This is a genomic window from Arthrobacter sp. Hor0625 (assembly GCF_052567525.1).
In genome coordinates this window covers 1-227442 of the sequence record NZ_CP199586.1, presented here as the reverse complement: position 1 = coordinate 227442, position 227442 = coordinate 1, and the positions used below count along the sequence as shown (strand labels likewise).

Here is a 227442-nt window from a genome sequence, read left to right as displayed (position 1 = left end):
AGGTCCAGCCCGGACGCGTCCGGGAGGTACACGTCCAGCAGGACCAGGTCCGGCCGGAGGCTGTGGATCGCCTGCAGCGCCTGCGACGCCGAACCGGCCGGGGGCAGCGCCAGGAATCCGGCCACCGAATCGACATAGGTGGCATGCAGCTTGGCGACGTGGAAGTCGTCATCCACGATCAGCACCCGGAAATCGTCAGGCATCGTTGTCCCCTTCACTGTTGGCCGCCGGACCGTCCCCGCCGGAGCCGGCGATCGTGCCCGGCAGCACCGCCATGAACACCGCCCCCGGGCCGCCGGCCGTGCCCCGTTCGAGCACCGTTACGTCCCCGCCGCGGCGCCGGGCCAGTTGCCGCGCCAGCGCCAGGCCGAGCCCCTGCCCGGCGCCGGCCCGCGCCGGCCGGCCGGAGCTGGTGAACCCTTCAGCGAAGACATCGTCCGCGGGCAGCCCGTCGCCGGAGTCGGCCACGATGATGTGCAGGGTGCCGGCACCGCCGTCGTCCCCGGGGCCGTCGAGCACCTCGACCTCCACCCACCGGTCGCCCGCGCTTCCCGCGACGGCGGCGTTCACGGCGTTGTCGATCAGGTTGCCCAGCACCGTCGTCACGTCCTGCGGCTCGACGACGCTGCCCCGGACCAGGGTTTCGGGCCCCAGCCGCAGGGCGACGCCGCGCTCGTCCGCCTCCACGCCCTTGGCGCCGAGGAACGCCTGCAGGTAGGGGTCCTGCAGCAGCTGGGCCTGGTCCACCGGAAACTTCAACGGCCCGGTGGCCGCCAGCCGGGCCAGATACTCGCGGGCCTGCCCGTGCTGCCCGAGGCTCATGAACCCGGCGAGCGTATGCAGCTGGTTGGCGAACTCGTGGCGCTGGGCGCGCAGGGCGGTGGACATGGTGCCCACGGCGTCCAGCTGGCGGGTCAGCTGCTGCAGCTCCGTGCGGTCACGGAGCATCAGCACCCAGCCCAGGTCCTCCCGGCCGTGCAGGGCCTTGCGGGCGCTGGCCACCAGGGCGCGGCCGCCGGCCAGGAACTCGACCGCATCGCCCTCGGCGGCATCGGGCAGCGTCAGTGCCTTGAGCGGGGCCGGCACCGGCGCCGCCGCCCAGGGCGTTCCGGCGAGGTCGGGCTGGTCCAGCATCCGGCGGGCGGCGGCGTTGAAGACGCTGATCCGGCCGTCCGCGGCCACGCCGACCACACCGTCGTCCACGCCCTGCAGCACCGCCACCTGGTCGTGGACCAGGGTGCTGATTTCCTCCGGTTCCAGGCCCAGAGTGAGCCGCCGGAGCCGGTGCCGCAGCAGGAACGAGACGAGCGTGCCGGCGAGCAGGGCGCCGGCCGCGGTGAGGGCGATCGGCACAATGTCCCGGCCGAGGCTCTGGCCGATGGTCTCGGTGGAATACCCCACACTGACCTCACCGACCACGCTGGCGGAGCCGGGCGCGAAGACGGGCACCTTGGCGCCGGCCGAGGGGCCCAGGGTCCCGGTGTTCCGGGTGGTCACCTCCCGGCCGGAGAGCGCCTCGGACGGATCGGTGCTGACCCGCTCGCCCAGCCGGTCGGCGTCGGGATGCGCCAGCCGCAGGCCGGTCTCATCGGTGATGACGACGAACAGCGCGCCGGTGCGGGTGCGGGCCCCCTCCGCGGCGGCCATCAGCGGCCCGGCCAGCAGCTGCGCGGGCGGGGGAGTGCCGGTGCCGGCACTGATCCGCTGGACCCCGGCACGGACCTCCGGATCCGAGGCCACGGTGCGGGCCAGGGTCAGGGCCTGGTTCTCCGCTTCCCGTCCCAGCCGCTCGTACGTCAGCCAGGCGTGGACGGCGCTGCTGAGCAGCACCACGAGGGCCACCACGGCCAGCTGCAGGAGCAGGGTCTGGGTTGAGAACCGTAGCGGTGTGCGCCGCGGGAGGGCTGGCATGGCGGCCCTCCTTCGGGTGGTGATCGGCCCGGACGGCGCGTGAGCAAAATGCGCAGAATGCGTCCAACAAGCAGTATGCCAATCAATTGAGCCAAAGGCACTCCCGTGACGCGCGCCACCCTAACGTCTGTAGTGCGCATCACAGCGGAGTGGTGCGGACCACAGAAGAAGGAGCCGGCCGTGCTGGTATTACTCGGATTCGCCATGATTGCGGTGTTCATGGTGCTGATCATGACGAAGAAGCTGACGCCGGTGCTGGCGCTCATCATCGTCCCCACCGTTTTCGGGCTGTTCGCGGGGGCGGGCCTCGGCATTGGCCCCATGGTCATGGATTCGATGAAGTCCATGACGTCCACGGCCGCGCTGCTGATGTTCGCCATCATCTACTTCGGGCTGATGATCGACGTCGGCCTCTTCGACCCGCTGGTGCGCTTCATCCTGCGCAAGCTCGGCAACGACCCCGCCAAGGTAGTCCTGGGCACCGCGATCCTGGCCGCCGCGGTCTCGCTCGACGGCGACGGTTCCACCACCTTCATCCTCACCACCGCCGCGATGCTGCCGGTCTACCTGCGGCTGAAGATGAGCCCGGTGGTCCTGACCTGCGTTGCGGGCCTGGCCAACGGCACCATGAACATCCTGCCCTGGGGCGGCCCCACGGCCCGCGCCGCCACCGCGCTGAAGCTCGACGTCAACGACGTCTTCGTCCCGATGATCCCCTCCCTGGTCGCCGGCCTCGTCGTCGTGTTCGTGTTCGCCTGGCTGCTCGGCCTGCAGGAACGCAACCGGCTGCGCACCGTTGCCCCGGAGATCTGGGGCGTCCCGGACTCGGCCGGGTCGCTGGCGGACGACGGCGGCTCCACCGCCGGCGGTTCCGGCACCGGCGGCCCGGGCTCGGGTCGCACCGCGGGCACGCCCAGCGGCGGGGCCGGCGTCGCGGTCCTGGAACGCACCGAGGTCCTCGTCGATGACCGCGACACCGCCATGGCCGACACCGCCCTGGACCCCAACCGCGCCACCCTGCGGCCGAAGCTGTTCTGGTTCAACCTGGCCCTGACCGTCGCCGTCATGGTCACGCTCGTGGCCAACATCATCCCGCTGCCGTTCGTGTTCATGGTCGGTTCCGCGGTCGCCCTGCTGGTGAACTTCCCCAAGCTCAAGGACCAGGGTGCCCAGCTGGTCGCGCACGCCCCCTCGATCGTCGCCGTCGTCAGCATGGTGATGGCCGCCGCGGTCCTGACCGGCGTCCTGAACGGCACCGGCATGGTCAAGGCCATGTCCGAATGGCTCGTGGCGATCATCCCGGCCGACCTGGGACCGTTCATGGCCGTCATCACCGGCATCCTGAGCATCCCGATGACCTTCTTCATGAGCAACGACGCGTTCTACTTCGGCGTCCTGCCGGTCCTCAGCGAGACCGCGGCGCACTACGGCGTCGGCGCCGCGGACATGGCCCGCGCCTCGATCACCGGCCAGCCCTTCCACCTGCAGAGCCCGCTGGTCCCGGCCATCCTGCTCCTGGTCTCCCTGGCGAAGGTGGACCTGGGCGACCACCACAAGAAGGTCCTGTGGCGCACCGCCGTGATCTCCCTCGTCATGCTGGCCGCAGGCGTCGCCACGGGAGCCATCGGCATCGGCTGACCGCGCCCGTCCCCTCCGCGCGAGATGACAGTTCGCGGCAGTGTTTTCGCTGAACACTGCCGCGAACTGTCATCTCGGCGTCCGGCGGTAAGCGCAGTTCAACCCACGTAGACTGGGACGGAAAATAATCCGAACCTTGCAGGGGAGATCCATGGCTGCGATCAACCGCGACGACGTCGCGCATCTCGCGCGTCTTGCGCACATCGAGATGAGTGCTGAAGAGCTGGACAGGATGGCCGGCGAGCTCGCCGTCATCGTCGAATCGGTCAAGTCCGTCAGTGAAGCCGCCGGCGACGACGTCCCGGCCACGTCCCACCCGATTCCGCTGACCAACGTCTTCCGCGAAGACGTTGTGGGCCACACGTTCACGGCCGAGCAGTCCCTCTCCGGCGCCCCCGACGCGTACGAGGGCCGCTTCAAGGTCCCGGCAATCCTGGATGAGGACTAAGACATGACTGAAACCAACTCCGAGCTGGTCCGCCTCTCCGCCGCCGCGCTCGCCGCCAAGCTCGCCGCCCGCGAAGTCACCGCCGTCGACGTCGTCCAGGCCCACCTGGACCGGATCGCCGCCGTCGACGGGAAGGTCAACGCCTTCCTGCACGTCAACGCCGAGGAAGCCCTCGCCGTCGCCGCCGAGGTGGACGCCATCCGCGCCGCCGGCGGTGCCGAGGCCGAAGCGCTGCACGAACTCGCCGGCGTCCCGGTCGCCGTCAAGGACCTGATCGTCACGATCGGCCAGCCCACCACGGCCGGCTCGAAGATCCTCGAAGGCTGGCACAGCCCCTACGACGCCACCGTCGTCGAGCGCCTGCGCGCGGCCAAGATGCCGATCCTGGGTAAGACCAACCTGGACGAGTTCGCCATGGGCTCCTCCACCGAGCACTCCGCCTACGGCCCCACCCGCAACCCCTGGGACCTCGACCGGATCCCCGGCGGTTCCGGCGGCGGCTCGGCCGCCGCGGTCGCCGCGTTCGAGGCGCCGCTGGCCCTCGGCACGGACACCGGCGGCTCCATCCGGCAGCCCGGCGCCGTCACCGGCACCGTCGGGGTCAAGCCCACCTACGGCGGCGTCTCCCGCTACGGCGCGATCGCCATGGCCTCCTCGCTGGACCAGATCGGCCCGGTCACCCGTACCGTGCTCGACTCGGCCCTGCTGCACCAGGTGATCGGCGGCCACGACCCGCGCGACTCCACCTCGCTGCCGGACCCGCTGGAGGACTTGGTCGCCGCGGCCCGCACCGGCAACGTCGAGGGCATGAAGATCGGCATCATCAAGGAACTCCACGGCGAGGGCTACCAGGCCGGCGTCGAGAACCGCTTCAACGAGGCGCTCGAGCTGCTCAAGGGCGCCGGCGCCGAGATCGTCGAGGTCTCCTGCCCCAACTTCAAGTACGCCCTGGGCGCCTACTACCTGATCATGCCCTCCGAGGCATCCTCCAACCTGGCCAAGTTCGACGGCGTCCGGTTCGGCCTGCGGGTGCTGCCCGAAGAGGGCCCGATGACGATTGAACGCGTCATGGGCGCCACCCGGGCCGCCGGCTTCGGCGACGAGGTCAAGCGCCGCATCATCCTGGGCACCTACGCCCTGAGCGCCGGCTACTACGACGCCTACTACGGCTCGGCCCAGAAGGTGCGCACGCTGATCCAGCGCGACTTCGACGCCGCGTTCGAGCAGGCCGACGTGCTGATCTCCCCGACGGCGCCGACGACGGCGTTCAAGCTCGGCGAGAAGCTCGATGACCCGCTGGCGATGTACCTCAACGACGTCGCCACCATCCCGGCGAACATGGCCGGCGTCCCCGGCCTGTCCCTGCCCGGCGGCCTCGCCGACGAGGACGGCCTGCCGGTGGGTGTCCAGCTGCTGGCCCCGGCCCGGCAGGACGCCCGGCTCTACCGCGTCGGCGCCGTGCTCGAGTCGCTGCTCGAGGAACAGTGGGGCGGACCCCTGCTGGCGAAGGCCCCTTCCCTGACCGACGCTTCTGCTGCTGATTCTTCTACGGCTGATGCCGCACTGAGCCACGGAGGTTCACACTAATGACTGACGCAACCCTCAGCTTCGAAGAGGCGATGGAGAAGTACGACCCCGTCCTCGGCTTCGAGGTCCACGTGGAGCTCAACACCAAGACCAAGATGTTCTCCTCCGCGCCCAACGTCTTCGGCGACGCGCCGAACACCAACGTCAACGAGGTGGACCTCGGCCTGCCGGGCGTGCTGCCGGTGGTGAACAAGACCGCGATCGAGTCCTCGATCAAGATCGGCCTGGCGCTGAACTGCAAGATTGCCGAGACCTGCCGCTTCGCCCGGAAGAACTACTTCTACCCGGACACCCCGAAGAACTTCCAGACGTCCCAGTACGACGAGCCGATCGCCTACGACGGCTACCTGGACATCGAGCTCTCCGACGGCACCGTGTTCCGGGTCGAGATCGAACGCGCCCACATGGAGGAGGACGCCGGCAAGCTCACCCACATGGGCGGCGCCGCCGGCCGCATCCAGGGTGCGGACTACTCGCTGGTGGACTACAACCGCTCCGGCGTGCCGCTGGTCGAGATCGTCACCAAGCCGATCGAGGGTGCCGGCAGCCGCGCGCCCGAGCTGGCCAAGGCCTACGTCGCCGCGGTCCGCGAGATCGTCAAGAACCTCGGTGTCTCGGACGCGAAGATGGAACGCGGCAACGTCCGCTGCGACGCCAACGTCTCCCTCCGCCCGCACGGCCGCGAACGCTTCGGCATCCGCTCGGAGACCAAGAACGTGAACTCCCTGCGCGCCGTCGAACACGCCGTCCGCTACGAGATCCAGCGGCACGCCGCCGTCCTGGAATCCGGCCAGCCGGTCATCCAGGAAACCCGGCACTGGCACGAGGACACCCGCTCCACCACCTCGGGCCGGCCCAAGTCCGACGCCGACGACTACCGCTACTTCCCGGAACCGGACCTGGTCCCTGTGGTCGCCTCGCGCGAGTGGGTCGAGGAGCTGCGGGCCACCCTGCCCGAGCCGCCGGCTGCCCGCCGCAAGCGCCTGCAGGCGGACTGGGGTTACTCGGACCTGGAGTTCCGCGACGTCGTCAACGCCGGCGTCCTGGACGAGATCGAGGAGACCATCGCCGCCGGCGCGTCCGCCACGGTGGCGCGCAAGTGGTGGATGGGCGAGATCGTCGGCCGGGCCAAGAACGCCGACGTCGACCCCGGCCAGCTCGGCGTCAACCCGGCCACCATCGTGGAACTGAACCAGATGGTCGAAGCGGGCAAGATCAACAACAAGATGGCCTCCGAGGTCCTGGACGGCGTCCTCGCCGGCGAGGGCACCCCGGCGGAGATCGTCGAGGCGCGCGGCCTGGCCGTGGTCTCCGACGACGGCCCGCTGCTCGAAGCCATCGACGCGGCCCTTGCCGCCCAGCCCGACGTCGCGGACAAGATCCGCGGCGGCAAGATCCAGGCGATCGGCGCGATTGTCGGCGGCGTCATGAAGGCCACCCGCGGCCAGGCCGACGCCGGCCGTGTCCGTGAGCTGATCCTGGAACGCCTCGGCGTCGAAGGCTAGGCCCTAGCCACCCACCAGATCGGTCATGATGGTCTGCAGCGCTTCGCAGACCATCATGACCGATCGGCGTTTAAGGTTCTCCGGCCGGGCCAGGATGTCGATCCTGCGCCGGGTGCTGATGCCCTCAAGCGGCTTCAGCACGATCCCCGGGTTCAGTACCGGCCGCGCGGTGTGCCGCGGCAGCAGTCCGATCACGCTCCCGGTCTCCACCAGCGCCGCCACCGTGGAGTAGTCATTGATCCGGTGCACGATGTTCAGCTCGCGGCTGGAGACCGCGGCGACGGCGGAGAGCACGTCCGCGGGGGAGTAGCCGGCGTGGCTGGTCACCCAGGGTTCGCCGACGACGTCGTCCGCCGTCACCGCGCGCTGCCCGGCGAGCCGGTGCCCGGCCGGCAGCGCCACGTCCAGCGGCTCGTGCGCGAGCGGGATCACCGCCACGCGTTCTTCCGGCCAGCGCGGGCTGTGGTCCATCCGGTGCGCCAGGACCAGGTCGTACCGCGCGGTCAGGGCCGGGAAATCCTGCTGGGCGACGTCCTCGTCGGAGAGCCGGACTTCCGGCTGGCCCGGCCCGGCCAGCAGCCGGGCGAGCGGGGCGAACAACGCCTGTCCGGCGCTGTGGAAGCCGCTGAGCGTCACGGGCGCCATCGGGGAGCCGTGGTATGCGCCGAGCGCCGTCCGTGCGTCCGCCATCGCGCTGACGACGGCGGCCCCGGCGTCGGCGAGCACCTGCCCGGCCTCGGTGAGGACCAGGTTGCGGCCCTCCTTCCGGGTCAGCGGCACCTCGACCGACCGCTGCAGCGCGGCCAGCTGCTGGGACACCGCCGAGGGAGTGACCCGCAGCGTATCGGCGACCGCCTTGACGCTGCCCAGGGCGCCGAGTTCGCGGAGCATTTCGAGCTGGTGGATCTCCATGACTCCCATCCTATTGCTTAGAAAATGCTAAATCGTTGATTGAGAAAAATGCGGTTGTGCTTATGCTTCCTAGCCGGTCTAATGAGGTGAGTTGTCCCACACCCCGCTCCCGTCCAGGGACCGGGCCCACAGATAGGCAGGCCCATGAAGGCTCTCTACAAGTCCGGCGCCCACGCGGGATTCGAACTGGTCGACCGTCCCGAACCGGCGACCGGCAGCGGGGATGTGAAGATCCGCGTGATGACCACCGGCATCTGCGGCACCGACCTGCACATCCAGTCGTGGGACGCCTGGGCCCAGGGCATCATCAACGCGCCGCTGATCGCCGGGCACGAGTTCTACGGTGAAGTCGTGGAAACCGGCGAGGACGTCCTGGACGTCAAGGTCGGCGACCGGGTCTCCGGCGAGGGCCACATCGTCTGCGGGATCTGCCGCAACTGCCGCGCCGGCCGCAAGCAGATGTGCATCAACACGGTCAGCGTCGGCGTCCAGCGCGACGGCGCGTTCGCCGAGTACGTCGTCATCCCGGAAACCAACGTCTGGGTCCACCACGATCCGTCCGTGACCCCGGAACTCGGCGCCATTTTCGACCCGTTCGGCAACGCCGTCCACACCGCCCTGAGCTTCCCGCTGGTCGGCGAGGACGTCCTGATCACCGGCGCCGGGCCCATCGGGCTGATGGCGATCGCCGTCGCCCGCCACGCCGGGGCCCGCAAGATTGCCATCACCGACGTCTCCGCCCCGCGCCTGGAGCTGGCACGGAAGCTCGGCGTCGACCTCGCGATCGACGTTTCCAAGATGCGCGTCAAGGACGCCCAGCGCGAACTGGGCATGCGCGAGGGCTTTGATATCGGCATGGAAATGTCCGGCCATCCCACGGCGCTGCCGGAAATGATCGAGAACATGAACCACGGCGGCCGGATCGCGATGCTGGGCCTGCCCAGCCAGTCCATCGACATCGACTGGGGCAAGGTGGTCACCCACATGCTCACCATGAAGGGCATCTACGGCCGGGAGATGTTCGAGACCTGGTACGCCATGAGCGCCATGCTGTCCTCCAACCCGGTCCTGCACGCCAACATCTCCGCCGTCGTCACCGACACCCTGCCCGCCGCGGACTGGGAAAAGGGCTTCGAGATCGCCCGCGCCGGTACCGGCGGCAAGGTCGTGCTCGACTGGACCGGCTTCTAGGCCGCGGCCCTTTCCGGTACCGTACAAAAATTCCCACCTGCACAGGAGCGCACCCCATGTATTCAGCCATCAAGGACCAGCTGCGGCACGAACTGGATGAGATCCGCGGCGCCGGCCTGTTCAAGACCGAGCGGCACATCGATTCCCCGCAGGCCAGCCACATCAAGGCCGGCCCGATCGGCCAGGGCAGCGCGGACGTGCTGAACTTCTGCGCCAACAACTACCTCGGTCTCGCCGACCACCCGGAGATCATCGCCGCCGCCAAGGCCGCCATGGACGAGCGCGGCTTCGGCATGGCCAGCGTGCGCTTCATCTGCGGCACCCAGGACCTGCACCTGGCCCTCGAGGAACGGGTCTCGAAGTTCCTCGGCACCGAGGACACCATCCTGTTCTCCAGCTGCTTCGACGCCAACGGCGGCGTCTTCGAATCCCTCTTCGGCCCCGAAGACGCCGTCATCTCCGACGCGCTGAACCACGCCTCGATCATCGACGGGATCCGGCTCTGCAAGGCCCGGCGCTTCCGCTACGCCAACCGGGACATGGCCGATCTTGAGGCCCGGCTGATCGAGGCGGACAGTGCGGAGAACCCGGCCCGCCGCAAGATCATCGTCACCGACGGGGTCTTCTCGATGGACGGCTACCTCGCCCCGCTCGAGGCGATTTGCGACCTCGCCGACAAGTACGACGCCTTGGTCATGGTCGACGACTCGCACGCCGTCGGCTTCATGGGCGCCACCGGCGCCGGCACGCCGGAACACGCCGGCGTCTCGGACCGGGTGGACATCTACACCGGCACGTTCGGCAAGGCCCTCGGCGGCGCCTCCGGCGGCTACGTCTCCGGCCGGGCCGAAATTGTCGCGATGCTCCGGCAGAAGGCCCGCCCCTACCTGTTCTCCAACTCGCTCGCCCCCGCCATCGTCGCCGCCACGCTCAAGGCCCTGGACCTGGTGGAGAATTCCGCCGAGCTGCGCGGCAAGCTCTTCGCCAATGCCGAACTTTTCCGCCGCCGGATGGGCGAGGAGGGCTTCGAGCTGCTCGAGGGCGAGCACGCGATCGTGCCGGTGATGTTCGGCGACGCGGTGATGGCGGCGAAGGTGGCCGACGCCATGCTGGCCCACGGCGTCTACGTCACCGCTTTCAGCTACCCCGTGGTGCCGAAGGGGGCGGCCCGCATCCGGGTCCAGCTCTCCGCCGCGCACAGCACGGACGACGTCGAGAGCTGCGTCCGGGCGTTCGTGGCCAGCCGCGCGGAGGTCGCCGCCGGCTCGTAACGGCGGATCTGCCGTCGTCCGCCTTGTTGAAAGTACTGACGTGACCTCCCGCCGGGTGTAAGGATGGAGGCATGTCAGCTACATACGACGTCGTTATCGTGGGCGGCGGCATCGCCGGCCTGTCCCTTGCCTCCGCCCTCGCCGGCCGCTGCCGGGTGGCGCTGGTCGAGGCCGAGCAGTCGCTGGGGTACCACACCTCGTCGCGCTCGGCCCGGCAGCTGATCCCCAGCTACGGCCCGCCCGTGGTCCAGGAACTGACCATGCGCACCCTGGAGCTGATCGGCACGCACGAGGGCACCCGGCCCGAACCCGTGCTCTCGCCGCGCCGCTTCATGCTGATCGGCGACGAGGACGCGGTCCGGGAGCAGGCCAGCGGCTTCATGCACCGGATCAGCCATGCCGAAGCGCTGGAGATCTGCCCCGCGCTCAAGCCGGACTCCTTCGAGGCGGCCGGCCTGGACTCGGGCTCCTTCGCCTGCAACGCCTCCCTGCTCCTGGAGGACCACCGCGAACGCGCCCTCGAGGGCGGCGTGGACATCATCACCGGCGCGAGGGTCCACTCGGCGCAGCGGCTGGGCACCGGCTGGGAGCTCGGCGCCGGGCAGGAGGGGCTGGAAGCCGGCGTCGTCGTCAACGCCGCCGGCGCCTGGGCGGACGAGCTCGCGGTCCTCAGCGGCGTGGAAAAACTCGGCCTGCAGCCCTACCGCCGCACCGCCGCGATCGTCGACGTCGAACACCCCCTGCCGCCCGGCTGTCCCATGGTGGCCTCGACCGGCAGCTTCTACTTCCGGCCGGACGGGCGCCGGCAGGTGCTCATTTCCCCGTCGGAAACCGTTCCCAGCGGCCCCGAGGACGCCCGGCCGTACCCGGGTGACGTGGAGGCGCTGATCACCCGGCTGAACGCCGTCACCACGATGGGGATCGGCAACATCAGCCGGGCCTGGACCGGGCTGCGGACCGAGGCCTCCGACGGCATCCCCGTCGTGGGGTTCGACGCCGAGGCGCCCGGCTTCTTCTGGCTCGCCGGCCAGGGCGGCTACGGCTTCCAGACCTCCTCCGCCATCGCCGAACTCGCCGCCGGCCTGATCCTCGCCGGGCAGGCGGCCGGGGAGCCGTTCCCGGCGGACAGTCCGGCATCCCGGACAGCCGCGGCGCTGGCGGCAACCCGGATGTCGATCCGGGCCTGAAGAATGGACCCATGAGCACCCTCATCACCAACATCGCTGAACTGATGACCCAGGACACGGAGCACCGGGTCCTCAGGGACGCGGCCGTCGTGATCGAGGGCGAAAGGATCGCCTGGCTCGGCGCCGCCGCCGACGCGCCCGCGGCCGATGACGCCGTCGACGCCGGCCAGCGCGCCCTGCTGCCCGGCTGGGTCGATTCGCACACCCACCTGGTCTTCGCCGGGGACCGGACCGCGGAGTTCGAAGCGCGGATGGCGGGGGAGGAGTACAGTGCCGGCGGCATCGCCGTGACCATGGGCGCCACGCGGGCCACCGGCGATTTCGACCTCACCCGCCTCGCGCTGGGCCGGGTGGCCGAGGCGGTCGCCCAGGGCACCACCTACCTGGAGACCAAGACCGGCTACGGCCTCGACGTCGACAACGAGGCGCGCAGCGCCCGGATCGCCTCGACCGCCGCGGACGAGGTTACCTACCTCGGCGCGCACCTGGTGCCCGCGGGGATGGACGCCGAGGAGTACACCGACCTGGTCTGCGGGCCGATGCTCGCCGCGGTCCGGCCCTACGTGCGCTGGGCCGACGTCTTCTGCGAACGCGGCGCCTTCAACGAGGACCAGTCCCGCCGCGTGCTGACGGCCTGCCGGGACGCCGGGCTGGGCCTGCGCGTGCACGGCAACCAGCTCGGCGAAGGCCCCGGCGTGCGCCTGGCCGTCGAGTTCGGTGCCGCCAGCGTCGACCACGTCAACTACCTGTCCCGGGAGGACATCCGGGACCTGGCGGACAGCTGGTCCGGCTGGGAGGCCGCCGCCGGCGCGGGGGAGCGCGGCACGGTGGCCACCTGCCTCCCGGCCTGCGACCTCTCCACCCGGCAGCCGCTGGCGCCCGGCCGGGAACTGCTGGACGCCGGCGTCCAGCTGGCGCTCGCCTCCAACTGCAACCCCGGCACCTCCTACACCAGCTCGATGGCCTACTGCGTCACCACCGCCGTGCTGCAGATGCGGCTCAGCGTGCACGAGGCGGTCCGTGCCGCGACGTACGGCGGGGCGCTGGCGCTGGGCCGGGAGTCCGGCAACGACGCCGACGGCGAACGCGCGGTGGGGTCGATCGCCGTCGGCCACCGGGCCGACCTGCACCTGCTCAACGCGCCCTCGGCCACGCACCTGGCCTACCGCCCGGGCATGCCGCTGACCCACGCCGTCTGGCGCGCCGGGGTCCGCGCCCGCTGAGGAAAACCGGCCGCCGAAGGCAAGGGAGGGCAGCATGACCGGATTTGCCAGGGAACTGGGCTTCCTGATCGACCTGCACCGGGCGCGCCGGGGCGGTCCGGCCGCGCTCGCCCGGCGCCGCGACGCCCGGCTCGCCGCGCTCGTGCGCCACGCCCGGACCGCCTCCCCGTTCTACCGGGCGCTGTACCGCGGGTTGCCCGCCGGGGACCTGCCGCTGGCGGACCTCCCGCCGGTGGACAAGCCGCAGCTGATGGCGCACTTCGACGACTGGGTCACCGATCCGGGCGTCACCCGCGCGGACCTGGAGGCCTTCGTCGCCGACCCGGCCCTGATCGGTGTCCGCTACCGCGGCCGGTACCTGGCCTTCACCAGTTCCGGTACCACCGGGCATCCCGGCCTGTTCCTCCACGACCCCGACGCCGTCGCCTGCTACCGCGCGCTGGCCGGGCGCATCGCCGGGGACGCGATGGACGCCCGCCGGCTGCTGGCCCTGCTGCAGCGGGGGTCCGGACCGCCGTCGTGGTGGGCAGCGGAAGCCATTTCGCCGGGGCCGTGTGGCTGGAATCCGAACGCCGCCGCAACCGGCTCCGGCGACGCGCCCTGCGCCTGTTCCCCGTGCAGCAGCCCCTGGCCGAGCTGGTGGAGGCCCTGAACGGCTTCGACCCGGCCCTGGTCGTGAGCTACCCGAGCGCGCTGGAACTCCTGGCCCGTGAGCAGGACGCGGGCCGGCTGCACATCCGCCCGCTGGTGGTCGAGACCAGCGGCGAGACCGAGAGCGACCGGGCCCACCTGGCCGCGTCCCTGGGCGCGGAGATTCACAACGTCTACGCCGCCTCCGAATTCAGCCCGATCGCCGCGGACTGCCCTCACGGGTGGCTCCACGTCAACAGCGACTGGGCCATCCTGGAACCGGTCGAGGAGGACTACCGGCCCACCCCGCCGGGCCGGCCGTCCCACACCGTGCTGCTGACCAACCTCGCCAACCGGGTCCAGCCGCTGATCCGCTACGACCTCGGCGACTCCGTTGTCGCCCGGCCCGGACCCTGCGACTGCGGGAACCCCCTGCCCGCTGTCCGGGTGGCCGGCCGGCACGACGATGTCCTCTACCTCGACGACGCCGGCGGCCGCGCGGTGGCCGTCCTGCCGCTGGCCATCACCGCGCCCGTCGACGACGCCCCGGGCGTGGCCCGCTGCCAGCTGGTCCAGACCGGCCCTTCCGTCCTGCGGGTGCGGCTGCAGACCGGGCCCGGCGCCGCGGCAGACGCGGTCTGGCAGGACGTCCAGGCCAAACTCGCCGGCTTCCTGGCCGGCCAGGGCCTGGCCAACGTCGAGCTGGTCCGCGCCGCCGAAGCGCCCGAGCAGCGCGGCCGCAGCGGCAAGTTCCACCAGGTTCTCGCACTGAAGCGGCCGGCGGGGTAGGCGCTAGAAGATCATCGGCGGGGCATCCAGCACTGTCTCGTCCACCCGCCGGTGCTCCCACTGGGTAAACGGCTTATCCAGTTCGTATTTGCCCTCCCGGGTGCGGTGCAGGGTGCGCAGCTCGGCGTTGTCCGGGTTGTTCAGGGACTCGAAGTACTCCACGGACCAGTGGAACCAGCGCATGCAGAACAACCGCATGGTCAGCCCGTGCGTGACCAGCAGGGCGTTCGGGGCGTAGTCGGGCTTGGACCAGTGCCGGTACAGGGTCTCCATGAACGAGGAGATCCGGTCGTAGACGTCGGAGCCGGATTCGCCCTCGCGGAACCGGTAGAAGAAGTGCCCGTAGGCGTTGCGGAGTTCCTTTTGGTCCTCGATGTCGCCGGCGATCTGAAAGTTGGCCCAGTCCTGCTCGCGCAGCCTCGGCTCCTCGATCACGCGCTCGGTCAGCGGACCTAGGCGCAGCGCCTCGAGGGTCTGGTAGGCCCGCAGATACGGGGAGACGTACACGCACACCTGCTGCCCGTCGAGCTCCCGCCGCAACCGCTCACCGGCGGCCGCCGCCTGTTCCACCCCGAGGGCGGTCAGCGGGATCCGGTAATCGGGCACCCGGTTATAGATCGAGGTATCGGCGTTGGCGGCGGACTGGCCGTGCCGGATCATGATGATTCTCCCGGGCGCACTCACACCCCACAGCATAGGCGCGTGCAGCCAACTCCCGGCAAGGGCAGGCAAGATAGAGGCATGCTGGTTCCCTCCCGCCGTCGGCTGCGGCTCGAAGTCTGGATCGTCCTGGGGCTCTCCCTCGGCCAATCGGCCGTCTACTCGGTGGTGCAGCTGCTGGACAAGCTGACCCGGGCGCCGCTGGCCCAGGGCACCTCCACGCTCAACCGGTCGCAGAGCAGCCGGGAGTACTTCGACCTCACCTACCAGCTGCTGGACATCATCTTCGCGCTGGTCCCGGTGCTCCTGGTGCTGTACTTCCTCACCGAACACCGCCCGGCCGGGCTCGCCGGCGGCACCGGCAGTTCGGCGTTCCGGAAGCTCGGCTTCAACTTCGCCCGCCCCGGAAAGGACCTGCTCCAGGGCCTCGGCCTCTTCGCGCTGATCGGCGTTCCCTCCCTGGGCCTCTACGCGGCCGGCCGGGCGCTGGGCATCACGACGGCGATCATCCCCAGCGCGCTGGACTCCTACTGGTGGACGGTCCCGGTGCTCATCCTCTCCGCCATCCGGCACGGGATCGTGGAGGAAGTGATCGTCGTCGGCTACCTGCTGGACCGGCTCGGGAAATTCGGCTGGGGCATGCCGCTGGCGATCTTCGCCAGCTCCATGCTGCGCGGCAGCTATCACCTCTACCAGGGCTTCGGGCCGTTCATCGGCAACGCCGTCATGGGCGTGGTCTTTGCCCTGATCTACACCAGGACGCGCCGGGTGATGCCGCTCGTTATCGCGCACGCGCTGCTGGACATCGTCGCGTTCGTCGGTTTCAGCCTCTTCGGCAAGGCCATCGGCCTGGGCTGAGGCCTGCCCAGCCGTGGCGGGCAGGGCCGGCGCACGGCGGATGTCTTATTTCGACATGAGACTCTCCAGGGAGCGGGGCGGGTCCGTAACATTGGAGCTATTCCAGGCATCGACTTGCCAAACCCGCTGCAAAAGGACTATGCGAAATGCCGCTTGAATCGCTGCCCGTACTGGACATCTCCCGCTTGAACGCCGGCCCGGAAGAGGCCGCCCGGTTCCGGGAGGAACTGCGCGACGCCATGCACGACGTCGGCTTCATCTACCTGGCCGGCCACGGCATCCCGCAGGAGCTCACCGACGCCATGCTGGATGTCTCCCGCCGGTTCTTCGACCTGCCCGAGGAACAGAAGCTCGCGATCGAGAACATCCACAGCCCGCAGTTCCGCGGCTACACCCGCGTCGGCGGCGAAATCACCGACGGCGGAGTCGACTGGCGCGAGCAGATCGACATCGGCGTCGAGCGCGACACCGTGCAGCCAGGCCCCGGGGTTCCCGACTATTGGCGGCTCGAGGGTCCGAACCTGTGGCCCGAAGGCCTGCCCGGGATGCGGGAGACCGTGACTGAATGGACCGAACGGCTCAGCGCCGTGTCCCTGGACCTCCTGCGGGCGCTCGCCGTGTCCCTCGGCGCACCCGAGGACACCTTCGACGCGGCCTTTGCCGCCCAGGCGTTCCCCATGCTGAAGATTGTGCGCTACCCGGGGGAGTCCGACCCGGAACCCAAGCAGGGCGTCGGTTCCCACCGCGACGGCGGGGTGCTGACCCTGCTGCTCGTCGAGCCCGGCAAGGGCGGCCTGCAGGTCGAGCACCAGGGCGAGTGGATCGACGCGCCGCAGGTGCCCGGAACCTTTGTGGTCAACATCGGCGAGATGCTGGAACTGGCCACCAACGGCTACCTCAAGGCCACGCTGCACCGGGTGATCTCACCGCTGCGCGGGACGGACCGGATCTCGCTGCCGTTCTTCTTCAATCCGGCGCTGGATGCCACCATGCCCCGGCTCGCGGTCAGCCCGGAGTTCCAGGCCCGGGCCCGCGGCCTGTCGGTCGATCCTTCGAACAGCCCGATCCTCCAGACCTACGGGGACAACGCCCTGCGGTACCGGGTGCGGGCCCACCCCAACGTCGTTGCCGTCCACCACCCGGACCTGGCGGCAGGCTAGGCCGGGTTAAAGAAATCCGGCCGCCAGCGGTGGGTGGCGTCGTTGACACCCGCTGCTGGCGGCCGAAGCCTTTTATCCTGGGCCCGGCTAGATGGTGACGGCCCCGGATGCGGTCTCGAAGGTGACGGACAGGATGCCCGGGGTGCCGTGCGGCGCCAGCCAGTTGACGTCCACATCCTCCAGCGGTTTCTCCACCGGTTCGCCCAGCCACTCGGTAACGCGCTCGGCGGAGCCGGCGATCGTCAGGGCGGACATCTTGACCGTGCCCTCGTAGGCATTGGACGGGTGCAGCGTCGGGTCGCCTTCCCACTTGAGCATGTAGGGCACCTGCGGATCCGCGATCAGGCCCAGGATGCCAATCTGCTTCCAGACCAGTTCGCGGCCGTCGGGGAACTTACGGTTGCCGTTGACCGCGGCGCGGCCCAGGCGTTCTTCAAACGGGGCCAGGTCGTCGACCTCGACGCACCAGCCCATCCAGCCGCCACCGGCAGCCGACCGGGCGCGGACCGCCTGGCCGAACGGGGCCTTGTCGGAGGCAGGGTGGTCCAGGACCTCCACCACCTCAAGGTATTTGTGCCCCGCGAGCGGGATAATCATGTTCCGGGTACCGAAGCGGGGGTGGACTCCGCCCTTCACGGCTTCGACGCCGAGGGCGGTGGCAATACGTTCAGTGGTGGCCGCCAGGCCATCCTTTTCACAGGCGTAAGAGACGTGATCCATGCGCATGCCCTCATCTTGGCACTTTGTGATGAAGCTCTCAGCTTAGGGTGTCCTAACCTCGCGGAATGGTGATACGGAGCCCCGGGCGGCCCTTCATCTTTGTCACAATCCTGTTCAGCCGCCCGCCGGTCTTCCTAGACTGGTGCCAGGTCATGAGTGCCAGCGCCAAGCCCCGGCTCGCTGGCCGGCAACCCTCCTTACGCGGTGGGGTGCCCCGGGTGAAGACCTGGCTGCCCGGCGCCCGCCGGGCGGCAAGCGCGGCGCCAGTGCCGTTCCGGCCCCCGGTCCGGGGCGGGCTGTGCCCAATGAGAGGGAGCCCCTTCGATGTCCAACGCCTGGTCCTTTGAAACCCGCCAGATCCACGCCGGCCAGGAGCCCGACGCCGCCACCGGCGCCCGATCCCTGCCGATCTACCAGACGACGTCGTTCGTCTTCCCCAGCGCCGAGAGTGCCGCCAACCGCTTCGCGCTCGCCGAACTCGCCCCCATCTACACCCGGATCGGCAACCCCACCCAGGACGCCGTGGAACAGCGGCTGGCCAGCCTGGAGGGCGGCCTCGGCGCGCTCCTGCTCAGCTCCGGCCAGGCCGCGGAAACCTTCGCCATCCTCAACATCGCCGAGGCGGGGGACCACGTCGTGGCCAGCCCGAGCCTCTACGGCGGCACCTACAACCTGCTCGCCCACACGCTGAAGAAGTTCGGCATCTCCGTGACCTTCGTGGCGGACCCGGACAACCTGGAACAGTGGCGCGACGCGGTGCGGCCCAACACCAAGCTGTTCTTCGGCGAGGTGGTGTCCAACCCCTGCCAGGACGTGCTGGACATCGAGGGCATCGCGGACGTCGCGCACCGGGCCGGGGTGCCGCTGATCGTGGACAACACCCTCTCCACCCCCTACCTGATCCGGCCGCTCGAGTGGGGCGCCGACATCGTGGTCCACTCGGCCACCAAGTACCTCGGCGGCCACGGCGCCGCGATCGCCGGCGTGATCGTGGACTCCGGGAACTTCGACTTCGGCGCCAACCCGGAGCGTTTCCCCGGCTTCAACACCCCGGACCCCACCTACAACGGTCTGGTCTACGCCCGCGACCTCGGCGCGGACGGTGCCCTCGGCGCCAACCTGTCCTTCATCCTCAAGGCCCGGGTCCAGCTGCTGCGGGACCTCGGCTCCGCCGTGGCGCCTTTCAATGCCTTCCTCATCGCCCAGGGCATCGAGACGCTCAGCCTGCGGATGGAGCGGCACGTGGCCAACGCCGTCCGGGTCGCGGAGTGGCTGGAGGCCAGGGACGACGTCGAATCGGTCGCCTACGCCGGGCTGCCGTCCAGCCCCTGGTACGAGCGCGGCCGCAAGTACGGGCCCAAGGGGACCGGCGCCGTCGTCTCCTTCAACCTCGCCGGGGGAGCGGAGGCGGGCAAACGGTTCGTCGACGCCCTCGAACTGCACTCGCACGTGGCGAACATCGGCGACGTCCGCTCCCTCGTGATCCACCCGGCGTCGACCACGCACAGCCAGCTCTCGCCGGAGCAGCAGGCCGTGGCCGGAGTCCACCCCGGACTGGTCAGGCTTTCGGTCGGGATCGAGCACATCGATGACATCCTCGCGGACCTCGACGCCGGCTTCCGGGCAGCCAAGGCCGGCTGAGGTCATACAGCCGTCACGGAATTTCCCCACCTTTGCGGGTACGACGGCGGGGCGCGCCGACTTTTTTGGGCGACCCGCCGGACGCGGCGTTCAAAGGTGGGGAAACTGCGGTGCCGAAGAATTCGGCTGTCACACGGCCGTCACAATCTTCGCGCTTGCGCCGCCGCGTTTCGTAGAATCGACCCAGGTCATGAGTGCCAGCGACAGCCCCGGCTTGCTGGCCGGCAACCCTCCTTCTGCGGCGGGGTGCCCCGGGTGAAGACCTGGCCTGCCGGTCAGCTGACGGCGGGCAAGCGCGAAGTGAGGTCCCACATGACGATTGCCGCCACCCGCTCGGGTGCACCCAAAAACACCGCCCCCGCAGGCGACGGAACCGTGCAGTACCTGCCGGTCGGTCCGCTGGAGCTCGAATCCGGTGCCGTCCTGCCGGAGGTGGTCCTGGCCTACGAGACGTGGGGGACCCTCAACGCGGACGGCTCCAACGCCGTCCTGATCGAACATGCCCTGACCGGCGACACCCACGTCACCCGCGGCGACGCCGGCGGGGAACCGGGCTGGTGGGAGGAACTGGCCGGCCCCGGCTCGCCGGTGGACACCGGGAAATACTTCGTGGTCTCCATCAACATCCTCGGCGGCTGTTACGGCTCCACCGGGCCCTCGACCCCGGCCCCGGACGGGCGGCCCTGGGGTTCGCGGTTCCCGCTGGTGACGCTCCGGGACAGCACCGCCGCGGAGGCCCGGCTCGCCGACGCCCTCGGCATCGGCAGTTGGCACGCCGTGCTCGGCGGATCCCTCGGCGGCGCCCGCGCCCTGGAGTGGGCCGTCAGCTACCCGGACCGGGTCCGCCGGTGCGCCGTGATCTCGGTGGGCGCCCGCAGCACAGCCGAACAGATCGCCTTTGCCCAGGCCCAGACGCTGGCCATCCGCCAGGACCCCGATTTCCGCGGCGGCGACTACTACGGCGGCCCCCGGCCGGACGCAGGTCTTGCCCTGGCCCGCCGGATCGCCCACATCACCTACCGCTCCGCCGCCGAACTGGACGGGCGCTTCGGACGCACCGCCCAGGAGGCGGAGGCCCCGCTGACGCCCGGGCCGCTGGCGGGCCGGGGCCGCTACCAGGTGGAAAGCTACCTCGACCACCAGGGCAACAAGCTGGTCAGCCGCTTCGACGCCAACAGCTACATTGCCATCACCGAGGCGTTGATGAGCCACGACGTCAGCCGAGGCCGCGGCAGCCTGGGGGAGGCCCTGGCACGGGCCACCGCCGACTTCTTCGTCGCCGCCGTCGACTCCGACCGGCTCTACTTCCCGGAGCAGTCCCGCGAGCTGGCTGCCGCACTGCCCGGCGACGTCCCGGTCCACGTGATCGAGGCGCCGATCGGCCACGACGGGTTCCTGACCGAAATCGGCCAGCTCGGCGATCGGCTCCGGGGTGCCTTCTTCGCCTGAGCAGGCGGGGCTGCTGTGCATTTTTGCAGATGCACTCTGCGTGAATAGTGGTTGAGCCTCCCGCGCTCGGCGACCATACTCGTGGAGAATGACGCCGTGTGTTCCAACTCACACAAGCGTCTACCCACAGGTCCACAGGGTGTCGACGGAGACACCGAAGGAGTTCGCATGAGCACGGAAAACGCCGCCTCACGGCGCGCAGAGGAACCGGACGTCAAGTCGTCCGGGCTTAAGAAGGTAGTCACGGCCTCCATGGCCGGCACGGTGGTCGAATGGTACGAGTTCTTCCTCTACGCCTCCGCCGCCACCCTGGTCTTCGGCAAGATGTTCTTCCCCAACTCCGGCACGGAGCTGGACGGCATCATCGCCGCATTCTTGACCTACGCCGTCGGTTTCGTCGCCCGCCCCATCGGCGGCATCGTCTTCGGCCACTTCGGCGACAAGTTCGGCCGCAAGCAGCTGCTGCAGCTCAGCATCATCCTGGTCGGCGTGTCCACCTTCCTGATGGGCTGCCTGCCAAGCTTCCAGCAGATCGGCTACTGGGCTCCGGCCCTGCTGGTCTTCCTGCGCTTCGCGCAGGGCTTCGCCGTCGGCGGTGAATGGGGCGGCGCCGTCCTGCTCGTTGCCGAGCACAGCCCCAGCAAGTCCCGCGGCTTCTGGGCCAGCTGGCCGCAGTCCGCCGTTCCGCTGGGCAACCTGCTGGCCACCGGCGTGCTGTTCCTGCTCTCCTCCATCCTCTCCAGCGCTGACTTCCTCGGCTGGGGCTGGCGGGTCGCCTTCTGGCTCTCCGCCGTGATCGTGGTGATCGGCTACTACATCCGCACCAAGGTCCAGGACGCCCCGATCTTCCTCGAGGCACAGAAAGAAGTTGTCACGGAGAACAAGGGCTATGGCGTCGCCGAGGTCTTCCGCCGCTACCCGCGCGGCGTCTTCACCGCCATGGGCCTGCGCTTCGCAGAGAACATCCTTTACTACCTCGTGGTCACCTTCTCCATCACCTACCTGAAGGTGATCGTCCAGGCCGACACCTCGCGCATCCTCCTGCTGCTGCTCGTGGCGCACGCCATCCACTTCGCCGTCGTGCCGATGGTCGGCAGGCTCTCCGACAACTTCGGCCGCAAGCCGATCTACATGGCCGGTGCCGTGCTCGGCGCCACCTGGGGCTTCTTCGCCTTCCCGATGATGGATTCGAAGAACGACATGGTCATCCTCGCGGCCATCACCATCGGCCTGCTCTTCCACGCTCTGATGTACGCCGGCCAGCCGGCCATCATGGCCGAGATGTTCCCGACCCGGATGCGCTACTCGGGCGTCTCGCTCGGCTACCAGGTGACCTCGATCGTGGCCGGTTCGCTCGCCCCGATCATCGCCACGGCGCTGCTGAGCCAGTACAAGTCCTCCGTGCCGGTAGCCATCTACCTGCTGATCGCCTGCGCGGTCACCGCCGTCGCGGTCTTCTTCCTGAAGGAGACCCGCGGTATCTCGCTCCACGACGTCGATGCCGCCGACGCGCAGGGCACCGCAGACCTGATCGCAGCCGGCAAGAAGTAACTGGAGGCAGCTGCACGAGTCACACAACAGCAGCCCCCGTCCCCGCACTGCGGGGACGGGGGCTGCTGTTTTAGGGGCCGGGGAAACCGGCGGGCCGTCGTGGGACTAGCCGGCAAGCAAGTCCCACGCGCAACCAATCGGGATTCCTTCGAGCGGTGAAACGGGCGAGGTAACCACCTACGACGGCACAGTCATTTCATAGTGAAGTGAGGCTAATCTCTGGTCAGCGGCAGAGGATCCACACCGCTAGACTCTCAGCCCATGGGGACCGGGCGAGAAGTAAAGAGCTCTTTGAACATTCTGGTACTACGCCGCCTGGAGGCTGCGTGCCTGGCGCTAGCGGCCGTGACCGCCGTGGCACAACTTGGCGCGCTGCTTTTGGTCATCGGCGGGACTGTATTGACCTTCTGGGCCGTCAGCGGCATGCTGCTGGTCGCCTCCGTGACGCTTCGTCTTGTCTCCAATCGGGCAGCTCGCTGCATTGACGTGCCACCGTTTGCAGCGCATGTCCGACTGTTGTGCAGCATCGTGGCCTCTGCGGTGTGCCTCATCTGCCTGGGCGGTGCGTTCGGCGACCTGGGCGCCAGCTACCGCGTTCTAGATCCTCCTGCGGCCAACGGTTGCCGAGCCGTCGTTCGCGAGTTTTCTTTCCTCTTCGCCGGCAGGGGTGACGTGTACGCGGTCAGGTTCGGCGGGATAGGATTCCGCGCGAGCTCGTGGACCACGGACGACGGGTATGAACCGGTTGCCCGCGGCTCGTACACCCTGAAGTGGGATGGGAACGATGGCGCCCTCAATCTCATCGGAGGCATTGACCCGGTATGGCCCGCGGTCCACGCCATCCAGTGCAGCTGAGTGGGAAATCAAACCACGGCCCATCGCATCGAACTGCGGGACTCTCATCCTCGATCAGGGGTTTGTGCGCATGCGTGGCGCCGGCGCTGATGGAATCGAAGACCTCGCGACAGTGAACGCTCATTGTGACCCTAACCAACGCGCAGCGCCCTAGGGCCAGCTCGTCTTCGGGTATGACGTCCTAGGTGGAGTGTTCGCCAACGATCACGATGATTTGCCCGCCCAAGCCGGCGGAGTTTGTTACTGGGGTCCACTCTGGAATAGGCGCCCTTGGGAGTGGGGCACACGGCATTCAGCGACTGGCTGCTGAATGGCGGAGCCGAGGAATGAGAGCAACTGGCCCAGAGCCTTATCGCAGGATCAGAATGAAGGGTTGCTCGTCAGGCGCCGGGTGTGGGATCCCTCAGCGGGACGGTTTAGGTGATCTATCAGTTTTCCCAGGACTTCCAATTGAACCGTTGCTACGTGGTGCCACTCCGGATCCGGCACTTCGAGACTGTGGTTACCGCCCGGGACGGTGATCGTCCTAGCGTGAGAGTTCGAAACTTCCTCCGGGCACCAGGTTGAGTCCGCTGTGCCTCCGACGAAAAGGTGCCTGTCTGACGCTGTGCGCGCTGCCTCGGCGATGCGGGCGTCTGAGAGGATGGGCGTTATCCACGCGGCCTGTACTTCCCACTCCAAGAAGTACGGCAGCGCGAAGGTCCCAAGGGACTTGCCGACTACTGCACTTGGGGCATAAGGCATCTCATATAGCGCTTGGGAGACCGCCTCTTCAACAAATTGCTGGGTATCCCTTGGCGGTGGGCCTTGGACGTCGGCGTGCCAATTGATCGACCAGATGTCCCAACCCGCCCGCGTCAGAGCGAATATGGGCCAATAGAGCAGAGGTCCTTGAACCGTGTATCCCGCCCCTGGGAGCAATAAGGCCACAGGAGCGGACTTCGAAGGCGCAGAATTCAACCTCGCAATTGTCGGCATGACAGGGACGATAACAGGTGTCCGGCGAGAGGTCCTGAACGGGACGCTTCAGGCGCCGTGCGTATCAGCCGACGCGGTGCTGCCGCTCGCCCTTCCGCGCCCTCCGCCCCGCTCAGCCCGCCAGTACGTCCTGGCGTTCGGCGATCTCGGCCCGGACGGCGGCCAGCACCGCCTGCACCGGCGCCGATCGCAGCGATTCGGCCCGGGCCACCGCCCAAATGGGCAGTTGCCGCTGGAAGTCATCGGGAAGGACGGGCACGAAGCCCGGCTTGCCGACCACCAGGAAGTTTGGCAGCAGCCCGATCCCGGCTGCGCGGCGGACCGCCTCCAGCTGGGCGAAGATGCTGGTGGCTTGGAAGCTTGAGCGCGGCATCGGCAGCTGGGTGGACCGGTGGCCGAGCTCGGCGACCTGCAGGGCCGACTCGACGTAGGAGACGAAGCCGTGTTGCCGGACGTCGTCGAGCGTCTCCGGCAGCCCGTGCCCGCGGGCGTACTCCGGGCTCGCGTAGAGCCGCAGAACGTAGTTGGACAGGAAGATGGTCTGGGCGTTGCTGACCTCAAGGTTGCCGACCACCACCTCCAGGTCCACCCCCGAGCGGTTTTGGCTCACCTTCCGGGTGGCGCTGAGCATCTCGACGTTCAGCAGGGGGTGCTCGCGCTGCAGCCGGACCAGGGCCGGGGCGACGAATTCGGCGCCGAAGCCGTCCGGGGTGCTGATCCTGACCAGGCCGGAAAGCTGGTCCTCGGTCCGGGCAATCCGGCCGGACAGCGCTCCCAGCGTTCCCTCAATCGCCTCGGCGGCCTCAACGGCCTGGGTCCCGAGTTCGGTCAGTTCCCAGCCATGCGGGCTGCGCTCCAGGGTCCGGCCGCCCAGTTGTTTGTCCAGGGCCAGGATCCGGCGCGAGATGGTGGTGTGCGTGGTGCCGAGGGTCTCCGCGACGGCGTTGAACCGGCCCAGCCGGGCCACGGTCAGCAGGATCAACAGGTCGTCCGGGCTCGGGAGCCGCTTCAGGTCCATCCGGGGCCTTCCTTCGTGTGCATCGGTGCACATAGCATCTTCACTTTTTCCCCTTGATTGCACTGTAACAGGGTGTGATGGTGGACACGGAAGAACCGGCACATGCGCCGGTCACAATGCAGAGCAAAGGAGCTTATGCCATGGCAGTTGTCGCCTGGATCGGACTGGGAAACATGGGCGGGTCCATGTCGGTGAACCTGGCCAAGGCCGGAAACGAGGTCCGCGGCTTCGACCTGAACCCGCAGGCCGTGGCGGCCGCCGAGGCCGGGGGAGTCAAGCCGGTGGGCAGCATTGCCGAGGCGGTGGAGGGCGCCGACGTCGTCTTCACCATGCTCCCCAAGGGTGAGCACGCCCGCGCCGTCTACCTCGGCGAAGACGGCGTGCTGGCCCACGCCGACACCCGGACCCTGCTGGTGGATTCCTCCACGATCGACATCGCCTCGGCCCAGGCACTGCACGACGCCGCCGCGGAGGCCGGCTTCCGGTTCGTCGACGCTCCCGTCTCCGGCGGCATGAGCGGCGCCAAGGCCGCGACCCTGACCTTCATGATCGGCGGCGAGGCGCAGGCAGTGGCCGACGCCACCGAGTACATCCGCCCGATGGCCGGAAACATCATTCCCACCGGCGGCGCGACCACCGGGCAGGCCGCCAAGATCTGCAACAACCTCATGCTCTTCATCAACCTCGCCTCCACCGCCGAGGGCGCCGTCCTGGCGGACCGCCTCGGCCTGGACAAGCAGGTCTTCTGGGACATCGCCTCCGTCTCCTCGGGCGACAGCTGGGCGCTGCGCACCTGGTACCCGGTGGCAGGCGTCGTCCCCACCGCCGCCTCGAACAACGACTTCGCCCCCACCTTCACCGCCGAACTGGCCAACAAGGACATCGGCCTGGCCATCAGCGCCGCCAAGGACACCGGCACGCCGCTGGAGATCGGCGAGCACGTCCAGCAGCTGTTTCAGCGGCTGATCGACGGCGGCCAGTCCGGCAAGGACTGCTCCGCAATCGTCAAGCTGGTCGACGGTTCGTTCGAGTCCGCCAACTAGCCCCCACACCTTTAGAAAGAGATCCTCCCCATGGAACGCATTCCGCACTTCATCAACGGCGCCCTCGTCGCCGACGCCGAGCGCGTCGGCCCGGTGTACAACCCGGCCACCGGCGAACAGGAAAAGGAGGTGGCCCTCGCTTCCGCCGCCCGCGTCGAGGAAGCCATCGCCGCAGCCCGCGCCGCCCTGCCGGGCTGGCGCGCCACCAGCCTCGCCAAACGCACCACCATCTTCTTCAAGGTCCGCGAGCTGCTCATGCAGCGTCGGCCCGAACTGGCGGCCCTGCTGACCAGCGAGCACGGCAAGGTCCTCTCCGACGCCGAAGGTGAAATCACCCGCGGCCTGGAAAACATCGAGTTCGCCACCGGCCTGTCCCACATGCTCAAGGGCGAACGCTCCGAGCAGGTCTCCAGCGGCGTCGACGTGCACTCGGTCCGCCAGCCCGTCGGCGTGGTCGCCTGCATCACTCCGTTCAACTTCCCAGCCATGGTGCCGCTGTGGATGATCGGCAGCGCCCTGGCCTGCGGCAATACCGTGCTCCTGAAGCCCAGCGAGAAGGACCCGTCCTCGGCGATCTTCATCGCCCAGGTCTTCGCCGAGGCAGGCCTGCCCGCCGGTGTGCTCAACGTCGTCCACGGCGATAAGGAAGCCGTCGACGTGCTGCTCGAGCACCCGGACGTCAAGGCCGTCAGCTTTGTCGGGTCGACGCCGATCGCCCAGTCGATCTACAAGCGTGCGGCGGACAATGGCAAGCGCGTCCAGGCCCTGGGCGGAGCCAAGAACCACATGGTGGTGCTCCCGGACGCGGACCTGGACATGGCCGCCGACGCTGCCGTCTCCGCCGCCTACGGGTCGGCGGGGGAGCGTTGCATGGCCGTGAGCGTGCTGGTCGCCGTCGGTAACATCGCGGACGACCTGGTGGGAGCGATCAAGACCCGGATGGCCACCCTGAAGATCGGCCCCGGCACCGACCCCGCCTCCCAGATGGGCCCGCTCATCACCGCCGAACACCGCGACAAGGTCGCCTCCTACGTGGCGGGCGCCGCGGACGAGGGTGCTTCCGTGGTGGTCGACGGCCGGGAGCAGGAGTTCGACTCCAAGGGCTTCTTCATCGGCGTCAGCCTGATCGACCACGTCAAGCCCGGCATGAAGGTCTACGACGACGAGATCTTCGGCCCGGTGCTCTCGGTGGTCCGGGTCGAGACCTACGCCGACGCCGTGAAGCTGGTCAACGACAATGAGTTCGGCAACGGCGTGGCGATCTTCACCCGCGACGGCGGCGCGGCCCGCCAGTTCGAGTTCGACGTCGAGGCCGGCATGGTGGGCGTCAACGTGCCGATCCCGGTGCCGGTCGGCACCTTCTCCTTCGGCGGCTGGAAGAACTCGCTCTTCGGCGACACGCACATGTACGGCCCGGAGAGCATCCGCTTCTACACCCGCGGCAAGGTCGTCACCACCCGCTGGCCGGATCCGTCGACCTCGGTGATTGACCTCGGTTTCCCGCAGGTCGACTAGGGTCCTAGCCCTTCATGATCTCCGCGCGCTGGGCCATGTAGTCCTCCATCGCAAGCTCGCCGTTGCTGTACTTCTGGTCCAGCTCGGCGAGCTTGCGGGCGCGGTAGCCCTGGGGGCCCGACGGCGCCGGCGGAACCGGGGGAACGTCGGGGGAGGTCGTCGGCTGCTGCGGGCCCGGCTGCGGAGGGTTGTTCAGGTACTCCGGGCTGTCCTCATAGGGCACCGGGTACGGCTGGCCCGGGTACTGCCCGGCCGGGGGCTGCGCCCCCGGGTACGGCTGGCCCGGGAATTGCTGGCCCGGGTACTGGCCGGCCGGGGGCTGCGGGGCGCCCAGCTGGCCGAACCCGCCGTAGTAGTCGCGCTGGGTAAAACCGTCGCGCGGCTGGTTGCTTTGCCTGCCCGGGTCCTGCCCGGGGAATCCGCCGAACGGCTGCCCCGGGAAGCCTCCCGGCAGGCCCTGGCCCTGGTCCCGGCCACGGGACGAGCGGCGGTACAGGCGCATGACCGCCGGAATCACGATGAACAGCAGGATGATCCAAAAGAAAATGCTCACGGTACCGGGCCTCTCAGAAAGGTGTCTTTCCAGCTTAACGCGCCCGGACTCTCCGGGGTGCCGGCGTTGCCGCGGCGGACGGGCTGCGGGCTAGGGACGCATCGCGTCCTGGGCATCCGGCCGGCCCTCGTCGGAGCCGCGCGGACCCTCGCCCGAGCCCAGCGGAACGCCGGGGCCGAAGACCGGCCCGGCCAACGGCCGCTTTGCCGTGATGCCGTCACCTGAGGAACGGTGCCGCAGCCGGCGCACCACCCAGGGTACGAAGTGCTCGCGGGCCCAGATGAGGTCCCCGGTGCGGGCCTCCCGCCAGCTGCGCGGAGGCAGCGGCTTGGGCATCAGCGGCTCGAGGGTGTGCTCCACGTTCAGCGAATCCAGCACCATGGCCGCGATCGTGTGGTGGCCCAGCGGGGAGAAGTGCAGCCGGTCCGCGTCCCACATCTGCGGGTCAGTGAGCTGCCGCAGCGACCACATATCCGCGATGACCGCGTCGTGCCGGGCCGCCACCGTACGCAGGTTCTCGTTGTAGATGGCCACCTTGCTGCGGATCCGGCTCAGGACCGAAGACCCCGTGTCCGGGCCGTTGAACAACACGACGGTGGCGCCGCCCAGACTCAGGATCTGCACCACCGAGTCCAGCCGCTCGGCAAGGACATCCGGGTCGCCGCCGGGCCGGATCAGGTCGTTGCCGCCGGCAGAGAGGGTCACCAGGTCAGGCTTCAGCGACAGGCAGTGCGCCAGCTGCTGGTCGACGATCTGCTGCAGCAGCCGGCCCCGCACGGCGAGGTTGGCATAGGCAAAATCTTCGTGGCCGCGGCTCAGTTCCTCAGCCACGCGGTCCGCCCAGCCGCGGTGCCCGCCGGGGCTGGCCGGTTCCGGGTCCCCGATGCCCTCCGTGAAGGAATCGCCCATCGCCACGTACCGGGTCCACGGGTGGTTGACGGTCCGGTCGGGGGAATTGTCCATCGCTGCTGTTTCGCTCACCGTTCTATCCTGCCCTCTTCGCGCAAAGCTCCGCCACCGTCGCTTGTTACTGATTGGTAACTGTAAGAATGGAGCCATGACTGACGCCCCTTCCTTCCCCGCAGCGTTTCCCGACCCCGTCGTGCTCTGGTCGCGGCCCGAAGAGGCCAGGGCCGGCAGGCCCCTGCTGGTGCTCCTGCACGGCTACGGCGCCAACGAACAGGACCTGATGAGCCTGGCAGACCTGCTACCGGAGGAGTTCGTCGTGGCCTCGGTGCGGGCCCCGCTCGTCTCCGGCCCCGGGTTCACCTGGTTCCCTCTGACGGCGTCCATTGAATACTCCCTCGACGCCGTCAAGGACGCCGCGGCCTACGTCCAGCACTGGATCGACTCGGTGCGGGACAACCACCCCTCCGTCACCCTGCTGGGCTTCTCGATGGGCATGGCGATGGCCACGACGCTGCTGCGGCAGCGACCGGACGGCTACGCCGCCGTCGTCGGACTGTCCGGCTTCGCCGTCGACGCCGGCTCCGATCCAAGCTTCCGGGACGCCGAGCTGGACGGCACCGTCCCGATGTTCTGGGGCCGCGACCAGCAGGACCCGGTGATCACCCCGGACAAGATCGAGTTCACCATGGGCTGGGTCCGCAAGCACGTGAAGCTCACCAAGGTGCTGTACACCGGCATGTGGCACGGGATCAACCAGCAGGAGATCGGCCATGTGGGCGAATTCCTCACCCACGAGGTGCTCAAGAAATAGCTAGGCCCCGGCGGGGGTCACGATCCGGACGGTCTGCCCATTCACGGTGACGGTGTCGCCGTGGTGCAGCTGCCGTCCACGGCGGTCGTCGATCTCGCCGTTGACCTTGACCAGGCCGTTCTTGATCAGTTCGGCAGCCTCCACCCCGTCCTCGACCAAGTTGGCCAGCTTCAGCAGCTGCCCCAGCCGGATCATGTCGTCGCGGATGGGAATCTCTTCAATTTCCGGGTTGCTCATACCAGCAATCATGCCTGACCGAAGGTGGCACCAATGACTTCCGCTCCGCGGCTTCCCCTGCCCGCCGGCCTGCTCCTCGCCGTGGGCGCGGGGCTGCTTGCCCCGGTCCAGAGCCGGATCAACGGCGCCCTCGGCACAGCGCTCGACGACGGCCTGGCCGCCGCCGTCGTCAGCTTCAGCATCGGACTGGCGGTGATGGTCGCGCTCTCCCTGGCCCTGCCCCGGGGCCGGGCCGGCCTCGCCGAGGTGCTGCCGGCGCTGCGCGAACGCCGGTTCCCCCGCTACTACGTGCTGGCCGGCGGCATCGGGGCCTTCTTCGTCTTCGCCCAGGCTTCCACGGTCGGGGTGTTGGGCGTCGCCCTGTTCACGGTCGCGGCCGTCACGGGCCAGACCCTCAGCGGGCTGCTGGTGGACCGGATGGGCATCGGGCCCGCGGGCAAGAAGGCGGTGACGGGAATCCGCGTGCTGGGCAGCGCGCTGACCGTCGCCGCCGTGGCCTGGGCCGTGTCGCCCCGCTTCGACGCCGGCGCGTCGGGCGGCGCGACGGCGGGCGGGCCACTGCTGCTGCTGGTCCCGGTGCTGCTTCCCGTGGTGGCCGGTTTCCTGATGAGCTTTCAGCAGGCCATGAACGGCACGGCCACCGTGCACTACGGAACCCCCATCACCGCCACCCTGGTCAACTTCGTCGCCGGCGGCGCCGTGCTGTGGCTCGCCTGGCTGGTCAAGCTCGCCGCGGCGGGCCCCGGCCGCGGGCTGCCGGGCGAGTGGTGGTACTACCTGGGCGGGCCCCTGGGCTGCATCTTCATCGGCGTCGCCGCCTTCCTTGTCCGCAGCCTCGGCGTGCTCGTCACCGGGCTCGGGATGATCGCCGGGCAACTGCTCGGCTCGCTCGGGCTGGATCTGGCCGTCCCCTCGCCGGGAACCGTCATCGCGCTGCCCACCGTGCTCGGGACCCTGCTGACTCTGGCGGCCATCGTGCTGGCCAGCCTGCCCTGGCCCAGGGGCGCCTTCAGGGGACGGCGGCACGGGTAGGCTAGGAGTTTGCATCACCCGTTCGCAGGACCCCGCCCGGCAGCCAGCCGGTGACCCGGGGCTGACAGCACGGACCGCACCCAGCGGCCCTGTAGAAATTGGAGTTCCCATGGCAGCAAAATCCGTTCTCGACCAGATCATCTCCCTCGCCAAGCGCCGGGGTTTCGTCTTCCAGGCCGGTGAAATCTACGGTGGCTCCCGTTCTGCCTGGGACTACGGCCCCCTCGGCGCCGAGCTGAAGGAAAACATCAAGCGCCAGTGGTGGCAGTCCGTGGTCCGCGGCCGCGAGGACGTCGTCGGCCTGGACTCCTCGGTGATCCTGCCCCGCCAGGTCTGGGAAGCCTCCGGCCACGTCGAGGTCTTCTCCGACCCGCTGGTGGAGTGCCTGTCCTGCCACAAGCGCTACCGCGCGGACCACCTCGAGGAAGAATACGAGGAGAAGAAGGGCCGCCCCGCCGAGAACGGGCTCAAGGACATCGCCTGCGCCAACTGCGGCACCCGCGGCGAATGGACCGAACCGCAGGAATTCTCCGGCCTGCTCAAGACCTACCTCGGCCCGGTGGCCAGCGAAGAGGGCCTGCACTACCTGCGCCCCGAAACCGCCCAGGGCATCTTCGTGAACTTCTCCAACGTGCTCACCACCTCCCGGAAGAAGCCGCCGTTCGGCATCGGCCAGATCGGCAAGTCTTTCCGCAACGAGATCACGCCGGGCAACTTCATCTTCCGCACCCGCGAGTTCGAACAGATGGAAATGGAATTCTTCGTCGAGCCCGGCACGGACGAGCAGTGGCACCAGTACTGGATGAAGGAGCGCATGGCCTGGTACACCGGCCTGGGCATCCGCGAGGAAAACCTCCGCTTCTTCGAACACCCGCTGGAGAAGCTCAGCCACTACTCCAAGGGCACCACGGACATCGAGTACCGCTTCGGCTTCCACGGCTCCGAATGGGGCGAACTCGAAGGCATCGCCAACCGCACCGACTTCGACCTCTCCACGCACGCCAAGGCCTCCGGGGCGGACCTGAGCTACTTCAACCAGGCCACCAACGAGCGCTACACCCCGTACGTGATCGAACCCGCCGCCGGCCTCACCCGGTCCTTCATGGCCTTCATGATCGACGCCTACACCGAGGATGAGGCGCCCAACGCCAAGGGCGGCGTCGACGTGCGCACCGTGCTCAAGCTCGACCCGCGCCTGGCCCCGGTCAAGGCCGCTGTCCTGCCGCTGAGCCGCAACGAGGACCTCTCGCCGAAGGCCAAGGACCTCGCCGCGCAGCTGCGTAAGAACTGGAACATCGAGTTCGACGACGCCGGCGCGATCGGCCGCCGCTACCGCCGCCAGGATGAGATCGGCACCCCGTTCTGCATCACGGTGGACTTCGACACGCTCGAGGACCAGGCCGTCACCATCCGCGAACGCGACACCATGGCCCAGGAGCGCGTCTCCCTGGACAAGGTGGAAGGCTACCTGGCCGCGCGGCTGATCGGCGCCTGAGCATGGCGATCGAATACCGCGAGTGGCGCGAGGGCGATGACCTGGCGCTGCTGGAGATCTGGGGCGGGCCGGAAACGGACCAGGCCCGTCAGTTCCGCGGCACCCTGGCACCCTCCGGCAACGCGCCGTGGCGCCGCTGCATTGTCGCCGAGGACGTCGTCGACGGCGTCGCCATCCCGGTGGCGGCCGGCGCCGTCCACGAGGCCTCGCTGCACCCGGAGCGGCTCTGGGTATACGTCGAGGTGGCCCGCGACCACCGGCGGTCCGGCATCGGGTCGACCCTGCTGGCCATGCTCCGGCACGAGGCGGAGCGTTCGCCCTCGGGCGTGACCCGGCTGCGGACCAAGGTGGAGCCCGGCACCCCCGGGGCCGCGTTCGCCGAGGCCGCGGGGTTGGCCCCGATCCAGCGTTCGCGCCTGGTGGTCGTCGAGCCCGGGGCGTTGAAGCTCCCCGTTTTCGGCGACGGTTCCGAGGCCGCGGCGACCGAACAGGTCGAGGACCTGGCCACCGGCTCGGTGGAGCTGAGCGGCGTCGTGGGCCGGTACTACACCGCCGTGCACGACTGGGACAGCCCCGGCGAGCTCAGCATCGCCACCGTGCAGCGGCTTTTCCTGGACGAGCTCAGCGGGGCGCGCGGCGCGATCGTGCTGCGCGCGCCCAAGGCCAGTGCCTTCGGCGCGGGCGTGCCGGCCAGCAAGAAAGGCCGGCTGCAGGCCTTCGCCGTCAGCTACGCCCAGGGAGGCCCGGAACTCGGAGCCGAGGACGGCCATGCCCCGGCAGCCGGCGAACCGTCCGAGGTGTTCCTCGGCCACGACCCGGACCTGCCGGCCGACGAAGCCCGGGCCGCGGTCCGGGACCTGCTGGCGCTGATTGCGTACCAGTACCCGGTGCTGCTGGAACTGGACGATTCGATGACCGCGCTGCGCGCCGTCGTCGAGCCGCTGCTGGAAGCCGGCACCGCCCGGCAGACCGGCGCGGACACCCTGATCGTCTCGGACCCCGCTTAGGCCTCCAAGCGCGACTGACCCGCAGCCGTTGTCATCGTGATGACAACGGCTGCGGGTCAGTCGTGGTTAAACCGGGGGGCTAGGGCATCACCGGCGGGACGAACTCAAAGGTCTCGCCGAGCAGCCAGACCAGCAGCAGCACCACCGGCAGGTGGAACACGAACTGCAGGAAGGTGAAGCCGACCAGGTCCCGGGCGCGCAGCCTCAGCACCGCCAGCAGCGGCAGCATGAAGAACGGGTTGACCAGGTTCGGCAGGGCCTCGGCGATGTTGTAGATCTGCACCGTCCAGCCCAGGTTCATCTGCACGTCGGTCGCGGACTGCATCACGTACGGCGCCTCGACCAGCCACTTCCCGCCGCCGGAGGGGACCAGCAGGCCCAGGACTGCGGTGTACAGCGCAATGACGACGGCGAATCCGCCGCCGCTGCCGATCTGCGAGAAGAATTCGGCCAGGTGCGCGGAGATGGTCATGCCGCCGTGGCCGGTGGCCTTGGTCAGGATCGCGGCCATCGCGGCGTACAGCGGGAACTGCACCAGGATGCCGGCGGTGGCCGGGACGGCCTTGGTGACAGCCTGCAGGAAGTTCCGCGGCGTGCCGTGCAGCACCAGGCCCAGGATGAGGAAGACCAGCAGGTAGCCGTTGAGGCTGCTGACCACGGTCAGGAACGGCTTGGTCAGGAACTGGGAGACGAGCCAGCCGAGGGTCAGGATTCCGGCCAGGACCGGCAGGATCCGGCTGTATTCGAGCCATTCGCCGGGCCGTGACCGCGGTGCGGGCTCGCTGGGTTCGTCGTCGAGGTCGACGCCGAGGTCCTCGGCGGTGCGGATCGCGCCGCCCTGCGGGGCGGAGAAGTGTGCGATGACCGTGGTCAGCACCATCAGGATGGCCAGGGTCAGCAGCGACTGCCAGGTGAAGATCGTGGTGCCGAAATCGAGGATGCCGGTGATCTTCAGCAGCGCCGGCGGCAGGGACGCCGCCGTGGCCTGCAGCTGAGCGGCGGAGGAGGACAGCCCGAGGGCCCAGACGGCCCCGAGGCCCATGAACGCTGCCGCGCCGAGGGCGCGGTAATCCACGGTGAGGTCCTTGCGCCGGGCGATGGCCCGGGCGAGCAGGCCGCCGAAGATCAGGCTGAGGCCCCAGTTGAGGAAGGAGACGGACATTGACATCAGGGCCACGAAGCTGACCGCGGTCCGCGCGGTGGCTGGCACCAGGGCCAGCCGGTTGATCAGGCGGGCCACCGGCGGTGACGTCGCCACCACGTAGCCGGTGAGGACCACCATGGCCATCTGCAGGGTGAAAGCGGTCAGGTCCCAGAAACCGTTGCCGAAGGAGTCGGCGATGGACTGCGGCGAGGCGCCAATGGCCAAGGCGGCCACGGCGATGATGATCACCCCGGCGAGGGCAAAGATGTAGGCGTCCGGGAACCACTTTTCGGTCCACGCCGCCATCCGCTGGGCTATCCGGGCGAGACCGCGTTCTTCGACGATGCCGCTTTTGGTCAGGACTGTGTTCGACACAGAGGGGTACCTCTTCGTTGAGTGTGATTTTGTACCCGATGGAGTTTAGTCAAGTCGGTGGGGTGAACCGGGCTTATCGGCGCCGGCTGCGGGCGCGCCGCGGTCCTTCGGCCTCGTCCAGCCGCTGCCGTTCCTGGTCTGTAGGCGCGCTGCCGCCGAGCGCGGCCGGCATCCACCAGGCACAAGGTTCGGGCCTGAGCGGGAAGTCGGCGATGCCGGCGTCGATCCCGCGCTGCAATGCCTCGCGCAGCGCCTCGGTCGTCGCCGCGGCGTCCGCCTCCGGCGCCGCGTGGATCGGTTCGCCTACGTGCACGCGGACCGGCGCACGCCAGGCGCGCCGCGGCGAGAAGCCGTGGTGCCGGGTCATGATCCGGTGCGCGCCCCAGACCGAGACCGGGATGATGGGAACCCCGGCCTCGGCGGCCATCCGAACGGCGCCGGTTTTGCACTCGCGGACCTGGAAACTGCGGCTTACCCCCGCCTCAGGGAGGATCGCGATGTATTCGCCCGCGCGCAGCTTCCGCACGGCCTCGTCGTAGGCGTGGGCGCCGGAATCGTAGCCGACGACGACGTGCCCGGCGGCACTGACGGCCGGTCCGGCGAACCAGTGGTCGGCTGCGCCCTGGGTGATCAGGAAGCGCATCTGCGCCCGGTTGTGCCGCCAGAGGAGCAGCTCTGCCGCGGCGAAGTCGAGGTAGCCGAAGTGCGTGATCGCCACGACGGCGCCCGTCCCGGGCACGGGCCGCCGGGACCGGGCGGCCCGCCGGACCCGGGCGACGGGGGAGAGACGGCGGCCCGGTGAGGCCACGGAGGCCGGTAAGGCTACAAGGCCCGGCGGCTCCGCCGGGGCGCCGGGCAGGTGCTGCGCGCCGGTGACGATGATCCGGATCCCGAACAGCCGGCGCAGCAGCTCGCCGGTCCGGACGATGGTGCGGTAGAAGCGGTCGCTGGGACCGGGACGCCAGTTCACAGACGGTCTCGGCTCAGCGGCCCGCCCGCCGCCGGGGCGGCCAGGGCAGGAAACCGGAGGTCGATTCGACGTATTCCTTGTAGCCGGGCCGGGCGGACATGGCCTTCTCGGTCAGGGGCTTGCCGGTCTTTCCCGCCAGCGTCCAGATCATCAGGGCCGGGGAGAGGACGGTGAGGACTCCGGGCCAGGAATCCGCGGCGACCAGGAACAGCCCGGCCCACACGGCGGCGTCGCCGAAGTAATTCGGGTGCCGGGTATAGCGCCAGAGTCCGGTGTCCAGCACGGTCCCGCGCCTCGCCGGGTCCGCCTTGAACCGTGCCAGCTGCCAATCGCCCACGGTTTCGAACACGAAGCCGATGATCCACAGCAAAACCCCCAGCAGCGCCAGCCAGCCCAGGGGACCGGTGCTGAACATGCCGACCTGGATGGTGAGCGAAACGAAGAACATCACGAGGCCCTGGGGCAGGTACACCCGGCGCAGGGCGTAGGTATTCCGTGAACCCGGCGCCGAGGACAGCATGTCCACGTAGCGCGGATCCTCGTGCCCGCCGCGGGCCCGGACGCCGATGTGGACGGCCAGCCGCACGCCCCAGACCGCCACCAGGGCCAGCAGCAGCAGCCGGCGTCCGGCGTCGCCGTGGCCTGCGGACAACAGCCAGGAGACCGCGGCGGCCACGACGAAGCCCAGGCCCCAGACCGTGTCGATGACCGAATGGCGGCTTTGCCGGACGGCCACCGCAAACGTCACCGCCAACAGGAGCCCGAGAGCCAGGGCAACCCAGGGCAGGCCGGCCAGGAAAGCCGCCAGCGGGAAGGCCGGCATCAGAGCACCACCGGCAGGCCTGCGGTAGCGGGAAGGACCTGCCTGAGTTCCCCGGCGCCGGCGGGCTCGGTGCCGGCGCGGCTGCCAAACGCATCAAGGATAAAGCCGTTGGCCAGCGAGTTCCAGAGCCGCACCCGGCGGAACATGAAGTGGCCGGCCCCCTGCAGGGACACGTAGTCGATCGACGCGGCCACCGGCTGCGCCCGCTTGGCGTACGCCAGGGAGTTGCGGGGGCTGGTCCACCGGTCCTCGGTGCCGTGCACGATCAGGACCCGCCGCCCGGCGACACGGTCCACAGGGGTGGTTCCGTCCAGCCAGGGCGCGAGGGCGACGACGGCGTCCACCTGCGGGTGGTCGGCGACGCAGAGCGCCGTCAGGCCGCCCATGGAATGGCCGAGCAGGTAAACCGGAACGCCCGGATGCTCGAGGCTGATCTGCTCAAGCGCCCAGCGGGCGTCCTGCACGGGCGACATGTCCGGACCGTTCCAGCCCCGGTACCGGTTGCGGAGAGTCCAGACGGCCAGGCCGTGGGGGCCGCCCCGGCCGCGCAGGGCCTGCGCGAAGGGCAGCATCCTGGCCGGGCTCAGGTGCCGGGCTCGGACGGCGTCGAAGCTGGCGGCACGTCCGCCATGCAGCACCAAGGCAACACCGCGGGTTTCCCCGGCCGCGTCGGCGATGCTCAGCGTCGCCCGGGCTGTCGTGCCGGAAGCGCCCGCTGCGGCCTCCCGGTCATCTGTCTTGCGTCTGGCCACCTTGGTGTCCTCCCCATCATTTGTCCCTCAGTGTCCAACCCTAAAGCGCGTTCCGGAGTTCCCGGCAGGTTTCCTGCGCTGGTCTTCCACCTCTCCCACAGGAGGTTCGGAGCCGCGGGGGCGGGAGATGGCCCGGCCCGTTCCCGGACCCCTTGACGGATCCGGAGCGGAGGAGTACGCCTGTGCTCGTATAGCCCCGGGCGTTTTGCCGGCTGGGAGCACAAATCACCGTCCGGGTCGGAAACACGACGAAATCGACGGTACAAAAAATGAATGGAACCGACTTCGACGGCCTGCGCGGGCAGGTCCGAGGGCAAGTCATCACGTCCGGTGACGCGGACTACGACGCTGCCCGGGCCGTGCAAAACGGTTTGATCGACAAGCGGCCGGCGGCGGTGGTCCAGGTGTCCCAGGTCGCGGACGTGATCGCCAGCGTCAACTTTGCGCGGGACCACGGCCTGGCGCTGGCTGTCCGCGGCGGGGGACACAGCGGTCCGGGCTTTGGCACGGGGGATGACGCACTGGTGATCGACTTCGCCCACACCCGGGGCGTGCGGGTCGACCCGGCCGGCAGAACGGCCCGGACAGAGGCCGGGGCGACGTGGGCGGATTTCAACCACGCCACGCACGCCTTCGGGCTCGCCACCACCGGCGGCGTCGTCGGCTCGACTGGTGTCTCGGGCCTGACCCTCGGCGGCGGCATCGGCTACCTCGACCGGAAGTACGGGCTCAGCTGCGACAACCTCCTCTCGGCCGACGTCGTCACCGCCGACGGAAGGTTCCTCACTGCCAGCGAGCACGAGCATGAGGATCTCTTCTGGGCGTTGCGCGGCGGCGGGGGCAACTTCGGCGTCGTCACCTCGCTGGAATTCCGGCTGCATCCCGTGGACACGGTCCACGCAGGCATCGTTATCTACCCGGGTGACCACGCCGAGACCGTCGCCAAGTTCTACCGCGCGCAGTTGGCGGACGCCCCGGAAGAGTTCGGCGCCTTCCTCGCCTTCCACCAGGGCCCACCGGTCCCGTTCCTGCCCGAGGAGTTCCACGGCAAACCCGTCTGCATTGTGGTCGGGATGTGGACCGGTGACCCGGCCGAAGGGCCTTCCCGGTGGCAGCCCTTCCTCGACGCCGCCCCGGTCGCCGGTTCCATGGTGGGCCCGATGCCCTATCCCGCCCTGAACTCGGCCTTCGACGGCATGTATCCCAAAGGTCTGCTCGCCTACTGGAAAGCGGCCTTCCTGTCCGAGCTCAACGACGGGGCCATCGATGCGCACCTTGAGTACGGGAGGCGTGTCCCCAGCCTGCAGACCGCGGTGCATATCTATCCGATTGACGGAGCCGTGCACCGGGTGGGCGCGGCAGACACGGCGTTCCCCAACCGGAACGCCAGCTTCTCCCCGGTCATCGCCTGCCACTGGGAGGATCCGGCGGACACGGCGGCGAACATCGCCTGGGTGCGGGACTACGCCGCGGCGCTCCAGCCCTATTCCGAGTCGGCGGGCTACATCAATTTCATGGACGGCGACGACCTGGACAAGGTGGCGGAGAACTACGGGCCCAATTACGCCCGGCTGAGGGACGTCAAAACCAAGTACGATCCGCAGAACCTCTTCCATCTCAACCAGAACATCGTGCCGGCCTAGCTGTACTGCCTGGCCCGGGGTCCCGACCCCGTAGAGTTTTCGGCATGAGGTTGAACTGCTGATGGGCGCCGGACATTCACACACCGGCCACGGAGGCATCGACCCGACACCAGGGGCGCTCGCCGCCCGCCGGAAAGCGAACTTGATCCTCGCCGCCGTCCTGGTCCCGTTGACGCTGATGACCGTGGTGGCCATGGTGCTGCTGTGGCCCTCCGGCAGCAAGGACGGCCTCAAGCTCTCCAGCCCGTACGCCGCCGCCCCGGGCGTCAGCTTCGACACCGGAACGATCCAGCGCGTCGTCGTCGGGCCCTGCATGGATCCTGCCGCCCAGGCGGACGGCCAGCCGGCGCCCGGCGCCGGGCAGGGCTCGCAGTGCACCTTCGCCTACACCGACCCGGACAAGGGCGGCAACCCGGTCAAGGTGGTGATCAACCCCGACATCGCCAAGTCCCACGGCGTCAAGGCCGGCGACGGGATCCGCTACTTGAACCTGTCCCAGACCCAGGGTGCCGCCGCGCAGGGAACCCCCTCCTACGTCTTTGTCGATTTCGTCCGGACCCTGCCGATCATCCTGCTCGCTGTCCTTTACGCCGTCGTCGTGATCGCGGTGGCGCGTTGGCGCGGGCTGCGCGCCCTCATCGGACTGCTGGGCGCCTACGCCGTGCTGGTCTCCTTCATGCTCCCGGGGCTGGTCGAAGGCAAGCCGCCGCTGCTGCTGGCGCTGGTGGGGTCGACCGTGATCATGATCGGCGTGCTGTATTTTGCCCACGGATTCACCGCCCGGACCTCGACCGCGCTGCTGGGCACCATGTTCGGCCTGGGCATCACCGCCGTCCTGGCCGCCTGGGCCACGGACGCAGCGAACCTCGCCGGCGTCGGCAGCCACGACGCCGCCACGCTCGCGAACGTTTCGGACCACATCTCGATCTCCGGCATCATCCTCTGCGGGCTGATCATCTCCGGACTCGGGGTGCTCAACGACGTGACCATCACGCAGTCCTCCGCCGTGTGGGAGCTGTGGGAGCTGGCGCCCGGGACCTCCCGGCGGAAGCTGTTCGCCTCGGCCATGCGGATCGGCCGGGACCACATCGCGTCCACCGTCTACACCATCGCCTTCGCCTACGCCGGGGCTGCGCTGCCCGTCCTGATCATTGTGATGCTCTACGAGCGCCCGCTCGGCGACGCGCTCACCAGCGCCGAACTCTCCGAGGAAGTCATCCGCACCCTCGTCGGCTCCGTCGGGCTGGTCCTGGCGATCCCGGTTACGACGCTGATCGCGGTGCTGGTCGTCAAGGCCACCGGGCTCCGGGGCGCGGCGCTGCCCGCGGGCGATGGCGGTTCCGGCTGGGTACCCGACACCGAGGCAACCGATCACGCGTCCGACGGCGGCGGATCCGGCGCGGCGTCCGAAAGCCGGCGCGGCCGGCGGGCCGAACTGCGCCGCTGACCACCCGGCCCCTCCGGCGGATCGGACCGCAGGCGGCCCTGATTTCCACATGGCGGGCCGGGCGCCGGGCCGATTTGCCCGGCTTTGAGACAATGGTCGGGTGACTGTTGTAGCAACGCCTCCCGCCCCCAAGCTGGAACTGCCGCCCCTGAAGCTGGGCCCCATCACGGTGGACACCCCGGTGATCCTGGCCCCGATGGCAGGCATCACCAACTCCGCGTTCCGCCGCCTGTGCCGCGAATACGGCGGCGGCCTGTACGTCGCGGAGATGGTCACCTCGCGCGCCCTCGTGGAGCGCACCCCCGAATCCCTGCGGATCATCTCGCACGACGACGATGAAAAAGTCCGCTCGGTCCAGCTGTACGGCGTTGACCCGGTAACGGTCGGGCAGGCGGTGCGGATGCTGGTCGAGGAGGACCGCGCGGACCACATCGACCTCAACTTCGGCTGCCCGGTGCCCAAGGTCACCCGGCGCGGCGGCGGTTCGGCGCTTCCCTGGAAGACCGACCTCTTCACCTCGATCGTCCAGACCGCCGTCAAGGAAGCGTCCAAGGGCAACATTCCGCTGACCATCAAGATGCGCAAGGGCATCGATGATGACCACCTGACCTACCTCGACGCGGGACGGATCGCCCGCGATTCCGGCGTCGCCGCCGTCGCCCTGCACGGCCGCACCGCCGCGCAGTTCTACTCCGGCAAGGCGGACTGGTCCGCCATCGCCCGGTTGCGGGAAGCCCTGCCGGATATTCCGGTGCTCGGCAACGGAGACATCTGGTCCGCCGAGGACGCGGTGCGCATGGTCCGCGAAACCGGCGTCGATGGCGTCGTGGTGGGCCGCGGCTGCCAGGGCCGGCCCTGGCTCTTCGGGGACCTGATGGCAGCCTTCGAAGGCAGCGACGTCCGCCACACCCCGGCCCTGCGCCAGGTCGCCGAGAGCATCTACCGCCACGCGGAGCTCATGGTGGAGACCTTCGGCGACGAGGGCAAGGCGCTGCGGGAGATCCGCAAGCACATGGCCTGGTACCTCAAGGGGTACGTCGTAGGCAGCGACCTGCGCCACCGGCTGGCACTCGTGACGAGCCTGGAAGTCCTTCGCGCCACGCTCGATGAACTCGACCTCGACTCGCCCTACCCGGGAGCCGACGCCGAAGGCCCGCGCGGCCGCGCAGGCTCGCCCAAGAAACCGGCCCTGCCCAAGGACTGGCTGCTGAACCGCAACCTCGACGCCGAGCAGTCCCGGGACATCTCCTTCGCCGAACTGGACGTCTCCGGTGGCTGAGGCCCGGACCGCGGCGGCCACCGTCCGCGGCTACGTGGAACGCGACTGTGCCCGTTGGGTCGAGGAGCCGCCCAAGAGCACCTACCGTTCCGACTTCGAACGTGACCGGGCACGGGTCCTGCACTCCTCCGCGCTGCGCCGGCTCGGCGCCAAGACCCAGGTGGTGGCCCCGGATACGGATGACTTTGTCCGGACCCGGCTGACGCACAGCCTCGAGGTGGCCCAGGTGGGCCGCGAACTTGGCCGCACCCTGGGCTGCGACCCCGACGTCGTCGACACCGCGTGCCTCAGTCACGACCTCGGCCATCCGCCGTTCGGCCACAACGGCGAGTCGGCGCTGAATGAGGTCGCCCACGCGATCGGCGGTTTCGAGGGCAACGCCCAGACCCTGCGCCTGCTGACCCGGCTCGAGCCCAAGGTCCTCGCCCCGGACGGCCGGCCCGCCGGCCTGAACCTCACCCGGGCCAGCCTCGATGCCGCCGCCAAGTACCCGTGGTCCGCCGAGGACGCCCCGGTGATCCACGGCCAGCGGACCAGCAAGTTCGGCGCCTACCAGGACGACCTGCCCATCTTCGAGTGGATCCGCGAGGGCGCCCCCGAGCGCCGGTCCTGCCTCGAGGCGCAGGTCATGGACCTGGCCGACGACATTTCCTACTCCGTGCACGACGTCGAGGATGCGATCGTCGCCGGGCATTTCCAGCTCCGTTGGATGGACAACCCGGACCACCGCGCCCGGGTGGTTGGCTACGCCAAGCAGTGGTACCTGCCGCACCACGACCCGGCCGCAATCGACGCCGCCCTGGCCCGGCTGGAAGCAACCAGGGTCTGGGTGCGCGAGGCCGACGGCAGCCGCAAGTCCATGGCGGCGCTGAAGGATATGACCAGCCAGCTGATCGGCCGGTTCTGCCAGAGCGCGCTGGAGACCACCCGCGCCGTCTATGGTCCGGAGAACCTCACCCGGTTCAACGCCGAACTCATCGTCCCGGAGGAGACCGTGATGGAGATCGCCGTGATGAAGGGCCTTGCCACCACCTTCGTGATGACCACCGAGCACCGGCAGCCCATCTACGAGCGCCAGCGCGAGGTCCTGCATGCCCTGGTCACCGCGCTCAACGCCACGGGGGACCGCCACCTGGAACCGATGTTCGCCGCTGACTGGCGCGCCGCGGCCGACGACGGAGCACGGCTGCGCGTCGTCATCGACCAGGTGGCCTCGCTCACCGACGGCTCTGCGCTGGCCATGTACGAACGGCTCGTCGGCAGCCTGCCGTCGCTGTGGTGACTGGCGCCATACGCCGCGGGCCGGCGTCGTGCCCTGGGACTAGGATGGCACCGTGGCCGGCCTGATCAAACGCGAAGACATCGACGAGGTGCGCCAGCGCACCGATATCAAGGAAGTCGTCGACGGGTACGTCACGCTCAAAGGTGCCGGGCTGGGGTCCTACAAGGGACTGTGCCCCTTCCACGACGAGCGCTCGCCCTCGTTCACCGTGCGCCCGCAGGTGGGCCGCTACCACTGCTTCGGCTGCGGTGAGGACGGCGACGTCATTTCCTTTGTGCAGAAGCTGGACCATACCTCGTTTCACGAAGCGGTCGAAGAGCTGGCCGCCCGGATCGGCTACGAGCTGCGCTACGAGGACGGCGGTTCCGGGCCCAACCGCGAGGAGATCGGCCGCCGCCAGCGGCTGCTGGATGCCCACAAGATCGCGGACGAATTCTTCCGTGCCCAGCTGCTGACCCCCGGCGCTGCCGAGGGGCGGAACTTCCTCCATGGCCGCGGCTTTGACCGTGCCGCCTCGGAACAGTTCGGCGTCGGCTACGCGCCGCAGGGCTGGGATTCGCTGCTCAAGCACCTGCGCGGCCGCGGCTTCACCGACGCGGAACTGAAGCTCACGGGCATGTTTTCAGAAGGCGGCCGGGGAATCTACGACCGCTTCCGCGGCCGGCTGATCTGGCCGATCCGCGACATCGCCGGCGACACCATCGGCTTCGGCGCCCGCAAACTCTACGAGGATGACCAGGGCCCCAAGTACCTGAACACACCGGAGACGGCGCTCTACAAGAAGTCCCAGGTCCTCTACGGGATCGACCTGGCCAAGCGCAGCATCGCCAAGGAACGCCAGCTGGTGGTCGTGGAAGGCTACACCGACGTGATGGCCTGCCACCTGGCCGGGATCCCGACGGCGGTCGCCACCTGCGGCACGGCGTTCGGCGCCGAGCACATCAAGGTCGCCCGCCGGCTGCTCTCGGACGACGGCAGCGGGGGAGAGGTCATCTTCACTTTCGACGGCGACGCCGCCGGGCAGAAGGCCGCGCTGCGCGCGTTCGAGGAAGACCAGCGGTTCGTCGCCCAGACCTACGTCGCCGTCGAGCCCGGCGGCGCGGACCCTTGCGAACTGCGCCAGGCCAAGGGCGATGACGCGGTGCGGGATTTGATCGGCTCGCGCCGGCCGCTGTTTGAGTTCGCCATCCGCGCCACCCTGCGCCGGCACAACCTGGACACCGTCGAGGGCCGGATCGCGGCCCTGCGCGAATCTGCTCCGGTGGTGGCTCAGATCCGCGACGCCGGCATCCGCCCGGCCTACGCCCGTGAACTGGCCGGCTGGCTGGGCATGCCGGTGGAGGACGTCAGCCGGGCCGTCGGGGCCGCCGCCAAGCGCCAGGCCCCGGGTGCCCCGGGCGGCAGCGGCCCGGGCCACGGCAACAACCAGGGCCACGCTCCGGATCGGGGCTACGGCCATGGCCCCGGCCGGCAGCAGGGCCGCCCGGCGCCCGCCGGTTACGGCTCCGGGCCGGGGGTGGCACCGCTGTCGGCGGCGCTGCCGTTCAACCGGCCGGACCCCCGCGATCCGGTGGCCACCATGGAACGCCAGGCGCTTGAAGTGGTCCTGCAGGAGCCGGCGCTCCTGGAGGGCGCCACCTGGGAACGGTTCTCGGAGGCCAGGTTCTCCACCCCGGCCTACCTGGCCGTCCACGAGGCGATCCGTGCCACCGGTCTGGCCCACACCGGCGACCCAGTGCGCTGGGTGGAGCAGCTGCTGCAGGAAGTCCCGGAGCCGCTCCGGCCCCTGGTGTCCGAGCTCGCCGTCGTCCCGCTGCCCGCCAGCACCCCGGAGGCCGTCCAGCGCTACTGCCGCGACATCCTGGCCCGCCTGTTCGAGCTGCAGATCACGCGAGTGAAGGCGGACAAGATGGGCCAGCTGCAGCGGCTGGACGCCTCGGCGCAGCCCGAGGAGTTCCAGCGGCTGAACCGGGAGCTGATGGAGCTGGAAATGCAGCGCCGGGCGCTCCGCATGGACGCCTGAACCGGAGTCGTCACCGGTCCCGCCGGCCAGCCGGGGCTGCCAATTTCGCTTACCGGCGCGGTGTTTGCTAGGCTTATATCCGCTTCATTCCTCCTTAGCTCAATTGGCAGAGCATTCGACTGTTAATCGAAGGGTTGCTGGTTCAAGTCCAGCAGGAGGAGCGCACAGTCCCCGTTCCGGGCCACCGGAACGGGGACTTTTTGTATACCCGGGGAGGGTATCCGGGCTGCGCTGGGGAGGCGGCGGTCGACCGATTTCCTTCGGGCGAAAACCTTTGCTAATGTCATACCTGCTTCATTCCTCCTTAGCTCAATTGGCAGAGCATTCGACTGTTAATCGAAGGGTTGCTGGTTCAAGTCCAGCAGGAGGAGCCCACGGGGCCCCGCGACCGGCGAACAGCCGGCAGCGGGGCCTTTTTGTTGCCTTCTTGTGGGTGCGTGGGTCCGGCCCTCCCGGAGGCTCCCCGGCCAAGGCAGACCGGCGTCGGCCGGTACTCGACTGGTTGGCTAGACGAAGAACATCTCCACCTGCAGGAAGCGCTCCGCCTCCGCCACGGCCGTCTGGAACGCCTCGTCCTCGGTGGGGGACTGCCGTGGCTCACGGGGGTGCCACTCATGCCCGGAGGAATGGACGCGGGTAAACCCTCCGCGCGGCGGGGCGTAGAAAATGCCGAAGCGCTGCACGGGCCATTCGGGGGAGGTCTCCGGGGCCACGAGCAGCGCCGAGTCGTAGGCGGGGTTGTACCACTGCGCGATCGGCCGGCGCCGGTCCTCGGTGAACAGCCCGGCCGCGTACAGGGCCGCCGACTGGGGGCTGGTCTGCGAGCACAACCGGTCCCACCACAGAGGCAGGATGCCGTCGTCGCACCGCTGCCACGTGGCCGGAAGGGGAGGAGGGTCCTGCCACTCAGGCACAAACCAACTTTATCGCCCGGCGTCTGCCGCGAACAGGGCAGCGTGGCCCGGGACCCGCCGCCGCCGTCCCCGCCCGCCATCCGACGGGCATGCCCCGCAATTTCCGGCGGTGTTCCGGTGAGTGGAAGGCTGTTCGTGTCCCGGTCATTAATCGGCCACCCTTGGAGGCATGACGAAAATGAGGGCAGCTGCCAACCATTACGGACGGGATGTCGCCGACAGCATCCAGTCGAATCCAGACGGGGTGATCGCGCTGGATCCCGAGCTGTCCGCGATCTGGGACCGCGCGGCCCCTCTTCTCCGGGTGCGGGACAACGACGCCCACACGCTCTACGCGTTCGGAATCGCCCGCGCGCTCCTGGACTTCCACCCTGAGGCAGACGCCGCCGTCGTCCTGCCGGCCATCATGCTCCATGATGTGGGCTGGTCGCAGGTTCCCCCGGGCGAGGTCCTGCAAGCGATCGCTCCGGGCGGCGGGCGGCCTGACCTGGTGCTGCTGCACGAGAAAGCGGGTGCCCGGTTGGCGGCCGCCATCCTCACGGAGAGCGGCTACGACCCCGGGAAGATCCCGGCCATCCTGGACATCATCGACGGGCACGACTCCCGTCGCGAAGCCCTCTCCATCGAGGACGCGATTGTCAAGGACGCGGATAAGACCTGGCGGCTCAGCCCGCACGGCATCGACACGGTGATGGACTGGTTCGGCCTGGACCGCGGGCAGGCGCTGCGGCTCTGCAGCCAGCGCGTCCACGGCCACCTGTTCACCGCCGCGGCCCGGTCCGTTGCCCGGGCACTGTCCGGCCTGGAATCGGTCACCCTCTGGCCGCAGCGGCAGCGCCTGCTGGAGGCGCCTGCGGACCAGGGCGCCGCGCAGGGCGACAGCCAGGGCGCCGGGGACAGCCGCTGACGCGTCCTGCCGGTCTAGACTCGGTTCCGGACGCACTGGGCGCCACGGAACTGAGGAGGTCACCATGGCCGGCGGCAGCCGCGACCCCGGACGCACCGTCACGTCGAAGGTGCTGGCCATCCTGGAGGCGTTTGAGAAGTCCCGCGGCGCACTGAGCCTGACGGATATCGCTGAGAAATCCGGCCTCCCGTTGAGTACCGCGCACCGGCTGGTCAACGAACTCACTGACTGGGGCTTCCTCTCGCGGGAGCCGAACGGGCGGTACCAGCTCGGCATCCGGCTGTGGGAACTTGCCCAGAACACCGGACGGCAGCTGCGCGATGCCGCCCGCCCCTTCATCCAGGACCTGTTCTCCCTGACCGGCGAGACCGCGCACCTGGCGATCCGGGCCGGCCACGACGTGCTCTACATCGACAGGGTCTACGGCTCCAAGCGGGTGCCCCGCGCGTCCCGCGTGGGAGGCCGGCTGCCCATGCATGCCACCGCCGTCGGCAAGGTCATCCTGGCCTTCGAGGAGGACTGGGTCCGGGACGCCTACCTGCATCGGGAGTTGGAACGGCATACGGCCCACACCCACGTTGACCCCCGGAAGCTGGCGGCGGAACTGGACCAGATCCGCGCGAACGGCTACGCCACCACCCTGGAAGAAGTGCGCCTGGGCTCGTGTTCGATCGCCGTCCCGGTCTTCCACACCGGCAGGATCGGGGCCTCAATCGGCTTGGTGCTGCCGACGTCCCAGGCAGCCACCATGACCAGGCACCTCCCGGTCCTGAAGGGAATATCCGGCCAAATCGAGCGGGCCACCGCCCGGATCCCGCTGGAGACCCTCATCGGGGTCCACCGGGCAGCCCCGTGACGGGAAACGCCGCCGGCGGCCCCCGCGGCCACCACATCGCTTCCGCTGAGCGGAAGTAATGCCTGTGCCGTGGCGGTGATCTGGACCACACTGGTGACAAGAAGCCCCGGCACCTGACGGTACCGGTCGGAGCAATTCACTAGGAGACCCCATGTCATCGTCGACTGAAACGGCCGGACGCTGTCCATTCGGCCACGGCGCGGAAGCCCCCGCCGGTCACCACGGCTACGAACCGTTCCAGATGAAGGATCCCTTCGGCGCTTACGCCGAACTGCGGGCGGAGCAGCCGGTCATGTTTGACGAGCGGACGGGCCTCTACGTTGTCTCCCGTTATGACGACATCAAGGCCGTGTTCGAAGATTGGGAGACGTTCTCCAGCGAGAACGCCCAGGCCCCGGTCCGGGAACGCGGTGCCGCGGCCAGGAAGATCATGGAGGACGGCGGTTTCACCGCCTACTCCGGCCTGTCCGCCCGGCGCCCGCCGGAGCACACCCGGATCCGCGCCGTGGTGCAAAAAGCCTTCACGCCCCGCCGCTACAAGGCGCTGGAACCCTTCATTCGGCAGAACGTCGTCGGGCTGCTCGAGAAGATGCTTTCCCGGCCGGACCACCGGGGCGACATGGTCAAGGACCTCGCCTACGACGTCCCCACCATCACCATCCTCACCCTGATCGGCGCCGACGTGTCCCAGGTGGACACGTTCAAACGCTGGAGCGACTCGCGCGCAGCCATGACCTGGGGCGACCTCAGCGACGAGGAACAGATCCCGCACGCCCACAACCTGGTCGAGTACTGGCAGGAATGCCTGCGCCTGGTCAAGGTGGCGCACGAGGAAGGCGGCGACAACCTCACCGCGGACCTGGTCAAAGCACAGCAAGACGGCGCAGAGATCTCCGACCACGAGATCGCCTCCGTCCTCTACAGCCTGCTTTTTGCCGGCCACGAAACCACCACCACGCTGATCTCCAACGCCCTCCGCGAGCTCCTGGCCCGCCCCGAGCAGTGGAAGCAGCTTGTGGAAGACCCCAAAAAGATCCCCGCCGCCATCGACGAGGTACTCCGCTATGCGGGCTCCATCGTCGGCTGGCGCCGCAAGGCGCTCAAGGACACCCAAGTCGGCGGCGTCGCGATCGAAAAGGGGTCCCAACTGCTGCTTCTGATGGGCTCCGCCAACCGCGACGAGAACAAGTTCGACGCCGGCGAGGACTTCGACATCACCCGCCCCAACGCCCGCGAGCACCTCTCCTTCGGGTTCGGCATCCACTACTGCCTGGGCAACATGCTCGCCAAGCTCCAAGCCAAAATTGCGCTCGAGGAAGTGGCGCGGCTCGCCCCGGAACTGCAGCTGGAGAACCCGGAAGCCACTGCGTTCCGGGAAAACCTCTCCTTCCGCGTCCCCGAGACCGTCCCCGTCAGCTGGAAGGCCTGAAAATCATGCAGAGCAACGAATACATCCAATTCTTCGACGGCGGCATCGAACCGAAGCTCGAAAACCTCGGCGGCAAGGGCGCCTCCCTGGTGACGATGACCTCCGCCGGCATGCCGGTCCCGCCGGGCTTCGTGGTCACCACGGCCCAGTTCGACACCTTCATGGAGGACGCGGGGATCACCCAACACATCCACCAGCTCCTCGCCGGCCTTGATCCCGACGACATGGTCCAGGTGGACAAGGTCTCCGCCGCTATCCGCGAGGACATTTGTTCCCGCCCGGTGCCGCAAGCGCTGCGCGAGCTCACCATCACCGCCTACGAATCCCTGATGTCGCGTTTCGAGGCGCCGGTCCCGGTGGCAGTGCGGTCCAGCGCCACGGCGGAGGACCTTCCGGAGGCTTCCTTCGCCGGCCAGCAGGACACCTACCTCTGGCTCGACGGCGTCAAGGCCGTCACCGACCACATCCGGCAGTGCTGGGCCTCGCTCTTCACCTCCCGCGCCATCATCTACCGGCTCAAGAACGGCATCCCCAACGAGGGCCTCTCGATGGCGATTGTGGTTCAAAAGATGGTCAACGCCCGCGTCTCCGGCGTCGCGATCACCATGGATCCCACCAACGGCGACCGCTCCAAAATCACGATCGACTCCTCCTATGGTGTCGGCGAAATGGTGGTCTCCGGCCAGGTCACCCCCGACAACATCATGCTGGACAAGGTCACCCTGGCCGTCGTCTCCGATCACCTCGGCGACAAACACGCCGAGCTCGTCCCGGACGCCGCGGCCGGCCGCCTGGTGGAACGCGAGGTCGACGCCGAACGCCGCGGCCGGCGCAGCCTCAGCGACGCCGAACTCACCGCCGTCGCACAGATGGCCAAGCGCGCGGAGAAGCACTACAAGTGCCCACAGGACATCGAATGGGCCCTCGACGCGGACCTGCCCGACGGCGAGAACCTGCTCCTGCTGCAGTCCCGGCCCGAAACCGTGCACTCCTCCAAGCCCGCTGTGACCCCTGCCGTCGCCGGCGGCGGCTACTTCAGCGGACTCAGCTTCGCCAGCTAGTCCGGCAAGTTGTGACCCGCTCCATCACCCAGGCTCAACGCCGAGCCCGATTTGAAAGGACCGCCATGTCCCTGAAGTCCTTCCCCAAGCCCTCCGAGCTGCCGGTTCCCGCCGGAGCCGAGGGCTGGGAAAAGATCTACCCGTACTATCTCGTCTTCCAGGACAGGCTCAAGGAGCAGGAGGACGCCAAGTTCTGGTTCTGCGACAGCCAGCACTGGCCCACCGTGTTCAAGCCCTTCGAAACGATCGGCGGCGAGTTCGCGGTCAAGTGCCTGGGCCAGTACAACGCCCGGCACCTGATGATCCCCAACGCCAACGGGATCGAATTCCGTGTGCACCTCGGCTACCTCTACATGTCGCCCATTCCCGTCCCCGAGGACCAGATCGCCGCCCGTGTCCCGCTGTTCGAACAGCGCGTGGGCCACTACTTCCAGAACTGGGAAGAGCTCCTGAAGCAGTGGCACGCCAAGGTCAAGGGCACCATCGACGAGATGGAAACCATCTCCTTCCCCAAACTCCCGGACATGGTCCCGATGGAGGACATCATCTCCGGCAAGGGCAAGGACGGCTCCGAGAAGCTGCTGGACAGCTACGACCGGCTGATCCAGCTGGCCTACCAGAACTGGCAGTACCACTTCGAGTTCCTCAATCTGGGCTACATCGCCTACCTGGACTTCTTCAACTTCTGCAAGCAGGTGTTCCCCAACATCCCCGACCAGTCCATCGCCACCATGGTGCAGGGCGTGGACATGGAACTCTTCCGCCCGGATGACGAGCTCAAGCAGCTCGCCAAGCTCGCCGTCGAACTGCGCCTGCAGCCGCACTTTGCGAACACCGACGACGTCGACGCCACCCTCACTGCCATCGCCGCCGCCCCGGGCGGGGACCGCTGGACGGCCCAGTACGAGGCCGCCAAGGACCCGTGGTTCAACTTCACGGTCGGCAACGGCTTCTACGGCCACGACAAGTACTGGAACGAGCACCAGGAAATTCCGCTGGGCTACATCGCGGACTACATCCGCCGCGTGGATGAGGGCCAGGAGATCATGCGCCCGGTCGAGGCCCTGATCGCAGAGCGTGACCGCATCATCGAGGAATACCGCGAGCTGCTCGACGGCGAAAACCAGACGCTCTTCGACGCCAAGCGCGGGCTCGCCGCCACCGCCTACCCGTACGTGGAAAACCACAACTTTTACATCGAGCACTGGACCATGGGCGTCTTCTGGCGCAAGATCCGTGAACTCAGCCGCATGATGCAGGCCGAGGGTTTTTGGACCGAACCGGACGACCTGCTCTACCTGGGCCGCAACGAAGTCCGCGACGCGCTGTTCGACCTGGTCACCGGCTGGGGTGTCGGCGCCAAACCGATCGGTCCTGACTACTGGCCGGCGGAGATTGAACGCCGCCGCGGCATCGTGGACGCGCTGAAGACCGCCCGGCCGGCGCCCGCGCTGAACACCCCGCCGGAGATCATCACCGAACCCTTCACCCGGATGCTCTGGGGCATCACCACCGAGCAGGTCCAGCAATGGCTGGGCGCAGGCGAGGAGGTTGAGGGCGGCGGCCTGCGCGGGATGGCAGCCTCACCCGGCGTCGTCGAAGGCCTTGCCCGCGTTGTCACCGACGCGGACCAGCTCTCCGAGGTACAGCAGGGGGAGATCCTCGTCGCCACCGTGACGGCACCGTCCTGGGGCCCGATCTTCGGCAAGATCAAGGCCACCGTCACCGACATCGGCGGCATGATGAGCCACGCCGCCATCGTGTGCCGCGAATACGGGCTGCCGGCCGTCACCGGAACCGGTTCGGGGTCCACCACGATCAAAACCGGCCAGCGGCTGCGGGTGGACGGAACCAAGGGCACCGTCCAGATCCTCGACGACGAACCCGAGCTGCTGGTCGCCGGGCCGGGCGCCCACAGCCACAGCCACAGCCATGTCTGACCCGATCCTGCCTGAACCGACGATGTCCGAAGCGGGGAAGGTCGTTCTGATCACCGGCGCCGCCGGCGGCCTGGGCCGGGCGTTCGCGCTCGGCTTCGGCCGCCGCGGCTACCGCGTGGCGGTTGCCGACATCAACCTCGAAGGCGCCGAGCAAACAGCGAAGCTCGTCCGCGAAGCAGGCGCCGAAGCGGCCGCCTTCTCCGCGGACGTCACCAGCCTCGACTCCACCGAGGCCCTGGCGAAGAGCTGCGCGGACTTCGGCAACGGCAGCATCGACGTCGTCGTCAACAACGCCGCCGTGTACGCCGCGGTGACCCGCAGCCCGTTCGAAGACATCGACCCGGCCGAATGGGACCTCGTCATGAACGTGAACCTCAAGGGCCCCTGGCTGGTCACCCGGGCCGCGAGCCCCTACCTGCGCGAGGGCGGCCGCGTCATCAACCTCTCCAGCGCCACGATCTTCAGCGGCTCGGAGCAGTGGCTGCACTACGTCGCCTCCAAGGGCGGGGTCGTGGCCCTGACCCGGGTGATGGCCAAGGAACTGGGACGGCGGGGGATCACGGTCAACGCGATCGCCCCCGGCTTCACCCTCACCGAGGCCAGCTACGGGCTGATGGAAAATGCGGAGAACTACGGTGTGGACCGCGGCGCGATCAAGCGGGCCAGCCAGCCCGAGGACATCGTGGGCGCGGCGCTCTTCCTGGCCGGGCCGGACAGTTCCTACTACACCGGGCAGACCATGGTGGTCGACGGCGGCCGCCAGTTCATCTGAGCGCGTCCCGCTACCTCCCTACGTACCGATTTACCCCAAGGAGTTCCTATGCCAACCATCCACTTCACCGACGCCGAAGGCGCTGTCCGCGATGTCGAGGGCAACCCCGGCGACTCCGTCATGGAAACCGCGGTCCGCAACGGCGTACCCGGCATCGTCGCAGAATGCGGCGGCTCGCTGTCCTGCGCCACCTGCCACGTCTTCGTCCGCGAGGACTGCCTCCCGCAGCTCCCGCCGATGGAGGACATGGAGGACGAGATGCTTTACGGCACCGCCGTGGACCGCGAGGACAACTCGCGCCTGTCCTGCCAGCTCCGCCTGACGGATGAGACCGAGCTCTTCGTTACCACCCCGGAAACCCAGGTGTAGTGATGGCTGCCCACACTGCCGCGGCGGAGCAGACGTCCGCCGACACGGGATCGCCCGCGGTGAGCCCCACCCGCACCGGCCTGCTGATCATTGGCGCCAGCCAGTCAGGGGTCCAGCTCGCGGTGTCCCTCCGGGCGCTCGGCTTCGAGGAGCACATCACGCTGCTCGGCGACGAGGACCACCGGCCCTACCAGCGCCCGGCCCTGTCCAAGGAATTCCTGCAGGGGACGGTGGAGAGCGAATCGCTGATCTTCCGCTCCAACGACTACTGGGCCGAGCACAACGTGGAGCTGGTCAAGGGCGAATACATCGTCCGGATCGACAAGGAGCCGGACGGTTCCGGCGTCGCTCATTCCGCGTCGGGACGGACATTCCCCTTCAAGCGCCTCGCCCTGACCGTGGGGGCCCGCGCCCGGAAACTGGAGATCGACGGCGCGGACCTCGAGGGTGTGCTCTACCTCCGCAACGCCGACGACGCCCTGGCCCTCAAGGCCCGGGTGGGGGACGCGCGGGACGTGGTGGTGATCGGCGGCGGGTTCATCGGACTCGAAGCCGCGTCGAGCCTGCAGAAGATGGGCAAGAACGTCACGGTGCTGGAATTCGGCCCGCGGCTGGTGGGCCGCGCCGTCGGCGAGGAGACCGCCGAATACTTCCTCCAGGCCCACCGGAGCCGGGGCATGGACATCCGGCTCAGTACCAGCGCCACACGCTTCACCGCGGCCGGCACCCCGGGTGACGGCCCGGGTGACGGCCGGCGGGCGGTCGCGGGCGTCGAGCTCCAGGACGGCACGGTGCTGCCGGCGCAGATCGTGCTGGTCGGGATCGGCGTCATCCCCAATACCCAACTGGCCGAACAGCTCGGCCTCGCCGTAGACAACGGCATCGTCGTGGACCGCTTCGCGCTGGCCTCGGACGGCACCACCGTGGCGATCGGCGACTGCGCCAACATGCCCAACCCCGTGCCCGGCTCGGAACCGGGCACCCGGATCCGGCTTGAAAGCGTCAACAACGCGATCGAACACGCCAAGGTGGCCGCCTACTCGCTCACCGGCCGGCGCGAGGAATACGCCGGGATCCCGTGGTTCTGGTCGAACCAGGCCGACCTCAAACTCCAGATCGCCGGTCTCTGCACCGGCTACGACCAGACCGTGCTGCGGCGGGACGAAGACCGCGGGAAATTCAGCGTCCTCTACTACCGCAAGGGCCAGGTCATCGCCGCCGACTGCGTCAACGCCCCGCTGGACTTCATGGCGGTCAAGAACGCGCTGGCCAAGGGCCAGAACATCCCGGCAGGCGCCGCAGCGGACCCGGCCACACCCCTCAAGACGATCACTACGGACAGCTAACTGCACTCAGCAGGTCGGCCCCACCCGAAGGAGCACCATGACCACCCCCAAGACCCCGGTTGCCGAGGCCGGCCCTGCCGGCCCGGTATCCGATTCTTCAGCGGCGCTTGATTCCGCGGTTGCGGGCTTTGCCGCCGCATACCCGGTCCGGCCGGTTCCGGCGCAGGGACCGGTGGACACCGCCCCGATCGCCACCACCCCGGCGGCGCTCGCGGAACTCGACGGACTGTGGCGGACCGTGGTGCACGAGACCCGCACCCGCGGCAACGACATCCACCTGCCGATCTCGCTGGCCTTCGCCGAGCGGCTGTGCCGCGCGTACCCCGAGGCCGACGCCGAACTGGTCCGGGTCGCCACCTTGCTGCACGACACCGGCTGGGCCCACGTCGACGAATCCCGGATTATTTCCGAGGGCTTCGCGGGGGACTGGCGCAAGGCCGCCATCCGCTACGAACACGAAAAACAGGGCTGCGAGGTTGCCCGACGGGTGCTGCCGCCCCTGGGATACTCCCTGGAGTTCATCGAACGGATCTGCGCCATCATCGACGGTCACGACACCCGCCCGGAAGCGCACTCGCTGGAGGACGCGTTGATGCGCGACGCGGACCGGCTGTGGCGCTTCGACCAGGCCGGGATCGCCCTGGCTTCGTCCTGGTTCGGGATGGACCCGGCCACGTACACCGACCGGCTGGCCACGGAAATCGTGCCCGAACTCATCACGCAGGCCGCCCACGACATGGCCGCCGCGGACCTGAACCGGTCCACCGCCCTGCTGAAGACGGCGGTGATCCGGTGACGGCCGCCCCGCATGATGTGCCCGCCCTCGCGGCGCGGACCGCGCTGACCCTGCCGTACACCCACGTCGACGACATCTTCGTCGACGGCGCCTGGATTCCGGCGCGCGGGACCGGCCGCAACCCGGTCACCGACCCCGCCACCGGCGAAGTCTGGGGCTCGGTTCCGGACGGAACGCTGGACGACGTCGACGCCGCCGTCGCCGCCGCCCGCACGGCCTTTGACGCGGCGCGTGGCCGCGGCTGGAGCCGTCCGAGCGGGCCGCCTATCTGCTGCGCATCGCCGAGGAAGTCGAGAAGCGCGCCGCGGAACTGTCGCTGACCAACACCCGCGAGAACGGCTCGCCGGTGTCCGAATCCGGCGGAGCCGCCGCCAACGCCGCCGGCATATTCCGCTACTTCGCCACCCTGGCCGGGTACCTTGAGCGTGAGGACGTGCGGGCTTTCCCCAAGGGCGGCGGCGAATCCGTGGTCCGGCGTGAACCCATCGGCGTCTGCGCGCTGATCGCGCCGTGGAATTTCCCCATCAACCTTGTGGTCATCAAGCTCGCCCCGGCGCTGCTGGCCGGCTGCACCGTGGTCATCAAACCGGCGTCGCCCACGCCGCTGTCGCTGCGGGTAATCATCGACGCGGTGGCCGCTGCCGGCGTCCCGGCCGGCGTCGTCAACTTCGTCACTGGCTCGGGACGGCTGGGAGATGCGCTGGTCAAGCACCCCGGCGTGGACAAGGTGGCGTTCACGGGGTCAACGCCCGTGGGCCGGAAGATCGCGGCGGCCTGCGGCGAGCTGCTGCGCCCCGTCACCCTGGAGCTCGGCGGAAAATCCAGCGCGATCGTCCTGCCCGACGCGGACCTGGACGCCATGTCCAAAGTCCTGATCCGTTCCTCCATGCGCAACACCGGCCAGACCTGCTACATCTCCACCCGCATCCTGGCCCCCGCCAGCCGGTACGAGGAGGTGGTGGACATGGTCACCCGCACCATCGCGGCGGGCAAGCGGGGCGATCCGCTGGATCCGGATACGGTCTTCGGGCCCTGCGCCACGGAGTCCCAGTTCCGGACGGTTTTGGATTACGTTGCATCGGGGTTGGCCGAGGGCGCCCGCGCGACCACCGGCGGCCGGGCGGCGACCCTGGGCGGTGGGCTCGAAGGCGGCTACTTCGTCGAACCCACCGTGTTCGCCGACGTCACGCCCGAGATGCGGATTTCCCGGGAGGAGATCTTTGGCCCGGTGATCTGCATCCTGAAATACGACGACGCCGGCGGCGGTGTGGATGAAGCCATCGAACTGGCGAACAACACGGAATTCGGCCTGGGCGGCCTGGTGTTCGGCCAGGACCCGGAGACGGCGCTCGCCGTGGCGGACCGCATGGATACCGGCTCGGTGGGCATCAACTTCTTTGCGTCCAACCACGCCGCGCCCTTCGGCGGCCGGCACGATTCCGGCCTGGGCACCGAGTACGGAATCGAGGGCCTGACCGCCTATCTGAGCTACAAATCCATCCACCGCAAGCCCTAGCGCGTGACCACCCCGGGGCCGCCGGGATCCGCCGGGCCCGGGTTAGTGGATTGACGGAACCGTACGGGGGCGGACGATGAGCCAGAGTGCGGCGGCGGCCAGCAGGATGCAGCCGGCCTGGACCGCGCCCATCGGCGTCGCGGAGCCGAGGCCCAGCCAGCCGACGACGGGGGAGATGATGCCCGCGGTCAGGAAGGTCGCCGCGCCCAGCAGCGAGGCGGCGGTTCCGGCCTGCGCCCCGTGCTTGGCCAGGGCCAGGACCTGGACGCACGGGAACGTAAACCCGGCGCCCAGGATGTAGAACCAGAGCGGAACCACGACACCCCACAGGCCGAAGCCCAGCTGGTCGAAGAGCACAATCAGCGCGGCCATGAGGAACATCCAGGCCGTGGAGCAGGCCAGGATCCATTGCGGCGGGACACGCTTGATGAGCCGCGAGCTGGTCTGAACGCCGGCGACGATGCCCAGCGAATTGATGCCGAACAGCAAGCCGTACTGCTGCGGCGAGAACCCGAAGACGTCCTGGAACAGGAATGGCGATGCAGACAGGTAGGTGAACAGGCCGCCGAAGTTCAAGCCGCCCACCAGCAGCAGGCCCACGAAGATCCGGTCGGCGAAGAGGACGCCATAGCGTTGCCGGGCCGTCAGGCCTGTGCGGCCCCGCAGCTCCCGGGGCAGGGTCTCGCGGACGACGAACACGGCGGCAATAATCACGCAGGTTCCATAGCCGGCGAGGAAGAAGAAGATGCCCGGCCAGGGCATGAACAGCAGCAGCTGCGACCCGATCACCGGCGCCAGGATCGGCGCCAGGCCGTTAACCAGCGCCATCCGGGAGAACATCCGCACCATCGCGTATCCGCTGAACAGGTCGCGCACCATCGCCATGGCCACCACGCCGCCGCCCGCGGCGCCAATCCCCATCAGCACCCGGAACAGGCCGAGCGCGCCGATGTCGGTGGAGAGGGCGGCGCCCAGCGAGGCGCCGATGTGCAGCGCCGTGGCCAGGATCAGGGGGAGCCGCCGCCCGAACTTATCGCTCAGCGGCCCGACCACCAGCTGGCCCAGGGCGAACCCGACCGTGGTGCCGGTCAGCGTCAGCTGGACCGCGGCCTCATTGACTCCGAGGCTTTCCTCAAGGGCCGGGAACGCCGGCAGGTACAGGTCCACGGTGAACGGGCCCAAGGCCGTCAACGCGCCGAGCATCAGGATGTACAGGAGCTTGCGACGGCGGCTCAGGGAATCCCCGGGATTGGTGGGTGTATGCACAGAGGTCAATCCTAGGCCCGCCCGCCGCACTCGCCCACCGCCCGCCCGCCGCTGGCCCGGCCCAACCGGTCCCGGGGCGCCGCCTGCGCCGCGCGGCCGGTCCCGGGGCGTCCCGGGTCCCCGAATGGTAGCTTTGACACCTAGGTGCGCGCGAGGCCGCGCGGACCTATTCAGCGGAAGCGGATCACAGATGGAACCAGTTAGGCGGAACCGATGAGCGGACGGCACACCGGCAGGACAAACGGGGGGCAGCGCCTTTCCGCGCTGCCCAAGACCCTGAAACTGATCTTCAAGCTCGCACCCCGGCAGCTGAACGATGAAATTGCCTTCGCCAAGGCAGAACTCAAGCGCAAGGGCGTCCAGTTCGGCGTCGCGGCGGCGTTCCTGGCCGTAGCGCTTATTTTCGTCGTCTTCCTGGTAATCGGCCTGATTGTCGCCGCCATCATGGGACTGGCCACCATCATGCCTGCCTGGCTTGCGGCCCTGCTGGTCTGCGCCGCGTTCCTTGTGATTGCGCTGATCGTCGGCCTGATCGGATATGGCCGCTTGAAGAAGGCCATGCCGCTGCTGCCGGAAGAGACCATCCGCGGCCTGAAGCACGACCTCGGCATCGCCAAGGAAGGTTCGTCGTTCGATGCCGCCGTGCTCGACCCCGGATCCCCGCAGGCGAAGGCCGCGAAGGCGGCCAAGGAAGAAGCCGCGGCCAAGGCCAAAGCCGAGAAGGCGGCCAAGAAGGCAGCAGAACAGCCCGACCTCGGCCCGGCGCCCACCGAGGCCGAACTCCGGCGCCGGCTGAACCAGCGCCGTGAGCACCTCACCGGCGTCCGTGATGACCTCGGACAGGAACTCGACGTTAAGACCCAGGCCCAGGCCCTGCTGGCCGCGACCGGGCAGCGGCTGGCCGAAGGCAAGGAAGCGGCGGACAAAAAGATCGCCGGCTTCCGCAGCCACTCCGCTTCCGCCGCCGGCTCCGCTGACCGTTCAGGAACCTCCACGGGAGCAGGCGCCGCTTCAGCCGCCGCTGCCGAGCTGGGCAAGCGCTGGAAGCCGCTGACCGCCCTGGCCGCCTCGGCCGCCGCCTTCGTGTTCCTGCTGCGGCGCCTGCTTAAAGGCTAGGTCCGCCCTGGACACCGACACCTACTCGTTGCCGGCTGAGGAAAGGGGGAGCAAATGAAGTTCATCGGCGCCGGAGCACGCCCCGGCCAGCCCCAGGTCCATTCCGATGTGGTCTTCACCGTGCCCAACCTCCTGACCGTCGTCCGGTTCCTGGGTGTCCCGCTTTTCATCTGGCTGGTCCTCGCCAAGCAGCAATACGGCACCGCCGCCCTGGTCCTGGCCATCATGGGCAGCACCGACTGGGTCGACGGCTACATCGCCCGCCGCTTCAACCAGCTCTCCAATCTGGGCCGGATCATGGACCCGGTCGCTGACCGGCTGTCCCTGATCGCCGTCGCCGTCACCCTCGTCATCGCCGGTGTCGTCGAATGGTGGTACCTGACCGCGCTGCTGGTGCCTGACCTGGTGCTGATGTGCCTGTCGCTGTACTACTTCCACAGCCACCCCGATCTGCCCGTCAGCCGGGTCGGTAAGGTCCGAACGGCGCTCCTGCTGGTGGGTACGCCGCTGCTGGTGCTCTCCAAGCTGCCCGTGGCAGGAACGGAGGTGTACTTCATCGCGGCCTGGCTCTTCCTGGGACTCGGCCTCATCGGCCACTGGATCGCGGCGTACAACTACTTCTGGGCCATCATCCGCAAAGGCCGCGAGCACCGGGCCGGCCGCGCGGCCGCCGGCGCCCCCGGCGCCGCCGGCGCCCCCGGCGCCGGGGACAACACCGGCGGCGGTCCCCGCTGATGGTTTGGCTTGCAGTGATCCTGGCGGTAGTCGGCGCCTTCTTCCTGGCGTTCGGTGCCCAGCGCCAAGGCAGCGCCGTCAAAGCGGACACCGGAGGCCTGGCCCTAAGTTCGCATGGGCTGCTCCGACTAATCCGCAATCCGCGCTGGGTCCTGGGCCTCCTCCTGCTCGCCGCCGGGACCGCGATGAACGCCGTCGCCCTGGTCTCCGCTCCGCTGACCGTCGTGCAGCCGATCGGCGCTATCGCCCTGGTCATCACCACGATCATCAACGCCAAAGACCAAGGGCTGAGCATGAACCGGGCGACGGTAGTGGCCATCAGCGCCTGCGTCACCGGCTCTGCCCTGTTCGTGATCCTCGCCGTCAACGTCACCCAGGAGAACCACCACGTCAGCGCCGGGGACGAGCTGACGATCGTGCTCCTGCTGGCCCTGGCGGTGAGCCTCTTCGGCTCACTGGCGCTGCTCTTCAAACACCGGATGAGCGCCTTCATCTACATCCTGGGAGCGGGCGTGCTCTTCGGCTTCGTGGCGGTCCTCACCCGCATCATCGGCAAGCACCTGCTCGATCCGAACGGCCAGTTTCTGCTCAACGTCCAGTGGTACACGCTCGTCGCGATCGCCGCGGCAGGCGGCCTCGGCTCCTGGTTCGTGCAGAGCGCCTACTCCGGAGGACCGCCCGACCTGGTGATCGCGGGACTGACGGTCATCGACCCGATCATCGGCATCGCGATCGGCATTCTGATCCTGGGCGAGCTGCGCCCCGACGTCCACGCCGTGACGGCGATTGCCATGGGCGCGGCCGGTTCGCTTGCTATCGTGGGAGTGATCGCCCTATCCAGGCACCACCCCGAGGTCACCAAGCGCAAGAAGGAGGCGCGGAAGGCTGCTGGGCGGTTGTCGTAGGGCGGCGCCAGACTTCAGGCGCAGGCCAGGCGCCTGCACCGACGGCCAGCCGGCCACCATCAGCCCGCTGCCCGCACCGTGACCACCAGGAGCCATCCCCGTGACCATGCCCCAGAACGACAAACCCCTGACCATCCTGATCGCGGCGGACACCTATCCGCCGGATGTCAACGGTGCCGCCCAGTTCGGCTACCGCCTGGCCAAGGGGATGACCGGACGCGGACACGACGTCCACGTCCTGGCCTGCCGTCCGAGCAAGGGCAAGAGCTTCAGCGAGTTCCGCGACGAGGCCACCGTCCACCGCCTCCGCTCGCACTCGGTGCCCACGCACGAGTACTTCCGCATCACCTTCCCCTGGGAAATCAAGAAGGAGATCGGCCTCCTGTTCGACCGGATCCAGCCCGACGTCGTGCACATCCAGAGCCACTACATGATCGGCGAGCACGTCCTGTACGAGGCGGTGAAGCGCGGCATCCGGATCGTCGCCACCAACCACTTCATGCCCGAAAACCTCAACCCGTTCCTGCCGTTCCCGCAGTGGTTCAAGGACATCGTCGGCCGGGTCTCGTGGCGTGACATGGGCAAGGTCATGGGCCAGGCCGACGTCGTGACCACCCCCACGCCGCTGGCCGCCAAGGCGATGCACGAGCACGCGTTCCTGCGCAAGGTCCTGCCCCTGTCCAACGGCATCGACTCGGCAGCCTACGAGCCGAAACCCGGCGAGGAGGTCGAACACCATGCCAGCCCGACCGTGCTGTTCGTCGGCCGGCTCGCCGAGGAGAAGCACATCGACGTGCTGGTCGACGCCGTCTCCCGGACGCCGGCCGCGCTGGACGTGCACTTGGAAATTGTTGGCGGGGGAGAAGTGCGTCCTTCGCTCGAGGCGCAGGTCGAACGCCTTGGTCTGCAGGACCGCGTCAAGTTCCTGGGCCTGGCCAGCGACGAGGAACTGCGCCGGGCGTACCTTGGCGCGGACCTCTTCTGCATGCCCGGCACGGCCGAACTTCAGTCCCTCGTGACGCTGGAGGCCATGTCCGCTTCAACCCCGGTGGTGCTGGCCGACGCCATGGCGCTGCCGCACCTGGTGCGCGACGGCGAGAACGGCTTCCTGTTCACCCCGAACGACAGTGCGGACCTCGCGGAGAAGATCACCCGGGTGCTCTCGCTCCCGGCGGACGAGCGCTCAGCCATGGGCAAGGCGAGCCGCAGCATGGTGGAAAGCCACGGAATCGAACGCACGCTGCAGACCTTCGAGGACATCTACCGCGGCGCCAGCTACGACGACCTCGTCGTCTAGGCCCCGCGGGCCGGGCGCCGCCGGAAGGGCGCGGGCGACTACTATTGCTAGAGTGTGTTTTTGCCCGGGACGCGCCGGCCGGTCCCGGCCGGCGGCCCGGGCCACGGGGCTATAGCTCAGCTGGTTAGAGCGCGGGACTCATAATCCTAAGGTCCTCGGTTCAAGTCCGAGTAGCCCTACTCCACTGCGGAATTTCCTGGACAGCCGCCGTCCCGGGGCCGCAGCAGGCGTCAATACGCCGGCTGCGGCCCCTTTCGCATGTAGGGGCCTGCGTGGCCTCCATCACTTGCCACCGCCCAGGCGTTGCGATATGTTACTGACGAGTAACATCTCTGTGGTGCGACGTCCCGCACCCTTTTGGTCGCTGCTGATCACGAGTGAAGGAACAACATGTCCAAGGCTGACATCGACATCAATAACCTGCCCTACGCCGACGGCGACTTCTTCGCTTTTGAGCAGCTGCTCAGCGCCAAGGAGCGGGACCGGCTTGCCGAAGTCCGCGAGTTCCTCGCCCGCGAGGTCAAGCCGATCGCCGTCGACTGCTGGAACCGCGGTGAGTTCCCGATGGACCTGATCCCGAAGCTGGCCGAAATCGATCTGGTCAGCCCAGTCAAGCGGCAGGGCTACTCGAATCTGTTCGCAGGGATCCTGCACGCCGAGGCGACCCGCGCCGACACCTCGATCGCGACGTTTATGGGCGTGCACGACGGGCTCTTCACCGGCTCGATCGAAGCGCTCGCGTCGCAGGAGCAGCAGGACGCCTGGCTGCCGGACATCTACTCCCTGAAGAAGATCGGCGCCTTCGGCCTGACCGAACCGCTCGGCGGCTCCGACGTTGCCGGCGGCACCCGCACCACGGCGCGGCGCGATGGAGACAGCTGGATCCTCAACGGCGCCAAGCGCTGGATCGGCAACGCCACGTTCTCCGATTGGGTGGTTATCTACGCCCGCGACGTCGCCGACAACCAGGTCAAGGGCTTTCTCGTGGACACGAAGACCGAGGGCTACAGCGCCACCAAGATCGAGAATAAGATCTCGCTGCGCACCGTGCAGAACGCGGACATCACCCTTGAAAACGTCGTCGTGCCGGACTTCTTCAAGCTTGCGAAGGCCAACAGCTTCCGTGACACCAACAAGGTCCTCAAGGTCACCCGGCTGGCCGTCGCCTGGCAGGCGGTGGGGCAGCAGCTCGCAGCGTTCGACGTCGCCCGGCGCTACGCCGTCGAGCGCAGCCAGTTCGGCCGCCCGATCGCCTCGTTCCAGCTGGTCCAGCACCAGCTCGTCCAGATGCTCGGCAACGCCGTCAGCTCGATGGGCATGATGGTGCGGCTTTCCCAGCTTGAGGACGCCGGCGAGGCCAAGGACGAGCAGTCCGCGCTGGCCAAGGCGTTCACCACCGCACGGATGCGCGAGAGCGTCGCCATTGGCCGCAGCCTGCTCGGCGGGAACGGCATTGTCACGGACTACGAGATGGCCAAGGTCTTCTCCGACGCCGAAGCGATCTACTCGTATGAGGGCACCCACGAAATCAACACCCTGGTCACCGGCCGGGCCATCACCGGAATCTCGGCGATCGTCTAGGCGGCTGGTCCGATCCGACCGCCGTGCGGCCCCGTCCACGCATCGGACCGGACCCCGGCCCAGTCCCGCGGCCCTTCATCCTGAACCACCCCGTCCCGGCCCGGGACGCAGGGGTGGGAGCAGGACGGAGGGCCGCAGGTCTATCAAAAATCCCAGCGGATTGAGGTAGTCCCGGTCCCGACGGACGCCCCAGTGAAGGCACGGCGCCGTGCCGCAATGCCCCAGCAGTACCCGGCCCAGCTCCGCACCGCGGGCGACGGCGGCGCCGCTCCGCAAGGTGCTGGCCACCGGCTCAAAACTGCTCCGCAGGCCGTTGCCATGGTCGATGGTGATCACCGGCCGGTCGACCACGAAGCCGGCGAAGCTGACGGTCCCTGCAGCCGGAGCGGTCACCGGAACCCCGGCGGTCGCAGCCGCCAGGTCCACCCCGCGGTGGCCGCTGAGCCAGGGCCGGGCAGGCGGATCGAAGGCGCGCAGCACCTTTGGCCTGGGGGAGAGCGGCCAGCTCCACGGGCCGCCGTCTTGCGCCACCGATGCCAGTGGCGGTGGCGTCTCCTGCCCGCCGGCACCCGGTGGACCCGGCGCCGCGGCAACGCCGGACGCGGGGGCAGCGCAGACCACCGCGGCCAGGATGACGGAAACCACCATGCGAAGCGCTGCACGAAAGCCTGCGCGAGCGGTACGGACAGCGGTGCCGGGCGGTGCGAAGGGCCTCATGCATCCAGCCTGCGGGCGGGGTGCGGCGCGGGGAAGGGGCGGGTCCGGCCATGTGGACAACGGTCGGCGCCGGGACCCGACTCCGGCACGGAGAACGCCGCCCCCAAGCCACCCCGGCGGCCCCGCCGGCCCGGTCACCGGCGCGGGTCTGCTGTAGTACACTTGGGGGAGCAGTTTGCTGTGCCCTCACGCCCAAATCCTGTCCCTGCCCCTGGCCGGACCAGGCCAACGGGCAGCACGTCTCATTCAGGAGTGCGGGAGCAGCGGCTGACTACGCGTATCCAGCCCTCCCTGTCCGAAGCCCGGCTTCCGGGCGCGGAGGACTGCGCCCCTTTCGGTCCGGCCCGCAAGCCGGTGGAGGAGCGCAGTGGATGCCAGGAGGAACGCCCGCCTGGGTGTTGCTAAACAACCGTCAACTATTGGCAGGGTAAGAGAGCCCACGGCTTTCTCATGAATGACCTGCCGGAAGGAGCGTCGGCATGCCCGTCGTAACCATGCGCCAGCTGCTTGACAGCGGCGTCCACTTTGGACACCAGACCCGTCGTTGGAACCCGAAGATGAAGCGTTTCATCTTCACGGAGCGCAACGGCATCTACATCATTGACCTGCAGCAGTCGCTGTCCTACATCGACCGTGCCTACGAGTTCGTGAAGGCCACCGTTGCACACGGCGGCACCGTCCTCTTCGTCGGCACCAAGAAGCAGGCGCAGGAAGCCATCGCAGAGCAGGCCACCCGCGTCGGCCAGCCCTACGTCAACCAGCGTTGGCTCGGCGGTATGCTGACCAACTTCCAGACGGTTTCCAAGCGCATCCAGCGCATGAAGGAACTCGAAGAGATCGACTTCGACGACGTCGCCGGTTCCGCTTACACCAAGAAGGAACTGCTGCTCCTGCGTCGCGAGCTGACCAAGCTGGAGACCAACCTCGGCGGTATCCGCAACCTGACCAAGGCGCCTTCGCTCCTCTGGGTTGTCGACACCAAGAAGGAACACCTCGCCGTTGACGAGGCCAAGAAGCTGAACATCCCGGTTGTTGCCATCCTGGACACCAACTGCGATCCGGACGAAGTCGACTTCCCGATCCCGGGCAACGACGACGCCATCCGCTCCGTCAACCTGCTGACCCGCGTTGTCGCCGACGCCGTGGCTGAGGGCCTGATCGCCCGCAACCAGCGCGCCACCGGCACCACGGAAGCTCCGGAAGAGCCGCTGGCCGAGTGGGAGCGGGAGCTCCTCGAGGGCAGCAAGGCTGAAGCCGCCGCCGAAGCTCCGGCTGCCGAGGCTGCTCCGGCTGCCGAGGCTGCTCCGGCCGCCGACGCCGCCCCGGCTGCTGACGCTGCTCCGGCTGCTGACGCTGCTCCGGCCGCCGACGAAGCCAAGTAGTCAGACAAATAAATCTGGATTCCCCCGAGCGCTGCATGCAACGCCAGGGGTACCGACAGGATGGTTGCCCGCTTTGGCGGGCGGCCGTCCTGTCGTTCCGTACACCACACAATTTCTAGACAGAGGGGTTCACATGGCGAACTACACTGCTGCTGATATCAAGGCTCTGCGTGAGCGCACCGGCGCCGGCATGATGGATGTCAAGAAGGCTCTCGACGAAGCCAACGGTGACGCCGAGAAGGCCATCGAAATCATCCGCATCAAGGGCCTCAAGGGCGCTACCAAGCGTGAAGGCCGCTCCACCGCGGAAGGCCTGGTTGCTGCCAAGGTCGACGGCGGCGTCGGCGTGATGATCGAGGTCAACTGCGAGACCGACTTCGTCGCCAAGGCTGACAAGTTCATCCAGCTCGCCGACAAGGTGCTGGCCGTTGCTGTTGAGTCCGGCGCTGCCGACCTCGACACCCTGCTGGCCACCGACGTTGACGGCAAGCCGCTGTCCGAGGTCGTCGTCGAAGAGGGCGCCGTGCTGGGCGAGAAGGTTGTCGTCCGCCGCATTGCCCGCATCGAGGCCCCGACGGTCGACGCGTACCTGCACAAGACCTCCAAGGACCTCCCGGCCCAGGTCGGCGTGCTGTTCGCTGTCGACGGTGAAGGCGAAGCCGCTTCCACCGCCGCCCACGACGTCGCCGTGCACATCGCCGCGATGGCCCCGAACTACCTGACCCGCGAGGACGTCCCGTCCGAGCTGGTCGAGTCCGAGCGCCGCATCGCCGAGGAGACCGCCAAGGCCGAGGGCAAGCCCGAAGCTGCGATGACCAAGATCGTCGAAGGCCGCGTCACCGGCTTCTACAAGGGTGAGGTCCTCGTCGACCAGGCGTTCGCCAAGGATGCCAAGAAGTCCGTCGCGCAGGTCCTCGAAGAGGCCGGCGTTAAGGCAACCGCCTTCACGCGCTTCCGCGTCGGTTCCTAAGTACGTTCCGCTGAGGGGGTGGTCACTGCGGTGGCCACCCCTTTCGCATGCAACCGGACGGCCCGGCCGAATGCGGCCTTTGGTCCACGGCACGATAATCTTTTCAAAGCTCACCAACGGGAAGGCACCATGGATACCGTCAACAACTCCGCCCAGCCAACAAAGACCCGGCGCCGCGTGCTCCTGAAGCTCTCCGGCGAGGTCTTCGGCGGCGGGAAACTGGGCGTTGACCCGGATACCGTCCGCGGCGTGGCCAAGCAGATCGCCGCCGCCGTCCCCGACGTCGAAGTCGCCATCGTGGTCGGCGGCGGAAACTTCTTCCGCGGCGCCGAACTTTCCCAAAGCGGCATGGACCGCTCACGCGCCGACTACATGGGCATGCTCGGCACCGTGATGAACTGCCTGGCCCTTCAGGACTTCCTGGAGCAGGCCGGTGTGGAAACCCGCGTCCAAAGCGCCATCACCATGGGGCAGGTGGCTGAGGCCTACATCCCGCGCCGCGCCATCCGCCACATGGAGAAGGGCCGCGTCGTGATCTTCGGCGCCGGCGCCGGCCTGCCGTACTTCTCGACCGACACCGTCGCCGCGCAGCGCGCCATGGAGGTGCACGCCGACGTCGTCCTCATGGCCAAGAGCGGGGTCGACGGCGTCTACACCGCGGACCCGAAGAAGGACCCCTCCGCCGAGAAGCTGCACACCCTCAGCTACGACGAGGCCCTGCGCCGCGACATCCGGGTCATGGACCAGACCGCGATGACCATGTGCAAGGACAACAACCTCACCATGGTGGTTTTCGGCATGGAAGGTGAGGGCAACGTCACCCGCGCCATCCGCGGCGAGGAGCTGGGCACCGTAGTCACCCCCTAGCTCCGGCTAGGATGTTTTTTAGGACAGATCCGCTCCCCGGGCCGTGGGGTGCGCACAAATTCTGAGGAGTGAACGTGATCGAAGAAACCTTGCTCGAAGCCGGGGACAAGATGGACAAGGCGGTTGAGGTAGCCAAGGAAGATTTCGCCTCGATCCGCACCGGCCGTGCCACCCCGGGCCTGTACAACAAGGTCATGGTGGACTACTACGGTTCGCCCACCCCGCTGCAGCAGCTGGCCTCGTTCGCCGTTCCGGACGCACGGACCATCCTGATCACGCCCTTCGACAAGACCGCGCTGCGGGATATCGAACGTGCGCTCAGCGACTCCGAGGTCGGGGCCAACCCGTCCAACGACGGCAACGTCATCCGGATCACCATCCCGGAGCTGACGAAGGAACGCCGCAAGGAATACGTCAAGATCGTCAAGTCCAAGGGCGAGGACGCCAAGGTGTCCATCCGCAACATCCGCCGCAAGGCCAAGGAAACCCTGGACCGCCTGGTCAAGGACGGCGAAGCCGGCGAGGACGAAGGCGCCCGCGGCGAGAAGGAACTGGACGCCCTGACCAAGGCGCACGTCGACGGCATCGACGAGCTGCTCAAGCGCAAGGAAGCTGAGCTGCTCGAGGTCTGATGGTGGCCGACGAACGGGTGCCCGGACCCAGCGTCCGGGCACGGGGGAAAGAACGGCGCAACCCGACGCCGAAGGCCGGCAGGAACCTCCCTGCGGCGACGGCGGTCGGGCTCGCCATGCTCTTTGCCGTGCTCGGCGGACTGTTGTTCCTTCCCCTGGCGTTCGTCCTGACCGTCACAGGTTTCGCCGTGTTCGGCGTGTGGGAGGTGTTCCGGGCGCTGGAGGCCTCCGGCACGCGCCTGCCGATCGTGCCGGCCATGACCGGCACGATCGCCATGCCGCTGGCGGCCTACTTCGGCGGCCCGGAAAGCCTGCTGTTTGCGCTGCTGCTCAGCAGCGTTGCCGTGTTGCTCTGGCGCTCCCTGGAGGGGGCGGCGGGGTCTGCGCGCAGCATCTTCGCCGGGGTGTTCACCCTGGCCTGGGTCCCCTTCCTGATCAGCTTTGCCGTGCTGCCGCTGCACGCCTCCGGCGGCGTCACGCCGATCGGGTTCTGGCCCGGCGGGGTAGTGCCCATCGGGGCCTGGCAGATCGGCACGCTCCTGCTGCTCGTGGTCTCGAATGACACCTTCGGCTACCTCGTCGGTGCCTCGCTCGGCAAGCACCCCATGGCGCCGAAAATCAGCCCGAAGAAATCCTGGGAGGGATTCGGCGGCTCGATCGCCGGCGCCGTTCTGGTCGGCGTCCTGGCCAGCATCTACGTGCTGGGGGAGCCATGGTGGTTCGGTGCCGCCCTGGCTGTGGGCATGGTGGCGGCCGCCACCGCGGGCGACCTGGCCGAGTCCATGGTCAAGCGCGAACTGGGGATCAAAGACATGGGCAACAGCCTTCCGGGCCACGGCGGCGTGATGGACCGGCTGGACTCCATTGTTTTCGCCTCACCGGTGGCCTTCATGATTTTCTCCGCCGGAGCCGGCGGCTAAGGCGGAGCCCCCGCCACCTCCCGGCGCCTAGAGTGGTGCCGGTAAAAACCAGCCCGTATCCGGCGCATGCCGCACCGGACGGCATCGAAGGAAACAAAGTAACAGTGGACATTCAACGGCAGATCCCCGCCTCTTTTGACCGCGTGCAGCGGAACCAATACGGCTACAACGCTAAGCAGGTGGACCAGTTCCTGCAGCGCGCACGGGTGTCATTCGAAACGCCGCACGCCGCTTCACGCTCGGTCAAGAGCGCCGACGTCCGGGCAGTGTCCTTCGACCCGGTCAAGGGCGGCTATTCGGCGGCCGGCGTCGACGCCGCACTTGACCGGCTGGAGGATGCCCTGGCCCGCCGCGAGCGGGACGAACTCGTCGAGGAACGCGGCGAGGAAGCCTGGCTGCGCGAAATCGGCCGCCTCGCCGGCGTGCTCCGCGGCAGGTTGCACCGTCCGGACGGTGAGCGCTTCCGGCGGCCCGCCAAGGCGAAGGCGCGCAGCTACAACACTGCCGACGTCGACGACCTCTGCCAAGAGCTGATCGGTTACCTTGAGGAAGACCAGCCCTTGAGCGTGGACAACGTCCGCCGCGCCGTCTTCCGCCCGGCCGTCGGCCGCGAGGGCTACGAGGAAAACCAGGTCGACGCCTTCCTGGACCGCGTCGTCGAACTGATGGCCGCGATCGACTAAGCCGCCGGCAGGCGACTGCTAAGCCCGCCGGCGGCACCCGGTCGAACACCCGGCCGGCCGTGGGCTGCCCGGCCGGTTGCGTCAGCGCTCGGTCGCGAGCGGCCGCTCCGGGGTGTGCAGCCTCGTCATCAGCCGGGTGATGGTCCGCGGCACTCGGCCCCGGGTGGCCCGCGATACCGCAACCATCACCGCGAAGGCCGCCGGCACCGTCCAGGCGGCCGGCTGGGCCAGCCACGGCGGGGTCCCGGCGCCGCCCAGGACCGCCCCGGCCAGCATCGAACCGCCGCAGAGCACCGCCCCGGTCAGCATCCCGGCGATGGCGCCGGCGTCGGTCAGCCCCCGCCACCAGATGCCCAGCAGCAGCACCGGGCAGATCGTCGAGGCCGTAAAGGCAAAGACCAGGCCCACGCTCCCGGCCAGGGCAGTGGAGTCGGTCATGCTCGCAATGCCCAGCGGCACCACCGCGGAGATGACGGCGGCGAGCCTGAACCCGCGGACACTGCCGCCGAGCACGTCCTGGCTGATGACCCCGGCCAGCGACACCACCAGGCCCGAGGTGGTGGACAGGAACGCGGCGAAAGCACCCGCCACGACCAGGGCGGACAGCATGTCCCCGGCGGGCCCGCCGACCAGCCGGCCCGGAAGAAGCAGCACCAGGGCGTCGGCCTGGCCACTCTTGGCCAACCCCGGCGCGAAGACGCGTCCGATCAGCCCGTACGCCGTCGGGAACAGGTAGAAGACGGACAGCAGCCCCAGCACAATCAGCGTGGTCCGCCGGGCCGACTGGCCGTCCGGGTTGGTGTAAAACCGCACCAGCACGTGCGGCAGGCCGAGCGTGCCGAACAGCAGGGCCACCAGCAGCGAGATGTTCTGGTACGGCCCGGCAGGCGCCAGCGCCGTCGGATTGACGGCCGCGCCGGCAGCAGCGGGCGCACCGGTCCCGGCGAGCGAAAACAGGATGAACAATGCAGGCACGGCCAGCGCCGTCAGTTTCAGCCAGTACTGGAACGCCTGGACGAAGGTGATGGACCGCATCCCGCCGGAGACCACGGTCACGCAGACGACGGCGACCACGGCCGCCTGACCCACCCAGGCCGGCAGGCCGGTGGTGATCCGGATCGCCAGCGCCGCGCCGTGCAGCTGCGGGACGATGTAGAGCCACCCGACCACGACCACCACGAAGCTCGTCACCCGGCGCACCGCCCGCGAATCCAGCCGGGCCTCGGTGAAGTCAGGGATGGTGTACGCGCCGGAGCGCCGCAGCGGGGCGGCCACGAACAACAGCAGCATCAGGTACCCGGCGGTGTAGCCGACCGGGAACCACAATGCGTCGGTGCCCGAGAGCAGGATGAGGCCGGCGACGCCGAGGAAGCTCGCGGCGGAAAGGTACTCGCCGCCGATGGCCGAGGCGTTCCACCACGGGCGCACCGTGCGGGAAGCGACGTAGAAGTCTCCGGTGGTCCGCGAAATCCGCAGGCCGTAGAAACCGATCACGGCGGTTGCCAGCGAGACGGCGGCGAAGGCGGCGACGCCGACGACGGGGTTCACGCCCCGCTCACCGGTCCCCGGCCAGGTCCCGGTAGCGGGACTCGTTCCGCGCCGCCGTCCGTACGTACAGCCAGGCGCTGAGCCCGATCACCGGGTAAATGCCGGCGCCCAGCAGCACCCAGTCGAACGGCAGCCCGGCGATCCGCAGCTCGGCCAGCCCGGGCACCACGCCCAGCATCAGCGCGAAGGCCAGCAGAATCAGCAGGAACCCCGCGGCCACGACGATCCCGAGACGCAGCTGGGAGCGGATCAGGGCCTGGACGAAGACCTGCCCGGCGTCGGATTCCTCGGCGGCCTCACGCGCGTCCGCGGCCGTGCGCAGCCCCGCGGCGCTGCCCGCGCCCGCCCCGCCCGCCGGAACCCCGCCTGCCGGGGGATTTCCGGTGGCCCCGGCTGCCTGGGCCCCTCCCGCGGAGATGCCGCGCGGGGCCGTGACGCGGACGCGGGTCATGCCTGCGGCCGGATCCGGGTGGCGCCGAGTTTCTCCCGGACCGACGGCAGGTGCCGGCGGCTGATCGGCAGTTCGGCCCCGGCAACGGTGACGCTGGGACGGGCGGCGGCCAGCTTGAGGTGGCCGACATGGTTCAGGGCGATCAGGTACGAACGGTGGATCCGCAGGAAGCCGGCGTCGGCCCACTGCTGTTCGAGGTCCGCCAGGGGGACCCGGATGAGGTAGCTCGCGTCCGCCGTGTGCAAGCGGGCGTAGTCGCCCTGCGCCTGGACGTAGGTGACGTCCTCCCGCCGGATCATCTTGGTGGTTCCGCCCAGATCCACGGTGATCATCTCCGGCGCCGGCGCGCCCTCACGGATCAGCTCACTGATCCGGCCGACCGACCGGGCCAGCCGCTCCGCCCGGACCGGCTTGAGCAGGTAGTCGACGGCGGCCAGTTCGAAGGCTTCCAGGGCGCAGTCCTCGTCGGCCGTGACGAAGACGACGGCGGGCGGCTTCGCGCTGCGGGAAATGACCCGGGCGATGTCCAGCCCGGAGAGGGCCGGCATGTGGATGTCGAGGAAGACCGCGTCGATGTCCTCGGCTTCGAGCGTACGCAGCGCCTCGGCGCCGGAGGACGCGCGGTGGATGGCCCCGATCCGCTCATCCCGGCCGAGCAGGAAGGCCAGCTCTTCGACAGCGGGCAGCTCGTCATCAGCGACGAGGACGTTAATCATGGTTCTAGGGTACTGCCGGGTAGGGCCGGGGCCGCTCAGGCATCGTGCATCGGCTGGGACTTTGGCACCCGCAGGGTGATCAGCGTGCCCTCGCCGGGGGCCGTCTCGATGACCAGGCCGTTGTCCTCGCCGTAGACCTGCCGCAGGCGGGCATCCACGTTCCGCAGGCCGACGTGGTCGCCGTCGCCGTGTCCGGCCAGCATCGCCCGCAGTTTCTCAGGATCCATCCCCACGCCGTCGTCCTCGATCGTGACCTCGGCGAAGGCCCCGGAGTCGTTGGCGGTAATGGTGATGTGCCCCGGGCCTTCCTTGGCCTCGAGGCCGTGCCGGACCGCGTTTTCCACCAGCGGCTGCAGGCTGAGAAACGGGATCACCGTGCTGAGCACCTCGGGCGCGATCCGCAGGCTCACCTGCACCCGGTCCCCGAACCGGGCCCGTTCCAGCAGCAGGTAGCGGTCGATGCAGCGCAGTTCCTCGGCAAGGGTCGTGAAGTCCCCGTGCCGGCGGAACGAATAGCGCGTGAAGTCGGCGAACTCGACCACCAGTTCGCGCGCGCGGACCGGGTCGGTGTTGATGAAGGAGGCAATCGCGTTCAGCGAGTTGTAGATGAAGTGCGGGCTGATCTGGGCCCTGAGTGCCCGGACCTCGGCCTCCATCAGCAGGGTCCGGGAAGCGTCCAGCTCGGCCAGCTCCACCTGCGTCGCCACCCAGTCGGCCACCTCGCTGGTCGCGCGCACCAGTCCGGACCCGGCGGCCGGGGCAAACGCCGCCACCACCCCCACCACCCGGGTTCCGGCCTTAATCGGGGCGATCACGACCGCGCGCTCCGTCCCCGGGGACGCCGGAGCCGCCTTTCCGCCGGCGAGCAGCTGGAGCTCGCCGGCCGGGATGACGGCGGTGTGACCGCCCTCAAGCACCCGGGCGGCCAGGCCCATCAGGGCAGGCTTCAACTCCTCGGCCGAGCCGTCCCAGGCCAGCACCCCGGCGGTGTCCGTGATGGCCAGCGCGTCGCAGCCGAGCAGGCTGCGCAACTGCCGGCTCGCCTTCGCGGCGCCAGCCGGATTGAGGCCGGTGCGCAGGTACTGGCCCGCCCTCGAGGCGGCGTGCAGGGTCTTATACGTCGCCCGCTCCGCATCGGTGCCCAGCTCCCGGAAGGATCGCAGGACCTTGAGTCCAACAGCGACGACGACGGCGATCGCCAGGGCGATCACGGCGATCGCGGCGGCGGTGAAGAGGGGGGAGTCCGGCATGCTGCCAGCGTAGCGCCCGGGAGCGGCGCGGCGCCGTTGGGCGCAGCAGGGCAACCGTTGAGCGACAGGAAACGCGGCGGTGCTGGAATGTAACGCAGCTCACGGTGCACAGTGATTGCTGTCACATCGTGCCGGAAGTCTCTTTCCCGGAGCCCGGGCAGCCGGGGTGGCGCGCCAGTCTCAATGAGGAGGAACAATGGGTCACGACGCCCAGGGAACGGACGCAGCGGCGTCCGTGGACTTCAAGGAAGTCCAGTCGACGGAGCAGTTCCAGGAACTGCGCAAACGTCACCGCAGCTTTGTCTTTCCGATGGCCATCGCATTCCTGCTGTGGTACTTCGCCTACGTCCTGCTCGCTGACTACGCGGTGGGCTTCATGTCCACAAAGGTCTGGGGCAACATCAATATCGGCCTGATCCTGGGGCTGCTGCAGTTCGTCTCCACCTTCGCCATCACCGGCTGGTACGTCAGCTACTCCAACCGGAAGCTGGATCCGATCGCCTCGGAGATCCGCCACGGGATCGAAGGCCACGAGTTCGACAAGCACGGCAACCCAGTGAGCGGAACGGCAAAATGACACTTATGGTCCCTGCGGTCAACGTTGCCGCCCTCAAAGACACCACCCTGCTGAACATGGGCATCTTCGCCCTGTTCGTCGCGGTCACCATGGTGATCGTGTTCCGCGCCAGCCGCAACAACAAGACGGCGGCGGACTACTACGCGGCGGGCCGGTCGTTCACCGGCTCCCAAAACGGCACCGCCATCGCCGGCGACTACCTGTCCGCGGCGTCGTTCCTGGGCATCACCGGCGCCATCGCGATCAACGGCTACGACGGCTTCATGTACTCCATCGGCTTCCTCGTCGCGTGGCTGGTCGCCCTCCTGCTGGTTGCGGAACTGCTCCGCAACACCGGCAAGTTCACCATGGCCGACGTCCTGTCCTTCCGGCTCAAGCAGCGCCCGGTGCGGATCGCGGCCGCCATCTCAACCCTGGCGGTGTGCTTCTTCTACCTTCTGGCGCAGATGGCCGGCGCCGGCAGCCTCATCTCGCTGCTGCTCGGCATCAGCGACTGGGGCGGACAAGCCCTGGTGATCATCGTCGTCGGCGCCCTGATGATCATGTACGTCCTGATCGGCGGCATGAAGGGCACCACCTGGGTCCAGATCATCAAGGCGATGCTGCTGATCGCCGGCGCCGCAGTCATGACCTTCTGGGTCCTGGCGATCTACGGCTTCAACCTCTCGGACCTGCTCGGCGGTGCGGCCGAAACGGCCAAGAACCCGGCCGTGCTGAACCCGGGCCTGCAGTACGGCAAGTCCGACACGACCAAGCTGGACTTCATGTCCCTGGGCCTGGCCCTGGTGCTCGGCACCGCTGCACTGCCGCACGTGCTGATGCGCTTCTACACCGTCCCGACCGCCAAGGAAGCCCGCAAGTCCGTGGTCTGGTCGATCTGGCTGATCGGCCTGTTCTACCTGTTCACCCTGGTGCTGGGCTACGGCGCCGCGGCCCTCGTCGGCGCGGACACCATCAAGGGCGCCCCGGGCGGGGTCAACTCGGCGGCTCCGCTGCTGGCCTTCCACCTTGGAGGTCCGCTGCTGCTGGGCTTCATCTCGGCGGTGGCCTTCGCGACCATCCTCGCCGTGGTTGCCGGCCTGACCATCACGGCGGCTGCGTCCTTCGCCCATGACATCTACGCCAACGTCCTGGCCAAGGGCAAGGCGGATCCGGATACCGAGGTGCGGGTGGCCCGCCGCACGGTGATCGTGATCGGCATCCTGGCGATCGTCGGCGGCATCTTCGCCAACGGGCAGAACGTGGCCTTCCTGGTCGCGCTGGCCTTCGCCGTCGCGGCGTCCGCAAACCTGCCGACGATCATCTACTCGCTGTTCTGGCGCAGGTTCACCACGCAGGGCGCCATCTGGAGCATGTACGGCGGGCTCGCCTCCGCCATCATCCTGATCGCCCTGTCGCCGGTGGTTTCCGGCGCGAAGACGTCGATGATCGCCGGGGCCAACTTCGCGATCTTCCCGCTCAGCAACCCCGGCATCGTCTCCATCCCGCTCGCGTTCTTCCTGGGCTGGCTGGGTACGGTGCTGGACAAGAAGACCGAAGACATCACCAAGCAGGCCGAGATGGAAGTCCGCTCCCTGACCGGCGTGGGCGCCGAAAAGGCCACTAACCACTAAGCGGCCCTGCCGTACCAAGAAGAACCCCCGCGCCACGGCGCGGGGGTTCTTTTTGTCCTGCGGGCGGGTCGGGCGCGCTCGCCGGCGGGCAGCGCTCGCCGGCTACCCCTCCGCCGCCGGGCCGCGCTCGAGCAGCGGCTGGATCCGGAAGGGGATCAGTTCGCCCATGGCGAGGGCGGTGTCGGTACGGTCCACGCCGTCGCACCCCAGGATCTTGCCGTTGATCCGGAACAGATCCTCGGCGTCGAGGGCCACCACCCGCAGCAGCAGGTCCGCCGAGCCGGTGAGGCCGTAGCCCTCCAGGATCTCCGGAATCCCGGCCAGTTCCTCCGCCAGAGTGCCCAGCTTCTGCTGCTGGACGTGCACCGAGATGAAGGCCATCAGCGGGTAGCCCAGGGCCGCCGGATTGATCCGGCGCTCAAAGGAGAGGAAGGCGTGCTTCTTCTCCAGCCGGGCCATCCGGGCCTGCACCGTGTTCCGGGACAGGCCCAGCTTCTGCGCCAGTGCCACCACGGTACGGCCGGGATCACGGGCCATGGCCGAAAGCAGGCGGGTGTCCGTGCCATCCAAAGCTTGCATAATGCGCAAGATTAGCACGGTCCTGGAATCCTGAGGCGTGCACAATGCTCAATTTCTGCGAGGGTGGTTGTACCCTCTGGCACTTGTGAGTAGGGTCACAATTATCCGGGGCAACGGCGCCCGGGTGGCCTTCGCGCGCTGGGATCACGAGTTCCGCGGGCCGGGTCAGACGACGTCAGAAGGTTGCGGACAAACTGTGTTTACCGACGACGCGGGCAAGGGCGGCATGGCCGCCGGCGGGCCCGGGAACAGTGCAGAATCAAACAGGCGCTCGGGCGGGGATCTCGTCCAGCTCATCACCCCGGGGGGTGAACGCGTCAGCCACCCCGAGTTCGACACCTGGGTCCAGGACATCAGCGACGACCAGCTCGCGTCCCTCTACGAAGACATGGCGGTCATCCGCCGCATCGACGCGGAAGCCACCGCCCTGCAACGCCAGGGCGAGCTCGCCCTCTGGCCGCCGCTGCTGGGCCAGGAAGCTTCGCAGATCGGCTCGGTGCGGGCACTCCGCGACGACGACTTCGTCTTCCCCAGCTACCGGGACAACGGCGTCGCCTACTGCCGCGGCGTCAAGCCCTCGGACATCGTCAAGGCCTGGCGCGGCAACGCCCTGGCCGGCTGGGACCCCTACACGGTGAACGTCGCGACCCAGCAGATCATCATCGGCGCCCAGTCGCTGCACGCCACCGGCTACGCCATGGGAATCCAGAACGACGGCGCCGACTCGGTAGCGGTGGCCTACTTCGGCGACGGCGCCACGAGCGAAGGCGACGTCAACGAGGCCATGGTCTTCGCGGCCAGCTTCCAGGCCCCCGTGGTGTTCTTCTGCCAGAACAACCACTGGGCCATCTCCGAACCCGTCCGCCTGCAGTCCCACATCCAGATCGCGGACCGCGCCTCAGGCTTCGGCATCCCGAGCATGCGGGTGGACGGCAACGACGTGCTCGCGGTCATGGCCGCCACCCGGATCGCCCTCGACCGGGCCCGCCGCGGCGGCGGACCCAGCTTCATCGAAGCCGTCACCTACCGGATGGGCCCTCACACGACGGCGGATGACCCCACCCGCTACCGCGACGCCAACGAACTCGAGGACTGGGCCGCCAAGGACCCGATCAACAGGCTCAAGGCACTGCTCGAGCGCAAGGGCCTGCTCACCGACGAGCTCGAGGCCGCCGTCGCCGCCAAGGCCGACGCCGTCGCGAAGGAACTGCGCGCCGGCACCATCAACATGCCCGAACCGCAGCCGCTGGACATCTTCAAACACGTCTACAGCACCCCCAACTCCTGGCTGGACCGCCAGGAGGACCACTACACCCGTTACCTGGCTTCCTTCGGCGATCCCGCAGGTGCCGCATCCGAAGAAGGTGCACGCTGATGACGCAGATGACCTTTGCCCGGGCCATTAATTCCGGCCTCCGCAAGTCCCTTGAAAACGATCCCAAGGTGATCCTCATGGGTGAGGACATCGGAACCCTCGGCGGCGTCTTCCGCGTCACCGACGGCCTGCAGAAGGACTTCGGCAAGCACCGGGTCGTGGACACCCCGCTGGCCGAATCCGGCATCCTGGGCACCGCCGTCGGCCTGGCCTACCGCGGCTACCGCCCGGTCGTGGAGATCCAGTTCGACGGCTTCATCTACCCGGCCTTCGACCAGATCGTCAGCCAGGTCGCCAAGATGCACTACCGCACCCAGGGTGCGGTGAAGATGCCGATCACCATCCGCGTCCCCTTCGGCGGCGGCATCGGCTCGCCGGAACACCACTCCGAGTCACCCGAGGCCTACTTCACCCACACCTCGGGCCTGCGCGTGGTCAGCGTCTCCAACCCGCAGGACGCGTACACGATGATCCAGCAGGCCATCGCCTCGGACGATCCGGTGCTGTACTTCGAACCCAAACGCCGCTACCACGACAAGGGCGAGGTCGATGAGTCGCTCGAACCCGGCGCAGCCCAGTCCATGGAGCAGGCGCGCGTCGTCACCGAGGGCACCGACGTCACCCTGGTCGCGTATGGCCCGCTGGTGAAGACCGCCCGCGACGCCGCGCTCGCAGCCGCCGACGAAGGTGTCTCCATCGAAGTGATCGACCTCCGTTCGCTGGCCCCGCTGGACTTCGTCACGCTCGAGGCCTCCGTCCGGAAGACCGGACGGCTCGTCATCACGCACGAGGCCAGCCAGTCCGGCGGGCTCGGCGCCGAGGTGGCCGCCAGCATCACAGAACGCTGCTTCTACCACCTGGAGGCCGCGCCCGTCCGGGTGACCGGCTTCGACGTTCCCTACCCGTACTCAAAGCTTGAAATGCACCACCTGCCCGGCCTGGACAGGATCCTCGACGGCGTCGACCGTGCCCTGGGCCGCCCCAATTCCCTGAGCGGGCTGGAAGGATGACCGCCACCATGATCAAGGAATTCCGTCTTCCGGACCTCGGCGAGGGCCTGACCGAATCGGAAATCGTCGCCTGGAAGGTCGGCGTGGGGGACACCGTCACGCTCAACCAGATCATCGCCGAGGTGGAAACGGCGAAGGCAGTGGTCGAACTGCCCTCGCCGTTCGCCGGCGTCGTGACCGCGCTGCACGAGCAGCCGGGCACCGTGGTGGAGGTCGGCAAGCCGATCGTCTCCTTCGAAATTGAGGGCGACGACGGCGGCGCCGACGGCGGGCCGGAAGGCTCCGCCAAGCGCGAGCCAAACCTCGTAGGCTACGGCGCCGTGCTCGAAGGCTCCGGCCGCCCGGCCCGCCGAGCCCGCACCTTCGCCGCTGCCGCAGCGCCGGCCGCAGCGCCGGCCGTGGCGCCGGCGCCCGCCGTCGAACCGGCCGCTATGCCGGCACCTGCGCCCGCAGCTGCACCGCAGCCGCAGCCGGTGCGCGAGGCCGCCCCGGCGTCCGAGGACACCCGGCCGGCCGAGCGGCCGCGTTCGACGCCGCCGGTGCGCAAGCTGGCCAAGGACCTCGGCGTCGACCTCGCTGCGGTCACCGGCACGGGGGAGCGGGGGCTCATCACCCGCGACGACGTGCGGAACTTCGTCGGCGGCGGCGACCTTCCGGTCGCCCCGCAGGAACTCGCCGGCGTGCAGCCCGGCGCTTCGGCGGCCGCAGCCGCGCCAGCCGGGCGGGAGACCCGGACCCCCATCAAGGGGGTGCGGAAATTCACCGCGGCGGCCATGGTCTCCAGCGCCTTCACCGCGCCGCACGTCACGGAGTTCCTCACCCTGGATGTCACGCCCACCATGGAGCTGCTGGCCCGGTTGAAGGCCAGCCGGTCCTTCGCGGGCTACAAGCTCACGCCGCTGACGCTGGTGTCCAAGGCCGTGCTGATCGCGCTGCGGAACCACCCGACGCTCAACGCCCGGTGGGACGAGGCCAACCAGGAAATCATCCAGTTCAACTACGTCAACCTCGGCATCGCGGCCGCGACACCGCGCGGGCTGACCGTGCCGAACATCAAGGACGCGGACCGGATGTCGCTGCTCGAGCTCTCCACGGCGCTGACCGAGCTGACCGACACCGCCCGGGCCGGAAAGACCGCCCCGGCGGACCTGTCCGGCGGCACCATCTCCATCACGAACATCGGCGTCTTCGGCATCGATGCCGGAACCCCCATCCTCAACCCGGGCGAGGCCGCCATCCTGGCCGTCGGCGCGGTGCGGAAGATGCCGTGGGAGTACCAGGACGAGGTCGCGCTGCGCCAGGTGATGACGCTCAGCCTGTCCTTCGACCACCGGCTGGTCGACGGCGAACAGGGGTCCCGGTTCCTGCAGGACCTCGGCGCCATCCTCGCCGACCCCGGCATGGCGCTGGCCATGGCCTAGGCACGTTCAGCCGAGGGGCCGGGCATCCATCCGTCGGGTGGGTGCCCGGCCCTTTGCCGTCCGGGGGGCACTTCGTGGCCACTATTCGACGTCGGGTTCCTCGGCGTCGTCGACCGAGGGCACTTTGCGGGCACTTTCCGACGCCGGGGCTTTGGATAGCGGCGTGTCCGCACCAAAGTGCCCCGCGAACGCGGGACAGGTTCACGGAGTGCAGCCGACGGGGCGCCGACGACGGCGGGGTGCCGGTGTGCGGCCGGTCAGCCGCGGGCCGGGGGAGCCGCCGGGGCCAGCAGGGCGGCCAGTGCCATGCTTTCGAGCAGCGGCCGGGCACGCTTGAGGGCCATCCGGCGGCCCTGGGTGCGGACCGAGTGCGGGGTGGAGTTGATCAGGCCGAAGGTGGCGTGCGCGCGCATCCTCAGCTCGGCAGGGTCGGTGGCCGGGTGCAGGCCGGCCAGCACATCGACCCAGAGCTCGACATAGCTGCGCTGCAGCGCACGCACCTCGGCCTGCTCGCCGTCGTCGAGGTTGCTGAAGTCCTGGTCCTGGACCCGGATGACGTCGGGGTTGCTGAGCGCGAAGTCAACGTGGAATTCAACCAGTCCCGCCAAAGCGGACGCGGCATCGTCGGATCCGGCCACCACGGTGCGGCCGCCCTCGAGCAGATCCTGGCTCACACTGAGCAGCAGCGCGCCCAGGACCGCCTGCTTCCCGGCGAAATGGCGGTAGACGGCTGGCCCGCTGACTCCGGCCGCCGCGCCGAGGTCCTCCAGGGAGACGCGGTTGAACCCGTCCGCGGCGAAGAGCGCCGCGGCGGCTGTGAGGAGCGCCTTACGGCGGTTCTCCTTGGCCTGGCTCCGCTGGGTTGGCTGGCTGGTCTCGGTCACCGGCGCGCCCTTCTTCTCGGCTGTTGTGTGCGTGAAGCCCCGTACGGCAACCCCGCGGAGGGGGATTCTGTGTTGGACATCACAGTTAATAGAGACTAACCTAAATCTCAGTTATGCGTTACTAACCGAAACTGCCGGGCGCCGCCGGGCGGACCGGCTCAGCGGCCGAGGACGGAAGCAGTCAATGGAGACAATTGCCAGCCAGGTGAACGCCGGAAGCCCCGGCTTCGCCGCGAACCAAGAGGCGCAGCTCGGCCTGGCCCGGGAACTGAAGGAACGGCTCGCCGCCGCGGCGCTGGGCGGTCCCGAGAAGTCCCGGGAACGGCACGTCGCCCGAGGCAAGCTCCTCCCGCGCGAGCGGATCGACCGGCTGCTGGACGACGGAAGCCCCTTCCTGGAAATCGCGCCGCTCGCGGCCAACGGCATGTACAACGACGAATCGCCCGGCGCCGGCGTCATCGCCGGGATCGGCCTGGTCCACGGCCGCCAGGTGCTGGTGATCTCCAACGACGCCACCGTCAAGGGCGGCACCTATTACCCGATGACGGTCAAGAAGCACCTCCGGGCTCAGGAAATTGCCCTGGAGAACCGTCTTCCCTGCATCTACCTGGTGGACTCCGGCGGCGCGTTCCTGCCCAAGCAGGACGAGGTCTTCCCGGACAAGGAGCACTTCGGCCGGATCTTCTTCAACCAGGCGAAGATGTCGGCTGCAAAGATCCCGCAGATCGCCTCCGTGATGGGGTCCTGCACCGCCGGCGGCGCCTACGTTCCCGCGATGAGCGATGAGACGGTGATCGTCCGCAACCAGGGCACGATCTTCCTGGGCGGCCCGCCGCTGGTGAAGGCGGCGATCGGCGAAATCGTCACGGCCGAGGAACTCGGCGGCGGCGACGTGCACTCGAAGATCTCCGGGGTCACCGACCACCTGGCCGAGAACGACGAACATGCCCTGCAGATCGTCCGCGACATCGTCTCCACCCTGCCGCAGCCGGCGCCCCCGGCCTGGGAGATCGACACCGTCGTCGAACCGGCGGCGGACCCGGACGAGCTATACGGCGCCGTGCCCACCGACGTCAACGCCCAGTACGACGTGCGCGAGGTCATCGCCCGGCTCGTCGACGGCAGCCGCTTCCACGAGTTCAAGAAGAACTATGGCACCACCCTGGTCACCGGCTTCGCGAAAGTTCACGGCCACCCGGTGGGGATCGTGGCAAACAACGGCGTGCTCTTCAGCGAATCCTCGCTCAAGGGCGCACACTTCATCGAACTGTGCGACCAGCGCGGCATTCCGCTGATCTTCCTACAGAACCTTTCCGGCTTCATGGTCGGCAAGGACTACGAGCAGGGCGGCATCGCCAAGAATGGCGCCAAGATGGTCACCGCCGTCGCCACCGCCCGCGTGCCCAAACTGACCGTCGTGATCGGCGGCTCCTTCGGCGCGGGCAACTACTCGATGTGTGGCCGCGCCTACTCGCCGCGCTTCCTTTGGATGTGGCCGGCCTCCCGCATCTCCGTGATGGGCGGGAACCAGGCCTCCAGCGTGCTCGCGACCGTCAAGCGGGACCAGTACGAGGCCCGTGGCGAGGAATGGTCCGCCGCGGAGGAGGAAGCCTTCAAGGCCCCGATCAAACAGCAGTACGAGGACCAGGGCAGCCCCTACTACTCCACCGCCCGCCTCTGGGACGACGGCGTGATCGACCCCGCGGACACCCGCACCGTCCTGGGACTGGCGCTCGACGTCGTTTCCCGCACCCCGCTGCCGGAGACCTCCTTCGGCCTGTTCCGGATGTGAGCCCCGCTGTGACTGTTACTTCCACCCCCACTATTTCCACAACCGCCAAGCCGCTGTTCGGCACCGTCCTGGTGGCCAACCGCGGCGAGATCGCCTGCCGCGTGATCCGCACCCTGCGCGCCCTTGGCATCCGTTCGGTCGCCGTCTATTCCGACGCCGACGCCGGCGCCCGCCACGTGCGGGAAGCCGACGTCGCCGTCCGGATCGGCCCGGCGGCCGCCACCGAGAGCTACCTCAAGATCGAGGCCATCATCCAGGCCTGCCGCGAGACCGGCGCGGAGGCCGTGCACCCCGGTTACGGCTTCCTGAGCGAGAACGCCGACTTTGCCCGCGCCCTGGAGCAGGCCGGCATCACCTTCATCGGCCCCGGCGTCGAATCCTTGAACGTCATGGGCGACAAGATCCGGTCCAAGAACCACGTCACCGGCTACGGCGTCCCGGTGGTGCCGGGCATCGCCGAACCCGGCATGAGCGACGCGCAGCTGATCGAGGCCGCGGCCGGCGTCGGCTATCCGCTGCTGATCAAGCCTTCCGCCGGCGGCGGCGGCAAGGGCATGCACGTTGTCGAACGGCCCGAGGATCTGGCGGAAACCCTCGCCACCGCCCGGCGGGTCGCGGCCAGCGCCTTCGGTGACGACACCCTGTTCCTGGAACGGCTCGTCACCACCCCGCGGCACATCGAGGTCCAGGTCCTGGCAGACAACCACGGCAACGTCATCCACCTGGGCGAGCGCGAGTGTTCCCTGCAGCGCCGCCACCAGAAGGTGATCGAGGAAGCCCCGTCCCCGCTGCTCGAAGGCCTGCCCGACGGCGCCGCCATCCGCGCCCGGCTCGGCGAGGCCGCCTGCAACGCGGCCCGGAGTGTCAACTACTCCGGCGCCGGCACCGTGGAGTTCCTGGTCTCCGACAACGCCCCGGACGAGTTCTTCTTCATGGAGATGAACACCCGCCTGCAGGTCGAGCACCCGGTCACCGAGATGGTTACCGGCGTCGACCTGGTTGAGTGGCAGGTGCGCATCGCCGCCGGCGAGGAGCTGACCGTGAGCCAGGACGACATCGTCCTCACCGGACACTCCGTGGAGGCGCGGGTGTACGCGGAGGTCCCGGAGAAGAACTTCCTGCCGTCAACTGGCCGGGTCATTGTGCTGGACGAAGAACCAGGTGCTGCAGGAGGTCGCGTCCGTGTCGACTCAGCGCTCCTGGAGGGCCTGGAGATCTCCGCGAACTACGACCCGATGATCTCCAAGGTCATTGCGTGGGGCGAGGACCGCACCGCCGCCCTGAACACCCTCGACGAAGCGCTCGCCGGCTACACGGCGCTGGGCATAGACACCAACGTTGAATACCTGCGGCTGTTGGTCAACGACGCCGACGTCCGCGCCGGCCGCCTCGACACCGGCCTGATCGAACGCAAGATGCCCGAGTTCACGTTCCGGCATGCCGGCGACTTCGAGGTGGCCGCGGCCGCCGTCTTCGCCGCGGCGATGCGGGAGACCGATGCGCACGACGCCGGGGAGGGACCCTGGCAGCGGCGTGACGGGTGGCGGCTCGGTGCAGCTGCCCCGCGCCGGATCAGTCTCGGAACCCCTGACGGTGGAATTGCCACCGTTGAGGTTTCCGGTTCGGTAGGGCAGGGGACGGCTACGGTCAGCGTCGATGGCGGCCCGCGACGCACGGCGTCATTGGGGTCCGGCCGGCGCAACCAGGCGGAAGTGACTCTCGGGGGCGAAACCCGGCTCTTCTCCCTCGCGCAGGTGACTGCGGGACCTTATGGCCCGGGCCCGGACAGCCCGGCACCCACGAAGATCTTCCTCGGCAACGACGGCTGGTCCTGCCGCCTCGAAGTGCTTACCCGCGAGGCCCGGCTCGCCCGGGTACTGGCCGCCGTCGAACGCGAGGAAGGCGCCGCCGACCCGGCAGTGCGTTCGCCGATGCCCGGCACCGTGGTCTCCGTCTCGGTCAGCAACGGCGACACCGTGACCGCCGGCCAGGTGCTGCTCGCCGTGGAGGCGATGAAGATGGAGCACCAGCTCGTGGCACCCCTCGACGGCACCGTCCACATCAGCGCCGGCACCGGAGACCTGGTCAAGGCCGACCAGGTCCTCGCCACCATCCACCCCGCCCATTCGCCGGAGGACTCCAAAGCCGAGGACACCGTCGAGGAATCCGTCATCGCCATGGGCGCGGCGGAGTAGCAAGCCACAACGTCAGCACCACACCACTGCCACCCCAGACACAGGAGTCACCCCATGCCGGATTTTGAACTCACCGAGGACTACCAGGACCTCAGCGACACCGTCCGCGAATTCGCCGACCAGGTCGTCGCCCCGGTCTCCGCCAAGCACGACGAAGAGCACAGCTTCCCCTACGAGGTCGTCTCCCAGATGGCGGACATGGGCCTGTTCGGCCTTCCATTCCCGGAAGAATTCGGCGGGATGGGCGGCGACTACTTCGCCCTCGCCCTGGCCCTCGAGCAGCTCGGCCGGGTGGACCAGTCGGTCGCCATCACCCTCGAAGCGGGTGTCTCGCTCGGCGCCATGCCGATCCACCGCTTCGGCAACGACGCACAGAAGCAGGAATGGCTGCCGCTGCTCGCCTCCGGCAAAGCGCTCGCCGGCTTCGGCCTGACCGAGCCCGAAGCCGGCTCCGACGCCGGAGGCACCAAGACCGCCGCGCGGCTCGAAGGCGGTGAATGGGTCATCAACGGCAACAAGGCCTTCATCACCAACTCGGGCACCGACATCACCAAACTCGTCACCGTCACCGCCGTCACCGGCCAGGAGGAACGCCCCGACGGCAGCATCAAGAAGGAAATCTCCACCATCCTGGTGCCCACCAGCACGCCGGGGTTCACGGCGGAAAAGGCCTACAACAAGGTCGGCTGGAACGCCTCGGACACCCACCCGCTGACCCTCGACAACGTCCGGGTGCCGGAGGCCAACCTGCTCGGCACCCGTGGCCGCGGCTACGCCAACTTCCTCTCCATTCTCGACGAGGGCCGGATCGCCATCGCCGCGCTCGCCGTCGGCGCCGCCCAGGGCTGCGTGGACCAGTCGGTGAAGTACGCCAAGGAACGCAGCGCCTTCGGCCAGAACATCGGCAAGTACCAGGCCATCGCGTTCAAGATCGCGCGGATGGAAGCACGGGCGCACACCGCCCGCCTGGCCTACTACGACGCGGCCGCCCGGATGCTCGCCGGCAAGCCGTTCAAGACCCAGGCCGCCATCGCTAAGATGATCGCAGGCGAGGCAGCCATGGACAACGCGCGGGACGCCACCCAGGTGTTCGGCGGCTATGGCTTCATCAACGAGTTCACCGTGGCGCGCCACTACCGCGATTCCAAGATCCTCGAGGTCGGCGAGGGCACCACGGAGGTCCAGCTGATGCTGATCGCCCGCGAACTGGGACTGTAGCCGGCCGGAAGGGTTCACCGATGATCAACAAAGTTGTTGCCAGCGCCGCCGAGGCCGTCGCGGACATCCCCGACGGCGCCTCGCTGGCCGTCGGCGGGTTCGGCCTCTGCGGCATTCCGGTCGCGCTGATCGCGGCCCTGCACGAGCGCGGCGCGACGGACCTGGAAACCGTCAGCAACAACTGCGGCGTGGACGACTGGGGCCTGGGCATCCTGCTCAAGGACGGCCGGATCCGGCGCACGATCAGCTCCTACGTGGGGGAGAACAAGGAATTCGCCCGGCAGTACCTAGCCGGTGAACTCGAGGTGGTCCTCACCCCGCAGGGCACCCTGGCCGAAAAGCTGCGCGCCGGGGGAGCGGGCATCCCCGCGTTCTACACGCCCGCCGGGGTCGGCACGCAGGTCTCCGACGGCGGCCTGCCGCAGAAGTACGACGCCGACGGCACCATCGCGGTCGCTTCCGCGCCCAAGGAGGTCCGCAGTTTCCACGGCGCCGACTACGTGCTGGAGGAAGCGCTGACCCCGGACTTCGGCCTGGTCCACGCCTGGAAAGGCGACCGGCACGGGAACCTGGTCTTCCACGCCGCCGCGATGAACTTCAACCCGCTGTGCGCCATGGCCGGGAAGATCACCATCGCCGAGGTCGAGGAACTCGTGGAACCGGGCGAGCTGGACCCGGAACACATCCATGTCCCGGGCATCTTCGTCCATCGCGTGGTGCTTGCCCCGGAGGCGGAGAAGCGCATCGAAAAGCGCACCGTCGCGGAACAGCCGGCCGGCGCGCCCGGCACCACCCGCACCACCGAGCAGCAAGGAGCGTAGCCGTGGAGTCGAACAACACCCAGGGTGCCCCGCCCCGTCCCGAGGCGGTCCGCCACGAGTACCGGCCGCCCGCCGTCGACCATGGCCCCGGCGTCCAGGGCAAGGGCTGGACCCGGAACGAATTGGCCGCCCGGGTCGCCCGGGAACCGCGCAACGGCCAGTACGTCAACCTCGGTATCGGCATGCCCACGCTGATCCCTAACTACATCCCGGACGGGGTCGAGGTGGTGCTGCACTCGGAAAACGGCATCCTCGGCGTCGGTCCCTACCCGGCCAACGACCAGGTGGACCCGGACCTGATCAACGCGGGCAAGGAAACCGTCACGGTGAATAAGGGCGCCGCTTTCTTCGACTCTGCGGCCTCCTTCGGGATGATCCGCGGCGGGCACGTCGACGTCGCCGTCCTGGGGGCGATGGAGGTGGCCCAGAACGGCGACCTGGCCAACTGGATGATCCCCGGCAAGATGGTCAAGGGCATGGGCGGCGCGATGGACCTGGTCTTCGGGGCGAAGAAGGTGATCGTGATGATGGAGCACGTGGACCGCAACGGCAACCCTAAAATCGTCGAGCGCTGCACCCTGCCGCTCACCGGCAAGGGCTGCGTCGACCGGATCATCACCGACCTGGCCGTGATCGACGTCGTGACCGACGGCGGGACCTCGCGGCTGGTGCTGCGGGAACTTGCCCCCGGCGTCACCGCGGAGGACGTGGCAGCCGCGACCGGTGCCGAACTATTCGAGGAAGACCAGGAACTGACCGTATGACAACGAACGCAACGCCCGAATCCGCCGGCCCCCGGGTCATCGAGCAGCGCGGCCTGTACTTCGACGAGCTCGAAGAAGGCGTCCTCTACGCGCACCGGCCCGGCCGGACCGTGACCGAGACGGACAACGTCCTGTTCACCACCATGACCATGAACACCCAGGCGCTGCACCTCGACGCCGCCTGGAGTGCCGGGCAGCCCTTCGGCCAGCGGCTGGTGAACTCCATGTTCACCCTCGCCACGCTCGTGGGCCAGTCGGTTCCGCAGCTGACCCAGGGCACCATCATCGCGCAGCTGGGACTGACCGACGTTTCCTTCCCGCACCCGCTCTACCACGGGGACACGCTCTACACGGAGACCGAGGTGACCGGAAAGCGGCTCTCCTCCTCCCGGCCCGGCCAGGGCATCGTCACGATGCGGCACACCGGCCGGAACCAGGACGGCACCGTCGTGGCCCTCGCCACCCGCAGCTGCCTGATGTGGACGAGCACGGCACACGCCCGGCAGCAAGCGGATGCACAGCAGGAGAGTGCACAGCAGGAAGCCGGCGAAAAGGGGAGAATCGAAGCATGACCTTCCTAATGGGCCCCGCCCTGCTGTTCTGCCCCGCCGACCGCCCCGAGCGTTTCCAAAAAGCCGCCGAGCGGGCCGACGCCGTGATCGTCGACCTCGAGGACGCCGTCGCGCCGGCGGACAAGCAGCGCGCCCGCGGTGCGATCCTGGCCCAGCTGGGCTCCGCCGGGGACGTCCCCGAACTGGACCCGAGCCGCACCATCATCCGGATTAACCCGGCCGGGACGGACGAGTTCGAAAAGGACCTGCACTGCCTCAAGCACACCCCGTACCGGCACGTGATGCTCGCCAAGGCCGAGAGCGCCGCCCAGCTCAGGGAGCTTGAGGACTACAGCGTGATCGCCCTGTGCGAGACCGCCGCCGGCATCGTGAACGCCGCCGCCATCGCCGCCGAACCCAATGTCGTGGCCCTGATGTGGGGCGCCGAGGACCTGCTCGCCTCGCTCGGCGGCACCTCCAGCCGGACCGACGACGGCGGCTACCGCGCCGTGGCGCTGCACGCCCGCTCCATGGTGCTGCTCGCCGCCCGTGCCGCCGGCAAGGAAGCCGTGGACTCCGTCTACGTCAACATCCCGGACCTGGACGGCCTCGCCGCCGAGTCCCGGGATGCCGTCGCGTCCGGGTTCGGCTCCAAGGCCTGCATCCACCCGAACCAGGTGGCCGTGGTCCGGGAGGCCTACGCCCCGTCCGAGGCCGACGTCGCCGCGGCCACCGAACTGCTCGCCGCCGCCGCTGCGGCCGGCACGGGCGTCTTCCAGTACCAGGGCAAGATGATCGACGGACCGATCCTCAAACACGCCGAGGCCACCCTCCGCCGCGCCGGCCGCTAGGGCTCCCCAGCAGGGCGGGGCCTGCTCAGCGCTTCCACAGGTAGCGGTTCTCGGGCCGGCCCGCCGCCCCGTAGCGCGGGGTGAGCCGGGCGAACCCGTTGACCACGAGATACTCCAGGTAGCGGCGGGCGCTGACCCTGGACAGCCCCAGCTGCTGCGCCAGCCCGGCCGCGGAAACGTCCTCCGGGCTGGCCCGCAGCGCCCCGATCACCGCGTCCAGGGTGGGCCGGGACAAACCCTTCGGCAGCCTCACCGCCGGGCTGCCGGAAACCGCCGGGTCGGGGACCTCCGGAGCGTCCGGAACCGCCCGCGGAGCCACCAGCCGGTCGATCCGGTCCTGGTCCAGGGGCCCGGCCGAGGCGCCGGCGGCGAGCTCGTCCCGCAACGCCACGTATCCGTCCAGCCGCTCGTTCAGCGCCTTCGACGTGAAGGGCTTGACCAGGTAGTGCAGCACGCCGCCGGCCATGGCCGAGCGGACGGTCTCCAGCTCTCGGGACGCCGTGATGACCAGGACATCGACCGGCTGCCGGGGCCGGTTTCGGAGCGACTGCAGCACGTCCAGGCCGGACATGTCCGGCAGGTGGATGTCCAGCAGGACCAGTTCCGGCTGCAGCTCCGCCGCGAGATCCAGCCCCTGCTGGCCGGTGTGGGCCATGCCCACCACGTCGAAACCGCCGCGGGCCAGTAGGAAGCCGTGATGGATCCCGGCCACTGCCACGTCATCGTCGATGATGAGGGTGCGAATGCCGCTCATAGCTGTTCCAGTACCGCCTCTTCGGTTGTAGGCCGGGCCGCCGTGGGTCCGGCCGACGCTTCGGAGGTCCCGGGACCCGCCGTCCTCAAAACAACGGTAAAGCAGGCGCCGCCCAGCTCCGAACGGGTTACCGTGGCCGAGCCCTCCCGGCGCTGCGCCACCCGCCGGACCAGGGCCAGGCCAAAGCCGCGCGTATTGATCCCGTCCGGCTCCTTGCTCGTCACGCCGGCGTCGAAGACCGCCTCGCGCTCCGACTCGGGGACGCCGGGGCCGCCGTCGTCCACCATAAAGGTGCGGCCGGCCGGCCCCTCGGCGAGGGCGACGGCGATCGTGCTGTCATAGCCGACGGCGTCCACGGCGTTGTCGATCAGGTTGCCCAGCACCGTGATCGCATCGTCCGTGCCGTCCGGGGTGCACACCGACGCGGCATCCACGTCGATGTCGATGCCCCGCTCGGCGCACACCGTGGACTTGGCGATCAGCAGCGCCCGTACGCCGTCGTCGGTGATTCCCGGCGCCAGCGGGCGGTCCACGAACGCGGCGTCGCTCTGGCTCCGGCCCAGGTAATCGACGGCCTGGGCCTGCTCGCCGAGCTCGAGGAGGCCGGAGATGACATGCAGCTTGTTGGCGAACTCGTGCGCCTGGGCCCGCAGCGCCTGGGTGACGTCCAGGGCACCGTCGCGGTCCCGCAGCATGGTGTGCAGCTCGGTCCGGTCCCGCAGGATCAGCACCTTGCCGACCTCCCGGCCGTCCACGGTGGCCGCATTGACCTTGCCCAGCAGGATCCGTTCCCCGGAGAGCACCAGTTCCTCAGTGGCGGAGCCGGAGGCCAGCAGCCGGTGGATGCCGGGCTCCAGCGAGTCCGTGGCGGCGGTGCCGAGGATCTCCTCGCCCACGCCCAGCAGCCGGCGGGCCTCGTCGTTCACCAGCGCCACCCGACCCTCGGCGTCGACGGCCATCAGGCCCTCGCCCAGGCCGTGCAGCATGGCGTCCCGGGTCTCCAGCAGCGCGGCGATGTCCTCCGGTTCCAACTTGTAGATCCGCCGCCAGACCAGCTTCGACACGTACATGGCGCCGAGCGAGCTCAGCAGCGCCGCGCCCAGCAGCCAGCCGAAGAGCAACGGCAGGTCCTCGTTCAGGTCCGCAGCCAGGGTGCTTTCCAGCACCCCCACCGACGCCGAGCCGATCACCGCGCCGGAGTGGTCGAAAATCGGCACCTTGACCCGCCAGGACTCACCGAGGGTGCCGGTCTGCGTGCCGACATAGATGTCCCCGGACAGCGGCACGGAGGGATCCGTGGAGACGTGCCGGCCGATCTCCGCGGGATTCGGGTGGGACTGCCGGACGCCGTTGCGGTCGGTCACCACCACATAGGTGACGTTGGAGGCCTGCCGGATCACCTCGGCGATGGGCTGGATGGTCTGTTCGGGGGCGCTGGTGCCGAACGCCTGCACCACGGAGGGCAACCGGGCGACACTTTCGGCCACGCCGATCATGCGGCCCTTGTACGCGTCCCGCAACTGCTGCTCCTGCATCCGGATCGTCACGGCACCCACGACGGTGAGCACGGCCAGGACAATGCCGAGCTGGAGCGCGACCAGCTGGAAGCGCAGCGGAATCCTGTGAACCATGTCACAAGTGTCCCACCCGGGCCCGGCAAGGACGGGCCGAACAGGGGCCCGCGGCCGTGACCAATATGACCACTACTACCTCTACGTCCTAATGCTGTTCGCGGCCCGGACCCGCCCCTACGGTCGGGGAAGTGATTCCAATGATGTGCATCACATTTTTCCAAGGAGAGATCATGACGTCCCACCTCAACTTCAGCCGCCGGGCAGCCCTCGTCGCCGGCGCGGCCGGCCTCGTACTCGCCGCCTCAGCCTGCGGCGGCGGCGCTTCCGCCGGGTCCAGCAGCAGCGACTCGCTCAAGAAGCTCAGCATCATCGTTCCCGCCAACCCCGGCGGCGGCTGGGACCAGACCGGCCGCGCCCTGCAGGCCGACCTGCAGGCCAACAAGCTCGTCACCTCGGCCCAGGTGACGAACATCGGCGGCGGCGGCGGAACCAACGGCCTGGCCAAGCTCGCCACCGAAAAGGACGCCAACACCCTGATGGTGATGGGCTATGTCATGGTCGGCGCCGTCGAGACCAACGGGGCCAAGACCCGGCTCGAGGACACCACCCCGATCGCCCGGCTGACCGAGGAGCCGCTGGTCCTGGTGGTCCCGGCGTCGTCGAAGTACCAGACGGTGCAGGACCTCGTCGCCGACATCAAGGCCAACGGCAAGGGTGTCGCCATCACCGGCGGTTCCGCAGGCGGCGCGGACCACATCCTGGCCGGCCAGATCCTGAAGTCCCAGGGCGTGGAAGCGGACAAGCTGAACTACATCGGCTACTCCGGCGGCGGGGAATCCATCGCCGCACTGCTGGGCAACAAAGTCCAGGCCGGCATCTCCGGCGTCGGCGAATACGCCGAGCAGGTCAAGGCCGGCAAGGTCCGCGCGCTCGCCGTCTCCGGCAAAACCGAGGCCCCGGCGCTGCCCGGCATCAAGCCGCTCAAGGACCAAGGCATCGACGTCGTGCTGACCAACTGGCGCGGCGTGGTGGCCCCCGGCTCGATCGATGACGCCCAGAAGGCCAAGCTGACCGAGGTCGTGACCAAGCTGCACGACACGGAGGCCTGGAAGTCCACCCTGAAGAAGAACAACTGGGACGACGCCTTCCTCGCCGGCGACGGCTTCAAGACCTTCCTCACCGAGGACATCACCAAGGTCAAGACCACCCTGTCGGAGATCGGCCTGGTCAAGTAGCAATGTCTTCGCACGCTCTTACGCCCGCCAGGCGCCCAACGGGGGAGATCCTCTTCGCCCTGTTGTTCGTCAGCGTGGGCGCGGCGGGGCTCCTGACGGCGGGGTCGATCCCGATCCCGCCGTCGGAGACCGGCATCGGCCCCCGCGCCTTCCCGTACATCGTCTGCAGCATGCTGGTGCTCGTCGGCACCGGCATCGTGGTCCAGGTCCTGCGCGGCAAGGTCGGGCAGGCCGAGGAAGGGGAGGACCTGGACGTCACCGCCAAGACCGACTGGACGGCGCTGGCCAAGCTCGTCGGCTTCGTGGTGCTGCACATCTTCCTGATCGAACCCGCCGGCTGGCCGGTCGCGGCCGCCGTGCTGTTCACCGGCTCCGCCTGGACCCTGGAGGCCAAGCCGCTGTGGAAGGCCGCGCTGGTCTCGGTGATCATGGCGCTGGTGCTGCAGTACGTCTTCGGCGGCCTGCTGGGCGTCTCGCTCCCGCCGGGCCCGCTGCTCGAGGGGGTGCCGTTCTTCCATGGATAGCTTCATGCTCCTGCTCGAAGGCTTCACGACGGCGCTCCAGCCGGTGTACCTGTTGTACGCGCTCGGCGGCGTCTTCGTAGGCACCGCCGTCGGGGTGCTCCCGGGCATCGGTCCGGCCATGACCGTGGCGCTGCTGATGCCGATCACCTATGCCCTGGATCCGGCGGCGGCGCTGATCGTCTTCGCCGGCATCTACTACGGCGGCATGTACGGCGGCTCCACCACGTCCATCCTGCTCAACACCCCCGGGGAATCCTCCTCGATCGTGACCGCGCTCGAGGGCAACAAAATGGCGAAGGCCGGCAGGGGAGCCGCGGCGCTCGCGACGGCGGCGATCGGCTCGTTCATCGCCGGCACCATCGCCACCGTGCTGCTGTCCTTCCTCGCCCCGGTGGTGGCCGAACTCGCCGTCGGCCTCGGCCCGGTGGACTACGTCGCCCTGATGGTGGTGGCCTTCCTGACGGTCGGCGCCCTGCTGGGCGCCTCGGTACTCCGCGGCCTGGCGTCCCTGGCCCTGGGCCTGTTCATCGGCCTGATCGGCATCGACGACAGCACCGCGCAGCAGCGCTTCACCTTCGACAATCCCAACCTGGTGGACGGCATCGACATGGTGCTGGTCGCGGTGGGGCTCTTCGCCCTCGGCGAGGCCCTGTACGTCGCGTCCAAGCTGCGGCACGGCCCGGTGGAGGTCATCCCGGTCAGCAAGGGCAAGAACGCCTGGCTGTCCAAGGAGGACTGGCAGCGGTCCTGGAAACCGTGGCTGCGCGGGACGTTCATCGGCTTCCCGATCGGCACCGTGCCGGCCGGCGGCGCGGACGTGTCGACGTTCCTGTCCTACGCCGCCGAGCGGAGGCTCGCCAAGGGCCCCCGCAAGGCGCAGTTCGGCCGGGGCGCGATCGAGGGTGTTGCCGGACCGGAAGCGGCCAACAACGCCGCCGCCGCCGGCGTCCTGGTGCCGCTGCTGACCCTCGGCATTCCGACGACGGCGACCGCCGCCATGATGCTGACGGCCTTCCAGCGCTACCAGATCCAGCCCGGACCGCTCCTGTTCGAAAACCAGGGCGCGCTGGTCTGGACCCTGATCGCCTCGTTGTACGTGGGCAACCTGATGCTGCTGGTGTTGAACCTGCCGCTCGTCGGGCTCTGGGTGAAGATCCTGCAGATCCCGCGGCCCTACCTGTACGCCGGCATCCTGGTCTTCGCAGCGCTCGGCGCCTTCTCGGTGAACTTCTCGCCGAGCGACGTCGGCGTCCTGCTGGTCGTCGGCGTGCTGGGGTACTTCATGCGCCGCTACGGCTACCCCGTGGCGCCCATGGTGGTGGCCATGATCCTCGGGCCGATGTTCGAAGTTCAGTTGCGGCGCTCGCTGCAGCTCTCCCAGAACGACCCCTCGGCCCTGCTCTCGACGCCGTTCGCCGTCGTGGTCTACGCGACCATGGCGCTGATCTTCCTCGGATCCTGGTGGCTGCGCCGCCGGCAGGCCGCCCTGGAAGCGACGACCGAGAAGGAATCGGTGTCCGTCTGAGTTGCAAGCGCTGATTTGCCGCAGATGGCCGGAATGGTATCCACCATTCCGGCCATTTGCGTCAGCTGGCACTCAGTCTTCCGGCGGCAGGGACAGCGGCGGAATCGACTCCTGCAGCGGGACCCGGATCCAGCGCTGGCCGGTGGCGCGGAACTCCGCCCGGGTGGCGAAGCGGTAGAGGAAGCTGCGGGCCCGCACCCAGCGCGGGCGGGCGCCGCCGAACGGATCGTGCCGCAGCAGGCGCAGGGTCGGACGGTCGGCTACCAGCAATTTGGCCAGGAACGTGTAAAACCACTGCTCGTGCACGCTGCGCAGCGGCAGGAACCACATCAGCCAGTCCAGGCGCAGGTGGTACGGGGCCCACTGGCGCGGAATCCGCCGGACATCCCCGGGCTTGCCCCGGAACCCGTACTCGCGCCAGTCCGCCGCCTCGTCCGGCTCCGCGGACAACGTTCCCTCCACCACGATCTCGATCCGCTGCTTGGTGACGGTGCCGAACGCGCCGTAGGCGTTGACCAACTGCCAACGGTTGAAGGCGGCATTCATCAGCTGGTAATGCGAGAAGAGGTTCTCGGCCGGGCGGTAGCTGAGCACCAGCAACAGCACCGTCGCCAGCCCCACCACGACCAGCCACGCCACCGGTGCCTGGCTGCCGGCGGCCCCGCTGCCCGCACCGGCGGCAGCGGCGTGCCAGTCCAGCGGGATGGCGGGCACCACGGCGTGCGCCACCGGGTCGCTGACCGCGGCGAAGGCCAGCAGGATCGCCATCCAGTTCAGCCACGCGAAGTTGCCGCTGGCCACCAGCCAGAGCTGGGTGACGATGATGACCGCCGCGGCCGCGCCGGCCAGCGGCTGCGGGGCAAAGAGGAAGAACGGCACCACCAGCTGGGCGGCGTGGTTGCCCAGGACCTCCAGCCGGTGCCAGGCCTTGGGCAGCAGGTGGGCCTGCCGGCTCAGGGGCCCCGGCATGGGCTGGGTCTCGTGGTGGTAGTACAGGGCCGTCAGGTCCCGCCATTCCCGGCCGCCGCGGATCTTGATCATGCCCGCGCCGAACTCCAGGCGGAACACCAGCCACGCCAGCAGGATCAGAATGGTCCGCGGCGGGGGAGTCTGGTCGGAGCCCAGGAACGCCACGGTGAAACCGGCCTCCAGCAGGAGCATCTCCCAGCCGAACCCGTAGAACGTCTGGCCCACATTGACCACCGACATGTACAACAGCCACAACGCCAGGAAGGCCAGCAGCGGAACCCACGGCGGCCCCTGCTGCGGCAGGCCCAGCACGAGGACGCCGGCGATCACCAGGCCGGAAACGCAGACGGCCCGCAGCAGCCCGTCGGAGTAGCGCCAGCTGAACAGGGTCGGCCGGACCCTGCGGCCGGCGCGGGCCAGGAACTCCGGCACCGGCAACAGCCCGCGCTCGCCGAGGAGCGCCGGGAACTGGTTCAGGGACGACAGGAAGGCCACGAAGTAGACGGCGGCGACGCCGCGCTGCAGCACCTGCCGGGCGAACTCGTACTCCGGCGCGTCAAACCAGGCCGTCCACTCCACGATTCCCACGTTACGCCTGCGGCCCGCGGCGTCAATGAGCGGCGTCGCGCGGCCCCGGTACCGCGCCGAGATGACAGTACGCGGCAGTGTTCCGCCCGGACACTGCCGCGACCTGTCATCTCGCGCCGGAACCAACGCCCCCGGCCGGTGCGGGATACTGGATGCATGCAGCCGCGCACAATCGTCCTCCTCGGGTCCACCGGGTCCATCGGCACCCAGGCCATCGACGTCGTCGACGGCGCCCCGGACCGCTTCGAGATCGTGGCCCTCAGCGCCGGCGGCGGCAACCCCGAACTCCTCGCCCGCCAGGCCGTCCACACCCGCGCCCGGGCCGTCGGCGCTGCCAGCGGCGACGCCGCGGCGCTGCAGCAACTGATCGACGACGCCGCCCGCGCCGCCGGCGTCTCCGGATACCGGCCGGAGGTCTTCACCGGCCCGGACGCCTCCACCCGCATCGCGGAGATCCCGGCCGACGTGGTCCTCAACGGCATCACCGGCTCGATCGGGCTCGCGCCCACCCTGGCCGCGCTGAAGTCCGGTGCCACCCTGGCCCTGGCCAACAAGGAGTCCCTGATCGTCGGCGGCGCCCTGGTCAAGGCGGCGGCGCGGGAAGGCCAGATCGTCCCGGTCGACTCCGAACACTCCGCTATTGCCCAGTGCCTGCGCTCCGGCACCGCCGCCGAGGTTGACCGGCTGGTCCTCACCGCCTCCGGCGGGCCGTTCCGCGGCATGTCCCGGGACCAACTGCACGGCGTCAGCCCGCAGGACGCCCTGGCGCACCCCACGTGGGACATGGGCCTGATGGTCACCACCAACTCCGCCACCCTGGTCAATAAGGGCCTGGAAGTCATCGAGGCCCACCTGCTCTTCGACATTCCGCTCGAGCGGATCGACGTCGTCGTGCACCCGCAGTCCGTCGTGCACTCGATGGTGCAGTTCGTCGACGGGTCCACCATCGCCCAGGCGTCCCCGCCGGACATGCGCCTGCCCATCGCCCTGGGGCTCGGCTGGCCGGACCGGGTACCCGGCGCGGCGCTGCCCTGCGACTGGAGTACGGCCACCAGCTGGACGTTCGAGCCGCTGGACACCGAAGCGTTCCCCGCCGTCGGCCTGGCCAAGGAGGCCGCCCGGCGCGGCAGCACCTTCCCGGCGGTCTTTAACGCTGCGAACGAGGAGGCTGTGACGGCCTTCCACGCCGGCCGGATCCGCTTCACCGACATCGTCGACACCGTCGAGGCCGTCCTCAGCGGACACTCAGGATCCTCCGGGCTGACGGTCGAATCCGTGCTGGATGCTGAACGATGGGCACGCGCGCGGACCCTCGAGCGTTTGGCCGTGGGAAGTGCCTAGCAAGTAGCCGACCGAAATGCCCAGGAAGTAGCAAAGCCCAGCATGAGCCCCGTTGTCCTCTTTATCCTTGGCGTCGTCTTCGTCGTGATCGGCGTCGCCGTGTCCATCGCCCTCCATGAGGTGGGCCACCTGGTCCCGGCCAAGCTCTTCAAAGTGCGCGTCACGAAGTACATGATTGGCTTCGGCCCCACCCTCTGGTCCCGGCGCCGGGGCGAGACCGAGTACGGCCTCAAGGCGATCCCGCTCGGCGGCTTCGTGTCCATGATCGGCATGTACCCGCCGAACAAGGAAGACGGGAGCGTCCGCCCCTCCAGCACCGGGATGTTCCAGTCCCTTGCCGCCGACGCCCGCTCCCTGGCGCACGAGGAAATCGGCCCGGAGGATGCAAACCGGGTCTTCTACCGGCTTCCGGTCTGGAAGAAAATCATCATCATGCTCGGCGGCCCGGCGATGAACCTGCTGATCGGCCTGGTGCTCACCGCCGTGCTGCTGATGGGCTTCGGCGTGGCCACCTCCACCACCACCATCGCCGACGTGTCCAAGTGCCAGGTCAAAGCCGGCGAGACCGTCGACCCCGACTCCGCGGACTGCAAACCCACCCCGGCCGCCGCGGCGGGCCTCAAACCCAACGACCGCATCACCTCCTTCGACGGAAAAGCCGTCACCAGCTGGGACGAACTGACCGGCTGGATCCGGGCGTCCGCGGACCGGCAGGTCAGCATCACGGTAGAGCGCGACGGCGTTCCGGTCACCACCACGGTCACCCCGGTACTCTCGGCCCGTCCGGTCGTGGGCGCGGACGGACGGCAGGCCAAGGACGTTGACGGCAAGCTGCAGTACCAGGACGTCGGCTTCCTCGGCATCGGCGCCCAGACCGCGCTCGTGCAGCAGCCGGCGTCGGCCGTGCTGCCCATGGCCGGGGAAAACATCAAGCAGATCGCCGGCGTCGTGCTGAACCTGCCGGCGCGGGTGGCAGGGGTGGCGCAGGCGGCCTTCAGCGAGGAGCCCCGCGACCCGAACGGTCCGATCAGCGTGGTCGGTGTGGGCCGGGTCGCCGGCGAGGTCGCCGCCATGGAGCAGGTGCCGCTGCAGAGCCGCCTCGCGGCGCTGGTCGGGCTGCTCGGCGGCCTGAACTTCGCCCTCGCCGTGTTCAACCTGGTTCCGCTGCTGCCGCTCGACGGCGGCCACGTCGCCGGTGCGCTCTATGAGGGCGCCCGCCGGCAGGTCGCCCGGCTGTTCGGCCGTCCGGACCCCGGCGCCTTCGACATCGCCAAACTGCTGCCGGTCACGTACGTCGTGGCCGCCCTGCTGATGGGCATGGGCGCCCTGCTGATCTACGCCGACATCGTCAAGCCGGTGAACCTGTTCGGCTAGCCGGGGGTCTTGTTGGCCCTGGGGAAATGTCCCGCAAGGTTCAGTGCCGTGTTGGCGGAAAAACAAGACCAGGAAGACGGCCCACGCCCAGCGTTCCCGGCCCCAGAGCGGCCACCACAGAAACATCTGTGCCCAAAAATAAAGAGCCACGTAAGGGATCAACAGCCGGGGCCGGGGCGGCGAGCGCCACTCCACCCTGCGCCAGAGGTCGAGGTAGCAGCCGAAGACCGCCCAGACGCCCAGCAGCAGCGGCCCCACCTGCAGTTGCCAGGATTCCCCTCCGGCCAGGTACCAGATCCCGAGCGGGAGGCCGAGTCCCGCGACGGCGTAGGCAAGCCAGCCGGCGCGGTCCGCGAGCTGCGGCAACCACCGCCGGGCACCGAAAAAGGCGGTGAGTACGGCCTGGGAACCGATGCCGAAGGCGATGAACCAGGCCTGAGGGGGCGTCGTCATCGGTCCACCTCCCGGCGTCGTGGTTGTCTCCAGAGTCCACCGCGGGGCGCAGAAGATGTCAACGCTCTCGCCCGGTTACACCTAGCGGCATCACGCACCAATACCGTCGGCCCGCGCAGTTCCAAGGGTGCCGGTTTGCCAGAGCCGGAGTAACTGGGCTGGAGCGTCCGACCCGCAGCAACCCGTTCCGCCAAATAAGCTTATTTCGGCTTATTTCAGATAATCAGTTGTAAATGGTTGATTCATCAAAATCAGCCCCCTAGGGTGGGGTTATGTACGTGATGACCATCGACCAGCGCGGCAGCAGTACCGACATCGACCGTGTCCCCGGCCTGCTTGCCGAACTGCAGGGGCTCTCGCCGGGAGGGCATTTCGAGCGTTCAGTTGGCGATGAGGTCCAGGGCGTGGTGAAGCACCCCGAGGACGTCGTCGGGATTGCCCTGCACGCCCTGCGCAGCGGCCGCTGGTACGTGGGAATCGGAGTGGGTGCGGTGGACTTGCCGCTGCCGTCCAGCCCCAGGGAAGGATCCGGACCGGCCTTCGTGGCGGCGCGGGCAGCTGTCGAGAGCGCCAAGTCCGGCTCCGCGCACGTGCCGGTCGCCGTCGTCTCCGGCGGGCTGCGCAGGGGAGAGGTCGCGCCCTCGGCCGCAGGATCAGCCGGCGCCCGCGCCTGCGCCAATGCCGAAGCGGTATTGCGCCTGATCGGCCGGCTCGTCCAGGAACGGACTGCCGCCCAGTGGAAGGTGGTGGATGCGTTGCGTTCGGTACAGCACGGCCATGCCGGTACCCACGGCACGCAGAAAATCGCCGCCCAAAAACTCGGAATCACCGAACAGTCGGTGAGCCGTGCGCTGCTTCGCTCCGGATGGCAGGAAGAATGGGCGGCGAGGCCGGCGGCGGAAATGCTGCTGTCCTTCGCCCACGGACTCATCACCGGCAACCCCGACGCCGGCGAGCAGCCGGATTCCCGCCCCCGGGACAGCACAGAAGGAGACAGGTGAACGCCCTCTGGATCACGCTGGCGCTGCTGGCCGCCGGATTCGCCGGGTGGCCGGTGACCGCCCTGGTGTTCCGGCTGGCCCGCACCATTGACGACCGCTCGGACACCCGGGCAGCCGGCGCTGCCACGGGCGGCGCACCCGGCGCCCCTCCTGTCGAACCCGCCGCGGTCGACGGCGAGATCACCCGGGCGGAATCCGCCACGCCAACGGCCACCTCAGCGGACGGCGCCTCGTCGCCTGACGCCTCCGCGCCCGGTGCCGCCTCCGGTGCCGCCTCCGGCAGTGCCGGGCACGCCGCCCCGGTCCCGGGGACCCGCATCCTTCGCGGCGGCGCCATCATCGGCGTACTGGAACGCCTCGCCGTGAGCCTGGCCATCCTCACCGGCCAGCCCGTCGCGATCGCCTACGTGGTGGCAATCAAAGGACTGGGGCGGTTTGCGGAACTGAAGGAAACCCCGGTGGCAGCCGAACGCTTCATCATCGGCACGCTCACCTCGCTGCTCTGGGCAGCCGGGGTGACGGCCCTGGTCAAGGTGCTTTTCCTCGGCTGACCGCCGGGAGATCGGGGCGGCCCGCGCACCGTTCCCGCGCCGCGTCCGGCCGTGCGCCCTCGGCGGAGCGGATGGGAACCTGGCGGGCAGGGCGATAGGGTAGCGGTATGACTGTTTTTGCTGTTGAGTACGTTTACGACGCCGAATCTGCCCAGACCCGCGACGCCGCCCGTCCGGCGCATCGTGAATGGACCGCCAAGCTCGCCCAGGACGGCACCCTCCTCGCCAGCGGCCCGTACTCCGACGGCGCCGGCGCCCTGCTCATCTTCAAGGCAGCCGACGAGCAGGCCCTGAACGAACTCCTCCGGGAGGATCCGTTCGCCGGTGCCGGCGCCATCTCCGGCACCCGCACCATGGCCTGGGCCCCCGTCACCGGCCAGCTGGCCGACCACGCAGGCTAGCTCCACCCGCCTGCCCACCACCGGTCCTCCGACCTAGAAATCCGATCCATAGAGGAGTCCACGTGACCTCGGTCAGCCTGGGAATGCCGTCGGCACCGCCCCCCGTTCTCGCCCCGCGCCGGAAAACCCGCCAGATCAAGGTGGGCTCGGTCGGCGTCGGCTCCGACTTCCCGATCAGCGTGCAGTCGATGACCACGACTCCGACGACGGACATCAACGCGACCCTGCAGCAGATCGCCGAGCTGACCGCCTCCGGCTGCGACATCGTCCGGGTGGCCTGCCCCTCCGCCGACGATGCAGAGGCCCTGCCGATCATCGCCAAGAAGTCGCAGATCCCGGTCATCGCCGACATCCACTTCCAGCCGAAGTACGTCTTCGCCGCGATCGAGGCTGGCTGCGCCGCCGTCCGGGTGAACCCGGGCAACATCCGCAAGTTCGATGACCAGGTCAAGGAAATCGCCCGCGCGGCCAAGGACCACGGCACCTCCATCCGGATCGGCGTCAACGCCGGCTCCCTGGAACCGGGCATCCTGAAGAAGTACGGCAAGGCCACCCCGGAGGCCCTCGTGGAGTCCGCCGTCTGGGAGGCGTCCCTGTTCGAGGAACACGGCTTCCACGACTTCAAGATCTCGGTCAAGCACAACGACCCGGTCATCATGGTGGCCGCCTACGAAATGCTGGCGGAGAAGGGCGACTGGCCGCTGCACCTCGGCGTCACCGAGGCCGGACCGGCGTTCCAGGGCACGATCAAGTCCGCCACCGCGTTCGGAGCCCTGCTCTCCCGCGGCATCGGCGACACCATCCGGGTCTCGCTGTCCGCCCCGCCCGTGGAGGAGATCAAGGTTGGCAACCAGATCCTCCAGTCGCTGAATCTGCGCCCGCGCAAGCTCGAAATCGTCTCCTGCCCGTCCTGCGGCCGCGCCCAGGTCGACGTCTACACGCTGGCCGAGCAGGTCACCGCCGGACTCGAAGGCATGGAGGTTCCGCTGCGGGTCGCCGTCATGGGCTGCGTCGTCAACGGTCCCGGCGAGGCCCGGGAAGCGGACCTGGGCGTCGCATCCGGCAACGGCAAGGGCCAGATCTTCGTCAAGGGCGAGGTCATCAAGACCGTCCCCGAGGACCAGATCGTTGAGACACTGATCGAAGAGGCCATGCGCATCGCCGAAGAGATGGGGGAGTCCGATGGCGAAGATGCTGTCAAGGGTAGCCCCGTGGTTAGCGTCTCGTAGGGAGTCCGGCGCCGGCGTCCGGGTCCTGACCGGCGCCGACACGCAGGCGCTGCTGGACCTGGCGCGCCAGGATGAAGTCGCCAACGTCTTCATCCTCTCCCACCTCGAGACGGCCGGGACGGCGTCGCCCACCGCGGGCGGGGCCAGGATTTTCGGGGTGTTCGACGGCGAGAGGCTGCTTGGCGCCTGCTGGGCCGGGGCGAACCTCGTCCCCGTCCAGCTCGCCCCGGACCTGGCACCCATTGTCGCGGCCGCCGTCCACCGGGCCGGCCGCCGGTACGCCTCGATCTTCGGGCCGGCCGAGTCCGTCCTGGCTCTCTACGCCGCCCTGGAGCCGCTGGGCCACCACGCCCAGGAAATCCGTGCGGACCAGCCGCTCCTGACCATCGCCACGGCTCCGCTCGTCGCGCCCAATCCCGCCCTGGGGTTCGGCCGGCTGGCGGACTTCGACGCGATCCTGCCCGCCTGCGCCGCCATGTTCGAGGAGGAAGTGGGCTACTCGCCGTACCTTGGCGGCCGGGAACACTACAGCCGCCGGGTCAAGGGCCTGATCCGGGCCGGACACTCGCTGGTCCACCTCGGTCCCGACGGAGCGGTGGTCTTCAAAGCCGAGCTGGGCGCCGTCACCGCCGGTGTCACCCAGGTCCAGGGCGTCTGGATGAACCCGGCCCACCGCGGGCAGGGCCTCAGCGCGGGCTACATGGCCGCCGTCGTGGTCCTTGCCCGGACCCTCGCACCGGTCACGAGCCTCTATGTCAACGACTTCAACACCCGCGCCCGGGCCACCTACGACCGTGTCGGTTTCCACCAGGTGGGAACTTTCGCGACCGTGCTGTTCTGACAGTTTCGTGACATGCGTCTTCGACAAAAATCTGGGTGGCAACTCTTGTTTAAGCGACCGGGATCACATAGGTTCTAGCTAGCCGCGCCGAGCAGGCGCGTGCGGTCTCAGGGATGAACCCACCATTGGCTGCGGATGCCGGCCCCTTCGGGCAGGACAGGCACACCGCGCCTTGGACTTAGCGGCGCTGGGGTCGCAGGAGCCACGCCATTGCGGGATGACCAGCCGGAAACGGCCAGGGGCTTCCCTCATGGCGTGGCTCTTTCCCGTTTCCGGGGAAAGCGGTGCCGCCGCTTGGCGGTAGATTAGTTCCCGGACATTCTTCGCAATGCCCGCACCGCCCGTACGTCCTCAGAAACGGATACCTCCCAGTGGTCCTTCGACTTTCCCAGCTGTTCCTTCGCACCCTGCGTGAAGACCCCGCCGACGCCGAGGTGGCCAGCCACCGGCTGCTCGTCCGTGCCGGTTACATCCGGCGCGCGGCTCCCGGGATCTACACCTGGCTGCCGCTGGGACTCAGCGTGCTGCGCCGGGTGGAGCGGATCATCCGCGAGGAAATGACGGCAATCGGCGCGCAGGAAGTCCACTTCCCTGCGCTGCTGCCCAAGGAACCCTATGAGGCGTCCAACCGCTGGACCGAGTACGGCGAGGGCATCTTCCGGCTCAAGGACCGCAAGGGCAACGACTACCTGCTGGCGCCCACGCACGAGGAAATGTTCACCCTGCTGGTCAAGGACCTGTACTCCTCGTACAAGGACCTGCCGCTGAGCATCTACCAGATCCAGAACAAGTACCGCGACGAAGCCCGTCCCCGGGCCGGCCTGCTCCGCGGCCGCGAGTTCATCATGAAGGACTCCTACTCCTTCGACGTCGACGACGCCGGTTTGGATGCCAGCTACGCCGCGCACCGCGCCGCCTACCTGAAGATCTTCGAACGCCTCGGCCTGGAAGTCGTGCCGGTCGCGGCGACCGCCGGCGCCATGGGCGGGTCCAAGAGCGAGGAATTCCTGCACCCCACCGAGATCGGCGAGGACACCTTCGTCCGCTCGCCTGGCGGCTACGCGGCCAACGTCGAAGCCGTCACCACCGTGGTCCCGGCGGACATTGACTTCTCCAACGCCCCCGCCGCCGAAGTCCGAGACACCCCGGACACGCCCACCATTGAGACCCTCGTCGACGCCGCCAACGCACTGGCGCCCCGTTCGGAGGCCGACGGCGGCGCTTGGACCGCCGCTGACACGCTCAAAAACGTCGTCCTCGCCGTCACCCTGCCCACCGGCGAACGCCAGCTCGTCGTCCTCGGCGTACCCGGCGACCGCGCCGTGGACCTCAAGCGGGTCGAGGCCAACATCGGCGCGTTCCTGCCGATCGCCGGCGAGATCACCCTGGAAGCCGCGAACGAGGAGGACCTCAAGAAGCAGGCCCTGCTGGTCAAGGGATACATCGGCCCGGGCCTGTCCCTGGACGCGCCGTTGCTCGGCGCCGAAGCCGCGTCGAAGCTCCTCTACCTGGTGGATCCCCGGGTGGTCCGCGGCAGCGCCTGGATCACCGGCGCCAACGAAGCCGGCAAGCACGTCTTCGGCCTGGTCGCCGGCCGTGACTTTGGCTGGGACGGCGTCATCGAAGCCACCGAGGTGCGCGCCGGCGACGAGGCCCCGGACGGCTCCGGCCCGCTGGAAACTGCCCGCGGCATCGAAATGGGCCACATCTTCCAGCTCGGCCGCAAGTACGCCGAGGCCCTGGACCTCAAGGTCCTGGACCAGAACGGCAAGCAGGTCGTCGTCACCATGGGTTCCTACGGCGTCGGCGTCACCCGCGCCGTGGCCGCCCTGGCCGAATCCAACCACGACGACAAGGGCCTGGTCTGGCCCCGCGCCGTCGCCCCGGCCGACGTCCACGTCGTCGCGGTCGGCCGCGGCGAGGAGATCTTCGCCGCCGCCGAGCAGCTGGCCCGTGAACTGGAAGCCGCCGGCCTTGAGGTCATCTACGACGACCGGCCCAAGGTATCCCCGGGGGTCAAGTTCGGCGACGCCGAGCTCATCGGCGTCCCGACCATCCTCGCGGTCGGCCGCGGGCTGGTGGACGGCGTCGTGGAGATCAAGGACCGCCGCAGCGGCAACGCCGAGAACATTGCCGTGGACAAGGCCGTTGATTACGTGGTCAACGCCGTCCGCAGCAACTGACCCGCGTTGCAGGGGATGGTCTCCGGACTTGAGTCGATCCAGCTCGCCACCCTGGTCCTGGTCGTCGTCGCCGGTTTCGCCGCCGGCTGGGTCGACGCCGTGGTCGGCGGCGGCGGGCTGATCCAGCTCCCCGTCATGCTCCTGGTGCCCGGGATCACCCCGGTGCAGGCCCTCGCGACGAACAAGATGGGCTCGATCTTCGGCACCACCACCAGCGCCGTCACCTTCTACCGGCGCGTCGGTCCCGACCTGCGCACCGCCGTCCCGATGGCCGTGATCGCCCTGGCCGGCAGCTTCGGCGGCGCGGTGCTGGCGGCCAGCCTGCCGGCCAGCGTCTTCAAACCGATCATCGTGGCGGCGCTGGTCGCCGTCGCGCTGTTCACCGCGTTCCGGCCCAACGTGGGGGAGCTGACCCGGCTGCGGCACGACGGCCACCGGCACTACATCATCGCCTGCCTGATCGGCGCCGTGATCGGCTTCTACGACGGCATGATCGGGCCCGGTACCGGGTCCTTCCTGATCATCGCCCTGGTGTCCGCCATGGGCTACGCCTTCCTCGAGGCCAGCGCCAAGGCCAAGATCGTCAACATGGCCACCAACGCCGGCGCCCTGCTGTTCTTCCTGCCGCACGGCTCGCTGCTCTGGGGGCTCGGCCTGGTCCTGGGCGCCGCGAATATGGCCGGCGGCTACCTCGGCGCCCGGACCGCGGTCAGCCGGGGCAGCAAATTCATCCGGATCGTCTTCCTGGTCGTCGTCGCCGCGCTGATCATCAAACTCGGCTCCGACGTCTGGCACGACACCTTCGGGTAACACCGGAGAGCCCCGGCCCCCGGCCGGCAACCAGCAGCGGGGGACTGCCGCGGGCATCGGGGCGGGCGTAGCATGCAGCTATGTCAGCACCGGAAGAGCGTTACCGCGACGCCCTGGCCGCCGCCGCCCGGCATGCCCGCGCGTGGCTGGAGAGCCAGGACACCCGGCCCGTCGGTCCAGGGACGACGGCGGCCGGGCTCGCCGCCGACTTCGGCGGACCGTTGCCCCGGGAGGGCGCCCCGGCGGCCGAGGTGGTGGACTACCTCGCCGCGAAGGCCGAACCAGGGCTGATGGCCATGCCCTCGGGCCGCTTCTTCGGCTGGGTGATCGGCGGCACCCTGCCCGCCGCACTGGCCGCGGACTGGCTGGTCAGCGCCTGGGACCAGAACGCCGGACTCCGGTTCGCCACCCCGGCCACGGCGGCCATCGAGGAAGGCGCGGGCGCCTGGCTGCTGGAACTGCTCGGCCTGCCGACCGGTGCCGAGGTCGGCTTCGCCACCGGCGCCACCATGGCCAACTTCACCGGCCTGGCCGCGGCCCGGTGGCGGCTGATGACCGACGCCGGCTGGGACCTGGACGCCGACGGCCTGGCCGGCGCGCCCCGGATCCGTTGCTTCGTGGGCCAGGAACGGCACGACACCATCGACCTCGGACTGCGCTACCTGGGCCTGGGCCGGCCCACCGTGGTCCCGGCCGACCGCCAGGGCCGCATCGACCCCGCCGCCCTGGGCGATGCCCTGGACCGCGCCGCGGTCGAGGGGAAGGGGCCGGTGCCGCTGCTGGTCTGCCTGCAGGCCGGAAACCTCCACTCCGGAGCCTTCGACCCGTTCCGTGAGGCCATCGCCGTCGCACGGGCGCACGGGGCCTGGATCCATGTCGACGGCGCCTTCGGCCTGTGGGCCGCCGCCGTCCCCGAACTGGCAGCCCTCACCGACGGCCTGCAGGACGCCGATTCCTGGGGCACCGATGCGCACAAGACGCTCAACGTCCCCTACGACTGCGGCATCGCGGTGGTCCGGGATGCCGCGGCGCTCCGCGCGGCCATGGGCGTGCACACCAGCTACCTGATCCAGGCCGCGGACGGGGCGGCGGATCCCTTCGAAAAGGTCCCCGAGCTCTCCCGCCGTGCCCGCGGGGTGCCGGTCTGGGCGGCCTTGAAATCGCTGGGCCGGGACGGGGTCGCGGCCCAGGTGCGGGGGCTGGTCGCCCATGCCCGGGAGCTGGCCGAGCGGCTGGCAGCACTCGACGGCGTCGAGGTGCTCAACGACGTCGGCTACACCCAGGTCTCGCTGGCCTTCGGTGACGACGCCACGACCCGGGCGGTGACGGCCAAGATCATTGCCGACGGCCGGGTCTGGATGTCCGGATCACGCTGGCAGGGCCGCGACATCCTGCGCATCTCGGTCAGCAACTGGAGCACCGACGCAGCCGACGTCCAGGTCGCCGTCGACAGTGTCCGGGAGGCCGTGGCGGCCGTCCGGGGCTAGCGTCTCCGCCGGCGCTGCGTCAGAGCGGCGCGCCCACCTGGACGGCGCCACCCGGCGCCGGGAGGTCCGGTCCGGCCGGCAAATCGGGAAGCGTGTCCCCGGCCAGGGTGCTGGCCACCCACAGGGAGCAGGCAACGTCGCCGTCGTGGTGCCGTTTGGCCGCGTACCACAAGGCGTTCTCCACTTCGCGGACCACCGCCCACTGCCGGGCGACCTCGCCGTCCAGGCCGGCAGCGGCGGCCAGGGCCGCGCACCGCTCCAGCAGGGCCCGCGGCGCGCCGATGCGCGGCAGTTCGGCCAGCCGGTTCCACAGCAGCGGTGCCACCGCGAACTCGGCTTCCCCGACCAGCGGGTGCGGGTCGATTGCCTTGAAGCCCGCCGTGCCGGCAGCCGCGGACGCCCCCGGAGCCCCGGGCGCCGGCGTGGCCAGGACATTGAGGAAATGCAGATCGGCGTGGACGAGGACGTCCCTGGCCGAGCGCCGGCCCACGGCGCCGCGGGTCTGGCAGACTTCCAGGGCGGCCTCCAGCAGCCAGCGCGGAAAGGGCCGGCCCAGCCGCTCCCAGCTTTCCGGAAGCTCATCACTCCACTGTTCGGCCTGGGCCGCCACGTGCCCGAACTCGCGCCATTGCGGCCGGTCATCGGGCTGCAGCGCCAACTGGCGGACCAGGCCGCCCCAGATGTCCACGGCCTCGTCCATCGCAACGTCCTGCAGCGAACGCCCGCCGTCGAGCCGTTCGAGCAGCAGGGCGCCGGAAGCCGGTTCCGCGTCCAGCAGTGCGACGGCGCCGCGGCCGCCCCACAGGGCCAGGGCGTGGCGTTCGGCCAGGCCCTCCTCGTGCGGGAAGGCGAGCTTCAGCACCGCTGCTTCACTGTCGGCGGTGCGCCGGACGGGGACCACGACGGCGGCATGGCCGTTCCACGGCATCCCGCCCGGGGCAAGGTCCGGTTCCAGGCCCCACCGTTCCAGGCACTCGTTGATCCGGCCGGGGAGGGCGGCCAGCCAGGCCCGTCCCTCGGGGCTGCCGCTGTAGCGGCGGCTGAGGTCGGGCGGGATCGGGACGGCTGCCGGGGAAATCATCGACTCCAGCGTAGCCGCAGCGGGTCAGGCGGTGATGCCGCTGGCGCCGAGCCAGCTGCCGATCAGGAAGGTGGCCACGAGCGCCGCGGCGCCGCCGATCACCACCCGGATGGCGGCCTTCAGCTTGGAGCCGCCGCCGATCCAGGCGCCAATGGCGCCGGTCGCGGCGAGGGCCACGAGTACGGCCGCGAAAGTCAGGGGAACGCGGATGTTTTCGGGCGGCAGCAGGATCGCCAGCATCGGCAGGATGGCGCCGATCAGGAAGGCCATGGCCGAGGCGAAGGCAGCGTGCCACGGGCTGACGATGTCCGTCTCGTCAATGTGAAGTTCGGCGGACAGGTGCGCGGCCAGCGCGTCGTGGGCGGTCAGCTCCGTGGCGACCCGGTGGGCGGTTTCCGGGCTGAGGCCCTTGCCCTGGTAGATCGCGGCGAGCTCCGCGAGTTCCTCTTCGGGCTGTTCCTCCAGCTCACGGCGTTCCTTCTCGACCAGTGCCTGCTGGCTGTCCTTCTGGCTGCTGACCGAGACGTATTCGCCCAGGGCCATCGAGATGGCGCCGCCGACGACGCCCGCGGCGCCGGCGATCAGGATCGGGCCCGAGTCCGTGGTCACACCGGCAACGCCGACAACGATGGCGGCGACGGAAACGATGCCGTCGTTGGCGCCCAGGACGCCGGCGCGGAGCCAGTTAAGCCGGTGCGCGATGTCGTTGTGGTGGGGTTCGTTGTCGTGAAGGGCTGCTGCGCTGCTGGTTTCCATGACTACAGCAAACCACCGGCCACCCCGGCAGGCCAGCATTGTGAGGCTAAACAAGCTAAGCCCGGCCTTAGCTTGCCGGCGCGCGCTGGGGGCTCAGGCTGGCGGCAGGGTCGGCAGCGACGCCGGATCGAAGGCCATTCCGGGGAACGGACCGGGTGCTGCGCCCCAGGCCACGGCGCGGCGGGCGGCACCCAGCAGGCCGGCGACAGCCCACTGCCGGGTGGGTCCTTCGCTCAGGGCGATGAGGTCGCCGTAGGCCGTCAGGGAGGCAGACTCCAGCCCGGCCAGGCCGCGTCCGGGCGCGGACAGGAAGGCCGGGTCAAGGGCGTAGCCTGGCTCGCGCGGGGGAACCGCCGCGCACTGCGCCCGGCCCAGGGACTCGGCACCGGCCGCCAGCGCCTCGTGCTGGGCCAGCCGGCCCGTGGCCGCGGTAGCCGCGGCGCCGTCCAGGCGGGTCAGTGCCACCTGGTAGCCGTAGACGGCCTCCAGCTCGGCGCGCACCACCGCGGTCAGTGCATCGGGCATCCCGGCGGCAACGGGTGCGCCGGTCCCGGCCGCAGCCGGCGCCGTCGTGGCCGGGCAGGAACCGGCGGCGGGAACCCCGGGTCCGGGAAGCTCGGCGGCCGCCCGGTCCGGGAGGCCCGCCGCAGGATCCCGGACGCCGGCCGCAGCGGCCAGCGCGGAGGACTGCAGCAGCTGGGCGGTCCCCACACTGGCCAGCAGCCTGGCCATGCCGCCGTCGGCGGTGCCGGCATCCGCCAGCCGTTGCCGTCCGCTGCTGGCCAGGTCCGCGGCCAGCCGGGCCGCGGTGGGCGGCACCGACGCCGAAGTTGCAGTCGCCGTGGCGGTGACTGCCGGGGTCGCCGTGTCGGCGGGGGCGGAGCCGGCGGGGGAGGGACCGGGCAGCAGCAGCGCCCTGGCCTGGGTTGTCAGCAATGTCACAGCGGCCCGTACCGGGGTTGCGGCAGCGGCAGGGGACGCCTTCGGGAGCGCGGGCCGGGAGGCTTCAGTGGCGGCTGCCTCCAGTTGTTCGGCCCTGGTCCGCAGGCTCAGGGCATCGGCAAGGGCTGAGGCGCGGGCACGCTCACTCACTGACGGCGCCGCCGGTTTTGGCGGGTTTCCGGGCACGAACGCGAATCCCAGGCTCACCACGACGGCGGCGAGGCAGGCGAGCAGGGCGATCCGGGGCAGGTCCCGGGGGAGCCGGAACCGCCGCCGCTGGGTCCCGCCGTCGTCTTTCACAACAGACCATGTTGTCATGCCGGCCGGAAACTGGGGTGCACCATGTCGGCCCGAATATCGCTAGGCTAGTAGACACAACATCATCTAGCAGGAGGCGGGCGGCATCATGACCAACGCAGAAGCCACGACTTCGACAGACCGGACCGGGACGGGGAAGGCTGACGCCGCCGCCCACAACCTGGAGGCCGAGCGCCTGTACGCGCTCCTTGCGCCTGCAGTCCAGGCCAACCGGCTGTTCCTGGAGGACGTTTCCATCCACATCGCCGGAGCCAACCGGGTGGTCCACGTCGTGGTGGACCTGCCCCAGGAGGAAACCGGCGGCGTCAGCCTGGACGTCATCGCCGAGATCTCCAAGACCCTCTCCGACATCCTGGACAACGATCCCAGCACCGACTCGCGCCCGTACGACCTTGAGGTCTCCTCGCCCGGCGTCGGCCGTCCGCTCACCGAGGAGCGCCACTGGCACCGCGCCCGCGGCCGCATGGTCACCGTCAACGTGATCCAGGGCGAGAACGTTACCGGCCGCATCCAGTCCGTCGACGACGGCGGCGTGACCCTGGTCCCGGAGCTGGCGGTCAAAAAGGGCATGAAGCCCAAGCAGGGCGAACCCGTCAAACTTCCTTTCGACAGGATCCGCAGTGGAAAAGTCGAGATAGAGTTCAGCCACCTCGATGAGGCCGGTCTGGAGAACGACAATGGACCTTCCGAGGAGGCCTAATGGATATTGACATGAGCGCACTGAGACTCCTGGAGCGTGAGCGCGAAATCCCGCTGGATCTCCTGATTCCGACCATCGAGCAGGCCCTGCTGGTGGCCTACCACAAGACGCCCGGCGCCTTCGAAAAGGCCCGTGCCGAACTGGACCGCAAGAGCGGCCACGTCACCATCTGGGCCACCGAAATCGACGACGACGGCGCGCCCATCGGCGAGTTCGAGGACACCCCGGCCGGTTTCGGCCGCATCGCGGCAAGCACCGCACGGCAGATCATCCTGCAGCGGCTGCGCGACGCCGAGGACGACAACGTCCTGGGCCAGTTCAAGGGCCGCGAGGGCGAGCTCGTCGCAGGCACCATCCAGCAGGGCAACAACCCGCACATGATCCAGGTAAACCTCGGAACGGTGGAGGCGCTCCTGCCGCCGCCCGAACAGGTCCCCGGTGAGAAATACACCCACGGCAGCCGTCTCCGTGCGTTCGTGATCGACGTGCACCGCGGCACCAAGGGCCCGTCCATCACCCTCTCCCGGTCCCACCCTGGCCTGGTGCGGAAGCTGTTCGAAATGGAGGTCCCGGAAATCGCGGACCGCTCCGTGGAGATCGTAGCACTGGCGCGCGAGGCAGGGCACCGGACCAAGATCGCGGTCAAGGCGAACATCCCCGGCGTCAACGCCAAGGGCGCCTGCATCGGCGAAATGGGTTCCCGCGTCCGCGCCGTGATGAACGAGTTGAACGACGAGAAGATCGACATCGTCGACTACAGCGAGGACCCGGCCACCTTCATCGCCAGCGCACTGTCGCCCTCGCGCGTGAATTCGGTCACGATTACGGACGAAGCCACCCGCTCAGCCCGCGTCGTCGTCCCCGACTACCAGCTGTCCCTCGCCATCGGCAAGGAAGGCCAGAACGCGCGGCTCGCCGCCAAGCTCACGGGCTGGCGGATCGACATCGTCTCCGACGCCGTCGACAACCGCGGTAAGTAGCGCCGGCCCGGCCGGTTTCCGGCCCCGCGGGCGGGGCTTGGCCGGCGCCTGCCCCCGGCGTCGTTTCGGGGGAGAGGGGCCGGAGGGGCTAGAATGGATACAACCGCGCCTAACGGCCGGTGTCCGTTTGCTTCAGCTGTTCCGGTTCCGTGCCGGCCGCGGGAGCCGCGGCAGGTGCAGATCGGCAGGAAGTTACTCGTAGTGGCAGCAGTGCAACACCTCGGGAGCCAGCCGGAACGTACCTGCATCGGATGCCGGAAAAAGGGACCGCGGTCCCAGTTGCTCCGGCTCGTCGCCGGCGCCGGCGGATCATCCGCCGTCGTGGTCGATGAACGACGCCGGATGGCTGGCCGGGGAGCATGGCTGCACCCCAGCGAAAAGTGCCTGGCACTGGCGGTCAAACGTCGAGCGTTCGGACGCGCCCTCAACGGCGCCGCCGAAACCGCAGACGTTGAACGCCGGATTCTGGCAGGCACACCAGCGGCGGACACCCCGGTGACCGCCGCAACAACCGTCCAACCTGAAAGCGGGTCAGAAAACTGATGGAAACCCGATGAGTTCCCAGCGATGAGTGCGCAACGATGACAATTTTGTTGCGCTCTGCAATGGGCCTTTCAGCTGCACTCGCGGCGGAGGCCCGCAGTAAGAAGTAGACGGTTCGTGCCTGGCTCGGTGCGGACCGAGACAGGAGAAATGTGGCCAAGGTCCGCGTACATGAGCTTGCTAAAGAGCTCGGTATTACTTCCAAAGATGCAGTAACCAAACTGCAGGAACTGGGCGAATTCGTTCGCTCTGCCTCTTCCACCATTGAGGCCCCGGTGGTGCGGAAACTCCGCAACGCCTTCCCGGATGCGCCTGCCGCTCCGAAGTCCGAAGCGCCCGCCTCGGCCCCCAAGGCCGCCCCGGCAGCAACCCGTCCTTCGCCCGCGCCGGCTCCGGCCGCGCCGAAGGCCGCCGAAACCAAGGCTGAAGCACCGGCCCCTGCTGCTCCCGCAGCGGCTCCGGCACCCGCCGAGACCGCAGCCCCCGTGGCTCCGTCCGCCGGCGCCAAGCCCGGTGCCCGTCCGGCACCCAAGGCCGAAACCCCGGCAGCCCCCGCACGCCAGGCCGGCTCCGCGCCGCGCCCCGGCGGTCCGCGTCCGGGCAACAACCCGTTCGCCACGTCCCAGGGCATGCCCCGCGGCCGCGGCGGCGACTCCGAACGTACCGCCCGTCCGGGTAACAACCCGTTCGCACCGTCCCAGGGCATGCCCCGTCCGGGCGGCAGCCGCACCGAGGGCGACCGTCCCGGCGGCCCGCGTCCCGCAGCAGGTGCCGGCGGTCCCCGTCCGGGCGCACCGCGTCCGGCCGGCGCAGCCGGTCCCCGTCCGGGTGCTCCGCGTCCGGCGGGCGCTCCCGGTGCCCGCCCCGGCGCCGGTGGAAACCGTCCGACTCCGGGCATGATGCCCAACCGCACCGAACGTCCCGCACCCGCCGGTGCAGGCCGTCCGGGTGGCGGCCGTGGCCCGGGCCGCCCGGGCGCTCCCGGCACCGGTGGTCCCGGCGGCGGAGCTCCCGCCGGCGGTGGCTTCGGCAAGGGTGGCCGCGGTCGCGGTGGAACCCAGGGTGCCTTCGGTAAGGGCGGCGCAGGCCGCGGCAAGCAGCGCAAGTCGAAGCGTGCCAAGCGCCAGGAACTGGAGCAGATGAGCGCACCGTCGCTGGGTGGCGTGAGCGTACCCCGCGGCGACGGCAACACTGTGATCCGGCTCCGCCGCGGTTCGTCCATCACGGACTTCGCCGACAAGATCGAGGCAAACCCCGCCGCACTGGTGACCGTCCTGTTCCACCTCGGCGAAATGGCCACGGCCACCCAGTCGCTGGATGAGGAAACCTTTGCCCTGCTGGGCGAGGAGCTTGGCTACAAGCTCCAGGTTGTCTCGCCGGAAGACGAGGAGCGCGAGCTGCTCTCCGGCTTCGACATCGACTTCGAAGCCGAGCTGGAAGCCGAAGGCGATGAGGAACTTGAGGCTCGTCCTCCGGTAGTCACCGTCATGGGCCACGTTGACCACGGTAAGACCCGGCTGCTCGATGCCATCCGCAAGTCCGACGTCATGGCGGGCGAGCACGGCGGCATCACGCAGCACATCGGTGCCTACCAGGTCACGCACAACCACGAGGGCACCGATCGCAAGATCACCTTCATCGATACCCCGGGCCACGAGGCGTTCACCGCCATGCGTGCCCGTGGCGCGAAGGTCACCGACATCGCCATCCTGGTGGTCGCAGCGGACGACGGCGTCATGCCGCAGACCGTTGAGGCGCTCAACCACGCCCAGGCGGCCGGTGTGCCGATCGTCGTGGCCGTGAACAAGATCGACAAGGAAGGCGCCAACCCGGACAAGGTCCGCGGCCAGCTGACCGAGTACGGCCTGGTTCCGGAAGAGTACGGTGGCGACACCATGTTCGTGGAGGTCTCTGCCCGCCAGAACCTCAACATCGATGAGCTGCTCGAAGCGGTCCTGCTCACCGCGGATGCCGCCCTCGACATGCGCGCCAACCCGAACAAGGACGCCCGCGGTATCGCGATCGAAGCCAACCTGGACAAGGGCCGCGGCGCGGTCGCCACCGTCTTGGTCCAGTCCGGTACCCTGCACGTCGGCGACACCATCGTGGCAGGCACGGCCCACGGCCGCGTCCGTGCGATGTTCGACGACGACGGCAGCGCCCTGACCGAGGCCGGCCCGTCCCGCCCCGTCCAGGTGCTGGGTCTGTCCAACGTCCCGCGCGCCGGTGACACCTTCTTCGTGACCGCTGACGAGCGCACCGCCCGCCAGATCGCCGAGAAGCGTGAAGCCGCCGACCGCAACGCCGCCCTGGCCAAGCGCCGCAAGCGCATCAGCCTGGAAGACTTCGACCAGGCCGTCGCCGAAGGCAAGATCGACACCCTCAACCTCATCCTCAAGGGTGACGTGTCCGGTGCCGTCGAAGCCCTCGAAGACGCGCTGCTCAAGATCGACGTCGGCGAAGGTGTCCAGCTCCGCGTCATCCACCGCGGTGTCGGTGCGATCACGCAGAACGACGTCAACCTGGCAACGGTCGACTCCGCCGTCATCATCGGCTTCAACGTCAAGCCCGCCGAGCGGGTTGCCGAACTGGCAGACCGCGAAGGCGTGGACATGCGCTTCTACTCCGTCATCTACGCAGCCATCGATGACATCGAGGCAGCCCTCAAGGGCATGCTCAAGCCGGAGTACGAAGAGGTCCAGCTGGGCACGGCCGAGGTCCGCGAGGTGTTCCGTTCTTCCAAGTTCGGCAACATTGCAGGCTCGATCGTCCGCTCCGGCATCATCCGGCGCAACGCGAAGGCCCGCATCAGCCGCGACGGCAAGATCATCGGCGACAACCTCACCGTTGAGACGCTCAAGCGCTTCAAGGACGACGCCACCGAGGTCCGCACGGACTTCGAGTGTGGTATCGGTCTGGGCTCGTACAACGACATCACCGAAGGTGACATCATCGAGACCTTCGAGATGCGCGAGAAGCCGCGCGTCTAAGGTTTTGCTTCGCGGGTGGGGCCGTCGGAATTTTCCGGCGGCCCCGCCCCTACGCTGGGCGGCAATGGATCTGCGATCCATTGCCGCCCAGCTTCGGCAGGCCCGATGCCACTCCCGGGCCGCCGGAAAGATTCCAACGGGGTCCGTGTTTGACTCACCGTAGTGCGTGGCAGAAAACTGAAACGAGCGACACCGCGTAGTCGGCGTCGCTGTACATCCAAATTTTTAGGAGTGGAAATGGCTGATCCCGCACGGGCTGCTAAGTTGGCGCAGCGGATCAAGGTTGTGGTTGCTGAGGCTTTGGGCCGGAGGGTGAAGGATCCCCGGCTGGAAGGCGTGACCGTGACGGACGCGCGTGTGACCAATGACCTGCAGCATGCCACGGTGTACTACACCGTCTTCGGCGACGAGGTGGCCCAGGCCGATGCGGCCAAGGGGCTGGAGAAGGCCAAGGGCGTGCTCCGCCAGGAGGTCGGCCGGAACATCACCGTCCGGCTGACGCCGACGCTGGAATTCGTCGCCGACCAGATCCCCGTGGTGGCCTCCAACCTTGAGGAGCTGCTGCGCGAGGCCAAGAAGCGCGACGCCGAGGTGGCGGCCCTCGCGGCCAGCGCCAAGCACGCCGGCGACGCCGATCCCTACAAGAGCGATATCCCCGACGATGTTGAACTCGATGAGGACGACTTCGACGAGGATGACTTCGACGAGGAAAACAAGGACCTGCGTCCGGACTACGACGTCGACGAAGACCGCAACAAGTAGCCCGCCACACCCTTCGCAATGGCCGGACCCGCAACGGGTCCGGCCATTGGCGTGCCGGGGCCCGGGCCCGGCCCCGGCGCGGGGACTTTGGACCCTAGGCCCGTCCGCGTCGCGGAGCGTCCCATGGAGTCATGACTGCGGGCAAACACAACGACGGCGGCCGGCCGTGACCGCCGCCCTGGTCAAGTGCCCGCACTGCGGCGCCACCAACCGCACACCGGCCGCGGCCACCGGGCACCCGCGGTGCGGCAAATGCCGCCGTGACCTGCCCTGGATCGTCGAGGCCGGCGACGCCGACTTCGCCGCCGTTGCAGAACAATCCCCGGTGCCCGCCCTGGTCGATTTCTGGGCGGCGTGGTGCGGGCCCTGCCGGATGGTCAGTCCCGTGCTGGACAAGCTGGCGCAGGAACGGGCCGGGCGGGTCAAGCTCGTCAAGGTCGACGTGGACCGGTCCCCGCAGCTGTCCCGGCGGTTCGACGTCCAGGCCATCCCCACCATGCTCGTGATCGCGGACGGCCGGGTCGTGGCCCGCCAGGCCGGGGCGCCGCCGGCGTCGGCGCTGCGCAGCTGGCTCGACGGTGCGCTGGCCGCGCCGCGCGAAGGGAGCCCGCAATGACCGAGATCCTGCGCTACGAGGTCGGCTCGGGCACCGTGCTGGTCGAAGTCGACGAGGGCAGCTTCGGCGTCGAACGGCCCGCCCGCAATGAACTCGGTGTCCTCGACGCGGGCCGGCGGCTGGAGGACGCGCTGGCGGCCGTGCGCCCGGCTGCGAAGGCAGCCGCCGAGGTGATGCGGGAACTGGCCCCCGAACACCTGGAGCTGCAGTTTGGGGTGAAGCTGGCCGGGGAGGCCGGAGCGATCATCGCCCGGAACTGCGCCGAAGGGCACTTCATCGTCCGGATGTCCTTCACCGCGGCCCCGCAGCTGCCGCAGCCGCCGGAGGAGGAAATCAGGCTCTGAACCCCGTCGGCGCGGCCCGGTCAGTCCGGCCGGGTCAGCGCCGCCGGCCCAGCATTCCGAGCAACGGGGACCCCATGCCGAGCAGGAAGCCAAAGTCGTACCAGTTCCCGGCCCGGGCCATGTTGTAGAAGGGGAATTCCTTCCATGCGCCGAACACGTGCGCGATCAGCACGATCCACGCCGTGATTCCGTTCCAGATGCCCCACAGCAGGTCCTGCCACCACACAGGGTTCTCCTTCCCTACGCGGCCGGCTACCCGCTTCGGGCCCGCTATGGGCCGACACCGCCGCCGCCTCCGGTCAGGCTACTGCCCGGCAGATGCCGGCGGTAGGGCTATGCGCCCGGGGTGCGGGCCGGGAGCCGGCCCAGTCCTTCGACGAGCTCGGCCTGGCTGCCGCAGAGGGCAATCCGGATCCATCCTTCGCCGATCGAACCGAAGGCCGTGCCCGGTGCGAACGATACTCCGGCGTCGGCGAGGAACCGGCGCACCCAGGCCCGGACGTCGCCGTCGCTGGCGTGGGAGACGTCCGCCCACAGGTAGAACGCCCCCTGCGCGGTCAGGAAGGGAATGCCCTTGGCCTCCAGCACGGCGCATGCGGCGTCGCGGTTGGCGCGGTAATGGGCGCGGGCATGGCCAACGTAATCCTGCGGGCCGGTCAGGGCCGCGAGCGCGGCGTACTGCGAGGGGGACGCAACGCAGGACACGATCGCTTCCATGACGTTGTTCATCTGCTGCTCGAGCCCGGGAGGGCAGATCAGCGCTCCGATCCGCAGCCCGGTCAACCCGTAGGTCTTGGACAGGGTCAGCGAGGTGAAGACGCGCGCCTCACCGGGGACGTCGCTGTCGAAACGGGCCGGACTGACATGCGGGACGTCGTAGGTGAACGCCTCGTAGCACTCGTCCGAGATGATCCACAGGTCATGCCGCCGGGCCAGCTCCACCAGTCCGCGGGTCAGTTCCTCGCCCAGCACGGCCCCCAGCGGATTGGACGGGGAGTTAAGCACCAGGACCTTGGTCTTCGGCGTGATGAGCTCCTCGATGTCCTCGATCCGGGGCTGGAAGTCGTGCTCCGGGTAGAGCGGATACCGGACCTGGACGGCGTGCAGCAGGCTGGAGGTCATCGCGAACGTCGGGTAGCCCGGGTTGGGAATGAGGATCTCGTCGCCGGGGGAGAGCAGCAGCGTCATGGCGAAGTGCAGCCCCTGCTGGGCGCCGTCGACGACGTACACCCGGTCCGCGCCCACCGGCGTCGCGTTGTGCTCCCGGAAGCGCGCCGCAAAAGCCTCGCGCAGCGCCGGAATGCCGGCATTGGGGGTGTAGTTGGTTTCGTCCCGGTCGAGGCAGGCCATCCCGGCGTCAAGGATGTGGCGGGGGAGGGAAAAGCCCGGCTCGCCGATGCTCAGCACGATGGCGCCCGGAGTGTGCCAGGCGGCCTCGGTGATCTCGCGGATCTGGTTGATGGGGACGTCGCGGACGTGGGCGGCAAGCTCGGGCATGTCTGCCATCCTAGCCGCCGTCGTTCCTGTGCCCGGGGGAGCGCCGGGTGGCCTGCGCGGCGCGCATATACTGGGAGGCGTGCTTTCTGGACTGGTGATAGTGGACAAGCCGCAAGGCTGGACCAGCCACGATGTGGTTGGGCGGATGCGGCGGATCGCCGGTACCCGGAAGGTGGGGCATGCCGGAACGCTGGACCCCATGGCAACCGGCGTGCTGGTCCTGGGTATCAATAAGGCGACCCGGCTGCTGACCTACATCGTGGGGACCTCCAAGACCTACACCGCCACGATCCGCCTCGGCGAGTCGACCGTCACGGACGACGCCGAGGGCGAAGTCACCGCCACCCGCAGCGCCGCGGCGGTCACCGAGGACAGCGTCCGCGCCGGTATCGCCGCGCTCACCGGGGAAATCCAGCAGGTGCCCAGCAGCGTCAGCGCCATCAAAGTCAACGGGGAACGTGCCTACGCCCGGGTCCGCTCGGGCGAAGACGTCAAACTGGCAGCCCGGCCGGTGACCATCCACCGCTTCGACCTCCATGACCTCCGCCGCAGCAACGACGGCGCGGCCCTGGACCTGGACGTGACGGTCGAGTGCTCCTCCGGCACCTACATCCGGGCACTGGCCCGCGACCTGGGCGAGGCCCTGGGCGTCGGCGGCCACCTCACCGCCCTGCGCCGGACGCAGGTGGGCCCGTACACCCTGGACCAGGCGCGCACCCTCGAGGAACTCGCCGAGGAACTCCAGATCCTCGAAATGTCGCAGGCGGCCCGCGCCCTGATGCCCAACCGCGAACTCACCGCCGAGGAAACGACGGAGCTGTCCTTCGGCCGCCGGATCTCCGCCGGCCCCGGGGCCGGCACACCCGACGCCGCGACGCCGGAAAAGCCCGCGGCAGCCTTCGCGCCCGACGGTTCCCTCGTGGCGCTGCTGGCCGATGCCGGCAGCTACGCCAAGCCCGTTCTGGTCTTCGCGCCCGACAACGAAAAACCTGCCGCCCCCGCGGCCGGGAAATCGGCGGGCTGATAGTGGACGCGTATTTCTACATCATCCTGGTCGTCGGGCTGGTCTCCACTTTTCTGTGCGTGGGCGCCGGGATCCTGAAAAAGGCCCCGAATGACGCGACCATCCTGTCCGTCGCCGCCGTCGAACTGTCCCTCCTGGTGTACCTGGTCGGGTCGATCATCCGGGTCGCCTCGGGGGAGCGGATGGCGGGGGAGCCCTGGGAGTTCTGGGGCTACCTGGTCACCGCGCTGATGCTGCCGCTGGGTGCGGTGTACTGGGCCATCCTGGAACGCACCCGCTGGAGCAACTTCGTGCTGGCCGCCGTCGGCGTCACCGCGCTGGTGATGGCCGCCCGCATGAACCAGATCTGGTACTGACGTGGAAGAGGCAAAGAAGGACATGACCGCTGCACCGCAGGAAACCGGCGGCGCCGGCGCGAACTCCGGCAGCTCCCCGGAGGCCCCGGCGAAGGACACCCGCAACACCGGGCCCGGGCGGCTGCTGATCGCCGTCTATGCCGTGTTCGCGCTCTCGGCAACCGCCCGGGCCGGCTACCAGATCCTCACCAAGTTCTCCGAGGCGCCGCTGGCCTACCTGCTGTCCGCGTTCGCCGCCGTGGTGTACATCGTGGCGACCGTTTCGCTGGCGAAATCCGGGCGGACCTGGTTCAAGGTCTCGGTTACCGCCGTGCTCGTCGAGTTGGTCGGCGTACTCGTCGTGGGGGCGTTGAGCCTCTTCGACGCCGTCAACTTCCCGCACGAAACGGTCTGGTCCCTCTTCGGCCGCGGATACGGCTTCATCCCGCTGCTGCTGCCGATCCTCGGCTTGATCTGGCTCTACCGCCGCCGGCCTGCGCCCCGCAGCGCCTGAGCATTCCCCGACCCAGCGGCCGGGCAAACACTGGCCTCCCGGGCGGACCCGCATCATAATAGTAAGCAGACTTGCCAAACGCATAGTAAGCCTGCTTATTATAGTTTCCGGATGCGGTCAAGACATGGCCGTACTCCCGACGTTGATCCGACGGAGCGAGGGAGGCATCATGAGCACAGTGAACGCCGTTCCCCGAGCAACATGGGAACCGAATAGGTTGGGCAAGCGGGGCCGTTCCGGGTGCCGCGAATGAACCAGCGGCCGGAGACCCAAAAGAGCGCCGACACCCGGAAATGGCGCACCGACCAGTTGCTGTCGATGGCCGCCCGTGTAGTCGAGAGGCGCAAGGATCAGGCACTGGCCGCCCTGGGCCTCACCCACGCGGCCGTCATCGCTCTTGAGGGACTCGCCGACGGCCCCATGAACCAAGAGCAGCTAGCCCGCCGGATTGGCGTCCAGAGCCAATCCCTGGGCAAGGTCCTGGGGCGCCTGGAAGAATCCGGTCTTGTCACGCGCACCAAGGACGTCAATGACCGGCGTCAGTTCGTCGTCTCCCTGACGGAGTCCGGGACAGCGGCCCTTGCCACCGCGCATGAGATCGAACGCGATGCGCTGCCGGAGGATCTGGAAGGCTGGACCTCCCTGCACCACGACCTTGCCCGGATCCTGGCGGCCTTCCAGGTGCCCGGCCGATCCTAAAACTGGGGTGCTGATCCCGTACGGGGCGCGGCAAGAAGTGATTGACGACGGCGGACGCCGCGGCTTGGGTCGCAGCGTCCGCCGTCGTCGTTGGTTCCTATGAAGCCCACGGTGGCTGGTGTCTCGCAGTCCGCGGCCGGTGCTTCCTAGTTGCCGACCCCGCTCCGGCGCCTCGACCTCAGGCGCTGCCGGCGCCTTAGTCCGCAGGAGTTTCCCGGAGCCTGCGCTGCAAGGCGGGCCACGCGGCGGCAAAACCCGGGTGCAACTGCTTCAGAACTATCTCATCGAGGCCGACCCACTGGAGCTCGAGACTCTCGGGATCGCTGATGACGGGCTCGAACGGCTCGATCGCCTGCGCTGCCACGGTGGTATAGGTCCAATAGCCAACGTCGAAGACCGAGGTAAACAGGACCCGCACCGACTCCGGCGGCACAGCGGCTTCTTCCTTGGCTTCCCGGAGCGCGCCGGCGATGGCATCCTCGCCCTCGTGCAGGGCTCCGCCCGGCAGGCCCCAGGTGCCGCCATGGTCGCTCCAGGTTGCGCGATGCTGCAGGAGGACGCCCTTGGCGGGATCGTGCACGAGCAGACCCGCGGAGCCGAACCGGCCCCAGAACCGGCCCCGCTCGCCCTCCACCCAGGCATCGCCCGGATCGCGGGGCCCGAGCGGGCGGCGGGGTTCGACGGGTGATCCTGACGGCTGCCTGTCCTCTGCGCTCTCCATTCCGTCAGTCTGCCATGGCCGTCGGCGATGCCTTGATTCCCTTGGCTTCACCCGCCAGGGGGCCCTAAAAATGTCGGTGGTCGCTGGTGGAATGGGGTTATGGGAATCGGTGCAGCTCTCATCACCACCCGGCCGGCGGGCCGGGTGGTGAGGGGCGCGGCGCTGGCCTTCCCGGAAACCCCTGGGGATCAACCGGCGGGGAGGCATCCGGTCCGGATTCAGCCGGCGGTGCCGCATTCGGTGGCGATACAGCCGGCGGTGCCGTGCCCGTTGGTGCTGTGCCTGGGCAGGAGTTGGACGCCGTGCTGGCGTTGTTGCGGGGCGCGTGCGCGACGGCGGTGGCGGACACAGGATTGTTGGATTTCCCGGCGGCCGCGGATTACGCCGGCCGGGTCGAGGAGATCTCCCGCGCCGTCGAGTACCTGCAGGTAGTCGCCGCGGGTGCGGTGAACCGGGCGCGGCTCGCGGCCCCGGACGCGCTCCCGGCCGTCGACGGGTACCGCAAAACCGGGGACTTCCTCCGCGACCGGCTGCAGATCAGCGCCGGCGAAGCCCGCCGCCGCCTCACCCTCGCAGGGGCCACCCTGCCCCGCGCCGGCATGACCGGCCAAACCCTGCCCCCGGTCCACGAAGAACTCGCCGAAGCCCTCGCCGCCGGCGCTGTCCCGTCCTGCTCCGCGACCCTGATCACCCTGGCCCTGGACCGGGTCCGGCCCCTGGCCGACCAGGGCACCCGGAACCGGATGGAACACGCCCTGACCGCCACCGCCGTCGAACACGACCCGGACTTCCTGGCCCGGGTCACCCGGCGCTGGGTCGACGCGATCGACCAGAACGGGTCCGAACCCTCCGAAGAAGCCCTTCGCCACCTGCAGGTGCCTTCATCCGTGCACCCGGCCACGGCCTGCACCACCTGGAAATCTTCGCCACCACCGACCAATACGAACACCTTCTCACCGTCATGAACACCGCCACCAACCCCCGCACCAGTGCAGGCGCCAACAGTGACGGCGCCGCGGATCATGGCGGCGGGGAGGGACAGGAGTGGCCGCCCGCGGACCCACTGGACCGGCGCACCCGCGCCCAGAAACTCCTCGACGGCCTCGTCGGTGGCTGCAAAGCCGCCCTCGCCGCCGGCGGGCTGCCCGCCACCGGCGGACACCGCCCCCAAATCCTCGCCACCATCGACTACCGCGACCTCCTCCAACGCCTCCACCACGCCACCGGCACCCAAGGCACGGACGACCACCCCGGCACCGGGCCGCTCGGGTTCACCGGCACCGGAACCCTGGCCTTCACCGGACCCGTCACCGCCGCGACCATCCGCAAAATCGCCTGCGACGCCGACATCATCCCCGTCCTGCTCGGCACCGAAGGCCGCATCCTCGACATCGGCCGCACCAGCAGGATCTTCCCGCCCCACATCCGCAAAGCCATCACCGCCCGCGACCAAGGCTGCACCTTCCCCGGCTGCACCATCCCCGCGGCCTGGTGCGAAGCCCACCACATCACCTACTGGTCCCGCGGCGGCAGCACCACCACCGACAACGGAACCCTCCTCTGCTCCCACCACCACCACGTGATCCACAAAGAACAATGGACCATCCACGTCCGGGCCGGCGTCCCCTGGTACATCCCGCCACCCCACCTCGACCCCGGCCAAAAACCCCGCCAAAACCACTACTTCAGATCGTGAACCACCTGTGCTTGGCAGGTCGGCAGAGACCGGAACCGTGTGCCTGGCCCGCCCGAGCTCGGGCCCGGCGGACCGCCTCGATCGCTAGGGGAACCGCGGAGTGGATGCAATAGTGGCGGGATGATCAACCAGCAACAGCTCTGGGACGAAGAAGCGGCGGAGAAGTACGACACCCCCGGAGAGGGAATGTTCTCGCCCGAGGTACTTGGACCCACGCTCGAAGTCCTGTCGAAACTCGCGGGCGACGGGCCGGCCGTCGAGTTTGCCATCGGCACGGGCCGGGTCGCCATTCCCCTCTCAAAAGCCGGGGTGCATGTCAGCGGCATCGAGCTCTCTCATGCGATGATCTCCCGCTTGCGGGAGAAGGACGGCGCGGAGGCGATCCACGTCGTACAGGGTGACATGACTGAGGCGGTTGCGGGCGACAACTTCTCGCTCGCTTTCCTCGTGTTCAACACCATCGCGAACCTCCTGACTCAGGAGGACCAGGTTCGCTGCTTTCAGAATGCTGCCCGTCATCTGGCCCCTGGCGGACGGTTCGTCATCGAGCTCTGGGTGCCGCAACTGCGTTCGTTGCCGCCTGGCCACCAAGGAACCGTTGAAGTGAGCCGGCCGGGGTACCTGCTAGTCGACACTTATGACGTGCTCAATCAGCACGTCATCTCCCATCACGTCGGGTTTGGTCCAGAACTCTCTGATGGAAGGGTGGCGCGAATCGGGCGGACGCCACACCGCTATATCTGGCCCAGCGAGCTCGACCTCATGGCGCAACTGGCCGGCTTTGAGCTGGAATCCAGATGGGCAGATTGGGATGGTAGCGACTTCACCGGAGAATCCCGCAGCCACGTTTCGGTTTACCGGCTGCCTGCATCTTGAAGCGCGTCTCAGGGGATTTTGAAGGGGATTGAAGGGGACGGGAGTGCCCGCCGGGAACGGCGCCGTGCCTTGACCCGGCGTCATCGTGACCCATTCGCCGTTCTGCTTGGTCAGGAAAAGTAGTTGCCGGGCACTTGCGTCGAGCGGGTCACCGTCCGGATAGGCGTCCCCGCAGGTTACCGGCATTGACGCCACCCGGACCGGGTCCGCCCCGATTCCTCCCTTGAGTACCTGCTCAACTTCTACCGTGTGGACGTTCGCCTGGTATCCATAGATCCGGACCTCGCCGTCCCGCTTCAGCGGATTGCCGACCAAGACCGCGCCGGCGTGATCGAAGCGCTGCTGCATCGTCTCGAAGTGCACCCAATCGACGCAGACGTCTGTGCGGCTGACCGGGATAAGCCAGCAACCGCAAAGCAGCACAAGCGTCAGCGCTCCGTTCACGGCCGCGCCTGCTACTCTCCGCATGCTCAGACATTAGTTGCCAGGGGGAACAAGGTCCATGGAGGCCGGGCCCACCGGCGCTTCAGCGAAACAGGGCGAAAACGCGCAGCGGCTCCGGGCTGAAATCGGCACCCTCGGTGAATCCGAGAGTTTCGTAAAAGGCGCGCTGGCCGGGCTCGTTGTCGCTTAGGAGAACCGTCTGACGTACATGCCCGTACCGTTTCAGGACGGCGTCCAACAACGCGCGCCCCACTCCGGCACCCTGGAACGCCGGATCCACAAGGATGTCCTGCAGGTAGCAGATGGTCGCGTCGTCCGAGACCGCGCGGGCCAGGCCCACGAGGGTCCCGCTGGCATTGCGCGCGGCAACCACGAACGATGAGTTCTGGATGGCCCGCACCAGCACTTCCGGATCCCGGGTGTAGGCGGCCCATCCCACCGATTCGTAGAGCGCCAACGCCTCGGCGGCGGACACGTCCGGGCTGGCGGAGACGGAAAACTGAGGCATCGGACCAGTGTGGCATGCTGAACTTCGTGCAGACCCCGGATCCGACAGCCGTTCCGTCACGAGTCCTCTTCTATGGCGTTACCGGAAGCGGAAAGTCCTCCGCTGCCCGTGCCTATGCGGCACGAACGGGGCTTCCGGAGTTCTCGGCCGACGACGACATCGGCTGGCTCCCGGGGTGGCAGCAGCCCGACACCGCCATACAGCGGGAGCTCGCAGCGCGCATCGCCGGACAGGATCAATGGGTCCTCGACAGTGCCTATGGCGTGTGGCGTGACCTCGTGGTTCCGCGCGCGGAATTAATTGTGGGTCTCGACTACCCCCGCTGGCTTTCACTGTTCCGATTGCTCCGGCGCTCACTTCGCCGCGTCATCGCCCGGGAAGAGGTCTGCAACGGGAACAAGGAAACGCTCGGCCGCCTCCTCGCCGCCGACTCGATCATCGGCTGGCATTTCCGATCGTTCAGACGCAAGCGACGGGTCATGCGCGAGCTGCAAAACGCTCCCGGCACCGCAAAGGTCCTCATCTTCCGCCACCCCCGCGACCTCGAGGAATGGCTTCAGCAGCTCCCGGAAGCAGACCGGCGCCCCGCCGGGTAGCGCGCAGCCGGACCAGTTAACGGTGAACGACCTCCGGCGTCGTCAGTAACCCGCCGGAGGCCGCAGCCGCTGAGACTACTTCTTCCCGAACAATCCGCCCAGCAGCCCGCCGAGGCCGCCGTCATCCTTGCGCGGTTCCTCGTTCTGTCCCTGGCCCTGCTGGTCCTGCCCGGGCAGGTCGATGTCGATCAGCTCGCCCGGCTGCGGGACACCACCGGACGGACCGGCGTCCTGGTTCTGCGGAACCGGCTGCGGCTGCAGCTCCGGTCCCGCGTCATTCCGGGCTGCGGCCTCGTCCGGGGCCACGGCCTCATTGGCGGTGCGTTGTTGCCCGCCGAACATGCCTCCAAGGATGTCGCCCAGGCCGCCACCCGCAGCCCCGCCGGCGCCGCCGAGGATCCCGCCCAGGATTCCGCCCAGGTCGATGCCACCGGCTCCCGGCTGCCCGCCGGCCTGGCCCGCCTGGCCGCGTCCGCCGAGCACCTTGTTGGCCAGGTAGGACATGACGATCGGCGCCAGCAGCGGGAGCAGTCTACGGACCAGGTCCCCGCCCACTCCGCCAAGCTGAGCCGTGCCCGCCAGCTGGCTGGCCACCTGGTCCTGTCGGCCGCCGAAAACATGGTTGACGATCTTCTCGCCGTCGGCGGTGTCCACCTGCGCCACGTCCACACCGCCGTCGACCAGCCCGTCGCGGTGCTGGCCAAGCGCCGACTCCAGCGAGGCTGCGCCCTCCGGACCCTGGGCGTTGTTGTGCAGGCCGGCGAGCAGGGTGGGGACCGCCGCCTCCACCGCGGCCTGGGCGGTCTGCCGGTCGGTGCCGAGCATGCCGGCGATCTGGTCGACGGGGATTTGCCCGAGGATGTCTTGAAGCTCAGTCATGGCGTTCTCCTTCTGCCCCGGGACAGGCCCGCGGCGACGGGTGGCGGCGGCGGCAGCATTGCCGCCGTCGAACTGCTGCCCTTGCATCGTAGCCCGGCGCCCAAGGGGCAGAAAGGCATTCACCGGGGCCTCGCGCAGCGTCCGGCGCCGGGGGCGTTTGCGGGTAATCTAGGAGAGTTCCGGAGCCGCCCCGACGCTGCCGGAAAAGCTCACGGCAGGAAACAAAAGGCGAGGTTGATGGTCCACATCTGGAACGATCCGTCCGAAGTCCCGGCGGACTTTGGCCCTTCCGTGGTCACGTTCGGGAACTTCGACGGTGTGCATCGCGGCCACCAGCAGGTGCTCTCGCAGCTCATCCGCACCGCCCGCCTGAACCACGCCCGTGCCGTCGCCATCACCTTTGACCCGCACCCGGCGCAGGTCCACCGGCCCGAGTCCGCGCCCGAACTGATCATGGGCCTCGAGGACAAGCTCGTGGCCCTGGGCGAACTGGGCCTGGACGCCGTCCTGGTCATGAAGTACTCGCTCGAACTGGCCAGCCTGACGCCGGAGGAGTTCGTCTCCTCGGTGCTCGTCGGCGCCCTCAAAGCCAGCCACGTCGTGATCGGCCACGACGCCCGCTTCGGCCGCGGCAACTCCGGGGACCTGGACACCATGAAGGAACTGGGGGAGAAGCTCGGCTTCGAGGTCCAGGTCATCAGTGAATTCGGCTCGGAGGGTTACCCGCTGCACCACGGCGTCGAAGGTGCGCACGACGGCGGTGCGCACGACGGCGGTGCCCACGACGGCGGTGCGCACGACGGCGGGGAGGACCGGCGCTGCTCCTCGACCTGGGTCCGCGAAGCCCTGCGCGAGGGCGATGTCGCCACCGCAGCGGCGGTCCTGGGGCGGCCGCACCGCATGCGCGGCGAGGTGGTCCACGGCGCGGCCCGCGGCCGCGACCTCGGTTTTCCCACCGCCAACCTCTCCCCGGACGCCACCGGCTTCATCCCGGCGGACGGCATCTACGCCGGCTGGCTCGTTGACCAGTCGGGAACGCGCTGGCCGGCGGCAATCTCCGTCGGGTCCAACCCCACGTTCGACGGCGTCAGCCGCCAGGTCGAAGCCCACGTGATCGACCGGCCCGAAGAAGCCGTCGAAGACTTCGATCTCTACGGCCAGACAGTCGTGGTGGAATTTGTGGCCCGCCTGCGCGGCATGGTCGCGTACCGTGGCCCGGAGGCCCTGGTGGAACAGATGCGCCTGGATGTTGTGCAGGCCCACGACATTCTGGCCGGCAGCTGACTCCGCCCGCACGACCCCAGACCACGCCGAGGAAGGCAAGACGTGACACTCGAGAAAAACACCCGGGAACTGGACAAGGACATCGTCCGGGACTTCAGCTCCCGGATGAGCTACGCCTCGTACCTGCAGCTGCCCACGCTGCTCAGCGCCCAGCAGCCGGTGAGCGAGCCGGAGCACCATGACGAACTGCTGTTCATCATCCAGCACCAGACCACGGAGCTGTGGCTGAAGCTGGTCCTGCACGAACTGCGCAGCGCTGCCGCCTGGCTCCGCGCCGATGACCTCGGCTCCGCCTTGAAGGCGATCGCCCGGGTCAAGCACATCCAGAAGACCCTCACCGAGCAGTGGTCCGTCCTGGCCACCCTGACCCCCACCGAGTACTCGCAGTTCCGCGGCTTCCTCGGCAACTCGTCCGGGTTCCAGTCCAGCCAGTACCGGGCGGTGGAATTCCTGCTCGGCAACAAGAACCGCAAGATGCTGCCGGTGTTCGAATCCGATCCCGAGGCCCACGCCATGCTGCAGGAGCTGCTGGAAGCACCCAGCATCTACGACGACTTCCTGGCCTACCTCCAGCGCCAGGGCTTCGACGTGCCGGCCGCGGTCCTGAACCGGGACGTCAGCCAGGCCCACGAGTTCACCCCCGAGCTGGTCCCGGTGTTCAAGCACATCTACGAAAACGCCGCCGACAACTGGGGCGCCTACGAGGCCTGCGAGGAGCTCGTGGACCTCGAAGACAATTTCCAGCTCTGGCGTTTCCGCCACCTGCGCACCGTGCAACGGACCATCGGCATGAAATCCGGAACCGGTGGATCCAGCGGTGCCGCCTTCCTGCAGAAGGCCCTTGACCTGACGTTCTTCCCCGAGCTCTTCGCGGTGCGGACGGAGATCGGCCAGTGAGCGCCGACGCCGCCGCCCCGGGAACCGCCGCGCACGGCCCCGCCGGCGACACCACAGCCCTGTGGCAGCGCGCCCTCGACCTCGACGCCGCGGATCCGCTGGCCGCGTACCGCGACCACTTCATCGGCGCCGAGTCCGAGCTGTGCTACCTGGACGGCAACTCGCTCGGCCGGCCGCTCAAGCGCACGGCCGATGACATCGGAAGCTTCATCAAGGACAGCTGGGGCGGCCGGCTCATCCGCGGCTGGGACGAGGAATGGCTCGAACTGCCGCAGAGCATCGGGGACCAGCTCGGCCGGGCCGTGCTGGGCGCCGCGCCCGGGCAGACCATCATTGCCGACTCCACCACGGTGGTGCTCTACAAGCTGATCCGTGCCGCCCTGGCCGCGGTGGGGGACCCCGCCCGCACCGAGATTGTGCTGGACACGGAAAATTTCCCCACCGACCGGTACCTCGTCGAGGGCATCGCCCGCGAGGAAGGGCTGACCCTGCGATGGATCGAGCCTGACCCGGCCGCCGGGGTGACCGTGGACCAGGTGCGCGCCGCCACCGGCCCGGCGACCGCCGTCGTGGTCCTGAGCCAGATCGCCTACCGATCCGGCTTCCTGGCGGACCTGCCCGGCATCACCGCCGCCGTGCACGACGCCGGCGCCCTGGTGGTGTGGGATCTGTGCCATTCGGCCGGCTCGGTGGAGATCGGCCTCGACGCCGCGGACGTGGACTTCGCGGCCGGCTGCACCTACAAGTACCTCAACGGGGGACCGGGGTCACCCGCCTTCGGCTACGTCAACGCCCGGCACCTCCCCGGCCTGCAGCAGCCGATCTGGGGCTGGATGGGGCGCAAAGACGCCTTCGAAATGGGCCCGGGATACCAGGCTGCCGCCGGAATCCGGGGCTTCCTCAGCGGCACCCCGGCGGTCTTCGGGATGCTCGCGATGCGCGGCACCCTGGACCTGCTCGAAGAAACCGGCATGGCCGCCGTCCGGGAGAAATCACGTGAGCTGACCGCTTTCGCCGTCGAACTCCATGACGCCTGGCTGGAGCCTGCCGGCGTGCGGCTGTCCACCCCGCGGGACCCCGAACTTCGCGGCAGCCACATCACCGTGGACCATCCGTTCTTCCGCGGCATGACCGCCACGCTCTGGGAGCAGGATGTCATCCCGGACTTCCGCGCCCCGCAGGGCATCCGGATCGGGCTCTCCCCGCTAAGCACCTCGTTCGCCGAGGTCTACCGCGGGGTCGCGGCAATCCGGGCGCTGCTGGCCCCGGAACAGTAACGGCGCCCGGCCGCGGCCGCGGATGGTTTAGACAACTTCGACGGCGTGCCAGTAAACTAGGCGTTGGTTCCGGCTGCAGTCCGTGGCGGCTGGTTCCTGCTGTGTCGGCAGACCCTCCTTCGGAAGGCGATTCGGCGCAGCACCCCCGGCAGTGAATTACTGATTCGGGCCTCACGGCACAACTCTAGGAGTTATTGTGGCACTTGACGCCGCTGTAAAGCAGTCCATCATGAAGGAATACGCAACGTCCGAGGGCGACACCGGTTCGCCGGAGGTCCAGGTTGCTGTTCTGACCCAGCGGATCAAGGATCTGACTGAGCACATGAAGGAGCACAAGCACGATTACCACACCCAGCGCGGTCTGCTGGCCATGGTTGGTCGTCGCAAGCGCATGCTCACCTACCTCAAGAACACTGACATCAACCGCTACCGTGCGCTCATCGAGCGCCTCGGCCTGCGCCGCTAGTCAGCTCTAAGGGGCGGCCCTTTCCATCGGAAGGGGCCGCCTTCTTCAAACAAAACTCAACAGGAGGATCAACCGCATCACGCATTCGCGGTCCTCGGTAGTGACCTCCGGGAACGGCTTCAAGGAACTCAAGCCCCTAGCCCGTGGGTCTCGATCGATGACCGGGTGCAGTGCAGGCCAGTAGACAGATGCTGGACTGGGTTGATGCGGCTGGACTCCGTGAACCAAGAAACGGAGGTGACTCTCTTGGAGGGTCCCGAAATCCAGTTCTCAGAAGCCGTCATTGACAATGGCCGCTTCGGCAAGCGGGTTATCCGCTTTGAAACCGGCCGTCTTGCCAAGCAGGCAGCCGGCGCAGCCATGGTCTACATCGATGAAGAGACCGCGCTGCTGTCCGCAACCACCGCCGGCAAGCACCCGCGCGAAGGTTTCGACTTCTTCCCGCTGACCGTCGACGTCGAAGAGCGCATGTACGCTGCCGGCCGCATCCCCGGCTCGTTCTTCCGCCGCGAAGGCCGTCCCTCGACCGAAGCCATCCTGGCCTGCCGCCTGATGGACCGCCCGCTGCGCCCCGCGTTCGTCAAGGGCCTGCGCAACGAGGTCCAGATCGTCGTCACCGTCCTCTCCATCAACCCGGATGAGCTGTACGACGTCGTCGCGATCAACGCGTCCTCGATGTCCACCCAGCTTTCCGGCCTGCCCTTCTCCGGCCCGATCGGCGGCGTCCGCGTTGCCCTCGTCGCCGACGAGAACGGCACTCAGTGGGTCGCCTTCCCGAAGCACTCCCAGCTGGAGAACGCCGTCTTCAACATGGTCGTTGCCGGCCGCATCGCGGGCGACGACGTCGCCATCATGATGGTTGAAGCCGAAGCCACCGACAACTCCTGGAACCTCATCAAGGAACAGGGCGCCACCGCCCCGACCGAAGAGGTCGTCTCCGAGGGACTCGAGGCTGCCAAGCCGTTCATCAAGGCTCTTTGCGAAGCACAGTCAGACCTGGCTGCCCGCGCGGCCAAGCCGACCGTCGAGTTCCCGGTCTTCCTGGACTACCAGGACGACGTCTACGCCGCTGTGGAGTCCGCCGCCGCCGAGAAGCTGGCCGCTGTCTTCCAGATCGCCGACAAGCAGGAACGCGACACCGCCTCCGACGAGCTCAAGGACGAGGTTGTCTCCTCCCTGGCCGGCCAGTTCGAAGGCCGCGAGAAGGAACTGTCCGCAGCCTTCCGCTCCGTCACCAAGCAGGTTGTGCGCCAGCGCATCCTCAAGGACCAGATCCGCATCGACGGCCGCGGCCTGACGGACATCCGCCAGCTCACCGCCGAGGTCGAGGTCCTGCCCCGCGTCCACGGTTCGGCCATCTTCGAGCGCGGCGAGACCCAGATCATGGGTGTCACCACGCTGAACATGCTCAAGATGGAACAGCAGATCGACTCGCTGTCGCCGGTAACGCGCAAGCGCTACATGCACAACTACAACTTCCCGCCGTACTCCACCGGCGAGACCGGCCGCGTCGGTTCGCCGAAGCGCCGCGAAATCGGCCACGGCGCCCTCGCAGAGCGCGCCATCATGCCGGTGCTCCCGTCCCGCGAGGAATTCCCCTACGCCATCCGCCAGGTGTCTGAAGCCCTCAGCTCCAACGGTTCGACGTCGATGGGCTCCGTCTGCGCCTCCACGCTGTCGCTGCTCAACGCCGGTGTGCCGCTGAAGGCCGCCGTTGCCGGTATCGCCATGGGCCTGGTCTCCGACCAGGTCGACGGCCAGACCCGCTACGCCGCCCTGACCGACATCCTCGGCGCCGAAGATGCCTTCGGTGACATGGACTTCAAGGTCGCCGGTACCTCCGAGTTCGTCACGGCCATCCAGCTGGACACCAAGCTCGACGGCATCCCGGCCTCCGTGCTGGCCGCCGCCCTGAAGCAGGCCCGCGAAGCCCGCCTGCACATCCTGGACGTGCTGAACTCCGCGATCGACACCCCGGACGAGCTCTCCGAGTTCGCACCGCGCGTCATCGCAGTCAAGATCCCGGTAGACAAGATCGGCGAGGTCATCGGCCCAAAGGGCAAGATGATCAACCAGATCCAGGAAGACACCGGGGCGGACATCTCGATCGAGGACGACGGCACCGTCTACATCGGCGCCACCAACGGCCCGTCCGCGGACGCCGCCCGGTCCGCGATCAACGCCATCGCCAACCCGCAGGTTCCGGAAATCGGTGAGCGCTACCTGGGCACGGTCGTCAAGACCACGACCTTCGGCGCCTTCGTTTCCCTGACCCCGGGCAAGGACGGCCTGCTGCACATCTCCGAGCTGCGCAAGATCGCCGGTGGCAAGCGCGTGGACAACGTCGAGGACGTTGTCTCCGTCGGCCAGAAGATCCAGGTGGAAATCACCAAGATCGATGACCGCGGCAAGCTCTCCCTCTCGCCCGTCGTGGCGGATGAGGCAGGGGATGCCGGCAACGCTGAGGTCTCCGAGGAGTCCGCAGGGTAGTCTTTCCTGACTCGCGCAGCGGGGCCGGTGGATTCGTCCACCGGCCCCGCTGCCGTTAAAGGCAGGTAGGATTGCAGGCAGATTTGGCGCGTTTTCCGCAACGGTTTCCTGAAAGGCCTTGATGACTGTCGTCCCCCTGCCGCTCGAGCAGAACCAGCACGCTGACACCCTTGTCCACGGAGCCGACGGCGGCTCGGAAGTGCGGCGCTCCGTGCTGCCCGGCGGTGTCCGGGTGCTGACCGAAGCGATGCCGGGGCAGCGGTCGGCCACGATCGGGTTCTGGGTCGGCGTCGGCTCGCGCGACGAGGCCCCCGGGCAGCACGGCTCCACCCACTTCCTCGAGCACCTGCTGTTCAAGGGCACCAAGCGGCGCACCGCCCTGGAAATCGCCTCGGCCTTCGATGAAGTCGGCGGCGAATCGAACGCCGCCACCGCGAAGGAGAGCACCTGCTACTTCGCCCGGGTGCTGGACACGGACCTGCCGATGGCCATCGACGTCATCGCCGACATGATCACCGGCGCCGTGCTGGATCCCCAGGAGATGGAGCAGGAACGCGACGTCATCCTGGAGGAAATCGCGATGGACAGCGACGACCCCACCGACGTCGCACACGAGCACTTCGTCTCCGCGGTCCTCGGCACGCACCCGCTGGGCCGGCCGATCGGCGGCACCCCCGATGCCATCCGCGCCGTCGCCCGCGACTCGGTCTGGGACCACTACCGCCGCTACTACCGCCCGGACGAGCTCGTCATCACCGCCGCCGGGGGACTGGACCACGACGTCGTCTGCGGACTCGTGGTGGACGCCCTGCAGACCGCCGGGTGGGAATTGGAGCACGACGCCGCCCCGGTGCAGCGCCGCTCCACGGAGCGCGCCTCGATCACCGGCACGGCGGGCCTGCACGTGGTCAAGCGCCCGGTGGAACAGGCCAACATCATCATGGGCTGCCCCTCCCTGGTTGCCACCGACGACCGCCGCTTCGTGATGAGCGTGCTCAACGCCGTCCTCGGCGGCGGCATGTCCTCCCGGCTCTTCCAGGAGGTCCGCGAGAAGCGCGGCCTGGTCTACTCGACCTACTCCTTCGCCTCCTCCTACGCCGACGCCGGCTACTTCGGCATGTACGCCGGCTGCACTCCGTCAAAGGTCCGCCAGGTCGTGGAGCTGCTCGGCGCCGAACTGGACAAGCTCGCCGAGGGCGGCATCTCCGAAGAAGAGCTGCGCAAGGCCGTCGGCCAGCTCAGCGGCGGAATTGTCCTGGCCCTCGAGGACACCGGCTCGCGGATGTCCCGGCTCGGCCGCGCAGAACTGGTGTCCGGCGAATACCAGGACATCGACGAGACCCTCCGGCAGATCAAAGCCGTCACCGTGGCAGAGGTCCAGGAGCTCGCCCGCGAACTCGCGGCCGCCCCGCGCACCGTCACCGTCGTCGGACCCTTCGAGGAAACCGAGACGTTCGGCCTCTAACGACGCTCCCTCAGCTCCGGCGGGGAAACCGTTGACCCTCCCTCAGCTCCGGCGGGGAAACCGTTGACCCTCCCTCAGCTCCGGCGGCGATGCTGCTGACCCTCCCTCAGCTCCGGCGGCGATGCTGCTGACCCTCCCGCAGCTCAGACGGCGACGGGCGCCGGCTCGGGAACACGTCGGCACACGGTGGTCATGAACGGGCTGAACTCGCGCGCTTTTCCCAGCCGCAACCCGGCAGAATGGGTCAGCTTGCCGCCCTCCACCTGCAGCGTGTGGCGGGCCGTGCCGCGGTCGCTCCGCCGGTCGATGGTCAAGGTGCCGTCGTGCCAACTGGCACGGGCCGGCGGCTCCGGGGGCAGCCCCATGCTGTTGACGTGGTACCAAAGCGTGTCCGGGTGGGCGGTGTCCGCAGTGAAAACGCCGATGCCTTCGGTTTTAACGCCGCCGGAATCCGTATGGCGATAACTCATCGTCACTGCCAGGCCGGCTGCGGCGCGGGCGAACACGACCTCGGCCACGGCGGTCCGGGCCGGGCCCCATGCGGTGGCTTCCCACTGGGTGGTGCCGCTCCACTGCCCCAGAAATGATTCAAGGGCCTCGAGTGCGCTGCCTGGCAGCGGTCGGTCCATGGTTCCTCCGCGTCGGTTTCCCTCAGTCTGGCCCCGCCACCATCATCACGCCCTGTCCGGCGGCTGTAAAGGATGCGGATCCCCACGTGATGTGAGGGAGGGTCCCGTCGTGGGGGCGTGATGTGAGGGAGGGTCCCGTCGCGGGACCTGATGTGAGGGAGGGGCCCGTGGTGGGGTGCCGCAAGTGAGGGAGGGTCTGGCGGGCGCCGGAATGTTGCCGAGTCGTAGCAATGCAGACGGCAAAGTCCATTGACACGATGTGAGCGGCGCCATAGATTTGCCGTAATCTGAATCATCTTTCAGGTTCAGTCGCACACCACCTGCCCGGAACGCCGTGATCTTCGGCCCGGATTCCGGGGGATCTCGACGAAAGGCATCCCGTGAAGGATACAAAGAAGTTCCTGATGGCCGCCGTGATGGCGACCGGGCTCGCCCTCAGTGCCTGCGCGCCCACGGCCGGTTCGGCCGCGCCTGCAGGCTCCGGCGACGGCAAGGCCGCTGAGCCGGTCAATGTCGGCATTATCTATTCGAAGACCGGGCCCCTCGCGGCCTACGGCGCCACCTACTACGAGGGCCTGCAGGCCGGCATCGACTATGCCACCGGAGGCACCGGCGAGATCAACGGCGCCAAGATCAACCTGACGTACGCGGACGACGGCGGCGACCCGGACAAGGCGGTCACCGCCGCCAAGGACATGATCGGCAAGGGCTACAAGATCATCGGCGGCACGGCCTCGTCCGGGATCGCCCTCAAGCTCGCCGAGCAGGCGCAGCAAAACAAGGTCCTCTACGTCTCGGGTCCGGCAGCCACCGATGCCATCCAGGGCATCAACAAGTACACCTTCCGCTCCGGCCGCCAGAGCCTGCAGGACGTCGCCACCGCGGGCACCTTCATCGACACCAAGGGCAAGAAGGTCGTCGTCTTCGCCCAGGACAACGCCTTCGGCCAGGGCAACGTCGCCGCCGTCAAGGCGGTGCTCGGGGCCAAGGGTGCCAACGTCGAGTCGGTCCTCGTGCCGGAAAACCAGGAACTGACCCCGTTCGCGCGTCAGCTCCTTGATGCCAAGCCGGACATGGTCTTCGTGGCCTGGGCCGGAGCGACGTCGGGCACCATGTGGCAGGCGCTGAACCAGCAGGGCATCTTCGACGCGGCGCCGGTGGTCACCGGGCTGGGCGATGCCGCCACCTTCGGCGCCTACGGTCCGGCGAGCTCCAAGATCAGCTTCCTCAACCACTACTTCCCGGGCGCCGCCGGCAATGAGGTGGAGAAGAAGATGATCGCCGCCGTCGAGAAGGCCGGCGCCAAGGCCGACCTGTTCACCCCGGACGGCTTCGTCGCCGGCCAGCTGATCGCCCAGGCGATCAAGGAAGGCGGCTCCGATCCCGACGCCATGGTCAAGGCGCTCGAGGGCTACAGCTTCGACGGCCCCAAGGGCAAGGAAACCGTCCGCGCCTCCGACCACGCCCTGATCCAGGACATGTACCAGGCCAAGCTCGTCCAGAAGGGCGGCACCTGGGCACCGGAGCTCATCAAGGCGATTCCGGGCGACACCGTCGCCCCGCCGGAAAAGAAGTAGCAGCGCCGGCCCCTGAAAAGGGGCCGGTCCCTGCCCTCGAACGAGCCCGACCACAAAGGACCCGTATGAAAACCCCAGCCCTGCCCGCCCTCGCGGTGGACGGCCTCGGCCTGCAGATCGGCGGTGCGCGCATCCTCCAGGATGTCAGCCTCACCGTCGGCGCCGGCGAAATGATCGGCGTCATCGGCCCGAACGGTGCCGGTAAGACGACCCTGTTCAACCTGATATCCGGCGTGCTGCGCCCCACCCGGGGCAGCATCACGCTCAACGGCAGGGAGATCACGGCAGCGCCCATCCACCGCCGGGCCCGGGCAGGGCTGGGCCGGACCTTCCAGACCTCGAACCTCTTTCCACGGCTCAGCGTCCTGGAAAACGTCCGGCTCGCGGCCCAGGCAAAGCTGGGCGGCAGCTTCAACATCCTGCGCTTCCCCTCGGCCTCGGACGAAGCCACCCGGATCGCCCTGGGAACCATCGACGAGGTGGGACTGACGGGTCAGCTGACGACGGCGGCGGGAGACTTGTCGCACGGCGAGAAACGCAAGGTGGAAATCGCCGTGCTGCTGGCGACCGATCCCGCCGTCGTCCTGCTCGACGAGCCGATGGCCGGGGTGGCGTCGGGGGACGTCCCGTCCCTCGCCGCGATCATCCGAGGAATGCACCGGGACCGCGGCTGCACCGTCCTGATGGTGGAGCACCACATGGACGTCGTGCTGGGCCTCGTCGACCGGGTGGCCGTGATGCACCACGGGAGCCTGCTCGCGCTCGACAGCCCCGACGCCGTGATGGCCGACCCCACCGTGCAAAACGCCTATCTGGGAGAACCCGTATGAGCACCACCGCCGGACCCGGCGCTGTCGAACCGATCCTCAAGGTCACCGGCCTCAGCGCCAGGATTGCTGCCCAGCAGGTCGTCGAGGATGTGTCCTTCACCGTGCCGGCGACCGGCATCACGGCCCTGCTGGGCCGCAACGGCGTCGGCAAAACCAGCACCATCAAAGCGATCCTCGGCCTGATCGACCGCACCGGTGCCGTGGAACTCGACGGCGAACGGATCGAGAAGGAGGCCACGTTCCGGATCGTCCGCAGCGGTGTGGGCTACGTGCCGGAGGACCGCGAAGTCTTCTCCAAGCTCACCGTCGCGGAAAACCTCCGGCTCGCCGAACGCGACGCCGCACCCCGCCGCCAGCTCGTCGAAGAACTCTTCCCCGACCTGCTGGCCCGCGCCGGCCAGATGGCCGGGACGCTCTCCGGCGGCCAGCAGCAGATGGTTTCCCTGGCCCGCGCCCTGCTGAACACCAATAAGATCCTGCTGGTCGACGAACCCACCAAGGGCCTCGCGCCCAAGATCGTCGGCGAGGTCGCGGACACCCTGGCCGAGGCTGCCCGGACCGTCCCGATCCTGCTGGTCGAACAAAACCTGCACGTGGTCCGCCAGCTCGCCGGGGACGCCGTCGTGCTCTCCGGCGGCCGCGTGGTCCACACCGGCCCTGCCCTCGACTTCCTCGACGACGCCGGGCTGATCCAACGGCACCTGGGTGTCTCCACCGACGCGGCACCGTCCGCGGAACCGGCGGGCGACCCGGCCGGGAAAGGCGCTGCCCTGTGAGTACCGTCATCCTGCTCCTGTTCACCGGCCTTGGCCTCGGGGCGCTTTACTTCCTCGTGGCGGCCGGACTGTCCCTGATCTACGGGCTGATGGGTGTGCTGAACTTTGCGCATGGAGCCTTCCTGACCCTGGGCGCCTTCACCGGCTGGGAGATCGCCCGCCGCGCCGGCTCTGATAACTGGGGCATCTTCCTGGTCTCCCTGCTCATCGGCGCGGCCGCCGGTGCGGCGTTCGCCGCCTTCACCGAGTTCGTCCTGATCCGCCGGCTCTACCAGCGGCACATCGAGCAGGTGCTCGTCACCCTGGGCCTGTCGCTCGCAGCCGTGGCCTTGTTCGACGGCATCTGGGGCACCGACCCGGTCTTCATCCAGGGGCCCGCGTGGTTCAAGGACACCACCGAGATCCTCGGCGCCCGGATCCCTAACGACCGGTTCGTGTGCATCCTCGCCGCGGTGCTCGTCCTGCTCGCCCTGGTCTTCTTCCTGAAGAAAACCCGCTACGGGATGATTATCCGCGCCGGCGTCGAAAACCGTTCCATGGTCACGGCACTCGGGATCGACGTCCGCAAGGCCTTCACCCTGGTCTTCACCATCGGCGGGGCTGCCGCCGGCCTCGGCGGCGTGCTCGCCTCGCACTACTTCGGCTACGTCTCGCCGATGCTCGGCGGTTCGCTGCTGATCTTCGCCTTCATCGTCACGGTGATCGGCGGCCTCGGCTCGCTGACCGGTGCGGCCATCGCCGCCGTCGCCGTTGCCGTCCTGCAGCAATTTGCGAACTTCTACCTCGGCGGCACCGGCGACTTCGTCGTCGTGCTGGCCCTGGCGCTCGTGCTGCTGTTCCGCCCCACCGGCCTGCTCGGGAGGACCGCATGACCACCGATACCGAAACCAACAGCACGGACCGGCCCGCGGCCGGCGACGGCCCCCGGACGGGGGAGCGCCGGACCCGCAACAGCCAGCCGGCCCGGAACGGCGCCCCCGGCGCCGGCCGTCCCCGCATCACCGGCCGCCGCCTCGGCGCCTGGGCCGCGGGACTGGCCGGCGTGCTGCTGCTGGTCCTGCTCCCGCTGCTGAACATCTCGCTGCCCGGTGTGCTGCCCGGCCCCAGCTACACGCCGGGGTCCCTGCAGCTGCTGGCCATGTGCATGCTGATGGCGGCCGCAGCCCTGACCTATCACCTGCTGCTGGGCGTAGCGGGGCTGCTGTCCTTCGGGCACGCCCTCTACTTCGGCGCCGGAGTCTACGGGCTGGCGATCATCCTGCAGAACCTGGAGATCCCGCTGCTGCCGGCCATGGGCCTGACGCTGCTGATCGTCATCGTGCTGGCCCACGTGGTCGGCAGCATCAGCCTGCGCGTCAGCGGCATCCCGTTCGCCATGGTCACGCTGGCCTTCGCCCAGGCCGGCTCGGTGATCGTGGGCCGCAACCCCGAGGGCCAAACCGGCGGCGACGAGGGCCTCACGCTGCGTACAGACAACCTGCCGGACTTCCTGGTCGGCGTGGTCAACACCCGCAACCTGTACTGGCTGGCGCTGGCAGTGCTGGTGGCGGTGTTCATCATCGTTACCTGGGTGCAGTCCTCACGTGCGGGCCACGCCGCGGCCGCCGTGCGGGAGAACGAACTGCGCGTCCGCGTGCTGGGCCTGCAGCCATACCTGGTCAAACTCCTGATCTTCGTGCTCTCCGCGACGCTCGTCGGCGTGATCGGCATGGTCTTCCTGTTGCTGCAAAGCGGCGCGGTGCCCCGGGCCATCTCCTCGGACCTGACCATCACGCTGCTGGTGATGGTGGTCCTGGGCGGCGTCGGTTCGCGCTGGGGAGCGGTGATCGGCGGGGTGTTCTACACGATCCTCGACCAGCGGCTGACCACGCTCGCCAATTCCGACGCGGTCAAGGCCCTGCCGGACATCCTGCGTGTACCGTTGTCCGAACCCCTGTTCATCCTCGGTACGCTCTTCATCCTGGTCGTGCTCTTCCTGCCCGGAGGCCTCGCCGGAACCGCCGAGCGGCTAGCGCAGCGGCGCCGCGGCCCGCGTCCCGGGGGCGCCGAAACACCACGCGAGATCCTGGAGGACGCTGCATGAGCGGCATAACCGCCCCGCAGGCCGCCGACGGCCTGCACACGCTGGGCCGCTGGACTACCGACCGCAGCCTCGCCACCCCCAACCGGGTGGCCATCGACGATCGGGGCTGCACCCTGCTCTACAGCGAACTGGAGCGCCGCGCTACGGCGCTGGCCGGCCGGTTCCGGGCCGCCGGCTACCGGATCGGGGACCGGGTCGCGACCCTGACGGGCAACAGCTCCGACCATGTGGTGGCGTTCTTCGCCTGCGCCAAGGCCGGGCTGGTCCTGGTCCCGCTGTCCTGGCGGCTGTCGGCCCAGGAACTCGCGGCCCAGCTGGAACTCGCCGAACCACAGCTGCTGCTGGTCGAGGGCGAACTCGACGCCCGCGCCGCCGCGGCCTGCGGCCTGCTCGCGCACCGGCCGCGGACCGCCGCGCTCGGTCCCGGCGGCGTCGAAAGGGCGGTGCCGCCGCCCAGCCGCGTCCTGCCGGCAACGCTGGACGACGACGCCGGTCTGCACCGGGGAGTGCAGGACGACGATGCCCTGCTGATGATCTTCACCTCCGGCACCGAGGGCGCCAGCAAGGCCGCCGTGCTGACCCACGCCAACTGTTTCTGGACCAATCTCTCGCTCTCGCGCACCATGGACCTCGGCAGCAGCGACGTGGTCCTGGCGGTGCTGCCGCAGTTCCACGTCGGCGGCTGGAACATCCAGCCGCTGCTGGCCTGGTGGACCGGTGCCACCGTGGTGCTCGAGCGCGGGTTCGAGCCCGGCAGGGTGCTGCAGCTGATCGCCGAACGCGGCGTGACCCTGCTGATGGGCGTTCCCACCCAGTACCTCATGCTCGCCGAACACCCCGACTTCGCCCGCGCCGAACTCGGCAGCCTGCGCCACGCCGTCGTGGGCGGCGCGCCCATGCCGGCGCCGCTGCTGCGGATCTGGCACCGCAGGGGAGTGGCGCTGAGCCAGGGCTACGGCTTGACCGAGGCCTCACCGAACGTGCTCTGCCTGCCGAACGAGGATGCCGAGCGGATGGTCGGCTACTCCGGCAAACCGTACCCGCACGTCGCCGTCGCCGTGGCCGACCCGGTCACCGGGGAGATCCTCGACGGCGCCGCCAGCGGCGAGCTGCTCGTCGGCGGCCCCGGGGTCTTCTCCGGGTACTTCCGCGACCCGGCCGCCACGGCGGCGGTCCTGGCCGGCGGCTGGCTGCACACCGGCGACCTGGTCGAACGCGACGCCGATGGGTACATCAAGGTGGTGGACCGGCTCAAGGACATTTACATTTCCGGCGGCGAAAACGTCGCCCCGTCCGAGGTTGAGGCGGCCCTGCTGGCCCACCCCGCCGTGGCGCAGGCGGCAGTCGTCGGCGTGGACGACGAACTCTGGGGCGAAAGCGGCATCGCCTTCGTTGTGATCCGCCCCGGAATGGCCACGGACGAACAGGAGCTCCTGGAGCACTGCGCCGGCCAGCTGGCCCGCTTCAAGGTGCCGCGGCGGGTCGAGATGGTCTCCGCACTGCCCCGCACCGCGCTGAACAAGGTGCTCCGGGCCAGGCTCCGCCAGGAGTTGGCCGGCCGCCCCGCGGCCGGCCGCCCCGCGGCCAGCGACGCTACCGCCGCCGGCGACGCGGCGGCCGCGCCCGCGGCAGGAGGCAGGGCATGAGCGCCGTACCGCGCACCGCCCGGGGCACCCGCACGCGGGCCAAGCTGCTTGAGGCCGCGGAGTCGGTCTTCGCCTCGGTCGGCTACCACGAGGCCTCCATCGTCAAGATCACCGAGGCCGCCGGCGTCGGACTCGGCACGTTCTACCTGTACTTCGAGGGAAAGCAAGCCATCTTCGACGAGGTGGTCGAGGACCTGAACCGGCGCGTCCGGCACGCCATGACCGACGCCGCCCGCGGCACCGGCACCCGGCTTGAGGCCGAACGGGCCGGCTTCCGGGCCTTCTTCCGCTTCACCGCCCAGCACCCGGCGCTGTACCGCATCATCCGCCAGGCGGAGTTTGTCTCGCCCGGCGCGCTCCGGCTGCACTACACCCGGATCGTCAACGGCTACATTGAGGGCCTCACCGCGGCCCAGCTCAGCGGGGAAGTCCGCCAGATGGACCCGACCGTGGCGGCCTGGGCACTGATGGGAATCGGTGAACTGATCGGCATGCGCTGGGTCCTCTGGGACGAGGAAGGCGCCGAACCGGCCGCCGGAGCCCGGCCCGACGTACCCGAGGAAGTCTTCGACGAGATGATGCAGTTCATCGAACGCGCCCTTGCCCCCGGTTCCGCAACGGACCCCGCCGCCCACCCCACCCCGCCCCAGGAAGGGACACAGCCATGACGCAGACCACGAACCAGGACACCTATCGCACCGTCGACGTGGCGGTACGCGGCGGCACGCTGCACACCGCGCTCTGGGGCCCGGAGGATCCGGACGCCCCCACGATCCTCGCCGTGCACGGCGTGACCGCCTCGCACAAGGCCTGGGCGCCCGTGGCGGCCGCGCTTCCCGAAGTGCGGATCATTGCGCCCGACCTGCGCGGCCGGGGCCGCAGCAACTCCCTGCCCGGCCCCTACGGGATGCCCTCGCACGCCGAGGACCTCGCCGCTGTCCTCGCCGAACTGGCTCCTGGCCCGGTCGTCGTCGTGGGGCATTCCATGGGCGGCTTCGCCTCGCTCGTGCTCGCCAACCGGTTTCCGGAGCGCGTCCGCTCGCTTGTCCTGGTCGACGGCGGACTGCCGTTGCAGGTGCCGGAAGGGCTCTCGGACGAAGAAATCATTTCCTCGGTGCTCGGGCCTGCCGCGCAGCGCCTGAACGCCACGTTCCCCAGCCGGGAGGTCTACCGGTCCTTCTGGCGGCAGCACCCGGCCTTCAGCGCCGACTGGAGTCCGTTCGTGGACGCCTACGTGGACTACGACCTGACCGGCGAGGAGCCGGAGCTTCGGCCCGCAACGCGGTACGAGGCGATGGCCGAGGACACCGCGGACCTGCACCGGGGCGCCTCCCTGTTGAAGGCCCTGGACGAGCTCGCCGTCGATGCCGTGGTCCTGCGGGCGCCGCGGGGCCTGCTCAACGAACCGACCGCCCTCTACGCACCCGGCTACCTGGAGGGCTGGGCGGAGAAGCTGCCCGGCCTGCGGGTCCGCGAGGTGCCGGATGTCAACCACTACACGATTGTCATGGGCGACGCCGGCGCCGCGGCGGTGGCGGTCAGCGTGCGCGAGGCCCTCGCGGGCAGCTAAAACCCGCGGGCGGTCCCGCCTAGGCCGGTCCTTCGCGGGCGGGCGGTTCCCGGAACACCAGGACGGGACAGTGCGCATGGTGGACCGTCTGGCTGGAGACCGAACCGAGCAGGAGGCCCGCGAAACCGCCGTGTCCCCGGGAGCCCACGGCCACGAGGTCGGCACCGCGGGAGGCCTCGACCAGGACCGCGCCGGGGTTGCCCTGGACCACGCGGCCGTCGACGGGCACGGTGGCGCCGCGGACCCTGTCGAGTTCCTCATCCAGGATCACCTGGGCGTCCGACCGGAAGATCTCGTAATCCCAGCTCTGGCCGAGTGCGTCGGAGACGTAGGGGTAGTGCCACGCCGTCAGCGCCAGGACGTTGCCGTGCCGGAGCGCGGCCTCCTCCACGGCCCAGTCCATCGCCGCCCGCGACTGCGTGGACCCGTCCACGCCGACCACGATCGTGAAGGGTGCATCTGCGGCCATGGCGATCCTTACGTCGGCGGGCGCCCCGGGAGCGGGGGGCAGCTCCCCATGGTGCTACGCCGGGACCCGGTGCCGCGAGTGCCATTGGACCCGCCTGCTTCGGACCCCGCGGGGGAGTGCGCTTCGGTGCCGTTCCTAGCCGCCGGCGAACGGCGGGAGCACGTCGACGACGTCGTCGGGGCCCAGCGCCGCCGTGGGCGTGCGGACAGCGACTTCGTTGAGCAGGAAGCTGGAGCGGGCCAGGATCCGTTCCAGCGTCGGGGTGCCCGCCGGCGGCTCGGGGCGCTCGACGGCGAGGACCGCCTCGATCAGCTCGGCCAGCGTCGCGCCGCCGGCCAGGTCGAATTTTTCCTCGTCCCGGCCGGCGGCGGCGCGCGCGGCGGCGAAGTAACGTACGTGCACGGGTGGGTCAGCCTCCGATGGCGCTCATGCTGCGGTCCGGCTGGACGAAGTCCGGTGCGTCCAGTCCGACGTGGTCCATGCCGTGGGCCTTGGGTTTGAGCCACATGGCGTCCTGCCAGCGTTCGGCGAGCTGCTCGTCGGTGGCGCCGCTGCGCAGTAGGCCCAGCAGGTCCGTCTCCTCGCGGGAGAACAGGCAGCTCATGATCTTGCCCTCGGCCGTGATGCGGGTGCGCCGGCAGTCGGCGCAGAACGGCTCGGTCACCGAGGCGATGATCCCCACGGTCCCGAGCACCGGGCCGGTGGCCTGGTCCGTTCCGGGCACCCGGGCACGGACCTCGAAGCGTTCGGCCGGGGCGCCGTCGCGCTCCCGGGGGTCGGCGCTGAGCACGTAGTCCGCGGAGAGCAGCTCCCGGATCTCGGCGGCCGTGATCATGTTCCGCCGCGTCCAGCCGTGGTCGGCGTCCAGGGGCATCTGTTCGATGAACCGCAGTTCATACCCGCGCTCCAGCGCCCACGCCAGCAGGGCCGGCGACTCGGCGTCGTTGATCCCGCGCATCAGCACCGCGTTGAGCTTCACGGGTCCCAGCCCGGCGGCCCAGGCGGCGTCGACACCGGCCAGCACACGGTCGAGGAACGGCCGGCGGGTCAGCTTGGCGAAGGTCTCCTGGTGCAGGGAGTCCAGTGAGACGTTGATCCGGGTGAGCCCGGCGGCCTTCAGTCCGGCCGCCTTCTTGTCCAGCCCGACGGCGTTGGTGGTCATCGAGATGGGAAGGTCGGGGTGCTCTGAGCGTAGGGCGGAAATGATGTCCAGCAGGTCGGCCCGGACCAGCGGCTCCCCGCCGGTGAGCCGCAGTTCGCGCACGCCCAGCAGGCTGACGCCGACCCGGACGATCCGGACAATCTCCTCCGCGCTCATCACGGCCTGCTTGGCCAGCCACTCCAGGCCCTCGGCCGGCATGCAGTAGGTGCACCGCAGGTTGCATTTGTCCGTCAGGGACAGCCTCATGTCCGTGGCCGTGCGGCCGTACCGGTCAACGAGTCCTGCGGGCATTCCGGCGGGCCGGCCGGCGGGCGCCGGGAGGTCCGGGCCGGGGCCGCCGGCGGAGCGGGGCTGGGGCATGCCAAGCTGAACACTCATATTGTCAGGCTACGCCACTGCGGGCCGGGCATCACGCCCCGCGAGGGAAGATTCGGCGCCCGCCGCCCGGTTACAGTAAACCTGACGTCCCCGCCCGCCGAGCCGAAGGCCAGGAACCCATGCACCGCACCGCACACAGGACCGTGACCGTCGAAGCGCACCGGGCCAAGGTGCGTGCGCTGCTGGCCCCGCTGGCGGGGCGGGTCGAGGCGGTGCCGCTCCGGGATGCCCTGGGCCGCGGGCTGGCCGCCGACGTCGTAGCCCCGCTTGACCTTCCGCCGTTCGCCAACTCGCAGATGGACGGTTTCGCGGTCCGCAGCGCGGACCTTCCCGACGGCGGCGCCGAACTGCGCGTCGCCGCCCCCGTCCCGGCAGGGGCCGAACCCGCACCCCTCGTCCCTGGCAGCGCCGCGCCGATCATGACCGGTGCGATGATCCCGGCCGGAGCCGACGCCGTCGTCCCCATTGAGCAGGCGCTCCCGGACGCCTTCCCGGCACCGGGCGCGGATGCGACCGTCCGGTTGCCCGGCACGCCGGCCGGAACCTACGTCCGCGAGGCCGGCAGCGACATCGCCGCCGGAGCGACGGCCCTTGCCGCCGGGACCTTCCTGGGCCCCGGGCAGCTCGGCCTGCTCGCGGCCCTGGGCCTCACCGAGGTCCCCGTGCACGCAGCGCCCAGGGTGCTGCTGGTCACCACCGGGGACGAAGTCGTGGAGCCGGGCAGCCCGCTGGAACCCGGCAGGATCTACGACGCCAACGGCACCCTGCTCGAAGCCTCCCTGCGCCAGGCCGGCCTGGCCGTCACCCGCACCGGCATCTCCGCCGACAACCCCGACGAGCTGGCGGAACTGCTGCACCGGCACGCGCCGGACGTGGACCTGGTGATCACCACCGGCGGAGTCAGCAAGGGCGCCTACGAGGTGGTGCGGCAGGCACTGGCGGACCACGACGTCGAATTCGGGCCGGTCGCGATGCAGCCGGGCGGCCCGCAGGGACTGGGCAGCTTCGAGGGCACACCGGTCCTTGCCTTCCCCGGGAACCCGGTCAGCTGCCTGGTTTCCTTCGAGATGTTCCTCCGGCCCGGGCTTGCCGGGCTCCTCGGGGCGCCGGCGCCCCGGCCCGTGGTGCGGGCACGCCTGGCTGCGGCCCTGACCTCGCCGGAGGCCAAGCACCAGGTCCGTCGCGGCAGCCTCGGTCCGGACGGCACCGTCAGCCTGATCGGCGGCGCGGGCTCCCACCTGGTGCACGCGCTTGCCCGCTCCAACGTCCTGGTCCAGGTCCCGGCGGGAACGGCGGCGCTCGCCGAGGGTGACGAGGTGGAAGTATGGATACTGTGAGCGAAACAGAGAACCCCACCCCGAAGGGTCCAGCCAACCCGGACCAGGCTGTCCTGACCCATTTGCGGCAGGACGGCACCGCCCAGATGGTCGACGTGTCCAATAAGGCCGAGACCACGCGGGAGGCCACCGCCACCGCCACGGTCAACAGCACCGCCGAGGTCCTGGCCCTGCTCGGCGCGGGCGAGCTGCCCAAGGGCGACGCGCTGGCGGTCGCCCGCGTTGCCGGCATCCTGGCCGCTAAAAAGACCCCGGACCTGATTCCGCTGTGCCACCCGCTGCCGCTGACCAAGGTCACCGTGGATTTCGAGCTCGACGCCGAGTCGGTCACGGTGTTTGCCACGGTCAAGACCCGCGGGGTGACCGGCGTGGAGATGGAAGCGCTGACCGCGGTGTCCGTCGCGGCCCTGAGCGTGTACGACATGATCAAGGCCGTGGATAAGCACGCGGTCCTGACCGACATCAAGGTGCTGGCCAAGAGCGGCGGCAAGAGCGGGGACTGGACACTGTGACCGGCATGAACCAGCCCGACCCGCACCGCCACGGCGAGGCCACCGGCCGCAAGGCGGGCATCGTGATCGCCTCCACCCGCGCCGCCGCCGGCGTCTACGAGGACCTCACCGGCCCGGTCATTGCCGACTGGCTGACCGAGCACGGCTTCGAGCCGTTTCCCGCGATGGTCGTGCCCGACGGCGAGCCCGTCGGGGCCGCCCTGCGCGCGCTGCTGACCCAGCACCCCGCCGTCATCATCACCAGCGGCGGCACCGGACTGAGCCCCACCGACGCGACACCGGAACAGACCCTGCCGCTGCTGGACCGGGAAATCCCCGGCATCATGGAGGGCCTGCGCAGCGCGGGCACCGCCAAGACCCCGACGGCCATGCTCAGCCGCGGCCACGCCGGGGCCGCCGGCAGCACCTTCATCGTCAACCTCCCGGGGTCCCCGAAGGGTGTCATGGACGGCCTCAGCGTCCTGGACCCGGTTATCGGACACCTCTGCGACCAGCTGGAAGGCAGCCATGGACACTGAACAGGGCAGCGAATCCGCCTTTGAAATCGTGCACGCCGTGCTCAGCGCCGAACCCATCTCGGTGGACCAGGCCATCGCGGCGGTCGAATCTGACACGGCCGGCGCCGTCGTCAGCTTCAGCGGGGTGGTCCGCAACCACGACGGCGGCAAGCCGGTCCAGCGGCTCAGCTACAGTGCGCACCCCACCGCGCACCAGGTGATGACCGACGTCGTCGCGCAGCTCGTCGCCGAGCAGGCCCCCGCCGGGACGGACGGGCCGGCCCAGCCGGTGAAGATCTGGGCCGCGCACCGGACCGGCATGCTGGAGATCGGCGATCCCGCCCTGGTCTGCGCCGTCTCGGCCGCGCACCGCGGCCAGGCCTTCGCGGTCTGCTCCGAGCTCGTGGACCGGATCAAGGCGCAGGTTCCGATCTGGAAGGAACAATTCTTCACCGACGGAACCGTCGAGTGGGTCGGGGCGGGGGAGTAACGCCGCCGTCCGGTTCCGGCCGGGGCCCTGCCCGGCGGTAGGGTTGATGCCATGACCGAACAACTCGCCGTCGCCGTCCTGGGCGCCACCGGGCGCATGGGCGCCGAGGCCGTCAAGGCCGTGGAGGCCGCCGAAGACCTGAAGCTCGTCGCCGCCCTGGGCCGCAGCGATTCCCTCGACACCCTGGTGGACTCCGGAGCCCGGATCGTGGTGGACCTGACGGTGCCCGAGAGCACCGAGGCGAACGTCCGGTTCGCCGTCGAGCACGGCATGCACGCCGTCGTCGGCACCACCGGCTGGGACGCCGAACGGCTGGAGCGGCTGGAGGCCCTCCTCGCCGGCCGGCCCGGCACCGGCGTCCTGATCGCCCCTAACTTCGCCCTCGGCTCGGTCCTGGCCTCCGCCTTCGCCGCCAAGGCCGCCCGCTACTTTGAATCGGTCGAAATCATCGAGCTGCACCACCCGGACAAGGTGGACGCCCCCTCCGGCACAGCCGTGCGCACCGCCCAGCTGATCGCCGCCGAGCGTGCGGACGCCGGCGTCGCGGCCAGCCCGGACGCCACCACGAGCGAACGCCCCGGCGCGCGGGGCTGCGAGGTCGACGGCGTCCGCGTCCACAGCGTCCGGCTGCGCGGACTCGTGGCCCACCAGGAAGTCCTCCTCGGCGGTACGGGGGAGCAGCTAACCTTCCGCCACGACTCCTTCGACCGGGCCTCCTTCATGCCCGGAGTGCTGCTGGGCGTGCGCAACGTCGCGGCCCACCCGGGCCTGACCGTGGGCCTGGACGGCTACCTGGACCTCGGCCTCTGATGGCGGACGTCCTGGCGGTCCTGAAGGCCAACCGCACCAAGATCTGGGTCGGCGCGGTGACGCTCCTGCTGGTCTTTTACCTGGTGGTGTCCCTGCAGCGCTCGGTGCTGCTGCTGGGGGACCCGAATCCGGTGGCGAAGGCCCTTGGACTGGCGTACCTGGTGCTGCCGGTGGTCGGGGCTTGGGCGCTGGTTCGGGAGCTGCTCTTCGGCGCCCGGACCGAGCAACTGGCAAAGATCCTGGAAGCCGAGGGCGGCCTGCCGGAGGACACCCTGCCGCGCACCCCGGCCGGCCGGATCATCCGCGAGGCCGCGGACCGGGAATTCGTGAAATACCAGGCAGAGACCGAGGCCGCGCCGGAGGACTGGCGCTCGTGGTTCCGGCTCAGCTGCGCGTACGACGCCGCCGGTGACCGCAAGCGCGCCCGTGCCGCCATGCGCGACGCCGTCCGGCTGTTCCGGACAGGCTCCCGCGGGGCCTAACGAGCGGGCCGGCCGCGGCCGAGCTGGTTCGCCCCGTGCCCCAGCCACTCCAGGGGCCCGCGCCACGACAGCCGGGCGAAGACGCTGCCAAGCGCCAGCGCGGCCAGCACCTGGGCCCAAAACACGCCCTCCGCGGTCCAGCCGGCCGGCAGCGGGCTGCCGTGCAGGGACGCCATGATCCACACATGCGCGGTGTAGAGGCTCAACGTCATCGCGCCCGCGCCGCGCAACGGCAGCAACAGGTCCAGCTGCAGCCAGTCGGCGAGCCGGCCCAGCAGCAGGCACAAGCCCACGACGGCAGCCGCGACCCCCGAGGTGTGCAAAAGGTCAAGGGTGGTCCCGGAGTGCGGCGCGCTGGAGGCCAGCCACCAGGGTGAACCGGACTGCTCCACGCCCGCAAGATTCACCTGCAGCAGGCCGGCCAGGGGGTAGTCGCTGCCGAGCTGCGCCTGCAGGGCCGCGCGGCCGCCCCAGTCCTCCATGAACACGGTGCCGAGCCGCTTCGCCGCCACTGCCACCGCGGTGCCGGCCGCCAGCAGCAGGAACGGCATGATCCTCGACGCCAGGGCCAGACGGCCGATGCCGAGGCCGACCAGCAGGTAGGCCAGCCATTGCAGCACCGGGTAGTAGCCGGTGAGGAAGACGTCGCCGAGCAGCCGGGCCGGGGTGGCCAGGTCCTCCCAGCCGGGGTTATGGCCGAGCCGCAGCGGCGGTTCGGCCGCCAGCAGCCAGGGCCGCAGGAGGTAGGCCAGGACAGGTGAGGCGAGGATCCAGGCCGCGGCCAGGGCCCACAGGCGCTTGATGTCCATACCCAGGAAAGGCAGCACACAGAGGAACAGCACTGCGTAGTGGACCAGGATCACGGCGATGTTGACCTCCAGCCCGCCCAGGGAAAGCCCGACGGCGGCGACCACGAGCGCCCGGAGCGCCACGCCGCGGCGGGCCGCCCACAGCGGCCGGCCCTCCAGCGGGCGCTCCCTGCCCGTTGAGAGGGCCAGGCCGATTCCCGCGAGGACTGCGAACAGGGCGGCGGCGCGGCCGGAGAATGCCAATCCGACCCAGGTCGGGGTCAGCTGCGCGTCGGCTTCGAAGGTGGGGAGCACATGGGTGGCCATCATGCCCAGCAGCGCCAGGCCGCGCGCGGCGTCGATACCGGTCAGCCGCGGGGCCGCCGCCGTGGTCCTGGCGGTCCTCGAAGTTGTAGCCGTGCCGCGGGAAGTCATCGTCTGATCGTCTCACGGGCGGGGCCGGGGATGGCCGCGCGGGGACGTTCGGGACGCGGCCCGCGGACACCGCCCAGCAGTCCCCGGAGCCGGCGCGGTCCGGGCGCCGCCGGGCCAGCAGCCCTTGTATTCGAATATATGTTCGAATACGATGGCGATATGAACCACGCATCAGGGGCCAGTTCCGCCGGGGCCAACGCCTCCAACGCTTCAGGGCCCAACGCCTCCGGCGTCCTCAAGGCCATGAGCCCTGGAGTCGTCGACTTCCTTTTCCGGCAGCTGGTGGCGGGGGAGCCGCCCGAGGACGCCCACTGGCACCGCGAGGGAACCGTCCTGGCCGAGCAGGCCCCCGGGGCCGAGCTGGCGCGGCGGCTCGCGGAAACGGACCTGGAAGCGCTGACCCCGACTGAACTGTTCGACTACGTCCGCGCTGCGCAGCGCCTGGCAGGCTGGGCCGAGGCTCTCCGGGTGGAGGCGGTGGGCCGTTACTGCGCCGCGCCCGCCCCGAGTCCGGCCCCGCGTCCGGCGCCGCTTCCCGGGCCCGGAAAGGCCGGAGCGGAGGAGGGTTGACTTTGACGTGCATCACGCCGCCGCCATTGTCCTAACCGGCGGGGGACAGGGTAACGTTTTTCCCATGGCTGACTCTGATATTCGCTCTTACACGTTCGGAACCCTTGTGACCGCCATGGTCACTCCGTTCACCACCGACGGTGAGGTCGACTACAAGCAGTCCGCAGAGCTGGCCGTGAAGCTCGTTGACGACGGCAATGATGCCCTCGTTATCTCCGGCACCACCGGGGAAACCTCCACGCTGGAGGATGACGAAAAGGAAAAGCTGTTCCGCGTCATCGTTGAGGCGGTCGGGGACCGGGCCAAGGTCATCGCCGGTACCGGAACCAACCACACGTCGCACTCGATCGAGATGGCTAAGCGGGCCGCCAAGGCCGGCGCCCACGGCCAGCTCATCGTCACCCCGTACTACAACAAGCCGAGCCAGGCCGGCATCCAGGCGCACATCGAAGCCGTTAGCGACGCCGCGGACCTGCCGGTCATGGTGTACGACATCCCGGGCCGCGCCGGTGTGCCGATCCTGCCGGAAACCATGATCCGGCTCGCCGAGCACCCTCGGATCGTCGCCCTCAAGGACGCCAAGGCTGACTTCGCGGCCGTTACCCGGGTGATGGCCAATACCGACCTGGACGTCTACTCCGGCGACGACGGACTGACCCTGCCGTGGATGGCGGCCGGAGCCGTGGGGCTGGTCAGCGTCTCGGCCCACGTGGCCACGAAGCAGTACCGTGCGATGATTGATGCCGCACTTGCGGGCGATTTCGCCACCGCCCGCACCATACATTTCGAACTGGACCCCGTGGTCCGCGCAGTGATGACCCATATCCAGGGTGCCGTCGCTGCAAAACAGGTTCTTAAGTGGCAGGGAATCCTGTCCAACTCGGTTGTCCGTTTGCCCCTCGTGGAGCCGGGCGAAGCCGAGATCGAAACAATCCGCGAGGACTTGGCGGAAGCAGGACTCGTCTTCTCCTGATCCGGCCCTGCCTGATTGCCGAGGACGCCTCCTGCCCCGCCTGGAAAGTAGTGCACTATGACCCAAACCGCCCTGCCCGGCCTTGTCACGCCGCCGAAGCTGCCTAGGAACACCCTGCGGATCGTTCCGCTCGGCGGCCTCGGCGAGATCGGCCGCAACATGACCGTTTTCGAAATCGACGGCAAGCTGCTCGTTGTCGACTGCGGCGTCCTCTTCCCGGAGGAAACCCAGCCCGGTGTCGACCTGATCCTGCCGGACTTCTCCTACATCGAGAACCGCGTCGACGACATCGTCGCCGTGATCCTCACCCACGGCCACGAGGACCACATCGGCGCCGTTCCCTACCTGCTGCGCCTGCGCAACGACATTCCCATCGTCGGCTCCCAGCTGACGCTGGCGCTGATCGAAGCGAAGCTCCAGGAACACCGGATCCGGCCGAACACCCAGGTCGTGACCGAAGGCCAGATCCAGAAGCTCGGCCCCTTCGAATGCGAGTTCGTGGCCGTCAACCACTCGATCCCGGACGCCCTCGCGGTCTTCCTGCGCACCGCCGGCGGCACCGTGCTGCACACCGGCGACTTCAAGATGGACCAGTTGCCCCTCGACGGCCGGATCACCGACCTGCGCCACTTCGCCAAGCTCGGCGAGGAAGGCGTGGACCTGTTCATGTCCGACTCCACGAACGCGGACGTTCCCGGCTTCACCACCGCGGAAAAGGAAATCGGTCCCACCCTGGACCGGCTCTTCGGCCAGGCATCCAAGCGGATCATCGTGGCCTCGTTCTCCTCGCACGTCCACCGTGTCCAGCAGGTCCTCGACGCCGCCGCCAACCACAACCGCAAGGTCGCCTTTGTCGGCCGCTCCATGGTGCGCAACATGGCCATCGCGGCGAAGCTCGGCTACCTTGAGGTCCCCGCCGGCATCCTCGTGGACATCAAGAACATCGACAACCTGCCGGACAACCGTGTGGTCCTGATGTCCACCGGCTCCCAGGGCGAGCCGATGGCCGCGCTGTCCCGCATGGCCAACGGGGACCACCGCGTCGTCGTCGGCCAGGGCGACACCGTGATCCTCGCCTCCAGCCTGATCCCGGGCAACGAGAACGCCGTCTTCCGCATCATCAACGGGCTGCTCAAGCTCGGTGCCGACGTCATCCACAAGGGCAACGCCAAGGTCCACGTCTCCGGCCACGCGGCCGCGGGCGAGCTCCTGTACTGCTACAACATCCTTGAACCGCTCAACGCCATGCCGGTGCACGGCGAGACGCGCCACCTGATCGCCAACGGCAAGATCGCCCTCGAATCCGGCGTTCCGGAGGAAAGCATCCTGCTGGCCGACAACGGCACCGTGATCGACCTCCGCGACCACCAGGCCGACATCGTCGGCCAGGTCGAGGTGGGCTTCGTCTACGTGGACGGCTCCAGCGTCGGTGAAGTCACCGAAGCGGACCTCAAGGACCGCCAGACCCTTGGCGACGAGGGCTTCATTTCGATCGTCACCGTCATCCACCGCGCCACGGGCAAGGTCGTCTCCGGCCCGGAAATCCACGCCCGCGGTGTGGCCGAGGATGATTCGGTCTTCGACGAAATCATCCCGAAGATCAACGCCGCCCTCGAGGAAGCCGTCCAGAACCGCGACCACACGACCCAGCAGCTGCAGCAGGTCGTCCGCCGCGTTATCGGGACCTGGGTCAACCGCAAGCTGCGCCGCAAGCCCATGATCATCCCGGTGGTCCTGGAAGCGTAGTCCCGGCAGCACAGCACCACACCTTCGGCCTCCCCGGCCGGCCCCCGCCACCGTGCGGCGGCCCGCGGGGGAGGCCGACGGCGTTCCAACATGGTCCCGCCCGGCCCGGAAATCCGGGGAAACCGGGTGCCCGTCGGGTACCGTAGCGGGTATGGCGACTCGCACTTCCTCCGCGCCTAGGGGTAGCTCCAGCGGCAGTTCACGCGGCACCTCCAGCGGCAAATCCGGCAGTTCCCAGGCCCGGGGTTCCGGCGCGGCCGCATCCAAATCCAGCCGCCCACAGGGGACCGCCAGGACCCGCCAGTTGGCCGCCGTCGAACCGCGCCAGCCCTGGCTGGTGCGGATCGTGGCCGGTGCCTGGCTGGGCGTGGGCCACGTGGTCGGCGCCGGCGTCCGGCGCATCGGCTCCGACGTCAGCGACCTCGACCCGGCGGAACGCCGCGACGGCGCCGCCCTGTTCAACCTCGCCCTCGGCGTCTTCATCGCCACGTTCGCGTGGTGGGGCTTCCAGGGCTGGTTCCCGGACCTGGTTTACAGCATCGTCAACGGCACGTTCGGCTGGATGTCGCTGCTGCTGCCGCTGATGCTCTTCGTCTGCGCGTTCCGGCTGTTCCGCCAGCCGGTCGACGGCCGCGGCAACAACCGGATCGGCATCGGCTTCCTCATCATGGCCTTCGCCGGCTCCGGTCTGGCCCACATCATCGGCGGCCAGCCCACGGTGGTTGACGGTTTCGACGGTCTCCGCCGGGCAGGCGGCATGCTCGGCTACCTCGCCGCCGCGCCGCTGGCCACCATCCACCCGGCCGTCCCGGTGGCCTTCTACTCCCTGCTTGCCTTCACCTCGCTGCTGATCGTCACCGCCACGCCCTTCGGCGCAATCCCCTCCCGGCTGCGCAGCGGCTACGAGCACCTGATGGGCATCGACCTGCAGGAGCAGGGGGAGTACGACGCCCACGACCGCAGCTACCTCTATGAGAACGACGCCCCCGCGCCCAAGAAGAAGCGCAAACGCCTCTTCGGCAAGGACGACGACGGCGACGCCCGGCTGGAGGGCTACGTCGGGGACGAGGCGTTCGAACACGCCGTCGTCGACGACGAGGACGAACCCGCCGCCGCATCCGGCAAGGGATCCCGCAAGGGGCCCGACGTCGCGCCCGGCGTGCGGCGGCCCACCCAGGCCGAAATCGCGGTCGAAAAGATCAAGGCCGCCCAGGGCCTGGGCGCGGCGGCCGGCACCGGGGGAGACAACGCTACGGAGGCGATCCCGCTGGTCACGCCCGGCATGGCCGCTGCCGGCTCCGTGGCCGCGGCAGCCCCGAAGGTCCCGTCGAACCCAGTCGCGCCGGCACCGCTGCCCACCCCGATCCCGCAGCGCACCGAGCAGCTCTCCCTTGCCGGCGACGTCACCTACACGCTGCCGGCATCGGACTTCCTGACCCCCGGCTCCATTCCCAAGGAGCGCACCGAGGCCAACGACGCCGTCGTTGCCGCCCTGACCGACACCTTGCAGCAGTTCAACGTGGACGCCACGGTGACCGGCTTCAGCCGCGGTCCCACGGTCACCCGCTACGAGATCGAGCTCTCGCCCGGCACCAAGGTCGAACGCGTCACCGCCCTGTCCAAGAACATTTCCTACGCCGTGGCGAGCTCTGATGTGCGGATCCTGAGCCCCATTCCGGGCAAGTCCGCGATCGGTATCGAGATCCCCAACACGGACCGTGAGACCGTCTCGCTCGGCGACGTGCTGCGCAGCCAGAACGCCCGCCGCACCGACCACCCCATGGTGATGGGTGTCGGCAAGGACGTCGAAGGCGGCTACGTCGTCGCGAACCTCGCCAAGATGCCGCACCTGCTGGTGGCCGGCGCCACCGGCGCCGGTAAGTCCTCGTTCGTGAACTCCATGATCACCTCGATCCTGATGCGCGCCACCCCGGATGAGGTCCGCATGGTCATGGTGGACCCCAAACGCGTGGAACTGACCGCCTACGAGGGCGTCCCGCACCTGATCACCCCGATCATCACCAACCCCAAGAAGGCCGCCGAGGCCCTGCAGTGGGTGGTCCGGGAAATGGACGCCCGCTACGACGACCTCGCCAATTACGGGTTCAAGCACATCGACGACTTCAACAAGGCCGTCCGGGCCGGGAAGGTCCACCCGCCGGAGGGCTCCAAGCGCGTCATCCGCCCGTACCCGTACCTGCTGGTGATCGTGGACGAACTCGCCGACCTCATGATGGTCGCCCCTCGCGACGTCGAAGACTCGATCGTGCGCATCACCCAGCTGGCCCGCGCCGCCGGCATCCACCTGGTGCTCGCCACCCAGCGGCCTTCCGTCGACGTCGTCACCGGCCTGATCAAGGCCAACGTCCCGTCCCGGATGGCCTTCGCCACCTCCTCCGTCACCGACTCCCGCGTGGTCCTGGACCAGCCCGGAGCCGAGAAGCTGATCGGCCAGGGCGACGCGCTCTTCCTGCCGATGGGCGCGTCCAAGGCCATGCGTGTGCAGGGCGCCTGGGTCACCGAATCCGAGATCCACAAGGTCGTCGAGCACGTCAAGGGCCAGCTGAAGGCCGTCTACCGCGACGATGTTGCCCCCGAGACGCAGAAGAAGCAGATCGACGACGACATCGGAGACGACCTCGAGGTCCTGCTGCAGGCCACCGAACTCGTGGTCACCACGCAGTTCGGCTCCACCTCGATGCTGCAGCGCAAGCTCCGCGTTGGCTTCGCCAAGGCCGGCCGCCTGATGGACCTGCTGGAATCCAGGGGAGTGGTGGGACCCTCGGAAGGCTCCAAGGCCCGCGACGTCCTGGTCAAGCCCGACGACCTCGCGGCCGTGCTGGCCGCCATGAAGGGCCAGGACGGCCCGGCCCCGGGCGACTCGCAGACCGCCGCCCTCAGCGACAACGCCAACGCCAACATCGCCCAGGGCGGCTACGCCGAAGACCTGGTCGCCGCCGACCTGGACAACCGCACCCAGAGCGTCGACTACTACGACGGAGCCGACGGGCCCGGCGACGACGACGAGGGTTCCGAGGACGCCTGGTCCCTCACCGGACGGTAGCCTAGGAGGGTGACGAGCGCCGAAACCAACGCCGGGTCCGCCCCGCGGATCTGGAACCTGCCGAACATCCTCACGATGCTGCGGATCGCGCTGGTCCCCTTCTTCGTGTGGTTCCTCATCCTTGACGCCCCCGGGCTGCAGGCGGGCAACGGCGTCTGGCGCTGGGCCGCCGTCGTCGCCTTCGCGGTGGCTATCTACACGGACAAACTCGACGGCGACATCGCCCGCAGCCGCGGCCTGGTCACGGACTTCGGCAAGATCGCTGACCCCATTGCGGACAAACTCCTGATCGGTTCCGCCCTGGTCATGCTCTCCCTCCTGGGCGAGCTGCCCTGGTGGGTCACGGCCCTGATCCTGGTCCGCGAATGGGGTGTGACGGCGCTGCGCTTCTTCGTCATCCGCTACGGCGTCATTCCGGCCTCCCGCGGCGGAAAGCTCAAGACCGTGGTTCAGACCGTCGCGATCTTCCTGTACGTCATGCCGCTCGCGGCCATTGCACCCTGGCTCGGCTTCGTGGCCTTCGCCGTCATGATGGCGGCCCTGGCGATCACCGTCTGGACCGGCGCCGAATACACCGTCGAGGCCCTGAAGCTGCGGGCCAGCGGGATCCGGGCCCGGAAGCAGCAGTTGAACGAGGGCGCCCCGTGAACCACCCGGAGCCCGACGCCCGGCCGGGCGCCCACCCCAACCTGCACCGCCTTGCCGCGCAGGCGGTCGGCGAGGCGGTCGCGCGCGGCCTGACGGTCGCCACGGCCGAGTCCCTGACCGCGGGAATGGTCGGCGCCGTGCTGGCCGACACTCCCGGCGCCTCCGCGATGCTGCAGGGCGGCGTCATCTCCTACGCCAATTCGGTCAAGGCGGACCTCCTCGGCGTCCCGCGCGAGCTTCTCGACGCCGTCGGATCGGTCGACGGGAAGGTCGCCGCCGCGATGGCGGCCGGTGCGCGCACCGCCTGCGGGGCCGACGTCGGCGTCGCCACCACCGGAGTGGCGGGACCCGAACCGCACGACGGCAAGGACGTGGGCACCGTGTTCATCGGGCTCGCCACCGCGGACGGCGCCACCTCCTACGCCTACCACTTCGACGGCAGCCGCCAGGAGATCCGGGCGGCGGCCTGCGGCGCCGCCCTCGAACGCCTGCTCACCGCCCTGTCCCCGGGAAGCTACCGCGGGTAAAGTTGCCGGGAACAAAAGTTCCACCCGAATAGTTGTTACATTGTGTCGCCCCGGAAGAAGGGTGGCGCCTAGGATGAAAGCATTACAGCGTTCGCGGCCCAACCGCGGACCAGACCAACGAGGGAGCAAGGCGATACAGATGGTAAAGCAGCCCGTATCCGTAAACGGCGTTGTCCGCTGGAAGGATGTGGGCCTCGCCGATCAGGCACAGAGCGAACAGAAGGAGCGCAAGATGGTTGTACTTCGTCACGAAATCGGTGATGTCCTGCGCGATGTCCGCCAGCGCCAAGGCCGTACCCTCCGCGAAGTCTCGCACAGTGCCCGGGTCTCCCTGGGCTACCTGAGTGAAGTGGAGCGCGGCCAGAAGGAAGCCTCCTCGGAGCTGCTGTCCTCGATCTGCTCGGCCCTCGATGTCCCGCTGTCTAGCATGCTGCGCGAAGTCAGCGACCGCGTCGCCGTGGCCGAAGGTGTTGCCGTTCCGGACACCGTGCCGCAGGAATTCGCCCAGCGCTACGGCCGTGACCTGGACCGTGAGCTCAACACCGAGCTGAACGACGAGCTGGCCACCGGCCTGCTCTCCGGGGCCCGCTAGGCCCCGTACCCCCAAACGATAGAAGGTCCCCGGCGGTGTGCCGGGGACCTTCGTTGTTTCTGCATCGGCGGTTTTGCGCCGGGCGGTCCGGCGGTCCTACAGGCCGTCGTCGCGCGGGAAACCGTCACGCTCGTAGCTGGCGTTGAGCTTGGCCATGTAGCCGGCAAACGCTTCCAGCTCGGCGGCCGGCCACTCGGCCAACCGCTCGCGGAAGACCTCGCGCCGGGCGTCCTGGACCAGGTGCATCTGCTCCTCGCCCCGCGGCGTCAGGCTGATCGCCTGGGCGCGGCCGTCCAGCGGATCGGCCTGCTTGGAAACCAGGCCGAGGCCCTCAAGGAAGGCGACCTGCCGGCTGACCGAGGGCTTGCCGACGCCGATGCAGGAGGCCAGCTCGGTCAACCGGATCGGGCCCCGGGCCCGGAGCACCGACAGCAGGCCGTAGGCGGCCGGTTCCATCTCGGGGTGGACCTGCCGGGAGAGCTGCTGGGACATCGAGCGCGCCCGCCGCCACAGCAGGCTGAGCTGGCGTTCGACGTCGGCGACCGCCTGCTCCGCGGAGTCCCCGCCGGTCCCGGAAGTGCGCGCCGGATCGGGGTCAGCGCCGTGTGGGTTGCTCATAGCAACCATTCTAGGGTCCGGGCCCGTGAGAGACTTTACGGGTGAGGATCAGCGACTTCTGGCGGCTTATGGATGACGAGTTCGGCGCGGGGTACTCCCGTGTCCTGAGCAGTTCCCTTGTGCTGGCCGGCGTCGGCGGCAGAACCGCGGACCAGGCCCTCAGCGCGGGCGTGCCGCCCAAGCAGGTCTGGCTGGCCCTGTGCGACGTACAGGACGTTCCCGCCGAGCGGCGGCTGGGCCGGGACGTCAAGCCGCGCTGACGGCCCCGCCCGTGGCGGGGCAGGGACTGCGGCAGGCCGGACACGCCGCGGGATTGTTCGAATATCTGTTCGGGTCCGGCTATGCTTTTTTCAGAGCGTTTTTCCACATACGCGACGGCGGCCGCTACTTTGTCGGTGGCTGCCACTAGCGTCAGTGATGACATAGCAACGGCCCAGGCGGCCGCTCTCCAGCGAGAAAGTATCAGAGGTGTGAACCATGGCTGCAGCCCCGGATCGCCAGAAGGCGCTCGACGCAGCGCTTGCCCAGATCGATAAGCAGTTCGGCAAGGGCTCGGTGATGCGCCTGGGCGATGAAGTCCGCGCGCCCATCGAAGTCATCCCGACCGGTTCCATCGCATTGGACGTCGCGCTCGGCATTGGCGGCCTGCCCCGCGGCCGCGTCGTGGAGATCTACGGCCCCGAATCCTCCGGTAAGACCACCGTCGCCCTGCACGCTGTCGCGAACGCCCAGCGCCAGGGTGGTATCGCCGCGTTCATCGACGCCGAGCACGCCCTTGACCCCGAATACGCCGCCAAGCTTGGCGTCGACACCGACGCGCTGCTCGTCTCCCAGCCGGACACCGGTGAACAGGCGCTGGAAATCATGGACATGCTGGTCGGCTCGGGCTCGCTCGACGTCATTGTCATCGACTCCGTGGCCGCCCTGGTGCCGCGCGCCGAAATCGAAGGCGACATGGGCGACAGCCACGTCGGCCTGCAGGCCCGCCTCATGAGCCAGGCGCTGCGTAAGATCACCGGCCGGTTGAGCCAGACCAAGACCACCGCGATCTTCATCAACCAGCTGCGTGAAAAGATCGGCGTGTTCTTCGGCTCGCCGGAAACCACCACGGGTGGCAAGGCGCTGAAGTTCTACGCCTCGATCCGTATCGACGTCCGCCGCATCCAGACCCTGAAGGAAGGCGCGGACTCGGTCGGCAACCGGACCAAGGCGAAGATCGTCAAGAACAAGATGGCCCCGCCCTTCAAGATCGCCGAGTTCGACATCATCTACGGCCAGGGCATCTCCCGCGAGGGCGGCATCATCGACATGGGTGTCGAGCACGGCCTGATCAAGAAATCCGGCTCGTGGTTCACCTACGACGGCGACCAGCTGGGCCAGGGCATGGAGAACTCCCGCCGGTTCCTCCGCGACAACCCGGAGCTCGCCGCAGAGCTCGAGCGCCTGATCAAGGAAAAGCTCGGTGTCGGTGTGAAGGCTGCCGAGACGGAGGAGTCCCCGAAGCTGAAGGCCGTTGACGGCTTCTAAGCCGCCGGCGCCGGAGCAGGATGCCGACGCGGATCCTGCTGCGGCGGCCCGGGCGATCATCCTCCGTCAGCTGACCGCCTCGCCCAAAAGCCGCCTGCAGCTGTCCCGCAAGCTGGCCGAACGGAACATCCCGGAGGACGTCGCGGAGGCCGTGCTGGACCGCTTCGAGGCCGCCCGGCTCGTGGACGATGCCGACTTCGCGGACATGTGGGTCCGGAGCCGGTCGCAGCACCGGAAGCTGGCCAGGGGTGCGCTGCGCCGGGAACTGGCCGACAAAGGCATCGACCCGGAGACGGCCGCCGCCGCCCTCGAGCAGGTCAGCGACGAGGATGAAGCCGCGGCCGCCCGGGAACTGGTCGAGCGCAAGGTGCGGAATGTGCGCGGGCTGGAGGATCCTGCGGAGCGGGACAAGACCGTCCGCCGGCTCGCCTCCATGCTCGCGCGCAAGGGCTACCCGCCGGCGGTGGCGTTCCGGGTTGTCGGGGAAGTGCTGGACGCTGCCCTCGACGAGCCGGAGGACGGCGACTGAGGGCCCACCGGCGGACCGGCCGGCAACTGGCCCGGGCAGCCTCCCGACCCGGTACCCTTAACGGGTGAGTTTGACCATTCCCTCCCCAGCCGGATCACCTTCCACGCCAGCCACCGCGGCGCGCACCTATCAGGTGCGGACCTTCGGGTGCCAGATGAACGTGCACGATTCCGAACGGATGTCCGGACTGCTCGAGGCGGCCGGGTACGTCCGGTCCGAGGGCGAACTCGCCGACGTCGTCGTCTTCAACACCTGTGCGGTGCGGGAAAACGCCGACAACAAGCTCTACGGCAATCTCGGCATCCTGCGCCCGGTCAAAGAGGAGAACCCGGGCATGCAGATCGCCGTGGGCGGCTGCCTGGCGCAGAAAGACCGCGAGGCCATCCTGAAGAAGGCCCCGTGGGTCGATGCGGTGTTCGGCACCCACAACGTCGGCGCCCTGCCGGCCCTGCTGGACCGCGCCCGCCACAACGACGAGGCGCAGCTGGAGATCCTGGAGTCGCTGGATGTCTTCCCCTCGACGCTGCCCACCAAACGGGACTCGGTGTACGCCGGCTGGGTCTCCATTTCCGTCGGCTGCAACAACACCTGCACCTTCTGCATCGTTCCGTCCCTGCGCGGCAAGGAAAAGGACCGCCGGCCCGGCGACATCCTCGCCGAGATCCAGGCGCTCGTCGACGACGGCGCCATAGAAGTCACCCTGCTGGGCCAGAACGTGAACTCCTACGGCGTGGAGTTCGGCGACCGCCAGGCATTCTCGAAGCTGCTGCGCGCCTGCGGTGACATTCCCGGCCTGGAACGCGTCCGGTTCACCAGCCCGCACCCCGCCGCGTTCACCGACGACGTCATCGACGCCATGGCCGAGACACCCAACGTGATGCCGCAACTGCACATGCCCCTGCAGTCCGGCTCGGACCGGGTGCTCAAGGAGATGCGCCGGTCCTACCGCTCTGCAAAGTTCCTCGGGATCCTGGAAAAGGTGCGGGCGAAGATGCCGCACGCAGCCATCTCCACCGACATCATTGTCGGGTTCCCGGGCGAAACCGAGGAGGACTTCCAGGCCACCCTCGACGTCGTGGAGCAGTCCCGCTTCGCCACGGCGTTCACCTTCCAGTACTCCAAGCGGCCCGGAACGCCCGCCGCGGAGCTCCCGGACCAGCTGCCCAAGGCAGTGGTGCAGGAGCGCTTCGAGCGGCTCACCGCCCTGCAGGACCGGATCGCCGCCGAAGAAAACGCCCGGCAGCTCGGCCGCCGCGTCGAGGTGCTGGTCACCGCCCAGGCAGGACGCAAGGCCGGCGAAACCCACCGTCTCTCCGGCCGCGCCCAGGACCAGCGGCTGGTGCACTTCTCCGTGCCCGACGGCGCCGAAACCCCCCGCCCGGGAGACCTCGTCACCGTCACGATCACCGAAGCCGCGGCGTTCCACCTGATCGCCGACCCCGCGACGGCCGGCGACTACGCCCTCCGCCGCTCCCGCGCCGGCGACGCCTGGGACCGTTCACAGGCCGACTCCTGCGGCGCCCCGGTGCCCGCACGCCCGGGCGGAGCCGCCGGAGTGTCGCTGGGCATGCCCACCCTTCCGGTCCGCGCCCGCTAAGGCCGTGGCACCTCCCGCCGGACCGGCCGCCCCGCCGGTCATTGCCGTCGTCGGGCCGACCGGCTCCGGAAAGTCCGACCTCGCCGTCGCCTTGGCGTTGGAGCTGGACGGCGAAGTGGTCAACGCCGACGCCATGCAGTTCTACCGCGGGATGGATATCGGCACCGCCAAAATCACCGACGCCGAGCGCCGGGGAGTGCCGCACCACCTGCTGGACATCCTCGACGTGACCGAGGAGGCCAGCGTCTCGGACTTCCAGCAGCGCGCCCGGGCCGCGATCGCTGACATCCACGCCCGCGGAAAGCGGGCGATCCTGGCGGGCGGCTCGGGGCTGTACGTCCGTGCTGCCCTCGACGTCCTGGACTTCCCCGGCACGGACCCGGCTCTCCGCAGGCGCCTCGAGGCGGAGGAACGCACGGCGGGCCTGGCCCCGCTCCGGGCCAGGCTGGAACAGGTTGATCCGGTGTCCGCCGGGCGCCTGGGCGACGCCCGCCGGGTCATCCGCGCCCTGGAAGTCTTCGAACTGACGGGCCGGCCCTTCAGCTCCTTCATGCCCACCCGGACCTACTTCCAGCCGGCAGTGCAGATCGGCCTGGACGTGGACCGGGAGGAACTGCGCGAACGGCTTGCCGCCCGCGTCCACGCCATGGTCGACCGGGGTCTGCTCGAGGAGGTGCGGCGGCTGGACGCCCGGGGGCTGCGCCGCGGCCGGACCGCCGCCCGCGCCCTGGGTTACGCCCAGTTCCTCAAAGTCGTGGACGGCGAATCCGACGAGCAGCAGGCCGCGGAGGAGACCATCGTCGCGACCCGGCAGTTCGCCCGCCGCCAGCTGACCTGGTTCCGGGCCGACCCTCGGATCCACTGGCTGGACTGGAAGAATCCGCAGCTGACGGCCAAAGCCGCAGACCTCTGCCGCTAGCAGGTGCCGGGTAGCAGGTGCCGGTAGCAGGGACCGGCAGAAGGCGCCGGTAGGGGAGCCGCCGCGCCGCCCGGTAACCTAGGAGCATGGACGAATCCCTTGCCCCGGCCGTTGACCGACCCGACGCCGGGGGCACCGCCGCGCTGTCCGGCCTCAAGTTCGCCAAGGGCCACGGCACCGGCAACGACTTCGTCCTGATCGCCGACCCCAACGGCGCCCTCTCCGTCACCCCCGAACAGGTGGCCGCCCTGTGCGATCGGCACCGCGGCATCGGTGGCGACGGGCTGATCCGCGCCGTACCCTCGCGGATGCTGCCCGAAGGCCGGGAATTGCTCGCGCAGCACCCCGACGCCGAGTGGTTCATGGACTACCGCAACGGCGACGGGTCCCTCTCGGAAATGTGCGGCAACGGAGTCCGGGTCTTCGTGCACTTCCTCGTCAGCGAGGGCCTCGCGGACCTGCCGGCCGGTGAATCGCTGACCATCGGCACCCGCGCAGGAGTGAAGACCGTGGTCCGCACCGCGGCAGGCTACGCCGTGGACATGGGCCCGTGGGAGTTCATCTTCCCCGGCGAAGCGACCGCCCGGGCCATGGACTCCCTGGTCAGCGCCGACGGCCTGGAGGTGGCCCGGCCCGCGCTGTCGGTGAGCATGGGCAACCCGCACACCGTCGTGGCGCTGGCCGAACAGGCGGAACTGGAAGCCACCGAGCTGTACCGGGCGCCGCGCGTCGACCCGCTGCCCCCGCACGGGACCAACGTCGAATTCGTCGTTCCTGCCGAACCGCTCGTCCACGACGGCGTCGGCGCCATCACCATGCGCGTGCACGAACGCGGCGTGGGGGAGACCCAGTCCTGCGGCACCGGTGCCTGCGCAGCCGCCGTCGCCATTCGGCACTGGGCCGGCCAGGGTTCCCCGGACACCTGGAACGTCACGGTGCCCGGCGGCGTCGTCGGCGTGAAATTCTTTGTGGCCGCGGACGGCCACGAACACGTCGAGCTCAGCGGCCCCGCCGTCATCGTCGCTAGCGGGACGCTTTCCTGACCCGCAGGATCCGGAAGGACTTCGAGGTGCTCTCGCGGGTCACGGTGAAGCTGCTGTCCAGCTCGGCTGCCAGCCAGCGCTGAAGCGAGTCCGAGCCGAGGTTCTTCTGCACGACGAGCCAGGCCGACCCGCCCGGCGCCAGCCGCGGCAGCCAGTGCAGCAGCAGGGTGTGGAGTTCATCCTTGCCGATCCGAATCGGCGGATTGGACCAGATCGTGTCAAAGCGCAACTCCGGATCGACTTCCCCGGGAGTGCTGGCCGTGACGTTCTCCAGCCCCAGCAGCGCCGCGTTCTCGTTGGTCAGGGTCACGCAGCGCTCGTTGACGTCGACGGCATACACCTGCGCGTGCGGTGCCTTCAGGGCCATGGTCAGAGCGATCGGCCCCCAACCGCAGCCAATGTCCAGCAGGTTTCCCTGCGGCGCAGGGGACGGGACGTCGGCCAGCAGGACGGCGGTGCCCTTATCGATGCCGTCCGGGCTGAAGATCCCCGAGGAGGTCTGCAACTGCCGCTGGGCGCCGGCCAGCTCCACGGTCAGGGGCTTGCGGGTGAACGGCCCGGCGGGCTGGGCGCTGAAATAGTGTGCAGACTCCATAACTGGCCAGATTAGTTCGACGTCGGCGGCTAAGGGAAACCGGCGCGGACACGGGTCCGGTGCAGGGCCGCGGCGCCGGGCACGGGCCGCCCTCTGCTACGCTTAAAGGCATGATCTTGAACTTCAAGTAGCCGGCACGGGCCCCGCTCTATCAAGGCCCGTCCCCGCAGCGACGCAGGTACCTACCTTCCGCTCAGTGCGCCCCCAACCGTGAACCCGGACCGATGTGTCCGGCCGTGGAGCGGCGCCCGATCCACTTGGAGTCCATCCTTTGGAGCTCCGCCTCCTCGAATCCCGCCATGCCGGATCCCTCCGGCCGGCCGGACCCGCGGCGGCATGGCCGGCACAGGCTGAACGGAACCACTTCCCCCGCTCCCGGCGCACCGACGCCGTCGGCGGACCCATTCACCGCTCTGCCACGGAGCGCCCGCCCTGCCCGCGGCCACAGCACCGCAGGCACGCCAGGAGGCACGGATGACCCCAAACAGTCAGCCCAGCGCGAATACCGCGCCACGGAACGCCGAACAGCACTATCCTGAAATTGCCAACCCTTCAAAGGAGAACATGACCAGCCAGCCCAACACCGGATCCGACTCAGCCGCCCAGGACATGAGCCCTGCGGAAATCCAGGCAGTGATCGACCGGATCCTCTCCAAGGACGCCCCCGCCGTGAAGCCGGAGCGCCGCGACGGTGCCGGGGCCGCCGGCGAATCCAAGGCCGTGCTCGGCCGGGCCCAGGCCATTTCCCGGCTGGACGAGGAACACGGCAGCTACGACGGCGACCAGCAGGACCTTGCCGAACGCCACGCACTGCGGCGCACCGCCGGCCTGTCCACCGAACTCGAAGACGTCACCGAGGTCGAATACCGGCAGTTGCGGCTCGAACGCGTCGTCCTCGCCGGGCTCTGGACCGAAGGCACCCTGGCCGACGCCGAGAACTCGCTGCGCGAACTCGCCGCCCTGGCCGAGACCGCCGGTTCCGAAGTCCTGGACGGCCTCGTCCAGCGCCGCGCCAAGCCGGACCCGGGAACCTTCCTGGGCTCGGGCAAGGCCCAGGAGCTCAAGGACATCGTGATGTCCACGGGCGCTGACACCGTGGTCGTCGACGCCGAACTGGCCCCGTCCCAGCGGCGCGCCCTGGAAGACATCGTCAAGGTCAAGGTGATCGACCGGACCGCCCTGATCCTGGACATTTTCGCCCAGCACGCCAAGAGCCGCGAGGGCAAGGCCCAGGTGGAACTGGCCCAGCTCGAATACCTCCTGCCGCGCCTGCGCGGCTGGGGCGAGTCGATGTCCCGCCAGGCCGGCGGCCAGGTCGGCGGCGCCGGCGCGGGCATGGGTTCGCGCGGCCCCGGTGAGACGAAGATCGAACTGGACCGCCGCCGCATCCGCACCCGCATGGCCAAGCTGCGGCGCGAAATCGCCGCCATGAAGCCCGCCCGCGAAACGAAGCGCGCCAACCGCCGCCGCAATGCGGTGCCGTCGGTAGCCATCGCCGGTTACACCAACGCCGGCAAGTCCTCCCTGCTGAACCGCCTGACCGACGCCGGTGTGCTGGTGGAGAACGCCCTGTTCGCCACCCTGGACCCGACGGTCCGCAAGGCAGAGACGCAGGACGGGCTGGGCTACACACTCGCCGACACGGTCGGGTTCGTGCGCTCACTGCCCACCCAGCTGGTCGAAGCCTTCCGCTCCACCCTGGAGGAGGTCGCGGACGCGGACTTGATCCTGCACGTCGTCGACGTCTCCCACCCCGACCCGGAGGGCCAGATCGCGGCCGTCCGGTCCGTGTTCAGCGAGGTCGACGCCCGAAAGGTGCCGGAGATCATCGTCCTGAACAAGGCGGACGCCGCGGATCCCTACGTGGTCGAACGGCTCAAGCAGCGCGAACCCCGCCACGTCGTGGTCTCGGCCCGGACCGGGGAGGGCATCCCCGAACTCCTGAAGGCCATCAGCGAGGGCATCCCGCGGCCCAGCGTCAAGCTCGAACTGATGATCCCGTACCAGCGCGGGGACCTGCTCAGCAAGCTCCACGAGACGGACGCGGAAATCCTCAGCCTCGACCACGAGGAAGGCGGCACCCGCGCCGTCGTCATGGTCCGCGAAGGGCTCGCGGCCGAACTGGATTCCTTCGTCAGCAATGACTGATCCGGTTTCACCCGACGGGGACCCGGGCGAGCCCGGCACCGCACCGTCCGGCAAAACACCGTCCGGCAGCGCACCGTCCGGCGAGCAGTTCGTTCTTGACCTGCTCGACCGGGCGGTCGCCGGCATGGGCGGGCAAAGCCGTGAAGGCCAGCACGAGATGGCCCGGCAGGTGGCGCGCGCGATTGAATCCGGCGACCACCTGCTGGTCCAGGCCGGCACCGGAACCGGCAAGTCCTTGGCCTACCTGGTGCCGCTGATCGCCCACGCGCTGGGCAGCGACAAGCCCACCCTGGTCTCGACCGCCACCCTCGCCCTGCAGACCCAGATCGTCGGCCGGGACCTGCCGCGGCTGCTCAAGACGATCACCCCCGCACTGGACCGTCCGGTCAAGGTCGCCCTGGTCAAGGGGAGGTCAAACTACGTCTGCCGGCACAAACTCGAGGGCGGGTTCCCCTCCGAGGAGCCGTCCGAAGGCCAGCTGTTTTCGCTCGGCGAGGACACCTCGGTGCCGCACTTCGCCGCCGCCATGGGCGGACCCTCCTCGCAGCTGGGCAAGGAAGTGGTCCGGCTCCGCGAGTGGGCCGAGGACACCGCCACGGGGGACCGCGATGAACTCCTGCCCGGGGTGACCGACCGGGCCTGGCGCCAGGTCTCCGTGACCTCCATGGAGTGCCTCGGCGCCCAGAAGTGCCCGCTCGCCGCCGAGTGCTTCAGCGAGCTCGCCCGGCAGAACGCCGCCGACGCGGACGTCGTGGTCACCAACCACGCCATGCTGGCGGTCAGCGCGTTCGAAGGCCTGGCGGTGCTGCCCGAGTACGACGTCGTCGTCGTGGACGAGGCGCACGAACTGCAGGACCGAGTCACCGGCGCCGTCTCCGGGCAGCTTTCCGTGGCCATGGTGCACGCCGCAGCCTCAGGTGCCCGCAAACACACCGGAATCACCGTCGATGCGCTCAACACCGCCGCGGCCAACCTCGAGCTGGCCATCGCCGGCGTGCCCAGCGGGCTGATGCCCAACGGGCTCAACAGCGAACAGCTTGACTGTGTGGACCAGCTCCGGGACGCCTGCCGCGCCGCGCTTTCGGATTCCAAGGGGGACAGCTCCGTCACCGCCGACGGCGGACGGCAGCTCGCGCGCTCCCGCCTGATGGTGATCCTCGAACTGTGCGAGCGGCTGCTCGCCGCCAAGGAAAACCGGGAAGTCGTCTGGTTTTCCCGCGCCAGCAGCTTCGACCCGCAGCAGGGCTACTCCCAGCCGGACGACTCCGCGCCCGCGTTGATCAACATCGCCCCGCTCAGCGTGGCCGGACGGCTGCGCGAGGGGCTTTTCGCCGACCACACCGTCGTGCTGACCTCGGCGACGCTGGCCATCGGTTCGGCGTTCGAGCCTGCTGCCGGGGGACTGGGCCTGGTCGGCCCCGGCGCTCCGAGCTGGACCGGCGTCGACGTCGGTTCCCCCTTCGCCTACCCGCAGCAGGGCATCCTCTACGTGGCCGGGCACCTGCCCAAACCAGGCCGCGGCACCTCCCCGGAAGCCCTTGACGAGCTGGAAAAGCTGATCCGGGCCTCCAACGGCGGGGCACTGTGCCTCTTCTCCTCCCGGCGGGCCGCCGAGGAGGCCGCCGACGCGATGCGTCTGCGGCTGGACCTGAGCATCCTGTGCCAGGGCGAATCGACCATGACGGCGCTGGTCAAGCAGTTCGCCGACGAACCGGACACTTGCCTCTTCGGCACCATGTCGCTCTGGCAGGGCGTGGACGTGCCCGGAAACTCCTGCCGGCTGGTGGTCATCGACCGGATCCCGTTCCCGCGGCCGGACGACCCGCTGATGACCGCCCGGTCCCGCGCCGTGGCGCAGTCCGGCGGCAACGGCTTCATGAGCGTCTCGGCGACCCACGCGGCCATCCGCCTCGCCCAGGGCGCCGGGCGGCTGATCCGCTCGACGTCGGACAAGGGCGTGGTGGCCGTGCTGGACTCACGCCTGTCCACCGAACGCTACGGCGCCTTCCTGCGCGCGGCGCTGCCGCCGTTCTGGCCCACCACGGACCCGGCAGTGGCCCGTGCGGCCCTCGAACGCCTGGCCCGCACGCCGGCGCCGCAGGCTGCCGGCTAGGCCGCCGGCACCGGAGGCCAGAGCAGGCCACGGCGCCGGCCCGAACACGGCAGGCCCGAACAGGGAAGACCCGAACAGAGAAGGCCCCGTCCGATTCGATCGGACGGGGCCTTCCGGCTGTCTGGGGCAGGCAGTCGGGGAGGTGCGGGCGCAGACTACAGGGAGCGCAGCACGGACACGACCTTGCCCATGATGACGGCGTGGTCGCCGAGGATCGGCTCGTACTGCGTGTTCTGCGGCAGCAGCCAGGTGTGGCCGTCGCGCTGCCGGAACGTCTTCACCGTCGCCTCGTCGTCGAGCAGTGCGGCCACGATGTCACCGTTGGCGGCGTCATTCTGGCGCCGGACCACCACCCAGTCACCGTCGCAGATGGCGGCATCGATCATGGAATCCCCGGCCACCTTGAGCATGAACAATTCACCGTGGCCCACCAGCTGGCGCGGCAGCGGCATGACGTCCTCAACCACCTGGTCCGCCAGGATCGGACCGCCGGCGGCGATCCGCCCGACGAACGGCACCATGGCGGTGTCGGTGGCGCTGGCCAGTTCAGCCACGGCAAGGCCGCCAACCGCGCGCAGTCCGCTGGACTTTTCCACGCCGGAAATCCGGTTGGCACCTTCATCCAGGGTCAGCGGCATGAGCACCTCCATGGCGCGCGGGCGCTTGGGGTCCCGGCGCAGGTAGCCCAGTTTTTCCAGCTGGGAGAGCTGGTGGGTAACGCTGGAGAGGCTGGCGAGCCCGACCGTGTCGCCGATCTCGCGCATGGACGGGGGATAGCCGTTGTCGGTGACCGACCGCTGGATGGTCTCCAGGATCTTCTTTTGGCGGACGGTGAGGCTCTTCGGCGCCCGGACGGCCTGCGGACCGCGCGCTGCGGCCCTCCCGCCGGCGGCTTGTGCTGCCATGTTCGCCTTGCCTTTCCGTTGCGCCCGGCGTTTCTGCCGTCCGGACCGTGAGATCTAAAAATGTCGGACCCCGCTGATGAACTGTTTCTGTTCGAAAAGCCGGTGCTCCTGTGCTTCAAAAGTAGGCCAGCCCCCGGTCTTTTTCAAACATTTGTTCTAGCGAGTCTCGACATAGTTCGTTCATAGGTGCTAAAACAGAGACAGTGGAGTTCGAAGATGTGTTCGAATAAGCGCCGGCGGGTACGGGAAGTACTTTCGGCTCTATGTTCGAGCGGCAGGCGTCGGACGGTTTGGCTGGAACAAGGTCCGGAGCGCACAGCCCCGGTCCGGAGCAGTTGGTTCCAGAGTGTTGCGTTAGTAGGTTCGGCCGGTTGGCGGCGGGTAGTGGAGTACGCCGGGCGGCACAGACAAGTCCAGGAGGGCTCAGTTCATGTCAGCAGTAAGCGTTGGTACAGAATCGCTGGTTTCCATCACCACCGCCGGGGCGCCGGCCGCTGCCGGGCGTCCGGCCCCGCTCCGGCTGACCCGCCGGGGCCGGTTCGTCTTCCTGGGGCTGCCGCCAATCCTGCTGGCCGCGCTGCTGATGTCACTGGCCGGCTTCCTCAACTCACCGGCCAAGGCGGCGGACTCCGCCGCGGACATCTCGCTCACGCCGGCGGTCACCGTCACGGTCCAGCCCGGCCAGTCGCTGTGGGCCATCGCGGGCACAGTGGCTCCGGAGCGCGATCCCCGCGACGTGGTCGCCGACATCGTCCAGCTCAACAACCTCGATGCGGCCCGCGTGCTGCCGGGCCAGCAGCTCTTCGTGCCCACCAAGTAGCTTCGCCGTCCCGGCCGGCCTGCCTGTCCGACCCGGCGCGGGGGACCGCGTCAACAGTCACAGTTTCGGGGCCGGACGGTCCCTCACTTAAACTGGAGGGGTGACTGACCAGCTAGAGCGACTCGACCGACTGCCCCTCCGAACGAACCTGCGGGGGCTCCGGCCCTACGGCGCACCGCAGCTGGACGTCCCGATCCTGCTCAATGTCAACGAAAACACCCATGGCGTTCCGGCCGATGTCCGGGCTGCCATCGCCGAGGCAGTGACGGAGGCCGCCGCCGGACTGAACCGCTACCCGGACCGCGAGTTCACCGAACTGCGGACGGCGCTGGCCGAGTACCTGGGCCACGACCTCGGCGCGGACAACATCTGGGCAGCCAACGGCTCCAACGAGGTGCTGCAGCAGATCCTCCAGGCCTTCGGCGGCCCGGGACGCACCGCACTGGGCTTCCCTCCCACGTATTCCATGTATCCGCTTCTCGCGGCCGGCACCGATACCGCGTACATCACCGGCGAGCGCGCCTCCGACTATGGCCTCAGCGCCGCCTCGGCCGCCCGCCAGGTCCGTGAACTCGTACCCAACATCGTCTTCCTCTGCTCACCGAACAACCCCACCGGCACCGGCCTGGGACTGGACGTGGTGGAGGCCGTCTACGAGGCCGGCGAGGCGAGCCAGACCGTGGTGATCGTCGACGAGGCGTACCACGAGTTCGCCCACGACGGCACCCCCAGTGCCCTCACCCTGCTCCCGGGGCGGGAACGGCTGATCGTGTCCCGGACCATGAGCAAGGCCTTCGCCCTGGCCGGCGCCCGGGTGGGCTACATGGCCGCGGCGCCGGAGGTCGCGGACGCGCTGCGACTGGTCCGGCTGCCGTACCACCTCTCGGCCATCACCCAGGCGACCGCGCTGGCGGCCCTGCGCCACCGCGTCGCCCTGATGGCCGACGTCGAGGACATCAAGCGTCAGCGGGACCGCATCGTGACGGAACTGACGCGGATGGGCCTGAAGCCGGCCGCCTCCGACTCGAACTACGTCTTCTTCGGCGGCCTCGAGAACCCGCACCAGGTGTGGCAGGGACTGCTGGAGGCCGGCGTACTCATCCGCGACGTCGGGATCCCCGGCCACCTCCGCGTGACCGCCGGCACTGAGACGGAAACCACAGCCTTCCTCGAGGCCCTGGAACGGATCCTGACCGGTCCCGGGGCCCCGTCCGCCTAGACTTAACCCCAGGACCCACGCGCGGCGCCCGCCAGCCGGGCGCCCGCCCCATCCAAAGGACATCCCCATGAGCAACACCGCATCAGCCGCCGTCGCGACCCGGACCGTGGCCCGGACCGCCCGCCTGGAGCGGAGCACCAGCGAATCGTCCGTCCTGGTCGAAATCGACCTCGACGGTACAGGCGTCTCGGACATCAGCACCTCGGTCCCGTTCTACGACCACATGCTGACGGCCCTGAGCAAGCACTCGCTGATCGACATGACCGTCAAGGCCACCGGCGACACCCACATCGACGTGCACCACACCGTCGAGGACGTCGCCATCACTCTCGGCGAGGTCCTGCGCACGGCCCTGGGCAACAAGGCCGGCATCCGCCGCTTCGGCGAAGCCACCGTGCCGCTCGACGAAGCCCTCGCGCACGCGGTCGTCGACGTCTCGGGCCGGCCCTACCTGGTGCACGCCGGCGAACCGGCCGGCCAGGAATACCACCTGATCGGCGGCCACTTCACCGGATCGCTGACCCGGCACGTCTTCGAAGCCATCACGCTCCACGCCGGCATCTGCCTGCACATGAACGTCACCGCCGGCCGCGACCCGCACCACATCGTCGAAGCGCAGTTCAAGGCTTTCGCCCGGGCGCTTCGCGCCGCCGTCGAACCCGACCCGCGCGTCGAGGGCATCCCGTCCACCAAGGGCGCACTGTGACCGGCAAAGTGCTGCGCGACGGCGCGATCATCGACCCCGACGCGCACCGGAAGCCGGCGTCGCCGGAGGGCAAGCCCACGGTCACGGTCCTGGACTACGGTTCCGGCAACGTCCGTTCGGCCGTCCGGGCGCTCGAACGTGCCGGCGCCGAGGTGATCCTCAGCTCCAAGCCCGAGGATGTGCTCAACGCCGACGGCCTCGTCGTACCCGGGGTCGGGGCCTTCGAGACGGTCATGAACGAGCTCAAGGCCGTGGACGCGGTCCGGATGATCGGACGCCGCGTCGCCGGCGGCCGGCCCGTCCTCGGCATCTGCGTCGGGCTCCAGGTCCTGTTCGAGGCCGGCGTGGAACACGGCACCGTCGCCGAGGGCATGGGGGAGTGGCCGGGCAAGGTCGAACTCCTGCAGGCCGACGTCGTCCCGCACATGGGCTGGAACACCGTCACCGTCCCGGAGGGCTCCGCGCTCTTCGCCGGGGTGGAGAACGAGCGGTTCTACTTCGTGCACTCCTATGGCGTGCAGCGCTGGGACTTCGACGTGATCCAGCCCCGCATGGCTGCCCCGCTCGTGACCTGGTCGGAGCACGGCGCGCCTTTCGTCGCCGCGGTGGAGAACGGGCCGCTGTGCGCCACCCAGTTCCACCCGGAAAAGTCCGGTGACGCAGGCGCCCGCCTGCTGCGCAACTGGGTCGACGGCCTGCGCCGGGACGCCCCGGCCGGTACAACCGGCCCGGAAACGACCGCCTAGATGTGGTCCATCGTGCTGATGGGCCTCGCCGGCCTGCTGGTCGGCGGCGCGCTGTCCTTCCGGCAGCAGAAGAGCCCGCTTTGGGTCCAGGTGGTCTTCTACCTCCTGGCCGCCATGGCGCTGCTGGCCGCCTATCTTTTGACCCTGCCGGGAAAGTAAGCGCCCCCGCGCCCGCACCGGCCCGTCCCAACCCGTGAGGATCCCAACGATGACCACCGAAACCCCGCTGCCGGTCCTGGAACTGCTCCCCGCCGTCGACGTCGTCAACGGCCAGGCCGTGCGCCTGGTCCAGGGCGAAGCCGGGAGCGAAACCAGCTACGGCACGCCGCTGGAAGCGGCGCTCAACTGGCAGCAGCAGGGCGCGGAATGGGTCCACCTCGTGGACCTCGACGCCGCCTTCGGCCGCGGGTCGAACGCGGAGCTGCTGCGCGAGGTCGTCGGCCGGCTGGACATCAAGGTCGAGCTCTCCGGCGGGCTGCGCGATGACGAGTCCCTGGAACAGGCGCTGGACCTCGGCGTCGCCCGCGTGAATCTGGGCACCGCTGCGCTGGAAAACCCCGAGTGGACCCAGCGGGTCATCGAGCGCTTCGGCGACAAGATCGCCGTCGGCCTCGACGTCCGCGGCACCACCCTCGCCGGCCGCGGCTGGACCAAGGAAGGCGGCGATCTTTGGGAGGTCCTCGGCCGCCTTGAGGAAGCCGGCTGCGCCCGCTACGTCGTCACCGACGTGACCAAGGACGGCACCCTGCAGGGTCCGAACGTGGAACTGTTGCGCCAGATGGTGGAGAAGACCGGCAAGCCCGTTGTGGCCTCCGGCGGCATCTCCAGCCTCGAGGACCTCCGGGTCCTGCGCTCCCTGGTGCCGCTCGGCGTCGAGGGCGCGATCATCGGCAAGGCCCTCTACAACGGCAACTTCACGCTGCCCGAAGCCCTCGACGCCGCCGGCCGCCGCTAGCCCGGCCGCGGTCATGGAGCACAGCACCCCGCCGGGCGGACGCGCGCTGCCCGGGCACATCGCAGCGGCCCTGGCCGGAGCCGGCGGGCCCGCGGACTCCGCCGGCCGGCCCTGGGCGGGACGCAGCCTGGCCGGTGACGATGCCAAGATCCACAACTTCGAGGACGACGACGGCTCCGCGGACCCCGGCTACCTCGCCGCCCTGGCCCGGCTGGCCGAGGGGACCGGGGATGAAGCCGCCGTCGTCGCCGCCCTGGCCACCGCCCGGGTCTTCGTGCCCATCCTTGCCCAGCTCGCGGAGGAAGGCGAGGGTGCCGGCGGCCTGCACGCCGATAAACAGGCCGACATGGCCCTCGTGACACTGAAAGCACCCGACGGGCGGATGGCCATGCCCGTCTTCACCTCGGCGGCGGCCCTGGAGGCCTGGCACCCGGAGGCCCGACCGGTGGCGGTTTACGCCGCACGGGCCGCGCTCTCCGCAGTGGCCGAAGGCGCCGAACTGCTCGTGCTTGACCCCGGCTCGGCTGCCACCTTCGTGGTGCGGCGCCCGGCCGTCTGGGCCCTGGCCCGGCAGCACGGGTGGACCCCGAGCTACCTTGACCCGGCGGTGGCCGAGGCGGTCGGCGGGGGTGCGGCCGGTGAGCCGGCGCTCCGCCGCGTCGAAATCAGTCCCGGCGGCGGGGTCGCCTCGGCGCAGGCCGACGGCGCGCAACTCCCCGGCGGTGGCGCCGGACCGGAGCTGCGTCTGGTGCTGTACCTTGAAGACGGGCTCGACGCCGGCGCAGTGCAGGCCCTCGTGGCCCGGCTCAACAACACCTGGGCCCGGAACGAAACGTTTGCCGAACGGGTCGACTCGATCGAAATCAAGTTGCAGCGCGTAGCACCATAGCCGACGGCCGGCGCGGAGACGTCCCGGTGCTGCCAATGCAGTACACAAAGGAATGCAGTCTCGTGAATTTTGCGCTCTACCGGGACCTGCTGGCCGTGAGGCCCATCAGGAACCTCCTGCTCGTCGGCATGGTCGCCCGCATCCCGCACTCCGCCGCCGGCGTTCTGCTGACCCTGCACATCGTGCTCACCTTGGGGCAGGGCTATGCCGCCGCCGGCGCCGCGGCTGCCGTGATGACCATCGGGATCGCCGTCGGCGCGCCCTGGCGCGGCCGCCGCGTGGACACGGTGGGCCTGCGCCGGGCCCTCATCCCGTCCGTCGTCTCCGAGACCGTCATCTGGTCGATCGTGCCGCATGCCAGCTATGAGCTGCTGCTGCCGCTGGTCTTCGTTGGCGGCCTGCTGACGCTGCCGATCTTCAGCGTGGTGCGCCAGTCCCTGGGCATCCTCGCCGGCGGGGAGCAGCGCAGGACCGCCTTCGCCCTGGACGCGATCAGTACCGAACTGGTCTTCATGATCGGCCCGGCCGCCGGCGCCCTCGTGGCGACGGCGGGCTATTCGGCGCTCGGCCTGACCGTCGTCGGGGTGGCAACCTCCCTGGCCGGCGCCTTCCTGATGTGGATCAACCCGCCCACCCGCAGCGCCGTGCTCGGTTCGGAGCCGGACGCAGCGTTCGACGCCGGCCAACAGGAAGGCGCCGAGGCCGCGCTCGTGGCCACGGCGCCGGCCCACGTCCAGGAGGCGGCGGCGGAGCTGGCCCCGCTGGCGGCCGCGGAGCAGCGCCGGCGGGAGCGCTTCGGCCTCCGGCGCAGGGTCGTCCACAACTTCTCCTGGTTCACCGCCGCCGTCGCGGCCGTCTTCGCTGTCGCGGCTGGGTCGGGCATGGTGCTCAGCGGCACCGACGTCGGCATTGTCGCAGCCCTGGAAAGCGGCGGTCACGAGGCCGAGATCGGCATCGTCTTCCTGCTCTGGTGCGCCGCATCGGTGCTGGGCGGGCTCGTCTACGGGGCCATGCACCGGCCCATCCCGCCGGTCGTACTGCTGCTGGGCATGTCCGCGCTCACCGTGCCCATGGCGTTCGCCCGGGACACCTGGACACTCGCGCTGCTGTCCCTGCTGCCGGGTCTGCTCTGCGCGCCGGTGCTGTCCGCAGCCTCCGAAAAGGTCGCAGAGCTGGTCAGCGAAGGCCGCCGGGGGGAGGCCATGGGCTGGTACGGCTCGGCCCTCACCGGCGGCGTGGCCCTCGGCGCCCCGCTGGCCGGGCTCTTCATCGACGGGGTCGGCGCGGGCGCGGGATTCATCTCCGTCGGCGCGGCAGGCGTGGGGCTCTGCCTGGTCGGGCTGGTACTGCAGCACCGCCGCCGGCGGCGGTTCGCCACCGCCTGAGTTGGCACGCCAGCCGGCGGCGACCGTTAACGACGACGGCGGGCGGACCGTGATGGTCCGCCCGCCGTGTGGGGAGTTGTCCGGGGCCTAGTTGACCGGCCCGGTGTACTTCTCGCCCGGGCCCTTGCCCGGCGCGTCCGGGATGGCTGATTCCTCGCGGAAGGCCAGCTGCAGGGAGCGCAGGCCGTCGCGCAACGGACCGGCGTGCTGGGAGCCGATTTCCGGGGCAGCGGCGGTCACCAGGCCGGCGAGGGCGGTGATCAGTTTGCGGGCTTCGTCGAGGTCCTTGAGTTCCTCGGCGTTCTCCTCCGCCGCCAGGCCGAGCTTTACGGCCGCGGCGCTCATGAGGTGCACGGCGGCGGTGGTGATGACTTCGATCGCCGGGACCTCGGAGATGTCGCGGATCTGCCGGGAAACATCCTCGGCGGCGCCGGCCGGCTGGTAAACGTGGGAATTACTGTCTGCAGTGCTCATGCTGGTAAGCTTGTCACAGACCGACTGAATCCCGTTATTTTGCCGGCCAACGACACCCAGTGCTTGACGTTGCATGAACATGTGCGCCAGTCGGGGGAATCGTTCGGTAGAATCGGTTTTCAGTTTGCAAGCGGAGATCTCTCCCACCCGCGTCAGCCGCGAGAATTCCTTTGGGAATCAAGGTTGCCGGGTACCTGGTCGGGCATTCTCCCGGGCTCCACGCCTGGCGGGAACGCATGCCGCCTCTTCCGAGGCTGGCAGTTCCGATCTTCGAGGCCTTCGATTGCTCCCGGCAATTGGAGGCCTTCTTCATTTTCCGGCGGAATACCCCCACGAACACAGGAGCTTTAACATTAGCGAGCCAAGAATCAATGAGCGTATCCGCGTCCCCGAGGTGCGGCTGGTCGGCCCTGCAGGCGAACAGGTAGGAATTGTCCGTATTGAGGATGCCCTGCGTTTGGCTGCCGAGTCCGACCTTGATCTCGTTGAAGTTGCACCGCAGGCCAAGCCTCCGGTGTGCAAGCTGATGGACTTCGGCAAGTACAAGTACGAAGCCGCGGTCAAGGCACGCGAGGCCCGGAAGAACCAGACCAACACGGTCCTGAAGGAAATCCGTTTCCGGCTCAAGATCGACACCCACGACTACGAGACCAAGCGCGGCCACGCCCTGCGCTTCCTCGGCGCCGGGGACAAGGTCAAGGCCATGATCCAGTTCCGCGGCCGCGAACAGCAGCGCCCCGAGATGGGTATCCGCCTGCTCCAGCGGTTCGCCGACGACGTCGCCGAAGTTGGTGTGGTGGAGTCCAGCCCGCGCATCGACGGCCGCAACATGGTCATGGTCGTGGGTCCGCTGAAGAACAAGGCCGAGGCCAAGGCTGAAGCCCGGCGGGCGACGCAGCGCGCCGAGGCCAAGGCGGAGAACGAAGCCAAGGCCGCGGGCCGCGTCGACACCTCCGGTGGCAACGCCCCGCTGACCCAGTCGCTCGCAGGCCTCCTGCCCGAGGGCTTCGGCACGCAGGCAGAGGCTCCGGCGACGGAAGCACCTGCTACGGCGGAAACCCAGGAAGCGAAGGCCCAGGAAGCCCCGGCAACCGAGGCGCCTGCCACCGAAGAGCAGCCGAAGGACGCCGCCACCAAGGCGCCCGAGGCTGAAGCCCCGAAGGCAGCGGCCCCGAAGGCAGAAGCCCCGAAGGCTGCGGCTCCGAAGGCAGAAGCCCCCAAGGCTGAGGCTCCGAAGGCTGCGGCTCCCAAGGCTCCGGCTGCGAAGGCAGCGGCGCCCAAGGCGGCTCCGAAGGCTGCGGCTCCGAAGGCCCCTGCTGCTCCGGCTGCCCCGGCGGCCGACAAGCCCGCACCGAAGCCGGCGGCGGCACCGAAGCCGGTAGCCCGGCCCGCGGCGCCGAAGCCTGCGGCACGGCCGGCGGCCCCCAAGGCCGCTCCGAAGCCTGGCAGCAAGAAGACCAACTAGTTCACGGCTGCCGGACAGCAATGTCCGGCAGTATGCAACCAGCACGCCGCCCGCAGGGGTGGCTGCACGAAAGACTGCAGACCCGTCTGCGGATACGTTAGGAGATCGGTTCCCATGCCGAAGATGAAGACCCACAGCGGTGCTAAGAAGCGCTTCAAGCTGACCGGCAGCGGCAAGCTGCGCCGCCAGCAGGCCAACCGCCGCCACTACCTCGAGCACAAGTCGAGCCGTCTGACCCGCCGCCTCGCCGGCGACAAGATCGTCTTCAAGGGCGACGCTAAGGTCATCCGGAAGATGCTCGGCATCTAAGTTCCAAGTTTCCGGACCGAACGCCCCCTGGTGTCGGTCCACTACCACAAAGGCTTCTCAGGCCAGCCGGACCTTCCGGCAGTAGATGCTTGGGATCAGATTTTCGAAGGAGTACGCACGTGGCACGTGTGAAGAGGGCGGTCAACGCCCACAAGAAGCGCCGGGTTGTTCTTGAACGCGCAAAGGGTTACCGGGGACAGCGTTCGCGCCTGTACCGCAAGGCCAAGGAACAGCTGCTGCACTCGTTTGTGTACAGCTACGGCGACCGCAAGAAGAAGAAGGGCGACTTCCGCCGCCTGTGGATCCAGCGCATCAACGCTGCATCCCGCGCCAACGGCCTGACCTACAACCGCCTGATCCAGGGCCTGAAGGCCGCTGAGGTCGAGGTCGACCGCCGCATGCTGGCCGAGCTGGCCGTTTCCGACGCCAACGCCTTCGCCGCGCTGGTCAAGGTCGCCAAGGACTCGCTGCCCGCCGACACGTCCGCTCCGGCCGTCCAGGCTGAGGCTGCCGCCGCCCCGAAGGCTGCGAAGAAGCCCGCCGCGAAGAAGCCTGCTGCCAAGAAGCCGGCCGCCGAGGCTGCTGCCGAGTAACAGCGCACCAGCTGCTTCGTTCCGGAACCGCTCGCCAGAGCAACTAAGGTTCTTATATGAACGAAACCGGGCGCCCGCAAGACTTTCCACTCTCCAACCCCCGAGCCGATCGGGTGAGGGAAGTGGCAAGGCTTGCCGGGCGCCCGGCGCGTTTAAAGCGTCGGCAGTTCCTGGCCGAGGGGCCGCAGGCGGTGCGTGAAGCACTGGCGCTGCACCAGCGCCGGCTCGCAGCGGGGGAGCCCGGCGTCGTGGACGAGGTGTACTCCAGCGAAGAGTGCCTGGACCGCTACCCGGAGTTCGAGGAGCTCGCCGAGGGGACCAGTGCGCGGCTGGCCAGTGACGAGGTCCTCGCCGCGATGGCGGATACGGTGAACCCGCAGGGCATCATCGCCGTCTGCCGCTTCCTCGATGTCAGCCTCGACCAGGTGCTCGCCGCCGGTCCCCGGCTGGTCGCCGTCCTGTGCCAGGTCCGGGACCCCGGCAACGCCGGCACGGTGCTGCGCGCCGCCGACGCCGCCGGTGCCGACGCCGTCGTGCTCACCGCCTCGAGCGTCGATATCTACAATCCCAAGGCAGTGCGGTCCACCGCCGGTTCGCTGTTCCACCTGCCGGTCGTCCTGGGCGCCGACGCCGCAGAATTCGCTGCCCGCTGCCGGGACCAGGGCATCGGTGTCCTGGCCGCCGACGGCTACGGCCAGTTGAACCTGGACCGGCTGCAGGACGAGAATGCCGCCCGACGCCTCGGTGCTTCCGCCGCGCCGTCCGCCTACCCGCTGGAGCAGCCGACGGCCTGGCTGTTCGGCAACGAAGCCCAGGGACTGTCCGCGGAGGAGCTGGCCCTGGCCGACCACCGGGTCGCGGTTCCGGTCTACGGTGCCGCCGAAAGCCTCAACCTCGGCACCGCGGCGACCGTCTGCCTCTACGCCAGCGCCCGTTCGCAGCAGCCGGGAAGCTGACCCGCACGCGGGCCGTCCATACGGTCAGAACAAGCGGCACGCACGAACGGCACTAACAAACGACGGCGGGAGCCCACCGGTGTGGTGGGCCCCCGCCGTCGTTCTACCACCGCGGCCGTCAAGCGGGCGGTGGGCTCCGAGAATTATGTTGTCCGGTTGCGTCCGGTGATGGCGCCGTAAATGCCGGCAACTACCAGGCCGCCGACGATGGCCAGGATCCAGGAGCCGAGGTTCCAGAATTCCATTTTGCCGCCGCCGAAGAGCAGGTCGCCGATCCAGCCGCCGACGATGGCCCCCACCACGCCGAGCACGAGGCTGGTGACCCAGCCGCCGCCCACCCGGCCAGGCATGATGGCCTTAACGATGGCACCTACAATGAGTCCGAGAATGATCCAGCCTAGAAAGCCCATGTCTCCTCCTACATTTCGTCGGTGTTCGCCTTAGGAACGCCGATTATGGCTTCAAGCTAACACACGGCTAAACCCATGTCAGCAACATCACCCCCAATCGTTACCTGCCCTTCGGAGGGCCAGCTGCGGTGCGGCGGCGGGCGGTGAACGGGTACGGTGTTCCTTGCGGGCGCGGACCCCGGCCCGGCTTCCGCTACGACCCTCACCACCTTCCGAAGGAGACGCCCTCGTGGCTGCAAACGGCGGTACCAAGGCGATCATCGCGGCGCTGGCCGCCAACCTGACGATCGCCGTCCTGAAGTTCGTAGCGTTCCTCCTGACGCTGTCCTCGTCGATGCTCGCCGAGGCCATCCACTCGGTTGCGGACTCCGGGAACCAGCTGCTCCTGCTGGTGGGCGGTAAGCGCGCCAAGAAAGCTGCAAGTCCCGAACACCCCTTCGGCTACGGCCGGGAGCGCTACATTTATGCGTTCATCGTCTCGATTGTGCTCTTTTCCCTTGGCGGGCTGTTTGCCCTCTACGAGGCGTGGGGGAAGTTGCAGGACCCGCACGGTATCGAGGGCGGCTACTGGTGGGTCCCGCTGGCGGTACTGGTCGGCGCGATCATGGCCGAGTCGTACTCCTTCCGGACCGCCATCCGGGAATCCAACCCGCTGCGCGGCCAGCAGAGCTGGCCGCGGTTCATCCGCAACGCGAAGCAGCCCGAGCTGCCCGTCATCCTGCTGGAGGACTTCGGCGCCCTGCTGGGCCTGGTCTTCGCGCTCTTCGGCGTGGGCCTGACCCTGATTACCGGCAACGGTGTCTGGGACGCCCTCGGCACGGCCATGATCGGCCTGCTGCTGGTGGCCATCGCGGCGGTTCTCGCCGTGGAGACGAAGTCCCTGCTGCTGGGGGAGTCCGCCACCAAAGCCGACGCCGCCAAGATCCGCGGAGCCATCGAGTCCGACGGCACCACCATCATCCACATCAAGACCATGCACCTCGGCCCGGAGGAACTGCTGGTCGCAGCGAAGATCAGCATCGGCGCGGCGGACACGGGCCGGGACATCGCGGACGCCATCGACGCCGCCGAGGCCAGGATCCGCGAGGCCGTGCCCACGGCCCGGGTCATTTATCTGGAACCGGACGTGCAGCGCATCAGCGCCGACTAGTCCACGTGTTCCACCCGGGGCCGCCGGGCCGGTGCCGCACCGTGCGGTTACCGGACCAGCGGCCTCCGGCGTTCCACAGCGCCGCTGAGAGCGGCGACTCCAAGACCCAGGATGGCCAGCAGGGCCCCGACCAGAGCCGGGGCCACATAGCCCCAGCCCCAGGCGATGACCAGCCCGCCGAGGAACGCGCCGAGGGCGTTCGCGACATTGAGGGCCGCGTGGTTCAGCGAGGACGCCAGCGACGGCGCGTCGGGGGAGGCGTCGAGGAGCCGGGTCTGCAGGGCCGGGACGAGCATCGACCCGGCTCCGCCCACCACGAAGACCATCACGAAGGCGGACCAGGGCCAGTGCACGGCCACCGCATAGACGACCAGGGCGACGGCGACGCCGGGAAGCACCCAGTAGATGGTCCCCATCACCGACTTGTCCGCGATGCGGCCGCCGACGATGTTGCCGGCCACCATCCCCAGGCCGTACAGCGCAACGACCAGCGGCAGCCACTCGGCCGCAATCCCGGCGACCGACGTCATGGTGTGCGCGATGTAGGTGTACGTGGCGAAGAACCCGCCAAAGCCCACGACGCCGATCAGTACGGCCAGCCAGACCTGCAGGCGCTTGAGCGCCGCGAGTTCGCGCCGGATGCTGGCGTCCGCGTGTGGCTTCTGGAACGGCACGAACCGGTAGATCATGACCATGGTGGCGAGGCCGATCAGCCCGACCAGCAGGAACAACAGGCGCCAGCCGAAGGACTGGCCCAGCCAGGTGCCGAAGGGAACCCCAAGGACATTGGCCACCGTGAGGCCGGCCATCACCATGGAGATGGCCCAACCGCGGCGGGTCGGCGCCACCAGGGACGAGGCAATGACCGCGGCGACGCCGAAGAAGGCGCCGTGGGGCAGTCCCGCGGCGAAGCGCGAGACGAGCATGGTGCCGTAATCCGGGGCGATGAAGGAGCTGAGGTTGGCCAGGCTGAAGAACAGCATCAACCCCAGGGCGAGGTGTTTGCGCGGCAGCTTGGCGCCGACGGCGGCCAGCACCGGGGCGCCCACCACGACGCCGAGGGCATAGGCGGAGATCAGGTGGCCCGCCTCCGGTGTGCCGATGCCGAGCCCGTGCTCGACCTCCTTGAGCAGGCCCATCATGGTGAACTCGGTGGTGCCGATGCCGAAGCCGCCCATGGCGAGGGCGAGGATGGCGAGGGCGAGGGGGCGGGTGCCGGTTTTCGGCGTGGCGGGGGCGTCTTTAGTGGTGGTCATCCGTCTGTTTCTCGGGAACGATGCCGGCCGGGGCCGGGAAGATGCGGCATGCTGAGGCCGCCTGGGCTGCTGTTCAGGGAACGCCGGGCGCGCCCTGCGGTATTCCGGCGCCGGACGCCGTCCCTTCCACCATTGTGCCCCGCCGGCGCGCGACGGGGCGCCCCTAGACTGGTGGACGTGACTGAACTCATCAACGTCGTCGGCGGCGCCGTCGTCGATTCCCTGACCAACCCGCGGACCCTGCTGGTGGCACGGCGCACAGCCCCGCCCCGGTACGCCGGCATGTGGGAGTTCCCCGGGGGCAAGGTCGATCCCGGCGAAGCGCCCGAGGCCGCCCTGCACCGCGAGCTGCGCGAGGAGCTGGGAGTGGAGATCCGGCTGGGGCCGGAATTGGCGGCAGCGGAACCGGCCGGCTGGCCGCTGAACGAGCGCGCCGTGATGCGGGTCTGGTTCGCGGAGCTCGCCGCCGGGACGCCGCGGCCGCTCGAGGACCACGACGAACTGCGCTGGGTGGCGCTGGACACCCCGGAGGAAGTCCTGGGCCTGCCCTGGATCCCCGCCGACCTGCCAATCGTCGAAGCGCTGCTCGGAGTTGTCGCCGCAGAACCCTCGCCAAAATAAGGGCGGTGTGGCTACGCTGGGGCGAACCGGGAGGAGCTGGGCGTGCAGGTCGGGGTCAGGCGGGAACAGCGTGCGGGGGAGCGCCGGGTCGCGGCCACCCCCGAGACAGTACGGCAACTGACGGGCCTTGGCCTGTCCCTAATGGTGGAGAGCGGCGCCGGTGACGCCGCCGGTTTCCCCGACAGCGAATACCAGGCGGCCGGCGCGGAGCTCGCCGCCGAACTTCCGCCGGCGTCCGTCGACGTCCTGCTGCACGTGCGCCCGCTGCCACCGGACACCGCGGCGGCGCTCCGGCCCGGCACCGTCACCATCGGCTTCGCTTCCCCGGCCTCGGAACTGCCGACCGTCGCCGCCCTGGCCGCCGGCGGGGTGACAGCCTTCGCGCTCGAACTCGTGCCCCGGATCTCCCGTGCCCAGTCCATGGACGCGTTGAGCTCGCAGTCCCTCGTCGCCGGGTACCGTGCCGTCCTGGAAGCGGCCGTGCGCTACCCCCGGTTCTTCCCCCTCTACATGACCGCGGCCGGCACCATTCCGCCGGCCAGGGTGCTGGTGCTCGGCGCCGGCGTCGCGGGGCTGCAGGCAATCGGAACGGCCAAGCGGCTCGGCGCCCGGGTGTCGGCGAACGACATCCGCGCCGCCTCGGCCGACGAGGTCGCGTCAATGGGCGGCACTTTCATCAACCTGGCACTCGACGGGCCCGCCGAGGGCGCCGGCGGCTACGCCCGGGAACTCGGCGAGGACCGCGCGGCCCGGCAGCGCGCCCTGCTGGCGCCGCACGTGGCCGCCGCGGACATCCTAATTACCACCGCGTCCATCCCCGGCCGGACGGCGCCGCTGCTGGTCACCGCCGACATGGTCGCCGGCATGCGCGCAGGCTCCGTCGTCGTCGACCTCGCCGCCGAATCGGGCGGCAACGTGGAGGGCGTCGTCGCGGGCCGCGACGTCCCGGTCCCGGTTCCGGGCGGCACCGTGACGCTCGTGGGGCTGCAGGACGCCCCCTCCGCGGCAGCCTCCGATGCCTCCCGCCTGTACGCCAAAAACGTCGCCAACCTGCTGGCGTTGATGACCCTGGACGGCAAGGTGGTGCCGGACTTCGACGACGAGATCGTCGCCGGCGCCTGCCTGACCCACGACGGCGCCGTCCGGCATCCGGGCACGGCAGCAACCATGGAGGCACGCAACTGATGGATACCGTCACACTGCTTACGGTCGTAGTGCTCGCCGTCTTCGTCGGCTTCGAGGTGGTCTCAAAAGTCACCAGCAAACTGCACACACCGCTGATGTCCGGCGCCAACGCGATCCACGGCATCATCCTGGTCGGCGCGGTCATCGTCGCGGGCCAGGCCGACGGGCCCTGGCTCCTGGCCCTGGCGCTGCTCGCGGTGGTGCTGGCGACGGCGAACCTGGTCGGCGGCTTCGTGGTCACCGACCGGATGCTGGAGATGTTCGGGCCCCGGCGGCCCTTTCCCGACGCGGGGCCGCCGGCCGCCAAGCCCGGTCAGCAGAGCGCCCCCGGCACGGATACTGGCTCAGCATCGGCGGGGGAGGTGCGCCCGTGAGCGTCCTGGACCCGGTCTGGACGGCGCTGCTGTACCTGGTGGCGGCGGTCTGCTTCATCCTGGCGCTCAAGGGCCTCAGCTCGCCCAGGACCGCCCGGCGCGGCAATGCCATCGGGGCGGCCGGCGCCCTGGTGGCCGTGGCCACCGTGTTCCTGTCGGCCCGGCTGGAGAACATGGCCCTGATCCTGGCCGCGATCGGCGTCGGCGCCGCCCTGGCCGTCCCGGTCGCCCGGCGGGTGCAGATGACGCAGATGCCGCAGCTGGTCGCCCTGTTCAACGGCGTCGGCGGCGGCGCGGCCGCCCTGATCGCCGTCCTGGAGCTGGGCCACAGCGCGGACCCGTGGGTGCGCCTGGCCGTGGTGTTCACGATGCTGGTCGGCGCCGTCTCCTTCGCCGGCTCCGCCGTGACCGTCGCCAAACTGCAGGAACTGATCAGCACCCGCCCGCTGCTCTTCCCCGGCATGCCGGTCGTGATGATGGTGGCCCTGGCCGGAGCGCTTGGTGCGGGTGCCCTGGTCGTGGTCGCCGGCACCGCCGGCTGGGCCGCGGCGTTGCTGCTGCTGGGACTGGCCGCCGGCCTGCTGCTGGTGCTTCCGGTCGGAGGAGCAGACGTCCCGATCGTGATCTCGCTCCTGAACGCCTTCACCGGGCTCGCCGTCGCGGCCTCCGGGATTGTGCTGGGAAATGTCCTGCTGCTCGTCGCCGGAACGCTCGTGGGGGCCAGCGGCACCATCCTGACCAAGGTCATGGCCTCGGCGATGGGCCGAGGGGTGGCCGGCATCATGTTCGGCGCGTTCAAGGGCGGTTCCACCGCCGGGTCGACGACGGCCAGCGACCGGCCCGTGCGCTCCTCCTCGGCCGAGGACATCGCCGTCGAACTGGGCTACGCACAGCGGGTGGTGATCGTGCCCGGTTACGGCCTGGCCGTCGCCCAGGGCCAGCACACGGTGGCCGAGCTCGCCACGGCCCTCATGGCCCGGGGCGTCGAGGTGTCCTTCGCGATCCACCCCGTGGCCGGGCGGATGCCGGGGCACATGAACGTCCTGCTCGCCGAGGCCAACGTGCCTTACGACGCGCTGCGCGAACTCGAGGAGGTCAATCCCGAGTTCGCCACTACCGACGTCGCCCTCGTGGTGGGGGCCAACGACGTCGTCAACCCGGCGGCGAAGTCCTCGCCGGGATCGCCGATCTACGGCATGCCGATCCTTGAAGTGATCCAGGCACGTCAGGTGGTGTTCCTCAAGCGGTCGATGCGGCCCGGGTTCGCCGGCATCGAAAACGAGCTGCTGCACGATCCCAAAACGACTTTGCTCTTCGGCGACGCTAAGGAATCGTTGTCCAGGGTCCTCGGCGCGGTCAAGACCCTATAGGCCTCCCTCCCGGACCTCAGGGGCGGAGCGCTCCACCGACCGGACGACGCTTAGAACAGCGTTGGCTGGGCGGCGCCGTTTCCGGCGGGGGCCGCCGCTGATCCCTGCAGGGCCGGACCGGGGATGCTGCCGGCCGGGTACTGGGCCTCCTCTTCCCTGGGGTCTCCGCTCAGGTCCCGGTGGCTGAAGCCCGCGGAACCGAGGAAGCCGTGCCGGGCCTTGAAGAACCGGATCCTGCCCGCGAGCCAGCTCCGGTATTCCTGGGACGCGTAGGAGCCGGTTCCATAGAGACGGCGGTACCTGCCGGCGAGCTGCGGATGTTCCTTGGCGATCCACTGCATGAACCATTCCCGGGTGCCCGGCTTGAGGTAGAGCGCCCCGGCCGTGACCCCGGTGGCGCCCGCTGCGGCGAGAGCGCCGAACAGCGAATCGAGGGCTTCGTCGGAGTCGGAGAGCCAGGGCAGGATTGGCATCGCCATGACGCCGCAGGGCAGGCCCGCCTCGCGCAGCCGGGAGACCAGCTTGAGCCGGGCCCGCGGTCCCGGGGTACCCGGCTCCACTGCCTCGGAGAGCTGCTCGTCGGTCATGGCGAGCGAAATCCCGATCCCCACCGGAACCTGGGCGGCTGCGTGCTTGAGCAGCGGGATGTCCCGGGCCAGCAGCGTGCCCTTGGTGAGGATGGACAACGGCGTGCCCGAGTCCGCCAGTGCACCGATGATGCCCGGCATGAGACGGTAGCGGCCCTCCGCCCGCTGGTACGGATCCGTGTTGGTGCCCAGGGCTACCTGGTGGCGCTGCCAGGAGGGTTTGGCCAGTTCCTTGCGCAACACCTCTGCGGCGTTGACCTTGACCACGACCTGGCTGTCGAAGTCCAGCCCGGCGTCGAAGTCCAGATAGGTGTGGGTCTTCCGGGCGAAGCAGTAAACGCACGCGTGGCTGCAGCCACGGTACGGGTTGACCGTCCACTCGAACGGCATCCGCGAACCGGCCGCCACCTTATTGAGCACCGATTTGGCGGTGACCTCATGGAAGGTGACGCCGGCAAATTCGGGAGTGGAGACGGACCGGACCAGTCCGGCCAGCGGCAGCAGTGCCGGCGAAGCAGGCCCTGCCGCGGCGGGATCGGCGGGGAGGGTTTCACCGCGTGGACTCAGTGCTTGCGCGTCCCATCTCATGTCCTCATTCGAATATATGTTCGAGGTTAAGTCAAGGACCAAAGAGCGCACAGACGCCGCGCCGGCTCCCTCGTCCTGCCCAACCGCACGAAATCCGCTTCGGGGAGCCGGTCAGTCATCCCTGCGGCGGAACTTCCTCCTCATCGGGTAGGAACTCATCCGAATTGTGCCACCGGGCTGTGAGAGCCCGCTTAGGGTGAAGGCATGTTCAAACCACTCGAGTCCCTGCGGCACCTCGCCGCCCCAGCTGCCGCCGTGCTGTTGATGGGGACCCTCTTTGTCCTGGAGGAGCGCCGTTTCGACCAGAACAGCGCGCTGCTGCTGGCGCTCCTCACGGCCATTGCTGTGGCTGAGCTCCTGCCGGCCGCGGCCTTGGGGTTGGTTTTCGTGGCCCTGCTCCTGCAGAGCTTCAAGCTCTTTCCGATGGTCCTTCTCTCCGGCGTGCTGAGCTACGCTGCGGTTCCGGTGGTGGTCTTCTTCGTGGTGATCGGGTCGAAATCCCGCAACCGGTGGGTAGCACCCGTTGCCGCTGTCGTGTTTGCGGGCATCACGACCGTCAACTGGTTCACCGACCAGACCTGGATCAACTTCATCTTCGGCAACCAGCTGTACGGCCGTGGACCACTACGAACGCTTACCTACGCTTTCCTGATTTTCGGAGCGTTCGCCGCACTGAACCTTGCCGCCTGGGCCGTCGGAGTGGCAGTGAACAACGTATCGAGAAGCCGGAGGGCGCAGCTCGCGGCCGAAGCCCGGTACCGGGAGACCGCCACCGAACTTGCCGTGGAACAGGAACGCAACAGAATCGCCAGGGAACTGCACGATGTCCTGGCCCATTCACTGACAGTCATCGTGGCCCAGGCCGACGGCATACGCTTCATCCACCGCGCAGAACCGGAAGCCGTCGAGGAAGCGTCCACGGTAATCGCCGAATCAGCCAGGGCCGCCCTGGTCGAAACCCGCCGGCTGATCGAAGGCTTCTCCACGGCGCTCAGCGACCCTCCAGCACACACAGTCGAGGACCTGGCACTCCTGGCCGACCGGCTGGGCTCCAGCGGCATGCCGGTCACGATCGAAGCGACGGGGGAGCCGTGGGACCTGAGCGCCGCCCAGCAGCTGACCGTCTACCGTCTGGCGCAGGAAAGCCTGACCAATGCGTTCAAACACGGGGACCGAAGCCAGGGCGCGCACCTGCACCTGACTTGGACCGCAGCGTCGCTTGAGCTCCGGAGCAGATCGTCGCTCATGACGGGCCAGGCCGCCACCCCGGCGACAGACCCACCCGGTCGCGGGATAGCAGGGATGAGGGCCCGCGCCGCGGCCGCCGGCGGCTGGGTGGAAACGGTCCGGGGCCAGGAGACGTTCGAAGTGCTGGCGTTCCTGCCGTCGGCAGGTCCCGGCCAGCTGCCATGTTCCGCCGTTGACGGGCCCCGCCTGGGGTCCCTGGAAGGAGCAACGCGATGACGGAAGCACCGATCCGCATAGCGCTTGCCGATGATCAGCCGCTGTTCAGTGCCGGACTCAAGATGATCCTGCGCAGCCAGTCGGACATGGACCTTGTTGGCGAAGCCGTCAATGGAGAGGCCGCCGTCGAACTTGTCCAGGCTACCGGCCCCGACGTGCTCCTGATGGACATCCGGATGCCCGTCATGGACGGAATCACCGCCGCAAAGAGGATCGCGGCACTGCCCGGGAACGCTGCTACCAAGATCATCGTCCTGACCACGATCCAGCATGACGAGGCCGTCGTCCGGGCCATCCAGGCCGGTGCCGCCGGCTTCCTCACCAAAGACACGACGCCCGAGTTCCTGCTGGCGGCCATCCGGACGGTCCACTCCGGCCACTCAGTCATCGCCCCCGCCATCACCAACGAACTGCTGCGCGACTACACCACGCCTTCCGCGGGGAACGACGCCGCACTGGCAGACCTGTCCGGGAGGGAGCGTGACGTCTTTCTGCTGACGGCCAAAGGGCTGGGAAACGCCGAAATCGCGGCCTCACTGGTGCTCAGCGAAGCCACGGTGAAATCCCACGTCGGCAGCATCCTGGCGAAGTTGAAGCTGAAGAACCGAATCCAACTCGTCGCCTTCGCTTACGAAAACAACGTCCTTAACTAGCCACCGCAGCAGCACCGTCCTCCCCGCCGAGGCCTTCCTACCCGGGGAAGGCCAGCCACCGCATTGCCCAAAACCGCCAAAACAACCGCATTGCCCAAACAAGAGGAGCCATCATGAAAAAGAAGATCTTCGGCGCTGCCGTCCTGGTCCTAGGAACCGGCGCCGCGCTCGGCGCGGCTGCGATCCCGGCCGCGTTAGTTACCGCGTCCCCGGAGCCCGTCGCGGGGATAATCCGCCAGGCGGAGGCCTACGCTTCAGCCGATCCGATCGCCGAAAGGGGAATGCAGGAGGCTGTCCGGCTCTGCATGGCCAAGGCCGGTTTCGACTACACGCCGCCCAGCTCCGGGATGACCGTGGACCTCAACGGAGCCATCGGGTTCAAGCGGCTTACGGTCGACGACGCCAAGGCCAGCGGCTACGCCAGCACCGGGCCTCGTGGACCCCACGAGCCGGCTCCCGAGTCCGCGGAGGGCCGGCTCTTCGCCGATCCGGCCTTCACTAACGCTCTCACCGGTCCCGCGGACACCGCGTCAATGGCCACGGTGGGCGGGACGCGAACGTCCTCGGGTGGATGCCGGGGCGAGGCGATGAACCAGATCTACGGCAGCGCGGAAAACTACATGCTTGCCACCGGCGTGGCGGGTAACTCGTTGTTCCCCGCCAGCGGCGCGGCTTCCCGGGACGCGGGCACAGCCAAGGCCATCAAGGACTGGGAAGCCTGTATGAAAGACACACCCTATGCCTCCTTCACCAGCCCTCAGCAGGCAGAAGATGCCGGACGGGCTGCAGGCGGCCAGGAGGAGTTCAGGATCGCCATGACCGATGCGGTCTGCCGGGACAAGACCGGGTTCCATGCAGCCCTGGATAAGGTCCTCGACAAGTACCTGACAACCCGCATGCAGGAGCTCGCCCCGCAGGTCGCGCAGGTCAAAGAGATCCGCCGGACCGCCGATGCGAATGCGGCAGCGCTCGGCGTCACTGCGCCGAAATAGGGCGTCCGACGGCCCAGCCTAGCAACGCGGCGTCCTGTCAGGATTCGGGGGTGACAGGACGCCGCGTTGTTAGGCTGGGCCCATGATTCTCCTGACCGGATTCGAACCCTTCGGCGGCGAAAGCACCAACCCGTCCTGGACCGCGGCGCGCGGAGCGGCGGCCCTGCTCGAGGCCGAGGGCCACGACGTCGCGGCAGTCGAACTGCCCTGCGTCTTCGGCGATGCCATCGAGGCCCTGCTCGCCGCCCTGGCCGAGCACCGCCCGGACCTCGTGGTGTGCGCGGGCCAGGCCGGCGGGAGGTCCCGCATCTCGCTGGAGCGGGTTGCCATCAATTGCGACGACGCGCGGATCCCGGACAATGCGGGCAACGCCCCGGTCGATGAGCCGGTGGTGCCCGGCGGCCCGACGGCCTACTTCAGCACCCTTCCCGTGAAGGCTGCCCTGGCGGAGCTGGGCGCGGCAGGGATTCCCGCCGAGGTGTCCCAGAGCGCCGGAACCTACGTCTGCAACCACGTCTTCTACGGCCTGATGCACGCACTGGGGTCGACCCCGGCGGTACGCGGCGGGTTTGTCCACGTCCCGTTCGGGCCGGAGCAGGTTCCGGCGGGAAGCACCCTCGCCTCGCTGCCACTGGAACAGATGACGCAGGCGCTCGCCGTCGTCGTCCGGACCGCGCTGGCGACGACGGCGGACCTCAAGCTCGCCGCGGGCGCCACCCACTAGGGGCCGACCCGGAACCAACGACCCCGCGGGGCCCTGGATAGTCAGGGTCAGTCCAGCAGTTCCCAGACCACGTCCACGGCCGCGCTGACCATTGCCGCGCCGGCCTCGACGGGCAGTACCGCGGACGCGACGGTCCGCTGCATCCCGGCCAGCGGGACCGGAGCCCCGGGCCCCGGATGCATCGAGACGGAAGCGACCCGGCCCAGCCGGGCGCCGGCCAGGGCGGCGAAATGTTCGGCGTTGGTGCGCGCGTCCGCCCACGCCGCCTCGCGGGCCCGGGCCTGGACCGCGGCAGGATCCGCGAAGCCCAACTCCAGGCCGTTGAGGCGCACGTCGTCCCCGCCGGCCTCCACCGCGGCGGCCACCAGCGCGGAGGACGCCGCCGGATCGTGCAGCCGGACGCTGAAGGTAGTGGAGGCCAGGTAGCCGGAGACGACCTGCCCTCGGCCCTCCTGCCAGCCGACTTCCGCCCGGACGTTCAATCCGGACGTGGTGATGTCCGCATCCGGCACGCCGTGGCCGCGGAGCACGGCCGTGACGGCGGAGGCAGCGCGGCCGGCGCCCTCGAACGCCTCCGCGACGCGGTCGCGCCGGCATTCCACCCCGATGGCGAGCGTCATGAGGTCCGGTGCGGCCTCGGCGCTGCCGGAGCCGGTGACCGAGATGGTCCTGGGATTGTCCGTCATGTCATGCCTCGTTCCGCCCGGGACCCGGGCTGTTGGTGTTCGTGCGGGTTTTCCGGGCAGCGGGCCGGGGCAGGGGATAGCCGCCGGCCAGGAGTCCGGCGTGCCGCTCGAAGACATTGGCCGTGCCGGGGTTTCCGGTCCGCCAGAAGGACCAGGCGGCAGCCAGCAGGTACAGCGGCAGGAACGGCAGGCCCAGGCACCAGGCGTACTGGCTGCTGTGCCGCTCCTCGTGCCCCAGCAGGACCGGGTTGGCCAGGACCTGTTCCGGGGCCGACCGGTACAGGACCACGTTGCCGACCGTGAACGCCGCCGCGAACGGCAGGCGCCACCGGTAGCCGGTGGCAAGGATCAGCCCGCGCGGTCCGCGGCGGATCCGGGTCCGGGCGCAGGCGGCCAGCAACAGCCCCAGCGGGGTCGTTGCATTCACCACGTTGGCGAGCTGCCGCAGCCGCTGTCCGGGAGTCATGAGGCCATGCTAGCCGGGCAGCCGCGCGCGGGACACGGAGCGGGGCCGCCCTGGCCCGACCCGGCTTACGGGGGTGAAAGTTCCCCATGGACGAAGTCGCTAATCTCCGCGCTGGTCGAAATCTCAGGTGTGTGCGGCGCGAAGATGGCTCAGCACCAGTCCGACGGGGACACTTACGACCAATACAAGGTAGAAGGCCCGAAGGAGCAGGGCCATCATAAGCCGTTGGGAATGGCGGGTGCCGGCGCCGGCGAGTGCCAGCCCCGCGACCAGGAGGAGGCCGCCGGCATCTGTGATGAGCGGGATGGAAACGAGCGCTCCGACGATCACCAAAGCGTTGCCGGTGTTCCAGCAGCCGAACAGCGCCCACCGCTGTGCCGGTGGAAGCGGTGCCGCACCGAGGATCCGGCTTTGGCTGCTGATAGCGCATTGGGCCACGCCGCAGACAAGCACCAGGTAGGCGGCAAGCCAGCTGCCGCGGTCGAAGTGCAAGGGGCCGGCGACGGCGGCGACCAAGCCGCCGAGCACGATGAAGCCGACGCCGGCAGCATAGCCGAGTCGCTCGGGGGCTCCGTTCATGCCTCGACCGAATGCGGCGGATACGCATCGAGGTGGATGATTGCGCCGCCGGGCAGAGCAAGTGCCGCAGGCAGGGCGTCGGCGTCAGCGGCGATCAGTGTGTGGTTTCCCGCAGCCATAATTCATCCCCTGTGGTCTCGACGTGCTTTAAAAGTAACATCATCATTTTTATTTGTTTACACTGGTCCCATGAACGGAGACCTGAAGGATCGGTCCGATGTCACCCTGCTGGTCGAGGAGTTCTACCGACGTGCCTTTGCCGACCCGCTGATCGGACCTATCTTCACCGATATCGCCAGGATGGATCTCGATCATCATCTGCCGATCATGTGCGACTTCTGGGAGACCGTGCTGTTCCGCGCCGGCCTCTACCGGCGCAACGCCCTTCAGAAGCATCTGGTGCTGAACGCCCGGTTCCCGTTGCAGCAGGAATACTTCGAGCGGTGGCTCACCTTGTGGATTGCGAACGTCGACGAGCACTTCGCCGGTGAGAAAGCTGATCTGGCCAAGGTCCAGGCCCGGCGCATCGCCGGGTCCATTCACCGGCGGGTTCAGGGCCGTTCCGGCAGCGATTTCGAGACCTTGAAGCCGCGCTGGGCCCACGAGGAGGAATCGGCCGATGCCACCGGGATCTGAAGAGACGCCACACCCCTTGCGTTCAGTGCCGGGCGGTGCCCTGAGAAACGAGACCTACCACGCGGCGTTGGCATCGCACACACGGCGGCGTGTCCTCGATGCCCTGACCGGATCGCCCGAACCCTTGGATGCGCAGGCCATCGCCGGCGTACTGGAACTGCATGTTTCCACGGTCCGGTTCCACTTGGACCACCTCGAGGAGGTGCGCCTTGTCCGGCGCGAATCCGGCGGGGACCGGCGCCGCGGCCGCCCGCGTGTGTTGTATTCGGCCTGCCTCGGGACCGAGCGTGACGAGGATTCGCGGGAGCAGTTGATCGAGGTGCTCGCCGGAGCGCTCGCACACAGCGACGTGGACCAGGGCCGTAGCCGCGCCGTCAGCGCCGGCCGTTCCTGGGCGCGCGGACTGGTGCCGGACCACGCCGACACTGTCGATCGGCGGAAAGGGCTCCTTGAGGTCCTTGGCAGCCTCGGTTTCGACCCGGAGCCAGACGGCGATGTCATCCAGTTGCGGGGGTGCCCGTTCCGCGATGCCGCGAGGCGGCACCCGCAGGTTGTCTGCTCGGCCCACCTCGGGCTCGTGCAACAGTTACTCGACGGCGACGCACCGTCGGACGTGAGTCTGCTTCCCTTTGTTCAGCCTAATCTCTGCCTCATCACCGTGCCTTGAGCCATTGCATCGGGCCGCCCGTCACGTTCGGGCACCTCAGTGCCGTCAACTAGACTGAGGGGGAGCGCCCGCCGGAACGATTGCGGCGAGCCCTGCCCTTTGTCAACGCACCGGTCCCTGCTCCTGGTGAAGATCGTGTGCCGTTGGCATGACCCGACTCGTAGCTAAGAACAGTAGATGACTGAAACTTTGCCGGGCGCCGCCCCGAACCCCTTGGATGAAGCCGCCATCACCGCCGCCGTGGATCAGGCCGTCGCCGCCATTGCCGCCGCGTCGACCCTCGACGAACTCAAAGCCGTGCGCCTGGCCCACACCGGGGAGAAATCCGCGCTGAGCCTGGCCAACCGTGAAATCGGCGCCCTGCCCAAGGATCAGAAGGCCGCCGCCGGCAAGCTCATGGGAGCCTCCCGCGGACGCGTCAACAAGGCGCTCGCGGACCGCACCGCCGAGCTTGAAGCCGAGAACGACGCCCGCATCCTGGTCGAGGAGACGGTCGACGTCACGGCCGCCCCCCGCCGCCGTCGTGCCGGTGCCCGCCACCCGCTGTCCACGCTGCAGGACCGCGTCGCGGACATCTTCGTCGGCATGGGCTGGGAGATCGCCGAAGGCCCCGAGGTCGAATCGGAATGGTTCAACTTCGACGCGCTGAACTTCAAGCCGGACCACCCGGCCCGGGAAATGCAGGACACCTTCTTCGTCGAGCCGCCCGAGGCCCACCTGCTGATGCGCACGCACACCTCCCCGGTGCAGGTCCGTTCCATGCTCGAGCGCGAGGTCCCGATCTACGTGCTGTGCCCCGGCAGGGTCTTCCGCACCGACGAGCTGGACGCCACCCATACGCCGGTCTTCCACCAGTTCGAGGGCCTCGCCATCGACAAGAACCTGTCCATGGCCGACCTCCGCGGCACCCTGGAGCACTTCGCCCGCCAGATGTTCGGCGATGAGGCCCAGATCCGGTTGCGTCCGAACTACTTCCCGTTCACCGAGCCGTCGGCGGAGCTGGACATCTGGCACCCCGGTGCCAAGGGCGGCCCGCGCTGGATCGAGTGGGGCGGCTGCGGCATGGTCAACCCGAACGTGCTCCGCGCGGCCGGCATCGACCCGGACGTCTATTCAGGTTTTGCCTTCGGCATGGGCATCGAGCGGACCCTCATGTTCCGCAACGAGGTCGGCGACATGCGCGACATGATCGAAGGCGATGTACGTTTCAGCGAGCACTTCGGGATGGAGATCTAACAGTGCGTATCCCCCTTTCCTGGCTGCGTGAATTCGCCGCCGTACCGGCCGGCGCCACGGCCGAAGACGTCATGGCGGACCTGGTCAAAGTCGGGTTCGAAGAAGAAGCGGTGCACCGCCCGACCGAGGCCCTGCAGGGCCCGATCGTGGTGGGCCAGGTCCTGAGCCTGGTCAAGGAACCGCAGAGCAACGGCAAGACCATCAACTGGTGCCAGGTCCGGGTCGTCCCCGAAGGCCAGCAGCAGACCCTGGCAAACGACGGCATCGACCCCTCCGGCGTGCAGGGCATCGTCTGCGGTGCGCACAACTTCGTGGAGGGCGACAAGGTGGTGGTCACCCTTCCCGGTGCCGTGCTGCCCGGCGACTTCCGCATCTCGGCGCGCAAGACCTACGGCCACCTGTCCGCCGGCATGATCGCCTCCGTGCGTGAACTTGGCATCGGCGAGGACCACGACGGCATCCTGGTGCTCTCCCGCATCGGGCTGGACCCGGAGGTCGGCAGCGACGCCATGGAGCTGCTGGGCCTGTACGACCAGGCCGCGGAAATCAACGTCACCCCGGACCGGGGCTACGCGTTCTCGATCCGCGGCGTGGCCCGCGAATACGCGCACGCCACCGGCACCGCCTTCACCGACCCGGCCTCGCAGGTGCAGGCTCCCGCCGACCTCTCCGGCGGTTACCCGGTCAAGCTCAACGACGACGCCCCGATCTACGGCAAGCCCGGCTGTGACCGCTTCGTCGCCCGCACCGTCCGCGGCGTGGACGCCACCAAGCCCACCCCGCCGTGGATGGCCTCCCGGCTCCGGCTCGCCGGCATCCGCTCCATCTCGCTGCCGGTCGACATCTCCAACTACGTCATGCTCGAGCTCGGCCAGCCGCTGCACTTCTACGACCAGGACAAGCTCTCCGGCGAGATCGTGGTCCGCCGCGCCGTCGCCGGCGAGAAGCTGAAGACCCTGGACGGCAAAGAACGCACGCTCGACGCCGAGGACCTGCTGATCACCGACGGCTCCGGCCCGATCGGCGTCGCCGGCGTGATGGGCGGCGCCGCGACGGAGGTCAGCGACACGACATCGACCATCCTGATCGAGGCGGCGCACTTTGAGGAAGTCTCGATTGCCCGCTCCCGCCGCCGCCACAAGCTCCCGTCCGAGGCCTCCAAGCGCTTCGAACGCGGCGTGGACTGGCATGTGGCCCACATCGCCGCCCAGCGCGCCGTGGACCTCCTGGTCGAACTCGCCGGAGGCACCGCTGCCGCGGAGGGCACCGACGTCGGCACGCCCGTGGAACCGGTCACCGTCCAGCTCCCCGCCGCCTTCGCCGCGAAGCGGATCGGCATCGACTTCACCGAGGAACAGATCCTCACCTCGCTGCAGGACCTGGGCGCCGAGGTGGCCCGGAACGAGGGCGGCTACGCCGTCACCGCTCCGAGCTGGCGCACCGACCTCGAAACCAAGGAAGACCTCTCCGAGGAAATCGCCCGGCTGGTCGGGTACGACAAGATCCCCGCCACCTTGCCGGTCGCCCCTCCGGGCCGCGGCCTGACCCGCGTCCAGCAGCAGCGCCGCCGGCTCGTCCAGGCCCTGGCGGACGCGGGCCTGACCGAGGTGCTGGCATACCCGTTCGTCTCCAAGGCCGCCAACGATACCTTCGGGGTGCCTGAGGCCGGCGCGGAGCGGAAGGCGCTGAAGCTGGCGAACCCGATCAGCGAAGAGCACGGCTACCTGCGGACGTCCATCCTGCCGGGCCTGATCGAGGTCGCCAAGCGCAACCATTCCCGGGGTTTCCGCGACCTGGCCCTGTTCGAGGCCGGCCTGGTCTTCCTGCCCGGGGACACACTCGGTACCGGCTCGATCCCGCCGCTGGGTGCCCGGCCCGCCGACGAGGTCCTGGACGGACTCTACGACGGCGTCCCGCACCAGCCGCTGTACCTCGCCGCGGTCCTGACCGGGCACGATGCCCCGGCCTCGCCGACGCACACCCCGCGCGCCTGGGACTGGGCCGATGCGCTGGACGTCGCCCGGCTCGCCGGCGACGTCCTCGGCGTCGAACTCGTGGTCAGCCAGGGCCAGCACCAGGCCTTCCACCCGGGCCGGGCGGCGCAGCTGTCGCTGCGCACCGGCGAGGTCGTGGGCTACGCCGGCGAATTGCACCCGAAGCTGCTCGCCGCGCACGACATGCCGGCCCGCTCGGTGGCGCTGGAGCTGAATGCGGAGGCGCTGTTCGAGGCCGCCGCCGACGTGATCGTCGCCCGGCCGATTTCCGGCTACCCGGTGGCCACCCAGGACGTCGCCCTCGTGGTGGCGGCCGACGTCCCGGCCGACGAGGTGCTGGCCGCGCTGCGCGAGGGCGCGGGCGAACTGCTCGAGGACGTCTCCCTGTTCGACGTGTACGCCGGCAAGGGCATCGAGGAGGGCAAGAAGTCGCTCGCCTTCAACCTGCGCTTCCGCGCCGCCGACCGGACGCTGACCGCTGACGAGGCCTCCGCCGCCCGCGACGCCGCGGTCGCCGCCGCCCACGAGCGGACCGGCGCCGTCCAGCGCTAACGGCCGCAGCAAAAAGCTCCCCGCAACCAGCCGGTTGCGGGGAGCTTTCTTGTCGCCTTGTCCCCGTGTCGGCGGGGCCGGCCGAGGGGCCGGCCTCGGGCTACGGAACCAGGATGACCTTGCCGGTGGTGCGGCGCTGCTCCAGGTCGGTGTGCGCGGCGGCGGCGTCGGCGAGGTCGTACCGGGCGCCGATCCGGACCTTGAGCGAGCCGTCCGCGACGGCGGCGAAGAGTTCATCGGACCGCCAGCGGCGCTCCTGCGCGTCCCGCAGGAAGTGGTTGATGGTCGGCCGGGTCAGGTACAGCGAGCCGCCGGCGTTGAGCCGCTGCGGATCGAACGGCGGCACCGGGCCGGAGGCAGCGCCAAACAGCACCAGCGTGCCACGGATCCGCAGGGCCGCCAGGGAATCGTCGAAGGTGTCCTTCCCGACGCCGTCGTACACCACGTGGGCGCCTGCGCCGTCGGTGAGGTCACGCACCTTCGCCGCAAAACCGCCGTACCGCAGCACGTGGTCGGCCCCGGCCCCGCGGGCCAGCTGTTCCTTCTCGTCGGTGGACACCGTGGTGATGACCCGGGCCCCCTTGGCCTTGAGCATCTGGATCAGCAGCAGGCCCACCCCGCCTGCGCCGGCGTGCAGCAGCACCGTCTGGCCCGCCTCGACCTTGAACGAAGAGTTGATCAGGTAATGGGCGGTGATGCCCTGCAGGGGAAGGGCCGCGGCGGTGAAGTCGTCGACGCCGTGGGGGACCGGCAGCGCTTTGTCCGCATCCACCAGGGCATATCCCGCGTAGCAGTTGATGCCCTCGGCGGTGGCCACCCGGTCTCCGACGGAAAAGGCGGTCACCCCGTCGCCGGTCTCCTCCACGGTTCCGGACGCCTCGGAGCCGGGGGTGTAGGGGTACTGCACCTTGTAGACGCCGCTGCGCTTGTAGGTGTCGATGAAGTTCACGCCGGTCGCGGCGACCTTGACTAGCAGCTGGCCGGGGCCGGGAACCGGCCGGTCCACCTCTGCCAGTTCGAGGACTTCGGGGCCGCCGGCCTGCCGGGCGAGGATTGCGTGGGTCATGGATCTCCTTTTGACGTGCTCCGCTCCGGGGGAGGAGGTTTCCTCGGTCCGGCTCTCCAGACCATCCTAGGGACACGGCCGGCGCGGGCGCAGCAGCCCGGGTTGCGGGATTAGGCAGGCACGGGACTACGCAGGCACGGGACTACGCATGTATAAATATCGGAGTCTATGCATAGTCTTGCTGTATACTCGTTGTCATGACTATTTCTGTTGCCGTCTCCGGTGCAAGCGGCTACGCCGGCGGCGAGGTGCTGAGGCTGCTGGCCGGTCATCCCGACGTCACCATCGGTGCCATCACCGCGCACAGCAACGCCGGTTCCAGACTAGGGGAGTTGCAGCCGCATCTCCACGGTTTGGCGGACCGGATCCTTGAGGACACCACCGTGGAGAACCTCGCCGGGCACGACGTCGTGTTCCTTGCCCTCCCGCACGGGGCGTCCGCGGAGATCGCCGCGCAACTGCCTGCCGGCACGGTCGTGATCGACGCCGGCGCGGACCACCGGCTGGAGGATCCGGCGGCGTGGGAGAAGTTCTACGGCTCCCCGCACGCCGGCACCTGGCCGTACGGCCTGCCGGAACTCCCGGGCCAGCGCGAGGCACTGCGCGGCGCCACCCGCATCGCCGTTCCCGGCTGCTACCCGACGTCGGCGCTGCTGGCCCTCGCCCCGGGCTTCAGTAAGCACCTGCTCCAGGCCGATGACGTCGTCATCGTCTCCGCCTCCGGCACCTCCGGTGCCGGCAAGGCGGCCAAGGTGAACCTGATCGGCGCCGAGGTCATGGGCTCGATGAGCCCCTATGGCGTCGGCGGCGGCCACCGCCACATCCCCGAAATCGAGCAGGGCCTGTCCCGGGCACTGAACGCCCCCGTCACCGTGTCCTTCACCCCCACGCTCGCGCCGATGAGTCGCGGCATCCTCACCACGGCCACCGCGAAGGTCCGGCCCGGCGTGAGCGCTGACGAGCTGCGGAACGCCTGGTCCGAGGCCTACGACGAGGAACCGTTCGTCCACCTGCTGCCCGAAGGCCAGTGGCCCGCCACCAAATCCGTGCAGGGGTCCAACCACGCGGTGATGCAGCTGGCCCTCGACAGCCACTCCGGCCGGGTCATCGTCACCTGCGCCCTCGACAACCTCACCAAGGGGACCGCCGGCGGCGCCGTGCAGTCCATGAACATCGCCCTCGGCCTGGCGGAAACCGCCGGCCTCGAACTGCAGGGAGTCGCACCGTGAGCGTCACCGCCCCCATGGGATTCCGCGCCGCCGGCGTCAAAGCCGGCCTCAAGGCCTCCGGAAACCCGGACCTGGCCCTCGTGGTCAACGACGGCCCGGCCAAGGCCGCCGCGGCCGTGTTCACTTCCAACCGGGTCGCGGCCGCTCCCGTGCACTGGTCCCGGGAAGTGGTCAAGGATGGCCGGGTGGACGCCGTCATCCTCAACTCCGGCGGCGCCAACGCCTGCACCGGACCGCAGGGCTTCCAGAACACCCACACCACCGCCGAAAAGACCGCCGAGGTCCTCGGCGCGTCCGCGACGGACATCTTCGTCTGCTCCACCGGCCTGATCGGTGAGCAGCTCCCCATGGACAAGCTCGTTCCGGCGATCGGCGTGGCGGCCTCGGAGTTGGACGCCGAGGGCGGCCCCGCGGCAGCCACTGCGATCATGACCACCGACTCCGTCTCCAAGCAGGCGCTGTTCACCGGCACCGACGCCGACGGCCGGTCCTTCACCATCGGCGGCATGGCCAAGGGCGCCGGTATGCTCGCCCCGGGCCTGGCCACCATGCTCGTGGTGCTCACCACGGACGCAGAAGTCCAGCCCGACCTGCTCGACGTCGCGCTCCGCGACGCCACCCGGGTCACCTTTGACCGGGCCGACTCGGACGGCTGCATGTCCACCAACGACACCGTGGTGCTGCTCGCCTCCGGCGCCTCGGGCGCCGTACCCTCCGCCGCTGATTTCGGCGCCGGGCTGACCCAGGTGTGCGCGGACCTGGCGCGCCAGCTGATCGGTGACGCCGAGGGCGCCAGCCACGACATCGCCATCCGCACCTTCAACGCCGCGAGCGAAAAGGACGCCGAAGTGGTCAGCCGGGCCGTCGCCCGCTCCAACCTCTTCAAGACCGCCATCTTCGGCAAGGACCCGAACTGGGGCCGCGTGCTCTCCGCCGTGGGCACCACCGACGCCGTCTTTGAACCGGACCAGCTGAACGTGTCGATGAACGGTGTGCAAATCTGCCGCAACGGCAGCATCGGCGACGACCGCAGCCTCGTGGACCTGGAACCGCGCGAGGTCCTCGTCGAGATCGACCTGCAGGCAGGCTCCGCCGAAGCGACCATCTGGACCAACGACCTCACCCACGAGTACGTCCACGAAAACAGCGCCTACTCCAGCTAGAACGGCCCGGGAGGGACAGACAGTAAGGACGACGATGAACACCCAGACGCGCGAGACCACCTCCATGTCCGATGCCCAGGACAAGGCTGGCACCCTGATCGAGGCGCTGCCGTGGATCCAGCGCTTCGCCGGAACCACCATGGTGGTCAAGTACGGCGGCAACGCCATGGTCAATGACGAGCTGCGGCGCGCCTTCGCCGAGGACGTGGTCTTCCTGCACCACGTCGGCATCCACCCCGTCGTGGTGCACGGCGGCGGCCCGCAGATCAACGCCATGCTCGGCCGGCTCGGGATCGAATCCGAGTTTAAGGGCGGCCTGCGCGTCACCACGCCCGAAGCGATGGACGTGGTCCGGATGGTCCTCACCGGCCAGGTGGGCCGCGAACTCGTAGGCCTGATCAACTCCCACGGCCCCTACGCCGTCGGGATGTCAGGCGAAGACGGCGGGCTGCTGCGCGCGGTCCGCACCGGCACCGTCGTCGACGGCGAAGAAGTGGATCTGGGCCTTGTCGGCGAAGTCGTCGGGGTGAACCCCGAGGGCATCCTGGACATTGTTGCCGCCGGCCGGATCCCGGTGATCTCGACCGTCGCCCCGGAAATCGCCCCCGACGGATCCACCACCGGGCAGGTGCTGAACGTCAACGCGGACACCGCGGCCGCGGCGGTCGCCTCAGCCCTGGGCGCTTCCAAGCTGGTCATCCTGACCGACGTCGAGGGGCTCTACGCCAACTGGCCGGACAAATCCTCGCTGATCTCCTCGCTCACCGCCTCGGAACTGCGCGAGCTGCTGCCGCGGCTCGAATCCGGCATGATCCCGAAGATGGCGGCCTGCCTGAAAGCCATCGACGACGGCGTCGAACGCGCGCACATCGTCGACGGCCGGCTGGCGCACTCGATGCTGCTGGAAACCTTTACCACCGCCGGCATCGGCACCCAGGTCGTCCCCGATGAGGAAAGCAAATGAACCAGATCGAAATCGCACCTGAGCTCACGGAAATCGTCGAATCCGGCGGCCACGCCAGCGGCGCACAGTGGCTCTCCCGCTACTCCTCCTCGCTGCTCGGCGTCTTCGGCACCCCGCAGCGCGTCCTGGTCCGCGGCGCGGGCTGCCTCGTCTGGGACGCCGACGGCAAGGAGTACCTGGACCTGCTAGGCGGCATCGCGGTCAACGCCCTGGGCCACGCCCACCCGTTTGTCACCTCGGTGATCGCCAGCCAGCTCGCCACCCTGGGCCACGTCTCCAACTTCTTCACGAGCCCCACCCAGATCGCCCTTGCCGAGAAGCTGCTGGAACTCGCCAAGGCACCCGACGGGTCCAAGGTGTTCTTCGCCAACTCCGGCACCGAGGCCGTCGAGGCCGCGTTCAAGCTGGCCCGGCGCAACACGGGTGCCGGCCAGGACAGCGCAGCCCAGCCGCGCACCAAGATCATCGCCCTCGAAGGCGCCTTCCACGGCCGCACCATGGGCGCCCTGGCGCTGACCTCGAAGGAGGCCTACCGGGCGCCGTTCGCGCCGCTGCCCGGCGGCGTCGTGCACGTCCCCTTCGGCGACATCGACGCGCTGCGCGCCGCGATCGACGACACCACCGCCGCCGTCTTCCTCGAACCGATCCAGGGCGAGGCCGGAGTCCGGCCGCTGCCCGCCGGCTACCTCAAAGCCGCCCGGGAGGCCACCAGCGCCGCCGGGGCCCTGCTGATCCTGGACGAGGTCCAGACCGGCATCGGCCGGACCGGCAAGTGGCTGGCCAGCGAGGATGCCGGAATCGTGCCCGACGCCGTGACCCTGGCCAAGGGCCTGGGCGGCGGTTTCCCGATCGGCGCGCTGCTCACCTTCGGCCCCGAGGTCTCCAACCTGCTCTCCGCCGGCCAGCACGGGACGACCTTTGGCGGCAACCCGGTGGCCACCGCCGCCGCCCTGGCCACCCTGCACGTGCTCGAGAACCAGCACGTGCTCGCCCACGTCCGCGAAGTGGGGGAGCACCTGCGCGCCGGCCTCGAACGGATCGACGGCGTGACAGAGGTCCGCGGCGAGGGCCTGCTGATCGGCTTCGACCTCGACGCCGACGTCGCCCCCGCCGTCGTCACCGCCGGCCTAGACGCCGGCTTCATCATCAACAGTCCCGGCCCGCGCACCATCCGGCTCGCCCCGCCGCTGATCCTGACGGCCGAGCAGGCCGACAGCTTCCTCGCCGCGCTGCCCGCCCTCCTCCAGACCGCAAAGGACGCCCAGTGACCATCCCTGAGACCAGCACAGTGACCACCCGCCACTTCCTCAAGGACACGGACCTCACGCCCGCCGAGCAGGCCGAGGTCCTGGACCTCGCCGTCCGGCTGAAGGCCGCGCCGTACAGCGTCCAGCCGTTCGCCGCCGAGGCCAGCGGGCGCAAAACCGTGGCCGTGATCTTCGACAAAACCTCCACCCGCACCCGCGTCTCCTTCGCCACCGGCATCGCGGACATGGGCGGAAACGCGCTCATCATCAACCCGGGCGAGGCCCAGATCGGCCACAAGGAATCGGTCGAGGACACCGCCAAGGTGCTCGAACGCATGGTCTCCACCATCGTGTGGCGGACCGGCGCGCACGCCGGCCTCGTCGCGATGGCCGAGCACTCCCGCGTCCCGGTGATCAACGCCCTGTGCGATGACTACCACCCCTGCCAGCTTCTCGCGGATCTGCTGACCGTCAAGGAGCACAAAGGGGACCTGGCGGGCCTGACCATGAGCTACCTCGGCGACGCGGCCAACAACATGGCCAACTCCTACCTGCTCGCCGGGGTCACCGCCGGCATGCACGTGCGCATCGCCGGCCCCGAGGGCTACCTCCCCGCCGCGGACATCATCGCCGCTGCCGAGGAACGCGCTGCCCAGACCGGCGGATCGGTGCTCGTCACGGTCGACGCCGCCGAGGCGCTGCGCGGGGCCGACGTCGTCGCCACCGACACGTGGGTGTCGATGGGCCAGGAAGACGAGAAGGAAGCCCGGCTCCAGCTGTTCCGCGACTACTCCGTGGACGCGGACGCCATGGCCCTCGCCGCGCCCGACGCCGTCGTGCTGCACTGCCTGCCCGCCTACCGCGGCTACGAGATCTCCGCCGGTGTGATCGACGGCCCGCAGTCCGTGGTCTGGGACGAAGCCGAAAACCGGCTGCACGCCCAGAAGGCCCTGATGGCCTGGCTGATGCACCGCTCCGGTCTCGCAGTGGTTGACGGACTGTCGCCGGCGGGGCTGGACTGATGTCCGTCCAGCCGGCCGCCCAGGGGGCCAGCCCGGCCACCAAAACGGCGCGGCAGGCGCGGATCACCGCGATCCTCACCGGCGAATCCGTCCGCTCGCAGGCCGAACTTGCGGCCCTGCTCGCGGACGACGGCGTCCAGGTCACCCAGGCCACGCTGTCCCGGGATCTCGTGGAACTCGGCGCGGTCCGGGTCCGCGGCAAGGAGGGCGTGCTGGTCTACGCGGTTCCCGGCGAGGGCGGCGAACGCGGGGCCAAGAGCGGCGTGACGCAGGAAATCCTCGACGCCCGGCTTGCCCGGCTGTGTGGGGAACTGCTGGTCACCGCCGAGGCCTCCGCCAACCTCGTGGTGCTGCGCACCCCGCCGGGCGCGGCGAACTTCCTGGCCCTCGCGATCGACCACTCGGTGATGCCCTCGATCCTCGGCACGATCGCCGGGGACGACACCGTCCTGCTGGTCACCCGCGACCCGGCCGGCGGCGCCGCCGTCGCCGCCCGCTTCCTGCAGCTGGCAGAAGAAGCCGGCCAATAAATTTGCATCAGATGATTGAAGACCCAACAACTAAGGAGCATGTGAAGTGACTGAGCGTATTGTGCTGGCCTACTCCGGTGGCCTCGATACTTCCGTAGCCATCGGCTGGATCGGCGAAGCAACCGGCGCCGAGGTCATCGCCGTGGCGGTCGACGTCGGACAGGGCGGCGAATCGCTGGAGACCATCCGGCAGCGCGCCCTGGGCTGCGGCGCCGTCGAAGCCTACGTGGCCGACGCCTCGGACGAGTTCGCCAACGAGTACTGCATGCCCACCCTGAAGGCCAACGCCCTCTACCAGGGCCACTACCCGCTGGTTTCCGCGATCTCCCGCCCGGTGATCGTCAAGCACCTGGTCAAGGCTGCCCGGGAATTCGGCGCCACCACGGTCGCCCACGGCTGCACCGGCAAGGGCAACGACCAGGTCCGCTTCGAGGTCGGCATCCAGACCCTCGGCCCGGACCTGAAGTGCATCGCCCCTGTCCGCGACCTCGCCCTGACCCGCGACAAGGCCATCGCCTTCGCCGAGGAAAAGGGACTGCCGATCGAGACCACTAAGAAGAACCCCTACTCGATCGACCAGAACGTCTGGGGCCGCGCCGTCGAGACCGGCTACCTCGAGGACATCTGGAACGCCCCCACCAAGGACATCTACGACTACACCGCCACCCCGGAGTTCCCGCCGGCCCCGGATGAAGTCACCATCTCCTTCGAAGCCGGCGTCCCGGTCGCGATCGACGGCGTCAAGGTCACCCCGCTGCAGGCCATCCAGGAGCTCAACCGCCGCGCCGGGGCGCAGGGCGTGGGCCGGATCGACGTCGTCGAGGACCGCCTCGTCGGCATCAAGTCTCGCGAGATCTACGAGGCACCCGGCGCGATGGCACTGATCACCGCGCACAAGCACCTCGAGGACATCACCGTCGAGCGCGAGCAGGCCCGGTTCAAGGCCACGGTCGGCCAGCGCTGGTCCGAGCTGGTTTACGACGGCCAGTGGTTCTCCCCGCTGAAGCGCTCCCTGGACGCCTTCATCGAAGACACCCAGAAGTACGTCTCCGGCGATATCCGCATGGTCCTGCACGGCGGCCAGGCGATCGTCAACGGCCGCCGCTCCGAGACCTCGCTCTACGACTTCGACCTTGCCACCTACGACACCGGCGACACGTTCGACCAGTCGATGGCGCGCGGCTTCATCGAGCTGTGGGGCATGTCCGCCAAGGTTGCCTCCGGCCGCGACATCCGCGTCGCAGGAAAGTAACCCGCGTGGCTGAGTCCGAAACCGCCAAGGCTGACGCAACGAATAAGGGTGCGCTGTGGGGCGGCCGGTTTGCCGGCGGCCCCGCGGACGCCCTCGCCGCGCTGAGCAAGTCCACGCACTTTGACTGGCGGCTGGCCCGCTACGACATTGCCGGGTCCAAGGCGCACGCCCGCGTGCTGCACCGGGCCGGGCTGCTGGACGACGCGGAGCTGGCGGACATGCTGGACGCCCTGGACCGGCTGGATGCCGACGTCGCCTCCGGCGCCTACGCCCCGGCCGAGTCCGACGAGGACGTGCACGGTTCGCTGGAACGCGGCCTGATCGAACGAGCCGGCCCCCAGCTTGGCGGCAAGCTCCGCGCCGGCCGGTCCCGCAACGATCAAGTGGCCACGCTGGGCCGGATGTTCCTGCGCGACCATGCCCGGATCATCGCCCGCGGCGTGCTCGCCACGATCGACGCGCTGGTCGGACAGGCGAAGGCCCATCAGGGCGTGGCCATGCCCGGCCGCACCCACCTGCAGCACGCCCAGCCGGTCCTGCTCAGCCACCACCTGCTGGCCCACGCCTGGGCGCTGCTGCGCGATGTGCAGCGGCTGGCCGACTGGGACAAGCGCGCCGGCGTCTCGCCCTACGGCTCCGGCGCCCTGGCCGGGTCCTCGCTGGGCCTGGACCCGGAGGCCGTCGCGGCGGACCTGGGCTTCTTCTCGGCCACGCACAACTCGATCGACGGCACCGCCTCCCGCGATGTCTTCGCCGAGTTCGCGTGGGTCTCGGCGATGATCGGCGTGGACCTGTCCCGGGTGTCGGAGGAGGTGATCCTGTGGGCCACCAAGGAGTTCTCCTTCGTGACCCTGCACGATTCCTACTCCACCGGATCCTCGATCATGCCGCAGAAGAAGAACCCGGACGTGGCCGAACTGGCCCGCGGCAAGGCCGGCCGGCTGATCGGCGACCTGACCGGGCTGCTCGCCACGCTCAAGGGCCTGCCGCTGGCGTACAACCGCGACCTGCAGGAGGACAAGGAGCCGGTCTTCGACGCCGCCGACACCCTGGAGCTGCTGCTCCCGGCCGTGTCCGGCATGATCGCGACGCTGAAGTTCAACACCGAGCGGATGGAGGCGCTGGCCCCGCAGGGCTTCGCGCTGGCCACGGACATCGCCGAATGGCTGGTCCGCCAGGGCGTACCGTTCCGCGAGGCGCATGAGCTCTCCGGCGCCGCGGTGAAGCAGGCCGAAAGCCGCGACGTCGAACTCTGGGACCTGACCGACGAGGAATACGCGGCCATCTCGGAGCACCTGACTCCGGAGGTCCGCAGCGTGCTCTCCACTGAGGGTTCGCTGAACAGCCGGAACTCCCAGGGCGGCACCGCCCCGGCCGCCGTCGAGCGCCAGCTCGCGGCCCTCGAAGCGGAACTCGAAGGCGTAAGGTCCTACGCGGGGTAGGTCGCCCCGCACCGCGCTCCACCCCCGCGAGATGACACTTCGCGGCAGTGTTTTTCATTGACATTGCCGCTAAGTGTCATCTCGCGGTGGTTAAGGTGGGGGCATGAGCGAATCATTCCGCGAGTTCCTGCGTGGCCTGCCCGATTTTCCGGCCGAGTTGCCAGACTTTGATCCGGAGACGGCACCTGAGGATCCCGCCGAGCTCTTCCGACAGTGGCTGACCGAGGCCCTCGCCGCCGGGGTGCCGCAGCCGAACGCCTGCAGCCTGGCCACCGCCGACGCGCTCGGCCGGCCGTCCTCCCGGATGCTGATCCTCAAGGACATCGACGACGACGGCTGGCACTTCGCGACCTCCCGCGAGTCCCGCAAGGGGCAGGAGCTCACCGCCAACCCGAACGCCGCCCTGAACTTCTTCTGGCAGCCGCTGGGCCGCCAGGTCCGCGTGGCCGGCGACGTCGTCGAGCTCTCCGCAGAAGCCTCTGCCGCCGACTGGCGCGCCCGGCCGGGCGCCGACGGTGGAACCAACACAGCCTGGCAGCTGTACGCGCTGCGACCCCGCGAGCTCGAATTCTGGCAGGCCCGGCACGACCGCCGGCACATCCGGCACCGCTACGGACCGCACGTGGCCGGGGCCGGGGCGGCGCAGCCCAGTTAGCCGCGGTTAATCCAGCCGCTCCGTTAGGATGGGCGCCATGACTTCTATCACCCCCGAAAACCTGCTGGAGGAACTCCGCCGCGCCGCCGACGTCGTGACCGGAATCGCCGCGAAACTGAGCGACCAGGACGTCGCGGCGGCATCGGAACTGCCCGGCTGGACCCGCGGGCACGTCCTGGCCCACGTGTGCGGCATTGCCAACGCCATGGCCCGGCAGGTCGAATACGCCGGACGCGGCGACAGCATCGAGCTCTACGACGGCGGCTATGAGGGCCGCAACAGGGCCATTGAGCTGGCCGCCGGCCATAACGCCGACGAGCACCGGGCCGCCCTGGCCGCCGCCCTCGGCCGGGCGCTGGACGCGTTCGGTTCCCTGGACGCGGCAGGCTGGCAGGCGCGCATCACCTTCCGCGACGGTGTCGTGTACGACGGCGGCCTCGCAATCTGGCGCGAACTCACGATCCACGCCACCGACCTCGGCAGCGGCCGCGGCCCGGAAAGCTGGAGCCGGCCGTTCTGCGAACACCTCTTCACCTTCCTCGCCGCCCGCGTGCCTGAGGGCGAACGGTTCGTGCTGCAGCCGCTCGGCCTGCCCTCCGTCGCGCTCGGCGCCCCGGGCGGCCGCACCACCGTGATCAACGGCATGCTCACCGACATCGCGGCGTGGCTGGCCGGACGCACGCCCACCCTGGGAAGCCTCCGCGCCACTGCAGCGGCCGACGGCGTCGACCTCCCGGCGCTGCTGCCGTGGCCGGCCGGTGTGCCGGTGACAAACTAGCCGGCCATTCAGCCGGAAAGCTGGGCGAAATACCGGCCGAAGGCTTAGGCCTGCGCCGCTGGGGCGAGCTGCCGTTCGCGCTCCAGCAGGCTCTGCTTGATCGGCAGGCCCCAGCGGAACCCGCCCAGGCTCCCGTCGGTGCGGATCACGCGGTGGCACGGCACAAACAGGGCCGCCGCATTGAACGCACACGCACTGGCTGCGGCCCGGACCGCCCTGGCGTTGCCGGAGAGCGCGGCGTACTCGGTGTAGGTCACCGGGCTGCCGGCGGCCACGGTCCGGAGCATGTCCCAGGCGTGGCTGCGGAACGGGCCCGATTTCTGCAGCACCGGCACGGCCATCGCGGCGGCCGGATTGCCGGCGTAGAATTCTTCGACGGCGGCCGAGATGCCGGGCAGCTCCGCCACGGTTTCGTACGTCCGGGGCAGCAGGTCCGGGTGGATCTGGCCGGTGAGCTCACCGGCGACGGCGGTCCAGCCCGAGGCGAGGACCGCGCCGTCGCGGGCGATGATGGTGAACGGGCCGTCCGGGGTGGACAGGGTCAAAAGCTGGGCCGTCATGTCGTTACTTTCTTTCTTGCGGGGATCCTGGTGCGGGCGGCGGCCTGGGCGGCCGCCGCTGCGCGCCAGAGGTGCATGGTGGCGTAGGAACGCCAGGGGCTGACCTCCCGAAAATCGGGAGAGAACGAAACGGGGAGGGGCGCAGCGGGGGAGAGCGCACCGGAGACCGTCTCGGGGGAGTCCGGTGTCGGGGGAGCGCCTGCAGCGTGCCGGAAGTCCGTGGCGCCCGGCCCGAGCGCGCGGATGCCGTTCCGGACGGCCGCGTCGTTGGCCAGGAAGACATCCGGGGCCCCGATCACCCGCATCGCCAGGTATCCCACGGTCCAGGGGCCGACGCCGGCCAGCGGCAGGAGCTTGGCCTCCAGCCCGGCCAGGTCGTCGCCGTAGCCGAAGTCGAGGGTGCCGCTGGCCATCGCTGCGGCGGCCCCGCGGATCGAGTCGATCCGCCGCCGCGGTCCGCGGAGCAACAGGTGGCCGGACTCCGCGATCTGTGCCGGGGTCGGGAAGAGCCGGTGCAGGCCGTCCGCGGGAACCAGGCTGTCGCTGCCGCAGGCGGAGAGCTCGGTCAGGGCTGTGCGGGCCGCCGCCACGGTGATCTGCTGGCCGATCATGGCGCGGATCAGCAGCTCCTGCGGATCCACGGCCCCGGGCATCCGCATCCCGGGGGCCGCCGTGACGCTGGCGGCAAGCCGCGGATCGGCGGCCAGGGCGGCGTCTATGGCCACCGGGTCGGCGTCCAGATCCAGCAGGCGGCGCACCCGGCTCAGCAGTGAGGCCAGGTCGCGGAGGTCGACCGCCCCGATGCTGAGCCGCAGCGGGTGTCCCGGTGCGGCCGGGTCGTAGTCCACCCGAAAACGCGCATCGCCGTGGGCCAGCCTGAGGGTCCGGGCGTAGGAGGTGGCGGTACCTTCCTCGATGCCCGGGATGGCGCGCACGGCCAGGAACTCGAAGACGCCCGGGTCGAACGGTGCCCGGTACGGAAGGTTCAGGGCCAGCGCGGTGGAGGCCGCCGCGGGCCGGGGTGCCGGAACGCGCCGGGCCGTGGCCCGCAGCTCCGACGGGGTCATGGCGAAGACCTCGGCGATCGTTTCGTTGAACTGGCGGACGCTGCTGAAACCGGCGGCGAAGGCGATGTCGGCGGCCTTCATCGACGTGGACACCAGCAGGGTCCGGGCGGTCTGGGCGCGGCTGGCCCGCGCCAGCGACAGCGGCCCGGCGCCGAGTTCATGACTGAGGATCCGGTTGAGCTGCCGCGCCGAATAGCCCAGCCGGGCCGCGAGCCCCGCGACCCCCTCCCGGTTGATCACACCGTCGTTGATGAGCCGCATGGCCCGGCCGGCGATATCCGAGCGGACGTTCCACGCCGGTGTGCCCGGCACCGCCTCGGGCAGGCAGCGCTTGCAGGCCCGGTAGCCGGCGTCGTGCGCCGCAGCCGAGGTTTCATAGAAGGTGACGTTCCCGGCCTTGGGGGTACGCGCCGGGCAGGACGGACGGCAGTAGATGCCGGTGGTGCGGACAGCGGTATAGAACTGTCCATCGAACCGGGGGTCCCGGGCATCGATCGCCCGGTAGCGCTGCCAAAAGTCCATGGGTCCATCCTGCCAGCCCCGCCGGGGCCGGGCTAGCGGAAATCGGACACGGCCGTGGCGGCGGGGAGGCCCGGCCCGGGCGGGTTTGTTAAAGTCGAACCATGGATTCCTTCGCGGCACCCGAAGCGCTGCGGGCGCTGCTGTCCGGGGACCCCCGCACGGTCGCCCCGCTGCTGCTCGGGGCGGTGCTGACCCACGAGGGACGCGGCGGCCCGGTGGGGGTACGGATCACGGAGGTGGAGGCCTACCTCGGCCCGGAGGACTCGCTGCACCCGGATCCGGGCTCGCACACTTTCCGCGGCCAGACCCGGCGGAACGCCCCGATGTTCGGCCCCGCCGGCCACCTCTACGTGTACTTCACCTACGGCATGCACCACTGCGCGAACATTGTGTGCGGGCCCGACGGCGTGGCCTCGGCCCTGCTGCTGCGCGCCGGCGAAGTCGTGGCCGGCGGCGACCTGGCCTCCTCGCGCCGGCCGACATCGAAAGCGCCGAAAGATCTGGCCAGCGGTCCCGCTCGCCTGGCCACCGCGCTGGGACTGACGACGGCGGACAGCGGCCGCGACGTCCTGGCCGCGCCCTTCCGGCTGGAGCTTCCGGAGCACCCCGCCCCGGCCGTCAGCTCCGGGCCGCGCGTGGGGGTTTCCGGGGCCGGCGGCAGCGACGACTACCCGTGGCGTTTCTGGCTCCCTGGCGATCCCACCGTCTCCCGGTACAAGGCCGCGAAGGCCCGGGCGCGGCAGTAGCCCGGAGGGTGCGCAGGAAGGGATCCCATGGGCGAGGGCAAGCGGGGCAAGCCCCGCAGCGAGCTTGAACGGCTGGAGATCTTCGAGCAGCTCGCCGGGGAGTACTTCCGGATGGCGGCGCTGTTCCCGCCCGGCGGCGCAGCGGGCGCGGACGCGACCGCCGTCGACGACGACCAGCGCCACTGGGTGGATCTGTTCCGGGCCGCCCTGCTGCGCAAGTTCATCGTCCGCGACGAACATGTCTCGCTCAAACTGGTCGTCCGGGCGCTGCGCCGCTGCAACGTCTCCTCGGACCGCCGGCTCGCCGAGGGGGCGGACGAAATCGAGCGTCTCTTCACAGCGGAGATGGTGCAGGGCCGCCAGCACGCCGCACCCGAGCCCGACGCCGCCGGCCCGGACCGCTTCGAGGACGTCCTCTACGGCCGGCTGCTGCATGGTGACGCCGACCGCTTCCACCGCTCCGGCTGGGCCAGAGACCGGACCCGGCTCGAGGCCGCGCTGGCCGGCCGCTTCGAGGCGGAACATGCGCTCTCCCGGGCGCTGGAGCTGGTCCGGTACGGCTTCGCCCACGGGTTGCTGCGGCCTCCCGGCTGACCCCCGGACGGTTCCGGCCCCGCGCCGGGCCGCCGGCAGGCTCAGGCCCCGGGCCTGTTACCAGCCGGTAAGATTGACGGGTGAAACAAACCGAGCAGGACCTTTCCCAGACACCCGGCACCCTCCCGGTCAGCGAGCTCATCGCCAGCCTGTGCGCCACCGTCCCGGACTACCCCAAACCGGGAATCGTGTTCAAGGACCTGACCCCGGTCTTTGCCGACGGCGCGGCGCTGAAGGCAATCGTGGACGCCCTCGTTGCGCCGTTCCTGGGCCAGTTCGACGCCGTCGCCGGCGTGGAGGCCCGCGGGTTCCTGCTGGCGGCCGCCGCCGCGTACGCCACGGACACCGGCGTCGTCACCGTGCGGAAGGCCGGCAAGCTGCCCCGCGCCGTCGTGTCGGAGGACTACGCCCTGGAGTATGGCACCGCCACCCTGGAACTGCACACCTCGGACCTGGCCCCCGGCGCCCGGGTGCTCATTCTCGACGATGTCCTCGCCACCGGCGGCACCCTGGGCGCGGCCGCCCGGCTGTTCGAACGCTGCGGCGTCGAGGTCGCCGGGGTGGGCGTCGTGATGGAACTGGACGGACTGGGCGGGCGCTCGGCGCTGTCCGGACACCGCGTCCACTCCCTGCTCGGCGTGTAGCCGGGGCCCGGCGCGCGCATCGGTAGAATGCCTGAAAAATGCGGGGCCGCAAAAACCTGACATCTTTCGGGAGCGTGAGCCGAAATGGTTGTAGAATGGTTGGTCTGTCTTTTTCGATAGGGGAACGTTCGATGCACGACGCTGATTTGGCCCATGAACGCGACTATGTGGCCGGACTGTATGCCCGGCTGGATGAGCTGCGGGCGGAAAAGCGCGCCCAGTTGGCCCAGGTCCGCCGCGCCGGGGCCGTGGGGACCATGCAGAACGTCTCCGAACGGGATGCGTTCGCGGCCCTGTACGAGGACCGGCTCGCGCAGCTCGACGCCGTCGACGACCGCCTGGTCTTCGGCCGCCTCGACCTCGACTCCGGCGAGGCGCAGTACATCGGCCGCATTGGCCTGACCACCGAGGACCTGCAGCGGCTGATGGTGGACTGGCGCGCTCCCGAGGCCGGCCACTTCTACCAGGCCACCGCCTTCGACCGGCAGGGCGTCCGCCGCCGCCGGCACCTGATCCTGCAGGGCCGCGAGGTCAAAGCGATCGAGGACGACGTGCTCGACGCCGACATGCTCGCCGACAGTGAGTCCCTGCAGGGCGAGGGTGCGCTGCTCGCGGCCCTGAACTCCAAGCGCACCGGGCGGATGTCCGACATCGTCGGCACCATCCAGTCCGAACAGGACCGGATCATCCGCTCCTCCATCTCCGGGGCCCTCGTGGTCCAGGGCGGCCCGGGCACCGGCAAGACCGCCGTCGCCCTGCACCGCGCCGCCTACCTGCTCTACACGCACCGCGACCGGCTCAAGACCGCCGGCGTGCTGCTGGTGGGGCCGTCCTCGTCCTTCATGAACTACATTGAGCGCGTGCTGCCGTCCCTGGGCGAGACCGGCGTCGTGATGGCCAGCCTGGGCCGGCTGATGCCCGGCATCCACGCCGTTGCCGAGGACGACGCCGATGTCGCCGCTATCAAGGGCCGGCTCGACATGGCCGAGGTGGTGGCCAACGCCGTCGCCAACCGCCAGCGCATCCCGGCCGAGAACCGCATCCTTGAAGTCGACGGCCGCAAGCTGGTGCTGACCCCGCGGCAGGTGCGCCGGGCCCGGGAAAAGGCGCGCGCGACCGGCAAGCCGCACAACGAGGCACGGGTCTCCTTCGTTAAGATCCTGCTGCGCGAACTCACCGAACAGATGACCGAGCTGGTCGAGGCCGGCAACATCGGCAACAACGCCGACCGCTCCTACCTCGCCGAGGACGTCCGGTCGGCGCGGGACGTGCGCGTGGCCCTGAACCTGTGCTGGATGCCGATGACCCCGGAGAAGCTGGTGGGGGAGTTGCTGAGCAAGCCGGCCATCCTCGAGGCCTGCACCCCGCACCTCAGTGACGCCGAACGGGCGTTGCTGCTCCGGCCCGCCGGTTCGCCCTGGACCGAAGCCGACGTGCCGCTGCTGGACGAGGCCGCCGAACTGCTTGGCGAGCTGGACCCGGCCGCCGGCCGCGGGCTGGCCCAGCAGGAACAGGACCGCGCCCGGGACCTGGCCAACGCCAAGCAGACCCTGGTCAACATGGAAGCAGCCGGGGTTGATGCCCTGTTCACGGCCGAGGAACTCGCCGAGCAGAACCAGGAACGCGAGGCGCGGCTGACCGCAGCCGAGCGCGCCACGAGTGACCGGACCTGGGCGTTCGGCCACATCGTGGTCGACGAGGCGCAGGAGCTTTCGCCGATGCAGTGGCGCCTGCTGGTCCGCCGGTGCCCGCTGAAGTCCTTCACGATCGTGGGCGACATCGCGCAGACCAGCTCCGTGGCCGGGGCCAAGTCCTGGCAGAGCGCCCTCGCCCCGATGTTCGGGGACCGCTGGCAGCTCGAAGAGCTCACGGTGAACTACCGCACCCCGTCGCAGATCGCCGAGGCCGCGGCGCGGATGGCCAATGCCGCCGGGCTGGTCGTCTCCGCTCCCAAGGCTGTCCGCGAGGGCCGCTGGTCGCCGGTGATCGACCGCGTCGAGTCCGGTGCGCTGGTGGAGCGCCTGCTGGAGGTGCTGCCGGAAGAACTGGACGCGCTCGACGGCGGGCTCCTGGCCGTGATCGCCGACGGCGGGCTGCTGCCGGAAGCGACCACAGCGCTGCGCCGTGCCTACGGCCACCGAGTGGGCACGGGCGCCGGCAGCTACGAGCAGGACATCGTCGTGATCAGCCCGCGTGAGGCCAAGGGGCTGGAGTTTGACGGCGTCGTGGTCCTCGAACCCGCCGCCATGCTCAACCACGAACACGGCCGGGTGGGGGACCTCTACGTGGCCATGACCCGGCCCACCCAGCGCCTGCGCCTGATCGCGTCGGCGCCGGTTCCGGCCGGCATCGAAGAGTAGGACCCGAGGGGCAGGGGCCCGCGCGGACTAACCTCCGCCGGGCCGCCTCCGGAGCTCGCCTGCAGCGCCTTCGGCGCGCCGGTGCAGCGGTGCAGCGCCTCGGGAGCGCCCCCGAAGCAGCGGCGGCGCCGGGCCCAGAGCGCTGGCGGCGCCGGGCGGATTCCGCCGTCCCGTCACGTGCGGGGGCGCAGCCTTACGCCCGCCCCGATCCTGCTACCTTTGATTCCGTGTCCCAGCTAAATGATCTTCAGTCCCAGCAGAACGACCCCGCCTTCGCCAACATCTGGCAAGAGCTGAAATGGCGCGGCCTTGTCCACGTCTCGACGGATGAGGCGGAGCTGGAAAAGCTGCTCAGCGGCGACCCCATCACGTACTACTGCGGCTTCGATCCCACTGCCCCCAGCCTTCACCTTGGCAACCTGGTCCAGCTGCTGCTGATGCGCCGGATCCAGTTGGCCGGCCACAAGCCCCTGGGCCTGGTCGGCGGCTCAACCGGCCTCATCGGCGATCCCCGGCAGACCGCAGAGCGGGTACTGAACACCCCCGAAACCGTGGCCGAATGGGTAGGCCGCCTGCAGGGCCAGGTCCAGCGCTTCCTCAGCTTCGAAGGGGACAACGCGGCCCGGATGGTGAATAACCTGGACTGGACGGCGCCGCTGAGTGCCATCGACTTCCTGCGCGGCATCGGCAAGCACTTCCGCGTCGGCACGATGATCAAGAAGGACATCGTGGCCACGCGCCTGAACTCCGACGAGGGCATCAGCTACACCGAGTTCAGCTACCAGATCCTGCAGGGCATGGACTACCTCCAGTTGTTCCGCGACTACGGCTGCGTGCTGCAGACCGGCGGCTCGGACCAGTGGGGCAACCTCACCAGCGGCACTGACCTGATCCGCAAGGTGGAGGGAAAGCACGTCCACGCCCTGGGAACCCCGCTGATCACGAATTCCGACGGGACCAAGTTCGGCAAGAGCGAGGGCAACGCCATCTGGCTGGATGCCGACATGTGCAGCCCCTACGCGTTTTACCAGTTCTGGCTCAACACCGCCGACGCCGACGTCGCCGCCCGGCTCAAGGTCTTCACCTTCCTCAGCCGCGCCGAGATCGAAGCGCTCGAGGCCTCCGTTGCCGAGCGTCCCTTTGCCCGCGAGGGCCAGCGCAGGCTGGCCTACGAGGTGACCTCGCTGGTGCACGGCGTGGATGCGACCGAAAAAGTCATCGCTGCCTCGGCTGCCGTGTTTGGCGGCGGCGATCTGGCCGGCCTGGACGCGGACAGCCTCCAGGCGGCGACGGCGGAGCTTCCCTCCGCGAAAGTCGACGCCTCCTCCCTCGGCATCATCGATCTGCTCGTGGCCACCGGTCTCTCGGACAGCAAGTCGGCAGCCCGGCGCACGGTAGGGGAGGGCGGTGCCTACGTCAACAACATCAAGGTCGTTGACCCCGACGCAGTGATCGCTGCCGCCGACCTGCTGCACGGACGGTACCTGCTGCTGCGCCGCGGCAAGAAGAACCTGGCCACCGTCGAGGTCACCGGAGCCTAGCCGGCCACGCCCTGACCTCTGCCCGTGGCCCATGCCGCGGGCAGAGGTACTCCAAGCACGCTCCTCCTCGGCCGATTTGCACGGCCGAAGGGGAGCGTGTAATGTTTTCTGAGTCGCCGCCGCTGAGTGGTGACAAACCCCCAACAAAGTCAAGTAATTCTTCCTGCGCCCAGCGCAGGGAAGCGAAATTGCTTAGATTTTATGCTGGGCGGATTCGCTTCTACAAGGTGAATTCCTGGAGAAATTCCGGGTTTGCAAAGTGGAAATGAATAGAATACAGTAAATACATCGCAGCGAAGAAAAGCGAAACAAGATGAATTCCGCCTAGCGGATTGTTTCGAAAAGTATTCGAATGTGTCTGTTGTTTGAGAACTCAATAGTGTGCCAAGTTTGTTGATACCAATTGTTTTATTGATTGGTTGTTTTGGCTGTGTTGTCCACCCCCGTGGATGGCATGGTTTTTACAGCTGGTTTCAAATTTTGTGCAGCCTTCTTTCCCCGTTTTCCCGGGGTTGTTGGTTGTGTCTGTTTGTTTTCAACGGAGAGTTTGATCCTGGCTCAGGATGAACGCTGGCGGCGTGCTTAACACATGCAAGTCGAACGATGATCCGGTGCTTGCACCGGGGATTAGTGGCGAACGGGTGAGTAACACGTGAGTAACCTGCCCTTAACTCTGGGATAAGCCTGGGAAACTGGGTCTAATACCGGATATGACTCCTCATCGCATGGTGGGGGGTGGAAAGCTTTTGTGGTTTTGGATGGACTCGCGGCCTATCAGCTTGTTGGTGAGGTAATGGCTCACCAAGGCGACGACGGGTAGCCGGCCTGAGAGGGTGACCGGCCACACTGGGACTGAGACACGGCCCAGACTCCTACGGGAGGCAGCAGTGGGGAATATTGCACAATGGGCGGAAGCCTGATGCAGCGACGCCGCGTGAGGGATGACGGCCTTCGGGTTGTAAACCTCTTTCAGTAGGGAAGAAGCGAAAGTGACGGTACCTGCAGAAGAAGCGCCGGCTAACTACGTGCCAGCAGCCGCGGTAATACGTAGGGCGCAAGCGTTATCCGGAATTATTGGGCGTAAAGAGCTCGTAGGCGGTTTGTCGCGTCTGCCGTGAAAGTCCGGGGCTCAACTCCGGATCTGCGGTGGGTACGGGCAGACTAGAGTGATGTAGGGGAGACTGGAATTCCTGGTGTAGCGGTGAAATGCGCAGATATCAGGAGGAACACCGATGGCGAAGGCAGGTCTCTGGGCATTAACTGACGCTGAGGAGCGAAAGCATGGGGAGCGAACAGGATTAGATACCCTGGTAGTCCATGCCGTAAACGTTGGGCACTAGGTGTGGGGGACATTCCACGTTTTCCGCGCCGTAGCTAACGCATTAAGTGCCCCGCCTGGGGAGTACGGCCGCAAGGCTAAAACTCAAAGGAATTGACGGGGGCCCGCACAAGCGGCGGAGCATGCGGATTAATTCGATGCAACGCGAAGAACCTTACCAAGGCTTGACATGAACCGGTAAGACCTGGAAACAGGTCCCCCACTTGTGGCCGGTTTACAGGTGGTGCATGGTTGTCGTCAGCTCGTGTCGTGAGATGTTGGGTTAAGTCCCGCAACGAGCGCAACCCTCGTTCCATGTTGCCAGCGCGTTATGGCGGGGACTCATGGGAGACTGCCGGGGTCAACTCGGAGGAAGGTGGGGACGACGTCAAATCATCATGCCCCTTATGTCTTGGGCTTCACGCATGCTACAATGGCCGGTACAAAGGGTTGCGATACTGTGAGGTGGAGCTAATCCCAAAAAGCCGGTCTCAGTTCGGATTGGGGTCTGCAACTCGACCCCATGAAGTCGGAGTCGCTAGTAATCGCAGATCAGCAACGCTGCGGTGAATACGTTCCCGGGCCTTGTACACACCGCCCGTCAAGTCACGAAAGTTGGTAACACCCGAAGCCGGTGGCCTAACCCCTTGTGGGAGGGAGCTGTCGAAGGTGGGACTGGCGATTGGGACTAAGTCGTAACAAGGTAGCCGTACCGGAAGGTGCGGCTGGATCACCTCCTTTCTAAGGAGCACCTACAACAACCCCGCCAAGCCTGTGTTTGTGTGGTGGTGTTGTCAGGAGTAACGCCCGTTGCGCAGACGCAAGTTCTGCGGCGGGTGCTCACGGGTGGAATATCAGCAAATAGCGGCCGCCGGATTTTCTGCCGGCACCCAGTACGGACACGTACCGCTCCTTTTGGGGCGGGTGTCCTGGAACGGTGCGGGCGGGTGAATGGGTGGTTTCGTGTTTGGCACACTGTTGGGTCCTGAGACAACAGGACCATGGCCTGTGCTTTTCTTTCCCTCGGGGAAGGGGGTGCGGGGTGTGGGGCTTGTGTTTCTGGTTTCCCGGCTGCGACGCGTCGCGCACTGGTTGGTTCCCTTGGGGGCCTGGTGTGTGGGGTGTGTGGTACGGGGTTGTTGTTTGAGAACTACATAGTGGACGCGAGCATCTTTTATAAGAAGCAATTTCCAAGATATATGAACCTGGATCTGGTTCCACACCCGTTTGGGGTGTGGGGTTGGTTTCCATGGTTTTCTCGAAATTACTCCTTGATCTTTGTGGTCAAGTTTTTAAGAGCACACGGTGGATGCCTTGGCATTAGGAGCCGAAGAAGGACGTAGGAATCTGCGATAAGCCTGGGGGAGTCGATAACCGGACTGTGATCCCAGGGTGTCCGAATGGGGAAACCCCGCCAGACGCGCGAGTGATCTGGTGACCCGCATCTGAACACATAGGGTGCGTGGAGGGAACGCGGGGAAGTGAAACATCTCAGTACCCGCAGGAAGAGAAAACAATAGTGATTCCGTTAGTAGTGGCGAGCGAACGCGGATCAGGCTAAACCGTTCCATGTGTGATAGCCGGCGGGCGTTGCATGGTCGGGGTTGTGGGACTTTCCGTTCCAGTTCTGCCGGACTGGTGAGGTGAGTGCGTGGGTATAGGTGAACGGTCTTGAAAGGCCGGCCAGAGAGGGTGTGAGCCCCGTAACCGTAATGCTGTCACGCCGCCTGGGAAGTATCCCAAGTAGCACGGGGCCCGAGAAATCCCGTGCGAATCTGTCAGGACCACCTGATAAGCCTAAATACTCCCTAATGACCGATAGCGGACCAGTACCGTGAGGGAAAGGTGAAAAGTACCCCGGGAGGGGAGTGAAACAGTACCTGAAACCGTGTGCTTACAATCCGTCGGAGCAGCCTTGTAGTTGTGACGGCGTGCCTTTTGAAGAATGAGCCTGCGAGTTAGTGTTACGTCGCGAGGTTAACCCGTGTGGGGAAGCCGTAGCGAAAGCGAGTCTGAACAGGGCGTTGCAGTGGCGTGATCTAGACCCGAAGCGAAGTGATCTACCCATGGCCAGGTTGAAGCGACGGTAAGACGTCGTGGAGGACCGAACCCACTTCAGTTGAAAATGGAGGGGATGAGCTGTGGGTAGGGGTGAAAGGCCAATCAAACTTCGTGATAGCTGGTTCTCCCCGAAATGCATTTAGGTGCAGCGTTGCGTGTTTCTTACCGGAGGTAGAGCTACTGGATGGCTAATGGGCCCTACAAGGTTACTGACGTCAGCCAAACTCCGAATGCCGGTAAGTGAGAGCGCAGCAGTGAGACTGTGGGGGATAAGCTTCATAGTCGAGAGGGAAACAGCCCAGACCACCAACTAAGGCCCCTAAGCGTGTGCTAAGTGGGAAAGGATGTGGAGTTGCGAAGACAACCAGGAGGTTGGCTTAGAAGCAGCCATCCTTAAAAGAGTGCGTAATAGCTCACTGGTCAAGTGATTCCGCGCCGACAATGTAGCGGGGCTCAAGTACACCGCCGAAGTTGTGGCATTCACATTTTATCCAAGCCTTCGTGGTTCAGGAGTGTGGATGGGTAGGGGAGCGTCGTGTGGGCAGTGAAGTCGCGGTGGAAACCAGCGGTGGAGCCTACACGAGTGAGAATGCAGGCATGAGTAGCGAAAGACGGGTGAGAAACCCGTCCGCCGAATGATCAAGGGTTCCAGGGTCAAGCTAATCTGCCCTGGGTAAGTCGGGACCTAAGGCGAGGCCGACAGGCGTAGTCGATGGACAACGGGTTGATATTCCCGTACCGGCGAAAAACCGCCCATGCTGAACAGGGGATACTAACCGCCCGAAACCTGCCCGACACCCCTTGTGGGTGAAGGGTTTTGGTGGAGCGCGGGACCTGATCCTGGGAGGCAAGCGTATTAACAGGTGTGACGCAGGAAGGTAGCCGGGCCGGGCGATGGTTGCCCCGGTCTAAGGATGTAGGGCGAACGGTAGGCAAATCCGCCGTTCATGAAGCCTGAGACCCGATGGGACCCCCGTACGGGGGGATCCGGTGATCCTATGCTGCCGAGAAAAGCATCGACGCGAGGTTTTAGCCGCCCGTACCCCAAACCGACACAGGTGATCAGGTAGAGAATACTAAGGCGATCGAGAGAATTATGGTTAAGGAACTCGGCAAAATGCCCCCGTAACTTCGGGAGAAGGGGGGCCCCTATCGTGATGGACACACGCTGTCCGGAGCGTGCAGGGGCCGCAGAGACCAGGGGGAAGCGACTGTTTACTAAAAACACAGGTCCGTGCGAAGTCGCAAGACGATGTATACGGACTGACTCCTGCCCGGTGCTGGAAGGTTAAGAGGACCGGTTAGCCGCAAGGCGAAGCTGAGAATTTAAGCCCCAGTAAACGGCGGTGGTAACTATAACCATCCTAAGGTAGCGAAATTCCTTGTCGGGTAAGTTCCGACCTGCACGAATGGAGTAACGACTTCCCCGCTGTCTCAACCATAAACTCGGCGAAATTGCAGTACGAGTAAAGATGCTCGTTACGCGCAGCAGGACGGAAAGACCCCGAGACCTTTACTATAGTTTGGTATTGGTGTTCGGAGTGGCTTGTGTAGGATAGGTGGGAGACGTTGAAGCCCGGACGCCAGTCCGGGTGGAGTCATCGTTGAAATACCACTCTGGTCACTTTGGACATCTAACTTCGGCCCGTAATCCGGGTCAGGGACAGTGCCTGATGGGTAGTTTAACTGGGGCGGTTGCCTCCTAAAAAGTAACGGAGGCGCCCAAAGGTTCCCTCAGCCTGGTTGGCAATCAGGTGTCGAGTGTAAGTGCACAAGGGAGCTTGACTGTGAGAGAGACATCTCGAGCAGGGACGAAAGTCGGGACTAGTGATCCGGCGGTACATTGTGGAATGGCCGTCGCTCAACGGATAAAAGGTACCTCGGGGATAACAGGCTGATCTTGCCCAAGAGTCCATATCGACGGCATGGTTTGGCACCTCGATGTCGGCTCGTCGCATCCTGGGGCTGGAGTAGGTCCCAAGGGTTGGGCTGTTCGCCCATTAAAGCGGTACGCGAGCTGGGTTTAGAACGTCGTGAGACAGTTCGGTCCCTATCCGCTGCGCGCGCAGGAAATTTGAGAAGGGCTGTCCTTAGTACGAGAGGACCGGGACGGACGAACCTCTGGTGTGTCAGTTGTACTGCCAAGTGCACCGCTGATTAGCTACGTTCGGATGGGATAACCGCTGAAAGCATCTAAGCGGGAAGCTCGCTTCGAGATGAGATTTCCATACACCTTGTGTGTGAGAGGCCCCCAGCCAGACCACTGGGTTGATAGGCCGGATGTGGAAGCGAGGACTAACGACTCGTGAAGCTGACCGGTACTAATAGGCCGATAACTTACACCACACCTTCCCTCCGTGAACCGTTCCTTCAAAAGAGGTTCACACCAGGAGAGAAGAAAAGAGAACAAGACTGCTTGCGTCCACTATGTGGTTCCCAACCAACAAACCCGCCACGGGCACGTTGCTTGATGAACCAAAACAACTAAATACAACACCACATGTTGTAACCACACAGATTTCCCACCACCCCCAACAGGGGCGGGTCGGGTAACAGGGTTACGGCGGTCATAGCGTGGGGGAAACGCCCGGTCCCATTCCGAACCCGGAAGCTAAGACCCACAGCGCCGATGGTACTGCACCCGGGAGGGTGTGGGAGAGTAGGTCACCGCCGGAACATCATTCAGGTCGAGAGCCTCCAACCACCAGGTTGGAGGCTCTCCCACTTTAACCAC

General features: G+C 68.8%; 213 protein-coding genes, 3 tRNA genes, 3 rRNA genes, 1 pseudogene and 2 riboswitches (1 of these 222 only partly in view). Of the genes and pseudogenes, 169 read left to right on the top strand and 51 right to left on the bottom strand.

The genetic code is table 11. The annotated features are described in order from the left end of the window. Positions 1–203 carry the start of a response regulator gene (locus tag ACTWLI_RS01100; protein WP_445154892.1) on the bottom strand. 469 nt of this gene lie to the left of the window's left edge, so the window shows 203 of its 672 coding nt (coding positions 1–203); its start codon is at positions 201–203; its stop codon lies beyond the left edge, outside the window. Further along, the gene (locus tag ACTWLI_RS01095; RefSeq protein WP_445154891.1) at positions 196–1911 is read right to left on the bottom strand and encodes an ATP-binding protein; all 1716 of its coding nucleotides are present in this window, start codon (positions 1909–1911) and stop codon (positions 196–198) included. The genes ACTWLI_RS01100 and ACTWLI_RS01095 overlap by 8 nt, the downstream gene beginning before the upstream one ends. A gap of 180 nt (positions 1912–2091) precedes the next feature. Here ACTWLI_RS01095 and ACTWLI_RS01090 point away from each other — a divergent pair, with 180 nt between their 5' ends. From ACTWLI_RS01090 to gatB, 4 genes are all read left to right on the top strand, one after another. Then, on the top strand, positions 2092–3549 hold the full coding sequence (locus ACTWLI_RS01090) for a CitMHS family transporter (protein ID WP_445154890.1): 1458 nt from the start codon (positions 2092–2094) through the stop codon (positions 3547–3549). A gap of 151 nt (positions 3550–3700) precedes the next feature. Further along, entirely contained in the window at positions 3701–3997 is a 297-nt protein-coding gene (gene gatC / locus ACTWLI_RS01085) for an Asp-tRNA(Asn)/Glu-tRNA(Gln) amidotransferase subunit GatC (RefSeq protein ID WP_011691167.1), read from the top strand. Positions 3998–4000: 3 nt separating this feature from the next. Further along, positions 4001–5584 (top strand): Asp-tRNA(Asn)/Glu-tRNA(Gln) amidotransferase subunit GatA, encoded by a 1584-nt coding sequence (gatA, locus tag ACTWLI_RS01080; protein ID WP_445154889.1) that lies wholly within the window; start codon positions 4001–4003, stop codon positions 5582–5584. Continuing rightward, positions 5584–7089 carry an Asp-tRNA(Asn)/Glu-tRNA(Gln) amidotransferase subunit GatB gene (gatB, locus tag ACTWLI_RS01075; RefSeq protein WP_445154888.1) on the top strand — a complete coding sequence of 502 codons (1506 nt, stop codon included), beginning with the start codon at positions 5584–5586 and terminating at the stop codon, positions 7087–7089. Before gatA ends, gatB begins: the two co-directional genes overlap by 1 nt. A 3-nt stretch (positions 7090–7092) precedes the next feature. Here the strand turns inward: gatB and ACTWLI_RS01070 are convergent, their stop codons facing one another. Continuing rightward, complete coding sequence (locus ACTWLI_RS01070) at positions 7093–8001, bottom strand: LysR family transcriptional regulator (RefSeq protein ID WP_445154887.1); 909 nt, start codon at positions 7999–8001, stop codon at positions 7093–7095. Between the two features lie 144 nt (positions 8002–8145). On the opposite strand from ACTWLI_RS01070, the gene tdh reads away from it, so the two are divergent. The 6 genes from tdh (at position 8146) to ACTWLI_RS01040 (ending at position 14292) form a co-directional block, all read left to right on the top strand. Then, a complete protein-coding gene (gene tdh / locus ACTWLI_RS01065) occupies positions 8146–9192 on the top strand; it encodes an L-threonine 3-dehydrogenase (RefSeq protein ID WP_445154886.1) in 1047 nt (348 codons plus the stop codon). 56 nt (positions 9193–9248) lie between these two features. Continuing rightward, the gene (locus ACTWLI_RS01060; protein WP_445154885.1) at positions 9249–10463 is read left to right on the top strand and encodes a glycine C-acetyltransferase; all 1215 of its coding nucleotides are present in this window, start codon (positions 9249–9251) and stop codon (positions 10461–10463) included. 71 nt (positions 10464–10534) lie between these two features. Beyond that, a complete protein-coding gene (locus tag ACTWLI_RS01055; protein WP_445154884.1) occupies positions 10535–11650 on the top strand; it encodes an NAD(P)/FAD-dependent oxidoreductase in 1116 nt (371 codons plus the stop codon). 11 nt (positions 11651–11661) lie between these two features. Continuing rightward, a complete protein-coding gene (locus tag ACTWLI_RS01050; protein WP_445154883.1) occupies positions 11662–12873 on the top strand; it encodes an amidohydrolase family protein in 1212 nt (403 codons plus the stop codon). Positions 12874–12907: 34 nt separating this feature from the next. Then, the gene (locus tag ACTWLI_RS01045; protein WP_445154882.1) at positions 12908–13525 is read left to right on the top strand and encodes a hypothetical protein; all 618 of its coding nucleotides are present in this window, start codon (positions 12908–12910) and stop codon (positions 13523–13525) included. Beyond that, positions 13489–14292, top strand: a complete 804-nt coding sequence (locus ACTWLI_RS01040) for a hypothetical protein (RefSeq protein ID WP_445154881.1) — start codon at positions 13489–13491, stop codon at positions 14290–14292. Before ACTWLI_RS01045 ends, ACTWLI_RS01040 begins: the two co-directional genes overlap by 37 nt. A 3-nt stretch (positions 14293–14295) precedes the next feature. Here the strand turns inward: ACTWLI_RS01040 and ACTWLI_RS01035 are convergent, their stop codons facing one another. Further along, positions 14296–14952, bottom strand: coding sequence for a histidine phosphatase family protein (locus ACTWLI_RS01035; protein WP_445156081.1), 657 nt, complete (start codon positions 14950–14952; stop codon positions 14296–14298). Positions 14953–15033: 81 nt separating this feature from the next. Here ACTWLI_RS01035 and ACTWLI_RS01030 point away from each other — a divergent pair, with 81 nt between their 5' ends. Both ACTWLI_RS01030 and ACTWLI_RS01025 read left to right on the top strand, forming a co-directional pair. Beyond that, positions 15034–15810 carry a CPBP family intramembrane glutamic endopeptidase gene (locus tag ACTWLI_RS01030; RefSeq protein WP_445154880.1) on the top strand — a complete coding sequence of 259 codons (777 nt, stop codon included), beginning with the start codon at positions 15034–15036 and terminating at the stop codon, positions 15808–15810. A 146-nt stretch (positions 15811–15956) separates the two neighbouring features. Continuing rightward, positions 15957–16970, top strand: coding sequence for an isopenicillin N synthase family dioxygenase (locus tag ACTWLI_RS01025; RefSeq protein WP_445154879.1), 1014 nt, complete (start codon positions 15957–15959; stop codon positions 16968–16970). A gap of 87 nt (positions 16971–17057) precedes the next feature. On the opposite strand, the gene ACTWLI_RS01020 is transcribed toward ACTWLI_RS01025, so the two are convergent. Beyond that, entirely contained in the window at positions 17058–17696 is a 639-nt protein-coding gene (locus tag ACTWLI_RS01020; RefSeq protein ID WP_445154878.1) for a VOC family protein, read from the bottom strand. 142 nt (positions 17697–17838) lie between these two features. Next, a riboswitch (SAM riboswitch) is annotated at positions 17839–17954 on the top strand. Between the two features lie 60 nt (positions 17955–18014). On the opposite strand from ACTWLI_RS01020, the gene ACTWLI_RS01015 reads away from it, so the two are divergent. From ACTWLI_RS01015 to ACTWLI_RS01000, 4 genes are all read left to right on the top strand, one after another. Next, complete coding sequence (locus ACTWLI_RS01015; protein WP_445154877.1) at positions 18015–19331, top strand: bifunctional o-acetylhomoserine/o-acetylserine sulfhydrylase; 1317 nt, start codon at positions 18015–18017, stop codon at positions 19329–19331. Positions 19332–19517: 186 nt separating this feature from the next. Further along, positions 19518–19633, top strand: a riboswitch (SAM riboswitch). 10 nt (positions 19634–19643) lie between these two features. After that, positions 19644–20780 carry a homoserine O-acetyltransferase MetX gene (gene metX, locus ACTWLI_RS01010; protein WP_445154876.1) on the top strand — a complete coding sequence of 379 codons (1137 nt, stop codon included), beginning with the start codon at positions 19644–19646 and terminating at the stop codon, positions 20778–20780. A 168-nt stretch (positions 20781–20948) separates the two neighbouring features. Further along, entirely contained in the window at positions 20949–22331 is a 1383-nt protein-coding gene (locus tag ACTWLI_RS01005) for an MFS transporter (protein ID WP_445154875.1), read from the top strand. A 291-nt stretch (positions 22332–22622) separates the two neighbouring features. Then, positions 22623–23186, top strand: coding sequence for a hypothetical protein (locus tag ACTWLI_RS01000; protein ID WP_445154874.1), 564 nt, complete (start codon positions 22623–22625; stop codon positions 23184–23186). 1090 nt (positions 23187–24276) lie between these two features. On the opposite strand, the gene ACTWLI_RS00995 is transcribed toward ACTWLI_RS01000, so the two are convergent. Beyond that, a complete protein-coding gene (locus ACTWLI_RS00995; protein WP_445154873.1) occupies positions 24277–25182 on the bottom strand; it encodes a LysR family transcriptional regulator in 906 nt (301 codons plus the stop codon). A 140-nt stretch (positions 25183–25322) separates the two neighbouring features. On the opposite strand from ACTWLI_RS00995, the gene mmsB reads away from it, so the two are divergent. Beyond that, entirely contained in the window at positions 25323–26225 is a 903-nt protein-coding gene (gene mmsB, locus ACTWLI_RS00990; RefSeq protein WP_445154872.1) for a 3-hydroxyisobutyrate dehydrogenase, read from the top strand. A 30-nt stretch (positions 26226–26255) separates the two neighbouring features. Further along, positions 26256–27740 carry a CoA-acylating methylmalonate-semialdehyde dehydrogenase gene (locus ACTWLI_RS00985; protein WP_445154871.1) on the top strand — a complete coding sequence of 495 codons (1485 nt, stop codon included), beginning with the start codon at positions 26256–26258 and terminating at the stop codon, positions 27738–27740. 4 nt (positions 27741–27744) lie between these two features. Here the strand turns inward: ACTWLI_RS00985 and ACTWLI_RS00980 are convergent, their stop codons facing one another. Beyond that, a complete protein-coding gene (locus tag ACTWLI_RS00980; protein WP_445154870.1) occupies positions 27745–28293 on the bottom strand; it encodes a hypothetical protein in 549 nt (182 codons plus the stop codon). A gap of 90 nt (positions 28294–28383) precedes the next feature. Next, positions 28384–29256 (bottom strand): SGNH/GDSL hydrolase family protein, encoded by an 873-nt coding sequence (locus tag ACTWLI_RS00975; RefSeq protein ID WP_445156080.1) that lies wholly within the window; start codon positions 29254–29256, stop codon positions 28384–28386. Between the two features lie 94 nt (positions 29257–29350). On the opposite strand from ACTWLI_RS00975, the gene ACTWLI_RS00970 reads away from it, so the two are divergent. Beyond that, a complete protein-coding gene (locus ACTWLI_RS00970) occupies positions 29351–30013 on the top strand; it encodes an alpha/beta hydrolase (protein ID WP_445154869.1) in 663 nt (220 codons plus the stop codon). Here ACTWLI_RS00970 and ACTWLI_RS00965 read toward each other — a convergent pair whose 3' ends face one another. Further along, positions 30014–30250, bottom strand: coding sequence for an RNA-binding S4 domain-containing protein (locus tag ACTWLI_RS00965; RefSeq protein ID WP_445154868.1), 237 nt, complete (start codon positions 30248–30250; stop codon positions 30014–30016). It abuts the gene before it with no gap. Positions 30251–30283: 33 nt separating this feature from the next. Between ACTWLI_RS00965 and ACTWLI_RS00960 the strand changes: the two genes are divergently transcribed. The 3 genes from ACTWLI_RS00960 (at position 30284) to ACTWLI_RS00950 (ending at position 33784) form a co-directional block, all read left to right on the top strand. Further along, complete coding sequence (locus tag ACTWLI_RS00960) at positions 30284–31282, top strand: DMT family transporter (RefSeq protein WP_445154867.1); 999 nt, start codon at positions 30284–30286, stop codon at positions 31280–31282. Between the two features lie 109 nt (positions 31283–31391). Continuing rightward, the gene (locus ACTWLI_RS00955; RefSeq protein WP_445154866.1) at positions 31392–32777 is read left to right on the top strand and encodes a glycine--tRNA ligase; all 1386 of its coding nucleotides are present in this window, start codon (positions 31392–31394) and stop codon (positions 32775–32777) included. A gap of 2 nt (positions 32778–32779) precedes the next feature. Then, complete coding sequence (locus tag ACTWLI_RS00950; protein WP_445154865.1) at positions 32780–33784, top strand: GNAT family N-acetyltransferase; 1005 nt, start codon at positions 32780–32782, stop codon at positions 33782–33784. 79 nt (positions 33785–33863) lie between these two features. Here ACTWLI_RS00950 and ACTWLI_RS00945 read toward each other — a convergent pair whose 3' ends face one another. The 4 genes from ACTWLI_RS00945 to ACTWLI_RS00930 all read right to left on the bottom strand — a co-directional run bounded on the left by ACTWLI_RS00945 (position 33864) and on the right by ACTWLI_RS00930 (position 37848). Beyond that, positions 33864–35303: a short-chain fatty acid transporter gene (locus ACTWLI_RS00945; protein ID WP_445154864.1), complete on the bottom strand. Its 1440-nt coding sequence runs from the start codon at positions 35301–35303 to the stop codon at positions 33864–33866. Between the two features lie 73 nt (positions 35304–35376). Further along, positions 35377–36273, bottom strand: a complete 897-nt coding sequence (locus ACTWLI_RS00940) for a lysophospholipid acyltransferase family protein (RefSeq protein WP_445154863.1) — start codon at positions 36271–36273, stop codon at positions 35377–35379. A gap of 13 nt (positions 36274–36286) precedes the next feature. Further along, on the bottom strand, positions 36287–37096 hold the full coding sequence (locus tag ACTWLI_RS00935; protein WP_445154862.1) for a DUF1295 domain-containing protein: 810 nt from the start codon (positions 37094–37096) through the stop codon (positions 36287–36289). Further along, positions 37096–37848, bottom strand: a complete 753-nt coding sequence (locus ACTWLI_RS00930) for an alpha/beta hydrolase (protein WP_445154861.1) — start codon at positions 37846–37848, stop codon at positions 37096–37098. The genes ACTWLI_RS00935 and ACTWLI_RS00930 overlap by 1 nt, the downstream gene beginning before the upstream one ends. A gap of 269 nt (positions 37849–38117) precedes the next feature. Between ACTWLI_RS00930 and ACTWLI_RS00925 the strand changes: the two genes are divergently transcribed. The 7 genes from ACTWLI_RS00925 to ACTWLI_RS00895 all read left to right on the top strand — a co-directional run bounded on the left by ACTWLI_RS00925 (position 38118) and on the right by ACTWLI_RS00895 (position 45893). Then, on the top strand, positions 38118–39491 hold the full coding sequence (locus tag ACTWLI_RS00925; RefSeq protein WP_445154860.1) for an FAD-binding oxidoreductase: 1374 nt from the start codon (positions 38118–38120) through the stop codon (positions 39489–39491). A gap of 61 nt (positions 39492–39552) precedes the next feature. Beyond that, the gene (locus tag ACTWLI_RS00920; protein WP_445154859.1) at positions 39553–40938 is read left to right on the top strand and encodes a YibE/F family protein; all 1386 of its coding nucleotides are present in this window, start codon (positions 39553–39555) and stop codon (positions 40936–40938) included. 100 nt (positions 40939–41038) lie between these two features. Further along, positions 41039–42217 (top strand): tRNA dihydrouridine synthase DusB, encoded by a 1179-nt coding sequence (dusB, locus tag ACTWLI_RS00915; RefSeq protein WP_445154858.1) that lies wholly within the window; start codon positions 41039–41041, stop codon positions 42215–42217. Then, entirely contained in the window at positions 42210–43499 is a 1290-nt protein-coding gene (locus tag ACTWLI_RS00910; RefSeq protein ID WP_445154857.1) for a deoxyguanosinetriphosphate triphosphohydrolase, read from the top strand. The genes dusB and ACTWLI_RS00910 overlap by 8 nt, the downstream gene beginning before the upstream one ends. Positions 43500–43551: 52 nt before the next feature. Next, a complete protein-coding gene (dnaG, locus tag ACTWLI_RS00905) occupies positions 43552–45522 on the top strand; it encodes a DNA primase (RefSeq protein WP_445154856.1) in 1971 nt (656 codons plus the stop codon). A gap of 88 nt (positions 45523–45610) precedes the next feature. Then, a tRNA-Asn gene (locus ACTWLI_RS00900) sits at positions 45611–45683 on the top strand. Between the two features lie 137 nt (positions 45684–45820). Then, positions 45821–45893 (top strand) — tRNA-Asn (locus tag ACTWLI_RS00895). Between the two features lie 135 nt (positions 45894–46028). On the opposite strand, the gene ACTWLI_RS00890 is transcribed toward ACTWLI_RS00895, so the two are convergent. Continuing rightward, positions 46029–46436 carry a hypothetical protein gene (locus ACTWLI_RS00890; RefSeq protein WP_445154855.1) on the bottom strand — a complete coding sequence of 136 codons (408 nt, stop codon included), beginning with the start codon at positions 46434–46436 and terminating at the stop codon, positions 46029–46031. A gap of 169 nt (positions 46437–46605) precedes the next feature. Here ACTWLI_RS00890 and ACTWLI_RS00885 point away from each other — a divergent pair, with 169 nt between their 5' ends. From ACTWLI_RS00885 to ACTWLI_RS00835, 11 genes are all read left to right on the top strand, one after another. After that, the gene (locus tag ACTWLI_RS00885) at positions 46606–47343 is read left to right on the top strand and encodes an HD domain-containing protein (RefSeq protein WP_445154854.1); all 738 of its coding nucleotides are present in this window, start codon (positions 46606–46608) and stop codon (positions 47341–47343) included. 64 nt (positions 47344–47407) lie between these two features. Next, positions 47408–48199 (top strand): IclR family transcriptional regulator, encoded by a 792-nt coding sequence (locus tag ACTWLI_RS00880; protein ID WP_445154853.1) that lies wholly within the window; start codon positions 47408–47410, stop codon positions 48197–48199. 151 nt (positions 48200–48350) lie between these two features. Then, positions 48351–49628: a cytochrome P450 gene (locus tag ACTWLI_RS00875; RefSeq protein WP_445154852.1), complete on the top strand. Its 1278-nt coding sequence runs from the start codon at positions 48351–48353 to the stop codon at positions 49626–49628. A gap of 5 nt (positions 49629–49633) precedes the next feature. Further along, positions 49634–50689, top strand: coding sequence for a PEP/pyruvate-binding domain-containing protein (locus ACTWLI_RS00870; RefSeq protein WP_445154851.1), 1056 nt, complete (start codon positions 49634–49636; stop codon positions 50687–50689). A 65-nt stretch (positions 50690–50754) separates the two neighbouring features. Next, positions 50755–52629, top strand: coding sequence for a PEP-utilizing enzyme (locus tag ACTWLI_RS00865; protein ID WP_445154850.1), 1875 nt, complete (start codon positions 50755–50757; stop codon positions 52627–52629). Next, a complete protein-coding gene (locus ACTWLI_RS00860) occupies positions 52622–53401 on the top strand; it encodes an SDR family NAD(P)-dependent oxidoreductase (protein ID WP_445154849.1) in 780 nt (259 codons plus the stop codon). Before ACTWLI_RS00865 ends, ACTWLI_RS00860 begins: the two co-directional genes overlap by 8 nt. A gap of 48 nt (positions 53402–53449) precedes the next feature. After that, positions 53450–53770: a 2Fe-2S iron-sulfur cluster-binding protein gene (locus ACTWLI_RS00855; protein WP_445154848.1), complete on the top strand. Its 321-nt coding sequence runs from the start codon at positions 53450–53452 to the stop codon at positions 53768–53770. Between the two features lie 2 nt (positions 53771–53772). After that, the gene (locus ACTWLI_RS00850; RefSeq protein WP_445154847.1) at positions 53773–55116 is read left to right on the top strand and encodes an NAD(P)/FAD-dependent oxidoreductase; all 1344 of its coding nucleotides are present in this window, start codon (positions 53773–53775) and stop codon (positions 55114–55116) included. Between the two features lie 37 nt (positions 55117–55153). Beyond that, positions 55154–55912, top strand: a complete 759-nt coding sequence (locus tag ACTWLI_RS00845; protein ID WP_445154846.1) for an HD domain-containing protein — start codon at positions 55154–55156, stop codon at positions 55910–55912. After that, on the top strand, positions 55909–56232 hold the full coding sequence (locus tag ACTWLI_RS00840) for an aldehyde dehydrogenase family protein (protein WP_445154845.1): 324 nt from the start codon (positions 55909–55911) through the stop codon (positions 56230–56232). Before ACTWLI_RS00845 ends, ACTWLI_RS00840 begins: the two co-directional genes overlap by 4 nt. After that, positions 56154–57428 (top strand): aldehyde dehydrogenase family protein, encoded by a 1275-nt coding sequence (locus tag ACTWLI_RS00835; RefSeq protein ID WP_445156079.1) that lies wholly within the window; start codon positions 56154–56156, stop codon positions 57426–57428. The genes ACTWLI_RS00840 and ACTWLI_RS00835 overlap by 79 nt, the downstream gene beginning before the upstream one ends. A gap of 42 nt (positions 57429–57470) precedes the next feature. Here ACTWLI_RS00835 and ACTWLI_RS00830 read toward each other — a convergent pair whose 3' ends face one another. Further along, positions 57471–58694, bottom strand: coding sequence for a multidrug effflux MFS transporter (locus tag ACTWLI_RS00830; RefSeq protein ID WP_445154844.1), 1224 nt, complete (start codon positions 58692–58694; stop codon positions 57471–57473). A gap of 213 nt (positions 58695–58907) precedes the next feature. Between ACTWLI_RS00830 and ACTWLI_RS00825 the strand changes: the two genes are divergently transcribed. The 6 genes from ACTWLI_RS00825 to ACTWLI_RS00800 all read left to right on the top strand — a co-directional run bounded on the left by ACTWLI_RS00825 (position 58908) and on the right by ACTWLI_RS00800 (position 64328). Beyond that, a complete protein-coding gene (locus tag ACTWLI_RS00825) occupies positions 58908–59810 on the top strand; it encodes a phage holin family protein (protein WP_445154843.1) in 903 nt (300 codons plus the stop codon). 54 nt (positions 59811–59864) lie between these two features. Next, positions 59865–60545: a CDP-alcohol phosphatidyltransferase family protein gene (locus ACTWLI_RS00820; RefSeq protein WP_445154842.1), complete on the top strand. Its 681-nt coding sequence runs from the start codon at positions 59865–59867 to the stop codon at positions 60543–60545. Further along, on the top strand, positions 60545–61450 hold the full coding sequence (locus tag ACTWLI_RS00815) for a DMT family transporter (protein ID WP_445154841.1): 906 nt from the start codon (positions 60545–60547) through the stop codon (positions 61448–61450). The genes ACTWLI_RS00820 and ACTWLI_RS00815 overlap by 1 nt, the downstream gene beginning before the upstream one ends. Before the next feature lie 106 nt (positions 61451–61556). After that, complete coding sequence (locus ACTWLI_RS00810) at positions 61557–62747, top strand: glycosyltransferase (RefSeq protein ID WP_445156078.1); 1191 nt, start codon at positions 61557–61559, stop codon at positions 62745–62747. A gap of 105 nt (positions 62748–62852) precedes the next feature. Further along, positions 62853–62926 (top strand) — tRNA-Ile (locus ACTWLI_RS00805). A 211-nt stretch (positions 62927–63137) separates the two neighbouring features. Further along, entirely contained in the window at positions 63138–64328 is a 1191-nt protein-coding gene (locus ACTWLI_RS00800; protein ID WP_445154840.1) for an acyl-CoA dehydrogenase family protein, read from the top strand. 75 nt (positions 64329–64403) lie between these two features. Here ACTWLI_RS00800 and ACTWLI_RS00795 read toward each other — a convergent pair whose 3' ends face one another. Beyond that, entirely contained in the window at positions 64404–64976 is a 573-nt protein-coding gene (locus tag ACTWLI_RS00795; RefSeq protein WP_445154839.1) for a M23 family metallopeptidase, read from the bottom strand. A 548-nt stretch (positions 64977–65524) separates the two neighbouring features. Here ACTWLI_RS00795 and rpsB point away from each other — a divergent pair. From rpsB to ACTWLI_RS00765, 6 genes are all read left to right on the top strand, one after another. Next, the gene (gene rpsB, locus ACTWLI_RS00790; RefSeq protein WP_445154838.1) at positions 65525–66427 is read left to right on the top strand and encodes a 30S ribosomal protein S2; all 903 of its coding nucleotides are present in this window, start codon (positions 65525–65527) and stop codon (positions 66425–66427) included. 133 nt (positions 66428–66560) lie between these two features. Further along, entirely contained in the window at positions 66561–67397 is an 837-nt protein-coding gene (gene tsf / locus ACTWLI_RS00785) for a translation elongation factor Ts (protein WP_445154837.1), read from the top strand. 129 nt (positions 67398–67526) lie between these two features. After that, positions 67527–68264, top strand: coding sequence for a UMP kinase (gene pyrH, locus ACTWLI_RS00780; RefSeq protein WP_445154836.1), 738 nt, complete (start codon positions 67527–67529; stop codon positions 68262–68264). 74 nt (positions 68265–68338) lie between these two features. Then, entirely contained in the window at positions 68339–68896 is a 558-nt protein-coding gene (gene frr, locus ACTWLI_RS00775) for a ribosome recycling factor (protein ID WP_056740467.1), read from the top strand. Then, complete coding sequence (locus ACTWLI_RS00770) at positions 68896–69816, top strand: phosphatidate cytidylyltransferase (protein WP_445154835.1); 921 nt, start codon at positions 68896–68898, stop codon at positions 69814–69816. Before frr ends, ACTWLI_RS00770 begins: the two co-directional genes overlap by 1 nt. A 104-nt stretch (positions 69817–69920) precedes the next feature. Further along, positions 69921–70499 (top strand): DivIVA domain-containing protein, encoded by a 579-nt coding sequence (locus ACTWLI_RS00765; protein ID WP_445154834.1) that lies wholly within the window; start codon positions 69921–69923, stop codon positions 70497–70499. 81 nt (positions 70500–70580) lie between these two features. On the opposite strand, the gene ACTWLI_RS00760 is transcribed toward ACTWLI_RS00765, so the two are convergent. Genes ACTWLI_RS00760 through ACTWLI_RS00745 form a run of 4 tightly spaced genes read right to left on the bottom strand, consistent with a single transcriptional unit; the run spans position 70581 to position 74464 of the window. Next, a complete protein-coding gene (locus ACTWLI_RS00760; protein ID WP_445154833.1) occupies positions 70581–72047 on the bottom strand; it encodes a sodium/solute symporter in 1467 nt (488 codons plus the stop codon). 7 nt (positions 72048–72054) lie between these two features. Next, complete coding sequence (locus ACTWLI_RS00755) at positions 72055–72498, bottom strand: hypothetical protein (RefSeq protein ID WP_445154832.1); 444 nt, start codon at positions 72496–72498, stop codon at positions 72055–72057. Next, positions 72495–73214, bottom strand: a complete 720-nt coding sequence (locus ACTWLI_RS00750) for a LytR/AlgR family response regulator transcription factor (protein ID WP_445154831.1) — start codon at positions 73212–73214, stop codon at positions 72495–72497. Before ACTWLI_RS00750 ends, ACTWLI_RS00755 begins: the two co-directional genes overlap by 4 nt. A gap of 35 nt (positions 73215–73249) precedes the next feature. Next, positions 73250–74464 carry a sensor histidine kinase gene (locus ACTWLI_RS00745; RefSeq protein WP_445154830.1) on the bottom strand — a complete coding sequence of 405 codons (1215 nt, stop codon included), beginning with the start codon at positions 74462–74464 and terminating at the stop codon, positions 73250–73252. Positions 74465–74660: 196 nt separating this feature from the next. On the opposite strand from ACTWLI_RS00745, the gene ACTWLI_RS00740 reads away from it, so the two are divergent. Both ACTWLI_RS00740 and ACTWLI_RS00735 read left to right on the top strand, forming a co-directional pair. After that, the gene (locus ACTWLI_RS00740; protein ID WP_056740479.1) at positions 74661–75041 is read left to right on the top strand and encodes a DUF485 domain-containing protein; all 381 of its coding nucleotides are present in this window, start codon (positions 74661–74663) and stop codon (positions 75039–75041) included. After that, positions 75038–76654 (top strand): solute symporter family protein, encoded by a 1617-nt coding sequence (locus ACTWLI_RS00735; RefSeq protein ID WP_445154829.1) that lies wholly within the window; start codon positions 75038–75040, stop codon positions 76652–76654. Before ACTWLI_RS00740 ends, ACTWLI_RS00735 begins: the two co-directional genes overlap by 4 nt. 102 nt (positions 76655–76756) lie before the next feature. Here ACTWLI_RS00735 and ACTWLI_RS00730 read toward each other — a convergent pair whose 3' ends face one another. Next, complete coding sequence (locus ACTWLI_RS00730) at positions 76757–77233, bottom strand: Lrp/AsnC family transcriptional regulator (RefSeq protein WP_445154828.1); 477 nt, start codon at positions 77231–77233, stop codon at positions 76757–76759. Between the two features lie 196 nt (positions 77234–77429). On the opposite strand from ACTWLI_RS00730, the gene pdhA reads away from it, so the two are divergent. Genes pdhA through ACTWLI_RS00715 form a run of 3 tightly spaced genes read left to right on the top strand, consistent with a single transcriptional unit; the run spans position 77430 to position 81039 of the window. After that, positions 77430–78608, top strand: coding sequence for a pyruvate dehydrogenase (acetyl-transferring) E1 component subunit alpha (gene pdhA, locus ACTWLI_RS00725; protein WP_445154827.1), 1179 nt, complete (start codon positions 77430–77432; stop codon positions 78606–78608). Further along, positions 78608–79618 (top strand): alpha-ketoacid dehydrogenase subunit beta, encoded by a 1011-nt coding sequence (locus tag ACTWLI_RS00720; RefSeq protein WP_445154826.1) that lies wholly within the window; start codon positions 78608–78610, stop codon positions 79616–79618. Before pdhA ends, ACTWLI_RS00720 begins: the two co-directional genes overlap by 1 nt. After that, positions 79615–81039, top strand: coding sequence for a dihydrolipoamide acetyltransferase family protein (locus ACTWLI_RS00715; protein ID WP_445154825.1), 1425 nt, complete (start codon positions 79615–79617; stop codon positions 81037–81039). Before ACTWLI_RS00720 ends, ACTWLI_RS00715 begins: the two co-directional genes overlap by 4 nt. 257 nt (positions 81040–81296) lie before the next feature. Here ACTWLI_RS00715 and ACTWLI_RS00710 read toward each other — a convergent pair whose 3' ends face one another. Then, positions 81297–81923, bottom strand: coding sequence for an SACE_7040 family transcriptional regulator (locus tag ACTWLI_RS00710; protein ID WP_445154824.1), 627 nt, complete (start codon positions 81921–81923; stop codon positions 81297–81299). A gap of 184 nt (positions 81924–82107) precedes the next feature. Here ACTWLI_RS00710 and ACTWLI_RS00705 point away from each other — a divergent pair, with 184 nt between their 5' ends. The 7 genes from ACTWLI_RS00705 to ACTWLI_RS00675 are packed head-to-tail and all read left to right on the top strand — an operon-like array spanning position 82108 to position 90115. Beyond that, a complete protein-coding gene (locus tag ACTWLI_RS00705; protein WP_445154823.1) occupies positions 82108–83715 on the top strand; it encodes a carboxyl transferase domain-containing protein in 1608 nt (535 codons plus the stop codon). Between the two features lie 8 nt (positions 83716–83723). Next, positions 83724–85910: an ATP-binding protein gene (locus ACTWLI_RS00700; RefSeq protein ID WP_445154822.1), complete on the top strand. Its 2187-nt coding sequence runs from the start codon at positions 83724–83726 to the stop codon at positions 85908–85910. Between the two features lie 54 nt (positions 85911–85964). Beyond that, positions 85965–87128, top strand: coding sequence for an acyl-CoA dehydrogenase family protein (locus tag ACTWLI_RS00695; protein WP_445154821.1), 1164 nt, complete (start codon positions 85965–85967; stop codon positions 87126–87128). Positions 87129–87148: 20 nt separating this feature from the next. Further along, positions 87149–87949, top strand: coding sequence for a CoA transferase subunit A (locus tag ACTWLI_RS00690; protein WP_445154820.1), 801 nt, complete (start codon positions 87149–87151; stop codon positions 87947–87949). 2 nt (positions 87950–87951) lie between these two features. Next, positions 87952–88713, top strand: coding sequence for a CoA transferase subunit B (locus ACTWLI_RS00685; RefSeq protein WP_445154819.1), 762 nt, complete (start codon positions 87952–87954; stop codon positions 88711–88713). Then, positions 88710–89285 (top strand): MaoC family dehydratase, encoded by a 576-nt coding sequence (locus tag ACTWLI_RS00680; protein ID WP_445154818.1) that lies wholly within the window; start codon positions 88710–88712, stop codon positions 89283–89285. The genes ACTWLI_RS00685 and ACTWLI_RS00680 overlap by 4 nt, the downstream gene beginning before the upstream one ends. Then, positions 89282–90115: an HpcH/HpaI aldolase/citrate lyase family protein gene (locus tag ACTWLI_RS00675; protein ID WP_445154817.1), complete on the top strand. Its 834-nt coding sequence runs from the start codon at positions 89282–89284 to the stop codon at positions 90113–90115. Before ACTWLI_RS00680 ends, ACTWLI_RS00675 begins: the two co-directional genes overlap by 4 nt. A gap of 25 nt (positions 90116–90140) precedes the next feature. Here ACTWLI_RS00675 and ACTWLI_RS00670 read toward each other — a convergent pair whose 3' ends face one another. After that, positions 90141–90869 (bottom strand): response regulator, encoded by a 729-nt coding sequence (locus tag ACTWLI_RS00670; RefSeq protein ID WP_445154816.1) that lies wholly within the window; start codon positions 90867–90869, stop codon positions 90141–90143. Continuing rightward, positions 90866–92500 (bottom strand): ATP-binding protein, encoded by a 1635-nt coding sequence (locus tag ACTWLI_RS00665; protein ID WP_445154815.1) that lies wholly within the window; start codon positions 92498–92500, stop codon positions 90866–90868. Before ACTWLI_RS00665 ends, ACTWLI_RS00670 begins: the two co-directional genes overlap by 4 nt. A 173-nt stretch (positions 92501–92673) precedes the next feature. Here ACTWLI_RS00665 and ACTWLI_RS00660 point away from each other — a divergent pair, with 173 nt between their 5' ends. Genes ACTWLI_RS00660 through ACTWLI_RS00650 form a run of 3 tightly spaced genes read left to right on the top strand, consistent with a single transcriptional unit; the run spans position 92674 to position 95727 of the window. Next, positions 92674–93678 carry a Bug family tripartite tricarboxylate transporter substrate binding protein gene (locus ACTWLI_RS00660; protein WP_445154814.1) on the top strand — a complete coding sequence of 335 codons (1005 nt, stop codon included), beginning with the start codon at positions 92674–92676 and terminating at the stop codon, positions 93676–93678. 2 nt (positions 93679–93680) lie between these two features. After that, complete coding sequence (locus ACTWLI_RS00655) at positions 93681–94202, top strand: tripartite tricarboxylate transporter TctB family protein (protein ID WP_445154813.1); 522 nt, start codon at positions 93681–93683, stop codon at positions 94200–94202. Beyond that, on the top strand, positions 94195–95727 hold the full coding sequence (locus ACTWLI_RS00650; RefSeq protein WP_445154812.1) for a tripartite tricarboxylate transporter permease: 1533 nt from the start codon (positions 94195–94197) through the stop codon (positions 95725–95727). The genes ACTWLI_RS00655 and ACTWLI_RS00650 overlap by 8 nt, the downstream gene beginning before the upstream one ends. 72 nt (positions 95728–95799) lie before the next feature. On the opposite strand, the gene ACTWLI_RS00645 is transcribed toward ACTWLI_RS00650, so the two are convergent. After that, complete coding sequence (locus ACTWLI_RS00645) at positions 95800–97275, bottom strand: lipase maturation factor family protein (RefSeq protein ID WP_445156077.1); 1476 nt, start codon at positions 97273–97275, stop codon at positions 95800–95802. 165 nt (positions 97276–97440) lie between these two features. Here ACTWLI_RS00645 and dxr point away from each other — a divergent pair, with 165 nt between their 5' ends. From dxr to ACTWLI_RS00595, 10 genes are all read left to right on the top strand, one after another. Continuing rightward, a complete protein-coding gene (gene dxr, locus ACTWLI_RS00640) occupies positions 97441–98625 on the top strand; it encodes a 1-deoxy-D-xylulose-5-phosphate reductoisomerase (RefSeq protein ID WP_445154811.1) in 1185 nt (394 codons plus the stop codon). 42 nt (positions 98626–98667) lie between these two features. After that, positions 98668–99999, top strand: coding sequence for a M50 family metallopeptidase (locus ACTWLI_RS00635; protein WP_445154810.1), 1332 nt, complete (start codon positions 98668–98670; stop codon positions 99997–99999). Between the two features lie 725 nt (positions 100000–100724). Further along, a complete protein-coding gene (locus ACTWLI_RS00630) occupies positions 100725–101453 on the top strand; it encodes a MarR family transcriptional regulator (RefSeq protein WP_445154809.1) in 729 nt (242 codons plus the stop codon). After that, complete coding sequence (locus tag ACTWLI_RS00625; protein WP_445154808.1) at positions 101450–102004, top strand: hypothetical protein; 555 nt, start codon at positions 101450–101452, stop codon at positions 102002–102004. Before ACTWLI_RS00630 ends, ACTWLI_RS00625 begins: the two co-directional genes overlap by 4 nt. A 107-nt stretch (positions 102005–102111) precedes the next feature. After that, on the top strand, positions 102112–102405 hold the full coding sequence (locus ACTWLI_RS00620; protein WP_445154807.1) for a YciI family protein: 294 nt from the start codon (positions 102112–102114) through the stop codon (positions 102403–102405). A gap of 62 nt (positions 102406–102467) precedes the next feature. Beyond that, the gene (ispG, locus tag ACTWLI_RS00615; RefSeq protein WP_056740528.1) at positions 102468–103634 is read left to right on the top strand and encodes a flavodoxin-dependent (E)-4-hydroxy-3-methylbut-2-enyl-diphosphate synthase; all 1167 of its coding nucleotides are present in this window, start codon (positions 102468–102470) and stop codon (positions 103632–103634) included. Next, complete coding sequence (locus ACTWLI_RS00610; protein ID WP_445154806.1) at positions 103597–104475, top strand: GNAT family N-acetyltransferase; 879 nt, start codon at positions 103597–103599, stop codon at positions 104473–104475. Before ispG ends, ACTWLI_RS00610 begins: the two co-directional genes overlap by 38 nt. Positions 104476–104846: 371 nt before the next feature. After that, positions 104847–106658, top strand: coding sequence for a proline--tRNA ligase (locus ACTWLI_RS00605; protein WP_445154805.1), 1812 nt, complete (start codon positions 104847–104849; stop codon positions 106656–106658). Positions 106659–106673: 15 nt separating this feature from the next. Then, a complete protein-coding gene (locus ACTWLI_RS00600) occupies positions 106674–107468 on the top strand; it encodes a sulfite exporter TauE/SafE family protein (RefSeq protein ID WP_056740538.1) in 795 nt (264 codons plus the stop codon). Positions 107469–107548: 80 nt separating this feature from the next. Then, positions 107549–108955 carry a pyridoxal phosphate-dependent decarboxylase family protein gene (locus ACTWLI_RS00595; RefSeq protein WP_445154804.1) on the top strand — a complete coding sequence of 469 codons (1407 nt, stop codon included), beginning with the start codon at positions 107549–107551 and terminating at the stop codon, positions 108953–108955. A gap of 19 nt (positions 108956–108974) precedes the next feature. Here ACTWLI_RS00595 and ACTWLI_RS00590 read toward each other — a convergent pair whose 3' ends face one another. The 3 genes from ACTWLI_RS00590 to ACTWLI_RS00580 form a co-directional block, all read right to left on the bottom strand. Next, complete coding sequence (locus tag ACTWLI_RS00590) at positions 108975–110036, bottom strand: aminoglycoside phosphotransferase family protein (RefSeq protein WP_445154803.1); 1062 nt, start codon at positions 110034–110036, stop codon at positions 108975–108977. Positions 110037–110060: 24 nt separating this feature from the next. After that, positions 110061–110792 (bottom strand): VIT1/CCC1 transporter family protein, encoded by a 732-nt coding sequence (locus ACTWLI_RS00585; protein ID WP_445154802.1) that lies wholly within the window; start codon positions 110790–110792, stop codon positions 110061–110063. A gap of 93 nt (positions 110793–110885) precedes the next feature. Then, positions 110886–112034: a DUF4439 domain-containing protein gene (locus ACTWLI_RS00580; RefSeq protein ID WP_445154801.1), complete on the bottom strand. Its 1149-nt coding sequence runs from the start codon at positions 112032–112034 to the stop codon at positions 110886–110888. 106 nt (positions 112035–112140) lie between these two features. Between ACTWLI_RS00580 and rimP the strand changes: the two genes are divergently transcribed. The 7 genes from rimP (at position 112141) to ACTWLI_RS00545 (ending at position 118987) form a co-directional block, all read left to right on the top strand. Further along, a complete protein-coding gene (gene rimP / locus ACTWLI_RS00575; RefSeq protein WP_056740548.1) occupies positions 112141–112752 on the top strand; it encodes a ribosome maturation factor RimP in 612 nt (203 codons plus the stop codon). Beyond that, complete coding sequence (gene nusA, locus ACTWLI_RS00570) at positions 112752–113732, top strand: transcription termination factor NusA (protein WP_056740550.1); 981 nt, start codon at positions 112752–112754, stop codon at positions 113730–113732. The genes rimP and nusA overlap by 1 nt, the downstream gene beginning before the upstream one ends. A 93-nt stretch (positions 113733–113825) precedes the next feature. Further along, complete coding sequence (locus ACTWLI_RS00565) at positions 113826–114275, top strand: YlxR family protein (RefSeq protein ID WP_445154800.1); 450 nt, start codon at positions 113826–113828, stop codon at positions 114273–114275. A 152-nt stretch (positions 114276–114427) separates the two neighbouring features. Further along, on the top strand, positions 114428–117265 hold the full coding sequence (gene infB, locus ACTWLI_RS00560) for a translation initiation factor IF-2 (protein ID WP_445154799.1): 2838 nt from the start codon (positions 114428–114430) through the stop codon (positions 117263–117265). A 237-nt stretch (positions 117266–117502) separates the two neighbouring features. Beyond that, on the top strand, positions 117503–118027 hold the full coding sequence (rbfA, locus tag ACTWLI_RS00555; RefSeq protein WP_445154798.1) for a 30S ribosome-binding factor RbfA: 525 nt from the start codon (positions 117503–117505) through the stop codon (positions 118025–118027). A 166-nt stretch (positions 118028–118193) separates the two neighbouring features. After that, positions 118194–118643 (top strand): thioredoxin, encoded by a 450-nt coding sequence (gene trxA, locus ACTWLI_RS00550; protein WP_445154797.1) that lies wholly within the window; start codon positions 118194–118196, stop codon positions 118641–118643. Further along, positions 118640–118987: a CU044_2847 family protein gene (locus ACTWLI_RS00545; protein ID WP_445154796.1), complete on the top strand. Its 348-nt coding sequence runs from the start codon at positions 118640–118642 to the stop codon at positions 118985–118987. Before trxA ends, ACTWLI_RS00545 begins: the two co-directional genes overlap by 4 nt. Before the next feature lie 34 nt (positions 118988–119021). Here ACTWLI_RS00545 and ACTWLI_RS00540 read toward each other — a convergent pair whose 3' ends face one another. Together ACTWLI_RS00540 and ACTWLI_RS00535 are read right to left on the bottom strand one after the other, a co-directional pair. Continuing rightward, positions 119022–119213, bottom strand: a complete 192-nt coding sequence (locus ACTWLI_RS00540; protein ID WP_056740564.1) for a hypothetical protein — start codon at positions 119211–119213, stop codon at positions 119022–119024. A gap of 107 nt (positions 119214–119320) precedes the next feature. Then, the gene (locus tag ACTWLI_RS00535) at positions 119321–120484 is read right to left on the bottom strand and encodes a pyridoxal phosphate-dependent aminotransferase (RefSeq protein WP_445154795.1); all 1164 of its coding nucleotides are present in this window, start codon (positions 120482–120484) and stop codon (positions 119321–119323) included. A gap of 79 nt (positions 120485–120563) precedes the next feature. Between ACTWLI_RS00535 and truB the strand changes: the two genes are divergently transcribed. The 4 genes from truB (at position 120564) to ACTWLI_RS00515 (ending at position 123056) form a co-directional block, all read left to right on the top strand. Next, a complete protein-coding gene (truB, locus tag ACTWLI_RS00530; protein ID WP_445154794.1) occupies positions 120564–121508 on the top strand; it encodes a tRNA pseudouridine(55) synthase TruB in 945 nt (314 codons plus the stop codon). 2 nt (positions 121509–121510) lie between these two features. Beyond that, positions 121511–121864, top strand: coding sequence for a hypothetical protein (locus tag ACTWLI_RS00525; protein WP_445154793.1), 354 nt, complete (start codon positions 121511–121513; stop codon positions 121862–121864). Between the two features lie 22 nt (positions 121865–121886). Continuing rightward, a complete protein-coding gene (locus ACTWLI_RS00520) occupies positions 121887–122357 on the top strand; it encodes a hypothetical protein (protein WP_445154792.1) in 471 nt (156 codons plus the stop codon). Between the two features lie 249 nt (positions 122358–122606). Then, the gene (locus ACTWLI_RS00515) at positions 122607–123056 is read left to right on the top strand and encodes a MarR family winged helix-turn-helix transcriptional regulator (protein WP_445154791.1); all 450 of its coding nucleotides are present in this window, start codon (positions 122607–122609) and stop codon (positions 123054–123056) included. Between the two features lie 196 nt (positions 123057–123252). Here ACTWLI_RS00515 and ACTWLI_RS00510 read toward each other — a convergent pair whose 3' ends face one another. Beyond that, on the bottom strand, positions 123253–123777 hold the full coding sequence (locus tag ACTWLI_RS00510) for an NUDIX domain-containing protein (RefSeq protein ID WP_445154790.1): 525 nt from the start codon (positions 123775–123777) through the stop codon (positions 123253–123255). 293 nt (positions 123778–124070) lie between these two features. Here ACTWLI_RS00510 and ACTWLI_RS00505 point away from each other — a divergent pair. Together ACTWLI_RS00505 and ACTWLI_RS00500 are read left to right on the top strand one after the other, a co-directional pair. Beyond that, a pseudogene (locus tag ACTWLI_RS00505) lies at positions 124071–125473 on the top strand (DUF222 domain-containing protein); the annotation flags it as partial. A gap of 120 nt (positions 125474–125593) precedes the next feature. Then, positions 125594–126349 carry a methyltransferase domain-containing protein gene (locus ACTWLI_RS00500; protein ID WP_445154789.1) on the top strand — a complete coding sequence of 252 codons (756 nt, stop codon included), beginning with the start codon at positions 125594–125596 and terminating at the stop codon, positions 126347–126349. 526 nt (positions 126350–126875) lie between these two features. Here ACTWLI_RS00500 and ACTWLI_RS00495 read toward each other — a convergent pair. Then, entirely contained in the window at positions 126876–127301 is a 426-nt protein-coding gene (locus ACTWLI_RS00495; RefSeq protein ID WP_445154788.1) for a GNAT family N-acetyltransferase, read from the bottom strand. Positions 127302–127315: 14 nt separating this feature from the next. Between ACTWLI_RS00495 and ACTWLI_RS00490 the strand changes: the two genes are divergently transcribed. After that, a complete protein-coding gene (locus ACTWLI_RS00490) occupies positions 127316–127897 on the top strand; it encodes an adenylate kinase (protein ID WP_445154787.1) in 582 nt (193 codons plus the stop codon). A gap of 75 nt (positions 127898–127972) precedes the next feature. Here ACTWLI_RS00490 and ACTWLI_RS00485 read toward each other — a convergent pair whose 3' ends face one another. Next, positions 127973–128776: a DUF937 domain-containing protein gene (locus ACTWLI_RS00485; RefSeq protein WP_445154786.1), complete on the bottom strand. Its 804-nt coding sequence runs from the start codon at positions 128774–128776 to the stop codon at positions 127973–127975. A gap of 237 nt (positions 128777–129013) precedes the next feature. Here ACTWLI_RS00485 and ACTWLI_RS00480 point away from each other — a divergent pair, with 237 nt between their 5' ends. The 6 genes from ACTWLI_RS00480 to ACTWLI_RS00455 all read left to right on the top strand — a co-directional run bounded on the left by ACTWLI_RS00480 (position 129014) and on the right by ACTWLI_RS00455 (position 136655). Next, positions 129014–130060 carry a bifunctional riboflavin kinase/FAD synthetase gene (locus ACTWLI_RS00480; RefSeq protein WP_445154785.1) on the top strand — a complete coding sequence of 349 codons (1047 nt, stop codon included), beginning with the start codon at positions 129014–129016 and terminating at the stop codon, positions 130058–130060. Between the two features lie 42 nt (positions 130061–130102). Further along, complete coding sequence (gene kynA, locus ACTWLI_RS00475; protein ID WP_445154784.1) at positions 130103–130957, top strand: tryptophan 2,3-dioxygenase; 855 nt, start codon at positions 130103–130105, stop codon at positions 130955–130957. Continuing rightward, complete coding sequence (locus tag ACTWLI_RS00470) at positions 130954–132234, top strand: kynureninase (protein ID WP_445154783.1); 1281 nt, start codon at positions 130954–130956, stop codon at positions 132232–132234. Before kynA ends, ACTWLI_RS00470 begins: the two co-directional genes overlap by 4 nt. A gap of 196 nt (positions 132235–132430) precedes the next feature. Beyond that, positions 132431–132700 carry a 30S ribosomal protein S15 gene (gene rpsO / locus ACTWLI_RS00465; protein WP_056740588.1) on the top strand — a complete coding sequence of 90 codons (270 nt, stop codon included), beginning with the start codon at positions 132431–132433 and terminating at the stop codon, positions 132698–132700. Between the two features lie 246 nt (positions 132701–132946). After that, positions 132947–135190, top strand: a complete 2244-nt coding sequence (locus tag ACTWLI_RS00460; RefSeq protein WP_445156076.1) for a polyribonucleotide nucleotidyltransferase — start codon at positions 132947–132949, stop codon at positions 135188–135190. A gap of 121 nt (positions 135191–135311) precedes the next feature. Continuing rightward, on the top strand, positions 135312–136655 hold the full coding sequence (locus tag ACTWLI_RS00455) for a M16 family metallopeptidase (RefSeq protein WP_445154782.1): 1344 nt from the start codon (positions 135312–135314) through the stop codon (positions 136653–136655). Positions 136656–136798: 143 nt separating this feature from the next. Here the strand turns inward: ACTWLI_RS00455 and ACTWLI_RS00450 are convergent, their stop codons facing one another. Further along, positions 136799–137284, bottom strand: coding sequence for a DUF1579 domain-containing protein (locus ACTWLI_RS00450; protein WP_445154781.1), 486 nt, complete (start codon positions 137282–137284; stop codon positions 136799–136801). 380 nt (positions 137285–137664) lie between these two features. Between ACTWLI_RS00450 and ACTWLI_RS00445 the strand changes: the two genes are divergently transcribed. The 8 genes from ACTWLI_RS00445 to ACTWLI_RS00410 all read left to right on the top strand — a co-directional run bounded on the left by ACTWLI_RS00445 (position 137665) and on the right by ACTWLI_RS00410 (position 145766). Continuing rightward, positions 137665–138861: a substrate-binding domain-containing protein gene (locus ACTWLI_RS00445; RefSeq protein WP_445154780.1), complete on the top strand. Its 1197-nt coding sequence runs from the start codon at positions 137665–137667 to the stop codon at positions 138859–138861. Positions 138862–138926: 65 nt separating this feature from the next. Then, positions 138927–139691, top strand: coding sequence for an ABC transporter ATP-binding protein (locus tag ACTWLI_RS00440; protein ID WP_445154779.1), 765 nt, complete (start codon positions 138927–138929; stop codon positions 139689–139691). Then, positions 139688–140467 carry an ABC transporter ATP-binding protein gene (locus ACTWLI_RS00435; protein ID WP_445154778.1) on the top strand — a complete coding sequence of 260 codons (780 nt, stop codon included), beginning with the start codon at positions 139688–139690 and terminating at the stop codon, positions 140465–140467. Before ACTWLI_RS00440 ends, ACTWLI_RS00435 begins: the two co-directional genes overlap by 4 nt. Further along, complete coding sequence (locus tag ACTWLI_RS00430) at positions 140464–141339, top strand: branched-chain amino acid ABC transporter permease (protein WP_445154777.1); 876 nt, start codon at positions 140464–140466, stop codon at positions 141337–141339. The genes ACTWLI_RS00435 and ACTWLI_RS00430 overlap by 4 nt, the downstream gene beginning before the upstream one ends. Next, positions 141336–142550: a branched-chain amino acid ABC transporter permease gene (locus ACTWLI_RS00425; protein ID WP_445154776.1), complete on the top strand. Its 1215-nt coding sequence runs from the start codon at positions 141336–141338 to the stop codon at positions 142548–142550. The genes ACTWLI_RS00430 and ACTWLI_RS00425 overlap by 4 nt, the downstream gene beginning before the upstream one ends. After that, positions 142547–144196, top strand: coding sequence for a class I adenylate-forming enzyme family protein (locus ACTWLI_RS00420; RefSeq protein ID WP_445154775.1), 1650 nt, complete (start codon positions 142547–142549; stop codon positions 144194–144196). Before ACTWLI_RS00425 ends, ACTWLI_RS00420 begins: the two co-directional genes overlap by 4 nt. Then, positions 144193–144864, top strand: a complete 672-nt coding sequence (locus ACTWLI_RS00415; RefSeq protein ID WP_445154774.1) for a TetR/AcrR family transcriptional regulator — start codon at positions 144193–144195, stop codon at positions 144862–144864. The genes ACTWLI_RS00420 and ACTWLI_RS00415 overlap by 4 nt, the downstream gene beginning before the upstream one ends. Continuing rightward, complete coding sequence (locus ACTWLI_RS00410; RefSeq protein WP_445154773.1) at positions 144861–145766, top strand: alpha/beta hydrolase; 906 nt, start codon at positions 144861–144863, stop codon at positions 145764–145766. The genes ACTWLI_RS00415 and ACTWLI_RS00410 overlap by 4 nt, the downstream gene beginning before the upstream one ends. A gap of 19 nt (positions 145767–145785) precedes the next feature. Here ACTWLI_RS00410 and ACTWLI_RS00405 read toward each other — a convergent pair whose 3' ends face one another. The 3 genes from ACTWLI_RS00405 to moaA all read right to left on the bottom strand — a co-directional run bounded on the left by ACTWLI_RS00405 (position 145786) and on the right by moaA (position 147775). Beyond that, complete coding sequence (locus ACTWLI_RS00405; RefSeq protein ID WP_445154772.1) at positions 145786–146235, bottom strand: universal stress protein; 450 nt, start codon at positions 146233–146235, stop codon at positions 145786–145788. Positions 146236–146370: 135 nt separating this feature from the next. Further along, the gene (locus ACTWLI_RS00400; protein WP_445154771.1) at positions 146371–146637 is read right to left on the bottom strand and encodes a MoaD/ThiS family protein; all 267 of its coding nucleotides are present in this window, start codon (positions 146635–146637) and stop codon (positions 146371–146373) included. Between the two features lie 7 nt (positions 146638–146644). Further along, complete coding sequence (moaA, locus tag ACTWLI_RS00395; protein ID WP_445154770.1) at positions 146645–147775, bottom strand: GTP 3',8-cyclase MoaA; 1131 nt, start codon at positions 147773–147775, stop codon at positions 146645–146647. A gap of 119 nt (positions 147776–147894) precedes the next feature. Between moaA and ACTWLI_RS00390 the strand changes: the two genes are divergently transcribed. The 6 genes from ACTWLI_RS00390 to ACTWLI_RS00365 are packed head-to-tail and all read left to right on the top strand — an operon-like array spanning position 147895 to position 151903. Next, a complete protein-coding gene (locus tag ACTWLI_RS00390) occupies positions 147895–149112 on the top strand; it encodes a molybdopterin molybdotransferase MoeA (protein WP_445154769.1) in 1218 nt (405 codons plus the stop codon). Further along, on the top strand, positions 149100–149624 hold the full coding sequence (gene moaC, locus ACTWLI_RS00385) for a cyclic pyranopterin monophosphate synthase MoaC (protein WP_445154768.1): 525 nt from the start codon (positions 149100–149102) through the stop codon (positions 149622–149624). The genes ACTWLI_RS00390 and moaC overlap by 13 nt, the downstream gene beginning before the upstream one ends. A gap of 5 nt (positions 149625–149629) precedes the next feature. Next, positions 149630–150142, top strand: coding sequence for a MogA/MoaB family molybdenum cofactor biosynthesis protein (locus tag ACTWLI_RS00380; protein WP_445154767.1), 513 nt, complete (start codon positions 149630–149632; stop codon positions 150140–150142). Next, positions 150132–150611: a molybdenum cofactor biosynthesis protein MoaE gene (locus ACTWLI_RS00375; protein ID WP_445154766.1), complete on the top strand. Its 480-nt coding sequence runs from the start codon at positions 150132–150134 to the stop codon at positions 150609–150611. Before ACTWLI_RS00380 ends, ACTWLI_RS00375 begins: the two co-directional genes overlap by 11 nt. 51 nt (positions 150612–150662) lie before the next feature. After that, the gene (gene dapB, locus ACTWLI_RS00370) at positions 150663–151421 is read left to right on the top strand and encodes a 4-hydroxy-tetrahydrodipicolinate reductase (protein ID WP_445154765.1); all 759 of its coding nucleotides are present in this window, start codon (positions 150663–150665) and stop codon (positions 151419–151421) included. Further along, positions 151421–151903 (top strand): hypothetical protein, encoded by a 483-nt coding sequence (locus ACTWLI_RS00365; protein ID WP_445154764.1) that lies wholly within the window; start codon positions 151421–151423, stop codon positions 151901–151903. Before dapB ends, ACTWLI_RS00365 begins: the two co-directional genes overlap by 1 nt. Here ACTWLI_RS00365 and ACTWLI_RS00360 read toward each other — a convergent pair. After that, entirely contained in the window at positions 151900–153126 is a 1227-nt protein-coding gene (locus tag ACTWLI_RS00360; RefSeq protein ID WP_445154763.1) for a heparan-alpha-glucosaminide N-acetyltransferase domain-containing protein, read from the bottom strand. The genes ACTWLI_RS00365 and ACTWLI_RS00360 overlap by 4 nt on opposite strands. Positions 153127–153285: 159 nt before the next feature. On the opposite strand from ACTWLI_RS00360, the gene ACTWLI_RS00355 reads away from it, so the two are divergent. The 7 genes from ACTWLI_RS00355 (at position 153286) to ACTWLI_RS00325 (ending at position 161246) form a co-directional block, all read left to right on the top strand. Beyond that, positions 153286–153696 carry a hypothetical protein gene (locus tag ACTWLI_RS00355; protein ID WP_445154762.1) on the top strand — a complete coding sequence of 137 codons (411 nt, stop codon included), beginning with the start codon at positions 153286–153288 and terminating at the stop codon, positions 153694–153696. A gap of 64 nt (positions 153697–153760) precedes the next feature. After that, positions 153761–154669, top strand: a complete 909-nt coding sequence (dapA, locus tag ACTWLI_RS00350; RefSeq protein WP_445154761.1) for a 4-hydroxy-tetrahydrodipicolinate synthase — start codon at positions 153761–153763, stop codon at positions 154667–154669. Positions 154670–154726: 57 nt separating this feature from the next. Then, a complete protein-coding gene (locus tag ACTWLI_RS00345; protein WP_445154760.1) occupies positions 154727–156415 on the top strand; it encodes a ribonuclease J in 1689 nt (562 codons plus the stop codon). A 151-nt stretch (positions 156416–156566) separates the two neighbouring features. Then, the gene (locus tag ACTWLI_RS00340) at positions 156567–159479 is read left to right on the top strand and encodes a DNA translocase FtsK (protein ID WP_445154759.1); all 2913 of its coding nucleotides are present in this window, start codon (positions 156567–156569) and stop codon (positions 159477–159479) included. Between the two features lie 9 nt (positions 159480–159488). Next, positions 159489–160127, top strand: a complete 639-nt coding sequence (gene pgsA, locus ACTWLI_RS00335) for a CDP-diacylglycerol--glycerol-3-phosphate 3-phosphatidyltransferase (protein ID WP_445154758.1) — start codon at positions 159489–159491, stop codon at positions 160125–160127. Next, positions 160124–160654, top strand: a complete 531-nt coding sequence (locus ACTWLI_RS00330) for a CinA family protein (protein ID WP_445154757.1) — start codon at positions 160124–160126, stop codon at positions 160652–160654. Before pgsA ends, ACTWLI_RS00330 begins: the two co-directional genes overlap by 4 nt. A gap of 139 nt (positions 160655–160793) precedes the next feature. Then, the gene (locus ACTWLI_RS00325) at positions 160794–161246 is read left to right on the top strand and encodes a helix-turn-helix domain-containing protein (protein WP_056740626.1); all 453 of its coding nucleotides are present in this window, start codon (positions 160794–160796) and stop codon (positions 161244–161246) included. Positions 161247–161342: 96 nt separating this feature from the next. Here the strand turns inward: ACTWLI_RS00325 and ACTWLI_RS00320 are convergent, their stop codons facing one another. Then, positions 161343–161864, bottom strand: coding sequence for a MarR family winged helix-turn-helix transcriptional regulator (locus ACTWLI_RS00320; protein WP_445154756.1), 522 nt, complete (start codon positions 161862–161864; stop codon positions 161343–161345). Between the two features lie 41 nt (positions 161865–161905). Here ACTWLI_RS00320 and ACTWLI_RS00315 point away from each other — a divergent pair, with 41 nt between their 5' ends. From ACTWLI_RS00315 to dapF, 6 genes are all read left to right on the top strand, one after another. Beyond that, positions 161906–162124, top strand: coding sequence for a DUF3046 domain-containing protein (locus ACTWLI_RS00315; RefSeq protein ID WP_056740635.1), 219 nt, complete (start codon positions 161906–161908; stop codon positions 162122–162124). A 217-nt stretch (positions 162125–162341) separates the two neighbouring features. Next, the gene (gene recA, locus ACTWLI_RS00310) at positions 162342–163391 is read left to right on the top strand and encodes a recombinase RecA (RefSeq protein WP_056740637.1); all 1050 of its coding nucleotides are present in this window, start codon (positions 162342–162344) and stop codon (positions 163389–163391) included. Then, positions 163378–163920 carry a regulatory protein RecX gene (locus tag ACTWLI_RS00305; RefSeq protein ID WP_445154755.1) on the top strand — a complete coding sequence of 181 codons (543 nt, stop codon included), beginning with the start codon at positions 163378–163380 and terminating at the stop codon, positions 163918–163920. The genes recA and ACTWLI_RS00305 overlap by 14 nt, the downstream gene beginning before the upstream one ends. A gap of 64 nt (positions 163921–163984) precedes the next feature. Then, on the top strand, positions 163985–165517 hold the full coding sequence (gene miaB, locus ACTWLI_RS00300) for a tRNA (N6-isopentenyl adenosine(37)-C2)-methylthiotransferase MiaB (RefSeq protein WP_445154754.1): 1533 nt from the start codon (positions 163985–163987) through the stop codon (positions 165515–165517). Between the two features lie 4 nt (positions 165518–165521). Beyond that, the gene (miaA, locus tag ACTWLI_RS00295) at positions 165522–166436 is read left to right on the top strand and encodes a tRNA (adenosine(37)-N6)-dimethylallyltransferase MiaA (protein ID WP_445154753.1); all 915 of its coding nucleotides are present in this window, start codon (positions 165522–165524) and stop codon (positions 166434–166436) included. Between the two features lie 86 nt (positions 166437–166522). After that, on the top strand, positions 166523–167479 hold the full coding sequence (gene dapF, locus ACTWLI_RS00290) for a diaminopimelate epimerase (protein WP_445154752.1): 957 nt from the start codon (positions 166523–166525) through the stop codon (positions 167477–167479). Here dapF and ACTWLI_RS00285 read toward each other — a convergent pair. Then, positions 167460–168074 (bottom strand): class I SAM-dependent methyltransferase, encoded by a 615-nt coding sequence (locus ACTWLI_RS00285; RefSeq protein WP_445154751.1) that lies wholly within the window; start codon positions 168072–168074, stop codon positions 167460–167462. The two genes, dapF and ACTWLI_RS00285, sit on opposite strands and share 20 nt — an antisense overlap. 564 nt (positions 168075–168638) lie before the next feature. Between ACTWLI_RS00285 and hflX the strand changes: the two genes are divergently transcribed. Next, a complete protein-coding gene (gene hflX / locus ACTWLI_RS00280) occupies positions 168639–170222 on the top strand; it encodes a GTPase HflX (protein WP_445154750.1) in 1584 nt (527 codons plus the stop codon). Next, complete coding sequence (locus ACTWLI_RS00275; RefSeq protein WP_445154749.1) at positions 170215–172335, top strand: ATP-dependent DNA helicase; 2121 nt, start codon at positions 170215–170217, stop codon at positions 172333–172335. The genes hflX and ACTWLI_RS00275 overlap by 8 nt, the downstream gene beginning before the upstream one ends. A 155-nt stretch (positions 172336–172490) precedes the next feature. Here ACTWLI_RS00275 and lexA read toward each other — a convergent pair whose 3' ends face one another. Next, positions 172491–173240 (bottom strand): transcriptional repressor LexA, encoded by a 750-nt coding sequence (lexA, locus tag ACTWLI_RS00270; RefSeq protein WP_445154748.1) that lies wholly within the window; start codon positions 173238–173240, stop codon positions 172491–172493. Positions 173241–173670: 430 nt separating this feature from the next. On the opposite strand from lexA, the gene ACTWLI_RS00265 reads away from it, so the two are divergent. From ACTWLI_RS00265 to ACTWLI_RS00230, 8 genes are all read left to right on the top strand, one after another. Then, positions 173671–174060, top strand: a complete 390-nt coding sequence (locus ACTWLI_RS00265) for a LysM peptidoglycan-binding domain-containing protein (RefSeq protein WP_445154747.1) — start codon at positions 173671–173673, stop codon at positions 174058–174060. A gap of 100 nt (positions 174061–174160) precedes the next feature. After that, positions 174161–175279 carry a histidinol-phosphate transaminase gene (locus tag ACTWLI_RS00260; protein WP_445154746.1) on the top strand — a complete coding sequence of 373 codons (1119 nt, stop codon included), beginning with the start codon at positions 174161–174163 and terminating at the stop codon, positions 175277–175279. Between the two features lie 67 nt (positions 175280–175346). Continuing rightward, positions 175347–175985, top strand: a complete 639-nt coding sequence (hisB, locus tag ACTWLI_RS00255; RefSeq protein WP_445154745.1) for an imidazoleglycerol-phosphate dehydratase HisB — start codon at positions 175347–175349, stop codon at positions 175983–175985. After that, a complete protein-coding gene (gene hisH, locus ACTWLI_RS00250; protein ID WP_445154744.1) occupies positions 175982–176731 on the top strand; it encodes an imidazole glycerol phosphate synthase subunit HisH in 750 nt (249 codons plus the stop codon). Before hisB ends, hisH begins: the two co-directional genes overlap by 4 nt. Further along, the gene (locus tag ACTWLI_RS00245) at positions 176732–176890 is read left to right on the top strand and encodes a hypothetical protein (RefSeq protein WP_445154743.1); all 159 of its coding nucleotides are present in this window, start codon (positions 176732–176734) and stop codon (positions 176888–176890) included. It begins immediately after the preceding gene. 49 nt (positions 176891–176939) lie between these two features. Next, entirely contained in the window at positions 176940–177686 is a 747-nt protein-coding gene (priA, locus tag ACTWLI_RS00240) for a bifunctional 1-(5-phosphoribosyl)-5-((5-phosphoribosylamino)methylideneamino)imidazole-4-carboxamide isomerase/phosphoribosylanthranilate isomerase PriA (RefSeq protein WP_056740656.1), read from the top strand. 13 nt (positions 177687–177699) lie between these two features. Beyond that, a complete protein-coding gene (locus ACTWLI_RS00235; protein ID WP_445154742.1) occupies positions 177700–178575 on the top strand; it encodes an SseB family protein in 876 nt (291 codons plus the stop codon). 62 nt (positions 178576–178637) lie between these two features. Next, on the top strand, positions 178638–179960 hold the full coding sequence (locus ACTWLI_RS00230) for an MFS transporter (protein WP_445154741.1): 1323 nt from the start codon (positions 178638–178640) through the stop codon (positions 179958–179960). 87 nt (positions 179961–180047) lie between these two features. Here ACTWLI_RS00230 and ACTWLI_RS00225 read toward each other — a convergent pair whose 3' ends face one another. Further along, entirely contained in the window at positions 180048–180434 is a 387-nt protein-coding gene (locus tag ACTWLI_RS00225; RefSeq protein ID WP_445154740.1) for a DUF1844 domain-containing protein, read from the bottom strand. Positions 180435–180828: 394 nt separating this feature from the next. Between ACTWLI_RS00225 and infC the strand changes: the two genes are divergently transcribed. The 4 genes from infC (at position 180829) to ACTWLI_RS00205 (ending at position 183757) form a co-directional block, all read left to right on the top strand. Then, a complete protein-coding gene (gene infC, locus ACTWLI_RS00220) occupies positions 180829–181899 on the top strand; it encodes a translation initiation factor IF-3 (protein WP_445154739.1) in 1071 nt (356 codons plus the stop codon). A 114-nt stretch (positions 181900–182013) separates the two neighbouring features. After that, positions 182014–182208 (top strand): 50S ribosomal protein L35, encoded by a 195-nt coding sequence (rpmI, locus tag ACTWLI_RS00215; RefSeq protein WP_009358635.1) that lies wholly within the window; start codon positions 182014–182016, stop codon positions 182206–182208. A 119-nt stretch (positions 182209–182327) separates the two neighbouring features. After that, positions 182328–182801, top strand: coding sequence for a 50S ribosomal protein L20 (gene rplT / locus ACTWLI_RS00210; protein ID WP_445154738.1), 474 nt, complete (start codon positions 182328–182330; stop codon positions 182799–182801). A 56-nt stretch (positions 182802–182857) separates the two neighbouring features. Continuing rightward, complete coding sequence (locus ACTWLI_RS00205; protein WP_445154737.1) at positions 182858–183757, top strand: TrmH family RNA methyltransferase; 900 nt, start codon at positions 182858–182860, stop codon at positions 183755–183757. A 143-nt stretch (positions 183758–183900) separates the two neighbouring features. Here ACTWLI_RS00205 and ACTWLI_RS00200 read toward each other — a convergent pair whose 3' ends face one another. Further along, positions 183901–184167 (bottom strand): GlsB/YeaQ/YmgE family stress response membrane protein, encoded by a 267-nt coding sequence (locus ACTWLI_RS00200; RefSeq protein ID WP_056740672.1) that lies wholly within the window; start codon positions 184165–184167, stop codon positions 183901–183903. A gap of 229 nt (positions 184168–184396) precedes the next feature. Here ACTWLI_RS00200 and ACTWLI_RS00195 point away from each other — a divergent pair, with 229 nt between their 5' ends. Continuing rightward, positions 184397–185317, top strand: a complete 921-nt coding sequence (locus ACTWLI_RS00195) for a cation diffusion facilitator family transporter (protein WP_445154736.1) — start codon at positions 184397–184399, stop codon at positions 185315–185317. Between the two features lie 47 nt (positions 185318–185364). On the opposite strand, the gene ACTWLI_RS00190 is transcribed toward ACTWLI_RS00195, so the two are convergent. After that, a complete protein-coding gene (locus ACTWLI_RS00190) occupies positions 185365–186573 on the bottom strand; it encodes an MFS transporter (protein WP_445154735.1) in 1209 nt (402 codons plus the stop codon). Positions 186574–186750: 177 nt separating this feature from the next. Between ACTWLI_RS00190 and ACTWLI_RS00185 the strand changes: the two genes are divergently transcribed. The 4 genes from ACTWLI_RS00185 to ACTWLI_RS00170 are packed head-to-tail and all read left to right on the top strand — an operon-like array spanning position 186751 to position 190123. Further along, a complete protein-coding gene (locus ACTWLI_RS00185; RefSeq protein WP_445154734.1) occupies positions 186751–187194 on the top strand; it encodes a (deoxy)nucleoside triphosphate pyrophosphohydrolase in 444 nt (147 codons plus the stop codon). A 42-nt stretch (positions 187195–187236) separates the two neighbouring features. Beyond that, positions 187237–188379, top strand: coding sequence for a Re/Si-specific NAD(P)(+) transhydrogenase subunit alpha (locus tag ACTWLI_RS00180; protein WP_445154733.1), 1143 nt, complete (start codon positions 187237–187239; stop codon positions 188377–188379). Beyond that, a complete protein-coding gene (locus ACTWLI_RS00175; protein WP_445154732.1) occupies positions 188379–188753 on the top strand; it encodes an NAD(P) transhydrogenase subunit alpha in 375 nt (124 codons plus the stop codon). Before ACTWLI_RS00180 ends, ACTWLI_RS00175 begins: the two co-directional genes overlap by 1 nt. Further along, on the top strand, positions 188750–190123 hold the full coding sequence (locus ACTWLI_RS00170; RefSeq protein WP_445154731.1) for an NAD(P)(+) transhydrogenase (Re/Si-specific) subunit beta: 1374 nt from the start codon (positions 188750–188752) through the stop codon (positions 190121–190123). The genes ACTWLI_RS00175 and ACTWLI_RS00170 overlap by 4 nt, the downstream gene beginning before the upstream one ends. Positions 190124–190173: 50 nt before the next feature. Here ACTWLI_RS00170 and ACTWLI_RS00165 read toward each other — a convergent pair whose 3' ends face one another. Beyond that, a complete protein-coding gene (locus tag ACTWLI_RS00165; RefSeq protein WP_445154730.1) occupies positions 190174–191298 on the bottom strand; it encodes an Rv2578c family radical SAM protein in 1125 nt (374 codons plus the stop codon). A 204-nt stretch (positions 191299–191502) separates the two neighbouring features. Between ACTWLI_RS00165 and ACTWLI_RS00160 the strand changes: the two genes are divergently transcribed. The 4 genes from ACTWLI_RS00160 to pcp all read left to right on the top strand — a co-directional run bounded on the left by ACTWLI_RS00160 (position 191503) and on the right by pcp (position 195131). Continuing rightward, positions 191503–192762: a sensor histidine kinase gene (locus ACTWLI_RS00160; protein WP_445154729.1), complete on the top strand. Its 1260-nt coding sequence runs from the start codon at positions 191503–191505 to the stop codon at positions 192760–192762. Further along, entirely contained in the window at positions 192759–193415 is a 657-nt protein-coding gene (locus tag ACTWLI_RS00155; protein ID WP_445154728.1) for a response regulator, read from the top strand. Before ACTWLI_RS00160 ends, ACTWLI_RS00155 begins: the two co-directional genes overlap by 4 nt. Before the next feature lie 113 nt (positions 193416–193528). Further along, positions 193529–194407, top strand: a complete 879-nt coding sequence (locus ACTWLI_RS00150; RefSeq protein ID WP_445154727.1) for a hypothetical protein — start codon at positions 193529–193531, stop codon at positions 194405–194407. An 82-nt stretch (positions 194408–194489) separates the two neighbouring features. Next, positions 194490–195131, top strand: a complete 642-nt coding sequence (gene pcp / locus ACTWLI_RS00145; protein WP_445154726.1) for a pyroglutamyl-peptidase I — start codon at positions 194490–194492, stop codon at positions 195129–195131. A gap of 47 nt (positions 195132–195178) precedes the next feature. On the opposite strand, the gene ACTWLI_RS00140 is transcribed toward pcp, so the two are convergent. From ACTWLI_RS00140 to ACTWLI_RS00130, 3 genes are all read right to left on the bottom strand, one after another. Beyond that, positions 195179–195817: an SIMPL domain-containing protein gene (locus tag ACTWLI_RS00140; protein WP_445154725.1), complete on the bottom strand. Its 639-nt coding sequence runs from the start codon at positions 195815–195817 to the stop codon at positions 195179–195181. Position 195818: 1 nt separating this feature from the next. Then, the gene (locus ACTWLI_RS00135; protein ID WP_445154724.1) at positions 195819–196283 is read right to left on the bottom strand and encodes a hypothetical protein; all 465 of its coding nucleotides are present in this window, start codon (positions 196281–196283) and stop codon (positions 195819–195821) included. A 123-nt stretch (positions 196284–196406) separates the two neighbouring features. Next, the gene (locus tag ACTWLI_RS00130; protein WP_445154723.1) at positions 196407–196862 is read right to left on the bottom strand and encodes a hypothetical protein; all 456 of its coding nucleotides are present in this window, start codon (positions 196860–196862) and stop codon (positions 196407–196409) included. Between the two features lie 189 nt (positions 196863–197051). Here ACTWLI_RS00130 and ACTWLI_RS00125 point away from each other — a divergent pair, with 189 nt between their 5' ends. The 4 genes from ACTWLI_RS00125 to pheT all read left to right on the top strand — a co-directional run bounded on the left by ACTWLI_RS00125 (position 197052) and on the right by pheT (position 201947). Further along, on the top strand, positions 197052–197498 hold the full coding sequence (locus tag ACTWLI_RS00125; RefSeq protein WP_445154722.1) for a group III truncated hemoglobin: 447 nt from the start codon (positions 197052–197054) through the stop codon (positions 197496–197498). 67 nt (positions 197499–197565) lie between these two features. Next, a complete protein-coding gene (locus tag ACTWLI_RS00120) occupies positions 197566–198165 on the top strand; it encodes a helix-turn-helix transcriptional regulator (RefSeq protein ID WP_445154721.1) in 600 nt (199 codons plus the stop codon). 177 nt (positions 198166–198342) lie between these two features. Next, positions 198343–199401 (top strand): phenylalanine--tRNA ligase subunit alpha, encoded by a 1059-nt coding sequence (gene pheS / locus ACTWLI_RS00115; protein WP_445154720.1) that lies wholly within the window; start codon positions 198343–198345, stop codon positions 199399–199401. 2 nt (positions 199402–199403) lie between these two features. Then, positions 199404–201947: a phenylalanine--tRNA ligase subunit beta gene (pheT, locus tag ACTWLI_RS00110; RefSeq protein ID WP_445154719.1), complete on the top strand. Its 2544-nt coding sequence runs from the start codon at positions 199404–199406 to the stop codon at positions 201945–201947. A 100-nt stretch (positions 201948–202047) separates the two neighbouring features. Here pheT and ACTWLI_RS00105 read toward each other — a convergent pair whose 3' ends face one another. Beyond that, the gene (locus ACTWLI_RS00105) at positions 202048–203013 is read right to left on the bottom strand and encodes a quinone oxidoreductase family protein (RefSeq protein WP_445154718.1); all 966 of its coding nucleotides are present in this window, start codon (positions 203011–203013) and stop codon (positions 202048–202050) included. Between the two features lie 197 nt (positions 203014–203210). Here ACTWLI_RS00105 and argC point away from each other — a divergent pair, with 197 nt between their 5' ends. The 10 genes from argC (at position 203211) to ACTWLI_RS00055 (ending at position 213295) form a co-directional block, all read left to right on the top strand. Then, positions 203211–204242 (top strand): N-acetyl-gamma-glutamyl-phosphate reductase, encoded by a 1032-nt coding sequence (gene argC, locus ACTWLI_RS00100; protein ID WP_445154717.1) that lies wholly within the window; start codon positions 203211–203213, stop codon positions 204240–204242. Further along, positions 204239–205405: a bifunctional glutamate N-acetyltransferase/amino-acid acetyltransferase ArgJ gene (argJ, locus tag ACTWLI_RS00095; protein ID WP_445154716.1), complete on the top strand. Its 1167-nt coding sequence runs from the start codon at positions 204239–204241 to the stop codon at positions 205403–205405. Before argC ends, argJ begins: the two co-directional genes overlap by 4 nt. A gap of 34 nt (positions 205406–205439) precedes the next feature. After that, positions 205440–206369 carry an acetylglutamate kinase gene (gene argB, locus ACTWLI_RS00090; RefSeq protein ID WP_445154715.1) on the top strand — a complete coding sequence of 310 codons (930 nt, stop codon included), beginning with the start codon at positions 205440–205442 and terminating at the stop codon, positions 206367–206369. Next, entirely contained in the window at positions 206366–207637 is a 1272-nt protein-coding gene (locus ACTWLI_RS00085; RefSeq protein ID WP_445154714.1) for an acetylornithine transaminase, read from the top strand. Before argB ends, ACTWLI_RS00085 begins: the two co-directional genes overlap by 4 nt. Next, positions 207634–208638 (top strand): ornithine carbamoyltransferase, encoded by a 1005-nt coding sequence (gene argF, locus ACTWLI_RS00080; protein WP_445154713.1) that lies wholly within the window; start codon positions 207634–207636, stop codon positions 208636–208638. The genes ACTWLI_RS00085 and argF overlap by 4 nt, the downstream gene beginning before the upstream one ends. After that, the gene (locus ACTWLI_RS00075) at positions 208638–209168 is read left to right on the top strand and encodes an arginine repressor (protein ID WP_056740713.1); all 531 of its coding nucleotides are present in this window, start codon (positions 208638–208640) and stop codon (positions 209166–209168) included. The genes argF and ACTWLI_RS00075 overlap by 1 nt, the downstream gene beginning before the upstream one ends. 46 nt (positions 209169–209214) lie before the next feature. Next, entirely contained in the window at positions 209215–210420 is a 1206-nt protein-coding gene (locus tag ACTWLI_RS00070; protein ID WP_445154712.1) for an argininosuccinate synthase, read from the top strand. A 5-nt stretch (positions 210421–210425) separates the two neighbouring features. Continuing rightward, complete coding sequence (argH, locus tag ACTWLI_RS00065; RefSeq protein WP_445154711.1) at positions 210426–211862, top strand: argininosuccinate lyase; 1437 nt, start codon at positions 210426–210428, stop codon at positions 211860–211862. A 103-nt stretch (positions 211863–211965) separates the two neighbouring features. Beyond that, positions 211966–212517, top strand: a complete 552-nt coding sequence (locus tag ACTWLI_RS00060; protein WP_445154710.1) for a pyridoxine/pyridoxamine 5'-phosphate oxidase — start codon at positions 211966–211968, stop codon at positions 212515–212517. 37 nt (positions 212518–212554) lie between these two features. After that, positions 212555–213295 (top strand): maleylpyruvate isomerase family mycothiol-dependent enzyme, encoded by a 741-nt coding sequence (locus tag ACTWLI_RS00055; protein ID WP_445154709.1) that lies wholly within the window; start codon positions 212555–212557, stop codon positions 213293–213295. A gap of 44 nt (positions 213296–213339) precedes the next feature. On the opposite strand, the gene ACTWLI_RS00050 is transcribed toward ACTWLI_RS00055, so the two are convergent. Next, positions 213340–213855 carry a methylated-DNA--[protein]-cysteine S-methyltransferase gene (locus ACTWLI_RS00050; protein WP_445154708.1) on the bottom strand — a complete coding sequence of 172 codons (516 nt, stop codon included), beginning with the start codon at positions 213853–213855 and terminating at the stop codon, positions 213340–213342. Further along, a complete protein-coding gene (locus ACTWLI_RS00045; protein ID WP_445154707.1) occupies positions 213852–215444 on the bottom strand; it encodes a DNA-3-methyladenine glycosylase 2 family protein in 1593 nt (530 codons plus the stop codon). The genes ACTWLI_RS00050 and ACTWLI_RS00045 overlap by 4 nt, the downstream gene beginning before the upstream one ends. A gap of 101 nt (positions 215445–215545) precedes the next feature. Between ACTWLI_RS00045 and ACTWLI_RS00040 the strand changes: the two genes are divergently transcribed. The 8 genes from ACTWLI_RS00040 (at position 215546) to rrf (ending at position 227384) form a co-directional block, all read left to right on the top strand. Continuing rightward, positions 215546–216190 (top strand): DNA-3-methyladenine glycosylase, encoded by a 645-nt coding sequence (locus tag ACTWLI_RS00040; protein ID WP_445154706.1) that lies wholly within the window; start codon positions 215546–215548, stop codon positions 216188–216190. Between the two features lie 27 nt (positions 216191–216217). Then, positions 216218–216784, top strand: a complete 567-nt coding sequence (locus ACTWLI_RS00035; protein ID WP_445154705.1) for a hypothetical protein — start codon at positions 216218–216220, stop codon at positions 216782–216784. Between the two features lie 80 nt (positions 216785–216864). Continuing rightward, positions 216865–217428 carry an adenine phosphoribosyltransferase gene (locus ACTWLI_RS00030; RefSeq protein WP_445154704.1) on the top strand — a complete coding sequence of 188 codons (564 nt, stop codon included), beginning with the start codon at positions 216865–216867 and terminating at the stop codon, positions 217426–217428. Positions 217429–217559: 131 nt separating this feature from the next. Continuing rightward, positions 217560–219788 carry a HelD family protein gene (locus ACTWLI_RS00025; protein ID WP_445154703.1) on the top strand — a complete coding sequence of 743 codons (2229 nt, stop codon included), beginning with the start codon at positions 217560–217562 and terminating at the stop codon, positions 219786–219788. 227 nt (positions 219789–220015) lie between these two features. Further along, positions 220016–221329, top strand: a complete 1314-nt coding sequence (gene tyrS, locus ACTWLI_RS00020) for a tyrosine--tRNA ligase (protein ID WP_445154702.1) — start codon at positions 220016–220018, stop codon at positions 221327–221329. 535 nt (positions 221330–221864) lie between these two features. Further along, positions 221865–223388, top strand: a 16S ribosomal RNA gene (locus ACTWLI_RS00015). A gap of 541 nt (positions 223389–223929) precedes the next feature. Further along, positions 223930–227054, top strand: a 23S ribosomal RNA gene (locus ACTWLI_RS00010). Positions 227055–227267: 213 nt separating this feature from the next. Then, positions 227268–227384 (top strand): 5S ribosomal RNA (rrf, locus tag ACTWLI_RS00005). Together the 16S, 23S and 5S rRNA genes form the textbook arrangement of a ribosomal RNA operon. Positions 227385–227442 lie beyond the last annotated feature (58 nt).

Excerpts from the sequence above, each read along its gene's own strand:
- ACTWLI_RS00050 (WP_445154708.1), bottom strand. The coding sequence starts at position 213,855 with ATGACGGCCCAGCTTTTGACCCTGTCCACCCCGGACGGCCCGTTCACC.
- ACTWLI_RS00055 (WP_445154709.1), top strand. The coding sequence starts at position 212,555 with ATGACTTCTATCACCCCCGAAAACCTGCTGGAGGAACTCCGCCGCGCC.
- ACTWLI_RS00375 (WP_445154766.1), top strand. The coding sequence starts at position 150,132 with ATGGACACTGAACAGGGCAGCGAATCCGCCTTTGAAATCGTGCACGCC.
- ACTWLI_RS00800 (WP_445154840.1), top strand. The coding sequence starts at position 63,138 with ATGTCCAAGGCTGACATCGACATCAATAACCTGCCCTACGCCGACGGC.
- ACTWLI_RS01050 (WP_445154883.1), top strand. The coding sequence starts at position 11,662 with ATGAGCACCCTCATCACCAACATCGCTGAACTGATGACCCAGGACACG.
- gatB (WP_445154888.1), top strand. The coding sequence starts at position 5,584 with ATGACTGACGCAACCCTCAGCTTCGAAGAGGCGATGGAGAAGTACGAC.
- ACTWLI_RS00060 (WP_445154710.1), top strand. The coding sequence starts at position 211,966 with ATGAGCGAATCATTCCGCGAGTTCCTGCGTGGCCTGCCCGATTTTCCG.
- ACTWLI_RS00225 (WP_445154740.1), bottom strand. The coding sequence starts at position 180,434 with ATGAGCACTGCAGACAGTAATTCCCACGTTTACCAGCCGGCCGGCGCC.
- ACTWLI_RS00205 (WP_445154737.1), top strand. The coding sequence starts at position 182,858 with ATGAACGAAACCGGGCGCCCGCAAGACTTTCCACTCTCCAACCCCCGA.
- ACTWLI_RS00480 (WP_445154785.1), top strand. The coding sequence starts at position 129,014 with ATGGTCCACATCTGGAACGATCCGTCCGAAGTCCCGGCGGACTTTGGC.
- ACTWLI_RS00500 (WP_445154789.1), top strand. The coding sequence starts at position 125,594 with ATGATCAACCAGCAACAGCTCTGGGACGAAGAAGCGGCGGAGAAGTAC.
- ACTWLI_RS00105 (WP_445154718.1), bottom strand. The coding sequence starts at position 203,013 with ATGACCCACGCAATCCTCGCCCGGCAGGCCGGCGGCCCCGAAGTCCTC.
- lexA (WP_445154748.1), bottom strand. The coding sequence starts at position 173,240 with ATGGCAGCACAAGCCGCCGGCGGGAGGGCCGCAGCGCGCGGTCCGCAG.
- ACTWLI_RS00660 (WP_445154814.1), top strand. The coding sequence starts at position 92,674 with ATGACGTCCCACCTCAACTTCAGCCGCCGGGCAGCCCTCGTCGCCGGC.
- ACTWLI_RS00365 (WP_445154764.1), top strand. The coding sequence starts at position 151,421 with ATGGCGGACGTCCTGGCGGTCCTGAAGGCCAACCGCACCAAGATCTGG.
- ACTWLI_RS00995 (WP_445154873.1), bottom strand. The coding sequence starts at position 25,182 with ATGGACCTGAAGCGGCTCCCGAGCCCGGACGACCTGTTGATCCTGCTG.
- ACTWLI_RS00485 (WP_445154786.1), bottom strand. The coding sequence starts at position 128,776 with ATGACTGAGCTTCAAGACATCCTCGGGCAAATCCCCGTCGACCAGATC.
- ACTWLI_RS00620 (WP_445154807.1), top strand. The coding sequence starts at position 102,112 with ATGACTGTTTTTGCTGTTGAGTACGTTTACGACGCCGAATCTGCCCAG.
- ACTWLI_RS00585 (WP_445154802.1), bottom strand. The coding sequence starts at position 110,792 with ATGGAAACCAGCAGCGCAGCAGCCCTTCACGACAACGAACCCCACCAC.
- pyrH (WP_445154836.1), top strand. The coding sequence starts at position 67,527 with ATGGATACCGTCAACAACTCCGCCCAGCCAACAAAGACCCGGCGCCGC.
- ACTWLI_RS00545 (WP_445154796.1), top strand. The coding sequence starts at position 118,640 with ATGACCGAGATCCTGCGCTACGAGGTCGGCTCGGGCACCGTGCTGGTC.
- ACTWLI_RS00715 (WP_445154825.1), top strand. The coding sequence starts at position 79,615 with ATGACCGCCACCATGATCAAGGAATTCCGTCTTCCGGACCTCGGCGAG.
- ACTWLI_RS00515 (WP_445154791.1), top strand. The coding sequence starts at position 122,607 with ATGAACCAGCGGCCGGAGACCCAAAAGAGCGCCGACACCCGGAAATGG.
- gatA (WP_445154889.1), top strand. The coding sequence starts at position 4,001 with ATGACTGAAACCAACTCCGAGCTGGTCCGCCTCTCCGCCGCCGCGCTC.
- pheS (WP_445154720.1), top strand. The coding sequence starts at position 198,343 with ATGACTGAAACTTTGCCGGGCGCCGCCCCGAACCCCTTGGATGAAGCC.
- ACTWLI_RS00730 (WP_445154828.1), bottom strand. The coding sequence starts at position 77,233 with ATGCAAGCTTTGGATGGCACGGACACCCGCCTGCTTTCGGCCATGGCC.
- ACTWLI_RS00380 (WP_445154767.1), top strand. The coding sequence starts at position 149,630 with ATGAACCAGCCCGACCCGCACCGCCACGGCGAGGCCACCGGCCGCAAG.
- ACTWLI_RS00965 (WP_445154868.1), bottom strand. The coding sequence starts at position 30,250 with ATGAGCAACCCGGAAATTGAAGAGATTCCCATCCGCGACGACATGATC.
- ACTWLI_RS00680 (WP_445154818.1), top strand. The coding sequence starts at position 88,710 with ATGACAACGAACGCAACGCCCGAATCCGCCGGCCCCCGGGTCATCGAG.
- ACTWLI_RS00720 (WP_445154826.1), top strand. The coding sequence starts at position 78,608 with ATGACGCAGATGACCTTTGCCCGGGCCATTAATTCCGGCCTCCGCAAG.
- ACTWLI_RS00135 (WP_445154724.1), bottom strand. The coding sequence starts at position 196,283 with ATGACTCCCGGACAGCGGCTGCGGCAGCTCGCCAACGTGGTGAATGCA.
- ACTWLI_RS00265 (WP_445154747.1), top strand. The coding sequence starts at position 173,671 with ATGTCAGCAGTAAGCGTTGGTACAGAATCGCTGGTTTCCATCACCACC.
- ACTWLI_RS01005 (WP_445154875.1), top strand. The coding sequence starts at position 20,949 with ATGAGCACGGAAAACGCCGCCTCACGGCGCGCAGAGGAACCGGACGTC.
- ACTWLI_RS00750 (WP_445154831.1), bottom strand. The coding sequence starts at position 73,214 with ATGATTAACGTCCTCGTCGCTGATGACGAGCTGCCCGCTGTCGAAGAG.
- argB (WP_445154715.1), top strand. The coding sequence starts at position 205,440 with ATGAACACCCAGACGCGCGAGACCACCTCCATGTCCGATGCCCAGGAC.
- ACTWLI_RS00630 (WP_445154809.1), top strand. The coding sequence starts at position 100,725 with ATGTACGTGATGACCATCGACCAGCGCGGCAGCAGTACCGACATCGAC.
- ACTWLI_RS00045 (WP_445154707.1), bottom strand. The coding sequence starts at position 215,444 with ATGGACTTTTGGCAGCGCTACCGGGCGATCGATGCCCGGGACCCCCGG.
- ACTWLI_RS00420 (WP_445154775.1), top strand. The coding sequence starts at position 142,547 with ATGAGCGGCATAACCGCCCCGCAGGCCGCCGACGGCCTGCACACGCTG.
- ACTWLI_RS00865 (WP_445154850.1), top strand. The coding sequence starts at position 50,755 with ATGTCCCTGAAGTCCTTCCCCAAGCCCTCCGAGCTGCCGGTTCCCGCC.
- ACTWLI_RS00415 (WP_445154774.1), top strand. The coding sequence starts at position 144,193 with ATGAGCGCCGTACCGCGCACCGCCCGGGGCACCCGCACGCGGGCCAAG.
- ACTWLI_RS01060 (WP_445154885.1), top strand. The coding sequence starts at position 9,249 with ATGTATTCAGCCATCAAGGACCAGCTGCGGCACGAACTGGATGAGATC.
- ACTWLI_RS00885 (WP_445154854.1), top strand. The coding sequence starts at position 46,606 with ATGACGAAAATGAGGGCAGCTGCCAACCATTACGGACGGGATGTCGCC.
- ACTWLI_RS00040 (WP_445154706.1), top strand. The coding sequence starts at position 215,546 with ATGGATTCCTTCGCGGCACCCGAAGCGCTGCGGGCGCTGCTGTCCGGG.
- rimP (WP_056740548.1), top strand. The coding sequence starts at position 112,141 with ATGACCAACGCAGAAGCCACGACTTCGACAGACCGGACCGGGACGGGG.
- ACTWLI_RS01030 (WP_445154880.1), top strand. The coding sequence starts at position 15,034 with ATGCTGGTTCCCTCCCGCCGTCGGCTGCGGCTCGAAGTCTGGATCGTC.
- argC (WP_445154717.1), top strand. The coding sequence starts at position 203,211 with ATGACTATTTCTGTTGCCGTCTCCGGTGCAAGCGGCTACGCCGGCGGC.
- ACTWLI_RS00160 (WP_445154729.1), top strand. The coding sequence starts at position 191,503 with ATGTTCAAACCACTCGAGTCCCTGCGGCACCTCGCCGCCCCAGCTGCC.
- ACTWLI_RS01025 (WP_445154879.1), top strand. The coding sequence starts at position 15,957 with ATGCCGCTTGAATCGCTGCCCGTACTGGACATCTCCCGCTTGAACGCC.
- ACTWLI_RS00320 (WP_445154756.1), bottom strand. The coding sequence starts at position 161,864 with ATGAGCAACCCACACGGCGCTGACCCCGATCCGGCGCGCACTTCCGGG.
- hisB (WP_445154745.1), top strand. The coding sequence starts at position 175,347 with ATGAGCAACACCGCATCAGCCGCCGTCGCGACCCGGACCGTGGCCCGG.
- ACTWLI_RS00425 (WP_445154776.1), top strand. The coding sequence starts at position 141,336 with ATGACCACCGATACCGAAACCAACAGCACGGACCGGCCCGCGGCCGGC.
- ACTWLI_RS00355 (WP_445154762.1), top strand. The coding sequence starts at position 153,286 with ATGAACCACGCATCAGGGGCCAGTTCCGCCGGGGCCAACGCCTCCAAC.
- recA (WP_056740637.1), top strand. The coding sequence starts at position 162,342 with ATGGCTGCAGCCCCGGATCGCCAGAAGGCGCTCGACGCAGCGCTTGCC.
- ACTWLI_RS00235 (WP_445154742.1), top strand. The coding sequence starts at position 177,700 with ATGGAGCACAGCACCCCGCCGGGCGGACGCGCGCTGCCCGGGCACATC.
- ACTWLI_RS00655 (WP_445154813.1), top strand. The coding sequence starts at position 93,681 with ATGTCTTCGCACGCTCTTACGCCCGCCAGGCGCCCAACGGGGGAGATC.
- nusA (WP_056740550.1), top strand. The coding sequence starts at position 112,752 with ATGGATATTGACATGAGCGCACTGAGACTCCTGGAGCGTGAGCGCGAA.
- priA (WP_056740656.1), top strand. The coding sequence starts at position 176,940 with ATGACCACCGAAACCCCGCTGCCGGTCCTGGAACTGCTCCCCGCCGTC.
- ACTWLI_RS00745 (WP_445154830.1), bottom strand. The coding sequence starts at position 74,464 with ATGCCGGACTCCCCCCTCTTCACCGCCGCCGCGATCGCCGTGATCGCC.
- gatC (WP_011691167.1), top strand. The coding sequence starts at position 3,701 with ATGGCTGCGATCAACCGCGACGACGTCGCGCATCTCGCGCGTCTTGCG.
- ACTWLI_RS00410 (WP_445154773.1), top strand. The coding sequence starts at position 144,861 with ATGACGCAGACCACGAACCAGGACACCTATCGCACCGTCGACGTGGCG.
- mmsB (WP_445154872.1), top strand. The coding sequence starts at position 25,323 with ATGGCAGTTGTCGCCTGGATCGGACTGGGAAACATGGGCGGGTCCATG.
- ACTWLI_RS00850 (WP_445154847.1), top strand. The coding sequence starts at position 53,773 with ATGGCTGCCCACACTGCCGCGGCGGAGCAGACGTCCGCCGACACGGGA.
- moaC (WP_445154768.1), top strand. The coding sequence starts at position 149,100 with ATGGATACTGTGAGCGAAACAGAGAACCCCACCCCGAAGGGTCCAGCC.
- ACTWLI_RS00390 (WP_445154769.1), top strand. The coding sequence starts at position 147,895 with ATGCACCGCACCGCACACAGGACCGTGACCGTCGAAGCGCACCGGGCC.
- ACTWLI_RS00440 (WP_445154779.1), top strand. The coding sequence starts at position 138,927 with ATGAAAACCCCAGCCCTGCCCGCCCTCGCGGTGGACGGCCTCGGCCTG.
- ACTWLI_RS01015 (WP_445154877.1), top strand. The coding sequence starts at position 18,015 with ATGTCCAACGCCTGGTCCTTTGAAACCCGCCAGATCCACGCCGGCCAG.
- dapF (WP_445154752.1), top strand. The coding sequence starts at position 166,523 with ATGGACGAATCCCTTGCCCCGGCCGTTGACCGACCCGACGCCGGGGGC.
- ACTWLI_RS00875 (WP_445154852.1), top strand. The coding sequence starts at position 48,351 with ATGTCATCGTCGACTGAAACGGCCGGACGCTGTCCATTCGGCCACGGC.
- ACTWLI_RS00025 (WP_445154703.1), top strand. The coding sequence starts at position 217,560 with ATGCACGACGCTGATTTGGCCCATGAACGCGACTATGTGGCCGGACTG.
- ACTWLI_RS00190 (WP_445154735.1), bottom strand. The coding sequence starts at position 186,573 with ATGACCACCACTAAAGACGCCCCCGCCACGCCGAAAACCGGCACCCGC.
- ACTWLI_RS01095 (WP_445154891.1), bottom strand. The coding sequence starts at position 1,911 with ATGCCAGCCCTCCCGCGGCGCACACCGCTACGGTTCTCAACCCAGACC.
- ACTWLI_RS00650 (WP_445154812.1), top strand. The coding sequence starts at position 94,195 with ATGGATAGCTTCATGCTCCTGCTCGAAGGCTTCACGACGGCGCTCCAG.
- ACTWLI_RS00345 (WP_445154760.1), top strand. The coding sequence starts at position 154,727 with ATGACCCAAACCGCCCTGCCCGGCCTTGTCACGCCGCCGAAGCTGCCT.
- rpmI (WP_009358635.1), top strand. The coding sequence starts at position 182,014 with ATGCCGAAGATGAAGACCCACAGCGGTGCTAAGAAGCGCTTCAAGCTG.
- ACTWLI_RS00535 (WP_445154795.1), bottom strand. The coding sequence starts at position 120,484 with ATGCCCGAGCTTGCCGCCCACGTCCGCGACGTCCCCATCAACCAGATC.
- ACTWLI_RS00975 (WP_445156080.1), bottom strand. The coding sequence starts at position 29,256 with ATGGACAATTCCCCCGACCGGACCGTCAACCACCCGTGGACCCGGTAC.
- rpsB (WP_445154838.1), top strand. The coding sequence starts at position 65,525 with ATGCCCGTCGTAACCATGCGCCAGCTGCTTGACAGCGGCGTCCACTTT.
- ACTWLI_RS00245 (WP_445154743.1), top strand. The coding sequence starts at position 176,732 with ATGTGGTCCATCGTGCTGATGGGCCTCGCCGGCCTGCTGGTCGGCGGC.
- dapA (WP_445154761.1), top strand. The coding sequence starts at position 153,761 with ATGGCTGACTCTGATATTCGCTCTTACACGTTCGGAACCCTTGTGACC.
- ACTWLI_RS00755 (WP_445154832.1), bottom strand. The coding sequence starts at position 72,498 with ATGACCCGCGTCCGCGTCACGGCCCCGCGCGGCATCTCCGCGGGAGGG.
- ACTWLI_RS00150 (WP_445154727.1), top strand. The coding sequence starts at position 193,529 with ATGAAAAAGAAGATCTTCGGCGCTGCCGTCCTGGTCCTAGGAACCGGC.
- ACTWLI_RS00075 (WP_056740713.1), top strand. The coding sequence starts at position 208,638 with ATGTCCGTCCAGCCGGCCGCCCAGGGGGCCAGCCCGGCCACCAAAACG.
- ACTWLI_RS00740 (WP_056740479.1), top strand. The coding sequence starts at position 74,661 with ATGGGTCACGACGCCCAGGGAACGGACGCAGCGGCGTCCGTGGACTTC.
- ACTWLI_RS00140 (WP_445154725.1), bottom strand. The coding sequence starts at position 195,817 with ATGACGGACAATCCCAGGACCATCTCGGTCACCGGCTCCGGCAGCGCC.
- ACTWLI_RS00690 (WP_445154820.1), top strand. The coding sequence starts at position 87,149 with ATGATCAACAAAGTTGTTGCCAGCGCCGCCGAGGCCGTCGCGGACATC.
- ACTWLI_RS00935 (WP_445154862.1), bottom strand. The coding sequence starts at position 37,096 with ATGCCGGCCTTCCCGCTGGCGGCTTTCCTGGCCGGCCTGCCCTGGGTT.
- ACTWLI_RS00510 (WP_445154790.1), bottom strand. The coding sequence starts at position 123,777 with ATGGAGAGCGCAGAGGACAGGCAGCCGTCAGGATCACCCGTCGAACCC.
- ACTWLI_RS00035 (WP_445154705.1), top strand. The coding sequence starts at position 216,218 with ATGGGCGAGGGCAAGCGGGGCAAGCCCCGCAGCGAGCTTGAACGGCTG.
- ACTWLI_RS00125 (WP_445154722.1), top strand. The coding sequence starts at position 197,052 with ATGAACGGAGACCTGAAGGATCGGTCCGATGTCACCCTGCTGGTCGAG.
- ACTWLI_RS00325 (WP_056740626.1), top strand. The coding sequence starts at position 160,794 with ATGGTAAAGCAGCCCGTATCCGTAAACGGCGTTGTCCGCTGGAAGGAT.
- ACTWLI_RS00795 (WP_445154839.1), bottom strand. The coding sequence starts at position 64,976 with ATGGTGGTTTCCGTCATCCTGGCCGCGGTGGTCTGCGCTGCCCCCGCG.
- ACTWLI_RS00970 (WP_445154869.1), top strand. The coding sequence starts at position 29,351 with ATGACTGACGCCCCTTCCTTCCCCGCAGCGTTTCCCGACCCCGTCGTG.
- ACTWLI_RS00610 (WP_445154806.1), top strand. The coding sequence starts at position 103,597 with ATGCTGTCAAGGGTAGCCCCGTGGTTAGCGTCTCGTAGGGAGTCCGGC.
- ACTWLI_RS00955 (WP_445154866.1), top strand. The coding sequence starts at position 31,392 with ATGGCAGCAAAATCCGTTCTCGACCAGATCATCTCCCTCGCCAAGCGC.
- moaA (WP_445154770.1), bottom strand. The coding sequence starts at position 147,775 with ATGAGTGTTCAGCTTGGCATGCCCCAGCCCCGCTCCGCCGGCGGCCCC.
- ACTWLI_RS00455 (WP_445154782.1), top strand. The coding sequence starts at position 135,312 with ATGACTGTCGTCCCCCTGCCGCTCGAGCAGAACCAGCACGCTGACACC.
- ACTWLI_RS00130 (WP_445154723.1), bottom strand. The coding sequence starts at position 196,862 with ATGAACGGAGCCCCCGAGCGACTCGGCTATGCTGCCGGCGTCGGCTTC.
- ACTWLI_RS00675 (WP_445154817.1), top strand. The coding sequence starts at position 89,282 with ATGACCTTCCTAATGGGCCCCGCCCTGCTGTTCTGCCCCGCCGACCGC.
- ACTWLI_RS00695 (WP_445154821.1), top strand. The coding sequence starts at position 85,965 with ATGCCGGATTTTGAACTCACCGAGGACTACCAGGACCTCAGCGACACC.
- ACTWLI_RS00665 (WP_445154815.1), bottom strand. The coding sequence starts at position 92,500 with ATGGTTCACAGGATTCCGCTGCGCTTCCAGCTGGTCGCGCTCCAGCTC.
- ACTWLI_RS00770 (WP_445154835.1), top strand. The coding sequence starts at position 68,896 with ATGGTGGCCGACGAACGGGTGCCCGGACCCAGCGTCCGGGCACGGGGG.
- tsf (WP_445154837.1), top strand. The coding sequence starts at position 66,561 with ATGGCGAACTACACTGCTGCTGATATCAAGGCTCTGCGTGAGCGCACC.
- ACTWLI_RS00275 (WP_445154749.1), top strand. The coding sequence starts at position 170,215 with ATGACTGATCCGGTTTCACCCGACGGGGACCCGGGCGAGCCCGGCACC.
- ACTWLI_RS00855 (WP_445154848.1), top strand. The coding sequence starts at position 53,450 with ATGCCAACCATCCACTTCACCGACGCCGAAGGCGCTGTCCGCGATGTC.
- rbfA (WP_445154798.1), top strand. The coding sequence starts at position 117,503 with ATGGCTGATCCCGCACGGGCTGCTAAGTTGGCGCAGCGGATCAAGGTT.
- ACTWLI_RS00925 (WP_445154860.1), top strand. The coding sequence starts at position 38,118 with ATGAATGGAACCGACTTCGACGGCCTGCGCGGGCAGGTCCGAGGGCAA.
- dxr (WP_445154811.1), top strand. The coding sequence starts at position 97,441 with ATGCAGCCGCGCACAATCGTCCTCCTCGGGTCCACCGGGTCCATCGGC.
- ACTWLI_RS00960 (WP_445154867.1), top strand. The coding sequence starts at position 30,284 with ATGACTTCCGCTCCGCGGCTTCCCCTGCCCGCCGGCCTGCTCCTCGCC.
- ACTWLI_RS00490 (WP_445154787.1), top strand. The coding sequence starts at position 127,316 with ATGCTGAACTTCGTGCAGACCCCGGATCCGACAGCCGTTCCGTCACGA.
- ACTWLI_RS00705 (WP_445154823.1), top strand. The coding sequence starts at position 82,108 with ATGGAGACAATTGCCAGCCAGGTGAACGCCGGAAGCCCCGGCTTCGCC.
- ACTWLI_RS01055 (WP_445154884.1), top strand. The coding sequence starts at position 10,535 with ATGTCAGCTACATACGACGTCGTTATCGTGGGCGGCGGCATCGCCGGC.
- ACTWLI_RS00950 (WP_445154865.1), top strand. The coding sequence starts at position 32,780 with ATGGCGATCGAATACCGCGAGTGGCGCGAGGGCGATGACCTGGCGCTG.
- ACTWLI_RS00600 (WP_056740538.1), top strand. The coding sequence starts at position 106,674 with ATGGTCTCCGGACTTGAGTCGATCCAGCTCGCCACCCTGGTCCTGGTC.
- ACTWLI_RS00985 (WP_445154871.1), top strand. The coding sequence starts at position 26,256 with ATGGAACGCATTCCGCACTTCATCAACGGCGCCCTCGTCGCCGACGCC.
- ACTWLI_RS00520 (WP_445154792.1), top strand. The coding sequence starts at position 121,887 with ATGACCGCTGCACCGCAGGAAACCGGCGGCGCCGGCGCGAACTCCGGC.
- ACTWLI_RS00405 (WP_445154772.1), bottom strand. The coding sequence starts at position 146,235 with ATGGCCGCAGATGCACCCTTCACGATCGTGGTCGGCGTGGACGGGTCC.
- ACTWLI_RS00590 (WP_445154803.1), bottom strand. The coding sequence starts at position 110,036 with ATGATTTCCCCGGCAGCCGTCCCGATCCCGCCCGACCTCAGCCGCCGC.
- ACTWLI_RS00815 (WP_445154841.1), top strand. The coding sequence starts at position 60,545 with ATGGTTTGGCTTGCAGTGATCCTGGCGGTAGTCGGCGCCTTCTTCCTG.
- ACTWLI_RS00635 (WP_445154810.1), top strand. The coding sequence starts at position 98,668 with ATGAGCCCCGTTGTCCTCTTTATCCTTGGCGTCGTCTTCGTCGTGATC.
- ACTWLI_RS00200 (WP_056740672.1), bottom strand. The coding sequence starts at position 184,167 with ATGGGCTTTCTAGGCTGGATCATTCTCGGACTCATTGTAGGTGCCATC.
- ACTWLI_RS00810 (WP_445156078.1), top strand. The coding sequence starts at position 61,557 with ATGCCCCAGAACGACAAACCCCTGACCATCCTGATCGCGGCGGACACC.
- ACTWLI_RS00565 (WP_445154800.1), top strand. The coding sequence starts at position 113,826 with ATGGATACAACCGCGCCTAACGGCCGGTGTCCGTTTGCTTCAGCTGTT.
- pcp (WP_445154726.1), top strand. The coding sequence starts at position 194,490 with ATGATTCTCCTGACCGGATTCGAACCCTTCGGCGGCGAAAGCACCAAC.
- ACTWLI_RS01020 (WP_445154878.1), bottom strand. The coding sequence starts at position 17,696 with ATGCGCATGGATCACGTCTCTTACGCCTGTGAAAAGGATGGCCTGGCG.
- ACTWLI_RS00175 (WP_445154732.1), top strand. The coding sequence starts at position 188,379 with ATGGATACCGTCACACTGCTTACGGTCGTAGTGCTCGCCGTCTTCGTC.
- ACTWLI_RS01070 (WP_445154887.1), bottom strand. The coding sequence starts at position 8,001 with ATGGAGATCCACCAGCTCGAAATGCTCCGCGAACTCGGCGCCCTGGGC.
- ACTWLI_RS00165 (WP_445154730.1), bottom strand. The coding sequence starts at position 191,298 with ATGAGATGGGACGCGCAAGCACTGAGTCCACGCGGTGAAACCCTCCCC.
- ACTWLI_RS00360 (WP_445154763.1), bottom strand. The coding sequence starts at position 153,126 with ATGACTTCCCGCGGCACGGCTACAACTTCGAGGACCGCCAGGACCACG.
- ACTWLI_RS00880 (WP_445154853.1), top strand. The coding sequence starts at position 47,408 with ATGGCCGGCGGCAGCCGCGACCCCGGACGCACCGTCACGTCGAAGGTG.
- ACTWLI_RS01035 (WP_445156081.1), bottom strand. The coding sequence starts at position 14,952 with ATGATCCGGCACGGCCAGTCCGCCGCCAACGCCGATACCTCGATCTAT.
- ACTWLI_RS00450 (WP_445154781.1), bottom strand. The coding sequence starts at position 137,284 with ATGGACCGACCGCTGCCAGGCAGCGCACTCGAGGCCCTTGAATCATTT.
- ACTWLI_RS00920 (WP_445154859.1), top strand. The coding sequence starts at position 39,553 with ATGGGCGCCGGACATTCACACACCGGCCACGGAGGCATCGACCCGACA.
- ACTWLI_RS00670 (WP_445154816.1), bottom strand. The coding sequence starts at position 90,869 with ATGAGCGGCATTCGCACCCTCATCATCGACGATGACGTGGCAGTGGCC.
- ACTWLI_RS00845 (WP_445154846.1), top strand. The coding sequence starts at position 55,154 with ATGACCACCCCCAAGACCCCGGTTGCCGAGGCCGGCCCTGCCGGCCCG.
- ACTWLI_RS00285 (WP_445154751.1), bottom strand. The coding sequence starts at position 168,074 with ATGGAGTCTGCACACTATTTCAGCGCCCAGCCCGCCGGGCCGTTCACC.
- ACTWLI_RS00495 (WP_445154788.1), bottom strand. The coding sequence starts at position 127,301 with ATGCCTCAGTTTTCCGTCTCCGCCAGCCCGGACGTGTCCGCCGCCGAG.
- tdh (WP_445154886.1), top strand. The coding sequence starts at position 8,146 with ATGAAGGCTCTCTACAAGTCCGGCGCCCACGCGGGATTCGAACTGGTC.
- ACTWLI_RS00820 (WP_445154842.1), top strand. The coding sequence starts at position 59,865 with ATGAAGTTCATCGGCGCCGGAGCACGCCCCGGCCAGCCCCAGGTCCAT.
- dapB (WP_445154765.1), top strand. The coding sequence starts at position 150,663 with ATGACCGAACAACTCGCCGTCGCCGTCCTGGGCGCCACCGGGCGCATG.
- hflX (WP_445154750.1), top strand. The coding sequence starts at position 168,639 with ATGACCAGCCAGCCCAACACCGGATCCGACTCAGCCGCCCAGGACATG.
- ACTWLI_RS00870 (WP_445154851.1), top strand. The coding sequence starts at position 49,634 with ATGCAGAGCAACGAATACATCCAATTCTTCGACGGCGGCATCGAACCG.
- metX (WP_445154876.1), top strand. The coding sequence starts at position 19,644 with ATGACGATTGCCGCCACCCGCTCGGGTGCACCCAAAAACACCGCCCCC.
- ACTWLI_RS00340 (WP_445154759.1), top strand. The coding sequence starts at position 156,567 with ATGGCGACTCGCACTTCCTCCGCGCCTAGGGGTAGCTCCAGCGGCAGT.
- ACTWLI_RS00085 (WP_445154714.1), top strand. The coding sequence starts at position 206,366 with ATGAACCAGATCGAAATCGCACCTGAGCTCACGGAAATCGTCGAATCC.
- ACTWLI_RS01045 (WP_445154882.1), top strand. The coding sequence starts at position 12,908 with ATGACCGGATTTGCCAGGGAACTGGGCTTCCTGATCGACCTGCACCGG.
- ACTWLI_RS00595 (WP_445154804.1), top strand. The coding sequence starts at position 107,549 with ATGTCAGCACCGGAAGAGCGTTACCGCGACGCCCTGGCCGCCGCCGCC.
- ACTWLI_RS00735 (WP_445154829.1), top strand. The coding sequence starts at position 75,038 with ATGACACTTATGGTCCCTGCGGTCAACGTTGCCGCCCTCAAAGACACC.
- ACTWLI_RS00155 (WP_445154728.1), top strand. The coding sequence starts at position 192,759 with ATGACGGAAGCACCGATCCGCATAGCGCTTGCCGATGATCAGCCGCTG.
- ACTWLI_RS00435 (WP_445154778.1), top strand. The coding sequence starts at position 139,688 with ATGAGCACCACCGCCGGACCCGGCGCTGTCGAACCGATCCTCAAGGTC.
- ACTWLI_RS00860 (WP_445154849.1), top strand. The coding sequence starts at position 52,622 with ATGTCTGACCCGATCCTGCCTGAACCGACGATGTCCGAAGCGGGGAAG.
- ACTWLI_RS00825 (WP_445154843.1), top strand. The coding sequence starts at position 58,908 with ATGAGCGGACGGCACACCGGCAGGACAAACGGGGGGCAGCGCCTTTCC.